This window comes from Cobetia sp. 4B (assembly GCF_018831605.1).
Classification (GTDB): Bacteria; Pseudomonadota; Gammaproteobacteria; order Pseudomonadales; family Halomonadaceae; genus Cobetia; species Cobetia amphilecti.
Genome location: NZ_CP059843.1, coordinates 3,853,486 through 4,084,171, shown reverse-complemented (window position 1 = coordinate 4,084,171; position 230,686 = coordinate 3,853,486). Strand labels below are relative to the sequence as shown.

Genomic DNA, 230,686 nt, shown 5'->3' with positions numbered 1-230,686 from the left:
CGCATAGGTATTGTGGGCTTGTGTGCTGTTGGCGCCGGGCTTTTCCCATTGGGCGCGCGGGCTGGCACAGGCGGAGAGCAGTGAGGTCAGCAGCAGGGACAGCAAGGCAAGACGCAGTGTGTGCATGGGGCATCCTGAGGGATGTAGCGCGTTGGGAAGTGCGTCGCAGATGCGAGCAAGCAGAAGGAAGCTTGTGAGGCAGGAAAAACCTTCCAGCATCAAAAAAGCCGCTGATCAGTGATCAGCGGCTTTTTCATATATCTGGTCGGAGTAGCAGGATTCGAACCTACGACCTCTGCCTCCCGAAGGCAGCGCTCTACCAAGCTGAGCTATACTCCGATGCGTCGTGAGCTTGTCTCGACGGAGGTGAATTATACGCAGGCAGCTTTGCTTTGCAAGCCCTTGAGGTCAAAAAGTTTTATCTGAGTCTCAAGGGGCAATTCCGCTGTCGAGAAGCGCGCCTCTCTTCATCTCATCCTGCTGGCGCTTCTTGCCACGTTGGCGGCGCTTTTCTGCTGTCTTGATGGACTGACGGACCAACTGACTGACGGACCAACTGACTGATGACCTGCCAGGCAGGCCATCACCATGCGGGTATCAGGCCTGGCGGCCGACGCTCAACAGCGCGATGCGCTCGAGACTGTCGCGGAATTCGCTCTCCGGCAGTGCCTTGAGCTCGCTCAGGGCGTTGTCGGCCATCTCCTGGGCGCGGCTGCGGGTATAGTCGAGGCCGCCCGTGAGGCGCACCACTTCCAGTACCTCGTCGAGCTGCTCCAGCCCACCTTTCTCGATGGCGCCGCGCACCAGACTGGCCTGCGCCGGGCTGCCGACCTGCATGGCGCGAATCAACGGCAGGGTCGGCTTGCCTTCGGCCAGGTCATCACCGACGTTCTTGCCCATGGTCTCGGCATCGCCCTGATAGTCGAGCAGATCATCGATCAGCTGGAAGGCGAGGCCCAGGTAGCGGCCATAGTTCTGCAGCGCGCTGACCTGTGCCGGGGTGACGGTGTCGTCGGTTTCCCTGGCCAGAATCGCGCCGGCATGTGCGGCCGCCTCGAACAGCATGGCGGTCTTGCCGTGGATGGTCTCGAAGTAGGCGGCTTCATCAATGTCGGCGTTGCCGATATTGGTCAGCTGCAGGACCTCGCCCTCGGCGATGGTGCAGGTGGCGGCGGAGAGAATCGCCATCACGTCCATCGAGCCGACTTCTACCATCATCTGGAAGGAGCGTGAATAGAGGAAGTCACCGACCAGCACCGAAGGCGCATTGCCCCAGGTGTCATTGGCGGTGGAGCGGCCACGCCGCAGGCTGGATTCATCCACGACATCATCGTGCAGCAGGGTCGAGGTGTGCATGAATTCGATCAGCGCGGCCAGATGAACGTGTTTCTCGCCTTGATAGCCCAGCGCGCGGGCTGCCAGCAGCACCAGCACCGGGCGCAGGCGTTTGCCACCACTCTGGATGATGTACTGACCGATGGTCTGGACCAGCGGCACGCGCGACTCGAGCTGCGCGAGGATGGTGCGGTCGACGGCGGCGAAGTCATCTGCCACTGCCGCGTGAAGGGTCGATGCGTCGGCTTGCATGAGATCGTCGTGCCCGTAGCGAGAGGTGAGGCCGCCGTGGCGTGCCGTTTGGCGGTAATGCTATGGGGCACCCCTATGGCCGTCAAGGCGTGCACCCGCGCAAGGACGCTGGCTGGCGGCCGATTGGTCGCGTAAACCTTGACATTGCTTGTCGGTCGCGGCACGTGGCGCTATAATACGCGGCCGTGACTCATCCCGCTCCCTGTCAGATGGCTCCAGAAGGGGCGCCACTCGCAGCAGGCCACCCAAGAGCACACCCTTGATGAGTCCGATGGAGAGAATCATGTACGCAGTTATCAAGAGCGGTGGCAAGCAGTACCGCGTTCAGGAAGGCCAGACCCTGAAGCTCGAGAAGCTTGAAGTCGCGACTGGCGAAGCTATCCAGTTTGACGAAGTCCTGATGGTCGCTGAAGGCGACGACATCAAGGTCGGCGCTCCGCTGGTTGAAGGTGCCAAGGTTTCTGCCGAGGTCGTGTCTCACGGCCGTGGCGACAAGGTCACCATCATCAAGTTCCGTCGCCGGAAGCACTCCATGCGTCGTGCGGGCCACCGTCAGTGGTTCACCGAAGTCAAGATCACTGGTATCTCTGCTTAATTGCAGCGCTACCCACCATAGGAGAATTATCCAATGGCACATAAGAAGGCGGCGGGCTCTACCCGCAACGGTCGCGATTCTGAATCCAAGCGCCTTGGTGTGAAGCTGTTCGGTGGCCAAGCGGCTATCGCCGGCAACATCATCGTGCGTCAGCGCGGCACCCGTTTCCACGCTGGTACTGGCGTCGGCATCGGCAAGGACCACACTCTCTTCGCTCTGGCCGACGGCCACGTGAAGTTCGAGACCAAGGGTCCGAAGAACCGCAAGTTCGTCAGCATCGTTTCTGCCTGAAACGTCTGACAGCTTACGCAGACTGCTCGATGCCCCGGTGTCGCATGGCAGTCTGCAAGGAAGCCCCGCTCAGGCGGGGCTTTTTTGTCGCATGACGGCCCGGGTCGTCGTCAGGAGAGAGCAGCATGCAGTTCCTTGATGAAGCGTCGATCATTGTAGAGGCCGGACGTGGCGGCAATGGTTGCCTGAGTTTTCGCCGTGAAAAATACGTGCCGCGCGGTGGTCCCGATGGGGGCGACGGCGGGCACGGCGGCAGTGTGTACCTGATCGGGGATGACTCCCTCAATACCCTGATCGACTTCAAGTTCCAGCGCTACTATCAGGCGGAGAGCGGCGATGCCGGTCAAGGCCGCCAGATGGCAGGCAAGGCGGGCGAGGATCTGATCGTCAAGGTGCCGGTCGGCACCACCGTGATCGACGAGGAAACCCTCGAGATCATCGGTGACGTGACGGAAATCGGTCAGCTGTTGCTGGTCGCGCAGGGCGGACGTCGTGGTCTGGGTAACATCCACTTCAAGTCCTCGACCAACCGCGCGCCGCGCCAGACCTCCAAGGGGACCTGGGGCGAGCGTCGCAACCTGCGCTTCGAGATGAAGGTGATGGCAGATGTCGGTCTGCTCGGCATGCCGAATGCCGGCAAGTCGACGCTGATCCGCGCCGTCTCCGCCGCCAAGCCCAAGGTCGCCAACTACCCGTTCACCACCCTGGTGCCGAACCTCGGTGTCGTGAAGATCGGTAGCCACCAGCACTTCGTGATGGCCGATATCCCCGGTCTGATCGAAGGCGCTGCTGACGGCGCTGGCCTGGGTCTGCGCTTCCTCAAGCACCTGACGCGTACGCGCCTGTTGCTGCACGTGGTAGATATTGCGCCCTTTGACGAGAGCGACCCGGCCTATGCGGTCGAGGCGATCCTCAAGGAGCTCAAGAACTTCTCCGCAGCACTGACGGAGCTGCCGCGCTGGCTGGTGATCAACAAGATCGACCTGCTGCCCGAGGACGATCGCGACGCGATGGTCAAGGACCTCGTCGAGCGCCTGGGCTGGGAAGGCGAGCTGTTCGTCGTCTCCGCGGCCAGCGGTATCGGCACTCAGGAGCTGGTGCAGGCCGCTCACCGCTGGTTGGGCGAGCAACGCCTGCAGCTGGCGGAAGATCCGGAAGCTGCCGAGGCGCATGCCGCCTTGCTGGCGCGCATGGAGAACGAGTCGCTGGAGCGCGCTGAAGAGCGCCTGACACGTCGCAAGCGCAAGAAGGATGACGAAGAAGAGGACGATGACGACTTCAATGACGACGATTACGACGTCGAAGTCGAATACGCGCCCTGAGGTATCAGTTCGTCCGGTGGCTGTCCTGCGCGGCAGCCACCGAGTGACGAGCGACCCGCTTCGCGATTCACGCCCCGCCCCGAACCTCATGGTTTCGCGGCGGGGCGTTTTCGTTGTCGGGGCCGGCGAGGAGTGATGACAGCGGGCGGGCGGGAGCAGACAATGGCAAGCAGGGAGGCAGAGCCTGCCGGGCGAGGGATTACATGACAGGAGAGAGCGCGGTGTCGGAGCAGAAGGTGGCGGAAGTGGCGGAACTGGGCAGTCAATCGGGGCGCGAGGCCTTGGCCAATGCACGACGCGTGGTGGTCAAGATCGGCAGTGCGCTGCTGACCGATGACGGCCGCGGGCTGGATGATGCCGGTATCGGCCGTTGGGTCGATCAGATCGCGGCGCTGCACGCGCGGGGTGTCGAGGTGATCGTGGTGTCCTCCGGGGCGATCGCGGTCGGCATGTCGCGGCTGGGCTGGTCGGCTCGCCCCAGCGGCGTGCATGAGCTGCAGGCGGCAGCGGCGGTCGGTCAGAACGGCCTGACCCAGTGCTATGAAGAGCATTTCCATCGTCATGGCCTGACCACGGCGCAGATTCTGCTGACCCACGATGACCTCTCCAACCGCAAGCGCTACCTGAATGCACGCTCGGCGCTGCGCACCCTGGTCGACCTGCGGGTGGTGCCGGTGATCAACGAGAACGACACCGTGGTCACCGACGAGATCCGCTTCGGCGACAACGACACCCTCGGTGCGCTGGTCGCCAACCTGCTCGAGGCTGATGCGTTGTTGCTGCTCACCGATCAGGAAGGCCTCTATGATGCCGACCCGCGTCATGACCCGGCGGCCAGCCTGATCGAGGAAGCCCAGGCCGATGACCCGATACTGGTCAAGGTGGCCGGCGGCGGTGGCGTGCTCGGGCGTGGCGGCATGGCGACCAAGGTGCGCGCGGCGCGTCTGGCGGCGCGCAGTGGCGCATTGACCGTGATCGCCTCTGGTCGTCAGCCCGAGGTGATCACCCGGCTGGCTTCCGGTGAGCGCTTCGGCACGCTCCTCTTGCCGGAGCATGCACCGATCGCGGCGCGCAAGCGCTGGATCGCGGGGCAGCTGCAGGTGCGCGGCACCCTGACGCTGGATGCCGGCGCCGTCAATGTGTTGACCACGCGTGGCTCCAGCCTGTTGCCGGTGGGCGTCAGGAAGATCGAGGGCGCCTTCAAGCGCGGTGATCTGGTGCAGTGCGTCGATGAATCCGGCCAGCGCATCGCCAAGGGGCTGGTGAATTACAGCGCCGAAGATGCCGGACGGATTCTCGGCCTGCCCAGTCATCAGATCGAGGCGACGCTGGGCTATATCGAGGCGCCGGAACTGATCCACCGCGACAACCTCATCGTGCTGTAGCACCCATGAGGCCTGCTTCCTGGCTCTGTGCCCGACTCCTGCGTAGGCAAGCTCAGACTGGCGATATGCGCTCGGGTCATGCTAGACTCTGCCGTCCTGTCGGGTGCTGGTCCGCCCCGATGGCGAAGGTTTGGCGGGGCTTCCACGTCAAGTCGCTGATTTCTCGAAAGTCTTCACTTCAGTGTCGAAAGGCGAGAGATGATCGGACTCGCTGTCGCGGTGCGACAACGTCTTCCAAATTCAAGTTCATGAGTACGCGCCTACGGGTGGACTCATAAGGAGCATCAAAGTGGCAAATTCCAAGCAAGCACGTAAGCGCGCTCGTCAGGCTGAAGTTCGTCGTCAGCACAACTCCGCACAGCGTTCCGCCGTGCGTACCAGCATCAAGAACGTGCTGAAGACCGTCAAGACTGGCGATCACGCTGCTTCCATGGCCGCTTTCAATGTCGCGCAGAAGGTCCTCGACCGTTACGCCGACAAGGACATTCTGTCCAAGAAGAAGGCCGCTCGTCTGAAGAGCCGTCTGAACACTCGCGTCAAGGCACTGGCTGTCTAAGACGTGTGAGTGTGAAAAAACCGGCTTCGGCCGGTTTTTTTGTGTCTGTCTGTCGAGTGGATGACATCGGTGTCAGGTCAGGGAAGCGAGAGGGGTGTCAGGGTGAGCAAGCCGCAGGATGAGTCGCCCGCAGGCGAAAAGGAAGTCAGGGGAGAAGACGGCAAGGCCGAGGCCGCCGCGCAGTCCGCTTCACAGGCGAGTGCCCAGGGCGAGACCCGCTCGGGCGATAGCCTGCCGGTGCGGGGTGGTCTGTTGCGCTCCGGGTTGATCGTCAGCGTGATGACGATGCTGTCGCGCGTGCTGGGCCTGGCGCGCGATGTGACCATCGCATCCCTGCTGGGCGCCGGCAGCGGGGCGGACGCCTTCTTCGTCGCCTTCAAGATCCCCAACTTCATGCGCCGCCTGTTTGCCGAGGGTGCCTTCAACCAGGCCTTCATTCCGGTGCTGTCGGAGTATGCGACTCGCCGGACGCGGGAAGAGGTCCGCGAGTTGCTGGACGCCGTCAGTGGCAGTCTTGGTGTCATACTCGCGTTGATCACCGCGCTTGCGATGCTGTGCGCACCCTGGCTGGTGTGGGTCTTCGCGCCCGGGTTCGGTGACGATGCCGGCAAGCTGGCGCTGACCGGCGACATGCTGCGCCTGACCTTCCCGTATCTGCTGCTGATCTCGCTGACCGCCTTCGCAGGCAGCGTGCTCAATACCTGGAATCGCTTTGCGGTGCCGGCCATCACGCCGGTGCTGCTCAACCTGAGCCTGATCGGTGCGGCACTGTTGCTGGCCCCGCGCTTCGAAACACCCGCCATGGCGCTGGCCTGGGGGGTGCTGATCGCAGGTGGCGTGCAGTTGCTGTTCCAGGTGCCGTTCCTGCTGCGGCTTGGCCTGATGCCCAAGCCATGGCCGAATTTCGCCCATGAAGGCGTGCGCCGCATCCTCAAGTTGATGACCCCGGCGCTGTTCGGTGTCTCGGTCTCGCAGATCAATCTGCTGCTGGATACCGTGCTGGCCTCGTTTCTGGTCACCGGCAGCGTGTCGTGGCTCTATTACTCCGACCGTCTGGTCGAGTTGCCGCTGGGCATCATCGGCATCGCCATCGGGACGGTGATTCTGCCGGCGCTCTCCAAGCGCCACGCCGAGCAATCACTGGAGCACTTCCAGAAGATGCTCGACTGGGCGCTGCGCTCGGTGCTGTTGATCGGTGTGCCGGCGGCGCTGGCGCTCGGCGTGCTGGCCGAACCCCTGCTGATCACGCTGTTCCACTACGGCGCGATGACCGACAACGATGTGGTGATGTCGGCCCAGAGTCTGCGTGCCTACAGCTTCGGTCTGCTGGCCTTCATGTTGATCAAGGTGCTGGCGCCGGGCTTCTATGCACGTCAGGACACGAAAACGCCGGTCAAGATCGGTATCATCGCGATGGTCGCCAACATGGCCTTCAACCTGGCGCTGATCGTGCCGCTGGCGCACGCCGGGCTCGCGCTGGCCACGGCGCTGTCGGCCTTCCTCAATGCGGGCCTGCTGGCACGCGGCCTGTATCGTGACGGCGTGCTGCGCTTCCAGCCCGGCTGGGGACGCTATTCGCTGACCCTGATCGGCGGTTGTGCCCTGATGGGTGGCGGCCTGATGTGGTTGTCACCGGACTGGACCACCTGGCTTGGTTGGGGCCTGTGGGAGCGCTGTGCGATGATGGGAGCGCTGGTCGTCGGCGGTGTACTGGCCTATGCGGTGTGGTTGGGGCTGTGTGGTGTCCGCCCGCGCCATTTCCGCATGCAGAGCTGAGTCTGCTGCCCGGGTGCCACGCAGGTTGGTGCCCCCGGTTCCAGCTGTTTTCTCCCTGGCGGGGCAACGGTGGCTGTCAGCGCCGTGCCCCTTCGCTATAATCGACCACTTTCGGCGGCTTGTGTGATGCACGCATGGACTTGATCAGAGGACTCCACAATCTCGCCCGCCTGCGCAAGCAGGATGGCAGTCGCGGCTGCGTGGCCACCATCGGCAATTTCGATGGCGTGCATCTCGGCCACCAGGCGATTCTGGAGCAACTTCGCGAGCGCGCGGCGGCCTATGGCCTGCCCGCCACGGTGGTGGTGTTCGAGCCGCAGCCGCGTGAGTTCTTCGCGGGTGACAAGGCGCCGCCGCGGCTGACGCGTCTGGCGGACAAGGTGCGTCTGCTGGGTAGCCATGGCGCCGAGCGCGTACTGTGTCTGCCCTTCAATGAGACGCTGCGCTCGCTGTCGGCACGCGAGTTCATCGAGCAGGTGCTCATCGATGGCCTCGGCGTGCGTCATCTGGTGGTCGGTGACGACTTCCGCTTCGGCTGCGATCGCGCCGGAGACTTCGCGCTGCTGGAGCGCATCGGCGCCGCCGAAGGCTTTGCGGTGGAGCATACCCGCACCTTCGAGATCGCCGGTGAGCGTGTTTCCAGCACCCGCGTGCGTGAGGTGCTGGCCGCAGGCGACATGGCGCTGGCCGCCCGGCTGCTGGGGCGTGCCCATCACTGGCAGGGACGCGTGGTCGCGGACCGCCAGCTGGGTCGCACGCTGGGCGTGCCGACCGCCAACCTGCCGCTGCCGAATGCGCCGCTGGCGGTCTCCGGCGTCTACGCGGTAATGGCGCACCTTGCCGACGGCCGCGACTGTCCGGCGGTGGCCAACATCGGCTGGCGCCCGACGGTCGGTACGCCGCGACCGGTGCTCGAGGTCCATCTGCTGGACTTCGCGGAAGACCTCTACGGCCAGCCGATGCGCGTCAGCTTCTGCGCCTTCCTGCGCGGTGAACAGCGCTTCGATGGCCTGGAAGCCCTCAAGGCCGCCATCTACGCCGACATCGCCCTGGCGAAGCGCTTCTTCGCGCTGGCCGCGGGCGAGACGCCTGCGGGTGATGAGCAGGCGTTGCTCGATTGCATGACCTCGATGGCTGACCTGCCGCTGGCCAGCCGTCCGCTGAGCGCACTGATGACGGATGCGCCGACGGCACCCTTACACGGCACTGCTGAGGTGTCTGATTCCACAGCTCGGGAAGCCCAGGCTTCCCGCCCCCACGACGGCTGACCCGAAAGGCTATGAGCGACTACAAGCACACTTTGAATCTGCCCGATACCGACTTCCCGATGCGCGGCAATCTCCCCAAGCGTGAGCCGGACCAACTGGCACGCTGGAACGAGATTGACCTCTACGCGCGTCTGCGTGAAGCAGGCAAGGGCCGTCCGAGCTTCGTGCTCCACGACGGCCCTCCCTATGCCAACGGCAATATTCACATCGGTCATGCCGTCAACAAGATTCTCAAGGACATCATCGTCAAGTCCAAGACGATGGCGGGCTTCGACGCGCCTTACGTGCCGGGTTGGGACTGTCATGGTCTGCCCATCGAGCACAAGGTCGAGACGACCCACGGCAAGCACCTCGAGTCCGAGAAGGCGCGTCATCTCTGCCGTGAATACGCCGGCGTGCAGGTGGAAGGCCAGAAGCACGAGTTCATCCGTCTCGGTATCGTCGGTGACTGGGGCAACCCGTATCGCTCCATGGACTTCGCCAATGAAGCCGGCGAGATCCGTGCGCTGGCCGAGATGGTCAAGGGCGGTTATGTCTTCAAGGGCCTGAAGCCGGTCAACTGGTGCTTCGACTGCGGCTCTGCGCTGGCGGAAGCGGAAGTCGAGTACGCCGACAAGACCTCTGATGCCATCGACGTCGCCTTCGCGGCAGACGATAGCGCGGCGCTGGCCAAGGCCTTCGGCCTCGAGTCACTGAGCAAGCCGGCGGCGATCGTGATCTGGACCACCACTCCGTGGACCATTCCGGCCAACCAGGCACTCAACGTGCACCCGGACTTCGTCTACTCGCTGGTCGACACCGGCGAGCGCCTGCTGGTGCTGGCCGAGGAACTGGTCGAGGACAGCCTGGCGCGCTTCGGACTGAGCGGCGAGACGCTGGCGACCGTCAACGGCGCGGCGCTGGAGCTGATCAACTTCCGTCACCCGATCTACGATCGTCTGTCGCCGGTCTATCTGGCCGACTACGTCGAGACCGGCGCCGGTACCGGTATCGTCCACTCCGCGCCGGCCTACGGCGAGGATGACTTCCATACCTGCCGTCGTTACGGTATGAGCTTCGACGAGATCGAAAGCCCGGTGCAGGGCAACGGCGTCTACGTGCCGGACCTGCCGGAATTCGGTGGCCAGTTCATCTGGAAGGCCAACCCGAACATCGTCGCGCGTCTGGAAGAGCTCGGTGCGCTGATGGCGCACGAGAAGATCAGCCACAGCTACATGCACTGCTGGCGCCACAAGACCCCGGTCATCTACCGCGCGACGGCCCAGTGGTTCGTCGGCATGGACATTGCCGGCACCGACGGCGTGACCCTGCGTGACAAGGCGCTGTCCGCCATCGAGGACACCGCCTTCATCCCGGCCTGGGGTCAGGCGCGTCTGAAGAGCATGATCGCCAACCGTCCGGATTGGTGCATCTCGCGTCAGCGCAACTGGGGCGTGCCGATTCCGCTGTTCCTGCATCGCGCGACGGGGGAACTGCACCCCGACAGCGTGGCGCTGATGGAAGCGGTCGCCGATCGCGTCGCCGAGCACGGTATCGATGCCTGGTGGTCACTCGACAGCCAGGAGCTGCTGGGCGATGAGGCCGAGAACTACGAGAAGGTCACCGACACGCTGGACGTGTGGTTCGACTCCGGGACGACCCACTGGCATGTGCTGCGTGGCTCGCACCCGCATGGTCACGAGCAAGGCCCGCGTGCCGACCTGTACCTGGAAGGCTCCGACCAGCACCGTGGCTGGTTCCACTCGTCACTGCTGACCGGCTGTGCCATCGACGGCCACGCGCCCTACAAGGCGCTGCTGACTCACGGTTTCACCGTGGATGCCCAGGGTCGCAAGATGTCCAAGTCCGTCGGCAACGTGGTCGCGCCGCAACAGGTGATGGACAAGCTGGGCGCCGACATCCTGCGCCTGTGGGTGTCCTCCAATGATTACTCCGGCGAGATGGCCGTCTCGGACGAGATCCTCAAGCGTACCGCCGATGCCTATCGTCGCATCCGCAACACCTCGCGCTTCCTGCTGTCCAATCTGAACGGCTTCGAGCCCGAGCGTGATGCGCTGGCCTTTGACGACATGCTGGCGCTGGACCAGTGGGTGGTCGATCGTGCCGCCCAGCTGCAGGCACGTGTCGAGCTGGCCTACGAGGAATACCGCTTCCTCGACATCTACCAGCAGGTGCTGACCTTCTGCTCGCGTGAGCTGGGCGGCTTCTATCTGGATGTCATCAAGGACCGTCAGTACACCACGCAGCCGAACTCGCGTGCGCGTCGTAGCTGTCAGACGGCGCTGTATCACGTGATCGAGGCGCTGGCACGCTGGATGGCGCCGATCCTCTCCTTCACCGGTGAAGAGATCTACGCCAACATCCCGGGCCCGCGCAAGGACACCATCTTCCTCGAGACGGCCTACACCGGCCTGACCACTCTGGCGGATGATGCGGCCATGGGACGTGAGTTCTGGGAGCAGGTTCTGCACGTCAAGCAGGCGGTCAACAAGACGCTGGAAGGCGCGCGCAACGCCGGTCTGGTCAAGAATGGCCTGGCGGCGGAAGTCACCCTCTACGTCAATGACGAGCTCAACACGCTGCTGGCAAGTCTCGGCGACGAGCTGCGCTTCGTGATGCTGACCAGCGGCGTGACCCTGGCGCCTCTCGAGGCGGCCGGTGAGGCAGAAGAGACCGAAGTGTCCGGCCTCAAGGTGGCGGTCAAGGTCAGCGAGAATGCCAAGTGCGAGCGTTGCTGGCACCACCGTCCGGAAGTCGGCACCCTGCCGGAACATCCGACGCTGTGCAGCCGCTGCGTGACCAACCTGCCGGATGGCGAAGGCGAGACGCGTCACTTCGCTTGATCGCTGATGCGACCGCGGCATCGTTCAGCCTCCGCTGAGCGCTGATATCGAACGCCGGGCTCTGGCCCGGCGTTCGTGTCTTGCCGGTCGCAGACTCATTTCACGACAGGAAGGTAACATGACGTCTTCTTCACAAGGCCCCGCGACGGATACCCCTTCAGCCGGCAGTGAGCCGATGCGCTCGCCGCTGCGCTGGCTGTGGCTGTCGCTGGTGATCGTGGTGCTGGACCTGGCCACCAAGTGGCTGGCCAGCAGTTCGCTGGTCTATGGTCAGGCCAACGAAGTGCTGCCGATCTTCAATCTGACGCTGCTCCACAACACCGGCGCGGCGTTCAGTTTTCTGGCCGGCCATGATGGCTGGCAGCGCTGGTTGTTTGCGGGCATTGCGGTGGTGGCAGCCATCGGCCTGAGCATCTGGCTTGCGCGCCTCAAGCGTCACGAGGCCTTCACCGCGCTGGGCATCGCGCTGGTGCTGGGGGGCGCGCTTGGCAATCTCTATGATCGTGTCGTGCATGGCTACGTGGTGGACTTCCTGTCCTTCCACTGGGGCAATGCCTTCTTCCCGGCTTTCAACGTGGCGGACGTCGCCATCAGCCTGGGAGCCGTGGCACTGATTCTTGAATCTTTCCGTGGCCGCTCCGAATGAGCGCCACAAGCGAGGTCAGCATGAGCGAGCATCGTATCGCCGATAACATGGAGGTCAGCCTCCATTTCCGTCTGCGTCTGGAAGACGGCACCGAGGTGGACTCCACCTTCGACAAGACACCGGCCACCTTCCAGGTGGGTGACGGCAATCTGCCGCCGGGCTTCGAGCGTTCGATCATGGGCATGGCGGCGGGCGAGACCGGCAGCTTCACGATCACGCCGGAGCATGCCTTCGGTCAGCACAATCCGCAGAACGTCCAGACCGTGGCGCGCAAGAGCTTCGATGAAGAGATCGAGGTCGGCATGGTGATGTCCTTCGCCGAGCCGTCGGGTTCGGAGCTGCCGGGCATCATCCGCGAGATCGATGAGCGTGACGTCAAGGTCGACTTCAATCACCCGCTGGCCGGGCGTACCCTGACCTTCGAGGTCGAGGTACTGTCAGTCGCCCCCGCGACCACGCACTGAGTCTTCTTTCCAGAGGTGCGCTCCCCGTGAGCGCACCTCGCCATCAAGCGGAGCCTGTCATGCAGATCAAGCTGGCCAACCCGCGCGGTTTCTGCGCCGGAGTGGATCGCGCCATCGATATCGTCAACGGGGCGCTCGACGTGTTCGGGCCGCCGATCTACGTGCGTCACGAGGTGGTGCACAACCGTTTCGTGGTCGACTCCCTCAAGGAGCGCGGCGCCATCTTCGTCGAGGAACTGCACGAAGTGCCGGATGACGTCATCGTCATCTTCTCGGCGCACGGTGTCTCGCGTGCCGTGCAGGAAGAGGCCGAGCGTCGCAACCTCAAGGTCTTCGATGCCACCTGTCCGCTGGTGACCAAGGTGCACATGGAAGTCCTGCGCTATGCGCGCAAGGGCCAGGATTGCGTGCTGATCGGTCATGAGGGCCACCCGGAGGTCGAGGGCACCATGGGCCGCTATGACACTTCCAAGGGTGGCACCATCCATCTGGTGGAAGACGAGCCCGATGTGGCGCGCCTGGAGGTCAAGGACCCGGAGCAGCTGGCCTTCGTCACCCAGACCACGCTCTCGATGGATGATACGGCGCGGGTGATCGACGCGCTGCGCGAACGCTTCCCGGCGATTCAGGGCCCGCGCAAGGATGACATCTGCTACGCGACCCAGAATCGCCAGGACGCCGTGCGCATGCTGGCGGAAGCCTGCGATGTGGTGCTGGTGGTCGGCAGCCCCAACAGCTCCAACTCCAATCGCCTGCGCGAACTGGCCGAGCGCATGCAGACCCCCGCCTGGTTGATCGACGATGCGCAGCAGATCGAGGCCAGCTGGCTCGAGGGTATCGGCAGCATCGGCATCACCGCCGGGGCCAGTGCCCCCGAAGTGCTGGTGCAGGGCGTGATCGACCGTCTGATGGCGCTGGGAGCCTCGGCGCCCGAGGAGCTCGAGGGCCAGGAGGAAAACATCGTCTTCTCCATGCCCAAGGAGCTCAAGGAGCGCTTGATCGCCTCGGATCAGATCCGCGAGCTGTAACGCCTTGTAAGTTTCTGCCAGTGAAGAAGCCGCGACCCTGTCGCGGCTTTTTTGTGTGCGCCATTCGCATTTTGCCATCCAATTCAGCAGTTTCTTGTATAAGCAACGGCATTCTTGAGCACGATCGTTGATCAATCTGGTGCGTATTGAAAAAAAATGTAATGCGCAGTTACCAAAATGATACATAATAGAGGTATGGTTCGTACTCTGGAGAATTCCCCATGCCACGACTGTTCTCGGTCACCGGTGTCAGCAGTGCAGGTGCACGCCGCAAGCCGAGACCGGGGCGCGGGGCAGCTGGCAGGCGTCGGGCCAAGGGCTTCACTCTGATCGAGATGATGATGGTGGTCGCGATCATCGGCATTCTGGCGGCGGTCGCCATTCCCTCCTATCTCGGTTATGTGGAGCGCAGCTGGCGCTCGCATGCCCAACAGGCACTGGGGCAGCAGGCCAGACAGTTGCATGGCTTCTACTACCAGAATTTCTCCGAAGCGCCCGTGGGGGATGATGACCAGCCGACGGATGGCGTCAGCCGTATAGAGGACGGCGGTGGCAATCTTCGCTACCTGATCACGTATCGCAGTCTGTCTGCCTCGGCCTTCGTCCTGCAGGCGACGCCTCAAGGGGCACAACTCAATGATGACTGCGGCGTGCTGTGGATGGACCAGGACATGAATACCGGTGCCGAAGGAGGAGGCCGGTGCTGGTGATGATGGGCCCCCAGAAGACAGACTCGAGTCCGGCACGGCCGGTCGACCCTCAGCGGCAAGGAGAAGTATCTCTCATGCGCCAATCCCGTGGTTTCACCCTGATCGAGCTGGTCGTGACAGTGGCGATCATTGCCATCATCGCGACCTGGGCGGTGCCGGCCTGGCAAGGCCTGGTGCAGCGCTCTCAGGTGGAGTCCGATGTGCGTGCCCTGACCCATGCGCTCGGCATGGCGCGCAGCACCGCCACCACGCGCGGTGTGGATGTGAGTGTCTGTCCCTATGCGCCGAGCGTTGCCACCCCCAATCCCACGACCTGCGACGATGACTGGGCGAATGGCTGGGTCGTCTATGTCGGGAATGCTTCCAACTTCACCCTCGACGACCGCCTGTGGATCCATCAGGACAGCAATGCGGTTGCCCAGTCGGGCGGCGCCTCCAGGATCACCTACAACGATCGCGGCACGCTGACTAGTGGCAACAGTACGCTGGTGTTCTGTGCGGCATCCGATGCTACCTCTGTGGTAGTGGCGCCTTCAGGCCGTGTGCGCCTTGAATCAGGAGGGGACTGCTCATGACAGCATCGTTGATGATCACATCCCTCAAGCAAGCCCTGCAGCCGAGAGCGCTGAGAAAGACATTGCTGTCTCGCCTGCAGCGGCGCTGTTCCGCTCGGCATTCACAGCGCGGCGTCGGCCTGATCGAGGCGCTGGTCGCGGTCATGCTGCTGGGGGTTTCCCTGCTGGGGCTGGGGTTGTTGCAAGTTCAGACGCTTCAACATCAGCGCGTCAGCTACAGCAATACCGTGGCACAACTGCTGTCGCTGGACATGGCTGAGCGTATCCGCGCCAACCTTGAGGCCATCGATCAATATGATGATGCCGATACCACCAATGCGCCGGCGGATGGATGCAGCTCGGACTGCGTGCCCGCAGAGCTGGCGGACCAGGACATCATTGATTGGCGTGACGCCATCATCGGCTCCACGCTGACCAGCGGCGTCGGTAGCGTGGAAGTCGACGAGCGTGTTGTTGGCGGCGCCGGTATCGGCGTTCACGATGTCAGTGTCCAGGTGCAGTGGAGTGACCCCATCAGCGGGGGAGTTGACCAGCAGACCTATCGTTTCGAGGTAGAGCCATGAATCGCTGTTCCCCTGCATCGGTCCGCCGACGCTTCGCCCCCGACACCGCCCGTCCGCATGGCTTGAAACGCCAGGCGGGCGTGGGGCTTGTCGAGCTGATGATCAGCCTGGTGCTGGGGCTGTTGATCACGGCGATGGCCGTGCAGATGTTCTCGACCTCACGCAGCACCGTGAGCACCCAGGAGGCGCTTTCCTATCTGCAGGAATCGGCCCGCTACGTGTCCTTCCGGCTCCAGCCGCTGATGCGCAATGTGGGCTACGCAGGCTGTGCCAATAGCCGCGATATCACCAATGCCAGCTCGGTGGATGCGTCCCATGACCTCACGGCGCCTTTCGGGGGGCAGCAGCGTACCCAGCGGGGCCTCAGCTATTTCAATCTGACGTTCGTCGCTGCCAGCAAGGACGGCGATGAAACCACGCTGACCAGCAGCATGACGTCGCTGGGCGGCCCACTGTCCGTGCGCAACGGTAGCGAAGATGCCTTCGTGACCAACGAGTATGCGCTGGTCAGTGATTGCAGCAGCACCGATGTCTTCAGGGTGTCGGGCACCACCCAGGGCAATGTGGAAACCAATGACACCCTGTCACGTTCCTATGGCAGCTCTCAGTCCTCGAATGCCTATCTCTACCCGGTGCAGGCCTGGGAGCTGCGGCTGGATGACCAGGCCAACGATTCTTCGGTGCGTTCACTGTATATCGACCGTATCGATGCCGCTTTCGCACGCGAAGAACTGGCCTCCGGCGTACAGGGCTTCGATGTCAGTTTCAGCCTGGATACCACCGGCAATGGCAGTGTCGATCGCGTCAAGGTGCCGGCCGCCACGGTGCGCAGCGAAGGCCGTTGGGATGAGGTGCGCCGTATCGAGATCGCACTCACGCTCGAGAGCCTGCCGGGAGTGGTGCCGGGCGGGGATAACGATGGGCGTTTGACGCGAACCTTCAATCTCACGTTCACACCGCGCAATCTGCAACTGAGGGGCAGCTGATGAATACATCGTCTTCAACGTCCAGAGTCTGCGCGGACACCCGGGGGCCAGCACGTCAGCAAGGCATCGCCTTGCTGATCGTATTGATCATGCTGGTCGTGATCGGCCTGCTGGCCGTGACCGGGGTCGAGGACAGTCAGCTGCAGACACGCATGGCCGTCAACAGCCGCAACTTCGAGCAGTCCTATTACAACGCGGAAACCAGCCTGAGCATCGGTGAGCGTGCGCTGCAGGAAAGCCTGGAGGATGGCACCTGGAGCCTGGACAGCTTCGATGACTCGGCCGGCCTGATGCTGGCACTGCCCGAGGATGCACCGCCGATCAACCCGCTCTCGGAAGCGGATTGGCAAGCCAGCGGTATCCAGACGCTGGACAGTGATACCGGTGCGGTCATCGGGGCCTATGTGATCGAGTATCTGGGCAAGGTCGGCGAGCCGCCGCTGAATGCCAGCAACGAAGTGAATGCGGTGGGCACGCGCCTGGATGCCTTCCGTATCAACGCGATGGGCACGGGGGGCGGCAATGGTGCTTCCTGGACAGTGGTGCAAAGCGAGATGGAACTGGGCCCTTACTTCTAAGAGGAGCATGAATATGCGTTATCTGCTGAGTGGTGCCCTGTGCCTTGTCGCCTTGCCCTGTCTGGCGGCCCCCGGGGAAATCGCCCGCGCTCCAGTCACGGAAGCGACCGGGGTCCAGCCCAATATCCTGTTCATTCTGGATGATTCGGGCAGCATGGCCTGGGAGGACACTCTCAACAAGGGAGTGGAACACTGGGGGTATCAGCCGGCTTCCTCGCTGATGGGTTACACCGGGGTGTATTCCAATAGCAGGACCGGGATAGAGAACAACCACGATGCCGATGATCGTATCGTTTACTCTTCGGACCTTGGCGGGGCGGTCGGGGCCTGCATGGGCTTCAATGTCATGGCCTACAACCCAGCGCTGACCTACACCCCGTGGGCGGGGGCAGACCGACTGGGAATCGCCTATCAAAACATGAGCCTGTCGAATGTCCGTGAGGATCCTTACGAGCCCACCAGCTCGGCCAGGATGAAGGATGATGTCTACTACGTTCGCTGGGACGACAATGGCGACGGGGACTATGACTATGGTGAATGCGGCGTCTATAGCAACAATTCGGGGCGCTTGTATCTAGACGAAGATCATGTCGTTGAAGTGGAAGACCTGTCCGCGGCTCAGCAAGTCAACTTCGCCAACTGGTTTACCTACTATCGCGACCGTATGCTGGTTGCCAAATCCGCCATGGCCGGTGTGATCAACGCCAACGAGTCCCGGGTGGGGCTGCGCACCATCCAGGGCCGCAACAATCGCAACGTTGCGGACATGACGGATGTCGATGAGCGTGAAGACCTGCTGGAGGAGCTGTTTACCGCCTATCCCTCCGGTGGCACCCCTCTGCGTACCGCGCTCAAGAATGCCGGTGAGTATTACTCCAGCACTGGTCGCTCGGCTCCCATCCTGAGTGCGGATGAGGGCGGCATGTGCCAGCAGAACTATTCCATCATGATGACCGATGGCTACTGGAATGGCTCCAGCCCCAGTGTCGGCAACGTCGACGGTGGCAGCGGCGACTTCATCAGTGCCAGTCACCGTGACAGCTATTCCAATACGCTTGGCGATGTCGCGATGAAATATTATCGCGAGGACCTGCGGACTGACTTGATCGACAGCGTGCCTACCATACCGGGAGTGGACGAAAACTCCGCTCAGCACATGGTGACCTACACCGTCGCTTTCGGTGTGGATGGCTCGCTGTCCGAGAACCCTGCTGATCTCGAGTCTGCCTTCACCTGGCCGCAGCCTTCCGCCAATGCCAATACCACCATCGATGATCTGCGTCATGCGGCCTGGAACGGACGTGGTGAATATCTCAGCGCCGCCAATCCGCAGGCATTGATTGATGCGCTGAACAATATCGCGCAGTCCATCGCAGGGCGCGCGGCCAGCACCGGTAGCCTGGACATCAGCAGTGGTGGGCAGACCAGCGGCGCTTATGTGATTCAGACCATCTATGACCCCGCCGATTGGTCGGGCGATGTCGTTGCACGCAAGATCGGCACCAATGGCGCCTTGAGCGCCACCTCGGACTGGTCCGTCGCGGAGTGGTTGCGTGACGATGATAGCCGTAGCTCCAGCCGCAAGGTGATCACCTACAACCCGGGGATCTCCGAAGTGGATGAGAAGGCGTTCTTCTTCAATATCGAGGAGGCCGGATCACTGGAGGCCGAACAGGTACTGGACCTCGTGGGCTTCCTCGATGAGACCCTGCTGTCAGAAACGCTGTTGGCAACGCTGCGGAGAACCGTCCGGGATGATGACGACGACGACGACGACGACGACGATGATGATGATGATGATGATGATGGCATTCTTGGCGGAGTCGGCTCAGTGGTCGGAGGCGTCACCAGTGGCGTGACTCAGCTGACGGGACGCGTCCTGGATACTACCGGTACCTTCCTGAAGCTGGATGGCGCTGATCTTGGCGTCAGAACGTCGGATCTCGAGAATCTGATCGGCTACCTCAAGGGTGACGATGCCTACGAAGGCACCTTGTTCCGCGAGCGTGACGACAACTATCTCGGGGATATCGTGCATGCCTCGCCGGCGATCGTCGGGCCGCCTTCGGCCAGCTATCGCAATGACATGGAAGTGTCTTCGTACCGCTCCTTCAAGACGCTGTATGAGGACCGCCAGAACATGATCTACATCGGTGCCAACGACGGCATGCTGCACGCCATCGACATGGAGACCGGTGAAGAGAAGTTCGCCTACATGCCGTATGCCGCCTTCAGCATCGAGAGCGGGCGCGGTATTCGCCAGCTCGCTGATCAGAACTATGTGCATCAGTACTATGTCGATGCCACTCCGGTCGCGCGTGACGTGCATGTCCAGTTGGGGGATGAGGATGCGCCCGGTTGGCACTCGGTCCTGCTGGGTGGGCTGGGCGCTGGCGGCAAGGCGGTCTACATGCTGGATATCACCGATCCGGAAGGCTTCGAGTCATTGGGTGAATCCGACGGCACCTCGCCGGCCGAGATCGTGCAGTGGGAATTCACGCACGAGGACCTCGGCTTTACCTTCAGCGATATTCAGGTAGCGCGTCTGGATGACGGCAAGTGGTATGCCATCTTCGGCAATGGCTACAACGCCGACAGCGATGGACGTGCCAAGTTGTTCATCGTGGACCTGGAAGATCCCGACAACTATGCGCTGCTGGATTCTCAACAGGGCAGCAATGCCGGTGGGTCGTGCACCTCTGGCAGCAGTGACTGCAATGGCATGTCGAGCCCTGAGCTGGCCGACGTCGATGCCGATGGCATCACCGACTGGGTCTATGCCGGCGACCTGCATGGCAATGTCTGGGTGTTCGACATGCGCGAGTTCTCGCTGAGCAACATCGGCAGCAGCGAAATGTCGCGTCTGTTCCAGTCATGTGCCGTTGCCTTGAACAGCACGTCATCGATCTGCCCAGCTGCTTCCCGTCAGCCCATCACATCGCGGGTAGCCGTGGCACGCAGCGGTGTCTTCAACAGCACCGTCGATACGCCGTACCTGAATGTGTACTGGGGCACCGGGCAATTGCTGACGCTGCAGGATGCGGTCGATACCTCGACGCAATCCTTCTACAGCGTGCTGCATACCGGGTCCTCGACTCGCCGTCATCATGGCCAGCTGGAAAAGCAGAGCTTCTCCAATATCAGTGGCGTGAGTGACGCGCGAACGGTCACGGGGGTAGGCGTCGATTATTCCAATCAGAACAACAATGGTATGCAGTACGGCTGGTACCTGGAGCTACCGGACTCCGGTGAGCGTCTGGTGACCATCCCGGCTGTCCGTGGTGATCTGATTGTCTTCAATACCACCATCCCGGGCTCCAATGGCCCCTGTACTGGCGGTGCCAGTGGTTGGCTGAATGCGCTCAGCTTGCGCAACGGCCTGCAGCCGGTACGCAGTTACAACAATGTGCAGCAGGTCTTTGATTACAACGCTGATGGCGAGGTCAACGCGAGCGACAACGTCAACAATCAGGTCGTACTCTCGATCAAGACAGAAGGCGAGCCCACCTCACCGAAATTCCTGGGTGATACCCAGTATGTCGGTCAGGGTGGCACCAATCAGGTGGTCGAAATGGCCATGGACTTCGGGATCGATGGGCTGGAAGGCCGTAGTGCCTGGTATCAGCTGCGCTAGGAGAGAGACCATGAAGACATCACGACTCAAGCTGACTGGTAGTGGACTGATGCTGGCGGCGGGCCTGCTCTTCACGAGCTGGGGCTCCCAGGCCCTGGCGGAAGATGCCCCGATTCCGCTGGTCATGGAGCAGAGCGTCACCGGCGTCATCGACGAGCGAGAGGGAGATCAGCTGCTCGTCGACGACATGGGGTTCGTGCTTCAGCCGGATAGCCGGATACTCAATCGCAATGGGCGCGAGCTGAAGGCCTTCCACCTCACGCCGGGGCAGGAGGTCGAGGTGCGCTTCGACCCACGTGGTGAGCCGAAGCAGGTCATCGACATCACGCTGCTGCGTCGGGGGCGCTGATGATCAGGCGAACAGGGGGGGCTCGGGCACAAGGCGGCTTCGGTCTGCTGGAGCTCATGATTGCCGTGGCCATCATCGGCATTCTGGCGGCGATCGCCTATCCCAGCTATCAGGATCAGGTGGAGCGTTCACGTCGCACCGACGCCACCACCGCCTTGCTGGCGCTTGCCCAGACCCAGGAGCGCATCATGGCAACCTGCGGTGAATACGCGACGGCCAGCGTGACAGCGGCGACCAGCTGTGGAGATGCGCTTGGAGGCGGTGGCGGTGGTATCGGGCTGGGACAGGCAGATGCCGTCAGCGAGGAAGGCTTCTACAACCTGGCCGTCGCAGGGGATGCAGACAGCTATACCCTGACTGCCACTGCTACCGGCAGTCAGGCCAATGATGAGGACTGCGCCACCTTTACGCTCACGGAGCTGGGAGTTAAGGGAGCGGCAGTCCTTGAGGACTCGGAAGACACCGATAGCAGTGATTGTTGGTAGTCACTGACAGCCGACATTGCATGGCAAGCGCCTGAAGCCTCGATCTACGATGATCGGGGCTTTTTTTGTCTGGTGGATGAGGTTCAGTCGAGAAATATGGAATAACGGTGATTATGGGGAGTTTTCGGAATGATGGGTAATCTTGTGTAACATAATGATTCCATCTGTGGTTCATAGACGTTAAATTGCCCAATTTCACGCCCTGCAGGGTGCTTTGGCCTGCGTGGCTTTCAGGGGTAAGACGATGCAGCTTTTTCCTGCACTTCGGCATGGATGTCAGCAGGGCCGCCAGCAAGGCTTCACGTTGATTGAGCTGATGATCACGCTGGCCATTCTCGTGATCACGATCACGATTGCCGTCCCCGCCTGGCAGGGGGTGGTCGCGCGCAACGCCGTCACCGGCACGGCCGAGACGCTCGTGTCTTCCATCAACTATGCGCGTAGCGAGGCGGTGGCCAGCGGCAACGACATCACGCTCTGCCCCCTGAATGCGCAGGGTGACGCCTGCATGAATTCCACCAGCTGGAGCAATGGCTGGGCGGTGGTGCAGGGCAGTCAGGCCGAGGCACGGGCGTCGCTGGGCGATGACCTGTTGCGCGTGTTTGATGCCGCCATCACCGTGCAGGCGGGTGTTGCCGGCGTGACTTTCGATGATCAGGGCGCGACCTCTGATTCCACCTGGTTGTTGATCTGCGATCAGTCGGGCGGGCAGGGCCATCGCCAGCTTGAATTGACTCCCATCGGACGAGTATTGACGGAGACTTATGGCAGCGATGACCAGAGTTGCTGAGCTTGGCGTGTCCCGTGCAAGCGGTAGCCAGCAAGGTACCAGCCTGCTGGAGGCGTTGATCGCTCTGCTGTTGATGGGGCTGACATTGCTGGGGTTCGGGCTCATGCAGATGGAAAGTCTGCAGGCCAACAACGAGAGTTACGCGCGTACCGAAGCCCGTATTCTCCTGGTCAGCATGGCAGAGCGCATTCAGGCCAATCCCGATGGCGTGGATGACTACGATGGGCTTTCCACTGCCGGGGCAGGGAATCCGGGCGGTTGCCCCTGCAGTGTTGCCGAGCTTGCGGCCCGTGATGTGGCGGTGTGGGCGGACAGGCTTGAGGACAGCAGTCTGAACGCGCCGGTCGGGTCCATCGCCAGCAGCGGCAGTGACCTTCTGACCCTGACTCTCGGCTGGAGCGGTGCCGCGCAGCTCGGGCAGAACGAAGACAGCATGGACGCCGATGCTCAGGCGTTGAGCGAGACCCTACAGATACGAGTGGTGCCCTGATGTCGTCGAAAGCCTCCCTCTCGCTGCGAGCCTTCGCGTCGCGCTCGCCTCGGGCGCCGCGCTCGATTCCCTCACGGCGTGCCCAGCAGGGCGTCGGCCTGGTCGAATTGATGCTGGCGCTGGTGCTGGGACTGTTCATTTCCGCCATGGCGCTGGAATACTTTCTGGCCTCGCGCTCGACCCTCAACACCACGTCTGCCGTGTCTTACCTGCAGGAGTCTGCACGCCACGTCACACGCCGCCTGCAGCCATTGGTGCGCAATGCCGGCTTTTCCGGCTGTGCGTCGGTGAGCAGTGTCAGTGATGGCACCGGGAGCCATGCGCTGTCCGATTCTCCTCTGATGGCCGAGTCCGACACGGTGGCGGGGATCACCTACGACCGTCTGGCCTTGCAGGTACCGGCGCTGGGAACGCAGCGCGGTTGGCAGCTCGGGGCGAGCGTCGCCCAGGGCGATACCTCGCTGACCCTGGAGGACTACACCTCCGGCACGTTGGAGACGGATAGCGTCGTGCTGATCAGCGACTGTGAGAGCGGCGACATCGCACGCCTCTCGGGCGATGGCAACAACTCGCTCGATCTGTCGAGCGCCGTCGAGCACGGCTATGGCGGCACCATACAGACCCAGGCATATGTCTATCCGCTGCAGCGTTGGTACTTGTTGCTGTCACAGGCCGATGACGACTCCCCCGTTCGGCTCTGCCTGAACGGCGAGGATGTCGATGGCGACCCGGCAGCAGGCTGTGGCGAAGAAGTGGCGCGATACGTCGAAGCGCTGGACCTGACCTTCGATACGGCCTCCGGCAGCGGTAGCGCGAGTCGCTTTGCCGTGGAGCGCAGCGTGGCGGAAGTGGAAGCCGCGAACGACTGGAGCAGTGTCAGACGGATCCACATCAGCCTGACCCTCAAGACGCCGCCGACGATCAACGTCGAGGGAGAGGGGGACGGTGAGTTGCAACGCACCTTCGATATCACCCTGAGCCCGAGGAATATCGGTCTATGAACCAGGCAAGTTCTTCCAGGTCGCCACGCCAGCAAGGCATGGCATTGCTGGTCGTGCTGATCATGCTGATCGTGGTGGGCGTGATGGCGGTGACAGGCAATGAAGATACCCAGTTGCAGACCCGCATGTTGATGAATACCCAGTTCTACGACAACGCCTACGCGGAGGCCGAGAGCCTTCAGCAACAGGCTGAGAGTCGTCTGCTCGAGGGGGAGCTGACCCTGGATGATTTCGGTGGGGACGGCTTCTATGACGTCACGGCGGGGGAGGACCTGGACTTCGATCCTCTGCAGGCAGACGCCTGGGAGGGGGAAGGTGTCTTGAGTGGTGATGCGGCTGACAACGGCAACTATGTCATCGAGTATCTCGGAGAGACGACGGAAGGCGTTCTGAATGACGATAACCTGAGCAGCAGTCAGTTGTTGAATGCCTTCCGCATCACGGCCGCCGGTTGGAGTCTTGAGAGCGCAGGTGACCCTGATAGCAAGAAGCGTGCACTGGCAGTGGTGCAAAGCGAAATCATGATGGCCGATTGAAGGGAATCTATCGATGAAATCGAAGCATTCACCCCGCCGCAGCGGCTTGCGTCGTATTCACCTGCCGGTCTTGCTGTCAGGTGGACTGCTGGTCTCCTTGCCCGTGCTGGCAGACAGCGACACGCTACTTCAGTTGCCCACCACCCAGAGTGTCGGCGTTACGCCCAATGTTCTGCTGGTGCTGGATGACTCGGGCTCGATGACCTGGGAAGACACCTTTGATGGTGGTAGCTCCTATCAGGGCTACAACATGCTTTATAAGAAGCGACAGGTATGTGAGAAGGTCGAGAAAAAATATAGTAATGGATGGAAGTGGTCCTGTGAATATGTCTTCAAGCCGCAAGATCTTTCCAACAAATACTTCTGTGCTGACTCCAATAGCCAAGCCTATGACCCGGATCAGATCTATCAGCCCTGGAAGTCTGGAAATGGGGATGAACGTTATGATGACATGGACCCGGCAGCGGCGTGGATTGATTTCAATGAAGGCGATGATGAAGACAATCTGGTTGACCTGACGGACCCGGATCTCGAGTTTCGTTATTACACTGGCAGCAATTGCAGTGACAGCAGCGAAGTGCAGGTTTCGGATCTCAGTCCGGATGAGCAGGTCAACTATGCCAACTGGTTCACTTATTATCGCAGTCGCTTGAATGTCGGCAAGGCTGCCGGTCTCGAGCTGCTTTCCGATATTGAGTACCGCACTGGGTTCATCACCATCAACCCCGGCTCAGAGACGGCAACCAAGGTAAAGGTCGATGATATTCTGGATTCGATCATAGAATATGTCACCAATGTACTGGGCAATCTGGTATCAGTCGTCACAACAAGTGACAGTGGCAACGATCATCTTGATGAGATCAAGGATGCCATCGTCAAAACGGAAATCAGCTCAAGCAACACCTATGTGTCGACGCCCTTGCGTGAGGCACTCTATCGCGCTGGTGAATATTACAGTGACAATTACTCCAGCCTGGGTTCCACGCCGATTCTTTCCGAAGATGAAGGCGGTATGTGTCAGCAGAACTTCACTGTTTTGATCACCGATGGTTTCTGGAACTCCGAAAACTCTTCCGCCTCCAATAATATTGAAAGCAAGATCGGCGATGCCAATGGTGACGGACGAACCTGGCGGGAAAGTTATAACTACAGTTATGGCGGTGATGCCACGCTGGCGGATGTCGCTTATTATTATGCTCATAATGATCTCTTGCCGAAGCTTGGAAGCGGGACCTACGAAAAGCAGGTGATGACGACCTATACGGTGGCGTTCGGGGTCGAGTCGACCAGTAACGACTGGGATGACAAGGATCGCGTCATCGAGAGCAGCTCCAGCACTATCGATGACCTGGAGCAGGCGGCCATCGATGGCGGTGGCTCCTACTTCAATGCCTCCAGCCCGACGGACCTCGTCTCGGCCCTGGCGGCGATCGCCTCCGAGATCGTCGCGGTCGGCAACAGTGTCAGCGGCCTCTCCACCAACCTGACCACGGCCAGTGTCGAGACGGATAGCCGACTGATCGAGAGCCGCTATTCCGCCTCGACCTGGACGGGGGATGTGGTGGCCTCGTCGGTACAGGAGGGCAAGGACGTCGAGGATGACGACCAGGTCTGGAGTGCTGCCACCCAGTTGAGTGAGGCATTGGAAGAGAAGGATGGTGTTGAGTCGCGTACGGTCTTCACCATGTCCGGCGGCAACGGAGTCGAGTTCACGACCGACAACGCGGGCCGTCTGAGCTCCAGCCAGCGCAATGATCTCGCGCGCATGGAGGTCGGTGGCAACTCCACCGATGACCATGTGGAGGCGGCGATCGAATGGTTGCGAGGCAGCGATGAGTACGAAGGCGATGGTCTGCGCAATCGCACTGGCGTCCAGCTGGGCGACATCATCGGCTCGTCGCCTGTCGTCGTGACACGTGACGACTCGACGACAGAGGGCAGTGTCTTCGTCGGGGCCAACGACGGCATGCTGCATGCCTTCGACCTCAAGACCGGTAACGAACAGTTCGCCTATATTCCGGAACTGCTCTACAGCGAAGAGGACGATGCAGGGCTGGGGTATCTGACGGACCCGGGCTATCAGCATCGCTACTACGTCGACGGTGAACTGCGTCTGGCCAGCCTGAATGGTGAGGAGTGGCTGGTATCCGGTCTCGCCGGCGGTGGGCGCGGCCTGTTCGCGCTCAATGTCACCAAGGCCGTGGCAGGCGAAGACTTCGATGAAGATGATGTGGTGCGCTGGGAATTCGGTGCCAGCGACGATGATGACATGGGGCATGTCTACGGCAGCGCGCATATCGTCACCCTCAACAACGGCGACAGCGCGGTGCTGGTCGGCAACGGGCTGGAAACGGCCGATGAGAACGCCGCGCCGACGTTGTTCGCGCTGGAGCTTGATGGAGTCAATGCCGGCGGCGTGATCGCCAAGCTGTCCCCCAGCGGAGTGACCGGCGGATTGGCAAACCTGCAGGTCGCGGACCTCGACAGCAATGGCACCGTCGATTTCGCCTATGGCGGAGACCTGCAGGGGCGACTGTGGAAGTTTGACCTCAGTGACGACGACAGCAGCAAGTGGAATGTCACGCGCCTGTTCACGGCCTGTGCTACCAGCCTGACCGGCGGGGAGTGCCAGACGGACGCTCTGCAGCCGATCACCGTCAAGCCGACACTCAGTCGCTACTCCGGCGAGACGCACACCATGACCTCGCCCAATCTGCTGGTGTCCTTCGGGACCGGCCAGGACATGTACGCCGACGCTGAAGATGAAGCCTGGGTCACGCAGAGCCTCTACACCGTGCTGGATACCGGCGGCAGTCATACCAGTCTGACACGCAATGACCTTGAGGCACGCAGCTTCGTCAGCGGCAGCTACACCAACGGCGAGCTGACAGGCCGGACCCTTGGCGGCGACAGTTTTGCCTACTATCCCAGCCAGCTCGAGGATCAAGACACGGATCGCTTCGGCTGGTATCTGGATCTGGACGCCTCCGAGCAGGAAGAGCTGGTCGAGCCGGCCAATCTGCTCTCCAATCTGGTGGTCTTCTCCACCAGCACGTCCAGTACCGGAACCAACTTCTGTGAAAGTACCGGCGGTGGCTGGCTGGTCGCGCTGGACACCGAGACAGGTCTGCCGACCTATGACGATAGCGAAGGCAGCTACGTGACCATCTTCGATTTCAATCAGGATGAGGCCTTCAGCGCTGATGACCTGGTCGGTACCCTCGTTGATGACACCGTCGCCGTCGGCAATGTCATCGTCAGCGTCAAGTTGAGCGGTACACCGACGTCCAGTGTCAGTGTCGGTGATACGGTCTACGTGGGCACCAGTTCGCTGGGCAGCGAGGAGGGCGGTGTCTCGTCCTATGATCTCAACGTGTCCAGCTCGACGGACACCGGCCGTGTCTCCTGGTATCAGCTGCGCTGAGCCCGCCTCGGACATGAGGCAAGGATGACACGCTGCGCCGCCACGCCTTCCCCGGGGTGGCGGCGCCTTGCCTTTCATCAGGGTTTACTTCCTTCAGGCAGGCTTGCTCGGTGCCTTTTGGCTGAGTCTTTCACTGAAGTCTTTCGGCCAAGTCTTTCACTCAAGCCCCTCATTCACGTTCTTCAAGGAAGCACTTCATGGCCAGTCTTCTCTCTTCCCGTTCGCGCCTCTCTCGGCGCCGGTACGCCTCAGGCTTCACGCTGACGGAGATCATGATCGTGATCGTCATCGTCGGTATTCTCGCGGCGATCGCCTACCCGAGCTATCAGGACCAGGTGATCCGCTCGCGTCGTGCCGATGGGCAGGCGGCACTGATGTCATTGGCCCAGGCCCAGGAGCGCTACATGGCGCGTTGCGGCGGCTACGCGACCAGCATCGCCGGCGACAGTGATTGTGATGAGGAAGGACTGGGGCGTGCCACCGAGTCGCCGGAAGGCTATTACGCCCTGAGCCTGGAGGATGGTGCCACGACCACCCGCTTCACTCTCATCGCGACCGCGGTGGCGCCTCAGAGCGCCGATGCCGACTGCCCCGCGCTGACCCTCACCAATACCGGTGTCCGCGATACGACCGGCGATGGCGATTGCTGGTAGCCGTGAAGCGCTCGGCTCTGCACGATGCTGGGGACTCTGTTCAATGCTGGAGGCTCTGCTCAATGCTGGAGGCTCTGCGCAATGCTGGATTGCACGCGGCTCGCTTGCACCGCCTTGCGGGCGGCGTATTCTTGATCCCTTTCCCGGGCTGATGGCAGGAGCGAACAGGCGTGAATGACTTTGTGGTGGTAGGCGGTGGCGTGATCGGCATGCTGACCGCGCTGGAGCTGGCGGATGGCGGTGCCGAGGTCACGCTGGTCGAGCGAGGCCAGTGTGGGCGTGAGGCGTCATGGGCGGGCGGCGGTATCGTCTCGCCGTTGTATCCGTGGCGTTATAGCGCGCCGATCTCGCGCCTGTCTGCCTGGTCGGAAGGCTTCTACCCCACGCTGGCCGAGCGCCTGATCGAGACCACCGGCATCGACCCCGAATATCGCCAGCAGGGCCTGCTGTACCTGAATGTCGAGGATGCCGAGCAGGCACTGGCCTGGTCTCGGGAATATGCCAAGCCGCTGACGCGCGTGGACGCCGACTTCGTCTATGACAAGGCTCCGGCGGTCGCGCCCGGTTGCGAGTCGGCATTGTGGATGCCGACGCTGGGCAGCATCCGCAATCCGCGTCTGGGCAAGTCACTGCGCGCCGCGCTCGACGCTCACCCGCGCGTGCGCCTGCTGGAGAATGTCGCGGTGCAGGGCATTCTGCTGCAGGACGACACCGCCATTGGCGTGCAGACCGCCAATTCAGTGCTGTCTGCCGGGCAGGTCGTGGTCTGCGGTGGTGCCTGGAGTCGAGAGATTCTGAGTGAGGCGGGGCTTGCGCTGCCGGTACGGCCGGTACGCGGCCAGATGGTGTTGTTCAAGGCCCCCAAGGGGCTGGTGGAGCGCGTGGTGCTCAAGAATGGACGCTACGTGATACCGCGGGGCGATGGCCGCATCGTGGCCGGCTCGACGCTGGAGGAGGTCGGCTTCGACAAGGCGACCACCGCCGAGGCGCGCGAGTCACTGATCAAGAGCGCCTGCGAGATCATTCCCGCGCTGGCGGAGTGTGAGGTCGAGCACCACTGGGCGGGACTGCGCCCCGGTTCGCCGACCGGTACGCCCTTCATCGGTGCCGTGCCTGAACGCCGCCACCTGCACGTCAATGCCGGCCATTACCGCAATGGGCTGGTACTGGCGCCGGCCTCGACCCGCCTGCTGGCGGATCAACTGCTCGGGCGCACGCCGATCATCGACCCCGCGCCTTACCAGCCCGAGACCCTGCTGGCCGAGATCGCTACGCTGGATGCGTCGTCAGATGCCGGTGAGACCCGCTGGGCCTGAGTATTTTCGTGTTGTCTTTCGCCATCGAGCGCTTCGCCTCGGTGGCGAATCATTTGCGCGGTCCTTCGTCGAGGAAGTGCTGCTGGTGTTTTTGGCAGCAGAAGTGCAGCGCCTCATGGCGGATGGCGTCATTTTCCGGCAGATGCAGGTCGCAGTAGGCGCAGCGCACCATGTTCTGCGCCTCGCGTTCGGCGGGGCTGTCGTTGCCGTAGTCGTCCTGGCTCAGCTTCCATTGGCGATACATGCGGTAAAGGCGCAGGCCGGCCCAGAACAGGGCGACGAAAACCAGCAGACGGATGATCAACAGGCTCATTCCTATATGACTCCCAGATGAGGCGGCGCGCGTGGCTTTTGCCAGCGGCGCGACCTTGCGGGACAATGGCGGCCAACATGATGACAGGTGGGCCGGTGCACGGCTCAGTGATCTGAGCCAGATGTCTGGCCACAGTGTACTGGCCCCTTATCGAACCGCCAATCGAGAGATCCTTACCGCATGCAAGATCTGACTCTGGTGATGGCCCAGCTCGACCCGCTGGTCGGTGATATTCCCGGCAACACTGCGCGTGCCATCGAATCGGTGCGTGAAGCGAGTCTTGAGCACAAGGCCGATGTCGTAGTGCTGCCCGAGTTGTGTCTGACCGGCTACCCGCCGGAAGACCTGCTGCTGCGCGAGTCCATGGAATCCCGCCTCGAGGAGGCGCGCGCCCAGATGGCGAAGAAGGTCGCGCCCGGCGTGATGGTCATCGTCGGCTACCCCGGCATGCGTGACGGCAAGCGTTACAACCTGGCCGGCGTGCTCAAGGATGGTGAGTGGATCGCCGAGTATGCCAAGCAGGCCTTGCCCAACTATCAGGTCTTCGATGAGCAGCGCTATTTCACGCCGGGCAGCGAGCCGTGTGTGGTCGAGTGCCGTGGTGCTCGCCTGGGCATCGTCATCTGCGAAGACCTGTGGGACGGCGCGCCGATCCGTCAGGCGCGCGATGCCGGTGCCGAGATTCTCGTCAGCCTCAACGCCTCGCCCTATCACCTGGAGAAGCCGGCCGAGCGCAATCAGCTGTTCGCCGAGCGGGCAGCCGAGGTCAATTGCCCGCTGGTCTACGTCAATCAGATCGGCGGTCAGGATGAGCTGGTCTTCGACGGGGGCTCTGCCGCCATCGATGCCGACGGCAAGACCTGCGTGCAGGCGCCGTGGTGGGATGTCGGCCTGATGCCGGTGCAGTTCCTCAAGGCAGAGGGTGGCAACTGGGTGCCGCAGAGTGGCGAGATCGCCGAGCTGCTGTCGCCGGAGGAGTCACTCTACTGTGCGCTGGTCACCGGGCTGCGTGACTACGTCAACAAGAGCGGCTTCAAGGGGGTGGTGCTGGGGCTTTCCGGGGGCATCGATTCCGGCCTGTCGCTGGCCATCGCCGTCGATGCGCTGGGCGCGGAGCGAGTACACGCCGTGATGATGCCGTATCACTACACCGCGGACATCTCCAAGGAAGACGCCGCCGAGCAAGCCAGGCTGCTGGGCGTGAATTACGAGGTGATGCCCATCGCGCCGATGGTCGAGGCCTTCACCGAGACCCTGGCGGAGAGCTTCGCCGGCAGCGAGCGCGATACCACCGAGGAGAACCTGCAGTCGCGGTGCCGTGGCGTGCTGCTGATGGCCATCTCCAACAAGAAGGGCCTGATGGTGCTGACCACCGGCAACAAGAGCGAGATGGCGGTGGGTTACGCCACGCTCTACGGCGACATGGTCGGCGGCTACAACGCGCTCAAGGATGTCTACAAGAGCTGGGTGTTCCGTCTCGCCAACTGGCGCAACACCATGGGCCCGGCGATTCCGGAGCGCGTCATCACGCGCCCGCCGTCCGCCGAGCTCGCCGAAGACCAGCTCGACAGCGATTCGCTGCCGGACTACGACACCCTGGATGCGATTCTCACCCACTACATCGAGGGTGACATGAGCGCCGAGGCGATCATCCGCTCAGGCTTCGAGGAAGAGGATGTCTATCGCGTGGTGCGTCTGGTCGACCGTACCGAGTACAAGCGTCGTCAGGCACCGGTAGGCGTGCGCGTCACGCCGCGCGGCTTCGGGCGGGATCGTCGCTACCCGATCGTCAATGGCTGGGTGGCCGGCGAATGACGGATTGCGGATTCTTTGCGCAAGACGCTGAAAACGCCTGAATCCGACGATTCTGGCCATGCTGGCAGCACGAAAAAGCCCGTGATCGATGATCACGGGCTTTTCGATGGTGACGCCTGCCGGTCGTCAGACCGTCAGGTCGTCAGCCTTCACGTAACGCGGCTCGAAGGTACGGCCATCCAGACGTTCGTTGTCCGGATCATTCTGGATCAGCACCTTGAGCGTCTCGCTGGCACGGTCACGCAGACCGAGGCCCAGATAGCCCTCGACCATCACGGCCAGCGCATCGCGGGTGGCAGGAGTGTTAGGGTAGTGCTCAATGACCCACTCACCCCGCTTCACGGCAGCCAGATAGGCCTGCTTGCGCAGGTAGAAATCGGCTGTCTGCAGCTCGCCGCGCGCCAGTACGTTGCGCAGATAGATGATGCGCTGACGGGAATCTGCCGCGTAGGTGCTGTTGGGGAAGCGACGTACCAGCTCACCGAAGTCGACGTAGGCATCGCGTGTCGCGCCCAGGTCACGCTTGGAAATATCGATCAGATCGAGGGATTCCAGGCTGAAACGACCCGCGCTGTACGCTGCCAGTCCACGCATGTAGTAGGCATAATCGACCTGCGGGTGATCGGGGTGCAGGCGAATGAAACGGCTGGCCGCGGCGCGTGCCGCCTCCCAGTTGTCGACCTGGTAATAGGCGTAGATCAGCTCCAGCTGCGACTGTTCGGCGTAGCTGCCGAACGGGAAGCGAGTATCCAGGGCTTCAAGTTGTTGCACAGCGGAGTTGAAGCGGCTGGTATCCAGGGAAACCTGGGCCTGACGATACAGGTCCTGCTCCTGAAGATCCGGTGCCGGCTCGTTGGACGCACAGCCAGCCAGCAAGGTGCTGGCCAGGGCGAGGGCAGTCAAGGGAAGGGCGCGCATCGGTTTCCTCATCTCGGGCAATCCATGGCGGGCATGCTAGAATCCGCCGATCCGCACTCACTATAAAGCAAAGGCCCTTTCGTGCGAAACGGCCTCAGAGAGCAATATGGCAGACACCATCAACCGCGAAGAGCGGATCCCGGAGGCGATGATTGGCATGCGCCTTGATCAGGCCTGCGCCGAGATCTTCTCCGACTATTCCCGCGAGCGTCTCAAGCACTGGATCAAGACCGGTGCGCTGACCCTCGACGGTGCCGCCGTCAAACCCCGCGAGAAGGTCTATGGCGGTGAACGTCTGGCCCTGACCGCCGAGCTTGAAGAAGAAGTCAGCCACGAGCCGGAAGATATCGAGCTCGAGATCGTCTATGAAGACGACGACGTGCTGGTCATCAACAAGGAGCACGGCATGGTCGTGCACCCGGGCGCGGGTAACCACGATGGCACGCTGCTCAACGCCATCCTGCATCATTGTCCGGGCAATTCCATGATGCCGCGTGCCGGCATCGTGCACCGTCTCGACAAGGACACCAGCGGACTGATGGTGGTGGCCAAGTCATTGACCGCCCAGGCGGACCTGGTCGAGCAGCTGCAGGCCCGTACCGTGTCGCGCGAGTACGATGCCGTCGTCACGGGCGTGCTGACCTCCGGTGCCACCGTGGATGCGCCCATCGGGCGTCACCCCAAGGACCGCAAGCGTCAGGCCGTCACTCACAGTGGCAAGCCGGCGATCACCCACTTCCGCGTGGTGGAGCGCTTCCGGGGGCACACCCATATCCGCTGCAAGCTGGAAACCGGGCGTACCCACCAGATTCGCGTGCACATGGCGCACCAGCGCTATCCGCTGGTCGGAGACCCGGTCTACGGCGGGCGTCTGAAGCTGCCGCCGGGGGCCAGTGACCCGCTCAAGGAGCTGCTGCGTCAGTTCCCGCGTCAGGCACTGCATGCCCGTCGTCTCGCCTTCATCCACCCGATCACGGGCAAGGAAGTCGAATTCCGCGCCGAGATGCCGGGCGACATGCTGGTGTTGATCGACTATCTCAAGGAAGACATCGCTCGCTGAGGCGGCAGGCTCGCGCGACACGCCGCACAAGGAGAGGTTATGCACGACGAGAGTCTACGCCCGACCCTGATACTGCCGGACTGGCCCGCGCCGAGTCCGGTGCAGGCCTTCGTGACCACGCGTGAGAGCGGCCCCAGCCAGGGGCCGTATGCCGGCTTCAATCCGGCGCTGCATGTCGGCGATGACCCGGCGATGGTGGCGCAGGTGCGCGAGCTGCTCGCGGCGGAGGTCGATGATGGGCGTCCGCTGGCGTGGCTGGATCAGGTGCACGGCACTCAGGTGGTGGATGCCTTCGATGTCTGCCATGGCGAGGACCGGCCGGATGCCCCGCCACGGGCGGATGCCTGTATCAGTACAGGGACCGGGCAGGCCTGTGTGGTGATGACGGCGGACTGCCTGCCGGTGCTGTTCTGTGATCGGCAGGGCACGCGCGTCGGCGTGGCGCATGCGGGTTGGCGCGGGCTGGTCGAAGGCGTGCTGGAAGCCACCATCGAGCGTCTCGGTGATGACCCCGGCGAGCTGATGGCCTGGCTGGGCCCGGCGATCTCCAATGCGCAGTTCGAGGTCGGCCCCGAGGTGCGTGACGCCTTCATCGCGGACTTGCCTGAGGCCGATGACGCCTTCGAGGCCAGCCCCTACCGGCTCGGTCACTACATGGGTGATCTCTACAAGCTGGCACGCCTGCGTCTCGAGCGTGCCGGGGTCGGTCATGTCAGTGGCGGCCACTTCTGTACTGCTTCTGAATCCCGCTTCTATTCCCACCGGCGTGATGATGGCGTGACCGGACGCCTCGCCACGGTGATCTGGCTGCGCTGAGGCGCTGATCAGGGATCTCTGATCGGGACTTGGATCAGCGCATTCCGCCAGCTCGACATGCAGTACCCACAAACGCCCCGCCAACCTGATGTCTCAGGTTGGCGGGGCGCTTCTGTGTCTGGCAATGATGATGGCCGGCGGGGGTAGCCGGAATCTGACCTGGATCAGGCAAATGCCACAACATGCTGCAGCGCGGCGAATCCTGCCTTGAAAGCCGTGCACCAGCCCCCATCTTGAGAGTCAGATACGAAATGTTACAGGCGAAGCTCCTGAGAAAAGGAGTACCGCCATGACTCTCAGGAGAAGGCACCATGCGCATCGACAAACTCACCAGCAAGCTGCAGAACGCTCTGGCGGATGCCCAGTCGCTCGCCGTCGGGCGAGGTCACAATGAAATTCACCCGCAGCATCTGCTGCTGGCACTGCTGGAAGACCGCGATGGCGGTCTCAAGGCACTGGTCAACAAGGCGGGCGGCGATGCCACCAGTCTGATGAGCGGCCTCAAGCGCCAGCTGGATGACCTGCCGACCGTGTCCCAGTTCGACGGCAATGTCGCGCCCTCGCAGGCCCTCGGCAAGCTTCTGAATCTGGCCGATCGTGAAGCGCAGAAGCGCGGCGATCAATACATCGCCTCCGAGCTCGCGCTGCTGGCCGCGCTGGAGCTGGGTGGTGATCTCGGCAAGCTGTTCACCTCCTCGGGCATCAAGAAGCCCGCCCTGACGTCCGCCATCGATGCGCTGCGCGGTGGCGAAGCCGTGGGCGATGCCGATGCCGAGAACAATCGTGAGGCGCTCAACAAGTACACCCTGGATCTGACCGAGCGTGCGCGTGATGGCAAGCTCGACCCGGTGATCGGGCGTGACGAGGAAATTCGCCGCACGATCCAGGTGCTGCAGCGTCGCACCAAGAACAACCCGGTGCTGATCGGTGAGCCCGGCGTCGGCAAGACCGCCATCGTCGAGGGGTTGGCCAGCCGTATCGTCAATGGCGAGGTGCCGGAAGGCCTCAAGAACAAGCGCGTGCTGTCTCTCGACATGGGCTCGCTGCTGGCGGGGGCCAAGTTCCGTGGCGAATTCGAGGAGCGCCTCAAGTCGGTGCTGAAGGAGCTGGCGCAGGAAGAAGGCCAGGTCATCCTGTTCATCGACGAGCTGCACACCATGGTCGGCGCGGGCAAGGCCGAAGGCGCGATGGATGCCGGCAACATGCTCAAGCCGGCGCTGGCGCGTGGCGAGCTGCACTGTGTCGGTGCCACCACGCTTGACGAGTATCGCCAGTACATCGAGAAGGACGCCGCGCTGGAGCGCCGCTTCCAGAAGGTGCAGGTCGACCAGCCCAGCGAGGAAGACACCATCGCCATCCTGCGTGGCCTGAAGGAGCGCTACGAGGTGCACCACGGGGTCGACATCACCGACAGCGCCATCATTGCCGCCGCGCGGCTGTCCTCGCGCTACATCACGGACCGCCAGCTGCCGGACAAGGCGATCGACCTGATCGATGAGGCCGCGTCACGCATCCGCATGGAACTGGATTCCAAGCCGGAGGAGATGGACCGTCTCGACCGCCGACTGATCCAGCTCAAGATGGAGCGTGAAGCGCTCAAGAAGGAAACCGACGAGGCGGCGCTCAAGCGTCTCGGGGCGCTTGAGGACCAGATCTCGGAGCTGGAGCGGGAATACGCCGACCTCGATGAGGTCTGGAAGGCCGAGAAGTCCAGCATTCAGGGCGCGGCCCAGTTCAAGGCCGAGCTGGAGCAGGCGCGTATCGATCTGGAGCAGGCACGCCGCGCCGGCGACCTCAGCCGCATGTCGGAACTGCAATACGGCGTGATTCCGGGGCTCGAGAAGCAGATCAGCGAAGCCGGCGAAGGCGAGGCGGATACCTCCGCCCACGTGCTGCTGCGCTCCAATGTCACCGAGGAGGAGATTGCCGAGGTCGTCTCGCGCTGGACCGGCATTCCGGTCGCCAAGATGCTCGAAGGCGAGCGTGACAAGTTGCTGCGCATGGAAGAGGCGCTGCACGAGAAGGTGATCGGCCAGGACGAGGCGGTGATCGCGGTGTCCAATGCGGTGCGTCGCTCACGCGCTGGGCTGTCCGATCCGAATCGTCCCAACGGCTCCTTCCTGTTCCTCGGTCCGACCGGTGTCGGCAAGACGGAGCTCTGCAAGTCACTGGCCAACTTCCTGTTCGACACCGAAGAGGCGATGGTGCGCATCGACATGTCCGAGTTCATGGAGAAGCACTCCGTGGCTCGCTTGATCGGCGCGCCTCCCGGTTATGTCGGCTATGAAGAGGGCGGCTATCTGACCGAGGCCGTGCGCCGCAAGCCGTACTCCGTGCTGCTGCTCGACGAGGTCGAGAAGGCGCATCCGGATGTCTTCAACATCCTGCTGCAGGTGCTGGAAGATGGCCGCCTGACCGACGGTCAGGGACGTACCGTCGACTTCCGCAACACCGTGATCGTGATGACCTCCAATCTGGGCTCGGAAATGATCCAGCGCATGAGCGGCCTCAATGGCGAGCTGGCGGAAGACGAGGGCAGCACGGAAAGTGTCGACGAGCGTGCCGAGCGCAAGGCGGCCTTCCAGTACGACGACATGAAGACGGCGGTGATGGAAGTCGTCGGCAATCACTTCCGCCCGGAGCTGATCAACCGCATCGATGAAGTGGTCGTGTTCCACGCGCTGGGACAGGCGCAGATCGCCTCCATCGCGGGCATCCAGCTTGAGCGTCTCAAGGCGCGTCTGGCCGAGCGTGATCTCGGCTTCGAGATCACCGACCCGGCGATGGCGTTGCTGGCCAAGGCCGGCTTCGATCCGGTCTATGGCGCTCGCCCGCTCAAGCGCGCCATCCAGAGCCGCATCGAGAACCCGCTGGCCCAGGCCCTGCTGGGCGGTGACTTCGTGCCCGGTGACGTCATCCATGTCGGCGAAGAGGGCGGGGAGTTGACCTTCACGCGCTGATTCGCACGCCCGTGAGTGACGCCCCACCGTGACGGAAGCACGCCCTTCCGCTTGCGGTGGGGCGTTTTCGTGTCTGCCGCCTGGGCGCAAAAAGACAACCCGGCGTGAGGCAGGCTGAAATTCACGAAGCAGAAAATTGCGAATTTATCGCTATTGGTGAGGTTTTACGCACGCTTATGGCCGGATTCGTTGTTATAGGTGTGGCATTTGGCGCAGGCGGCGCACACTGGCGTAAGGTTGAGTTGACAGCCCCTTGCGGCTGTTGGACTCTTGACCATTCCTGATTGCGGGCGCGGCCATTCGGGCGACCCTCGAAGCGCCGCGTGAAGGACAGACGCTGAGTCGCTGTCCGCCTGTCAAAGGATACGCCGGTCCGGGTACGCCAACCGTACCGACCGGCCATCAGCCCCGACCGCATCCAACCGATGCGACAAGAGTGCAGGCCCTAACCGGGCCGCAGACGCCAGGGTTTGGCATCAGGTGCCGCAATTTCTGCGGTAGCGACATTCAGGTCGCACTCGATCCGGCTTGCGCATTGCCGCCGGACGCACTCGAGACCTCCAGGGGAGAATAACCAAGTGGAATTGCTTTCCGGCGCTGACATGATCGCCCGCGCCCTGCATGACGAGGGCGTGGATTATATTTACGGCTATCCCGGTGGAGCGGCGCTGCATATCTATGACGCCCTGTTCCGCCAGGACAAGGTCCAGCACATTCTGGTCCGTCACGAGCAGGCCGCGACCCACGCCGCCGATGGTTACGCGCGCGCCTCCGGCAAGCCGGGTGTGGTGCTGGTCACCTCAGGCCCGGGCGCGACCAACGCTGTCACCGGCATCGCCACGGCCTACATGGACTCGATCCCCATGGTCGTGCTGTGTGGTCAGGTCGCCAGCCACCTGATCGGTGAAGACGCCTTCCAGGAAACCGACATCGTCGGTGTGACTCGCCCGATCGTGAAGCACAGCTTCTCGATCAAGCACCCGAGCGAGATTCCCGAGGTGATCAAGAAGGCCTTCTATCTGGCCTCCAGTGGTCGCCCGGGGCCGGTCGTCATCGATATCCCGAAGGACATGACCGCCCCGACCGAACGCTATGAGTACAGCTACCCCAAGAAGGTACGCATGCGCTCCTATAGCCCGGTCACCCGTGGCCACAGTGGCCAGATCAAGAAAGCCGTCGAGCTGATGCTCAAGGCACGTCGCCCGCTGTTCTTCACCGGCGGTGGTGTGGTGTCCGGGCGTGCCAGCGAAGCGCTGACTGACCTGGTGCGCCGCCTCAACTTCCCGATCACCACCTCGCTGATGGGCATCGGTGCCTACCCGCAGGGCGATCGGCAGTGTCTGGGCTGGCCCGGCATGCACGGCTCCTACGAGTCGAACAATGCCATGCACCACACCGATCTGATCATCTGCATCGGTGCGCGCTTCGATGACCGCGTGACCAACAACACCTCGAAGTTCTGCCCGACGGCCAAGATCATCCACGTCGACATCGATCCGAGCTCGGTCTCCAAGACCGTGCGCGCCGATGTGCCTATCGTCGGTCCGGCCGATGCCGTGATCAACGAGATGATCAGTCTCGTGCAGGGTCGCGAGCTGGCCAATCCTGATGCACTGGAGGCCTGGTGGTCCCAGATCGATGGCTGGCGTGCCGAGCGTGAAGGCAAGCTGTATGAGCCGTCCGCCCCGGGTGAGCCGCTCAAGCCGCAGCAGGTGGTGGAAGCCGTGCACCGCGCGACGCGTGGTGAAGCTTTCGTCGCCACCGATGTCGGTCAGCACCAGATGTTCGCCGCCCAGTACTACAAGTTCCAGCGCCCCAACCGCTGGATCACCTCCGGTGGTCTGGGCACCATGGGCTTCGGCTTCCCGGCGGCCATGGGCATCAAGATGTCCTACCCGGAAGACGATGTGGTGCTGTTCACCGGTGAGGGCAGCTTCCAGATGATGATGCAGGAGTTCTCGACCTGTAAGCAGTACGGGATCGGGGTCAAGATCATCAACCTCAACAACCAGTCGCTGGGCATGGTGCGTCAGTGGCAGGACCTGAACTACAAGTCCCGTCACTCGCATTCCTATATGGAGTCGCTGCCTGACTTCGTGCAGCTGGCGGGTGCCTATGGCTTCCGTGCCATCAAGGTGCACACGGTGGAGGAGCTCGAGCCTGCGCTGGAAGAAGCCTTCCGCAACAAGGACGAGCTGGTGTTCCTCGACATCTATGTCGACCCGCGTGAACACGTCTACCCGATGCAGGTGCCTCTCGGCTCCATGCGTGACATGCTGCTTACGAAGACGGAGCGGACCTGATGCGCCATATCATCTCCATTCTGATGGAAAACGAACCGGGCGCGCTGTCACGGGTCGTCGGCCTGTTTTCACAGCGCAACTTCAACATCGAGACCCTCAACGTGGCCCCGACCGAAGACGCGACCCTTTCTCGTCTGACCGTCACCACGGTCGGTGAAGATCGCGTCATCGAGCAGATCACCAAACACCTCAACAAGCTGGTGGATGTGGTCAAGCTGGTGGATCTCACCGAGGGCAGCCACATCGAGCGCGAGCTGATGCTGGTCAAGGTCAAGGCGTTGGGCGCCCAGCGTGACGAGATCAAGCGCACGGCGGACATCTTCCGTGCCCAGATCGTCGACATCACGCCGAGCCTCTACACCATCCAGATCACCGGCGACGGTGGCAAGCTGGATGCCTTCCTGGCGGCGATGCAGCCGGTAGGCGTGCTGGAAGTGGCACGTACCGGTGTCTCCGGCATTGCCCGCGGTGAGAAGGTATTGAGCCTGTAAGACGGTGGTGGTGGAATCGCAAGACAAGAACGGCGCCCCTCGGGGCGCCGTTTTCGTTGGCTCGCTATCAGGTATCAGTCAGCGGGGCGCTGCGGCGAGCCGGGCAGTTGCTCCCACAACGCGCGCACCAGCGGATGTCGCAGGCGTTTTTCCTGTACGCACAGGCCGACCTTGTAGGGGGTCAGCGGCGGATCGACATCAAGGATGCGCACCTGGTCGGCCAGCGGCGAATTGTCGAGCACGATCTGCGGCACCACGCCGATCCCGAAGCCCAGTCCGACCATGCTGACGATGGCCTCGTTGCCGGCGACCTGGGCATACAGGCGCGGCTTGATGCCGCGTGTGTGGCACCAGGCATCGAAGCGCTCGCGCGCCAGGCCGGTCTCCGACAGGATCATCGGCACGCGCGTCCAGTCGATGTGGTCGTCGCCCGCCGCCGAATCGTCCGCCTCGCCGATGCCTTCCAGTTGCTGGCCGGGGCCATCACGACGCGGGGCAATGAAGCGCAGTGGCGACTCGGCGAAGTCGGTGAAGGCGAGACGGGAAGGCAGCACGTCGGGGCGCGCGGCGATCGCCAGGTCCTCGTGCCCCATCAGGACACGCTCCAATGCCACGGCGGGGTCGCCGGTATGCAGCTTGAGCTCCACATGCGGATGGCGGGCACGGAAGGTGGCCAGAATCTCGTAGAGAAAGCTGTAGCTGGCGGTCACCGAGCAATACAGGGAGAGCTCGCCGCGCAGCTCATCGCTGTCTTCCAGCAGTGACTGGCGAATGTCATCCCATTGACTCAGGAGTTCGCGAGCATGACGACGGAAGCGTTCACCCGCCGGTGTCAGCGCGACGCTGCGGTTGTCGCGTTCGAACAGGCTGACGCCCAGCTCTTCCTCCATGGCCCGGATGGCGCGTGACAGGGCAGAGGCGCTCAGGTGGCAGGCTGTGCTGGCGCGCCCGAAATGCAGCGTTTCGGCGAGGGTCAGGAATTGCTTGAGTTGACGATTGTCCATGCCGGAGTCCGCTGTCGGTGAGTGCTGAAGGCGGAAATGCCTTGTGTTGCGCAATATGGCATATGATGGTGCAAATATAGCATTTTACGCAATGTCGAGGTGCAGGTAAGGTGGACTCATCGCCGCGCAGGAGGAGGACGGCAGACCTTGATCCAAGGCGCACGACCTCCCCAGGACGCAGAGCGGCCGAGACAGATGGCCGTCGGCGCTGGACACTGTCATACGCCTTTCCCTCGCGGGAAGGGTCGCAAGAACAACAGACACTCTTTCAAGATCTCACGCCATCCCGCTGACGGGGTGAGCCGCCAGGAGCAATGACGATGAAACTCTATTACGACAAGGATTGTGACCTCTCCCTCATCCAGGGCAAGAAAGTGGTCATCCTCGGTTACGGTTCCCAGGGCCACGCCCACGCGAACAACCTGAAGGAATCCGGCGTCGACGTCACCGTAGCCCTGCGTCGCTCTTCCTCCAGCTGGGCCAAGGCCGAAGCGGCTGGCCTGAAGGTTGCCGAAGTCGAGGAAGCGGTCAAGGCTGCCGACCTGGTCATGATCCTGGCGCCGGACGAGAACCAGAAGGCCATCTACGAGAACCAGGTGGAACCGAACCTGAAGCAGGGCGCGACCCTGGCCTTCGCTCACGGCTTCAACGTCCACTACAACCAGGTCGTGCCGCGTGCTGACCTCGACGTCATCATGATCGCGCCGAAGGCACCGGGTCACACCGTGCGTTCCGAGTTCGTGAAGGGCGGCGGTATCCCGGACCTGATCGCCATCCACCAGGATGCGACTGGCCAGGCCAAGGACATCGCACTGTCCTACGCGGCAGGCGTCGGCGGCGGTCGTACCGGCATCATCGAGACCACCTTCAAGGACGAGACCGAAACCGATCTGTTCGGTGAGCAGGCTGTCCTGTGTGGTGGCGCGGTCGAGCTGGTCAAGATGGGCTTCGAGACCCTGACCGAAGCGGGCTACGCACCGGAGATGGCCTACTTCGAGTGTCTGCACGAGCTCAAGCTGATCGTCGACCTGATGTACGAAGGCGGCATCGCCAACATGAACTACTCCATCTCCAACAATGCGGAGTATGGCGAGTACGTGACCGGCACCGAAGTCATCAACGAGCAGTCCCGTGTCGCCATGCGCAATGCACTCAAGCGCATCCAGAGCGGTGAATATGCCAAGATGTTCATCCAGGAAGGCAACACCAACTACCCGTCCATGACGGCCCGTCGTCGCCAGAACGCCGAGCATCCGATCGAGCAGACTGGTGAGAAGCTGCGCGGCATGATGCCGTGGATCACTGCCAACCAGCTGGTCGACAAGTCACGCAACTGATCCTGGCTATTGGGTCCGGCGTGAAATGAGCGGGGCGCTCTCCATCAGGAGGGCGCCCCGCTTGCGTTGTTGCTCTATAAGCGCTATCGAATGGGAGAGGGAAGTGACAGTCGACGGTGAGGCCGCTAGGGTGTCACCACTATTCGCGCTCACTGGCAGGTGTAGAATGTGGTTACCCTGCCACGACGAGGCATGATGCAAGGAATCCCATGACTGACGAAAATCGACATCCCGGCGCAGAAGAAGCCCCCGAAGCACAGACACGCCGCAGCAGTTCAGTGCTGGACAAGGTAGTGGAGGAGTTCACCGACGACAGCGAAGTCGTGGAAGAAGCCATCGAGGACGGCAAGCCCGTTCGTCGGCGTGGCATCTATCTGCTGCCCAACCTGTTCACCACCTCCGCGCTGTTCTCCGGCTTCTTCGCTGTGGTGTGTGCGCTGAACGGGGAGTTTGCCAACGCCTCCATCGCCATCTTCGTCTCGATGGTGCTCGACGGCCTGGACGGTCGTGTGGCGCGCCTGACCAACACCCAGAGCGCCTTCGGCGCCGAGTACGACAGCCTCGCGGACATGCTGTCCTTCGGCGTGGCGCCGGCGCTGGTCACCTTCAGCTGGATTCTGCAGGATGTCGGCAAGATCGGCTGGATCGCCGCCTTCGTCTACGTGGCAGGCGCTGCGCTGCGTCTGGCGCGCTTCAACGTCCAGATCGGCTCCACCGACAAGAAGTGGTTCATCGGTCTGCCGAGTCCGGCAGCGGCGGCACTCGTGGCCGGCTGCGTATGGACCATGCACAACTTCGACGCCGAGACCTTCGCCTTCAAGTCGCTGATGGTCTTCGTGGTCGCGGCTGCCGGTATCCTGATGGTGTCGAACATTCGCTACTACAGCTTCAAGGAAATCGACCTCAAGGGGCCGGTACCCTTCGTGGCGCTGCTCGCTATCGTGCTGGCCTTCGTGGTCATCTCGCTGGAGCCGTCCGTGATGCTGCTGGGCCTGTTCGGTTGCTATGTCGCCAGTGGCCCGATCATGGCGCTGGGGCGCAAGCTGCGCGGTAACAAGTAAGCGTCAGCTGTCAGCAATGTGATGATCGATATTCGGCCCCGCCATTCCTGGCGGGGCCGAATGCGTTTCTGGCCGGGAGAAGATGTCAGCAAGCAACGGCGCGACGAGGACAAGAAGAAAAGAGAAGCAGTATGAGGAGGGGAGAGAAAGGCAGAGCAGAGATGTCACCCGTATGTCCCGAGAATGACAATCTCTTGAAAAAGCCCTTGCCCTCACGGCGGTTCGTGCGTAAAGTACGCATCCGCTGCCGGGGACGCATGGCGTTACCAGCGGTGAAAGAAGTTTGCAGGTGATTGTTTTGCTTGATGTTTTTGAAGCCCGCTTCGAATTCATCGATTGACAATCCCGGGCGATTCGCTAGAATACGTCGCACTCCTTACGGAACAGGTGATCGAGCAACGCTCCTCACCGCTTGATGATGCTTAGAGGCAGTCGACTGACTCATCATCAAGTGCTTGACTTCTCAAGCGTTCCAAGTAGAATATGCCTCCTCGCTTAACAGCGACGCTCTTTAAAAATTTGATCAGGTAATTCGTGTGAGCGCTTGCCGATGAGTGGTGACAAGGTCACCAAATATCGGAGCAAGCCTCTCACGAGAAGTTTGACTCTGAACCAAGTTTGGTCTGCTTAACAGACTATCAAGCTTTCAACTGAAGAGTTTGATCATGGCTCAGATTGAACGCTGGCGGCAGGCTTAACACATGCAAGTCGAGCGGAAACGATCCTAGCTTGCTAGGAGGCGTCGAGCGGCGGACGGGTGAGTAATGCATGGGAATCTGCCCGATAGTGGGGGACAACCTGGGGAAACTCAGGCTAATACCGCATACGTCCTACGGGAGAAAGCAGGGGATCTTCGGACCTTGCGCTATCGGATGAGCCCATGTCGGATTAGCTTGTTGGTGAGGTAATGGCTCACCAAGGCGACGATCCGTAGCTGGTCTGAGAGGATGATCAGCCACACTGGGACTGAGACACGGCCCAGACTCCTACGGGAGGCAGCAGTGGGGAATATTGGACAATGGGCGAAAGCCTGATCCAGCCATGCCGCGTGTGTGAAGAAGGCCTTCGGGTTGTAAAGCACTTTCAGCGAGGAAGAACGCCTTGGGACTAATACTCCCGAGGAAAGACATCACTCGCAGAAGAAGCACCGGCTAACTCCGTGCCAGCAGCCGCGGTAATACGGAGGGTGCAAGCGTTAATCGGAATTACTGGGCGTAAAGCGCGCGTAGGTGGCTAAGTCAGCCAGGTGTGAAAGCCCCGGGCTCAACCTGGGAACGGCATCTGGAACTGCTTGGCTAGAGTGCAGGAGAGGAAGGTAGAATTCCCGGTGTAGCGGTGAAATGCGTAGAGATCGGGAGGAATACCAGTGGCGAAGGCGGCCTTCTGGACTGACACTGACACTGAGGTGCGAAAGCGTGGGTAGCAAACAGGATTAGATACCCTGGTAGTCCACGCCGTAAACGATGTCAACTAGCCGTTGGGTCCCTTGAGGACTTAGTGGCGCAGCTAACGCAATAAGTTGACCGCCTGGGGAGTACGGCCGCAAGGTTAAAACTCAAATGAATTGACGGGGGCCCGCACAAGCGGTGGAGCATGTGGTTTAATTCGATGCAACGCGAAGAACCTTACCTACCCTTGACATCCAGAGGACTTTCCAGAGATGGATTGGTGCCTTCGGGAACTCTGAGACAGGTGCTGCATGGCTGTCGTCAGCTCGTGTTGTGAAATGTTGGGTTAAGTCCCGTAACGAGCGCAACCCCTATCCTTATTTGCCAGCGAGTAATGTCGGGAACTCTAAGGAGACTGCCGGTGACAAACCGGAGGAAGGTGGGGACGACGTCAAGTCATCATGGCCCTTACGGGTAGGGCTACACACGTGCTACAATGGCAAGTACAAAGGGTTGCAATACTGCGAAGTGGAGCCAATCCCATAAAGCTTGCCTCAGTCCGGATTGGAGTCTGCAACTCGACTCCATGAAGTCGGAATCGCTAGTAATCGTGGATCAGAATGCCACGGTGAATACGTTCCCGGGCCTTGTACACACCGCCCGTCACACCATGGGAGTGGACTGCACCAGAAGTGGTTAGCCTAACCTTCGGGAGGGCGATCACCACGGTGTGGTTCATGACTGGGGTGAAGTCGTAACAAGGTAGCCCTAGGGGAACCTGGGGCTGGATCACCTCCTTATCGACACTGTCTACTGCTCGCGGCAAGTGCTCACAACGAATTACCTGATCTTATTGCTGGCTTAGCCGGCAGTGGCAAGCGTGCTCAACAAAGCGCGCTTCTCACTGTTCTCTGAACAGCCGCTCTTTAACAATGTGAATCATGCTGACGATAGATATGTGCGCCAAGCGCATGTCTATCAAAACGATATGTCGGAGAGGTCCGACAGATTCGTAATCCTTGACAGACCCCTTGGGGTTATATGGTCAAGCGATTAAGCGCATACGGTGGATGCCTTGGCAGCCAGAGGCGATGAAGGACGTGATAGCCTGCGATAAGCGTTGGCGAGGTGGCAAATACCCTGCGACCCAACGATTTCCGAATGGGGAAACCCACTCACCATCAGGTGAGTATCTATAGGCCAATACATAACCTATAGAGGCAAACCCGGGGAACTGAAACATCTAAGTACCCGGAGGAAAAGAAATCAACCGAGATTCCCCAAGTAGCGGCGAGCGAACGGGGACCAGCCCTTAAGCGTGACAACTGACAGACGAACAAGCTGGGAAGCTTGACGATACAGGGTGATAGTCCCGTAGTCGAAGTCTGAGTCACGTGAAATCGAGTAGGTCGGGGCACGAGAAACCTTGACTGAACATGGGGGGACCATCCTCCAAGGCTAAATACTCCTGGCTGACCGATAGTGAACCAGTACCGTGAGGGAAAGGCGAAAAGAACCCCGGCGAGGGGAGTGAAATAGATCCTGAAACCGTATGCGTACAAGCAGTGGGAGCACCTTCGTGGTGTGACCGCGTACCTTTTGTATAATGGGTCAGCGACTTATATTCTGTGGCGAGCTTAACCGTATAGGGGAGGCGTAGGGAAACCGAGTCTTAACTGGGCGACCAGTCGCAGGGTATAGACCCGAAACCGGGCGATCTATCCATGGCCAGGGTGAAGATTGAGTAACATCAATTGGAGGCCCGAACCCAAGTATGTTGAAAAATGCTGGGATGAGCTGTGGATCGGAGTGAAAGGCTAATCAAGCCCGGAGATAGCTGGTTCTCCTCGAAAGCTATTTAGGTAGCGCCTCACGTATCACCGCTGGGGGTAGAGCACTGTTTCGGCTAGGGGGTCATCCCGACTTACCAACCCGAGGCAAACTCCGAATACCAGTGAGTGCAGCGTGGGAGACACACAGCGGGTGCTAACGTCCGTTGTGAAAAGGGAAACAACCCAGACCGTCAGCTAAGGTCCCAAAATCCTGATTAAGTGGGAAACGATGTGGGAAGGCTCAGACAGCTAGGAGGTTGGCTTAGAAGCAGCCATCCTTTAAAGAAAGCGTAATAGCTCACTAGTCGAGTCGGCCTGCGCGGAAGATATAACGGGGCTAAATCAGGTACCGAAGCTACGGGTTCATCCTTATGGATGAGCGGTAGAGGAGCGTCGTGTAAGCCAATGAAGGTGGATTGAGAAGTCTGCTGGAGGTATCACGAGTGCGAATGCTGACATGAGTAACGATAAGGGGAGTGAAAAACTCCCCCGCCGGAAGACCAAGGTTTTCTGTTCTACGTTAATCGGAGCAGAGTGAGTCGGCCCCTAAGGCGAGGCGGAAACGCGTAGTCGATGGGAAACGGGTTAATATTCCCGTACCGGATGTGGTTGCGATGGGGGGACGAAGAAGGCTAGGTGAGCCAGGCGTTGGTTGTCCTGGTGAAAGCATGTAGGCCGAGGAATCAGGCAAATCCGGTTCCTCTGAGGTCGAGATGCGAGACGAACTGACCACGGTCAGGAAGTCATCGATGCCACGCTTCCAGGAAAAGCCTCTAAGCTTCAGATCACATGCGACCGTACCCCAAACCGACACAGGTGGTCAGGTAGAGAATACCAAGGCGCTTGAGAGAACTCGGGTGAAGGAACTAGGCAAAATGGCACCGTAACTTCGGGAGAAGGTGCACCGGTTCGAGTGAAGGACTTGCTCCGTAAGCTCTTACCGGTCGAAGATACCAGGTGGCTGCAACTGTTTATTAAAAACACAGCACTCTGCAAACGCGCAAGCGGACGTATAGGGTGTGACGCCTGCCCGGTGCCGGAAGGTTAATTGATGGGGTTAGCTCACGCGAAGCTCTTGATCGAAGCCCCGGTAAACGGCGGCCGTAACTATAACGGTCCTAAGGTAGCGAAATTCCTTGTCGGGTAAGTTCCGACCTGCACGAATGGCGTAATGATGGCCACGCTGTCTCCACCCGAGACTCAGTGAAATTGAAATCGCAGTGAAGATGCTGTGTACCCGCGGCTAGACGGAAAGACCCCGTGAACCTTTACTATAGCTTTACACTGGATGCTGATGTTGTCTGTGTAGGATAGCTGGGAGGCTTTGAAACCACGTCGCCAGATGCGGTGGAGCCAACCTTGAAATACCAGCCTGACATCATTGGCGTTCTAACTCAGGTCCGTTATCCGGATCGAGGACAGTGTATGGTGGGTAGTTTGACTGGGGCGGTCTCCTCCTAAAGAGTAACGGAGGAGCACGAAGGTACCCTCAGCACGGTTGGAAATCGTGCATTGAGTGCAAGAGCATAAGGGTGCTTGACTGCGAGACAGACACGTCGAGCAGGTACGAAAGTAGGTTCTAGTGATCCGGTGGTTCTGTATGGAAGGGCCATCGCTCAACGGATAAAAGGTACTCCGGGGATAACAGGCTGATACCGCCCAAGAGTTCACATCGACGGCGGTGTTTGGCACCTCGATGTCGGCTCATCACATCCTGGGGCTGAAGTCGGTCCCAAGGGTATGGCTGTTCGCCATTTAAAGTGGTACGCGAGCTGGGTTTAGAACGTCGTGAGACAGTTCGGTCCCTATCTGCCGTGGGCGTCGGAAGTTTGAGAAGAGCTGCTCCTAGTACGAGAGGACCGGAGTGGACGAACCTCTGGTGTTCGGGTTGTCATGCCAATGGCATTGCCCGGTAGCTACGTTCGGACGGGATAACCGCTGAAAGCATCTAAGCGGGAAGCCCCCTTCAAGATGAGACTTCCCTGAGGCCTTGCGCCTCCTGAAGGGCCCTTGAAGACTACAAGGTTGATAGGCTGGGTGTGGAAGCACAGCAATGTGTTGAGCTAACCAGTACTAATTGCCCGTGAGGCTTGACCATATAACACCCAAGGGGTTTGCTTCGGCAAACGCCGGGATTGCGACAGGATCGAGACATATCGGTCAGCATGATTCATATTGCGAGTCGCGAGGCCAAAAGCCTCGAGACTCAGGCATCGCAAGATGCCACCGTTTCGCCTGACGACCATAGCGAGCGTGAACCACCCGATCCCATGCCGAACTCGGAAGTGAAACCGCTTAGCGCCGATGGTAGTGTGGAGTTTCTCCATGTGAGAGTAGGTCATCGTCAGGCACTTATACCGAACCGCCCCTGTAGCCTTGCTGCAGGGGCGGTTCTCTTTGTGCGCAGGAAAAGTGGTGCTCAGGAAAGAATGCGGCTAGAACAGTTTCTCCCTGCAAGAGTCGCGGAGGGCCGCCCCACGACAGTCATGAAAAGCTCGTCAGGCACTTGTCCCGCACCGCCCCTGTCGCTTTGCTGCAGGGGCGGTGCTGTCTGTGGCAGTGCATAGGGGGTGCAAGGCGCCCTGCTGAGGAAGGGAGGTACGCAGAGATCCGCCTGTGGACAAGCGGAATCTGGGAGCGGCACCTGAATTATCCACAAGAGCTTGGCGAGCATGAGGTGTTTCCTGGGGTAGGCAAGCCTTGCTGAAACCTTGGGTACAGCCGGCTGATGGTGGGGGCTGATCAGGCGTCGCGGGTTCTGCACCTCAGGGTTGCTCATGTTTTTTACGGTCAGGCTGAACTAAAGCTCAATCGGCGACTCTGAGTATGTGAGTTTCGACGTTCCCTTGCTTAGAAACTTGTCTGTGCTATCCCATCAGCAGACTTTTTGCGATCTGGCGCTCCTGCCTTGCAGTCGAGCAGCCTATCCGCCGGTCACTTCCCCAGTGGCCGGTTTTTTTATGCCTGTCATTCTGACGGTGCCTTTGTGGCCTTCGGCGAACTGTTTCGAAGCCTCTGGTGACCCTCTGCAGCGAGACACAAAAAAGCGGCCGGATGAGTGATCATCCGGCCGCTTTGGCGTCTGATGTGGCCCTCACGGAGTGAAGGTCACGTCAGTGAGCAAGGAACGGTTTAGCTGTTCTGCTCGATGCCCTGGATGTGCCAGTCGGCGCCATCACGCAGCTCACGGACCAGGTGCCAGGTCTCGTTGAACTCGTTCTGCTCGCCATTTTCATCCAGCACGCCGTGGAACAGGACCGTCGCTTCCGCCTGCTTGCCAATCTCCTGCACGCTGCCCAGTTCAGCAAACAGACGCACGATCTCGGTACGGTTGTTGGCCGGTTGCTGAGCGCGCTCTTCACGCAACAGATTGTAGAGCTCTGGCGTGACGTACTCCTGAATGCGCGGCAGGTCGTTGTTGTCCCAGGCGCGCTGCAGCGTCATGAAGTGTTCCTTGGCGCCGCCGAGGAACTGCTCCTTGTCGAACCAGGCCGGTTCGCTGGTCGGGGCACCGCCTGTCAGGCCTGCCCCGATACCACCGGCCGGCGCAAGCGACTCGCCTTGCGGCTGATGCGCTTCACGCGCCTGCACATTGCGCGGCTGGTCATCGTGGCGTGTAGAGGAACCACCACCACTACCTGCTGGCCCGCCGCTCGCCATGGCGGCCTTCTTGCGCGCGCTGAGGAACTTGAAGGCGATGAAGGCGATCACCGCGATGATCAGGAAGTCTGTCATGCGCAGACCATCGAAGGCGCCGCCGAAGAACAGCGATGCCAGCAGGCCGCCTGCCAACAGGCCTGCCAGAGGTCCGGCAAACTTGGACAGGCCGCTGGAGGGTTTGGACTTCGCTGCGTTGCTGCTGTTGGTGGCCTTGTTGCTGCCAAACAGTGAGCTGGAGGATTTTCCGCTGTCAGCGGATCGTGAGTAGCTACCGAAACTCTTGCCGCCGCCGAGGCGCTTGGCCTCTGCGTGTTCGACGCTCAGACCGAAGCCGAGCAAGCCGACCATCAGCATGATGAACAGATGGCGCATGTGGGATCTCCTTGGATGCGCTAGCGTGTAAGTGGAAGCTCCATTCTAGCCTTAGAATCGTCGTGGGAGGACCAATGGACGACGAAAAGTCTCAACACCTGATGGCGAGGCGATCCTTGTTGTTGCTGATCGATTTCCAGGCTCGCCTCATGCCGGTTCTGAGTGGCGGAACCGAGGCCATCAACAGTGCCATCTGGCTGGGCGGAATTGCCCAGGCGCTGGAAATTCCCGTCTGGCTGACCGAGCACTGTCCCGACAAGTTGGGCGCAAGTGCTCCGATGACGCATCTACTGAGCGAGCGCACCCGCTGCTTCACCAAGCGCAGTTTCAGTGCGCTGGATGCGCAGGACTTTCGCAAGGCATTGGAGCAGAGTGGCTGTGACCAGTTGGTGATATGTGGTGCCGAGGCGCACGTCTGTGTGATGCAGACCGTGCTGTCCCTGTGTGGCGCAGGCTATCGAGTGGCGCTGGTCGCCGATGGGGTCGCCAGCCGCCGCCCGCGGGAGGCGGCACTGGGAGTGGCCCGCTGCGAGGCCGCGGGCGCCAGTATCGTCAGTGCCGAGATGGTGGCGTATGAATGGCTTGGGTGTGCAGATCACGTCCTGTTCGGCGATATTCATCGCCGTTACCTCAAACCGCGCGCCGCAGAACACCTGACTTTCCCGGGGCTGGGCGAATGAGGTGTGAAGTGACCCGTCGGTCACGTATCAGGCGCGTGCCGCGTCGGCCTCACTGCGCGTGAAGACCAGCGTATCGCCCTCAGAGGCGGCATTGGAGAAGCGATAACCGGCCACGTCGAAGTCCTTGAGGTCTTCGGCTGTCTCGATGTCGTGCTTGAGCATCCAGGCGCTCATCAGGCCGCGTGCACGCTTGGCGTAGAAGCTGATGATCTTGGACTGGCCATTCTTCTCGTCCTTGAACACCGGCGTCACGATGCGGTGGCGGAACCCCTTGGCATCAATGGCCTTGAAGTATTCATTGGAGGCCAGGTTGACCAGTATCGGCGTGCCGCTGTCTTCCACCGCCTGCTCCAGTGCCGGAGTCAGCGTCTTGCGCCAGTAGGCGTAGAGGTCCTTGCCGGCCGGGTTGCTCAGACGCGTGCCCATCTCGAGACGGTACGGCTGGATAAGATCCAGCGGGCGCAGCAGCCCATAGAGGCCGGAGAGAATGCGCAGCTTGTGTTGTGCGCGTTCAAAATCTTCCTCGCTGAACGAATCCGCCGCCATGCCCTGATAGACATCCCCCTGGAAAGCCAGCACCGCCTGTTTGGCGTTATCCGGCGTGAAGGGCGGCTGCCATTCCTGGAAGCGAGCGGCATTGAGGCCGGCCAGCTTGTCGGAGAGCTTCATCAGGCTTGCGATGTCCTGCGGCGACTGCTCGCGCAGGATGTCGATCAGCGGTTGAGCCTGCTCGAGAAAATCGGGTTGGCTATGACGGGAGGTCACGGGGGCGCTGTCGAAATCCAGCGATTTGGCGGGCGAAATCACACTCAGCATGTAGACCTCCTGGCAGGGAAAGGTCTCAGTATATCAGGCAGACAAGATGGCCCCGAGTCCGCCAGGACTATCGGGGCCATAGATTGCACTGCGTGACGCCAGAGGCATCAATAGCGGCGGATCAGGAAGACCCCCGCGAACAGCAGCAACACGCCTGCCACGCGCCCCAGCGAAAGATCATGCTGCGGGAAGGTCGCCCAGCCGAAGTGATCCAGCACTACCGAGGCCGTCAGCTGCCCCGCCAGAAAGGTCGCCATCATGGTGGCAGCGCCCAGCTTGGGCACCAGTATCACGCTGGCCGCGACGAAGAAGGCGCCCAGCAGACCGCCGGTCCAGCTCCACCAGGGGGCCGCTTTCAGGGCGCCGACGCCCGGCATGGGCAGGCGCATGGCCAGCACGATGACGACCAGCGCGATCGAGCCGACCACGAAGCTGACCATGGCAGCCATGAGCGAACTGTGGGTCTGCAGGGCCAGCGTGGAATTGACGCCAGCTTGAATCGGCATCATGGCACCGGCGGCGACAGCCATGAGGATCATGCTCAATTCAGCGGGATTCATGAGGGGTCCTTGGTCACGAGCAGGCCGGTCATGATGACCGGCCTGTCGGGGTTGTGTATCCGTTACGGGTCAGAGGCGATTCAGGGGCACGGGTTGGGCGCGGTGTTGTGGATCATCTCGATCTCGGCCAGCACTTCCTCGCTCAGCTCCACCTCGAGGCTTTTGATGTTGCTTTCCAGCTGGGTCATCGTCGTGGCACCGATGATGTTGCTGGTCAGGAACGGGCGAGTGTTGACGAAGGCGAGGGCCATCTGGGCCGGATTCAGGCCGTGACGGCGGGCGATGTCCACGTAGCAGGCGATGACGTGCTGAGCCGGCTCGGCGTTGTAGCGCTGGAAGCGCTCGAACAGCGTCAGGCGAGCGCCTTCCGGACGGGCGCCGTCCAGATACTTGCCGGACAGGGTGCCGAAGGCCAGCGGCGAGTAGGCCAGCAGGCCGACATCTTCGCGGTGCGCGAACTCGGCCAGGCCCACTTCGAAGCTGCGGTTGACCAGGTTGTACGGGTTCTGGACGCTGGCCACGCGCGGCAGGTTCAGGCGCTCGGCCAGGTTCAGGCACTGCATCACGCCCCACGGCGTCTCATTGGACAGACCCACGGCGCGAATCTTGCCGGCGGTGATCAGCTCGCCGAGTGCCGACAGGCTTTCTTCCAGCGGCGTCATGTCTTCCTCTTCGGTCGGCTGGTAGCCCAGCTTGCCGAAGAAGTTGGTCTTGCGGTCCGGCCAATGCAGCTGATAGAGGTCGATGTAATCGGTGCCCAGGCGACGCAGGTTGTCGTCACAGGCGGCGATGATCTGCTCACGCGTCAGGCGTGAACCACCGCGCAGGTAATCCATGCCCGGGCCGGTGACCTTGGTGGCGATCTTGACCTGATCACGATTGCCGCGTGTCGCCAGCCAGCTGCCGATGTATTCCTCGGTGCGGCCCTGGGTCTCGCCATTCGGGGGCACCGGGTACATCTCGGCGGTATCGATGAAGTCGATGCCAGCGTCTAGCGCACGGTCCAGCTGTTGGTGGGCATCGGCTTCGCTGTTCTGCTCGCCGAAGGTCATGGTGCCAAGGCATAGCAGACTGACGTCGATGCCAGTACGGCCAAGAGCTCTACGTTGCATGCAGGATTCCCCTATCGGGTAGGTGTCAATGTAGCGGGCAGGACGAGTGCTTCCAGCACGCGCGTGGCGCGCGGTTCGCGCGCGTACTTTACCCCAAGGATGGCGCACATATTAGCAGCGTAACAAAAACCCACAAGGCGGGCTTGAGTCCCCCCGATTGCGCGAGTATGCTTGGCGCCCCGCTGTCAGGGGAGCAGTCTTTCTAGGCCGCCCGCAAGGGCAAACTGACAGTGTTGGCAAGGAGAATAGCGTCGCGGGCTCAGGATCGGGCCAGGACACGGCGTCACCCCTCTTATTCTGTATCAAGGTTACTCGTCATGCCGCAGGCCCCAACCCTGATGACTGGACTGAAATACCGCCTGGCGGAGCGTCTGTTCCACGCCTCCTGGCTGTCCGGCTCTCAGCAGAAGCATCGTCTGACCATGCGTCTGTTCAATCACTGCGCCAATGCCGGTCACACCGGTGCGTTGTCATTGTACGGGCACATGCTGTTCCAGCGCGGCAACTCCGCTCAGGAAAAGGCCAAGGGCGCGCGTTTCGTCATCAAGGCCGCGCAGGCCGGCGACGTGCATGCCCAGTATCAGGCGGCGCGTATCTATGAGTATGGCTGTGCCCAGTATCAGAGCGATCCGGCCAAGGCCGTGACCTGGTACGCACGTGCCGCCGAGTGCCGCCATGCTCTCGCGGCCCAGCGCCTGGCGCGTGCCTATCGTGAAGGCTCCCTCGGTCTGGCGGTCTGTCCGCACAAGGCCGAGCAGTGGGAAGCCCACGCCCGCACGGGTGGTGACGCAGACCTGCACTGACCTGATGTACCAGCTGCTGTACTGCCCTCGCTGCCACTGACAACGCCCTCTTCGTGAGGGCGTTGTCGTCTCTGGCCCTACCGCGCGCGTCTCTTGAACGTGATGCCAGCGTGATGGAGCAGATCGACCTGATGCCTGCGTTGACAGCGTCGCGCTCAGGACTCGCCAAGCAGGGGGCAATTCCCGTAACCTGAGGACATTCAACCTCTTCTCGCCCGGGCCCTGTCTGCCTGAGATACCTTGGGAGATTCGTGTGACGCTGCCTATTCTGCTCGATATTGAAGCCTCCGGCTTTGGCCGTGGTAGCTATCCGATCGAGATCGGGCTGGCGCGTGCCGACGGCAGCAGTTGCGCCTTCCTGATACAGCCTCTTGATGAGTGGGTGCATTGGGACCCCAAGGCCGAGCTGTTGCACGGCATCTCACGGGCGCGGCTGGCACGCGAAGGGCGGCCAGTGCGTGAGGTGGCGCAGTGGGTCAATGATGAGCTGGGTGAGGCGGGAATCGCCTATAGCGACAGCTGGGGCTACGACAATACCTGGCTCTCGCTGCTGTTCTATCATGCCGGCATGCTGCCGCGCTTTCGTCTCGAGGCGCTCAGACGGCTGCTCGATGAGGAGCAGCTGAATTGCTGGGCGGAGCTCAAGGAAGCGGTGATCGCCGAGGGTGGCATCCAGCGCCATCGCGCCGGAGACGACGCCCGTCTGCTGCAACTCACCTGGCAGAAAGCCCAGTCGATCGGGCGAAGCGAATAAGCCTCCGCCGGATGCCTCGGGGTCTACGCCTGGCGGCATGAGCGACACTGCTGTCAGGCCGGGTGTTGTCAGGCGGAGCAGTGAGCACGAGATAGCGCCAATAAAGCCAAAAAAGCGGCAGCCCACTGGGCTGCCGCTTTTTCATGCTGTCGCTTTTTTCATGCTGTTGATGTCTTCAGCGTCATGATGAGGCTCAGGCGCCCGTCACCGCCAGCAACACCTTGCCGGTGCTGGCGTTGTCCTGCACATAGGCATGCGCGGCATCGGCTTCCTGGATCGGCCAGCTCTTGTCGATATGCGGGCGCAGCTCACCCCGCGCCAGGCGTGGCCACACATGCACGTAGAGCGCATCCAGCACCATGCCCTTGCCATCGGGGGAGCGCGAACGCAGGGTCGAGCCGATCAGGCGCTGGCGCTTCATCAGCATGCGACCCAGATCCAGCTCATCCATGCGCCCGCCCATCAGGCCGATCAATACCATGCGACCATCCTGCTTCAGCACCTGCTGATTGTCGGCCAGATAGCCGCCGCCCACCGGGTCGAGAATCATGTCGGCGCCGCCCCAGTCGTTCACGGCCTCCACGAAGCTGCCATCGTGGCGATTCCAGCCGGCATCCGCGCCGAGGCGCAGGCAGGTCTCCAGCTTCTCCTGGCTACCGACGGTCACGAAGCACGGATGCCCGAACAGCCCGCACAGCTGGATGGCGGTGGTACCGATGCCGCTGGCACCGGCGTGCAGCAGCACGCGCTCCTTGTGCTTGAGATTGCCCTCGATGAACAGGTTCAGCCAGGCGGTGGCGAACATCTCCGGCAGGGCGGCGGCGTCTCGCAGGCTATAGCCCTCCGGCACCGGCAGCACCTGCAGGGCGTTGACGACCACCTCCTCGGCATAGCCGCCACCGGACAGCAGCGCACAGACCGGATCACCGACCTTGAAGCGCTCGACGTGGCGGCCAACTTCACGAATGGTGCCACTGACCTCCAGTCCCAGGATCTGACTGGCACCTTCGGGTGGCGGATATTGGCCGGCACGCTGCATCAGGTCGGCGCGGTTGACGCCGGCCCAGGCCACCTCGATACGCACCTCGTCCGAGGCGATCCCGTGCGGGGCCTCGGTTTCCTGCCAGACCAGTGATTCATTCTCGACGGCTATCGCAAACATTCGCTCTCTCCTTGGCGTGGCAGTCGCGCTGCCTGTTCGTACGCGGATGATCTCCGTGCCGGGGCGCATCGGCCGCGGATCACGTGGGCGACTGTCATCTCACTGTACGGGGACTGTGACGCATCTGTCATGAAGTGGCGCGAACCTGACGTGATATCAAGCCCCATGATCCAGACATCGCGTTCCGCACTCCGTGCGGCCAAGGAGAGAGCATGATCGATACTGCCCGCGTCATCGCTGCCAAGTATCCTGCCTTTGCCAAACGTCACCCGCTGATCCGGCGGCCAGCTCTGGCCATGCTGCGGCGCCTGGTGCATGAGGGCGAGATCAATGCCTTCCTCGGCGAGAACTCGGACCAGCGCGGTTTCGACTTCATTGACCGCGTGCTCGATCACTTCTCCTTCGGCTACTCGGTGTCCTCGCGGGAGCGCGAGAACATTCCGGCCTACGGGCGTGTCGTCATCGTCGCCAACCATCCGCTGGGGTCACTGGATGGCCTCGCGCTGCTCAAGCTGGTCGGCGAAGTGCGCCGCGACGTCAAGATCGTCGCCAACGACATCCTGATGAAGGTCGAGCCGCTGGCACCCTTGCTGCTGCCGCTGGACAACCTCAGTCGCCGTGGCTATCGCAAGAGCAGTGGTCAGATCTGCGATGCGCTGATGAATGAAGAGGCCGTGATCATCTTCCCGGCCGGCGAGGTCTCGCGTGCAGGCCCGACCGGGCCACGCGATGGCAAGTGGCTGTCGGGTTTCCTGCATTTCGCGCGCAAGACCAATGCGCCGGTGCTGCCTATCCACGTCAGCGGGCGCAACTCGACGCTCTTCTATGCGCTGTCGTCGATCAACCGCAGCTTCGGCACGCCCCTGCTGGCCCATGAGATGTTTCGCCAGCGCGAGCGTCAGCTCAAGCTGCGCATCGGCGAGCTGATTCCGCTGGAGCGCCTCGACAGTGATGCCCTCAATACCAACGCCAAGACGCGCCTGCTGCGCAAGCACCTGTATCGCATCGGGCGCGGCAAGCGTGGCCTGTTCGTGACCGAGAAGGCCATCGGCCATCCCGAGGAGCGCCAGGCGCTGCGTGAGGAACTGACGCCCTGTGAACTGCTGGGCGAGACCCGCGACGGCAAGAAGATCTATCTGTTCGATGCCTTCCCCGGCTCCAGCGTGATGCGCGAGATCGGTCGTCTGCGCGAGATCAGTTTCCGGCGGGTCGGCGAGGGCACCGGTGAGCGGCGCGATATCGATCGCTATGACGCCCACTACCGGCATCTGGTGTTGTGGGATGACGCCGATCTCGAGATCGCCGGTGCCTATCGCATCGGTGAGGTACGCAAGATCATGGCGGCACATGGCGAGAAGGGGCTCTACAGCCCGACCCTGTTCCGCTTCACGCCCGAGATGTTCGAGCGCATGCAGGGCGGCCTGGAGCTGGGGCGCAGCTTCGTGCAGCCGCGTTACTGGGGGCGGCGCAGCCTCGATTACCTGTGGCAGGGGCTGGGCGCCTATCTGCGCTGTCATCCCGAGATTCGCTGGCTGTTCGGCCCGGTCACGCTCTCCAACAGCTATCCGGAGGCCGCCAGGGCACTGATCGTCAGCTACTACCGTCACTATTACGGGGATGATGAGGGGCTGGCGCGCGCGCGGGCACCGGTCGCCCAGAGCGTGCCGGGCAGCGCCGCCCATGAAGCGGAGCGCCTGTTTGATGGTCAGGACGCCGATGGCGATTTCCGCCGCCTGCGTGCCCAGCTGGATGCGATGGGCGTGACGGTGCCGACGCTCTACAAGCAGTACGCCGAGGTCACCGAGCCCGGTGGCACCCGCTTCCTCGATTTCAGTGTCGACGCCGATTTCGGTTACTGCATCGACGGCCTGGTGATGGTCGATGTCGAGCAGGTCACCGCCAGCAAGCGGGCGCGCTATATCGGAAAACCCGTTCAGCAGCAGGCCGCCTCGGACGACGCCGTTGAGGTTGTTAGCGAGACGGTGCTGAGCTGAGGCGCACTGCTGAAAGAGCACGCTGAGCTGAGACGGCCGCTCGCAGAGCCACTCCCCATGGCGCCGGCATCATGCGCTTGATGGGGAGTGACGCGCCAGCCTGTCAGGTCTCAGGTCTCAGGTCTCGGGCGCCAGACGCTTCAGCAGGGGCGCGATCTCGCGCTCGCTGATCAGACGCGCGCGAGTGTCCGCATCGAGGAAGCCCGCCTCGACGGTGCGGTCCAGGAACTCGAGCAGGGGCGCGAAGAAGCCGTCACTGTCGAGGACGGCGATCGGCTTGGCGTGAAAGCGCAGATACTGCCAGGTCCAGGTCTCGAACAATTCCTCCAGGGTGCCAATCCCGCCGGGCAGGGTCACGAAGGCATCCGCCAGCGCGGCCATCTGCGCCTTGCGCTCGTGCATGTCCGCCACCTCGATCAAGCGCGTCAGACCGGTATGCGCCTTCTCGTTGCGTACCAGTGCCTGGGGGATCACGCCGATCACCTCACCGCCCGCTGCCAGCGCGGCATCTGCCAACGCCCCCATCAGCCCGGCGCGCGCGCCTCCGTAGACCAGTCCCCAGCCGCGCTCGGCGATGGCCGTGCCCAGGGCTTCGGCCAGTTGGCGGTGCTGTGGGGAGACGCCCTCGCGGGAGCCCAGATAGACACAGATGCGATGCATGTTGCTCTCCTGAATGTTTCTCGGCGGCGCTCACTGCTGGCTGCCGTGCCTTGATGTCATGTCCTGCCTATCCTACGCGAGTTGTGCGGCGACGCTATGACGCCGGTGAGGAACTCGGCATTGCCCCGTGGCCAACGCGGGCGCGTGCTGACTTTCGGCGTTGTCGCCTGCATTCGCGGGCCTGCTCTGCTACCCTTGCCGCCCCCGCAGGCGACGGCTGGCGGGCGCTGGCGCCCCGTGAGCTTGCATCGGGATGCGCCCCAACTCATCGCGACGTCGTCTTCGACGGACGCGGAACAACAAGGCAGGAGAGGCAGATGGCGCAGGTGCGCGGACGCTTTGCCAGTCGGCTGGGCTTCTTGATGGCCGCCGCTGGTTCGGCAGTAGGACTTGGCAACGTCTGGGGCTTTCCGTCCCAGACGGCCAACAACGGAGGCGGGGCCTTCGTGGTGATGTATCTGGTGCTGGCCTTCCTGCTGGCATGGCCGGCCTTGATGGCCGAGCTGGTCATCGGCCGCCATGGTCAGGCCAACATCGTCACCAGCATGAGTCTCGGTCGAGGCATCACCAAGCGTTTCGGCGCGTTGGCGGGCTGGGCGGGCATGCTGACCGCCAGTCTGATTCTGGCCTTCTATGCCATCGTCGCGGGCTGGCTGCTGGGCTATACCGCCGCGCCGGTCAGCGAGGCGCTGGGCATGAGCTCCGCCGCCAGCTGGCTGACCACCTTCGACTTCACGCGCAATGTCTCGCTGACGGCGGTCTTCCTCGCGTTGACGATGGCGATCGTGGTCGGTGGTGTGCGCGGCGGGATCGAGAAGTGGTCCACGCGTCTGATGCCGCTGTTGCTGATGCTGCTGGTCGGGCTGATCGGCTACGTGCTGACCCTGCCGGGCGCCGATGAAGGCCTGAGTGTCTATCTGACGCCGCAGTGGGGCCGCATCTTCGATGCCGACCTGATGCTGAGCGCGATGGGCCAGGCGTTCTTCTCGCTGTCTCTCGGCGTGGGCGCGATGCTGATCTACGGCTCCTATCTGGGGCCGGAGCAGAATCTGCCGCGTCTGGGCGTGCTGGTGACGCTGATCGATGTCGGCATCGCCTTCCTCGCCGGCCTGCTGGTGATTCCGGCCATGTATGCCGCGCGTCATCTGGGCGTCGAGATCTTCGATGCCGATGGCCTGCTCAAGAGCTCGGACACCCTGCTGTTCGACACGCTGCCGGCGCTGTTCGGCCAGATGGGCGGCGCAGGTGACGTCTTGATGGTGGCGTTCTTCGCGCTGATGAGCGTGGCGGGCATCACCTCTTCCATCTCGATGCTGGAAGTGCCGGTATCCTTCGTGGTCGAGCGTGGCTGGCTGGGTCGGCGTGCCGCCACCCTGGCCGTCGGCGCCGCCATCATGGCCATCAGCCTGACCATCGCCGCCAACTTCGGGGCACTGTTCGGCCTGGTGATCATGTTGACCACCCAGTACAGCCAGCCGCTGGTCGCGCTGGTGATGTGCCTGCTGGTCGGCTGGGCGATGTCGCGCCATGCGCTGCTCAAGGAGATCCAGAGCGGGGCGCCGGACATCGAGTCCAGCCTGTTCTGGAAGATCTGGCCGTGGTACGTGCGCCTGATCTGCCCGCTGTGCATCGCGCTGGTCTTCGCGCACTCGCTGTAGGCCTGACGCTCGTCCCGACGCAAGAAGCCCGCCAATTGGCGGGCTTCTTCGTCTTCTGCCTTCAAGCAGAAGGCGTCGGGTCGATCGTCGCCAGAGCTCAGGGCAGCTCGGACAGCACGTCGTAATGGGCATCGACCCAGTGACCGATGGCGTTGCCCTCAGCGTAGGCGAGATGCTGGGCGTACTGGGTGTGCAGGCAGCGCACCTGATTCCAGTCACGGATGCCGCCGACGCCACGTTCACGCATCAGGTCGGCGAAGCCCTGGGACTCGATGGCGTTGCGCTCGGCCTCGCTCATGAAGCTCCAGCGTTCGGCGACATAGGCCTCATGGCTGGCACGGTAGCGCGCCAGCAGTTCCTCGTCGGTCTTGAGGCGTTCTTCCAGCCCCTTGATGACGCCTTCGGCCTCGATGCGTGACAGCGAGATCTTGAGGCGTTCATCGCACAGCCAGTAGAGGGTCGGGAAGGGCTTGCCGTCCACCAGCGAATGCATGCGCAGCACCAGCGGAGTGCCCTCGCCATCGGTGGCGGCCACGGCCTGGATGCCGCGCGGCTTGCGCCCGAGCTGGCGCTCGATGATCTCGAGCTCCCGCGCGTCGGGACTATGATTGGTCAGGATCACCATGCTTGCGGTCAGGCTCCAGCACACACTTGTTGGACCGGGATACGGCCCGGAAGAAAGCCTGGTTGAGCTGCTGGGGGCTCGGCACATAGCCATGCCACTCACGCTCGCAGTAGTCACTGCCGCGCGCCATCAGCTCCGGGGCCAGACGATTGAACCAGCCATCATAATCGTAGGGGTCAAGGCCCGGCAAGCTGATGTGCGGGTAGTCGGCGAAGCGCTCACTGAACCAGTGCTCCAGCGCCGCCTCGACCTGCGCATGCAGCTCGGTCATGTCCGGGTAGATCCACTTGCTGTAGCGAATGCCCATCGGGCCTCCTCGCTGACGCGGTGCTATGGCGGGTGCTCGTCATGGAGAGCCGTCATGGAGAGTCCATCATGCAGGGGCTGCCATGAAGTGCCTGTGCTGGAATGCCTGGCCCGTGGTCATCAGTCGTCACGGGCCAGCGGGGCGAACTGGCCATTGCCCAGCTCACACAGTAACGCGGGGGCGAGCGCTATCTCCAGTCCACGGCGGCCGCCGCTGATGAAGATTTCCGCCTGTGTCGCGGCGCTGTCATCGACCCACAGTGGCAGGCGCTTCTTCTGACCCAGCGGACTGATGCCGCCGACCACATAGCCGGTGGCACGTTCGGCGGCCTCATGCGCGGCCAGCGCCGCCTTGCGTGCCCCGCAGGCGCGTGCCAGTGCTTTGAGGTCGAGCGTACCGCTGACCGGCACCACGGCGACCACCAGCGGCTGACGTGCATTGCCGCCTTCCAGCTGGCAGACGAGGGTCTTGAAGACCTGGGCGGGATCAAGCCCCAGCGTGCGGGCGGCCTCTTCCCCGTAGGCGGGAGCCCGCGGGTCGTGGGCATATTCGAGTGTGCGGTGCGGCTTGCCCTTGAGCAGCTTGAGCGCGGGTGTCATGCCGGCACGCTCCCCTCGGAGGTGGCGCTGTGCGTCCCGAGTGCCCGGGCGGCCTCGCGCAGGGCCGGGACATCCAGTTCGGCGCTGTCGGTGTGCTCGTGCACATGGCTGACCAGGGTCGCGCGCAGCTCGCCCTCGATGGGCAGCGACTGCTTGGCATGATGATCGAACTGCACCAGCACGCAGTGGCCACGCGCGCCGCAGACGCCGCTTTGCCACGCTTCCTGGGTCACGGTGAAGGAGCTGCCGCCGAGACGCGACAGCCAGGTGCGAATCTCCACCGGCTGGCCATATTGCAGCTCGGCGAGGAAGTCGACCTCGATGCGCGCCATGATCAGCGGCCACTTGCGCGGGTCGAGGTCCGGCACGAAGACGCGGAACAGGTCATTGCGCGCCCACTCGAACCAGGCCGGCAGGCGCGTGTTGTTGACGTGCCCGAGGGCATCGGTGTCGTAGAAGGCCGGTTCCAGCGTCTTGAAGTACATGTCATCGCTCCTGGGCATCCATGCGGCATTTCAGCCTATCAGGAAGCTCAGGCGCTGGCTGTACGTCGTGAGGCTAGTCGACGTTGCAACGGCGTGAACACGCCCAGCCACGCCGTCGCCACGATGAAACCGAGCAGGGTGCCCAGGCCGACCCCCATGCCGGGGTAGCTGAGCGAGACCACCAGCGCATAGCACAATAGCGAGCCAAGGCCGGCCGGGTAGTGCTTGATGACGGTCGCGACGGCCACTGGCCCCTGGGTGAGATGCAGAATCACCAGCAGCGGGTACATGGTGACCGGGAAGGCCGCCACCAGGCCTGCCCACGAGGGCGGCAGCAGATGGGCCAGCGCGGTGATGCCGAACACGATGCCGGCGGCCAGTCCGGCGCGCGCCAGCAGCGAGACCCAGGAGAAGGGCGACTTGCGCGCCGTGCTCTCCGGTACGCCGCGATAGAGGCGCATGCACAGCACGATGGCGATCAGCGTCACGATCACGCCGCTGACGCGCGTGAACTCGAACTGCGCCAGCACCAGACTGGCGAGCAGCCAACCCAGCAGGCCGCCCAGGGTGCCGTTGATGACGCCGCGCAGCCCTTGTGCGCGCCCGCATAGCCAGTAGCCGACCCCCAGCGCCAGCGTCGAGGAGAAGCCGGCCAGAGTGTAGACGGCGCTCTGGCCGGCGAACTCGGGGGAGATCTCCACGCCGATGAAGCCCAGCGTGATGGCCGTGCCGAGCGGGTAGCCGGACAGCAGCCCGGCCATGCGCGTCGAGAGGCGCTCCGCGATCAATGACAGCCCGATCACCACCGCCACCGAGATCAGCAGCTTGAGCAGTTGCAGGCCCAGCTCACCCTGAAGCGCTGCGCTCATTGGGCGGCGTCCCAGAACTGACGACGCACCAGCGAGATCTTGCCCACTGCCTTGCCGGAGGCCTGATGACGATGGGCCTCGGCGACCTCGCTGAAGTCGAACTGGCGCTCATCGAGGCGCACCTTGAACTCGCCTTCCTCGACCAGTTCCACCAGCTTGCCCAGCGCCTGGCGCTGCTGCTCATGCCCGATGCCCGCGGTCAGCGGCAGCAGGATCGACAGCACTTCCAGACTGCGGCTGCCGGCGTGCAGCGGTGAGAGATCCACCGTGGTGCGCGCATTGATGGTCACGATGCGTCCGCCCAGCTTGCTGGCGGCGAAGCTGGCGGCCAGGTTGTCGCCGCCGACGCAATCGAAGACCAGATCGAAGCCCTCGCCACCCGTCAGCCGGGCCACGTAATCGGCCACGGCTTCCTCGCGGTAGCGAATGACGTGGTCCGCGCCGCAGTCACGTGCCGCCCGGGCCTTGTCATCGCTGGACACCGTGGTGGCGACTTCCGCGCCGATGCAACGGGCGATCTGCAATGCCACATGGCCGACGCCACCGGCGCCGCCGTGGATCAGCACGCGTTGTCCCGCTTCCAGCCGGCCACGCTCCACCAGTGCCTGCCAGGCGGTGATGAACACTGCCGGCAACGCGGCGGCTTCCATGAAGCTCAGGCGGCGCGGCTTGCGGGTGATCAGGCGCTCATCGGCGAGCATGTAATCCGCCAGCGCGCCCGGATGAGCGGCGACACCGCCGGCAAAGCCGAGCACCTCGTCGCCGGGCGAGAAGGCCAGCACGTCATCGCCGACGGCATCGATCACACCGGCCACGTCGCCGTGCAGCACGCAGGGTGCTGGCGGCAGGAGAGGCACCTGGCCGCTGGCCAGCTTGAGATCCAGTGGATTGACGCTGGAGGCAGCGACGCGAATGCGCACCTGGCCGGGGCCGGGAGTGGGCAGCGGGCATTCGGTCGCCACGAAGTCGGCATCCGGGCCGGGGTTGCGCAGCACCATGGCATGCATGGAAGCGAGCATGAGACGTCCTCGTTGATACGGGTTCCGGCCAGTGTGGCCAGTGAGCGCCACACCCTACCCATTGCGCTGCGTTGCGGCAATCCGACTTGGGTGGTTTCAGCCGTCCAATGCACGGAATTGCATGATCGACAACGAAAAAGCCCCTGCCGATGGGCAGGGGCCTTGGGTCATGCGGCGGCTGACAGCTGTGTCAGGCCCGCCTGGGCGTGATGGAGATCACGCGTTCTGGCGCTTGGCCTCCTTGTCGACCGGTGCGATCTCGCCGGACTTCAGCTTGGCCATGTACTGGGCCAGCTCACGCTTCACGACCGGCATCAGGTAGTAGAGGCCGATGATGTTGGCGATGGACATGGCGAAGATCATGGCGTCGGAGAAGTCGATGACCGGACCGAGGCTCATGGAGGAACCGATGACCACGAAGGCGAGGAAGATCAACTTGTAGACGATCTCGGAGCCCTTGCTCTCACCGAACAGGTAGGTCCAGGCCTTCAAGCCGTAGTAGGACCAGGACAGCATGGTGGAGAAGGCGAACATCAGCACCGCCAGGGCCAGCACATACGGGAACCACGGGAAGGCGGTCTCGAAGGCGTAGGAGGTCAGCTGGACGCCGCCGAGGCCTTCAACCTGATAGGCACCGGTGATGACGATGACCAGCGCTGTCATGGTGCAGATGACGACGGTATCGATGAACGGTTCGAGCAGGGCGACGATCCCTTCGGTCGCCGGCTGGGAAGTCTTGACGGCAGAGTGGGCGATGGCCGCGGAGCCGATACCGGCTTCATTGGAGAAGGCAGCACGCTTGAAGCCCTGGATCAGCACGCCGACGATACCGCCGCCGACCGCGACCGGTGCGAAGGCACCTTCGATGATGGCGCCGAAGGCGGCCGGAATCGCACTGAAGTTGAAGCCGAGGATGATGAGTGCCGCGATCACGTAGATGACAGCCATCATCGGCACCAGCTTCTCGGTGACACGTGCGATGGACTTGATGCCGCCGATGATGACCATGCCGACGATGGCGGCCATCACGAGACCGAACAGCCAGCCGTAGCCGACCAGGAAGCTGGCATCACCGCCGGTGACGTTGACGGCCTGCTGATAGGACTGGTTGGCCTGGAACATGTTGCCGCCGCCGATGGAGCCGCCGATGGCACAGATGGCAAAGAAGATCGCCAGAATCTTGCCCAGACCCGCCTTGCCGTTTTCCGCGAAGCCCTTGGACAGGTAGTACATCGGGCCGCCGGAGATGGAGCCATCCGCATTGACGTTGCGGTACTTAACGCCAAGCGTACATTCACAGAACTTGGAGGCCATGCCGAGCAGACCGGCCAGAATCATCCAGAAGGTCGCGCCCGGGCCGCCCAGCGATACGGCGACCGCGACGCCGGCGATGTTGCCAAGGCCAACCGTGCCGGACAGCGCCGTGGCCAGTGCCTGGAAGTGGGATACCTCGCCTTCATCCTTCGGGTCGGTGTAGTCGCCCTTGACCAGACGGATGGCATGGCCGAACAGGCGGAACTGCACGAAGCCGAAATAGAGCGTGAAGATGACGGCCGCGATGATCAGCCAGCCGACGATCAGCGGGAACTGGGTGCCGGCCACCGGCACGGAATAGAAGATGGTCGAGACGATCGGGTTGACGATCGGTCCGACGATGTCACTGATGGCCTGGTCCATGCCTTCGGCACGGGCAGAGCTTGCGGCCATGAGGGCTGCCATCGCGGCAGCCCAGGGGGCCAGGGAGCGGAATCGACTCATGAGAGGTAACCTCGAAAAGCGAATTGTCGTTATTGTCTGGTGCGAATCTCTGCAGGCGGCGGGTGTGGGAGGCGCCTGTCTCAGGGAACGATGGTGACGGGCACCGAGGCCTCTTGAATCAGGTGGGCGGTCACGCTGCCGAAGATGCGTGAGCGCACGCTTTCCCCCTTGCGGCCGACGATGATCTGCTCGGCATTCACTTCACGCGCCAGCAGGCTGAGGATCTCGGCGGCATCGCCGTGGCGGACACGCCCCTCGACCTGATAGCCCTCCTTTTCCAGCTCGCTGATGGCAGGTGCCAGCACACGCTCGCGGGCCAGCTTGATCTCGTTCTCACGGCGGCTGGCACGCTGGGCGTTCTCCTCCGGCGTGTTGAAGCTGTAGGGCGACCATTCGACCACGTAGCAGAGAATGATCCTGGTTTCCGCGCCCACCAGAGAGGCGACGCGCTTGGCATAGGCAATGGCACTGTCGCCGCCCGGGGTTCCATCCAGTCCGACAATCAGGGAGGTGGTCATGGAGCTTCTCCTGAAGCTTGCTGGTCGTCGTGTCGCGCCAGCGGATTCTTGTTGAATTACCGTTTCGTTGCGGTTGAAAGAACTTTACTCCTCGCTCACACAAGAAATCCCTTCGGGTGTAACGCTTCACAAAACGATGATTAAACGAAATGGCGTCAGTTACGCGTTGACGAGGCTCAGGTTTCCGCTACGCCATTAGCCGGTGGTGACGATATTCGCTGAGAAAACTGCTACCCATGGCTGTCAACAATGCCGAGAGCGGGGCGAGCTGTCCTTTAGGGCGTCAGCAGGGTCACCATCAGAATCGCCATCAGTGGCAGGGGGGAGCGGGAGTGAAGAGGATGTGACCAGGGAGTTTCGCAGGGGCAAGGAGTAAGAGCCGCAAGGAGAGGGAGCCGCAAGGAAAAGGAGCCGCAAGGAGAGTGCGGGCAGAGATAGAGCGCAGCGGACAGGGACGGGCGGGAGCGGACAAGGAAATAGAGCAGGCAAGAGAGGGTAAGCAGGGGAGGGAAAGCAGGGGAGGGCGGTGAGGAAGGAGAGCAGAGCAGAGAAACGCAGCGCTGCTCACCAACAGCGCTGCGAGTGTTCAAAATCGACGCGGCTAGATCAGCCGCTGGTGCGTCAGGTCTTGCCAGGCGGCTTCGATGGGCCAGGCCAGCGGCTGACGCAGGTGTTCCGGCAGCGCCATCAGGGCGGCCGTGGGACTGTCGTGTTCGCGCATGCGTAACCAGCAATAGGCCCAGGCGCAGGCATCATCCGGGCTCTGCGGCACCGGGCGTGCCGGCATCTGCATCAACAGGAACAGCGCTGCCTTGGGTGCCCACAGCGGCGCACCGCCCTCGGCGGCCCACTGCTCCAGCGTCTCGCCATCGGGATTGCTGGCGGGCTGGCCAAGACTTGCGACGCGCGCGGTATCGGCCAGCAGCACGGCGAGGCGCTCACTGTCGCCGCGGCCATGGGTCAGCCAGGCACGCAACAGACCAGGCAGCCCGCGCTGGGCCTGTGGGTAAAAGGTGTCTTCAGACATGCACAAAGCCTTATGCTGTAGTTGGTCCACAGGTATTCTTCTCGCCGCCCGAGGGCGGCGTGAGTCGAGAGCACTGCTCGCGTTGCCTGCCAAATTTGCCCGCCACAGGGAGACTCCATCTTGCCATTCGATTTCATCACCCCGCTCGATCGACGCCAGTATCCTTCCCAGAAGTGGGATCGCTACGCCTCGGACGTCATGCCCCTCTGGATCGCCGACATGGACTTCAGCGCCCCGCCCGCCGTGACGCGAGCGCTGGCCGAGCGAGTGGCGCACCCGGTCTACGGCTATGCCAAGCCGTCGGAGGGCCTCGATGATAGCCTGTGTGACTGGAGTCGCGAGCATTATGGCTGGGAGGTGCCGCGTGACGCCATCGTCTGGCTGCCGGGCGTGGTGCCGGCCTTGCACCTGGCCAGTCTGGCATTGACCTCTCCCGGCGCGGGTGTGGTCACGACGACCCCGATCTACCCGCCCTTCCTCAAGGTGGCCCAGAAGACCGGGCGACTGGCGCAGATGGCGCCGCTGGCAGAGCCCGAGACGCAAGGCGGCCCCTGGCGTCTGGACCTGGAGGCGCTGGAAGCGGCCATCACGCCCGAGACCGAGCTGCTGCTATGGTGCCACCCGCACAATCCTACCGGCCGCGTCTGGCGCGAGGAAGAGCTCGAGGCGCTGGCGGAGCTGGTCGAGCGTCACGATCTGCTGGTGGTCTCCGATGAGCTGCATGCTGATCTGGTGGTGGACCCGACGGCCCGCCATATTCCGCTGGCCAGCCTGAGCGAGCGACTGGCGGCGCGCTGCGTGACCCTGTGGGCGCCCTCCAAGACCTTCAACACCGCCGGGCTGACATTCGCCTGCGCGGTGATCACCGATCCCAAGCTGCGTGCACGCTTCACCGGCGCCGCCAATGGCTTGATGCCCGATACCAATGTGCTGGGCATGGCCGCGACCGAAGCGGCGTGGCGCGAGGGTGAGCCGTGGCGTCAGGAGTTGCTGAGCGTGCTGCGTGACAACCTCGATCTGCTGGAAAGCCATGTGGCACGCTGGGACGGCGTCAGCATGTCGCGCCCGCAGGCCACCTATCTGGCCTGGCTGGATATGCGCAAGGCAGGGCTCGGGGAGTCTCCGCAGCAGACCCTGCTCGAGGAATGCGATGTCGCGCTGTCGGATGGCGCAGACTTCGGCTGGCCGGGCTTCGTGCGCTTGAACTACGGCACCACGCGCGTGCAGCTGGAGAAGGCGCTGCAGCAGATGGATGAGCGCCTGCAGAAAGGCTGAGGTTGGCGAAGGGGTCGCGGGGGCGAGCGAAGCGGCCGAGAAGGGGAGTCGACAGCACCGGAGTTGATCTGGGTCAGCCTGCGGCGTTTCGTTGGCAGCTATCGCTCATCGCAAACTTGAATTGAGAATCATTATCGTCAACTCTGAAGCCAGGCCGCTCATCGGGAGGGGCTTGTCATCAGGAGATGCGACGATGAGACATGAGGTGGCAGAGACGCCGCGACAGGGGCGGCCAGCAAGCAGGGATGCAGGCGTGACGGCCTGTCGTGAATGGTGTTGTCAGGGCGGGAGCCTGCGGCTGGCGCGTTCATCGCCGCCATCTTCCCGCTGCCGTGCTCCCGCGGCGTCATCTGCCACCCCGTCTGCGCCAGACGCCGTGAAGTCTGCGGGCCAGGAACTAGAGGTGGACTTTCCGCCCAGCGTGCGCGAATCGCGTGCCCGCCCCTCGCTTCTCAAGGGCTGGAGCCGTCGTTAGCCCTTGAGTCGGCGCGACGGCAGGCCCTCAATGACAAGGCCCCGCTTCCTTTACCGGAGGCGGGGCCTTGTCGTCTGCGTGGCGTGATCAGCTCATCAGTACGGTCAGCTCATCAGTACGGTCAGCACACCAGTACGATCAGCACACTAGTACGATCAGCACGCCAGTACGATCAGTACATCAGCACGATCAGTACATCAGCACGCCAGTACGATCAGTACATCAGCACGATCAGTACATCAGCACGATCAGTACATCAGCACGATCAGTACATCAGAGCGAACAGTTGGCGACGGAAGCGCACGGTCAGCTCATGGGTCGCGCCGAGGGCGTCGAAGACACGCAGCAGCGTCTTGCGTGCCAGATCATCGCCGTACTGGCGATCGGTCTTCACCAGGCTGATCAGGGCATCCAGCGCCAGCTCGTAGTGGCCATCCGCCAGATCACGCATGGCGCGCTGGTAGCGGGCTTCGCTGTCGTCCCGCTCGATCATCGCCTGCACCTCTTCGGGAGACGGTGCCTCGGCGATGAAGTCGATGCGCGCACGTACGCCACGCGCCTGGGCGCCGTCACGGTCTTCCGGCTTGAGGGAGTCCAGCAGCTGGCGGGCCTCTTCACCATTGCCCTCGGCGACCAGCACCGAGGCGAGGTGGATGCGATATTCCGGCGTCTCGGGGGATTCCTGCGCCAGCTGTTGATACAGCGCCTTGGCGGTGACGAGGTCGCCGCTTTCCAGTGCAGTGGCCGCCTGCTCCGCGAGGCTGGGACCTGCTCCTGCCGCCGGCTGGACCTTGTGCTGCTCGAGGAACTGGCGAATCTCGGCCTCCGGACGTGCGCCGGTGAAGTTGCCTGCCAGACCGCCCTGGATGACCAGCTTGACGTCCGGCACCGAGCGCACGCCCAGCTGAGCGGCGATGTCCTGCTGTTCCTCGGCGTTCAGCTTGGCCAGGATGAAGCCGCCCGCATATTCACGTGCCAGCTTCTCGAGGATCGGCGTCAGGACGAGGCAGTGCTCGCTCTGCGGCGACCAGCAATCCAGCAGTACCGGCACTTGCTGTGAGGCTTCCAGCACCTGCTGAAGATTGCTCATGTCCACATCGATGATGTAGGTGTTGGCGTCTTCTGCCTGGCGCGGTGCACTGGCGGCACCGCCGCCGACCACCCCTTGTGGCTGGGCGGCGGTGGTGTCATTGCCGGTCAGTGGCTGGCCGGTATTGGGATCGATGATCATGGTGCATGCCCCGAAATTCTGTCTGCGATTCAAGGCTCGCGGGCGAGCCGGTTGGCCTGATGATGCGGCCCGTCGCAGTGGAGTTCAAGGCGCTGCCGGACACTTCCTCGCGCGATCGCCTCGGGCACGTCGGTTCACGGCAGCAGGGTGTCGCCGGCCAGGCTGGCGATGCAGGCGGCTTCGCTCTCGCTGAGCGGCATCACGGACAGGCGTGCGCGGCGCACCAGGTGGCTGTCCGCCAGCTCGGGCCGGGTCTTCAGGCGCGCGATGGGCAGGGTGGTGCGCAGCGAGCGAAGGTAGCTCAGACGCGGGGCGACCCAGCGCGGAGGCTTGTCGGCATCGATGTCCGCCACCTGACGTGGGTCGAAGCCCTTGTGCTCAGGATCACTGGCCGTCGGGTCGGGCAGGGCGAGTTCGCTGACGACGGCCAGTCCGACCACCGCAGGCACCTTGCAGCTGGAGTGCTGGATGAGCACGACATCACCGAGCTGCATCTCGCGCAGGAAGTTGCGCGCCTGATAATTGCGCACGCCATCCCAGAGCGCCGGTGATTCGCGGCGCAGGTCATCCAGCGAGAAGGCATCGGGTTCGGTCTTGACCAGCCAGTGGCGCATGCAGGCACTCCCTTGGGACTGACGTGATGAGTGTGAAGGGCCAAGTGTGAAGAGGCCCAGTGTGGATAGGGGTAGCCAGGCTCGTGAACCGGCTTCCTCGCCATCATCGCACAGCAATTTCACGCATACGAAAAAGGCCTGATGCATGGCATCAGGCCTTTCGAATTCTTGGTAGCGGGGACCGGATTTGAACCGATGACCTTCGGGTTATGAGCCCGACGAGCTACCAGACTGCTCCACCCCGCAACACTGGGTACTGCCTTTGCTCCAACTCTGACGCATCAGAGGTTGGTAGCGGGAACCGGATTTGAACCGATGACCTTCGGGTTATGAGCCCGACGAGCTACCAGACTGCTCCATCCCGCAACATCACGTTGGTGTCTGACCGGCAATTACCTTGATAGGCAACGACTTGTCAGTGGTAGCGGGGACCGGATTTGAACCGATGACCTTCGGGTTATGAGCCCGACGAGCTACCAGACTGCTCCACCCCGCATCAACGTGGGGCGTAGTATAAGGATATACAGTGCTGCGTCAACCGTTATCCCGTAATTGACGCAAACTTCTCGTGTCCGGTGAGTCGTCACCAACCCGTCTGCGCCTCTTGAGCGATTATCGGCATCTTGTGTGAGAGATCTGCTACATACATTCCCGCTGCATCCTGTCCATACTGAGGGTGACGCGCCTCGCGCAGGCGGATGGCAGGCGTCACAGAGTGCACGATTGTCATCAGGCTGTTAGAGACGCGGGTCATTGTTGTCGTTGCAGGCATTCTCGTTTTCTCAGGGCGGGGGTGTCCGCAGATTCGCCAAGCTGTGCCCAAGCCAAGGACACAGGACGTTCCAGGATTAGGGAGACACAATAAGATGACACAAACAGCACCCGTCGCATGGGTTACCGGTGGTACCGGTGGCATTGGTTCCGCTATCTGCCGCGAGCTGGCGAACCAGGGGTATCAGGTAATTGCGGGTTACAGGAACAAGGAAAAGGCAGAGGGGTGGCTGTCGGAACAGCGCGCTGCCGGGTTCGAGAACATCGCACTGTCCGGCATCGAGCTGGACAACTTCGAAGCCTGTCAGGCAGGCGTCAACGAAATCCGCGATCGCTTCGGTCCGATCGCGGTTCTGGTCAACTGCGCCGGCATCACGCGTGATACCTCCATGCGCAAGATGAGCTATGAGCAGTGGCGCGAAGTCATCAACTGCAACCTCGACAGCGTCTTCAACACCTGCCGTGCCGTCATCAATGACATGCTGGAGCACAAGTACGGCCGCATCGTGAACATCTCCTCCATCAATGGCCGCAAGGGCCAGTTCGGGCAGGTCAACTACTCGGCCGCCAAGGCGGGCATGCATGGTCTGACCATGGCGCTGGCGCAGGAAACCGCGACCAAGGGCATTACCGTCAACACCCTGTCGCCGGGCTACATCGCCACCGACATGATCATGAAGATCCCCGAAGAGATCCGTGAATCGATCCGCGAGACCATCCCGGTCAAGCGTTATGGTCAGCCGGACGAGATCGCACGTGCGGTCGCCTTCCTGGCCGACGAGAAATCCGGCTTCATCACCGGTGCCAACCTGGATATCAATGGCGGCCAGTTCATGGGCTGATGCTCTGCGCTAGCGCTAGCCAGAGCAGGGTTGGCACCCGGCCCCGCCTGGCAAGAGAATGAAAAAGCCCCCGTCTCTCTCGAGACGGGGGCTTTTCGTTGCCATGATTTCAATCTTGCGAGCGCGTCGTCACCAGCTCAAGAGCACAGGCTCAGTGATTGAACAGCGCATCGAAGCGCGGCAGTTCGGTCTGCCAGGCGTCCCAATCCAGCGGACCGTTGGCGAGCAGCGCATCCAGCACCTCATCCAGCTCTTCTTCACGCTCCATGCGCTCGCCCAGCTGCTGGTTGATGCGCGCGACCTGCACGGTCAGGCGGCGTGATTCATCTTCGCTGCCCAGCGGGGCCTCGAACAGAATGGCAAGGTGAACACGCAGCTCGGCCAGGCGCTCGTTGGCGGCGCTGCAGTTGCTCGGCAGGGCCTGACGCATCTGGTTGCGCGCCGCATTGGCCTGACGGCTGTTGTCGTCGAAGGCCGAGGTGTTCGGCAGCTCGACATCCTGCACGTCGCCGTTGCGCGCGCTGGCATCCGCCACGGCGTGCTGTTCGAGCAGGTCACGCCATTGCTGCCATTCCTCACGCAGTTGCAGGGCGTGCAGTTCATCCAGACGCTGCTCGCGACGCTTGAGAATGCCGGTCCAGCGACGACGCATGCCGTCGCCCCGCTTGCCGCGCGGCAGCGGGCCGAGGGTGTCGGCTTCCTTCAGGGCATCATCGAGCAGAGCGGCGTCTTCCAGTGTCTCCGGCTCCCAGCTGTCGAGACGTTCGATCAGCGCCTGCCACTGATCCAGGCGTGCCTGCTCGCGGCTGTCGCGGTCTTCGCGGTCCTGATCGCGCGCGGCGAAGATGCGGTCGCACGCCGCGCGGAAGGCGGCCCACAGGCGTTGCTCTTCGCCCTTGGGCGCGCGGCCCATCTCGCGCCAGCGACTCTGCAGGGCCTTGGCCTGTTCGGCGCGGGCACGTGCCGGCGAGTCCTCATTGGCCAGCGCCTCGACGGCATCGACCAGTGCCTGCTTGGCGGCGGCGATCTGGCCCGCGCGGCTGTCGATCAGCCCCTGCAGTGCCGTCAGTGCCTCACCGAAGCGATGCGACAGCTGGCGACCGGGGCCCGCGGGCACCGGCGTGTGGCGACGCCATTCCTCACGGGCGCGATCACGGATCTGGCGCAGGGAGTCGGGGTCGGCATCGTCCATGGCGTGGCCGTTGAGCGATTCGAGCTGCTCGCAGAGCGCTTCGCGCATGGCCAGATTGTGTTCACGCAGCTGCTTGCGCGATTCGCGGTAATCCCGCAGGCGCAGCTTGATGGCGTCAGAGGCGGTGCGGAACGCCTGGCTGGCATCGCGGCTGGCGGCCGCATCCCCCAGCTCGCGCCATTGCTGAATCAGCTGCTGGTGCTGGCGGTCGCGCTGCTCATCGCTGATGTCATCGCGCTCGCTCAGGGTGGTGATGGCCTCGAGCAGCTGCTCGCGCTTGGGCGCCGCGACGAAGTTCTGCCAGTCACGGAGTTCCGCGACCCGCGCGCCCAGCTGGCGCAGGCGGGTCTGGCGGGCATTGTCGAGCTGGCCTTCGGTACGATCGCGCAGTGAGCGATGCAGGCGGCTGGCCGGCTTGAGCTTGCCGGCATCGAGATCCGCTTCCAGGCGTGCCAGTTCGGCATCCAGTGCGTCCAGATCCAGGCTCGCCTTGCCGTCGGCCGCGCGGGGGGCGTCAGCTGACTCGGCGTCTTGTGCAGGACTGCCATCGAGCGCGTCCTGCTCTTGCGTTGCCTCTGTCGGCTCTTCCGGCTGCGCCGCGCTGATCGCCTGACGCACCGCACTCAGGCTGGCGGTCTGCGGCAGACCCGCAGGCCAGGCCACTTCGCTTTCCAGACGACGCAGCTGGTCGATGTCATTGTCGACCAGCGCGGCATCCAGCTCGCCCTGGCACAGCTGATGGCGATGCCAGGCATCGAGGGCGTCCTGCAGCTGCTGTTGCAGGCGCTGCTGACGTTCGAGCAGTTCGGCCGGGGCCGAGAACTGGTCGGTCAACTCGCTCCAGCGCTCTCCCTGCAGACGGCGCTGGGCCTGCAGGCTGGCGAAGTCGTGGTCATTGACGCAGTCGCGGCTGTAGAGGTCTTCCCGCGCCTGATCCACGGCGCTGAGAATCTCTTCCAGGTGCGTGTTGAGGTTGGCGCTCAGGCGCTCATGGGCGCGAATGGCTTCCTCGCGGGCCTCATGATCGCTGATGACCTTGTGCGCCTGCTGGCGGGCCTCTTCGAAGCGCTGTTGAATCTCGTAGTCCGCGGCCGGCAGACGCTCCCACTCGCGCAGCAGCGAGCGGTAACGCGAGGGCACGCTGTCTTCCCACGCCTGACGCGGCAGCTTCTCCATCTGGCGCAGCAGGTTATCGCGGCTGGCGGCCAGCGCATCGGCCTGCTGAGCATCGGCGCGGCGCTGGGCGAGGGTGTCGCGTGCCTGACGCTGCACGTGACGGTCCCGCTTGGCATCGCGCACCAGACGCTCGAGGCCGGCCTGGCTGGTGATGCGGGCGGCAGCGGCATGGCGCACGGCAGCGATGGTGTTGTGGCAGGCCTGATGGATCAGCGCCTCTTCATCTTCCAGACGGCTCAGTGCGGTCAGACGCAGTTGCTGGTTGTCGCCGCGGGACGCCACGGCGGACAGCAGTTCGCTATCGTCCAGGCGCTCGACCAGCTGTTCACGGCTCAACAGTGAGGGCGCATCCTGGCCGCCGCTCAACAGTTCGATCAGGCGCTCGCGTACCAGGCCATCGGCGCGGTCGAGCAGCGGCAGCAGACGCTCGGGAGATTGCATGCGCGTCAGGGCGGCATGGCGCACTTCCAGGGCGTCATCTTCGAGAATCAGGGTCTCCAGGATCTTGCGCTGGTCTGGAATCTCCGGATCAAGCTGGTCAGTGGCAGCGGAGCGAATGGCAGGGTTGGCGTGTTGCCAGCGAGGAGTGAACAGGCGGCCAGTGAGGCGGGAGAGCAGTCCGGTCATGAGAGAGCGGTTATCCAGGCAAAAAATAGAGGGGCGCAACAATTGGCCGCACACTCGGCGGGTGCAATCGGGTGGGCACGACGGAGTGGACGGAGTGACGGCGCATGAATTTCGTCACCCCGCTATCTTACCAGTCACAGCCCCCCGTTGTGTGGTATCGCATGTCGATCGATGTGCCTTATTGCACGCGCGCGGCGGCGTGCAGGGCGACCGGCGGCGGGTGACAGGTCGGCAAGGGAGCCACGTCGTAGGCTCGCGACACCTGACAGTGCCTGCTGCTGGCCGTATCATCAGTTGCAGCACTGTGTTCGCTCACATAGTTTTGTACGTTACCGCTATGCCATTCAGTGTCTGTCATTCATGCTCGGCGCCTATCAAGCAGTCGCTGTGCCGTGTGCGACGGCGAGCTATGTTATTCAGGTGGCCTTTCCAATCGAGGGTCGCCTTGAGGATGCCGTGAACAGCACGTGCATCATCAAGAGTGTCGGAGGGCTTCGACACTCCTTACGCAACCGGAGTCAGGTCATGAGTCTCAGTACGGACAGGGCCCCTCAGGCCTTCACCTTCAAGGGCGGCATGCTGCCGATGACGGTCATGGAGCTGGTCAGCGGTGATCCGGAGCAGATCCGTGCTCAGCTGGCCAGCAAGCTCAGCCAGTCGCCGGCCTTCTTTCAACATACGCCGGTGGTGCTGAGCGTCGAGAAGCTCGACGAGCCGCATCTGGCGCTGGAGCGCATCTGTGCCGTCTGCCGAGGGCACAAGCTGCTGCCGGTCGCGGTGCGTGGCGGTGGAGACCCGGTGCGTCAGTCCGCCTGGGCGTTGGGGCTGGGGTGGTTCCCGCCGCAGGAGAATCGCGGGCGTTCCCTCGAGTCCGTGCCGCCGGTGGCCGCTGAATCGGTCGCCGAGCCTGCCGGGACGGTCGCGGACAGCGCGGCCGAGAAAGCGGAGCCAGCCCACGCCAGCAAGGTGTATCGCGGCACCGTGCGCTCGGGCCAGCAGGTCAGCGCACCGGAGGGCGATCTGGTCATCATCGGCGCGGTGAATGCCGGTGCCGAGATCCTGGCCGCCGGCAGTGTGCACATCTATGGCGCTCTGCGTGGCCGCGCGCTGGCGGGTATCCATGGCGATCGCAACGCCAGCATCTACTGCAAGGAACTGCACGCCGAGCTGCTCTCGGTGGCCGGAACCTACAAGCGGCTCGATGACATCGACAATCGCCTGCTGGGTGCCAATGTCGAAGTCGTGCTTGAACACGACCAACTCTGTATCGCACGACTCGGCTGACCCCAGCACTGTGTTCTGAACGATATCCAATATTTACAGGTGATCCTCGCTCGGCGAGGGACTCTCAGCAAGGAAGATACCTTTGGCCAAGATTATCGTAGTGACGTCAGGCAAGGGCGGAGTCGGCAAGACGACCAGCGCCGCCGCCATTGCCACCGGACTGGCTTTGCGCGGCAACAAGACCGTAGTGATCGATTTCGATGTGGGCCTGCGTAACCTGGACCTGATCATGGGCTGCGAACGCCGTGTGGTCTATGACCTGGTCAACGTCATCCAGGGCGAAGCCAATCTCAAGCAGGCCCTGATCCGCGACAAGCGCATCGACAACCTGCACATCCTTCCGGCCTCCCAGACCCGTGACAAGGACGCGCTGACGCTGGAAGGCGTCGAGAAGGTGCTTGACGCGCTGCGCGAGGAGTTCGACTACGTCATCTGTGACTCGCCGGCCGGTATCGAGCGCGGTGCCCAGCTGGCGATGTACTTCGCTGACGAGGCCGTGGTGGTGACCAACCCGGAAGTCAGCTCGGTACGTGACTCCGACCGCATCATCGGCCTGCTGTCTTCCAAGACGCGTCGCGCCGAGAATGGCGACACCCCGGTGCGTGAACACCTGCTGATCACCCGTTACCATCCGGCGCGCGTCACCGGCGGTGACATGCTCAACCTGACCGATATCCAGGAAATCCTGTCGATCCCGCTGATCGGCCTGATTCCGGAATCCGACGCCGTGCTGCGCGCGTCCAACCAGGGTGTGCCGGTCACGCATGACCAGAAGAGCGATGCCGGCCAGGCGTACGTGGATTGCGTGTCCCGCCTGTTGGGCGAGGAAGTGCAGCTGCGTTTCCATGAAGTCGAGAAGCGCGGTCTGCTGGCCAGAATGTTTGGAGGGGGGCGCAAGTGAAATTACTGGATTTTCTGAAGCGAGAGCGCAAGAAGACCGCCAATGTCGCCAAGGAGCGGCTGCAGATCATCGTCGCGCACCAGCGCAGCCAGCGTGACCAGCCGGATTACATGCCGATGCTGGAGCGTGAGCTGCTCGAGGTGATTCGCAAGTATGTGCAGGTCGACCAGGATGCCATCAACATCTCGCTGGACCGCGAAGACGACTGCTCGGTGCTGGAGCTCAACGTCACTCTGCCGCGCCCCGGCGAGGCCTGAGTTCGCGGGGCGTCGGGTGCTTGCTACCTGAGGCGTTGCCGAGCGGGCACCGCCTGCGACGTCCCGACCCAGCCCATGCCCATTGCCTGCCAGAGCACCGTGCCAGCCTTGCTGGAGACGGTGCTCTGGCACGTTCATTTTTCGACCGCCCGCGTGGAGACATCCTGTGGCAGAGCCCACCTTCCTGTGGCACGACTACGAGACCTTCGGCGCCGACCCGCGCCGTGATCGTCCTTCGCAGTTCGCGGCCATCCGTACCGATGCTGACTTCAATGAGATCGGCGAGCCGCTGACCCTCTATTGCAAGCCGGCCGATGACTTCCTGCCCCAGCCGATGGCGTGTCTGATCACCGGCATCACCCCGCAGCAGGCCGAACGTCGCGGCATCCCCGAGGCCGAGTTCGCCGGGCGCATCAATGACGAGATGAGCGTGCCGGGGACCTGCACGCTGGGCTACAACAGCCTGCGCTTCGATGATGAAGTCAGCCGTCATCTGTTCTACCGCAACTTCCTCGATCCCTACGGACGTGAGTGGCAGAACGGCAATTCACGCTGGGACCTGATCGATGTCGTGCGCGCCTTCCATGCCCTGCGCCCGGAAGGCATCGAATGGCCCAAGCGTGAAGATGGTGCGCCCAGCTTCCGTCTGGAGCATCTGACGGCGGCCAATGGCATCGAGCACGCCGGCGCGCACGATGCGCTGGTGGATGTGCGCGCCACCATCGCGCTGGCACGCCTGCTCAAGTCGCGCAATGCGCGCCTGTTCGATTACCTGCTCAAGCTGCGCAACAAGCGCCATGTCGCCAGCCTGCTGGATATCGGCGCACGCAAGCCGATGCTGCACATCTCGCGTCGCTATCCGGCCTCGCGGGCCTGTGGCGCGCTGGTGGTGCCGCTGGCGGAGCATCCTTCGAATGCCAATGGCGTGATCGTCTATGACCTCTCGGTAGACCCGGCACCGTTGATGGAGCTGTCACCGGAAGAGATTCGTGCCCGTGTCTTCGCCAGTGCCGATGACCTCGCGGAAGGTGAGGAGCGGATTCCGCTCAAGGTCATCCACCTCAACAAGAGCCCGGTGCTGCTGCCGGCCAATGCGCTCAAGGATGTGTCAGGGCCGCATGAGGGCGAGTACGGCGAGATTGCCGCGCGCTTCAAGATCGACCCCGCCCAGTGTCGCGTGCACTGGAAGTGGCTGAAGGACAACGCCGGTGTCGGCGTGAAGGTGGCGCAGGTGTTCGCCGAGGCGCCGCCGGCCGGCCCGGCTGATCCGGACTTGATGCTCTATTCCGGTGGCTTCTTCTCGCCCGCGGACCGCAAGGAGATGGAGCGGGTACGCGCCACCCATCCCGAGGCGCTCGACGATACGCCGTTCGCCTTCCAGGATGGACGGCTCGAGGAGATGCTGTTCCGCTATCGTGCGCGCAGCTACGGCTACACGCTCAATTCCGCCGAGCGCGAACGCTGGGAGCAGTGGCGCTGGGAGCGCATGAACGATGAGCAGGTCGCGAGCCTGACCGTGAAGGGCTTCGTCAGCGAGATCCAGCGTCTGGCCCAGAGCGAACAGGACCCGGACCGCGTGCAGATTCTCGAAGAACTGGCGATGTACGTGGAAGGCATCATGCCGCCGCAGGCCTTCGGCTGATGACGGGCTAGCCGGCCTGCAGTACTTGCCGGCAAGGCATGAATGAACAAGACCCCGACGCGGTTATTGAACTGCACCTCGTCGGGGTCTTGTCGTTTCAGGCGCCCGTCCGGTGAGGGCCGGCGCCTTGTTTGCCCGCCAAGCCGCTGGCGGGCCGGCGAGGCTCAATGCTGAGCATTGCCGCTGGCCTCGGCTGAGGGTGCCGCCAGGGTCGCGCCTGTCTCGGCGCGCGGCGCCTCGGGCAGCGGCGGCAGGTCCAGTTCGGTAAGGCGCTGGTCGAAGTCGCTGGGCGTGCCGGGGTCGAAGGCCAGTTCCAGCGCGCTGGAGTCATTCAGCTGCTGCCAGATGGCGCGGATATCCTGCGCGCTGACCTGTTCGACGGCCGCGACCAGTTGCTGGCGGCGGTCAAAGCCTGTCCAGCCGAAGCTCAGCTCGCTCCAGTTGCGCGCTGCCAGCTCGGACAGCTTGCGGGGCTTCTGGGTCAGGCTGTCGACGACGGCGTCACGGTAGCTGGCAAGCGCGGCCTCATCCAGTGACTGCACGCGGCTGTCGAAGCGGGTGAGGAAGGCATCCATGCGCGAAAACAGCGTCTTGCTGTCCTTGGACGGCGACTGCACCAGCAGGCTCAGCCCCGGCGCATCGAGCATGGGCGAATAGCGTGCGGAGACGATATAGCCGAGTTGCTCCTCGGTGCGCAGCTGGCTGTAGAAGGGCGCTTCGAGCAGCTGACCCAGCACCGCGATGCGTGCCTGGGACTGCAGCGTGCGGTCCTTGCCCTGCAGGTAGCGCAGGGCGCCGGCATCGCCGCGTGTGCTGTCCGGGCGCAGTAACGTGTGCTGGGTGACCTGACGCACTTCCAGGTCTGGTACCGCCTCGCGCGTGATGCGCGGCGCAAGCCCGTTGATCACCAGCTGGCCGGTCTCGCGGGCCTGGTCGGCGGTCAGGTTGCCGGTCACCATCGCCTGCACGTGCAGCTTGGCAAGGAAGCGTTTGCGGAAGCTGTCCAGTGACTGGGCGTCGATCTTGTCCAGGGCCGCCAGTTGTTGCGCGGCGGTGCTCGGCAGGCCGACCAGCGTTTCGCTGAGGCTGCGACCCAGGCGCGTGTAGAGCGGTGCCTGAACGCGATTCTGCAGGCTGCGACGCAGGCGTTGAGTGATGCGCTCCAGGGTGGCGGGGGCCATCTCGCCATTCACCAGTTGGTCGAGCACTTCGCGCATTTCCGGCTGCTGACCATCGCGCCAGCCACTGAACTGCAGGGTGATGCCACGCCCATGGGCATAGACCAGCGCATCCTGACCCGCCAGACGTGCCGGATACAGACGCGCGTTGAGGCTGTCATTCAGCCACGCCGCCAGCACCTGACTCATGGCCTGATCATCCACCGAGCGACTGACGTCGGGATTGAGCAGACCGAAGCGCCATTCGGCCTTCGGCACGCCGAAGCTTGCATCGCCCTGATACCAGAGCTCGGCACCGGGCTCATCGATCAACTGGCTCGGCTTGGCGTCGGCCAGGTCGAGTACGCGGAAGTCCTTGGCCAGATAGGGGTTGGGCCTGGGCAGCGCCAGCTGGCTGGCCAGGGTGTCGTCGCCGGCGGTCTGAGCAGCGGCATCCGCCGTCAGGCGCGTCAGGGTGTAGGGCGCCTTGAACCACTCGCCCTGCTGATCCCCCTCCACCTGCGGGCCGGAGTAGACCTCCAGCAGGTTGTCGGGTGTAAGCCGAGCGAGGGTGTCCTTGATCAGGTCCGGATCGAAGTCCTGCATCAGGTAGGGCGCCGCCAGCACGTCCTCGATCGGATAGCGCGTCATCATCATCGCCAGATTGCTGGCCAGATTGACCGGCGAACTGCGCTGCTGGAAGCGGAAGCTCTGCTCGCCCAGCTGTGCCTGTTCGGTATAGCGCCAGTCGTTGATGCCCTCAGCGCGGATCAGCGCCAGATAGTCGAACAGCGCGGCACGGATCTCCGCCTGATGCTGCGCGCCTTCCGGGGTCAGGCTGATGTCGACGCTGAGCAGGGCATGCTCGCCATCACTGAGGCCACCGCCGGCCGAGAGGCCATCTGCCCAGCCCTTGTCCTTTAGCACCGCCAGCAGACTGCCTTCGCCCTCATGACCGATCAGGTTGGCCAGGTAGCTGACCGGCTGTGAGCGGTAGTGGGCAATCGGGTCGTCGATGGGGAACATGAACGACAGCTTGCGCTCCTGCTTGAGCGCCTTGACCTCAAGGCGTGCCGGCAGCTCGTCACCGCTGGCCAGGGGCGTGGTGATCTCGGGGCGCGACAGCCCGCGGTCGGGCACATCACTGAAGTTGTCACGGGCCAGCTGTTCGAGCGTTTCCAGCGACTGCGGCCCGACCAGAGACAGGCGCATCACGTTGGCGCCGTAGTGGGCCTGATAGAAGTCGACCAGTCGCTGGCGTAGGCTGCCGGCCGCGGTGTCCTTGAGGGTCTCGAGGCTGCCGACACTGAAGCGGTTGAAGGGGTGTTGCGGGTTGAGGGCCGCCTCGACAGCCTCGTAGATGCGCCGGCCATCGTCCTGCAGGCGTGCCTGATACTCGGAATTGACCGCATGGCGCTCGCGATCCACGTAGTCGGCATTGAACTGCGGGGCGACGAAGAAGCGTGCAAAGCGCGGCAGTGCCTCATCGAAGGCATCCGGGTCGATGTCGAAGAAGTAGTTGGTGTCCTGGCTGGCGGTGAAGGCGTTGTGCTGGCCGCCATGCTTGGTGATGAAGTCCTGGTAGGCATCCGGCTTCGGATAACGATCGGTGCCGAGGAACAGCATGTGCTCCAGGAAGTGTGCCAGCCCCGGGACATCGTCGGGGTCCTGGGCGCTGCCGACTTCGACATCGACGGCGGCGGCGGCCTTGTCGGCCTTGGCATCACTGACCAGCAGGACCCTGAGGCCGTTGTCGAGGGTCAGGCTGCGATAGAGTCGCTGGTCGTTCTCGCTCTTGATAACGGGACTGGCCTGCTCGGCTCTGGCGGGCGCCGTGCTTGAGGCGGAGTTGGCGGCCGGCGCGAGGGACGACGCGGGCGCGGAAGCCGGGCGGGTATCGGCATGGCTGATGGCCGGCGCCAGGCCACTCATGACGATGGCGGCAATGGCCGTGCTCAGTGCAAGAGGGCGAAATCCTGAAGGCAGTGACATCTTCTCTCCTGATTCATGCCACCGCTGCTCGGGCAGGTGGCGCTGACTCGGTGATGGTTCTCATTGGGCGAACATGCGCGCGAGGCGGTAGAGCGATGCAGTGCCGCCATCCTCGATACGTGCCGTCGGCGCAGGCGGATTCAGGTCAGCATCGGGCCGGTGGGGTGCGCGACGCTCCACTCCTGATGCTCGGGGTCGTTGACGAGGCGTGCGACCGGGAAGGCGGCCAGGTTGGCGTTCGGCGTCAGCATGCTGCGTACCGTCTCCAGCGGCGTCTCGGCATTCAGCCAGTCGCGTACCTGATGCGGCGCTATCACGGCGGGCATGCGATCGGTCAGGCGTGACGTGACCCCGGCACACTCGACACTGATCAACGCGAAGCTGTCGCGACCCTCGGGGGGCAGCCCCTCCATCAGGGGGGCGCTGAAGTGGCGCGTCCACAGGGCGGCCAGCAACAGCGGGGCACGGGTCGGGTGCGTGACCAGAAACGGCTGCTTCATGCGCGGTTGTTCCTTCCACACATAGACACCGCCGACGGGGATCAGTGCCCGCTGGCTGATGAACGACTCGCGGAACATGCGTCGCGTTTCCAGCGACTCTGCCCGCGCCACGTGCGGGGCGTGGTCCATGATCTCCAGCCAGCTGGGAGTCAGGCCCCAGAGTGCCGGCACCAGGCGCAGGCGGGGGCCTTCCAGACGCAGCATCGAGGCGGGCATGCGCGGGGCGCGATTGGCGCTGACCAGCAGTTCGCTGCGCAACTGGCGTTCGAGCGCGGGAGTCGCCAGCGACCCGAACAGTTCGTCGGGGGGCAGGTCAGCGGGGTAGGGGGGGATATACAGACGACCAGCCACGAGAATCCTTTGAGGCGATGAGGCGAAGGGAACATGCAGCGGCAGCTGCTGCCTGAGATGGGGTGTGGATCGCGCTGCACGCCACGGATGCCAGCATGCCACACCTTGGTGGTGCTTGCGTTTGTGCTCAGTCTCGATATGCTGGACGGAAACACTGTTCGATTCAATGACCGATACGGGGTGCTCCAAGAGATGCCCGCTAGGCGTCGCAACCCTTTGCCCACCCGTGCTGTCCGAACACACACCGCGTCAGATTCGCTACGCGGTAACGCATCTCAAGCATCAGAGGAATTCGATGGCCCGTCCACGTCAGCATGCACCGGAAGCGCTGCATGCGCGGGTAATGGAGACCTGCGATGAATGGCTCAAAGAGCAGCCCGTTCACGCCCTGTCTCTGCGCAACCTGGCTCGCGAAGTCGGTTGTGCGCCCAGCACCCTGCTCAAGCTCTATGGCAGCTTCGGCAACCTGCTCCAGCACGTCAATCTGGCGACGCTGGACAGGCTGCGCGATGCGATAGCCGGACAGGAGACGCCGAGTCCTTCGGAGCGCCTCAAGGCCTTGGCGCGCGCCTACTGGGGCTTCGCCCAGCGCGATCCTTACCGCTGGCAGCTGCTGTTCGACTTCCCGCTCGCCCAGGAAGGTGAGCTGGACCAGCGACAGAACGCGATGATCGAAGGGCTGTTCGAGCGTGTGGAGGGGGCCTTGGTCGAGTACGCCCCACGCGTCGAGTCCGTCGAGGCCAAGCGCATGGCGCGCACGCTGTGGGGTAGCGTGCACGGTCTGGTGCAGCTGGGCATGAACGAGCGTCTGGGACTGTGGCAGGGGCAGCCACTGGAAGTGACGGAGCTGCTCGATCAGTTGCTGGACACCATGTTGGCGGGGCTCAAGGTACGCAGCGAGGCTGCGTGTGCGGGGGATGCCACGGAAGCTGGCAAATGAGTCGAGAACTGCTCCGGCGACCCCGTTTTGCGCCCTTCTTCTGGACCCAGGCCCTCGGGGCCTTCAATGACAATCTGTTCAAGAACGCCTTGCTGCTGCTGATGACCTTCGTGGTCATCGAGCAGCGGGGCTGGGACACCGGCATCGTCAACAACCTGGCGGCCGGTCTGTTCATCCTGCCTTTTCTGCTGTTCTCCGCCTGGGGCGGCCTGTTGGCTGATCGCCTCGACAAGCAGCGCCTGATCGTGCGGCTCAAGTGGCTGGAGCTGGCCACCATGAGCGTGGCGGCCGGCGCCTTGATCTTCGAGGCCTGGGAGTTGCTGCTGGCGCTGCTGTTCATGATGGGCACCCAGTCGGCGCTCTTCGGGCCGGTCAAGTACGCCATCCTGCCCCAGCACCTCAAGCCGGATGAGCTGGTCAGCGGCAATGCCTGGGTCGAGCTGGGCACCTTCCTCGCCATCCTGATCGGTACCCTTGCCGCCGCGGCCTTGATGGCACTGGGCGGCGAGCTGGCACGCTGGGCGCTGTCCGCATCGCTGGTCTCGCTGTCTCTTCTAGGCGTGATGGCGGCCGGCAAGATTCCGCCGGCACCCTCCGCTTCGCCCGGCCCCGTGCCGTGGCGTCCGCTCTCCGGCAGCATCGCGGTGATGCGTGAAGGGCTGAGCAATCGCCGGCTTCGCTGGGCGCTGCTGGGCATCAGTGCCTTCTGGTTCCTCGGCGCCAGCTATCTGACGCAGTTGCCGGCCTATGCGCGCGATATCGTGCATGGGGCTGAAGGGGCGACCTCTGCCTTGCTGGCGGCCTTTGCCATCGGTATCGGGCTGGGGTCGCTGGCCTGTGAGCGTGTCTCGCGCGGGCGTCTCGAGACGGGACTGGTGCCCTTCGGCGCGTTGATCATCTTCGCTGGCGGGCTGGATCTTGCCCTGCGCCCGGCACTGGCCGAGGCACAGATGGCCACGCCCTTGATCGAGCTGCTGGGCATCGCCGGTTTCTGGCGCATGTGGCTGGATCTCGGTGTCATCGGCTTCGGCGGCGGCCTCTATATCGTGCCGCTTTACACCCTGCTGCAGATCCGCAGTCCTGAAGATCACCGCGCGCGCATGATCGCGGCCAACAACGTGCTCAATGCCCTGCTGATGGTGCTGTCGGCCGGTGCCGGCATTCTGGTGCTGGGCGTGATGGGGCGCGATATCCCGGACTTCCTGCTGCTGCTGTCCCTGATCAGCGGGCTGATCGCGGTGGTCTGCATGCTGCGTGACCCGCGACCCTTCCTGCGCCTCAATATCTTCATCCTCATCCATCTGATGTATCGCCTGCACCTCAAGGGGCGCTGGCGGATACCGGCGGAAGGGGCGGCGCTGGTGGTGTGCAATCACGTCAGCTTCATGGATGCGCTGATTCTGGGCGGGGCCAGTCCACGCCCGCTGCGTTTCCTGATGGATGCCGAGATCTACCACTCGCCGTGGCTGAAGTGGTTCTTCCGCATCGCCGGGGCGATTCCGGTGGACTCCTCGCGCAAGGACCCGGCTGGGGTGCGCCGCTCGCTGGAGGAAGTCGGCAAGGCGCTGCGCGAGGGAGAGGTGGTGATGATCTTCCCCGAGGGCAAGCTGACGCGTGACGGTGAGGTCGGTCGCTTCCGGCGCGGGCTGGAGTTGATTCTGGCGCGTGACCCGGTGCCGGTGATTCCGATGGCGCTGGGTGGCCTGTGGGGCTCCTGGTTCTCCCACGGCGGCGGGCCTGCCTTCGCCAAGTTTCCGCGGCGGCTGCGCGGGCGGGTAGAGCTGTGCGTCGGGCGTACCTTCGACCCTGTCGGCACCAAGGCGGTGGAGCTCGAAGAGGCGGTGCGTGATCTGCATCGCAAGGCGACACGGCTGGCGCGCTCCCGCTAGCCGCTATTTTTTTTCAGCGCTGCATGAAAATGCCGCCCATGCCGACACGATCGTCAGGCAGGGGCGGCATTTCACGTTCTGGCGACCAGCAAATGGCCACTGGCGTCGAGCGCGGCGTCGCGTCAGTCGCTGGACTGCTCGGAGGGAGCAGTGTGGCGCGTGACCCAGAAGCCGAAGCCGCCGATGGCCCAGGCGCCTAGCATGACCAGTGGCACCGCCAGCATGTCATCGCCGCTCAGCCACAGGCTGGCCAGGGCGCCATAGAGGCCACCGCCGAGATACAGCACCGTGCCGGAGATGGCATTGGCGGCACCATGGCCACGTGTGAACAGCGACTGGTAGTCAGCCATCACGTTGGGCGTGATCATGCCGCCGGCGCCCAGCACGAACAGGATGCCCGGAATCAGGGTGGCGACCTGGACGTTGTCGGTGATGACCAGCGAGATCAGCCAGGTGATGCCGATCCCCTGCATGCACAGTGCCACCTGAACCAGCTTGCGCGTGCGCAGATGCTTGAGGCCGAAGTGGTTGAGACGGTTGCCGATCAGCATCGCGCCGACATTGGCGCCGAAGGCCAGCGCGAACTCACCGGAGTTCAGCCCCAGCACGCCCTGATAGAGATAGCTCGCGTTGGTCAGGAAGGTGAACATGATGCCGGGGCCGCACAGCAGCAGCATCAGGTGCCCGGGGACGCCGCGCGTGGTCAGTACCGTGCGATAGCTGGCCAATGCGCCGCGCAGGCTGAGCGGTGAACGCTCGCTGGCAGGCAGGGTCTCCGGCAGCCACTGGCGAATGGCGACTCCGGCGATCACGCCATAGACGGCCAGGCCGATGAAGACCATCTGCCAGGTGCTCAGTGCCAGGATGAGAGCGCCGAGGCTGGGGGCGACCAGCGGTGCTGCCATCAGCACCATCATGACGTTGGTCATCAGGCGCGCGGCGTCCTTGCCGGTCGCGACATCGCGCACCACGGTGCGAGAGACGCCGCCGGTCATGCCGGTCGCGATTCCCTGCAGGACACGGAAGACCATCAGCCATTCCAGACTATGCGTCATGGCGCAGCCGAGACTCGCGATCAAGAACAGCACGATGCCGCCCAGCGCGATCGGGCGACGGCCCAGGCTGTCCGACAGCGGGCCACCACTCAGCTGACCGAAGGCGTAGCCGGCCAGGAAGAAGGTGATGGTCAGGCCGAGGCGGGAGTGATCGACACCGAATTCCGCGGCCATGGCGGGGATGGCGGGCAGAAAGGCATCCATCGATAGCGGGGCGAGCGCCACCATCAGGGCCAGCAGCACGGTGAAGTGAGGTTGTCGATGCAGGGCGGGGGTCGCCGTTGGGGCGGAAGCTGAAGTCATGAGGGCCATTCGAAGGTTGTGGGGCATTGCAGGGGGAGCGGTGAGTCAGCCTGCTCTGGCGCAGGTCCGTGACGTCTGGCGCTGGCGGGCAGCGCGAACGCGCACAGCATAGCGTGGGTTCGGGCCGCTTGCGTGTCGTGGTCTGCAACACCGTATTGCAGCTGGTTCTTGCACCTGAGCCGCTGTGTCTGAGCACCTGCAAATGAGCACCTGCAAATGAGCACCTGGGTGAGTTGGCGTGCCCCAGACGCGACAGGCCCGCCAATTGGCGGGCCTGTCGTCGAGAGTGCCGTGCTGCGTGGCAATGCGGGTGGCGCGTCAGCTGCGCGTGGTGCGAGCCGCCTGCCAGCAGCGTGCCGAGGTGATCTGGTTGTCCTTCACCTGCTGGATCTCGATGCGCGTGGTGCCGATGGCGAGACTGGCCGGGGCATCCGGGAAGGATTCCAGATGTTCCAGAATCAGGCCGTTGAGCGTCTTGGGACCGTCAGTCGGCAGCTGCCAGCCGATGGCCTTGTTGATCTCGCGGATGTTGGCGGTGCCTTCGATCACGTAGCTGCCGTTGTCCTGCGGGTGGATCTCCTGATGCGTACCGGCGACATCGGTGGTGAACTCGCCGACGATCTCCTCGAGGATGTCCTCCAGCGTCGCCAGCCCCTGCACATCGCCATACTCGTCGACCACGATGCCGATGCGGCGCTTCTGCTTCTGGAAGTTGAGCAGCTGGGTATGCAGCGGCGTGGATTCCGGGATGAAGTAGGGCTCGCGGGCTTCCTGGATGATGGAGGCCTTGGTGACCTCGTCCAGTGACAGGAAGCGCGCCGCGTTGCGCAGGTGCAGGATGCCGATGATGTTGTTGATGTCGCCCTTGTAGACCGGCACCCGCGTGTGCTGACTGGCGCGGATATGGCTGAGGATGATGTCGAGGTCATCGTCCAGGTCGATGCCGAAGATCTCCTGACGCGGCACCATGATGTCATCGACGGTGACGTTCTCGAGATCGAGAATCGACAGCAGCATGCCCTGGTGGCGACGCGGGATCATGCTGCCGGCTTCGTGGACCACGGTGCGCAGCTCGTCACGGGTCAGGCTGTCGGCGCCGCCGCTGACATCGCGCACGCCGAACAGGCGCAGCAGGCCATTGGAGATGCCGTTGACCAGCCAGACCAGCGGGTAGAGCAGCTTGAGCAGGGGTTCCAGCACCAGCGAGGCCGGATAGGCGATGCGCTCCGGGTTCACGGCGGCCATGGTCTTGGGCGTCACTTCGGCAAAGATCAGCACCACGATGGTCAGCACGGCGGTCGAGACGGCCGGGCCCGAGACATCACCGAAGTAATGGATCGCGATGATGGTCGCCAGCGAGGCGGCCAGGTTGTTGACGAAGTTGTTGCCGATCAGGATGACGCCGATCAGGCGGTCCGGACGGGAAAGCAGGCGGGTAACACGCTTGGCGCCGCGCTCACCGCCCTTGGCACGGTGACTGAGACGGTAGCGGTTGATCGACATCATGCCGGTCTCGGAGCTCGAGAAGAAGGCAGACAGGATGATCAGGATGACCAGTAGGCCGAACAGCAGCCCCAACGGGGTGTCGTCGCTCAAGAGTGAAGGGTCCTCGGTGGCGGATTTAGGCGCATGATACTGACACGCTCGCTGCAATGCATCAGGCGCAGCGAGCGATCTCTGTCGGGGTGGCAGGGCTTAGTGGGAAAATATCACTTGCAGCACGAACTTGGTGCCGAAGAAGGCCAGCGCCAGTACCAGGCAGCCGCCCAGTGTCCAGCGGGCGGCACGCTGGCCGCGCCAGCCCAGCACGTGATGCCCGAACAGCAGCACGGCGAAGATGATCCAGGCGCCGAGGCTGAGCACCGTCTTGTGAGCCAGATGCTGGGCGAACATGTTGTCCAGATAGATGGTGCCGCTGATGATCGACACGCTGAGCAGGATCATGCCGGCCCAGATCAGCTCGAACAGCGCACGCTCCATGCTGGTCAGTGCCGGCAGCACCTGGACGATGCCGCGGGTATGGCGCTTCTTGAGCGCGTGCTGTTGCAGCGACAGCAGTCCGGCCTGCATGGCGGCGATGCTGAAGAAGGCCAGCGCCGCCACCGAGGTGAAGATGTGGGCGACCAGACCGGGGGAGAGCGGGTTCTCGGTGGTGGCGCTCGGCAGGTTCATCACGCCGAGCACGCAGGCGGCGGCGACCGGGAACAGCGCCGCGCCCCCGGCGATCACCGGCTTGAACAGGCTGGCGGTCACCAGCAGCAGGCAGATGGCCCAGCTGACCAGCGAAGCGCTCTCGAACAGTCCGAGGTGCAGTGCGCCACCGTGGTTGAGCGTGACCCAGACGATGACGGCATGGCAGGCGACGGCGATCAGCGCCAGACTGCGCACCAGACGCGTGCGTGCCGGGACGCGGCGTGTCAGGGTAAGGCCCTGCCAGAGGCCGGCGCCGAGATAGAAGATGATGGCCAGAAAGGCAAAAGGCAGAGCCTGCATGTGCTGTTGTCCAGGTGCCGGAGGGTAGCGGGAGATCAGGCCTCGCATGAGGCACTGTCTATCTGCAGAGACTATACCGAATGCGCCGCCGGGATTGCATCCACTCGCGGTGTCCTGTCGCGTGCTCTCGCGGGCGATGAGGCCTGCGCGGCGACAGACTCCGCATTGCATGACGATTGTCGGCGCTGCTTCCTTCATGCATGTCATCGCCAGGATGGCGACTTGCAAGTCTTGCATGCATGGAGACACGGCCGCCCTGTGCGTATAATGCGCGACAGGATAACCATTCACGCGCTGGGGCGTCATGCCGTGCGCCGGTCACGAGGTGGCTTACGCCCTCGTCCCCGCAGCGCGGACCCCAGACGTCCCTAGCCGGAGAGGCCCATGTTTCAAAGTTTGAGTGATCGCCTGTCGCATACGCTGAAGTCGATTACCGGCCAGGCCAAGCTGACGGAAGACAACATCAAGGACACCCTGCGCGAAGTGCGCAAGGCGTTGCTTGAAGCCGATGTCGCGCTGCCGGTGGTCAAGGCCTTCATCGAGCGAGTGCGCGAACGTGCCGTCGGTCAGGAAGTGTCCAAGAGCCTGTCGCCGGGCCAGCAGTTCGTCAAGATCGTCCAGCAGGAGCTGGAAGCGATCATGGGCGAAGCCAATGAAGGTCTGACGCTCAAGGGCAGTCCGGCCGTCATCCTGATGGCAGGCCTGCAGGGTGCGGGCAAGACGACCACCGTCGCCAAGCTGGCACGCTACCTGCGCGAGCGCGAGAAGAAGAAGGTGCTGGTGGTCTCGGCCGACGTCTATCGTCCGGCCGCCATCGACCAGCTGGAAACGCTGGCCAAGGAAGTCGGGGTCGATTTCTTCCCCTCCGACTCCTCCCAGCAGCCGGTGGCCATCGCCGAAGCGGCGATGAAGCACGCGCGTATCCAGTTCCACGACGTGGTGCTGGTCGATACCGCCGGTCGCCTGCATGTCGATGCCGACATGATGGACGAGATCGCCGCCCTGCACCGCAGCGTCAATCCTGACGAGACGCTGTTCGTCGTCGATGCGATGACCGGTCAGGATGCCGCCAACACCGCCAAGGCCTTCCATGAAGCCTTGCCGCTGACCGGTGTCGTGCTGACCAAGGCCGACGGTGATGCGCGTGGCGGTGCGGCCCTGTCCGTGCGTCACATCACCGGCAAGCCGATCAAGTTCATGGGCATGGGGGAGAAGGTCGACGCCCTCGAACCCTTCCACCCGGACCGGATCGCCTCGCGCATCCTCGGCATGGGCGACATGCTGTCGCTGATCGAGGAAGCCGAGCGCACCGTCGACAAGAGCAAGGCCGAGCAGCTGGCCAGCAAGGTCAAGAAAGGCGAAGGCTTCGATCTCGAGGACTTCCGTGACCAGCTCCAGCAGCTCAAGAACATGGGTGGCATGGGCAGCCTGATGTCCAAGCTGCCGGGCATGGGTCAGCTGGCGGAAGTCGCCCAGAGCCAGGCCAGCGAGAAGGAGCTGGGCAAGCTGGAGGCGATGATCAACTCCATGACGCCCAAGGAACGCCGCAACCCCGACCTCATCAATGGGTCGCGCAAGCGCCGCATCTGCATGGGCTCCGGTACCCAGGTGCCGGACCTCAATCGTCTGCTCAAGCAGCACAAGCAGATGGCAAAGATGATGAAGAAGGCCGGCAAGAAAGGTGGCATGCAGAAGATGATGCGTGGCATGTCCGGCATGATGGGCGGTGGCGGTGGTCCTGGCGGCCCCGGCGGTATGGGTGGCATGGGTGGTATGGGTGGCCCCGGCGGCATGGGCGGCGGACGCTTCCCGCGTCGCTGATTGTTGACCCGATGCCCGATGCAGCGCTGATGAGACATGGGCGCTGACACCAGGAATTGCGCTCCGTGGCACGTCCCGTGCCACGGAGCGTGTGTATGGCCTTGGAAAAAGGTTTCCAAGGCTTGCCAATTTCCGTAGAATGTCGCCTCTTCGTGTGGACCCTCCATGCGAAGACGAGTTCTGTGGCACGATTTTCACTTCAACACGAAGGACAGATTACGCAATGGTTACCATTCGTCTGGCACGTGGTGGCGCCAAGAAGCGTCCCTTCTACCACCTCGCTGTGGCTGATTCCCGCACAGCCCGTGATGGCCGCTTCATCGAGCGCGTCGGCTTCTTCAACCCGGTCGCTCGCGGCCAGGAAGAGCGTCTGCGCGTCGATCTCGAGCGCGTCGCTCACTGGCAGCAGCAGGGCGCACAGGTCTCTGACCGTGTCGCTCAGCTGATCAAGGAAGCTGGCAAGCAGCAGGCTTGATTCCAGGATGCCTACTCAACCGAACAACCCGCAGCCGACCGCAGCGTCATCGCATGACGATGATGTCGTGGTGATGGGGAAGCTTACCAGCCCCTATGGCGTCAAAGGCTGGCTCAAGGTGTATTCCTACACCAGCCCGATTGACGGCATCTTCGATTACGCTGGCTGGATGCTGAAGCTGGACGGGAAGCAGATTCCCGCCCGCCTCGCTCAGGCACGTCGCCATGGCAAGGGCCTGGTGGCACAGCTCGAAGGTATCGACAGTCGCGAAGCAGCACAGGAGCTGGCCGGGGCGGAGATTCTCCTGCCCAAGCAGCACCTGCCGCAGCTGGAAGTCGGTGAGTACTACTGGCATCAACTGGAAGGTCTCGAGGTGGTAACGCTGGATGGCCAGCGCCTCGGGAAAGTGAGCACCCTGATGGAAACCGGTGCCAACGACGTTCTGGTGATAAAGCCGAACGACGACAGCATCGATGAGAAGGAACGGCTCGTGCCGTACCTTCCCGATCAGGTGGTTCGCGATGTGGATCTCACCACTGGGCGCATGAGCGTCGACTGGGATCCCGAATTCTGATGTTAAGCACAGAGAGCTGACGCCTGTGTGGATTGGTGTAGTGAGCCTGTTTCCGGAAATGTTCACGGCGATTACCGCCAGTGGCGTGACCGGCCGAGCGGTCGACAAGGGCCTGCTCGAGGTCGATTTCTGGAATCCTCGCGACTACGCCACCGACAGGCACCGTACGGTCGATGATCGTCCCTACGGCGGTGGTCCCGGCATGTTGATGAAGGTCGAGACCCTGCGTGGCGCCATTCGTGACGCCCGCGCCGCTGGCGGTGACAACGCTCGTGTGATCTATCTCTCCCCGCAAGGCCGCAAGCTGGATCAGGCCGGTGCCCGCGAACTGGCGACGCAAGAGCGTCTGATCGTGGTGGCTGGACGCTATGAAGGCATTGATGAGCGCGTGGTGGAAGAGGAGATCGACGAGGAGTGGTCGATCGGCGATTACGTCCTGTCTGGCGGGGAACTGCCGGCCATGGTCCTGATCGATACGGTGGCACGCCTGGTGCCGGGCGTACTCGGGCATGAAGCCAGCGCGGAGGAGGATTCCTTCACCGATGGCCTGCTCGATTGTCCGCACTATACCCGCCCTGAAGTCATCGACGGCAAGCGGGTGCCGGATGTTCTGCTCAGTGGCAATCATGCCCTGATCAAGCGCTGGCGGTTGCAGCAGTCTCTGGGACGTACCTGGCTCAGGCGTCCGGATTTGCTGGAGAGTCGCACGTTGACTCGTGAGGAGCGCAAGCTGCTCGACGAGTTCATCGCGCAGCACGCCCGGAAAGGCAAGGCCTGACCGCTGCGAACCGAAGGTTCGCTGTCAGGAGAAGGCCGCCACCGTGGCGGAGGTGCGGCACGGCCCGGAGTCATCTTGCGGGAGTTCCGTGGCGCGTCACACACAAGGTCGATCCCCGTGTTCAAGGCCGTTTGCGGTGCCGGGGTCATGACGAACATCAATCCCAGGATTGATGCTAACGAATTTGGAGCTAGCGATGAGCAGCAAGAATAAACTGATCCAGGCGATCGAAAACGAGCAGATGGCCAAGGAAATCCCGGCCTTTGCACCGGGCGACACCATCGTCGTCCAGGTCAAGGTTGTCGAAGGTACTCGCGAGCGTCTGCAGGCCTTCGAAGGCGTGGTGATCGGCAAGCGTAACCGCGGTCTGAACTCCGCCTTCACCGTCCGCAAGATCTCCCACGGTGTGGGCGTCGAGCGTACCTTCCAGACTTACAGCCCGCAGGTTGCCGCTATCGACGTCAAGCGTCGTGGTGACGTCCGTCAGGCCAAGCTGTACTACCTCCGTGAGCGTAGCGGCAAGTCTGCACGCATCAAGGAAAAGCTGGGCTAAGCGCTCCGCATTCCCTGACTGCAGAACTCGGCAGTACTGCGGGGGAGCGAATTGCCACTTGCTCCTCCGCCATATGAAGACCCCGCCATGCATCGCATGGCGGGGTCTTCGTGTTTGTGCACCAGGGAAATCCGGTGTGACTTGCAGCGGGTTCATTTCATCGTCAGGGCATCACGGTAGAATCGAGGCTCACGCAGGCCCGGTGCCGCGGTACATGACGGCCACGGCGAGCGCGGATGGCACGTCATTGAGGACGGGGAAGCGGGAATGATGGACGACGATGCGTTGGTCGAGGCCTTTCTCGATACGTTGTGGCTAGAGCGGGGTGCCAGTGACAATACGCTCGGCGCCTATCGCAGTGATCTCACGGCCTGGCGGCGCTGGTTGGCCGATCAGGCGGAGACGGGTGCTGACGCGGTGCCGTTGCTGAGCGTGGCACCGCAGCAGGTGCAGGACTTCTGTGACTCGCGGCGTGAGTCGCATGCGCTGCGCTCCACGGCACGTCTGCTGTCGGCGCTGCGGCGCTTCTATCGCTGGGCGCTGGCCGAAGGCATGATCGAGGCGGACCCGCTGCATGAGGTGCGCCTGCCGCGCGTGATTCCCAGCCTGCCGGGCACGCTGGATGAGGAGGAGGTCGAGCGCCTGCTGGAGGCGCCGGATCTCGACACGCCCATCGGGCTGCGCGACCGCACCATGCTCGAAGTGCTCTATGGCGCGGGGTTGCGTATCAGCGAGCTGGTCAACCTGAGTGTCGATGCGCTCAATCTGCGCCAGGGCGTCGTGCGTGTCACCGGCAAGGGCGATCGTGAGCGGCTGGTGCCGCTGGGCGAGGAGGCCTGTGACTGGTTGTCACGCTGGCTGTCCGTTGGCCGACCTGCGATGATGGCCGACCAGACGCGTCCGGCACTGTTTCCCGGCCGACACGACAAGGCCATGACGCGACAGACCTTCTGGCATCGCATCCGGCGTCACGCCGTGACTGCGGCCATCAGCAAGCCTCTGTCACCGCATACGCTGCGCCATGCCTTCGCCACGCACCTGCTCAATCACGGTGCCAACCTGCGTGTCGTGCAGTTGTTGCTGGGGCATCGTGATCTTTCCACGACCCAGATCTATACCCATGTGGCCCAGGCGCGTCTGGAGCGTCTGCATGCCGAACATCATCCGCGTGGCTGAGTGTCCTTCCCTCTGCGCGCGGACGCCAAGGAGTGTTTGATGAGCAAGTCTTTCCGTCGTCCGCAGGCCCTGTCCCGTGCGATCCGCCTCCTGAGCGCCGGCGCCATGCTGACGCTTGTGGCGCCATTGGCCCAGGCTGATGCGCTGGATGATCTGCGCGACAAGCTCGTCGTCAATGGCCAGCCGCTGCCGGTCGAATCACTGGCCTCAAGCCCCATCGACGGCCTCTATGAGGTGCGCCTGACCAGTGGCGAGAGCTTCTTTACCGATATCGACGGCAAGCATCTGATCGTGGGTGAGATGTACCGCAACGATGGCGACAAGGGGCTGGTCAATCTCAGCGAGCAGAAGGCCAATGGCGAGCGCCTCGAGCTGCTGGCCGAGGTCAGTGAAGATGATATGGTCATCTTCCGCCCGACGGGTGAGGTCAAGGCGGTGATCAGTGTCTTCACCGATACCACCTGCCCGTATTGCCGCAAGCTGCACCAGGAAGTGCCGGAACTCAATGCACGTGGCATCGAAGTGCGCTATCTGGCCTTCCCGCGCGGTGGCATGCGCTCGCAGGGGGCGCGTGAGCTGGCGCAGGTGTGGTGTGCGGACAATCCCACCGAGGCGATGAACCAGATCAAGAATGAAGGCGAAGTGCCCAAGCAGGCGGCCAGCTGCGATGCACCGGTGCAAAGCCAGTATCAGCTGGGCACGCGCATGGGAGTGCAGGGCACCCCGGCCATCGTGATGCCGGATGGCCAGATGGTGCCTGGCTACCTGCCGGTGGAGCGTCTTGCCAGCATGCTGGGCATCGATGACTGAATCACAGGCGACAAGACTGCGCGTTGACAGGGCGTCCTGCCTTGCTACCGTGGTCACGACAGACGTACGTGCAGGATGTCTGGATAATAGACCGACGTGAGATCGGCAAGGCCGTCGCTGACAGTGGCGCGGCCCTCAAGGCTGGATACCGTAACAAGAGAGGAAAGCGACGTTGAAACCGGTGAAAGTAGGAATCTGTGGTCTAGGGACCGTAGGCGGCGGCACTTATAACGTGCTGATTCGCAATGCCGATGAGATTGCGCGTCGTGCTGGACGCCCGATCATCGTCGAACAGGTCGGCGCACGACGCGACAATCCTGACTGCGATATCACCGGCGTCAGCCGCACGCATGACATCTTCGAGGTCGCGCGCAATCCCGAGATCGACGTGCTGGTCGAGCTGATCGGTGGCTACGATGTCGCCTATCAGCTGGTGATGGAAGCCATCGCCAACGGCAAGCATGTCGTGACCGCCAACAAGGCGCTGATCGCCGTCCACGGCAACGAGATCTTCCGTGCCGCCGCCGAGAAGGGCGTGATGGTGGCCTTCGAAGCCGCAGTGGCCGGTGGCATTCCCGTCATCAAGTCGCTGCGTGAAGGCCTGGGTGCCAACCGCATCCAGTGGCTGGCCGGCATCATCAACGGCACCGGCAACTTCATCCTCAGCGCGATGCGTGATGAAGGTCGCAGCTTCGAGGACGTGCTGGCCGAGGCGCAGGCGCTGGGCTATGCCGAAGCCGATCCGACCTTTGATGTCGAAGGCATCGATGCCGCGCACAAGCTGACCATCCTGGCCTCGATCGCCTTCGGCGTGCCGCTGCAGTTCGACAAGGCCTACACCGAAGGCATCTCGCGCATCACGGCCGAGGACATCGAGCAGGCCGATAACCTGGGCTACATCATCAAGCATCTGGGCATCACCCGCGCCACGGCCAAGGGCCTCGAGCTGCGCGTGCATCCGACGCTGATTCCCAAGGGGCGTCTGCTGGCCAATGTGCATGGCGTCAAGAATGCCATCGAGGTGATGGGCGACGCTGTCGGCCCGACCCTTTACTACGGTGCCGGCGCCGGTGCCGAGCCGACGGCCTCTGCCGTGGTCGCGGACCTGCTCGACGTGGCGCGCGATATCGCCACCGACCACCGCTACCGCGTGCCGTATCTGGCCTTCGCCGAGATCAATCAGCACGGCGACACCCTGCCGATCCTGCCGATGGAAGAGATCGAGACGGCCTGCTATCTGCGTCTGCACGCAGTGGACCGCCCGGGCGTGTTGGCGCGTGTCGCGTCGATTCTCTCCGAGCAGGGCATCTCCATCGAGGCGATCATCCAGAAGGAAGCCACCGAAGGGGAGCTGGTGCCGATCATTCTGCTCACGCACCGTGCGCGCGAACTGCACATGAACGAAGCGATTCGCCAGCTGGAAGCGCTGGTGGATGTCGCCGGTTCCGTGGTGCGCATTCGTGTCGAGGATCTCGACGACAACGCCTGATCGCGGGCAAACGGGGCGGGGCTATCGACGGTGATGGCACCGCCCCGCTGGGCAGCCGGCGCAGGCCGGAAGAGCAAGAATCATAACGGTGGCAAGAGCCACGGGAAGACACGACATGCGTTATATCTCCACGCGCGGCCAGGCGCCGGCGCTCGGTTTTGAAGATGTGGTTCTCACGGGGCTTGCCAGCGATGGCGGCCTGTACGTGCCGGAAACCCTGCCGCAGTTCAGCGCCGAAGAGCTGACGGCGATGGCCGGTGAGTCCTACGCGGAAATCGCCTTCCGTGTCATGAAGCCCTTCGTCGATGGCGCCATCGATGACGCGACCTTCCGTGACATCGTGCGCGAGACCTACGCGACCTTCAGTCACGATGCCGTCGTGCCGCTCAATCAGCTCGACAGCAACCATTACCTGCTGGAGCTGTTCCACGGCCCGACGCTGGCCTTCAAGGATGTCGCGCTGCAGCTGCTGGGTCGCCTGCTGGATCACTTCCTTGCCAAGCGCGGCGAGCGTGCGGTGATCATGGGCGCGACCTCCGGTGATACCGGTTCTGCCGCCATCGAGGGCTGCCGTGCCTGCGATCATGTGGATATCTTCATTCTGCATCCGCACAACCGTGTCTCCGAAGTGCAGCGTCGCCAGATGACCTCCGTGCTGGCGCCCAACGTCTTCAACATCGCCATCGAAGGCAACTTCGACGATGCCCAGGCGATGGTGAAGGCCAGCTTCGCCGATCAGGACTTCCTGAACGGCACGCGTCTGGTCGCGGTCAACTCGATCAACTGGGCGCGCATCATGGCCCAGACCGTCTACTACGTGGCCGCCGGTGTGGCGCTGGGCGCTCCGGCGCGTCAGGTCAGCTTCACGGTGCCGTCGGCCAACTTCGGCAACATCTTTGCCGGCTATCTGGCCTCGCGTATGGGGCTGCCGGTGCGCCAGCTGGTGATCGCCACCAACGCCAACGACATCCTGCATCGCACCATCTCCTCCAATGACTTCTCACGTCAGGAGCTGAAGGCGACGCTGGCACCGTCGATGGATATCGTGGTGTCCTCCAACTTCGAACGTCTGCTGTTCGAAGCCTATGGCCGCGATGGTCAGGCGATCCGTGAGCTGCTCGAGCACTTCTCGCGGGAACCGGCAGCACTGGCGGATGCCCCGCTGGCGAAGCTGCGTGAGCTGTTCTCCAGCCACAGTGTCGATGACGAGACGATCCTCGAGGTCATCCGTGAGGCGCACCATCGCACCGGTGAGATTCTCGATCCGCATACGGCAACCGGCTATCGTGCGGCTGAGGTCTGCCGCACCGATAGCGCGACGCCGATGATCACGCTGGCGACGGCGCATCCGGCCAAGTTTGCCGAAGCCGTGGCGCGTGCCGGCTTTGCTGGCGTCGATCTGCCGCCGCATCTGCATGACCTGCTGGAGCGCGAGGAGCGTTACAGCGTACTGCCGGCGGAGTTGGCGGCAGTGCAGGACTTCGTGCGCGAGAATCGCCGCGGGTGATTGCAACAACTGCCGGTTGGCCCGTTCGGGGTAATCGGCAGTCATCTTTTCATGGCCGTCATGTCTGCAGCCCGCTGCCGAGATGACGGCCATGTCGTTTGTCAGGAGCTCTTCATGTCTGTCACTTCCCCCGTGTCGCCCCCATTCTCGCAAGATTCCATGAGTCGTCCGGACGAGCGCACGCTTGCGGCCAGCATTGCGCGGGTCATTCAGCCGCGCGCGCGTGACGAGCGTCTCTATCAGCAGGGCATCGCGACCGGGCTCAGCGAATTGCAGGCGCGTGTGCTGGCAGGGCGTCTGACGCTGGAGAGCTGCAAGGCGCCCCTGGAGGCGCTGGTCACGCCGGCGCTCCGGCATATCGAGCATCCCGAACGGCTGGCCGATGGCCGGCGCGCGGCAGAGCGCATCGCGCGCGCCGTCGCCGAGGGGGAGCATATCGGCATCCTCACCGACTATGACGTGGATGGCATCACCTCGCATGTGGTGATGCTGCGCACGCTGACCGAGCTGTTCGATGTGCCCTACGACCGCGTGCACAGTCTGATCGGCCATCGCATCCATGATGGTTATGGCATCAGTCTGCCGCTGGTCGAGCGCATCATGACGCTGTCGCCGCGCCCGTCTCTGATCGTGACCGCGGACTGCGGCTCCAGTGATGAGGCGCGTCTGGCGTTGCTCAAGGAGGCGGGGATAGAGGTCGTGGTGACGGATCACCATGCGTTGTCTCAGGAAGGGCCGCCGGCTTCCGCCTACGCGACGGTCAATCCGACACGAGATGACTGCGCCTATCCTGATGCGACCATTGCCGGCTGCATGGTCGCCTGGCTGACCATGTCATTGACCCGTAACGTCCTGATCGAACAGGGCAGGTTGCCGAGCGATGCCCCCAAGCTGTCGCCGTGGTTGTCGTATGTGGCGCTGGGGACGGTGGCGGACTGTGTGTCACTGGGGGGGAGTGCGATCAATCGCGCGGTGGTCAATCTGGGCCTCACGCTGATCAACCGCATGCAGGAACCCTGCTGGCGCGCGATGGCAGAGCGGCTCGGGGCGGATAGCGTGCCCTTCAATGCCGAGACGCTGGCCTTCCAGATGGGGCCGCGTATCAATGCCCGCTCGCGTCTGGATGACCCGTACGCCGCGCTGCATTTCATGTTGGCGCGGGAAGATGACGCAGCGCAGCGTGCACTGGAAGTGCTCGATCAGGACAACCAGTCCCGCAAGGCGATCGAAGCCGAGATGGTCGAGTCGGCGCGTGCCCTGGCGCTCACCTCCTTGCGGCAAGGGCATCAGGTGATCGTGGTCCACCTGGAGGATGGTCATCCCGGGGTGCAGGGCATTGTCGCTTCGCGTCTCGTGCAGCAGTTCGGGCGACCGACCGTCGTGCTGACACCAGCCGCGGTGCCCGGCATGTTGACAGGCTCCGGGCGCTCCATCGAAGGATTGCACCTGCGGGATGCGCTGCAGCGTGCTCATGATCTCGCGCCGCAGTGCCTGCCGCGCTTCGGTGGGCATCGCGGCGCCGCCGGGGTGGGCTTGCCGCTGACGGAAAAGGACACCTTCACTCGTGCCCTGCAACAGGCAGCCGCGGAGCAGTTGGGGGAGAGGGCGCTCAATCCCTTGATTCTCAGTGATGGTGAGCTGGTGGAAGGGCAGTTGAGTCTGGAGACGCTGGATGAGCTCGAGCGTCTGGCGCCCTTCGGACGTGAGTTCGAGGCGCCTCTCTTCGAGGGCAGCTTCCTGGTCGAGAGCCTCAGGCCGGTAGGCGCCGATGGCACGCACCTGTCATTGGAACTCTCGCTCGGGCGTACGCGCCTCAAGGCGATCTGGTTCCGTGCGCTGTCACCGGGGGAATCGCCGGCATTCGGCGTGGGGACCTCTCTGAAGTGTGCTTACAAGTTGTCGCGCAATCGCTGGCGGGGGAGGGAGTCACTGCAGTTGATGTTGGAGCACGCAGTGCCTGCATGAGCTTGTTTGAATTGACAGCGATATCTGGCCAAAAAGCTCTTGCCATCAAACCGATTCCTGCGTAAAGTACGCATCCGCTGCCGGGGACGCATGGCGTTGCCAGCGGTGAAAGAGGTTTGCAGGTGATTGTTTTGCTTGACGTTTTTGAAGTTCGCTTCGAATTCATCGGTTGACAATCCCGGGCGATTCGCTAGAATACGCCGCACTCCTTACGGAACAGGTGATCGAGCAACGCTCCTCACCGCTTGATGATGCTTAGAGGCAGTCGACTGACTCATCATCAAGTGCTTGACTTCTCAAGCGTTCCAAGTAGAATATGCCTCCTCGCTTAACAGCGACGCTCTTTAAAAATTTGATCAGGTAATTCGTGTGAGCGCTTGCCGATGAGTGGTGACAAGGTCACCAAATATCGGAGCAAGCCTCTCACGAGAAGTTTGACTCTGAACCAAGTTTGGTCTGCTTAACAGACTATCAAGCTTTCAACTGAAGAGTTTGATCATGGCTCAGATTGAACGCTGGCGGCAGGCTTAACACATGCAAGTCGAGCGGAAACGATCCTAGCTTGCTAGGAGGCGTCGAGCGGCGGACGGGTGAGTAATGCATGGGAATCTGCCCGATAGTGGGGGACAACCTGGGGAAACTCAGGCTAATACCGCATACGTCCTACGGGAGAAAGCAGGGGATCTTCGGACCTTGCGCTATCGGATGAGCCCATGTCGGATTAGCTTGTTGGTGAGGTAATGGCTCACCAAGGCGACGATCCGTAGCTGGTCTGAGAGGATGATCAGCCACACTGGGACTGAGACACGGCCCAGACTCCTACGGGAGGCAGCAGTGGGGAATATTGGACAATGGGCGAAAGCCTGATCCAGCCATGCCGCGTGTGTGAAGAAGGCCTTCGGGTTGTAAAGCACTTTCAGCGAGGAAGAACGCCTTGGGACTAATACTCCCGAGGAAAGACATCACTCGCAGAAGAAGCACCGGCTAACTCCGTGCCAGCAGCCGCGGTAATACGGAGGGTGCAAGCGTTAATCGGAATTACTGGGCGTAAAGCGCGCGTAGGTGGCTAAGTCAGCCAGGTGTGAAAGCCCCGGGCTCAACCTGGGAACGGCATCTGGAACTGCTTGGCTAGAGTGCAGGAGAGGAAGGTAGAATTCCCGGTGTAGCGGTGAAATGCGTAGAGATCGGGAGGAATACCAGTGGCGAAGGCGGCCTTCTGGACTGACACTGACACTGAGGTGCGAAAGCGTGGGTAGCAAACAGGATTAGATACCCTGGTAGTCCACGCCGTAAACGATGTCAACTAGCCGTTGGGTCCCTTGAGGACTTAGTGGCGCAGCTAACGCAATAAGTTGACCGCCTGGGGAGTACGGCCGCAAGGTTAAAACTCAAATGAATTGACGGGGGCCCGCACAAGCGGTGGAGCATGTGGTTTAATTCGATGCAACGCGAAGAACCTTACCTACCCTTGACATCCAGAGGACTTTCCAGAGATGGATTGGTGCCTTCGGGAACTCTGAGACAGGTGCTGCATGGCTGTCGTCAGCTCGTGTTGTGAAATGTTGGGTTAAGTCCCGTAACGAGCGCAACCCCTATCCTTATTTGCCAGCGAGTAATGTCGGGAACTCTAAGGAGACTGCCGGTGACAAACCGGAGGAAGGTGGGGACGACGTCAAGTCATCATGGCCCTTACGGGTAGGGCTACACACGTGCTACAATGGCAAGTACAAAGGGTTGCAATACTGCGAAGTGGAGCCAATCCCATAAAGCTTGCCTCAGTCCGGATTGGAGTCTGCAACTCGACTCCATGAAGTCGGAATCGCTAGTAATCGTGGATCAGAATGCCACGGTGAATACGTTCCCGGGCCTTGTACACACCGCCCGTCACACCATGGGAGTGGACTGCACCAGAAGTGGTTAGCCTAACCTTCGGGAGGGCGATCACCACGGTGTGGTTCATGACTGGGGTGAAGTCGTAACAAGGTAGCCCTAGGGGAACCTGGGGCTGGATCACCTCCTTATCGACACTGTCTATCGCTCGCGGCAAGTGCTCACAACGAATTACCTGATCAAGTTAGTTTATCGAGTAGTAGTGTCGGGTCTGTAGCTCAGTTGGTTAGAGCGCACCCCTGATAAGGGTGAGGTCGGCAGTTCAAATCTGCCCAGACCCACCAAAAGCTTCATGCTTTTGTCGACACGGTTTTGCCGACTTTGGGGCCATAGCTCAGCTGGGAGAGCGCCTGCCTTGCACGCAGGAGGTCAGCGGTTCGATCCCGCTTGGCTCCACCATGAAAGTCCGGTTCAGCTTCTACTGCCTGATAACGCTGCACAGTCCACAGTGACAAGCATATCGCCTTCCTCGTGAAGGTTGTGTGACTTCTCACTGTTCTCTGAACAGCCGCTCTTTAACAATGTGAATCATGCTGACGATAGATGTGTGCGCCAAGCGCATGTCTATCAAAACGATATGTCGGAGAGGTCCGACAGATTCGTAATCCTTGACAGACCCCTTGGGGTTATATGGTCAAGCGATTAAGCGCATACGGTGGATGCCTTGGCAGCCAGAGGCGATGAAGGACGTGATAGCCTGCGATAAGCGTTGGCGAGGTGGCAAATACCCTGCGACCCAACGATTTCCGAATGGGGAAACCCACTCACCATCAGGTGAGTATCTATAGGCCAATACATAACCTATAGAGGCAAACCCGGGGAACTGAAACATCTAAGTACCCGGAGGAAAAGAAATCAACCGAGATTCCCCAAGTAGCGGCGAGCGAACGGGGACCAGCCCTTAAGCGTGACAACTGACAGACGAACAAGCTGGGAAGCTTGACGATACAGGGTGATAGTCCCGTAGTCGAAGTCTGAGTCACGTGAAATCGAGTAGGTCGGGGCACGAGAAACCTTGACTGAACATGGGGGGACCATCCTCCAAGGCTAAATACTCCTGGCTGACCGATAGTGAACCAGTACCGTGAGGGAAAGGCGAAAAGAACCCCGGCGAGGGGAGTGAAATAGATCCTGAAACCGTATGCGTACAAGCAGTGGGAGCACCTTCGTGGTGTGACCGCGTACCTTTTGTATAATGGGTCAGCGACTTATATTCTGTGGCGAGCTTAACCGTATAGGGGAGGCGTAGGGAAACCGAGTCTTAACTGGGCGACCAGTCGCAGGGTATAGACCCGAAACCGGGCGATCTATCCATGGCCAGGGTGAAGATTGAGTAACATCAATTGGAGGCCCGAACCCAAGTATGTTGAAAAATGCTGGGATGAGCTGTGGATCGGAGTGAAAGGCTAATCAAGCCCGGAGATAGCTGGTTCTCCTCGAAAGCTATTTAGGTAGCGCCTCACGTATCACCGCTGGGGGTAGAGCACTGTTTCGGCTAGGGGGTCATCCCGACTTACCAACCCGAGGCAAACTCCGAATACCAGTGAGTGCAGCGTGGGAGACACACAGCGGGTGCTAACGTCCGTTGTGAAAAGGGAAACAACCCAGACCGTCAGCTAAGGTCCCAAAATCCTGATTAAGTGGGAAACGATGTGGGAAGGCTCAGACAGCTAGGAGGTTGGCTTAGAAGCAGCCATCCTTTAAAGAAAGCGTAATAGCTCACTAGTCGAGTCGGCCTGCGCGGAAGATATAACGGGGCTAAATCAGGTACCGAAGCTACGGGTTCATCCTTATGGATGAGCGGTAGAGGAGCGTCGTGTAAGCCAATGAAGGTGGATTGAGAAGTCTGCTGGAGGTATCACGAGTGCGAATGCTGACATGAGTAACGATAAGGGGAGTGAAAAACTCCCCCGCCGGAAGACCAAGGTTTTCTGTTCTACGTTAATCGGAGCAGAGTGAGTCGGCCCCTAAGGCGAGGCGGAAACGCGTAGTCGATGGGAAACGGGTTAATATTCCCGTACCGGATGTGGTTGCGATGGGGGGACGAAGAAGGCTAGGTGAGCCAGGCGTTGGTTGTCCTGGTGAAAGCATGTAGGCCGAGGAATCAGGCAAATCCGGTTCCTCTGAGGTCGAGATGCGAGACGAACTGACCACGGTCAGGAAGTCATCGATGCCACGCTTCCAGGAAAAGCCTCTAAGCTTCAGATCACATGCGACCGTACCCCAAACCGACACAGGTGGTCAGGTAGAGAATACCAAGGCGCTTGAGAGAACTCGGGTGAAGGAACTAGGCAAAATGGCACCGTAACTTCGGGAGAAGGTGCACCGGTTCGAGTGAAGGACTTGCTCCGTAAGCTCTTACCGGTCGAAGATACCAGGTGGCTGCAACTGTTTATTAAAAACACAGCACTCTGCAAACGCGCAAGCGGACGTATAGGGTGTGACGCCTGCCCGGTGCCGGAAGGTTAATTGATGGGGTTAGCTCACGCGAAGCTCTTGATCGAAGCCCCGGTAAACGGCGGCCGTAACTATAACGGTCCTAAGGTAGCGAAATTCCTTGTCGGGTAAGTTCCGACCTGCACGAATGGCGTAATGATGGCCACGCTGTCTCCACCCGAGACTCAGTGAAATTGAAATCGCAGTGAAGATGCTGTGTACCCGCGGCTAGACGGAAAGACCCCGTGAACCTTTACTATAGCTTTACACTGGATGCTGATGTTGTCTGTGTAGGATAGCTGGGAGGCTTTGAAACCACGTCGCCAGATGCGGTGGAGCCAACCTTGAAATACCAGCCTGACATCATTGGCGTTCTAACTCAGGTCCGTTATCCGGATCGAGGACAGTGTATGGTGGGTAGTTTGACTGGGGCGGTCTCCTCCTAAAGAGTAACGGAGGAGCACGAAGGTACCCTCAGCACGGTTGGAAATCGTGCATTGAGTGCAAGAGCATAAGGGTGCTTGACTGCGAGACAGACACGTCGAGCAGGTACGAAAGTAGGTTCTAGTGATCCGGTGGTTCTGTATGGAAGGGCCATCGCTCAACGGATAAAAGGTACTCCGGGGATAACAGGCTGATACCGCCCAAGAGTTCACATCGACGGCGGTGTTTGGCACCTCGATGTCGGCTCATCACATCCTGGGGCTGAAGTCGGTCCCAAGGGTATGGCTGTTCGCCATTTAAAGTGGTACGCGAGCTGGGTTTAGAACGTCGTGAGACAGTTCGGTCCCTATCTGCCGTGGGCGTCGGAAGTTTGAGAAGAGCTGCTCCTAGTACGAGAGGACCGGAGTGGACGAACCTCTGGTGTTCGGGTTGTCATGCCAATGGCATTGCCCGGTAGCTACGTTCGGACGGGATAACCGCTGAAAGCATCTAAGCGGGAAGCCCCCTTCAAGATGAGACTTCCCTGAGGCCTTGCGCCTCCTGAAGGGCCCTTGAAGACTACAAGGTTGATAGGCTGGGTGTGGAAGCACAGCAATGTGTTGAGCTAACCAGTACTAATTGCCCGTGAGGCTTGACCATATAACACCCAAGGGGTTTGCTTCGGCAAACGCCGGGATTGCGACAGGATCGAGACATATCGGTCAGCATGATTCATATTGCGAGTCGCGAGGCCAAAAGCCTCGAGACTCAGGCATCGCAAGATGCCACCGTTTCGCCTGACGACCATAGCGAGCGTGAACCACCCGATCCCATGCCGAACTCGGAAGTGAAACCGCTTAGCGCCGATGGTAGTGTGGAGTTTCTCCATGTGAGAGTAGGTCATCGTCAGGCACTTATACTGAACCGCCCCTGCAGCTTTGCTGCAGGGGCGGTTCTCTTTGTGCGCAGGAAAATTGGCGCAATAGAAAAGTTGTGTGCAAGCAAAGTGTGCCGAGAATTGCCGATGAAAGCTGCTAGATCATTGGTGTGATAGACCCGCCAGGTAGGGTTTCTCCCTGCAAGAGTCGCGGATGGCCGCCCCACGACAGTCATGAAAAGCTCGTCAGGCACTTATACTGAACCGCCCCTGTAGCCTTGCTACAGGAGCGGTTCTCTTTGTGGCCAGGAAAAGTTATGTGCGCACGTCATGCGTGGGAGAAGCCATGTGTGACATGTGTGGCAAGGCACGCATAGAGACGTCAGCAGAGACGCTGTGCAGAAAGAAGACCAAAGGAAACGCCCCTGTCACTGATGTGGCAGGGGCGTTTTTGCATTCTCGGCACCTTGATCAAGCGGGATAAAGAAGGGGCACGCGGGGTAAAGAAGAGCAAAGCAGCTGTGGAAAACTCAAGATTCGGCAGTGCAGGAGCTATCCACACGAACTCGCGACAGCTGCTTTCCCTCCAGTGGGCTTGCCGGGTGGCCCAGGTCTCGGAGCCGCAGGACGGCATGTCATGAGCGCTCTCTGTACGAGTCTTGCGAGAGCCGTCTGGTGCGCTTTTGATCAGGAAACAGTCACGAAAAAGCCCTGCCACACAGCGTGTGACAGGGCTTGGAGGTGATCATCTTGTGCGATTGTCTTGTGCGATTATCTTGCTCTATTTCAGCGCCTATAGAGCAAGCCCTGGAGTGTGTTTCATGACTTGGCGAGCCAGAACCACCAGACAATGGCGGCGATCAGGCCGAACCCTAGCAGATTGATGGCCATGCAGATCATGCTGACGCTCCTTGTGAGGTGGTGGCGGTATTCTCGGGGTTACTCGTTGCGGATCCAGCTGCGCTCGGGGGCGTATAGCGGCGCAGACGATTGGCATTGGTCACGACGGTGACCGAGGACAAGGACATGGCCAGCCCCGCGATGACCGGTGACAGCAACATGCCCGTGAAGGGGTAGAGGATGCCTGCGGCAATCGGGATGCCGATCAGGTTGTAGCCGAAGGCTCCCACCAGGTTCTGCTTGATGTTGCGCAGGGTGGCCTGGCTGATAGCGATCGCATCCGCGACCCCGCCCAGCGACGGCTGCATCAACGTGATACCGGCGGTCTCGATGGCGACGTCGGTACCTTCGCCCATCGCGAAGCCGACATCGGCCAGCGCCAGAGCCGGCGCATCATTGATGCCATCGCCGACCATTCCCACCACATGACCTTCCTGCTGCAGCCGCGCGATCTCGTCGTGCTTGTCATCCGGTGAGACGCCGGCACGGTAATCATCGATACCGGTCTCGCGCGCCACGGCCGCTGCCGTGTGAGGGTTGTCACCGGTCAGCATGATCACCTTGAGGCCGATGGCATGCAGGCGAGCGATGGCATCGCGGCTATCGTCACGCAGCGGGTCGGCCAGGCCGAAGACGGCGAGCAATTCATCGTCGCGAGCCATCAGGATCAAGGTGCGCGCATTGTCTTCCAGAGACGTGATCTGCTCGCTGAGAGGAGCCAGGCTGATGCCGGCCTCTTCCTGCATGGCAGCGTTGCCCATGCGCCAGGTGCGCCCTGTATCATCCTGAGCCTGAATGCCGCGTCCGCTGATGGTCTGGTAGTCATGGAAGGCCTTGCTGCGTGAGGCATCGGGGCGTCTGGCTTCGATATGTGCCAGCAGTGCCGCGGCCAGCGGGTGCTCTGAGCCCCGCTCCAGTGCATATGCTGCATCCAGCACGGCGCCTTCCTGTTCACCTTCCACCAGAGAGACCTCGGTGACTTCCGGCTTGCCGCGCGTCAGGGTGCCGGTCTTGTCGACCACCAGCGCGGTCAAGCGACTGGCGGTCTGCAGTGCCTCACCGCTGCGTACCAGCACGCCATGTTCCGCCGCCTTGCCGACCCCGATCATGGTCGAGATCGGCGTCGCCAGGCCCAGCGCACACGGGCAGGCGATGACGAGTACCGCCGTCGCGACCACCAGCATATGCACGCCGGTCGGCGCAGGCCCGAAGTTGAACCACGCCAGCGCCGCGATGATGGCAATGATCATCACGCTGGGCACGAACACGCCGGAGATGGTGTCAGCCAGCCGGCCGATCGGCGGGCGCGAATTCTGCGCCTGACGCACCTGGCTGATGATGCGTCCCAGGCGCGTCTCGCTACCGACGCGCTCGACCTCGAAGACCAGGCTGCCACGCGTATTGAGCGTACCGGCGGCTACCTCGTCGCCGATACCGCGTGACACGGGCAGTGGCTCACCGCTGAGCATCGATTCATCGATATGGCTCTGGCCCTCGATGACCCGGCCATCCACCGGGATGCGCTCACCGGGGCGAATGCGCACCTGGTCCCCGCTGCGGACCTCGTTGATATCGATCTCGCGCTCTTCCCCGTCGCGGATCACGCGGGCCGTGCGAGTCTGCAGATCCAGCAGCGCGCGCAGCGCCTGCTGAGTGCGGCCCCGGGCGCGGACTTCCAGCGCCTGCCCGAGGCTGATCAAGCCGATGATCATGGTCGAGGCTTCAAAGTAGAGCCCGCGTGCCGCTGGGGGCACGCTGTCGGGGAACAGCAGCACGCCAATGGAGTAAAGCCATGCCGCCCCGGTACCGAGCGCCACCAGCGTATCCATGTTGGCCTGATGGTGCGTGAAGGCCTTCCAGGCGCTGGTGAAGAAGCTGCGTCCTGCCGTGGCGAGCACGCCCAGCACGGCGACACCGATCACCAGCCACACCCCGCGCTCGAGCCCCTCGAAGCCGGGATGATGGAAGAACATGCTGATCATCAGGGGGATACCGATGCCCAGTGACAGCACGCTGTCGCGGACACGAGAGCGATATTCCTGATCGGCGTCTTCTTGCTGTTGCTGCTCACCGGCCTGCGCGTCTTCCACCAGGCTCGCCCCGTAGCCGACACCTTCGATGGCCGAGACGATCTCGTCGGGAGTGAGGCGGCTCGTGACCTGGGCGGTGCGCGAGGCGAAGTTGACCTGCGCCTGCTCCACTCCATCCAGGCCATCCAGTGCCTTCTGGATCGTCGCCACGCAGCTGGCGCAGGTGACGCCGGACAGTGAGAACTCGGCGCTTGCGCTATCGGCTGGCTGGCTCGCAGTCGCTGCCTTGTTTGCAGTACCTGACGCGTTCGCAGCGCCTGACTTGCTCGCAACGACCGGCGTATCAGCAGCCGGCGCGACTTGAGCTTCAGCCTCCTCGGCGGGGGCCTCAAGCGAATAGTCCGTCTCGAGGATGATTCTCTCGAGCAGCCCGCGTGGCAGACAGGTGTCCACGTCGAGAGTGTCTTCTTTCGGCGTGCCACTGACTTGCGCGGTGTCATCCCAGTGCTGGATGGCCTCGCGCAATCTGGCGACGCACTTCTGGCAGTGCATGCCGTACACCGACAGATCGTGATGGGCGCGTTCCGGCAGGGCTTCCTCCTTGAGGGGGTAGCCGCAGTCGTCCGCGACTTCCTGCAGTGCCGTGGATGACAGCTGGCTGTGCATCAGCAACAGCTCTGGGTCAGGCGCGCCGAGCAACTCGGCCTGCGGGTCCTGCGCCTGCAGGGCACGACGAATCCTGCTGACACAGCCCTGACAATGGATGCCTGGCGCCTGCAGAAGGCGTGTCTCGGGAAGTGATGTGGTCATCATGATTGCCCCCCGTCGCGGCGTTTGGAAGTGGAAGCGGTGTCGGGCACGTCCTGCGGAAAGCCTTCGATCAGGCAGCACACGCTGTTGCCGTCCGGCACGCCATCCGGCAGGTCCTGCCAGCAATCCAGCGCATGCTCCATGCGCTCTGCGAGGGCTTCCAGCTCACGAATGCGCTCGCGCACTCTCGGCAGGTGCTGTCGCAGCAGGTCACGCACCAGCGGGCACGGCGAGTCGTGCTGGTCCGCCTGCTCGAGAATCTGTTTGATGTCGGCAAGGCTGAAGCCCAGCTGGCGTGCCTGACTGATGAATTTGAGGCGTACCAGCGCCTGCTCATCGAAGCGCTGGTAGTTGTTGGCAGGATCACGTCGGGCCGTGATCAGCCCCTGGCGCGTGTAATGGCGAACGGTTTCGGCGGTGACGCCCCCCGCGCGGGCCAGTTCAGCGACTTTCATTGCATCATCTCCTGGTGATCAAGAGTGGCGGAGAGAGCATTCGGCTGCCCTGAAGGTCTGTCGGCAGCCAATGTTCCGTGACTGATCATCAGTGTAAGACTTATGTGTTGCACATAGGTCAAGCGAGCCGATACATACGAAAAAGCTGATGTTCGACCAATAGGCTAGAGGGGGGAGCAGAGGGGGCTGTCGTGTTTTAAACGCTGGCGACAAGGCACTAAATCGTCGTCAGGTCATGGGCTTAGCAGCACGTGACAGTGCAGACATGAATGAAAGTTCCCTGAATACTAGAAATCTCCCTATTCAAACAAACGTTCGCCCTTGACTTGAACGCACGACTCGCCCAAAACGTAGGTGACAGAGCTATGCATCAACGAATGATAACAACAACATGCGGCTCTCCAGCCACCTGCAATGGGACGCCATCCATAATGAAAAACAAGATGAACAAACTCACCCTCGGGGTCGCTCTGGCAACGGTAGCCACGGCTTATGCCGGTGGCGTTCACGCGGGGGCCTTCCAGCTGAACGAGCAGAGTGTCAGTACTCAGGGCACCTCCTTCGCCGGGCGTGCCTCGAATGCCAATGATGCCTCCACCGTGTTCGGCAACCCGGCCGGCATGTCCTTCCTGGATCGTGCCCAGATCACCGGTGGTGTGACCTATCTGGACGTCAATACCGATATTGATGTCGCCAGCGCGAATGATGCACTCGGCCGCCCGGTATCAGGGAGTGATGACGGCGACATGGTGCCGGGGGCGGCAGTGCCTTCCTTCTATTACGTGCAGCCGATGAACGACCGGGTAGCACTGGGCTTCGGGGTCTACGCGCCCTTTGGCGTGATCACCGATTATGGTTCTGATTTCCGCGGCCGCTATTTCGCCAATTACAGTGAAGTCGAGGTGGTCACCGCCCAGCCGACCATCTCCTATCGCATCAATGACAAGTGGGCCATCGGCGCCGGTGTGACCTACAACAGCGTCAAGGGTGAGCTGACGTCGAATACTCTCGATGCTGGCACAGGCGATGGCAAGGTCAAGATCAAGGGCGACGATGCCGCCTGGGGCTACAACGTCGGGGTCATCTTCCAGCCGGTGGAAAGTACCCGACTCGGTCTGTCCTATCGCTCCAAGGTGGATTACAGCCTGGAAGGCGAGGCCAAGTACAACAATGTCTTCACTGGCACGGGCTTCGCGAATACCGAGCAGGATGCGTCGCTGGACGTGACCCTGCCGGAAAGCATCGACTTCTCCGTGACGCACAAGCTGGATGATCGCTGGACGCTGATGGCGGGCGTGACCTGGGTGCACTGGAGCCGCTTCGACGAGATCGCGGTGGAAGTCGACAACATGAGCGACATCGTCGAGGAGCAGGGCTACGAGGACAGCTGGCAGTACGCGGTGGGTCTGAGCTATCAGCTCAATCCGCAGTGGGTGCTGCGCACCGGCATGGCCTTCGATGACAGCCCGACAGTGGATGAGCATCGCAGCGCGCGTATCCCGTCCGGGGATCGCACCATCTTCTCGCTGGGGGCCGGCTGGACGCCGATGCCGGAGCTGACCATCGACATGGCCTACACCTACCTGTGGGAAGAGACGGCTACCGTCAGCCTGAGCGAGCCCAACCGTGGCACCTATGAAGCCGATTACGAGAATGAAGCGCATGGCTTCGGTCTCGGCGCGACCTATCGCTTCTGAGTACCTAAGCGGCTGAAACGCTGAGCTGGTCTCGGGACAACCGATACAGCCGATACAGAAACGCCCGGTCATATGACCGGGCGTTTTTTGTCGTCCCTGCCGGGGTCATCAGGCAAGGGCGGAACTATCGCCTCAGCGCGAACATTGGCGAACCGTCACCAGCGTATGACATGACGATCAGAAGTCATAACGCGCCAGGAACATCAGCTGGTCGCGGTCGGCCCTGTACTCGCTGCCGTCTGACTGGCGGCTGTTGTCGAAGCGATATTCGGTGGCCAGCGTCAGGTCCTTGACCCGCCAGGCCGCGCCCAGAATCTGATAGGCGTAGCGTGCTTCGCTGTCGGCGTCCTCCAGGTGATTCAAGCCACCGTAGAGCTCGACACTGTCATCGCCCCAGATGACCTCCTTGAACTTGTAGTTGACCACGAATTCCGCGCCGCGCGCCTTGTCGACGAAATCTTCCGAGGAGTCCAGGGTGCTGCCGGCGATGTGGTTGCGATATTCCCCGCCGACGAGGGCGATGTACCAGTTGCCCGGTGACCAGTGACCGCCGAGCAGCCAGGCATCGATGTCGCCGTTCTCGCTGTTGCCGCTCTCGTAGTCGCTCAGCTCCGTATGGTGGAAGACGCCGCCCACCGTGAAGTCCTCGTTCGGGTGCCAGTTGAGCGCGGCTTCATAGCTGTAGTCACGCTCATACCCCGAATACTCGGTCTCGGTGGTGAAGACGCCATCCTCGAAGAGTGAGGTCTCGTTGCTGTGCTGGCCATCATGGCCGAGCTGGTAGAGCAGGCCGACAGTGACGTCGTCGAAGCTCTTCTTCCAGTAGAGCGAGTTGTCCGGCCGCCCCGTGCCATGCAGGCCGCCGTCACCGCTGCGGCCTTCGAAGGTGCCGGACGCCTCGCCACCATTGATCCAGAACCAGTCGGTGTTGACGGCCACCATGTCGTACCAGGGGCCATACTGCTTGCCGACCGTGAAGCTGCCCCATTTCTCGTGGGCCGCTCCGGCATAGAGCATGCGCTTGTAGTGAGCATCGGTGCCGTCCTTGAACCAGGGATCGAAGCCCCATTCGGCGCGGATGATGGAGCTCCAGCCCTGCTCGAACTGATGCTCGTGGATCAGGCGCACCCGCGAGCCGCCGTTGTAGATCTCGTCGTGTGCGCCATCCTGGATCACGGCAAACGCCGCCAGGCGGCCACTGAACTCGACGCGGTCGGTATCCGTCTTGTAGACCTCGATGGCCTGGGCCATGGGGCTCATGCTCAGCAGTCCCGTACCGAGCAGGGCTGCGCCAATCGCGTGACGCAGTCGTGAGTGAGTGTGAAGGGGGATGCTGGCTGTTGTTGTAGGTTGCATCGTCATCCTGTGCATGTCTTTCCATCGGTGTGGGTAATGCCGGAGCATCCTGCTCCGGCCTCGGTCGGGTGCAAGCACCCGGTTGGCAGCCAATGTCGATTCGTGTGAGCGACTCGGCTGCCCTTGCCCGGGGCGAGGCCGGGCGCTCCTCGCCACCCTTCAGGCAGGCAGTGATGAGGCCCTGCGCCTTTTCTCAGGCAAAGCGGGGTCTTGATGGGCGCCGCAGCGCCCATCAGGCATGTCGTCTTTTCAGGGGGTCAGTGGTGCGTCTGGCCCAGGTCCGGGGCGAACGCGGCCTGCATCAATTCACGCGTATAACGCTCACGGGGTGCCTCGAAGATGGCATGGGTACTGCCGCTTTCCACCACCTCGCCTTCCTTCATCACGATGAGGTGGTCTGACAGCGCACGTACGACCGCCAGGTCATGGCTGATGAACAGATAGGTCAGGCCATGGCGCGCCTGCAGGTCGCGCAGCAGGTCGATCACCGTGACCTGTACCGAGCGGTCCAGCGCCGAGGTCGGCTCGTCCAGCAGCAGGAATTCCGGCTTGAGCACCAGGGCGCGCGCGATGGCGATGCGCTGGCGCTGACCGCCGGAGAACTCATGCGGATAGCGATTGCGCATGCCGGGGTCGAGGCTGACCTCGCTCAGGGCGTCGCAGACCCGCGCATCGCGCTGGGCGCGATTGAGCTCGGGGTGATGCACGCGCAGGCCTTCGCTGATGATCTCGCCCACAGTCAGACGCGGCGACAGGGAGCCGAAGGGGTCCTGGAAGACGACCTGCATGCGCGAGCGCAAGGGGCGCATGCCTGACTTGTCCAGCGGCATGATATCGACGCCATCGAAGCTGATCTGGCCCTGGCTCTTGAGCAGGCGCAGCAGGGCGCGCCCCAGCGTCGACTTGCCGGAGCCGGACTCGCCGACGATGCCGATGGTCTGGCCGCGTCGCACCTCGAGATCGATGCCGCGCACTGCTTCGAAGGCGACCTTGGGCCCGAACAGTGGACGCTTGATGGTGAAGCTGACACGCACATCGCGCGCCGACAGCAGCACCGGCGCATCCGCGGCCACCGGTGCCTTCTCGCCGGCCGGTTCGGCATCGATCAGCATGCGGGTGTAGGCGTGCTGCGGGCTCTCGAAGACGTCGTGGGTGGCGCCGGTTTCCAGCAGCTCGCCGTGACGCATCACGCAGACGCGGTCCGCGAAGTGGCGCACGATGCTCAGGTCGTGGGTGATGAACAGGATCGCCATGCCGTAGCGCTGTTGCAGCGACTTGAGCAGCCGCAGGATCTGCGCCTGCACCGTGACATCCAGCGCGGTGGTCGGCTCATCGGCGATCAGCAGGTCCGGCTCGCAGGCCAGCGCGATGGCGATCATCACGCGCTGGCGCTGGCCACCGGACAGCTCATGGGGATAGCTGTCGATACGTCGCGCCGGCTCCGGAATGCCGACCTGCTCGAGCAGTTCCAGCGCCTTGTGGCGAGCCGCGCGGCCCTTGAGGTCACGATGCAGTGCCAGTACCTCGATGATCTGGCGCCCGATGCGGTGCAGCGGATTGAGCGAGGTCATCGGCTCCTGGAAGACGGTGGCGATGCGATTGCCGCGCAGCTCGCGCATGCGCCGCGTCGAGGAACTCAGCAGGTCTTCGCCGCGCAGGCGGATGGCGCCCTTGATCTCGGCGAGTTCCGGCAGCAGGCGCAGGATGGCGGTGGACGTGACCGACTTGCCGGAGCCGGACTCGCCGACCAGCGCCAGCGTCTCGCCCTTGTTGAGGGTGAAGCTGACGCCCTTGACGGCGGGTACCGCGCCGTCCGGCAGCTGGAAGTCGACCTTGAGGTCATCGATCTCCATCAGCGGCGGCGTGCCAGGCGCCTCGGCCGCCAGTCCCAGGCGAGTCAGGGTGTCGGCGCGGGCCTGGTCGGCGGCGTTGCGTGCTGGCGGCAGGCTGGAGGAGGTGCCGGAGGTAGAGGGTGAAGAAGTCATGATCAGCGCTCCGGTTCAGCGAGTCTTGGGGTCGAGGGCATCACGCAGCCCATCGCCGAGGAAGTTGAGGCAGAACAGGGTCGCGGCGAGGAAGGCCGAGGGCACCAGCAGCATCCAGGGGGCGGTCTCCATCATGTCCTTGCCTTCGGAGATCAACACGCCCCACGAGGTCAGCGGTTCCTGCACGCCGAGGCCGAGGAACGACAGGAAGCTTTCCAGCAGGATGACCTTGGGCACCGTCAGCGTGACGTAGACGATCACCGGGCCCAGCGCATTGGGGATCAGGTGGCGGGTGACCACCTGCAGGTCGCGCACCCCCAGCGCATGCGCCGCCTCCACGAATTCACGCTTCTTGAGTGCCAGCACCTGGCCGCGCACGATGCGCGACATGTCCAGCCACTCCACCGCACCGATGGCAGCGTAGATCAGGAAGATGTTGCGACCGAACACCACCATCAGCAGGATCACCAGGAACATGAACGGTAGCGAATACATGATGTCGACGAAGCGCATCATCAGGTTGTCGGTGCGTCCGCCGAAGTAGCCGGAGACGGCGCCGTAGAGCACGCCGATCACCAGGCTGACGAAGGTGGCGACCAGCGCCACCGACAGCGAGATCTGGCCGCCATGCAGGGTGCGGGTCAGCAGGTCGCGGCCGTTGACGTCGGTGCCGAAGACGTGGCCGGTGGCCAGGTCCGGGCCGGTGCCGATGGCGTTCCAGTCGACCTCGTCGAGTTCGAAGGGCGTCAGCCATGGGCCGATCAGGCAGGCCAGCACGATGATGGCCATCACCACCAGGCTGCACATGGCGGCGCGGTTCTGCTTGAGACGACGCCAGGCGTCGCGGGTCAGGCTGTCGCCTGCCGGCGCGGCAGGGGGCTGGCCGTCGAAGGCACTGGCACCGCCGGTGCCGTGGGGAGCGGGAGTTGTCTGTGACATGTCAGGGCCTCGGGTCAGTCGTCGTAGCGGATCTGCGGGTCGAGCATGCTGTAGAGCAGATCGACGATCAGGTTGAGCAGCAGGATCAAGGCGCCATAGAAGACCACCGTGCCCATCACCAGGGTGTAGTCACGGTTGAGCGCACCCTGCACGAAGTAACGGCCGATGCCGGGAATGCCGAAGATCTGCTCGATCACCACCGAGCCGGTGATGATGCCGGCGATGGCCGGGCCGAGGTACGAGACCACCGGCAGCATCGCCGGTCGCAATGCATGGCGCAGAATCACCTTCCATTCGCTCAGCCCCTTGGCGCGGGCGGTGCGGATGTAGTGACTGCCGAGCACCTCGATCATGCTGGCGCGCATCATGCGGGCGATGTAGGCGATCTGCTGGATGGAGAGCGCCACCACCGGCAGCAGCAGGTTCTGCCAGGCGCCACCGTTCCAGCCGCCGGCCGGCAACCAGCCGAGCAGCACGCCGAACACCAGCGCCAGCAGCGGGGCGATCACGAAATTGGGCACCGCGATCCCCGCCAGCGCAGTACTCATCACCACGTAATCCGCCGTCGAGTTGCGCCGGATGGCCGCGATCACCCCCAGCGGCACCCCGATCAGCAGCGCGGCCAGAATCGCCCACATGCCCAGCTCCAGACTGGCCGGAAAGCCCTGGCTGATCAGCTCGCTGACATCGAAGTCCTTGTACTTGAAGGACGGGCCGAGATCGCCCTGCACCAGATCGCCCAGATAGCGCAGATACTGCATCGGCAATGGCTCATCCAGGTGATAGGCCGCGCGCAGGTTCTGCTCGATTTCCGGGGGCAGACGGCGCTCGCCATCGAAGGGGCCGCCCGGGGCGACCCGCATCAGGAAGAACGACAGGGTGATCACGATCAGCAGGGTGGGAATCGCCTGCAGTAACCGTTTGAGGGTGTAGCTCAGCATCCAGTGCTCCGTCCGGGCCGCTGCCCGGGTGTGTCGTTGTTATTGGTGACTGTCGTCTGTCAGTGCGAGGTATCGAGCTGCAGATAGCGACTCGGGTGCACGTCCAGCGCATTGGGCGCCCAGCCGCTGATGGCGGGGTCGACCAGGCTGGAGGTGACATAGTCGTAGAGCGGCAGCACCACATCGTTGTCGAGCAGATACTGCTCGGCATCGTGGAGCTGGCGCTGGCGGGTGCCGACGTCTCCTTCACGCGCCGCCGCCTCGATCAGCGCATCGTAGGTCGGCGAGCTGAGCCCGGGCGCGTTGGAGGTGTTGTCGCTGCTGAAGGCGTTCAGGAAGTCGTAGGCATCGGCGATGGTCGCGATCATGCCGTAACGGCCGACCTCGAAATCGCCCAGCGCCAGATCGCGGTAATGCACCGCGGCCTCGGTGTTGGTCAGCGTCACCTTCACGCCCAGCGGTTTCCACATCGCGCCCAGGGCCACGGCGATCTTCTTGTGGTCTTCCAGGGTGTTGTAGCGCAGGGTCAGCTCAAGCGGGGTATCCGGGCCGTAGCCCGCGTCGGCCATCAGCTCACGCGCCTTCGCCATGCGCCTGTCCATCGACCAGTCAGCGAAGTCGAAGCGCGCGCCCTGATGCTCACCCAATGCCTTCGGCACGAAGTGCCAGGAGGGAATCTGGCCCATGCCGAGAATGCGCTCGGTGATCACCTCGCGGCGCGTGGCCAGATTCAGCGCGCGACGAATGCGCTGGTCGGCCACCGGCGAGCCCTCGCGCAGATTGAAGACATAGAAGTACTCGCCGAGGATCGGGTAGGTCTGCAGGGCAGCGGCCAGATTGTCCTGGATCCAGGTGTAATGGCTGGCGGGCACACCGTAGGCGATCTCGACTTCGCCGGCGCGGAAGCGATTGAGCGCGGCATGACTCTCCTCGATGGGCAGGTAGACCACCTCATCGAGCGCGACCGTGTCCGCCGCGTGATAGCGCGGATTGGGCGTCAGGCGAATCTCGGCCTGGGGCGACCACGTCTTGAGCACGAAGGCGCCTGAGGTGGCCATGTTGGCCGGCCGCGTCCAGTCAGCGCCCTTGGCCGCGATCACATGGCGTGGCAGCGGGGCGGCTTCGCTCATCGCCAGTGTCTGCTCCAGCGTCGCCGAAGGGTGGCTGAGAGTGATGGTGAGCGTCTGCGCATCCGGTGCGGCAACGCCAAGCTTCTCCGCGGGCAGCTCACCGGTATTCACCGCGCGGGCATTGACGATCGGGTAGTAGAGCGTGGCGTTGTGGGCCGCGGTGGCGGGTGTCAGCAGGCGGCGCAGCGCGAAGACCGCATCCTGGGCGGTCAGCGGCGTGCCGTCTGACCATTCGAGCCCCTCGCGCAGATGAAAGGTCCAGCTCAGCCCATCGGCGGACGACTCCCAGCGCTCTGCCAGCCCGGGAATCAGCTTGCCGTCGGCGGAGTAGGCGATCAGCGGCTCGAACAGATCACGCGTGATGCGTGTCTCCCAGGTGCCGTTGGTCTGTTGCGGGTCCAGCGAGCCGGGCTCGGCGCCATTGGCGATACGCAGGATCTGCTCGCCGCGGCTTGTAGATTCTGCGGCCATGGCGCTGCCGGAAGCGCCAAGGGAGAGGGAAAGAACGGACAGCAGCAGGCCTGCGCTGAGGCTTGCCGCGCATTGCATCGGTGAGGTGGGGGACATGCATGAACTCCTTGTCACGCCCGTGGGGCGCGACGTCATCTTCTGGTGCCATCCTTGGCAGATGCCACGCTCCTGCCCTGCCGGACACGAGCGTGGACCCATGACGATCTAGAGAGCGGCGAGCCAGCTCAGAGGCTCACAGGGCGCGCCTCACTCGGAGAACGAGACCCAGCGCGAGCGGTGGGTATCCTCGATGTTGTTCTTCCAGCCGCTTAGCTTGGGGTTCACCAGATTGCGCGACACGTAGTAGTAGATCGGCAGCACGGCGTAGTCATCCAGCGCCTTGCGCTCGGCGTCCTGCATCAGCGCCTCGCGATCCTCCATGTCGAGCGTATTGGCAGCCTTGTGCATGTCGTCATCCAGCGCACTGTTGGAATAGGCGCCGTAGTTGTTGGGCACGCCGCTTTCCAGCAGGTTGAGGAAGTTCTGGGCGTCGTTGTAGTCGCCGATCCAGCCGGCGCGGCCGACATCGAACTTGCCCTGGCGCATGTCCTCGTAGTGCACCGCGACTTCGGCATTCAACAGATTGACCTTCACGCCCAGCGGCTTCCACATCGCGGCGGCGGCGATGGCCACCTTCTTGTGGTCTTCGCTGGTGTTGTAGCGCAGGGTCAGCTCCAGCGGATTGTCCGGGCCATAGCCGGCGTCTTCCATCAGGGACCTGGCCTTCTGCATGCGCTCATCCATCGACATGTCCTTGAAGGCCATCTCCTGGATGTCGTAATGGTTCACGCCGGTAGGCACGAAGCTGTAGGCCGGCACTTCGCCGGTGCCGAGAATCTTGTCGGTGATGATGTTGCGGCGGATGGAGAGGTTGAGCGCCTCACGCACGCGCGGGTCTGCCGTGGCATGGCCATCGCGCGAGTTGAGCACGTAGTAGTAGATGCCCAGGTAGGGCGCGACGTGGGTGGCGTCCGGCAGGTTTTCCTTCAGCCAGCCGTATTGCTGGGTCGGGAATTCGCGCGCGATGTCGATCTCGCCGGCGCGGAAGCGCTTCAGGGCGCTGTTGCGCTCCTCGATGGGGTAGTAGATCACCTCATCCAGCGCGACCTCCCTGGCATCGTGGAACTCAGGATTCTTGAGCGCGACGATGCGGGTCTGCGGCTGCCACTCGCTCAGCTCGAAGGCACCGTTGGAGACCATCTTGCCGGGGTCGGTCCAGTCCTTGCCGTACTTCTCCACCACATGTTTCGGCAGCGGGTAGGCGGTGTAGTGCGACAGCTGATCCAGGAAGTAGGGCGTCGGGCGCTCGAGGGTGATCTCGAGGGTGTGATCATCCACGGCACGCACGCCGAGGGTGTCCGGCTCGGCCTCGCCGCTGTTGATGGCCTTGGCATTCTTGATCGGATACAGGATGTAGGCGTAATCCGAGGCATTTTCCGGCGTCATGATGCGCTTGAGCGCGTACACGAAGTCCTCGGCAGTCACCGGCTCACCGTCTGACCACTTGCCGTTCTCGCGCAGCGTGAAGGTGTAGGTCTTGCCATCGTCGGAAATCTGCCACGACTCGGCCGCGCCGGGGATGCGCTCGCCATCGGCGGCTTCGGTGACCAGCCCCTCGAAGAGGTCGCCCACCACGTCATTTTCCCAGGTGCCGGAGATCTGCTGCGGGTCCAGCGAGGCCGGTTCGCCCATGATCGCCAGCTTGAGCGTGTCGGCCATGATGCCCTGGGAGGCAATGATGCCCCCGGCCAGCAGCAGAGAACCTGCCAGGCGTTTGAGCGCGAAGCGTCCGAGGAGCACCGGGGTGTGAGAGGGGGAGTGCAGTCGTGCCATGATAGGGAGGCTCGCTATTGTTGTTAGGGGTAATACGAGTGTCGCCTTCTACCATCGAATCTTTTCCTGCCCGCTGTCCATGTTAAAAAATGGATGGCTTATGCATGCATTCGATAAATGTCATGCAAGGCGTGGAAAATCGGGCCATTCGGGGCTGACGGACCTTTGAATCACTTTGGTCGTATTCGCCGCCTGCCCGCTGATGGGCGGCATGCCTGGCAGCCGAGAGCCGTCGCTTGCCAGCTGGCCACGGATGATGGGCCGGGCATGGTCGCCACGCCGGGAAATGGCTACAATATCGGGCTTTGCGCGCTGTCGATCTGCACATGCACCCTCGGGTGGCATGTGGCGGAGCCCGTCGCTTGCGACAGGATCGCCGCGCACCCATTCACGCATCATCGCCTCAAGACAGGACGACCATGCAAGAGATCAATCCGATCACCAACCTCATCAAGGACCTGTCCGAAAGGGCAGAAGTCCTGAGGGGGTACCTTTGACTATGCCGAAAAGCAGGATCGGCTAGAGGAAGTCACTCGCGAGCTCGAGAATCCGGATGTCTGGAATGACCCGGACTACGCGCAGAAGCTCGGCAAGGAACGTGCGTCGCTGGAGCTGGTCGTCAAGACCCTCGACGACATGAGCAACGGTCTGTCCGACTGCTCCGACCTGCTGGAAATGGCGGTCGAGGAAGAGGATGAAGGCACCGTGGACGAAGTCGTCCGCGAGCTGGACCAGCTCAAGGCCAGTCTCGAGAAGCTCGAGTTCCGCCGCATGTTCTCGGGTGAGATGGACGCCAACAACGCCTACCTCGACATCCAGGCAGGCTCCGGCGGTACCGAAGCGCAGGATTGGGGCAACATGTTGCTGCGCATGTACCTGCGCTGGGCCGAGCATCACGGTTTCAAGACCGAGATCGTCGAGGCGAGCGCCGGTGAAGTCGCCGGCATCAAGTCCGCGACCATCCACGTCGAGGGTGATTACGCCTTCGGTTGGCTGCGCACCGAGCTTGGCGTGCACCGTCTGGTCCGCAAGAGTCCCTTCGACTCCGGCGGCCGTCGTCACACCTCGTTCGCATCCGTGTTCGTGTCGCCGGAAATCGATGACAACATCGAGATCGACATCAATCCGGCCGACCTGCGCACCGATACCTATCGCTCCTCCGGTGCCGGTGGTCAGCACGTCAACACCACCGACTCCGCGGTACGTATCACCCACGTGCCGACAGGCATCGTGGCGGCCTGCCAGACCGAGCGTAGCCAGCACTCCAACCGTGACCGCGCCATGAAGATGCTGAAGGCGCGTATCTACGAAGCCGAGATGCAGAAGCGCAACGCCGCCAAGCAGGAACTCGAGGACTCCAAGTCCGATATCGGCTGGGGCAGCCAGATCCGCTCCTATGTCCTCGATGACCAGCGCATCAAGGACCTGCGGACCAGCGTCCAGTCGAGCAATTGTGACAAGGTGCTCGACGGCGACCTCGATGACTTCATCGTCGCCAGCCTCAAGATGGGGCTCTGAGCGCGAGTACCCTCGCGGCCCAGCGCCTATTCGCCTCCGCCGGTCTCGCCGGCGGAGGCCACGAATCCCCGTATCGCGGTCAGCCCTGATGGTCACAATCGTCAGGCTGATCATGATCTGTCGTGGCCCAGGCCATGACCCTTTGACACGAGACAGGCCCCTCCATGTCGACAGAGCAGACCCCCGCCATTGATGAGCAGCAGGCCGCCGAACAGGCTCAGGAAGAGAACCGCCTGATCGCCGAACGTCGCGCCAAGCTGAACGCCCGCCGCGAGCAGGCCGCCGCCGAAGGCAAGAGTGCCTTTCCGAATGATTTCCGTCGCGACAGCCTCGCCGCTGACCTGATGGAAGAGCTGGGCGAGAAGGACAAGGCCGAGCTGGAGACGCTGGACCGCAAGGCCGCCGTCGCCGGGCGTATCATGCGCAAACGTGGCCCCTTCATCGTGCTGCAGGAAGTCTCCGGCCAGATTCAGCTCTACGTCGACAAGAAGGGTCTGCCGGAAGCGCTGCTCGAGGACATCAAGAGCTGGGATATCGGTGACATCGTCGGTGCCAGTGGTCCGGTGCACAAATCCGGCAAGGGTGATCTGTACGTCATGATCGAAAGCGCCCAGCTGATGACCAAGAACCTGCGTCCGCTGCCGGACAAGTTCCACGGTCTGTCCGATCAGGAAATGCGCTATCGCCAGCGTTATGTCGACCTGATCATGAACGAGCAGTCACGCCGCACCTTCGCGCTGCGTGCCGGCATCGTCGCCTCCATCCGTCGCTTCCTCAGCGAGCGCGGCTTCATGGAAGTCGAGACGCCGATGCTGCAGCAGATTCCGGGTGGCGCGACCGCACGTCCGTTCATCACGCACCACAATGCGCTGGACATGGAAATGTACCTGCGCATCGCGCCGGAGCTGTACCTCAAGCGTCTGGTGGTGGGTGGCTTCGAGCGCGTGTTCGAGATCAACCGCAACTTCCGCAACGAAGGGCTGTCGACGCGTCACAACCCCGAGTTCACCATGCTCGAGTTCTACTGGGCCTACGCGGACTACCGTGACCTGATCGCGCTCACCGAAGACATGATCCGCACCGCGGCTCAGGAAGTGCTCGGCACCACGCAGATCACCTGTCAGGGCAGCGAGTACGACCTGAGCCAGCCGTTCATCCAGATGACCATGCGTGAGTCGATCATCAAGTACGGCGATGGCATCACCGAAGCCGACCTGGCCGATTACGACGCCGCGCGCGCCACGGCCGAGCGTCTCGGTATCCAGGTCAAGCCGATCTGGGGTCTGGGCAAGCTCGAGACCGAGATCTTCGAGGAAGTCGCCGAGCACCGTCTCGACCAGCCGACCTTCATCACCGAATATCCGGCCGAAGTCAGCCCGCTGGCGCGTCGCAACGATGCCAACCCGCACGTGACCGATCGCTTCGAGTTCTTCGTCGGTGGCCGCGAGATCGCCAATGGCTTCTCGGAGCTCAACGACGCCGAAGACCAGGCCGAACGCTTCCAGGCCCAGGTGGCCGAGAAGGACGCCGGTGATGACGAAGCCATGTTCTACGACGCCGACTACGTGCGCGCGCTGGAATACGGCATGCCGCCGACCGCCGGTGAAGGCATCGGCATCGATCGTCTGGTGATGCTGCTGACCGACAGCGCCTCCATCCGCGACGTGCTGCTGTTCCCGGCCATGCGTCCGCAGCAGGGCTGAGCCGCCAGCCGCCAGCCCCTCATGATGCGCCATCGTGACGGGCCACGCTGAGGGCACCCACAACGCCTCCGATCCCTGATCGGGGGCGTTGTGGTCTCTGCCTCACACGAATGACTGACGACGAGTGCCTCGCGGGGCATGATCGGTGCCGATGAGGCAAGGTGGCGCTTGGCTTTGTTGCCCGCGAGCGGCCATAATGGTCGGCGTCCAGTCTGCTGGCGCCCTGGCACTGCCAGGGTGACGCGCTGGACGCCTCGAGGCTCACCCGCATCGCGTGCCTGCTTTATGAGCGGCGCTGCCATCCACGGTGTGTCCTGTCTCGGAATTGTCCCTGAATGTCCTGGAGAGTGCAGAATGAAGCTGCTTAACCGTTCCGCCCTGAGCGTCAAGCCGACCCAGGCGTTTGTCGACTGGATCAACTCGCTGGAATCCGAAGGCGAGGGAGGCGAGGATCTGGCGCTGGAGGATGTCAATCAGGAGAGCACCGTCTACCTGATTCCCGAGATGGACACGCGTGAGGCGCTGGACGGCTTCGTCTCCGAGCGCTGGCTGGACGTGCTGGAAAGCGAGCTGCGCGCCTGGGAAGAAGACACCCGCCATTGGCCGGAGCCGATGGACAAGGCACTCTTCGAGCGCTTCCTGACCGTCGAGCACAGCTATCTGGCGGTCGACCTGGACGACGAGGCACCGCTGGAAGTCAGCGAAGTCGATGACGAGCTGCTGGCCGATCTGGACTGAATCTCCGGTGTGATCGCGCCGATTGGCCGATTGTCAGACGCGTGATGACCGCCGTCGCCGTACTTTCCGCAAGAGCCGCCAGCAAGCGCCGTCCGCAATGACTGTCAGTGATGGCGACAGACGCTACAATGGCCTCGGGCAAAATGCCCGAGGCCATTTGCGTTGTGGCGATCGCATCGTCACCCTCAATTTTCCGCATGTCCGTCGTGCGGCTTCCCCCTTCAAGGAGATTGCGCATGAGCATCCAGACCCAGATAGACACCAAGCTCGCGACGCTTGACCCGTTGATGGTCGAAGTCGTCAACGAGAGCCATATGCATAGCGTGCCGGCCAACTCCGAGACCCACTTCAAGGTCACGCTGGTCAGCGATCGCTTCAGCGGCCTGTCGCGGGTCAAGCGTCACCAGCAGCTGTATGCCTTGCTCAGCGAAGAGCTGGATGGCCCGGTGCATGCACTGGCACTGCACCTGTACACCGCGCAGGAGTGGGCTGCACGCGGCGGCGAGATTCCGGATTCCCCCAACTGTCTGGGCGGCGGCAAGCACTGACCATGACCCCTGAACCGCAACGCCTGCAATATCTGGACGCGATGGGACTGACCGCCTGGGTCGGTCGCTATCAGCTGCCCAATGCCTTGCCCACCCAGGCGTGTGACTGGCCCGAGCCGCAAGCGGCGGAGGCGGTCGCGCCCCAGGCGCGCCTGCACGCGCTGATCGATGAGGCGCCGCGTCCGTCTGCTGCCCACCAGACGGCGGATGCCAGCCATGGCTCCTCCGCTCAGGCTGGTGGCATGGCCGGCAGCCCGACGCCACGTCCGGCAGGACCTTCTCCGGCCTCGAGTGCGCGCGCCTTGCTGGGCATGGCGCCGGCGGCGGTCGAAGCCCCCTTTGCGGCTGCCTCGCCGGTGCCCGGCGCTGCCGAGACCAGCAGCACCGCCTCGTGGGGGACGCCGCCGACGCAGGTCTCGGCCGAGGCGCCGGCAGCAGATGAGGCAGTGACGCCGCCAGCGGCAGACAAGCCGCCACTGCGCTTCAGCGTTCAGCTGGCGGCGCTGGAAGGGCGCTGGTTGATCATGCTGCCCGGTGACGAGGCACCGCATCTGGAAGGGGAAGCCTTGCTCAAGGCGTTGTGGCGCGCCGCCGGCATCGAGGCGGCATCAGGGCTCACCTTCAGCCACTTCCGCTGGCCGCTGTTGCCCAACCTCAAGGCCAGTGCGCCACTCGAGGAAGCTCGCGAAGGGTTGCATGCCTTCCTGAGTGGCCCGGCGCGTCGTGGTTGGCAGCCGGAGCGGCTGTTGATCTTCGGCAGCGATGAGGCCAGCGAGACGCTGCGCGAGGTGCTTGGCATCTCCACCTCCGGGCGCGGCGAGGCGACCTCCAGCCTGCTGAACCTGCCGGTCTGGCAGGGGCCGGCGCTGTCGGCGCTGGCGCGCTCCAGTGAGGCCAAGCGCAAACTGTGGCCGCTGTTGATCCGCTGGGGACGCGAGTGGCAGTCGGCATCGCCGCAGACGGACGCCTCATGAGCGAGTCAGCTGCCCGGCGCCTCGAGCTGCGTGAGCTGGGCGACGATCAAGCGACCCTGACGACGCTTGAGGCCATCGAGGCCAGCCAGGCGCACGGCCTGAGCCAGTCACAGCTGATTGATGTGCTCAACGATGACGCGCGCTGCGTGCTGGGCGCCTGGTGGCAGGCCTGTGAGTCGTCGGATTGTGAATCGTTGGACGGTGAGACGTCGACTGCAGAGCTGATCGGCTTCGTGGTGTTGGCGCGCGGGCCCTTCGAGGCCGAGATCGAGGCGATCACCGTACACGCCGCGCAGCGCGGGCAGGGTGTAGGAGCACGCCTTTTGGCCGCCGCCATCGCGCAGGCGCGTGACTGGCAACGTGACTCGGGGCTTGAGCGCCTGCTGCTGGAGGTGCGCGCCAGCAATGCCGCCGCCGCAGCCCTCTATGCGAAGGCCGGCTTCACCCGGGATGGAGTGCGCAAGGGCTACTATCCGCTGGCGGACGGCGGGCGTGAAGATGCCTGGCTCATGTCGCTGCCGCTGGTGTGATCCTGGCCCTTCTGTCTTGGGCTCCGGCTATCTCCCTTGCGCTGGTGCCGATACGAAAACGCCGCCGACAGTCTCCTGTCGGCGGCGTTTTCATGAGGCCCTGTTCATGAACTCTTGTTCAAGCGCTCCTGTTCAAGAGCCATTGTTCAAGAGTGCATGTTCACGCGGCCCAGCGCGCAGGGCGCGCGGGAGCATCAGGCGCTCTGGGTTTCGCTCTCGGTCTCGCTGAAGCGTGCGACCAGTGCTTCCAGACGCTGTGCCCACTGGTCACGCTCTTCCTGCAGTTGAGCGTTGGTCTGGCGCAGCTGCTCCAGCTCTTCGCCCTGACCTGTCTTGGCTTCGGTCAGGCGCTGGTTCTCTTCCTTCAGCTCTTCGACTTCCATCTTCAGCATCTCGATGCTGTCGATGGCCTGGCCGACTTTCTGCTCAAGTTGGGTAAAGAGTTCGGTGCTCATGCTATCTCCTTGTCGAGTCACGGTCGTGGCCCGAGGGGGTTCGTTGAGGGCGGTAAAGGTATGCGGTAAATGCTGGTGCGATGAATATCGGCCATGTCGGGAATCCTTGCCGGATGGCGCAGCGATACCCGCCTGCAGGCAGACTACGACGCCGCCTGAGTCGACACAAGTGGGAAGGTAGCTCAGGCGGGCGGATGGCGCCGATACAGGCGGCCATGACTGTCGCCGGCACGGCTTTCCCGGTGCAGCTGCCAGTTGGCGGGCACCACGGGGTCGAGGCCGGATTCCACTTCCAGATAGATCATGGCGTCATCGCTCAGCCAGCCATGCGCTTCGAGCAGCGCGCAGCTCGCGGCGGCCAGCTCGAGCCGGAAGGGCGGATCGAGCAGCACCAGATCCATGCCGCCTGCAGCGGGAGTGGCCGTCTCGAGCCAGTGCAGGACATCGCCGGTCACCACCTGCGTTGGCAGGCTGTCGCCGTTGGAGAGGGTCGCGAGATTGGCCTCGAGCGCACGCGCGACGCGGCTGTCGCGCTCCACGAAGGTGACATGCGCCGCCTCACGCGACAGCGCCTCGAGGCCCAGCGCGCCGCTGCCGGCATAGAGGTCAAGCACGCGGGCGCCGCCGACATGAAAGCCCAGCCAGTTGTAGAGCGTCTCACGCACGCGGTCGGGCGTCGGGCGCAGACCCGGTGCGTCGATCACGTTGAGCAGGCGGCGCTTGAAGCGCCCGCCGATGATGCGCAGGCGGCCTGGCCCACCGGCGGCCTGGCCACGCTTGCCGCTCTGCTTGCCGTGCTGTTTGTCAGCGCGCGAGGGCGCGTTGGATTTGCCCCGTGCGGGGCCTTGGGAGGATGCGCGTTTTTTCATGCCGCGAGTCTAGCATGTGCGACGCCGGATGCCGCGCGGTGCGTACCTTCAGCCCCGAAGGGATGGTAGGATGACGCCACTTTCACGAGTTCAGGACTGTCTCGCCATGTTCGGTTTTTTCAAGCGCAAGAAACACAAGGCTCAGGAGCAGAAAGCCTCCGAGCAGCAGGCCCTCGAGCAACAGGCTCTTGAACAGACACAAGACGCCACGCCCCACGAGCAAGCCGATGCCGAGCAGGCAGCGCGGCTCGAGGCGAAGCGTCTCGAGGCCGAGAAGGTAGAGGCAGAGCGCCTTGCCGGTGAAGAGGCGGCTCTGGTCGAGGCTCAGAAGGCCGAAGAGCAGCAGGCCGAGGCTCAGAAGCTCGAAGAGCAGAAGGCCGAAGCTGAAGCCGAGCGCCGCGCCTCTGAGCAGGCGGCTGCCGATCAGGCCGCCAAGGCCGAAGCCGAGCGCATCGCGCAGGAACGCGCAGCGCAGGAGCAGGCCGCTCAGGAGCAGGCCGCCCGAGACGAAGCCGAGCGCATCGCCCAGGAGCAGGCCGCTGCAGAACGCGTCGCCGCCGAAAAGGCCGCCCGTGAAGAGGCGGAACGTCTGGCTGCCGAGCAGGCCGCCCAGGCAGAGGCCGAGCGCATCGCTGCCGAACAGGCCGCTCAGGCCCGTGCGGAAGAAGCCGCCAGTGAAGCGCGTGCCGAAGAGGCGCGTATCGCGGCTCGCGAGGAAGAAGAGCGTCAGGCCGCCGCGCAACTGGCCGCCATCGAGGCCGAAGAGCAGGCCGCGCTGGAACAGGCTCGCCAGGAAGAAGAAGCACGTGCCGCCGAGGCTGCCGCCGCTGGCGCAGACGCCGTGGTCGAGGATGACGCTGCGCGTGACACGGCCCGCGACGGACGCGAAAAGCCGCGTCGTGGCTTCTTCGCGCGCATCAAGGCCGGTCTTGGCAAGACACGCGCCAATCTTACCGAGGGCGTCGCCAGCCTGTTCCTCGGCAAGAAGCAGATCGATGATGAGCTGATGGAAGACCTCGAGACCCAGCTGCTGATGGCAGACGTGGGCATCGAGGCGACCACCGAGATCATCGACAACCTGACCGCGCGCATCTCGCGCAAGGAATTGAAGGAGCCGCAGGCGCTCTACGAAGCGCTGCAGGAAGAGCTGCGCGTGATGCTGGCACCGGTCGCCAAGGACCTGGAGCTGCCGGCCAAGGGCAGCGGTCCCTTCGTGATCCTGATGATCGGCGTCAACGGCGTCGGCAAGACCACCACCATCGGCAAGCTGGCCAAGCGCTATCAGAGCCAGGGCCGCAGCGTGATGCTGGCGGCGGGCGATACCTTCCGCGCCGCGGCGGTGGAGCAGCTCAAGGTGTGGGGCGAGCGCAACAAGGTGCCGGTCATCGCTCAGCATACCGGCGCCGACAGTGCCTCGGTCATCTATGACGCCCTGGAAGCTGCCAAGGCGCGTAACGTCGATATCCTGATCGCCGATACCGCGGGCCGCCTGCACAACAAGAGCCACCTGATGGAAGAGCTCAAGAAGGTGCAGCGCGTGATGGCCAAGCTGGATGTGTCCGCGCCCCACGAGGTGATGCTGGTGCTGGATGCCGGTACCGGCCAGAACGCGCTGTCACAGGCCTCCACCTTCCATGAAGCGGTCAACATCACGGGCCTGACGCTGACCAAGCTGGATGGGACCGCCAAGGGCGGCATCATCTTCGCGCTGGCCAAGCAGCTCAATCTGCCGATCCGCTATATCGGTGTCGGGGAAAGTGTCGATGACCTGCGTCCCTTCGCGGCTGATGACTTCGTCAGTGCCCTGTTTGCACGTGCTGGCGATGAGGCAAGCGAAGAGGCCAACGCCGAGTCACGCGAGGCATGATTGCCTTCGAGCATGTCGGCAAGCGCTATGGAGGGCGCTTCGATGCACTGGCCGGGCTCGACTTCAGGGTCGAGCGTGGCGAGATGGTCTTTCTGACAGGCCATTCCGGTGCCGGCAAGAGCTCGTTGCTCAAGCTGATCATGCTCCTCGAGCGCCCCTCGCGTGGGCGCATTCTGGTGGCGGGGCACGATATCGGGCGGCTGCATACCTCCCAGGTGCCGTATTACCGCCGCCAGATCGGCGTGGTCTTCCAGGACCACCAGCTGCTGACCGACCGCAACATCTTCCACAACGTGGCCCTGCCGCTGATGATCCAGGGGGTTCCGCCGCGTGAACAGGCACGGCGGGTGCGGGCGGCGCTCGACAAGGTCGGCCTTTTGCATCGTGAGAAGGCGCTGCCGATCGAGCTGTCCGGTGGTGAGCAGCAGCGGGTCGGCATCGCGCGCGCCGTGGTCAACAAGCCCGCGCTGCTGCTGGCCGATGAGCCGACCGGCAATCTGGACCCGGCACTGTCCGCCGATATCATGCGCCTGTTCGAGGACTTCAATCGCATCGGTACCACGGTGATGATTGCCAGTCACGACCTGGCGCTGATCGCCCGCCTGCACCATCGCACGCTGGAGCTGTCCGATGGTCGTCTGATCGCCGACAAGGATGCCCGATGAGTCCCCCGCGTTCCCGCAACGAGTCTCCCTCTACTTCACGCGAGCGTGGCCAGCCCCGCGCCGAGACGCGTACCCGCAAGGCTGCCGTGCAGGCACCTGAATCACCGGAGGCCGCCGAGCGTGCGGCGCGCAAGGGCGCGCGCTCCAGTCGTGTCTCGGTCGAGAGCCGCTATCGCAGCTGGCTGCGTCATCACGCTGCCATGGCGCGCGACAGCGCACGCCGCCTGCTGGTCGCGCCCATCGCCAGCCTGCTGACCATGCTGGCCATCGCCATCGCACTGACGTTGCCGGCGGCGCTGTGGCTGGCACTGGACAGCGCACGCCTGCTCGACAATGAACTCAATGACAGCGCTCAGCTCACCCTCTATCTCGAGACCTCGGTCGACGAGAGCCAGGCGCTGACGCTGTCGGACTCGCTGCGCGATGCCGCCGGTGTCGGGGGAGTGCGCCTGATCACCGCCGCCGAGGGCATGCAGGAATTCGCCCAGGCGCTGGACCTCAAGCGCTCGCTGAGTCTGCTGGATGACAACCCCCTGCCGGCCAGCATCGTCATCACGCCGCTGGACACCACGCCGGAGTCCGTCCGCGCCCTGGCCACGCGCCTCGAGGGCGAGCCGGGTGTCGCCAGCGCACGTCTGGATCTGGCCTGGCTCGAGCGTCTGCGCCAATTGGGTGAGCTGGGTCAGAAAGTGACACTGGGACTCGCGTTACTCTTCGGGCTGGGCGTGTTGCTGGTGGTGGGCAATACCATCCGCCTGTCCGTGGAGAGTCGCCGCCAAGAGATCGAGGTCGTGACGCTGATCGGGGCGACCCACGCCTTCGTACGGCGTCCCTTCCTCTACAGCGGCGCCTGGTACGGTCTGGGAGGAGGGCTGCTGGCCTGCGGAATCCTGGCGCTTGGCGGCAACTGGCTAGCGGCACCCGTGACGGCCCTTGTACAAAGCTATGGCGGCAACTATGTGTTGCCCGCGCTGGGCGTTGCAGGGGGTGCCACGCTGCTGTTTTCGAGTACAATATTGGGCTGGATAGGGGCCTGGATCGCGGTCGGACGTCATCTGGCGAGTATTTCTCCGCGCTGATTCCGATTATTTTTCGCGGTTTTCAGCCAGTGTTTCTGCCCAGGAAGGTCAAAAGTTACGTTCCGACAACATTCCTGTCGGGCGTCAGTGAAGGGGGCTGGTGGGTGGTTAAACGCACCACACACCCGACAGCGTTACGAAGTGCTACTCGTCATGACAATTGTACACGCCATGTACAGCTATTGACGGGAACCTGTCCCACCCTTCACAGTCTCACTACTTGCATGCGTGTTAGGCAACCATGGAGACATCTGCACTATGAGCACCAGTCTTCAGCCACTTGGCCACCTGTCACCGGGTCAAGATCTAAACGGCTATATTCAGTCGGTGAACCGTATCGCTGTGCTTACTGCCGAAGAAGAGCATGAGCTGGCCCTGCGGTTGCATGAAGAGAATCATCTGGAGTCGGCCCGTCGACTCGTCATGTCACACCTGCGCTTCGTCGTGCATATCGCGCGCAGCTACAGCGGCTATGGCTTGCAGCAGGCGGACCTGATCCAGGAAGGTAATGTCGGCCTGATGAAGGCGGTCAAGCGTTTCGACCCGCATCAGGGCGTACGCCTCGTCTCCTTTGCCGTGCATTGGATCAAGGCCGAGATTCACGAGTTCGTGCTGCGTAACTGGCGCATCGTGAAGGTCGCGACCACCAAGGCTCAGCGCAAGCTGTTCTTCAACCTGCGTGGCGCCAAGAAGCGTCTTGCCTGGTTGAACAACGATGAAGTGGATGCCATCGCGGGCGATCTGGACGTCAAACCTGCCGTGGTGCGTGAGATGGAAAGCCGTCTCTCCGCCCACGATGCAGGCTTCGACGCCGGCCCCAGCGATGACGAGAGCTCTGCCTATCAGGCGCCGGCCAACTATCTGGAAGATCACAGCCTCGATCCGGCTGCCCAGGTGGAACAGCAGGACTTGGAAGACGACTCCCACGGTCGTCTGCTCAAGGCGCTGGCGGCACTGGATGAGCGCTCACGCGACATCCTCCAGCAGCGCTGGCTGAGTGACAACAAGTCGACTCTGCACGAGCTTGCCGACATCTATGGCGTCTCTGCCGAGCGTATCCGTCAGCTCGAGAAGAACGCGATGAAGAAGCTGCGTGAATCGATGGGTGACATGAGCGAAGGCTTCGCTGCCTGAGCATGATGACCCCATGACATGAGCCCGCGATTTTCAGGCTCGCTGTCACGTGAAAATGCCCCGCCGGGAAACCCGGCGGGGCATTTTCGTTGAGGGAGAGTGGATCCCGAGGAATCCGTCGTTATTGGTTGAACACTGCAACACAATGTTTCATTCTGTCACACTAAGACATGAAACATTTCTACTGGTGACCCCGTGGACCCGACCTCCTCGCACGTCAATGGCACACATTCGCTGTGGCGAATCTTTGGGCTCAATGCAGCCTTGATGGTGGTATTGGGTGGCCTGTTTCTGGCCAGCCAATGGTTTGATGTGCGTGAACAGGAAATGCGTCGCCTGGAGCTGCTGGATACCCAGCTGCATATCTCCACCGAGCAGCTGATCGCCAATGTCTCGCGCGAGATGATGGTGCTGGAGCGCGTGTTGAGCAGCGAAGGCAAGGAGCTGTGGCGTGGCTCGCTGGATAGCGCGCTGGGCCGTCATCCCTCTCTGGTCTCGCTGATGGTGGTGCCGTTTGCCGATTACCGCGGCAGCAGCCTGCGTCAGATCGGCGTGGGGCGCAGTTGCAGCTGGCAGCTGACCCAGCCGGAAGCCCAGGCGCTGCCCGGGCGCAGCAGCCTGCTGTTCGGCTCCGCACTGCCGCTGGCATCCGGTCAGCCGGGCTTGCCGTTCTACCGTCACATGGATATCGAAGGCATGTCCTGGCTGCTGATCGGCTGCCTGGACTTCTCCGAGGCACGCAGCCTGCTGGCCAACCCGAATTCCGATGATGGGCAGCGCCTGCGCCTGTTCTCCACCAACGGTCTGCTGCTGTTCTCGAGCCCTCAGGAGCATGCGCTGGGCGTGACCGGCAAGCTGCCGCTGTCCTCGATGGCCAACATGGGCAAGTACATCTCCGAGCGTGGTGTGCGTCGCTATCATGTGCCGGGCTTCGACGGCCGGCCGCGCATGGCGGCGGGCAGCTATATCGCACCGCTCAAGCTGTTCAGCGTCGTGAGTCAGCCACTCTCCAGCCTGTGGTGGCTGTGGTGGAATCGTATCTGGTTCGGCATGCTGCTCGGCGGCATCTTTCTGGTCGTGCTGGTGGTCGTGGTGGCGCGTGCCGAGCGCAAGCGCGCTGAGCGCCACGATGAGCTGGAGGGCGCACTCGAGTCGATGACGGCGCGCTCTCGCACCCTGGTGACGCTGATGGATAACCTGCCGGGCGTGGTGTATCGCATCGAGGTCAACACTGGAGTGCTGACCTTCATCAGCAACGGCTCGGCCGAGCTGTTCGGCCGCTCGGCCGAATCACTGGTCGGCGCCGGCATCACCCTGACCGAGCTGATCCATCAGGAAGACCGCCAGTCCGTCAGCGCCGCCCGCCACTGGGCGATGTGCGCGCAGATGCGCCATGAGCAGGTCTTCCGCATCATCGCCGACCATGAGCGCTGGGTGTTGGACCGCAGCGTGATGATCGAGGGCGAAGATGGCGTGCGCTACTGGGAAGGCCTGCTGCTCGACATCAGTGCGCACAAGGAATCCGAGCGTCAGCTCGATTTCCTGGCGCGTCATGACGCCCTGACGGGGCTCTATAACCGCAAGGCCTTCATGGCGGCGGCCGACGAGCGCGTCGCGGCGGGTGGCTTGATGATCTACGCCGATATCGACCGTTTCTCGACCGTCAACGATGGCCTGGGCCATGAAGCCGGTGACCAGCTGCTGGTCGCGGTCGGCGAGCGTCTGCGTCGTCTGCTGCCGCCGGGCGGTCTGGTAGCGCGTCTGGGGGCCGATGAGTTCGGCCTCTATCTGCCGCATGGCAACGATGATCCGGCGCAGGTAGTGGAGGAGATCCAGCAGAAGGTCGAGCGTCCCTTCACGATTCTGGGTCGCCCGCTGATCATCAGTCTGACGGCAGGCTATGTGCTGTCCGAGACCAATGGCGATGCCCAGGCGCTGATGCTGAATGCCGATGTGGCGCTCTATCACGCCAAGTCGCGCGGCGATCATGCGCTGCGCTGGGAGTCGTCGCTGGACAAGCATGTCGCGTCGCGCATGACGCTGGAGCAGGACCTGCGTCAGGCCATCGGCAGCGAGCAGCTCTATCTGCATTACCAGCCGCAGCTGGATAGTCATGGTGAGCTGCAGGGTGTCGAGGCATTGCTGCGCTGGCAGCATCCGGAGCTGGGCATGATCTCGCCGGCCCAGTTCATTCCGCTGGCCGAAGAGACCGGCTTGATCTTCCGCCTCGGACGGTTCGTGCTCGAGGAAGCCTGTGCCCAGATGGTGCGCTGGCAGGACGTCGGCCTTCACATGCCGCGCATGGCGGTCAATCTGTCGGCGCGCCAGCTGACCTCGGGCTACGAGAACGAAGTCTTCGGCGTGCTGGAAAGCCAGAAGCTGTCGCCGACGCGGCTGGAAGTCGAGGTGACCGAGACGCTGCTGATCCAGGACATGGAAGGGGGGCTTGCCGTGCTCGGCGCGCTGCGCGAGCTGGGCGTGCGTGTGGCGCTGGATGACTTCGGGCAGGGCTATTCGTCGCTGTCCTATCTGTCATCCCTGCCGCTGGATGTGCTCAAGGTCGACCGCAGCTTCGTGATGAAGATGGATGCGGTCGCCGGCTCTGACGGCGGTATCCGCTGTCCCAATCAGCAGGCCATCCAGCTGGTCGGTGCCGTGATCAGCCTGGGGCACTCGCTGGGCCATGAGATCGTCGCCGAGGGAGTCGAGACGGACGTGCAGTTCGAGGAGCTCAAGCGACTGGGCTGCGACACCTATCAGGGCTACCTGCTGGCGCGGCCTATGTCTGCCGAGGCCATACTGGAGCGCTTCAGCGTCAACGCCTGAGGCGCCGTCCGTGCAGTCCGACTCCACCCCACCCCACCCCACCCCACCCGGTGGTGACATGAGAAGGCCTGACCCACAAAAAACGCCCCGCCTGCAATGACTGCAGGCGGGGCGTTCTTTTTGGTGCGGCTCACGCGCGCGAGGCAAGACCCTCAGACGGCAATGCGCTCCTGACTGCTCAGCAGCAGGTCGCGGCTCAGCAGCTGCCACTGGTCTTCCCAGTGCTCGGTCGGGCGCTTGCGATAGTCGCTGCGCACGTACTGGCCGATACGACCTTCCGCGCACGCCAGCAGCAGGTTGGCCGCTGCCGTGACGGTGATGGCCGGTCGCAGTCCTTCGCGAGGCTCGGCTTCGCGCAGCACCTGCTTGATCTGCGTCTCGAGACGCTCGAACAGCTGCGCCATGCGCGTGCGCAGGCGTGCCGTCTCGCCGGTGAGAGCATCACCATTGAGGAGGCGACATAGCCCCGGGTTCTTCTCGGCAAAGCCCAGCAGCAGGCTCAGGATGTGATGCACCCTGGCATGCGCAGTGTCGTTGTCCTGAATGATCAGCGCGATACGCTCGAACAGCGTGCTCTCGATGAATTCGATCAGTCCTTCGAACATGCGTGCCTTGCTGGGGAAGTGACGATAGAGCGCCGCCTCCGAGACACCGACCTGTCGTGCCAGTGCTGCAGTCGTGATGCGTTTGCCGCTGTCCTCTTCCAGCATCAGAGCGAGTGCCTGGAGGATCTGTTCGCGACGTGATTGTTTTGGATTCGCCTGCGTCATGGAATCTTGTCGTTTATCGCGGCCTGCAGCAGTGTGCTACGGGCGGGTCCGTGTCCTGAGGCATGTCGCTTGCCTCGCGCGAAACACCGGGGCCGAGCCCCGGCTTGTCACCTTACGCCTTGTCAGTGTCCGCTTCCGCGTTGCTGATCAACGTGCCGACCCCGGCATTGGTGAAGATTTCCAGCAGGGTCGCATGTGGCACGCGGCCATCGATGATGTGAGCACTGCGCACGCCTTGCTTCACGGCGTCCAGTGCACAGCTGATCTTGGGCAGCATGCCACCGTAGATGGTGCCATCCTCGATCAGGCTATCCACCGCCTCGGTGGTCAGGCCGGTCATGACTTCGCCTTGTGCGTTCATCAGGCCAGCCACGTTGGTCAGCAGCATCAATTTCTCCGCGCCCAGTGCCTCGGCGACCTTGCCGGCGACCAGGTCAGCATTGATATTGTAGCTGCGACCCTCGGCATCGACCCCGATGGGGGCGATGACGGGAATGAAATCGTTGCGTGTCAGCAGTTCGATCAGGTCCGTGGAGACATGCTCGACTTCACCGACATGACCAATGTCGATGATTTCAGAGGCATTCATGCCCGGCGTCTGGCCGCTGACCTTGAGCTGGCGGGCGCGAATCTGGCCGCTGTCCTTGCCGGTCAGGCCGATGGCCTTGCCGCCACTCTGGTTGATCAGGTTGACGATGCCCTTGTTGACCAGGCCGCCCAGCACCATCTCGACCACGTCCATGGTCTCGGAATCCGTGACGCGCATGCCATCGACGAAGCGCGATTCGATGTTCAGCTTCTCGAGCAGCGCGCCGATCTGCGGGCCGCCGCCATGCACGACCACCGGATTGATGCCGACTTCCTTCATCAACACCATGTCGCGAGCGAAGGAGTCGATCAAGGCTTCTTCGGTCATGGCGTTGCCGCCGTACTTGACCACCACGGTCTTGCCCGAGAACTGCTGGATATAGGGCAGGGCTTCGGACAGGACCTCGACCACCTGATGCGGGTCGCGGTTGGCGTGGCTCATCAGCGTATCACTCCACAGAAAATGGTCCGGAAAAGGAGTCCGGACACTGTCACTCGAAACGGTCTTTCAGCGCGCGCGGTGCGCGCTGTCATGCAAATCGGTTGCTTCAGGCACCTGATGCGCCCGGATGAGCAGCTGCAGTGCCTGGCAAGGCGAGGGCGGCGATCAAGCGGCAGACCGCCGCCCCCGTTGCGGCTCATGCCATCCTGTCGATGGCGAGCGAGTGCGGGATCAGAACGGTGCCTGGATGCTCGGCTCGGCCTGCTTCAGCGCGGCGCGGAAGCTGTCCTTGATACGCTCCAGTGCGGCTTCCGACTTGCCTTCGAAGCGCAGCACCAGCATCGGCGTGGTGTTGGAGGCACGGCACAGGCCCCAGCCATCGGCGTAGTCGACACGAATGCCGTCCAGCGTGGTCTTGACGCCGTCGCTGCCGAAGTCGCCTTCACTGGCCAGTCGCTCGACGATAGCGAACTTGTTCTCGTCGGTCACTTCCACATTGATCTCGGGGGTGCCGAGGTCCTGCGGGAAGCGGGCGAAGAAGGTGTCGGCATCGACATCCTGCTTGGCGAGGATTTCCAGCAGGCGCGCAGCGCCGTAGATGCCGTCATCGAAGCCGAACCAGCGCTCCTTGAAGAAGATGTGGCCGCTCATCTCGCCGGCCAGTGCCGCGCCGGTTTCCTTCATGCGTGCCTTGATCAGCGAGTGGCCGGTGCGCCACATTTCCGGCGTGCCGCCGGCTTTCTCGATCACGGTCGCCAGATTGCCGGTGCACTTGACGTCGAAGATGATGCGCGCGCCCGGCACGCGTTCGATCAGGTCTTCCGACAGCGCCATCATCAGGCGGTCCGGGTAGAGGATCTCGCCCTTGGGCGTCACGACGCCGAGGCGGTCGCCGTCACCATCGAAGGCCAGACCGATGTCCGCGCCGGTTTCCTGCATGGTCTTGATCAGGTCCTGCAGGTTTTCCGGCTTGCCTGGATCCGGGTGGTGGTTCGGGAAGTTGCCGTCGATCTCGTCGAACAGCGGCACGGTGTCGACGCCCAGGCGACGGATCAGCTCCGGGCCCAGCTCGCCGGCCACGCCGTTGCCGCAATCGACCACGGCCTTGAGCGGACGCTTGACGACCACATCACCGGTGATCTGCTCCAGATAGCGCTCACGCACGTCCTCTTCACGCAGGCTGCCTTCGCCTTGCGCCAGATCGCCTTCCTGCAGGCGACGATAGAGGTCGGTGATGGTGTCACCGGACAGGGTCTCGCCGGCCAGCACGATCTTCAGACCGTTGTAGTTGGCCGGGTTGTGGCTGCCGGTCAGCATCACGCCGGAGCGGGTGCCTTCCAGGATATTGGTGGCGTAGTAGAGCACCGGTGTCGGCACCATGCCGATGTCGACGACATCACGGCCGGCATCGCGCAGGCCCGCGATCAGCGCCTTGGACAGGCGCGGGCCGGAGAGACGGCCGTCACGCGCGACCACGACGGTGGATTCACCGCGTGCCGCGGCTTCGCTGCCGATGGATTGGCCGATGGCGCGCACGCCGTCTTCGGTGAGGGTCTCATCCACGATGCCACGGATATCGTAGGCGCGGAAAATTGAAGCGGGTACCTGACTCATGGTGCATCCCTGTCGGTTGAATCAATCGTGAAGTCGCTTGAGGCGTCATGCGTCTCGAACGCTATCGCTGCATGACGATCAGTGTGGAAATCTGCATGGCTTCCTTGTGACCGGAAGCCCGGCAGCCGGCGCGAGCCTGCCGCTCGGCTGCCCTCTGGCATGACGGGTCAATCAGTGGCGACCGGAGTGGCCGAAGCCGCCTTCACCGCGCTGGCTGGCCTCGAATTCAGAGACTTCCACCAGCTCCGCCTGTACCACTGGCACTAGCACGTACTGTGCCAGACGCTCGCCGGGTTCCAGCACGAACTCGCTGTTGCCGCGGTTCCAGACCGAGATCATCAGTTCGCCCTGGTAGTCGGAGTCGATCAGGCCGACCAGATTGCCCAGCACGATGCCGTGTTTGTGCCCCAGACCGGAGCGCGGCAGGATCATGCCGGCCAGTGCGGGGTCGGCGATATGGATCGCCAACCCGGTGCGCACCAGCTCACAGGCGCCCGGCGCCAGGGTCAGCGGCGCGTCGAGCAGTGCGCGCAGGTCCATGCCGGCGCTGCCGGGAGTGGCGTGATGCGGCAGCGGGTAATCGCGAACGCGCTCGTCGAGAATCTTGAGTTCGAGCCGGGGGCGGGTCATCTAAGGTGCTTCCTGATCGTCGGTGACAGTCGGTGTAACGGTCTGGATGGCAGGGTCGAGGCTGACCCTGTGCTGATGGAGTGCCAGGGCGCGCTTCAGAATCGCGCGCGCCAGTTCCGTCTTGGGACAGGCCGCGATGGCCTGTTCGTGTTGCGTGTTCGTGTTCTGATCGAGCGGCTGCCACAGCAGGGTGGCGGCATTGCTGTCGCTGCCGAAGCCAAGGCCCGGCGTGCTCACATCATTGGCGACGATCATGTCGAGCTGTTTACGCGCAAGCTTGTCACGCGCATAGCGGAGCACATCGCGGGTCTCGGCGGCGAAGCCGATCACCAGTGGTGCCCGCTGACCGGCGGCGCGGCGTGCCTGCGTCTGGGCGGCGATGCCGGCGATGATATCCGGATTGCGGATCAGCGTGACCTGCATCTGCTCCTCGCCCGACTGCTTCTTGAGCTTGTGGTCGGCGACCGTGGCCGGGCGGAAGTCGGCGACTGCCGCGCAGCCGATGAAGAGGTCGCTCTCGCTGGCGGCTGCCTCGGCGGCGGCCTGCATATCCAGCGCGGATTCAACATCGATACGCTCGACGCCAGTCGGCGTCGCCAGCGCCACCGGGCCACTGATCAGGCGTACGCTGGCACCCAGCGCCGCGGCCTCGGCGGCCAGCGCATAGCCCATCTTGCCGGAGCTGTGATTGCTCAGATAGCGCACCGGGTCCAGTGGCTCGCGGGTCGGGCCGGCGGTGATGGTCACCGTCAGGCCTGTGGCCGGCAATGACATCTCATTGCTCTGGAGGCTGGGGTCACTCTGGCTCATGAGGTCGCTCTGGCTCATGAGGTCGCTCAGTGCCGCGACGATCTCCTCCGGCTCCAGCATGCGGCCCGCGCCCACGTCGCCACAGGCCTGTTCGCCGCTGGCCGGGCCGAGCAGCGTCCAGCCATCAGTAGTGAGCTGGCGGGCATTGCGCTGGGTGGCGGGGTGCGCCCACATGGCCTGATTCATCGCCGGGGCCATCACCCAGCGCGCGCTGTTGGCCAGGCACAGGGTAGTGAGCAGATCATCGGCATGCCCATGCACCAGGCGGGCCATCAGATCGGCAGTGGCAGGCGCGATCAGGATGACCTCCGCCCAGCGTGCCAGCTCGATATGCCCCATGCCGGCCTCGGCCTCGGGGTCCAGCAGGGAGGTGTGCACCGGATTGCCCGACAACGCCTGCAAGGTCAGCGGTGTAATGAAGGCTTGAGCCCCTTCGGTCATGGCGATGCGCACTTCACAGCCCGCCTTTTTCAACAGGCGAGTGATCAGAGCGGCCTTGTAGGCCGCGATGCCGCCACTGATGCCCAGCAGAATGCGCCGTCCGGCGAGTGAATGCATGGTGTGTCCTGCGTCCCTGATGCGTCGATTGCTACGCTCGCGCGTTTGCCCTCTACCATATCACCGTGATGCAACCTTGCGTAGCGCCGCTGGCCCGCGACGCCGAGTGTCGCCATGGTCCCTGCGAGCGCTCGCTTCATGGGGCGGGAGCTGTCATCAGGTGGCATGCAGGGGCCAGACGCAGGCCCTCGGGGCGACAAGCGTTGATGCTCACAATGGCGAAAGAGGCGGCATCTGACCACGCTTCTCATGCTTTGGACTGTCAGCCATTCGGGGCGACAGGCGATGGGAGAAGAGTGCATGGGGATTCGAGAGTGGCCGGTCGGGGAGCGTCCGCGCGAGAAGCTGTTGTCGTCAGGGGCAGGGGCCTTGTCAGATGCCGAGCTGCTGGCCATCTTTCTGCGCGTAGGCATAAAAGGACGCTCGGCGGTGGATCTGGCGCGCGACCTGCTGAACACCTTCGGCGGTCTCAGGCCATTGCTGGAGGCGACCCAGCAGGACTTCTGCGCCGCGCGCGGACTGGGTGACGCCAAGTATGTGCAGCTGCAGGCCTCGCTTGAGCTGTCGCGTCGCCATCTGGAGAGCCTGCTGATGCGCGGGGCCGCCCTGACGTCGCCCCTGCTGGTGCGGCGCTATCTGTCCTCGCATCTGCGCGACCTGCCGCATGAGGTGTTCGCCGCGCTGTTTCTCGACAGCCAGCATCGCGTCATCCGCTTCGAGACACTCTTCACCGGCACGCTGGATGCCGCCGCCGTCTACCCGCGCGAGGTGGTCAAGCGGGCGCTGGCGCTCAATGCCGGCGCCCTGATTCTGGCCCACAACCATCCCTCCGGCGTCGCGGAGCCCAGCGAGGCCGACCGACGCATCACGCAGCGCCTGGAAGAGGCGCTGGGGCTTTTCGATATTCGCGTGCTGGATCACTTCGTGGTCGGAGACGGCGAGGTGGTCTCGTTTGCCGAGCGTGGCTGGCTCTAGTTGGGGCGTCGAGGAGGCTGAGCCGCTGAGTGCTCGATGACGGTACAGCCCCCGCCAGATGCGGTCGCCGCTGGCGTGAGAAATGCGCAGGGATTGCAAACCAGGGCACTGGTTGTGGTAATGTTGCGCCTCCCGTATCACCCACCACAGAATTCGCGACCACTCTGGCCGACATTGGCTGAGTGAAGCGTTTGGCTGAGAAGCGTCTGTACCGATGTGACACGTCGGGCATGGGCGTGCTGGCGAAAAAAATCCGTATAGGACGTGCTTTCACGTTCCTCTTCGGGTAAAATGCTGCGCCTGCACGTTCCAGCACCCGAAAGCTTGTCTTCCGGAACGGACGTAAACACTTTGAAATCAGGGCATGAGGCGGCGCCTGCCACTTCCGGTTTGCCCGACAGGTTTTGAACAACTTAGCCAACGCAGCGGTTGGAGGCTCCAATGTCCAAAGTATGTCAGGTTACCGGCAAGCGCCCGGTGACTGGTAACAATGTTTCTCACTCCCAGCGCAAGACTCGTCGCCGGTTCCTGCCGAACCTGCACACCCACCGTTTCTGGGTTGAATCCCAGCAGCGCTTCGTCAAGCTGCGCGTCTCTACCAAGGGCATGCGCATCATCGACAAGAAGGGTATCGACGAAGTCCTCAAGGACCTCACTGCACGTGGCGAGCGCTTCTAAACACTAGAAGACAGCCCCTGTAGCAATGGCAACCGAGCCGAGGGCAGTGCTCTCAATCGTTCGGTGAATGCGACTGTGGAAGGAAACTGAAAATGCGTGACAAGATCAAGTTGGTGTCAAGTGCCGGTACTGGCCACTTCTACACCACCGACAAGAACAAGCGTAACACTCCGGACAAGCTTGAATTCAAGAAGTACGATCCGGTCGTTCGCAAGCACGTGATGTACAAGGAAGCCAAGATCAAGTGATCTTGTCTCCCGCCAGCGTGCTGTCGGAACCCTCGAAAACCCGGTCCTGACCGGGTTTTCGAGTATCTGGATGTCGCTGTTCTGGGCATCCTGCAACAGGGTGGCGGCTTCTGTCGTCACCCTGTTGTGCGTCTGGCGGTCAGTCGAGGAGAGAACATGCCCGAATTACCGGAAGTCGAGACGACCCGTCGCGGTATCGCGCCGCTGGTCGAGGGCCAGGAGGTCACCGAGGTGATCGTGCGTCAGCCGCGTCTGCGGACCCCTGTGCCCGGCGAACTCGCCGAATGGCTGGTGGGTCAGCGTTTCGGCACGCTTGCGCGTCGCGCCAAGTACCTGCTGTTGCCGATTGCCGATGGCCATCTGCTCTGGCACCTGGGCATGTCCGGTAGCCTCAGACTGGTGCCCATCGGCACGCCGCCACGCACGCATGATCATGTCGATGTCGTGCTCGGCAACGGCCATATACTGCGCTATCACGATCCACGTCGCTTCGGCTTCGTCGACTTCGTGCGCGGTGACCCGCATGCCGATACGCGCCTGGCGCGACTCGGGCCGGAGCCGTTGTCCGATGCCTTCAATGGCGAGCACCTCTTTGCGCGCTCCCGCAAGCGCCGCGTGGCGATCAAGCCGTTTCTGATGGACAACGCCAATGTGGTGGGCGTGGGCAATATCTACGCCAGCGAGGCGCTGTTCATGGCGGGTGTCGACCCGCGCCGTCCTGCCGGTGAAGTGACGCGCGAGGAGTGCGAGCGCCTCGCCAACGCCGCCAGCAGCGTGCTGGCCGCGGCGATCGCCCAGGGGGGCACCACGCTGCGTGACTTCGTCGGCGGAGATGGCAAGCCGGGCTACTTCGCGCAAAGCCTCAACGTCTACGGGCGGGGTGGCGAGCCATGCCGCGAATGCGGCCACGAGATCATGAGTCTGGTGCTGGGCCAGCGCGCCAGCTGCTTCTGCCCTTATTGTCAGCGCTAGCGGCGAGCCGCATCAGACCACTGCTTGACCGGGGGCTCCGTGACCGGGGCCGCCATGACGACTAGAATAGGCCCGTTCGGGCGCGTCCTGTCGTCGTCCTGTCCCTTCCTCTGCTTTCTGGATATTTCCCGTGACTGAACGTCTGCGCCTGAAGAAGAATGCTGATCGCCGCCTCAAGGCCGGCCATCTGTGGCTGTACTCCAATGAAGTCGATACCGTCGCGACGCCGCTCAAGAACTTCGAGCCGGGCGCCCAGGCCATCATCGAGGCCAGCAATGGTCGTGCGATGGGTGTTGCCTACGTCAACCCGAACTCGCTGATCTGCGCGCGCATCGTGTCGCGCAACCCGGAACAGCGTCTGGATCGCTCGCTGCTGGTGCACCGCTTCAACCAGGCGCTGTCGCTGCGCGAGAGCCTCTATGACAAGCCGTTCTATCGTCTGGTCCACGGCGAAGGCGACCTGCTGCCGGGCCTGATCGTCGATCGCTTCGGCGACGTGCTGGTCTGTCAGCTCAACACCTTCGGCATGGAGCGTCTGGCGGAAGTGATCGTCGATGCGCTGCTCAAGGTCGTCAAGCCGACAGCCATCGTGTTCAAGAACGATTCCAGCGGTCGCCGCCAGGAACAGCTCGAGCGCAACGTCGAAGTCGTCTACGGCGAGTTGCCGGAAAGCGTGCTGCTGGAAGAGAACGGGGTCCAGTTCACGGCGCCGGTACTCGACGGCCAGAAGACCGGCTGGTTCTACGATCACCGCGCCAACCGTGCCTGGTTGAACCGTCAGGTCGAAGGCAAGCGCGTGCTGGATCTGTTCAGCTACGTCGGTGGCTGGGGCGTGCAGGCGGCGGCGCATGGCGCCAGCGAAGTGCTGTGTGTCGATGCTTCCGGCGCGGCACTCGAGCGTGTCTCGGGCAATGCCGTGCTCAATGGTGTCGAGGATCGCGTCTCCATCGCGGAATCGGATGTCTTCGAGGCCCTCTCGGCCCTGCGTGCGGAAGGCGAGCAGTTCGACGTCATCATCGCGGATCCGCCCGCCTTCATCCGCAAGCGCAAGGACATCACCAACGGCGAGCGCGCCTATGCACGCCTCAACCGTGAAGCCATGCGTCTGCTGGGTCGTGACGGTCTGCTGATGTCCGGCTCCTGCTCCATGCATCTGGCGCCGGAGCGCCTGATGGATGTGGTGCGTGGCGCCGTGCGTCACCAGGACCGCCATGGTCAGGTCATCTTCCAGGGTCATCAGGCCAGTGACCACCCGGTGCACCCGTCCATCCCCGAGACGTCCTACCTCAAGGCCCTCGGTGTGCGCGTCTATCGCGACTGATGACGCCTGACGGCTATCAGGACTGATGGCTGTGCCATTCGGCATCGACGACAACGCCGCCCTTCGGGGCGGCGTTGTCGTCTGTGGCTTGTGAGTCGTCTGTGGCTTGTGAGTCGTCTGTGGCTTGCCTATCGACTTCAGCTCGCTTTTGGCTAATCGTCCATGGCTCATGGACTCTGATAGTCTGACGGCATGTATAGACGACTGACATCTCATCACAATCTCGTGCTGCTCGATCACTGGCGCAACCTGCTGGAAAGCGAGGGCATCCCCTGTGAGCTGCGCAATCGCCTGCTCGGCTCGGCCGCGGGCGAGTTGCCCGTGCTCGACTGCGAGCCCCAGCTGTGGGTGGCAGAGCATGACCTTGCACATGCCCGCCGCCTGCTGGCGAGCATCGAGGCCGCGCCGCCCTTGCCGGACTGGCAGTGTGCCTGTGGCGAACGTCTCGAGGGCAGCTTCAGCGAGTGCTGGGCGTGTGGGGCAAGCGCGCCGCAGCAGCCCGCACCACAGGCGCGTCCGCGTGATGAGGACCCGGAGTTCGTGGCATGAGCAAAGGCACCCCGAAGGCGAGCGCCGCGCCGCCGTTGACGCAAGACTCCCCCGGTTGGGCGTTGCCACGGCCGTTCCTGTTGCCGATCAGCGTGAAGAAGAAGGCGCTGGATGGTTATGGTCACGTCAACAATGCCGAGTATGTGCGCTGGCTGGAGGACATCAGCTGGGCACACTCCGAAGCGTTGGGGCTTGGCCTGGCGCACTACCGTGAGCAGGACCGCGGCATGGCGGTGCACCGTCACGAGATCGACTATCTGGCCAGTGCGCGACTTGGCGATTCACTGATGCTGGCGACCTGGCTGGTGGATTGCGATGGTCGCCTGAGTCTGACGCGTCGCTTCCAGCTGCGCCGGTGCTCGGATGGCCAGACGCTGCTGGAGGCGCGCACGCGCTTTGTCTGCATCGAGCTCTCGAGTGGACGGGCCCGGCGCATGCCCGGCGCCTATCGTGAATGCTATTCGGCGGCGCTGGTGAGTGAGGAAACTGCCAGTCAGCGATGATTCCTCGCATTCCACTGCATCATTGGCGTGTTTTGGTGAATCTTGCTGGTATCTGATTGGCGAGACGCTGACGAGTCTGCTGTGCTTGTAGCAGGCGTCGTGATGACGTCAGTGCATTCCGCCAGCAGTGCAAGGAGTTCACCATGCAGATTGCCGTGCCGAAGGAAATCAAGAACCACGAGTATCGCGTCGCCCTCACGCCTGCCGGTGTGCGCGAGCTGATCGCCCAGGGCCATGAGGTGATCGTCGAGTCTGGCGCCGGGGAGGGCAGTGGCTACCCCGATGCCGAATATCAGGGCGTGGGCGCGCGTCTCGAGTCGGACGTCGAGCGGGTCTTTCGCGACGCCGAGCTGATTCTCAAGGTCAAGGAGCCGCAGCCGGCCGAGGTCGCGCGGCTCACCCACGGCCAGACCCTGTTCACCTATCTGCATCTGGCGGCCGCTCGTGAGCTGACCGAGAGCCTGCTGGAGAGCGGCGTGACGGCCATCGCCTACGAGACCATCACGGATGCCGACGGGGGGTTGCCGCTGCTGGCGCCCATGAGTCGCGTCGCCGGGCGCATGGCGATCCAGGCCGGCGCGCACGCGCTGGAGAAGGCGCAGGGCGGCATGGGCGTGCTGTTGCCCGGCGTGCCCGGCGTGCCGCCGGCGCGGGTCACGGTGATCGGTGGTGGCGTGGTGGGGGAGAACGCGGCACGCATGGCGCTGGGGCTCGGCGCCGAGGTGGTGATTCTCGATACTTCACTGGCGCGCCTCGAGACGCTGGATCATCGCTATCAGGGCCAGATTCGTACCGTCTATTCGACCTCCGAGGCGCTGGAGGAAGCGGTGCGGCAATCGGCATTGATCATCGGTGCCGTGCTGGTGCCCGGCGCGGCGGCTCCCAAGCTGATTCGCCGCGAGCATCTGCGCAAGATGACGCCGGGCGCCGTGCTGGTGGATGTCGCCATCGATCAGGGCGGTTGCTTCGAGACCAGTCAGGCGACGACTCACGCCGAGCCGACCTACGTGGTGGATGGCATCGTGCATTACTGCGTGGCCAACATGCCCGGCGCGGTGGCACGCACCTCGACCCAGGCGCTGACCAGCGCGACGCTGCCGTATATCGTGCGCCTCGCCAATGGCGGCTATCGCGAGGTGCTGAGCCGAGACAGCCACTTTGCCGCGGGCCTCAATGTGCACGCGGGGCAATTGATCCTGCCGGAAGTCGGCGAGGCCTTCGACATGCCGGTCACCGCGCTCGCCGAGGCACTGGCGAAGGAGTGAGCCGGGCGCGCCGGCCCTTACGAAGGCTGCACGCCTCAGGGTAAGATGTGGGGCATATAGCGACAGGTCATGGTGGCTGCGTTCGAGGACTTCGAGCGGCGCTGCCGCGACCTGTCGTGATCCATTGTGAGCGAGTGCAGCCCCGCGGCACGACCTCCCGACCCAGACGCCCAAGAAGTGCATCCATGACCAAGACCCGCGTTCTTACCGGCATCACGACCACCGGCACCCCTCATCTCGGCAACTATGTCGGCGCCATCAAGCCTGCCATCGAAGCCAGTCAGGACCCGACGGTCCAGTCCTTCTACTTCCTCGCCGACTTCCACGCCCTGATCAAGTGTCAGGACCCGAAGCGCGTGCAGGAGTCGCGTCGTGAGATCGCCGCCACCTGGCTGGCTCTGGGTCTGGACACCGACAACGCCATCTACTATCGCCAGTCGGACGTGCCGGAAATCCCGGAGCTGATGTGGCTGCTCAACTGCGTGTGCGCCAAGGGCTTGATGAACCGTGCGCATGCCTACAAGGGCGCCGTGGCCGAGAACGAAGAGAGCGGTATCGAGGATCTCGATCGCGGCATCAGCATGGGCCTGTTCAGCTATCCGGTGCTGATGGCGGCGGACATCCTGATGTTCAATGCGCACAAGGTGCCGGTGGGGCGTGACCAGATTCAGCATATCGAGATGGCGCGCGACATGGCCGGGCGCTTCAACCACCTCTTCAAGGGCAACTACTTCACCATGCCCGAAGCGGTGACCGACGAGAAATCCCAGCTGCTGCTGGGTCTCGACGGGCGCAAGATGTCCAAGAGCTACAACAACACCATCCCGCTGTTCGGCACCGAGAAGCAGCTGCTCAAGAGCGTGCGCAAGATCAAGACCAACTCGCTGGAGCCGGGCGAGCCGAAGGACCCGGATACCTGTTCGCTGTTCCAGATCTATTCGGCCTTCGCCACCGAGGCGGAAGTCGCCGCCATGCGTGAGCAGTACGCGGCCGGTATCGGCTGGGGCGACGCCAAGAACCAGCTGTTCGAATACCTGAATGACCACCTCAAGGCGCCGCGCGAGCGTTACGTCGAGCTGATGGAAGACCCGGCGCATGTCGAGGCGATCCTCAAGCGTGGCGCCGAGCGGGCCCGCGAAGAGGCCGCACCGATGATGGAGCGCCTGCGTCGCGCCGTCGGCCTGGGCAACTTCCTCTAGGTCGCCCGTCCACGCTGCTCGATCGGCCCCCGTCATCTTCCCGGATGGCGGGGGTTTCTGTTGTTGGCGCCATCGTTTCAGAGGGTGGCGTCTTCGGGGCTGTCATGCTGATGGTGCCCGGGGCGTGATGTCAGGCATATACCCGCGGGGAATGAAAAGCGTGCTGGAAATTCATTCACAGCTATAAAGCGACGCGTTAGGCTTGCCGCATCAATGCTTCAAGCATGCTGAATACACAAGGGGGTACGACATGAGTCAACACGCGATGCCGGGCAAGGCCAGTGAGCCTGCCCAGCCATCTAGCACCATCAACCCTCGCGCCGTCTGGGCGGGTGGTCTGCTGGTCATTGCCTCGGTGCTGCTAAGCCTGGTCGCCGGCTGGCGTCAGGGCCTGCTGTTGCTGATCGGCGGCGCGCTGGGCGTGGTGCTCTATCACGCGGCCTTCGGCTTCACCTCCGCCTGGCGAGTGTTCATCACCGAGCGTCGTGGCCGTGGCCTGCGTGCCCAGATGCTGATGCTGGCGATTGCCGTGGTGCTGTTCTTCCCGGTATTGGCAGCGGGCAGCCTGTGGGGGCAGGACGTCTCCGGCTTCGTCTCGCCGCTGGGCACCTCCGTCGTGGTCGGCGCCTTCCTGTTCGGCCTCGGCATGCAGCTGGGCGGCGGTTGCGCCTCGGGCACGCTGTTCACCGTCGGCGGCGGCAATGCGCGCATGGTGATCACCCTGATCTTCTTCTGCGTCGGCTCGGTGATCGGCACCGCGCACTTCAGCTGGTGGCAGAGCCTGCCGTCGCTGCCTGCCGTCTCGCTGGTGGACAGCTTCGGCGCGCTGGGCGGCATCATCGTCAGCCTAGTGCTGTTCGCCATCATCGTGCTGGTGACGCGCAAGCTGGAGAAGCGTCGTCACGGTGAGCTCGAGAAGGCCGCCGTGACCGACAGCCAGCCGCGCGGCCTGTCACGTTTCCTGCGCGGCCCCTGGCCGCTGCTGGCGGGCGCGGTGGCGCTGGCGCTGCTCAACTTCGCCACCCTGGCGCTGGCCGGGCGTCCGTGGGGCATCACCTCGGCCTTCGCGCTGTGGGGCACCAAGGTCTACACCACGCTGGGCTTCGATGTCAGTGACTGGGGTTACTGGCAGGCGGCGGGCAATGCCAAGGCACTGGCGGCACCGCTCTACACGGACATCACCACGGTGATGAACATCGGCATCGTGGTCGGGGCGCTGGCGGCAGCGCTGCTGGCCGGCAAGTTCGCGCCGAAGTGGAACATTCCGCTGCGCTCGCTGGTGGCTGCCGTGCTGGGTGGCCTGCTGCTGGGCTACGGCGCGCGGCTGGCCTTCGGCTGCAACATCGGCGCCTACTTCGGCGGCATCTCCTCCGGCAGCCTGCATGGCTGGCTGTGGCTGGTGATGGCCTTCGCCGGCAACATGCTGGGCGTGAAGCTGCGTCCCTTCTTCGCCCTTGCGCCGCGCAAGCCGGCATCGCGTGCCGATCTGGCCTGAGCCGTTCCCCGCACGTGACCGCGAACGCCTCGCTCCTTCCCCGTCAGGGGGATGAGCGGGGCGTTTCTCGTCATGCAGTACCCTTGTCTGCGCAACGCACGCCGACCTTGCACAGGCTGCCGGAGATAGCACTGCGCGTGCTATCATCATGCCTTGTTCGCACGTGGAAACTGCACGTCGAAAGGTCCCTCGGACGCCCGGTTGCCAGCAGGTCTTCTGCGGTACTTCAGCGGGCATGCTGCGCTTGTCTGCCGGCATGCCGAGAAGCTTGCCGAGCGTGAGGTCGTCCCCACTGATTCAAGAGTCTCGCCATGACGGATACTTCCAAGCGCGCCCTGTACGTTCCTTACGCCGGCCCGAGCCTGCTCGAGATGCCGCTACTCAACAAGGGCAGCGCCTTCAGCCTCGAGGAGCGTGTCAGCTTCAATCTGATGGGCTTGCTGCCGCAGAATGTCGAGAGCATCGAAGAGCAGGTCGCGCGCGTCTACAGCCAGTATCAGCAGTGCGCCACCGACCTCGACAAGCACATCCTGTTGCGCTCGGTGCAGGACGACAACGAGACCCTGTTCTTCCGCGTGATCGAGGAACACCTCGAGGAGATGATGCCGATCATCTACACCCCGACCGTCGGTCAGGCGTGCGAGGAGTTCTCCAACATCTACCGCAACCACCGCGGGCTGTTCATCTCCTACCCGGACCGCGAGCACATGGATGACATCCTGCGCTCCGCGACCAAGGACAACGTCAAGGTCATCGTCGTCACCGATGGCGAGCGTATCCTCGGGCTGGGCGATCAGGGCATCGGCGGCATGGGCATCCCCATCGGCAAGCTGTCGCTGTACACCGCCTGTGGCGGCATCAGCCCGGCCTACACCCTGCCGATCTCGCTGGACCTGGGCACCAACAACCAGAAGCTGCTCGACGACCCGCGCTACATGGGCTGGCGTCACGAGCGCGTCACCGGTGATGACTACAACGCCTTCGTGGCCGAGTTCATCACTGCCGTGAAGCGTCGCTGGCCGAAGGCCATGATCCAGTTCGAGGACTTCGCGCAGGCCAACGCCATGCCGCTGCTCGAGCGTTACCGCGATGAAGTCTGCTGCTTCAATGACGACATCCAGGGCACCGCCTCCGTGGTGGTCGCGACCCTGATGGCGGCCTGCAAGGCCAAGGGCGAGAAGCTCTCCGACCAGCGCGTCACCTTCCTGGGTGCCGGTAGCGCCGGCTGCGGTATCGCCGAGATGATCGTGGTGGCGATGGTCAAGGAAGGCATGGAAGAGGCCGAGGCCCGCAAGCGCGTCTTCATGGTCGATCGCTTCGGTCTGCTGACCAGCGACATGGAAGGCCTCTACGACTTCCAGAGCCGTCTGGCCCACGATATCGACAGCGTGGCCGACTTCGGTGACCGCGGCCTGCTGGATGTGGTCAAGGCTGCCAAGCCGAGCGTGCTGATCGGTGTGTCCGGCCAACGTGGCCTGTTCAGCGAAGACGTGATCCGTGCCGTGCAGGCCGGCTGCGAGAGCCCGCTGGTGATGCCGCTGTCCAACCCGACCTCACGCGTCGAGGCGACACCGGCGGAAGTCATCGAGTGGACCGACGGCAAGGCGCTGGTCGCCACCGGCAGCCCGTTCGCGCCGGTCGAGCACAACGGCCATACCCACGCGATCGCCCAGTGCAACAACGCCTACATCTTCCCGGGCATCGGTCTGGGCGTGCTGGCGTCCAACGCCTCACGCATCACCGACAACATGCTGATGGCCGCCGCCAACGCGCTGGCCAACAACGCCCCCATCGTCCTGAAGGGCGAGGGCGCGCTGCTGCCGTCACTGGGCGATATCCAGGACATCAGCCGTCAGATCGCCTTCGACGTGGCGCGTCAGGCCCAGACCGATGGTGTGGCACTGACCTCCAGCGACGAGATCATCCAGGCCAATATCGAGAAGAACTTCTGGCAGCCGCGTTACCGCGCCTACCGTCGCAAGGCGTTCTGATCGCGCCTGCGTCTGACCCGTCAGTGAGCGCATGAAGCAGAGTGCGTAAATGAAGAAGCCCCCGCAGGCCATGCCTGCGGGGGCTTTTGTGTTGCAGTCAGCGCTGCGGTGAGCGGCTGGCGGGTTACAGCATGCCGCGCAGCACGTAGTGGAGGATGCCGCCGTGACGGTAGTACTCCAGCTCGTTGTCGGTATCGATGCGGCACAGCGCCTCGATCTTCTGCTCACCCTTGTCGCTCTTGAAGGTGACCTGGACCTTGCCGCCGGCCGTCAGGTCATTCAGGCCGCTGATGCTGATTTCCTCATCACCGGTCAGCCCCAGCGACTGGCGGCTCTCGCCTTGTGGGAACTGCAGCGGCACCACGCCCATGCCGATCAGATTGGAGCGGTGGATACGCTCGTAGGACTCGGCGATCACCGCGCGTACGCCCAGCAGCAGGGTGCCCTTGGCGGCCCAGTCACGCGAGGAGCCAGTGCCGTACTCCTTGCCGGCGACCACCACCAGCGGCGTGCCTTCCTCGGCATACTTCATGGCGGCATCGTAGATGGCCATCTGCTCGCCGGACGGCACGTGGCGGGTCTCGCCGCCCTCGACGCCATCGAGCATCTCGTTGCGGATACGCACGTTGGCGAAGGTGCCGCGCATCATCACTTCGTGGTTGCCGCGACGCGAGCCGTAGGAGTTGAAGTCCTTGACCTCGACCCCGTTCTTCTTGAGGTAGCGACCCGCCGGGCTGTCCGGCTTGATGGCACCGGCCGGAGAGATGTGGTCGGTGGTCACCGAGTCGCCGAGCATCGCCAGCACGCGGGCATTCTCGACATCCTGAACGGCTTCCGGCTCACGCTGCATGCCTTCGAAGAACGGCGGATGCTGGATGTAGGTGGAGTCCTTCCACTCATACACTTCGGCTTGCGGCACGTCGATGGCCTGCCAGGTCTCGTCACCGTCGAAGACCTCGGCGTACTCCTTGCGATACATCTCGGTACGCACCTGCTCGACGGCCTCGGCGATCTCGGCCTGACTCGGCCAGATGTCCTTGAGGAAGACGTCATTGCCGTCGGTGTCCTTGCCCAGCGGCTCCTTGGAAAGATCGACCCGCACGGTGCCGGCGAGGGCATAGGCGACCACCAGGGGCGGCGACGCCAGCCAGTTGGTACGCACGTTGGGATGCACGCGACCCTCGAAGTTGCGGTTGCCCGACAGCACCGAGGCGACCGTCAGGTCACGCGTGTTGATGGCGTCCTCGACCGGTTCCGGCAGCGGGCCGGAGTTGCCGATACAGGTGGTGCAGCCATAGCCGACCAGGTTGAAGCCCAGCTCGTTGAGGTCATCCTGCACGCCGGCAGTTGCCAGGTAGTCGGTGACGACCTTGGAGCCCGGCGCCAGTGAGGTCTTGACCCACGGCTTGCTGCTCAGGCCTTTCTCGCGTGCCTTGCGCGCCACCAGGCCAGCCGCCAGCATCACGCTGGGGTTGGAGGTGTTGGTGCAGGAGGTGATGGCGGCGATGACGACATCACCGTGATCGAGGCGGAAGGTCTCGCCATTCAGCTCGCTGTAATCGCCGTTCTTCACCTCGCTCTGCTTGTCGTAGCTCTGCTCGACATCGACGGCGGTCTGGCCACCCTCGGACAGCCACTTGCCGTCCTCGATGTCCGGCACTTCGCCCAGCTGATCGCCGAGTATCTTCTCGAAGGTCTGCTTGATGTCGGTGAGGGCGACGCGGTCCTGCGGGCGCTTGGGGCCGGCGAGGGAGGCGACGACCTCGGTCATGTCCAGCTCGAGCGTATCGGAGAAGACCGGCTCGTGGCCCGGCTCGCGCCACAGACCCTGCTCCTTGGCGTAGGCCTCGACCAGCGCGACCTGCTCATCGGAGCGACCGGACAGACGCATGTAGTTGAGCGTCTCGTCATCCAGCGGGAAGAAGCCGCAGGTAGCGCCATACTCCGGCGCCATGTTGGCGATGGTCGCGCGGTCGGCCAGCGGCAGGTCATCCAAGCCATCACCGTAGAACTCGACGAACTTGCCGACCACGCCACGGCTTCTCAGCATCTGGGTGACGGTCAGCACCAGGTCAGTCGCGGTGATGCCTTCGTTGAGCTTGCCGGTCAGCTTGAAGCCGACCACTTCCGGAATCAGCATCGAGACCGGCTGGCCGAGCATCGCAGCTTCCGCCTCGATGCCGCCGACACCCCAGCCCAGCACGCCGAGGCCGTTGATCATGGTGGTGTGGGAGTCGGTGCCGACCAGGGTGTCGGGGTAGGCGAAGGTCTTGCCATCTTCCTCGCGGGTGAAGACGGCGCGGCCGAGATATTCCAGGTTCACCTGGTGGCAGATGCCGGTGCCCGGCGGGACGACGGAGAAGTTGTCGAAGGCCTGCTGGCCCCAGCGCAGGAATTCGTAACGTTCGCGGTTACGCTCCATCTCGATGCGCACGTTGTCCTTGAAGGCGCTCGGATCGCCGTAGTGGTCCACCATCACCGAGTGGTCGATGACCAGGTCCACCGGAGTCAGCGGGTTGACCTTCTCGGGGTCGGCGCCGAGCTTCTTGACGGCGTCACGCATGGAGGCCAGATCGACCACACCGGGCACGCCGGTGAAATCCTGCATCAGCACGCGCGCCGGACGATAGCCGATCTCGTGGGTGCTGGAGGCGGTCTTCTGCCAGTCGGCCAGCGCCTTGATGTCTTCCTTGGTCGCGGTTTCACCGTCCTCGAAGCGCAGCTGATTCTCCAGCAGCACCTTGAGCGTGAAGGGCAGTCGCGTCAGGTCGCCAAGCGTGTCGGCCGCCTTCTTGAGCGAGTAGTAGTGATAGCGCTTGTCTCCGACTTCCAGCTCGGAGAGGGTGTCAAGCGAATCCAGTGACTGAGAGCGCTGGGAACCCATGATTCTCCTCCTTGTCGTTGTCTTCACCGGCCAGACTGCTGAAGTGTCGTTCAACAGGCGCGTCAGGTGCCTCGGCCGGATGCGACGCGTCGCGAGAGCGACTGCCGGGTCGCGGATGGTTACCTACATAAGGCTATGGTCATCATGTGACAGGAATTCAAGCGCACACCATCATCGAGGATAGTGTGAAGCAAGGAACCCTGCGTCGCGTTCGCTGCCATAGAGATTGCCGCCACGACTCTCGCGCGGCGTGAATGCGGCCCCTAAAGTATCCGGGACAGGGGTATCCGAAACGGTGACATCCAAGACGGTGGCCCCCCTGGCGGTGCCACCCGCAACGTCCGTCGCGTTCACCATCAGGCACAACGGAGGCTGTCATGAACGAACAAGGGCGCAGGCCGAGCGAGTCCGGCGAGCTGCCGGAAGATGATGAGGTTCTGGATGCGGCGGTCGAGCAGTGGCTGGCGGAGCATTCCTCGGGGCAGTCCGATGTATGGCCGGGCCATGAGTTGCTGGAAGACAAGCAGGCGGGAGCGGTCAATGAGGCGCTGCATGAGGCGGAAATCAACTGCCCCTACTGCGACACGCCCTTCACGGTGTTCCTGGATCTGGACGAGGGCAGCCTGACCAACATCATCGACTGCGAGCGTTGCTGTCAGCCGATCCAGGTGCGCCAGCAGGTCGACCTGGTCAGCGGTGAGCTCGAAGGGCTGGATATCGGCCAGGATGACGACGTGCTGTGACGGCATCTCACCTGCACGGCACGCTGGCACCGGCGCCGGCAGGCATCAGTGACGCAAAGTGACAGGCTTGCAGGGGCAGGGCGCGGCAGATGCTGTATTCTGCAGTCAAGGTCACTTATGATCCCGACACCCGCTGTTGGCGTCATCGCGCTGCCATAGGCAATCTCTATGGTGGTGATTGCAGCAAACATTTGGCATCTGCCACACGTGGCGATTAGTCTGTGTGGCGATTCATCACAAAGGCGGTCCGCTGCCTTTATCATCATTATTCCTCAGGAGATCACCATGAGCGTATTGGTCGGACGTCAGGCCCCGGATTTCGAAGCCGCAGCAGTGCTGGGCGACGGTACCATCGTCGACAACTACAAGCTGTCTGATTCCAACGGCAAGCTGCGCGTGCTGTTCTTCTGGCCGCTGGACTTCACCTTCGTTTGCCCGTCTGAAATCATCGCCCACGACAACCGTCTGGCGAAGTTCAAGGAACTCGGCGTCGAAGTCATCGGTGTGTCCATCGATTCCCAGTTCACTCACCACGCATGGCGCAAGACCTCTCCGGACGCTGGCGGCATCGGTGAAGTCGGCTTCCCGATCGTGGCTGACGTCAAGCACGAAGTCACCCAGGCATACGGCATCGAGCATCCGGAAGCTGGCGTCGCTCTGCGCGCTTCCTTCCTGATCGACGAAGACGGTGTCGTTCAGCACCAGGTCGTCAACAACCTGCCGCTGGGCCGTAACGTCGACGAGATGGTCCGCATGGTCAAGGCCCTGCAGTTCCACCAGACCAACGGCGAAGTCTGCCCGGCAGGCTGGGAAGAAGGTCAGGAAGGTATGAAGGACACCGCTGAAGGTGTTGCCAAGTACCTGGCAGGCCACTCCAGCAGCCTGTAAGTCGCTGCCTGGACGAGATCAGCTCACGCGTCCGCGCTGACTGATCCCGCGACTGCCTTTCGAACCTTCGGTAATGAGTGTCTCGAGAGGTAGGCGAACCGGAAGCCGTCGCCCTTGGCGGCGGCTTCCGCGCATCTGGGCAATGCCATCCTGCGGGGGCGTGCTTGAGCATAAGCTTCTGCGATGCCGGTCTGAGTCCGGTGCTGAAAGCTGGCGGCGTCTGCGCTACTCTGCGCAGTCCTTGTTCGCCTCACCAGCCCGGCGAGCCAGCGAGTACAAGTGCTTCCAGCGGGAAGCCTGCACGGGCGCCAGCGGGCCCGGATCATCACGCCGTGTCCTGAACCATGTCGATCGCATGCGCCGTCTGCAGCGTTGTCGGTATCGTTCAGTACATTGATCGCCAGCAGCCGCCATTGCTGCTGGTGAAATCCTCCGCCTTCATCTGTCACTGAGGTCATCCATGAGCAATGTCCGTCACGAACGTCTGATCATTCTCGGTTCCGGCCCGGCGGGTTACACCGCTGCCGTCTACGCTGCACGTGCCAATCTCAAGCCGCTCCTGATCACCGGCATGCAGATGGGTGGTCAGCTGACCACTACCACCGACGTCGACAACTGGCCCGGCGACGATGCTGGCGTGCAGGGACCGGAGCTGATGGAGCGCATGCGTCGTCACGCCGAGCGCTTCGAGACCGAAGTCCTGTTCGATCACATCAACGAAGTGACCCTCGGCGAGCGTCCGTTCCTGCTCAAGGGTGACAACGGCAGCTACAGCTGTGATGCCCTGATCATCGCCACCGGCGCCAGCGCGCAGTATCTGGGCCTGCCGAGTGAGCAGCAGTTCATGGGCCAGGGCGTCTCGGCCTGTGCGACCTGCGACGGCTTCTTCTATCGCAATCAGGAAGTCGTGGTGGTCGGTGGCGGCAACACCGCTGTCGAGGAAGCGCTGTACCTGTCTAACATCGCCTCCAAGGTCACGCTGGTGCATCGCCGTGACAGCCTGCGTGCCGAGAAGATCCTGCAGGACAAGCTGTTCGACAAGGTCGAGAACGGCAACATGGCGGTCGAATGGCACCACACCCTCGACGAAGTGCTGGGCGACAACTCCGGTGTCACCGGCGTGCGTCTGCGTCATGTCGAGAGCGGTGCCACCAAGGAATTGAGCTCGATGGGCGTGTTCATCGCCATCGGCCACCGTCCGAATACCAGCCTGTTCGAAGGCCAGCTCGACATGCAGGGCGGCTATCTCAAGGTCCAGTCCGGTCTGGAAGGCAATGCCACCCAGACCAGCATCCCCGGCGTCTATGCCTGTGGCGATGTGATGGACCACGTCTACCGTCAGGCGATCACCTCTGCCGGTACCGGCTGCATGGCGGCGCTGGATGCCGAGCGTTATCTGGACGGCCTCATCGCCTGAGATCGCCCTGTCTGTTGCAACAGTGTCTGATTCGAGAAAGTCTGATTCAGCACTGCCCGACCGGCCCCGCAGCCTCGCTGCGGGGCCGGTTTGCGTTCAAGTCCCTGCCAGGTCTGCGCCGGGAGAGCTGAGTGCTGCTGACAGCTCAGTAATGGGGCGGCAGCTCGTCGTGTGGCTGCGCACCGAAAGGTGCTGCCGAGTCTGCGTCGCCTTGCTGCTCGCGCAGGGTGCGTAGCTGGTTGGCCATCAGCGCGGTGAGGCGCTCGAGTGTCTCTATCTGACGCTGTTGGGCGATGACGGTGCGATCGAGGGTCTCGAGCCAGTCATCCTGATGCGCGAGTCGCGATTCCAGTGCTTCCAGTCGGGCTTCCAGTCGGGCTTCCAGGCTGGGATCAGTCGAGGTTGTCATGCATCTGGGCTCCAGAGGGTGAGGGAATGGTCCGCGTGGGCAGTGGGGGAGGAGGGTGAGGCGGCCGCCGATGGGTGACGAGACTCATGCCATGTCTCATGCCAGGATTTATGAGCGATGGCACGCCGAATCATCGCTGCGGCCGTTGCCTGGATCGTTGTCGAATTACCGCAAAGTGTTGAAGGATTGTCACTGAGTTGCCTCAGACGCATCAGGAAGAGGCGTGATAGACTGTTGACAGTGCGATTGACTTATTTTTCGTATATCGCACCCATTGACGGCCTTCGATTGCCTGCGCTTCGCGCGTCATTGACAGGGCCGGTTCCATCGACTGATGTGGAGTTACCTGCATCACGAGCCACGACGTCGCCAGAGCGATGCGCAGGCATCTTCGCGTGTATCAGTGACGGTGACGGGCACCGCCGTGAGGCGCTGCATTCAGGCAGTTTCCCGACTGACGATAGCTGCTGTAACCCTGTCGTGCGGTCAGGCGCTGTCCATTGCGATCAAGGGCAGAACATTCTGATAGGGATCATCCGAAGCACTCATTTCTGCCCTCGCGTTACACCTCCACCCATTACCTAGAGAGTTTATCTTGATGAGTTCCAAGACGTTCTTCCGTTGTTTCATCATCAGCCTGCTGCTGGCACTGCCGGCACCGTTGCTGATTGCTGTCTTCATCACCCTGACCGGCGGCCAGCTGGCCGACACCCTGAGCCAGGCGCTTAGCGTCGAGGGCTTCGAGCTGGCGTACGCGGCTGCCGTCGCGGCCGTGTTCATCCTGCTGTTGATCGCGACGCTTGCCATTCCGGTGCTGTCTCCGCGCTCTGCAGTACTGGCTGAAGTCGAGGACGACGATCGTGAGATCGGCGAGGTCAAGTGGTTCAACGTCAACAAGGGCTACGGTTTCGTGACCCGTGAAAGTGGTGAAGATGTCTTCGTTCACTTCCGTGCCATTCGTGGCAAGGGCCACCGTACCCTGGCCGAAGGTCAGAAAGTGCGTTACCACGTCATCAGCAATGAGCGTGGCCTGCAGGCGGATGACGTGACAGTCATCACCTGATCGCTGACTCGCTCAGTGAAAGACGACAACGCCCCGCAGGCTAGCCTGCGGGGCGTTGTCGTTTCATGGACTGTCACCAGAAGAGACGGGTCACTCAGCCCTTGTCCGGCCAGGTGAAGGCCTCTTCGCTGCCATCGGCCATGACACGGAAGAAGCGGTCCGGCTCATCACCGGGCTGCCAGCTGCCCAGCGAGCAGCGCGTCTCGACCTGCAGGGCCCTGGCGGCGGCGCGTGCGCAGTCGACATCGCGCGCCCAGGGGGTGCTGGCGCTGTCGAACCACAGGCTGGCGAAGCCATCGGCGACCTTCTCGACCACCAGCACCGCGATCTCGGCACCATCGCGCGTGAGGCGCGTACGGTGCTGCAGCTTGCCGGCCGGCTGGAAGACGACGACCTGACCGAACTGCTCGCCCAGCCAGGCGCCCAGCGCCTCCAGGCTCAAGGGCTTGAGATAGATCTCGATGTCCGGGTACTGCTCATCGGCGTCATTGTGCGGGGTGTCGCTCATGCCGTGGTCTCTTGGGTCGCGGGGACAAACAGGTATTCCAGGATGTGCTCGTAGGCGCTGGAGAGTCGGTCCAGATCGCTGGCCATGACGCGTTCATCGATCTTGTGGATGGTCGCGTTGACCGGCCCCAGCTCGACGACCTGAGTGCCGAGCTTGGCGATGAAGCGACCATCGGAGGTGCCGCCGGAGGTGGACAGCACCGGCTTGCGCCCCAGCGCGCGTTCCACGCCGTGTACGGCGGCATCGACCAGTGCGCCTTCCGGCGTCAGGAAGGGCTCGCCACTCAGGTTCCACTCGATCTCGACGTCCAGACCGTGCTTCTCGAGGATCTCATAGGTGCGACGCTTGAGGTCATCGGCGGTCAGCTCGGTGGAGTAACGGAAGTTGAAGACCACTTCCAGCTCGCCGGGGATGACGTTGGTCGCGCCGGTACCGCCACGGATATTGGAGATCTGGAAGCTGGTCGCCGGGAAGAAGTCGTTGCCGTTGTCCCAATGCTCGGCGGCCAGGGCGGCCAGCGCCGGGGCGGCTTCGTGGATCGGGTTGCGCGCCAGGTGCGGATAGGCCACATGGCCTTGAACACCCTTGACGTGCATGACCGCACCCAGCGAGCCGCGACGGCCATTCTTGATCACGTCACCGGCGTAGTCGGTGGAGGACGGCTCGCCGACGATGCAGTAATCGAGGCGCTCGTGATGCTCGCGCAGATATTCGACCACCGCACGGGTGCCGTGAACCGCCGGGCCTTCCTCGTCGGAGGTGATCAGGAAGGCGATGCGGCCTTCGTGGTCCGGGTTGGCGGTCACGAAGCGCTCGGTGGCGGTCAGCATCGCGGCCAGCGAACCCTTCATGTCGGCGGCGCCGCGGCCACACAGGAAGCCGGCATCATCGATGCACGGCGAGAACGGCGGATACTGCCAGTTGGCTTCCGGGCCCGTCGGCACGACATCGGTGTGACCGGCGAAGGCCAGCACCGGACCATGATGGCCGCGCACCGCCCAGAAGTTGTCGACATCGCCGAAGGGTAGCCGCGTGATGGTGAAGCCCAGCGCCTCGAGGCGTTCGATCATCAGGGTCTGGCAGTCCAGGTCGTCCGGCGTGACCGAGGGGCGTGAGATGAGATCGAAGGCCAGCTCCAGCGTCGGAGACAGATCGGCGGGGCGTGGCGGAAGCGGTGCGTTTGAATCAGTCATCATGGGCCATCGCTGCAGGCGTCATCGCGAGGAGCGACAGCGCGAAATTCGGGGGGAGAGACGAAGTGTCTTCACGCCGGCCCGGACACTGCTGCCCGAGCCGGGAAATGCCACGATGGCCTGCCAGAGGTGCAGCCCCTGACAGGCCATCGTCACGCGCCTCAGTTGTGGGCGTGCAGGGCATCGTTGAGCGCGATGGCGCTCTTGTTGGTGCGGCACTCGACACGGCCGGTGACGGAGTTGCGACGCAGCAGCAGGTCGTCCTGGCTCGCCAGCTCACGGGCCGCGACCGTCTCGACTTCCTGGCCTTCGTTGTCGAAGACCATGACCTTGGTGCCGGCGGTGATGTAGAGGCCAGCTTCCACGGTGCAGCGATCGCCCAGCGGGATGCCGATACCGGCATTGGCGCCGATCAGGCAGCCTTCGCCGACCTTGATGACGATGTTGCCGCCACCGGACAGGGTGCCCATGGTGGAGCAACCGCCGCCCAGATCAGAGCCCTTGCCGACGAAGACGCCCGCGGAGATGCGGCCTTCGATCATGCCCGGGCCTTCGGTACCGGCATTGAAGTTGCAGAAGCCTTCGTGCATCACGGTGGTGCCTTCGCCCAGATAGGCACCCAGACGCACGCGTGCGGTATCGGCGATACGAATGCCGGTCGGCACCACGTAGTCGGTCATCTTCGGGAACTTGTCGACGCAGTCCACGGACAGGGTGCGACCTTCCAGACGGGCCTTGAGGCGACGCGCCGGCAGCTCTTCGATGTCGATGGCGCCTTCGCTGGTCCAGGCGACATTCTTGAGCAGACCGAACATGCCGGTCAGGTCGATGCCGTGCGGACGCACCATGCGGTGAGACAGCAGGTGCAGCTTGAGGTAGACCTCCGGCACGCTCTGCGGGGCGGCGTCTTCCTCGATGAACATCGCGACCAGCGGGCGCTGGCTGGCGGCCAGGCTCTCGGCCAGTTCGGCCTGGGCGCTGTCACCGGCATCGCGCAGGGCGCTGGCCAAGGCGGCGCAGTGTTCCGGCAGGAAGCTGGTGGCGGTGGTGCCAGCCGGTGCGTCCAGTGCCTTGCGAGCGGCGTCAGCAACGGCAGCGGTCGGCTTGAACAGCGGGGCAGGATAGTAGACTTCCAGCCAGTCGCCGGTGGTGTTCTGGGTGCCGATTCCGAGGGCAAGGCTCAACATCGTGTCAATCTCCGGGGTGTCCAGTGGTGTAAGGGGTAACTCAGTCCTGCGGTTCGTAGACCGCCTTGTCATAGCCGATCACCAGATCCATCTCATTGTCGGCGGGATGACGCTCGAGAATGGGACGCTTGATCAGGGTCGGGTGCTCCAGCATCAATGCGCGTGCCGAATTGGCATCGAGGCTGTCACGTTGTTCATCGCTCAGGTTGCGCCAGCTGGTGCTGCGCTTGTTGAGCAGGCTGCTCCAGGCGGTCTGCTCCAGCCAGGATTCCAGCAAGCTGGCGGAGAGGCCATCCTCGCGCAGGTCATGCCAGCGATAGGGCACGCCCCGGTCGTCGAGGGCGCGGCGTGCCTTGCGGCAGGTATCACAGGTCTTGATGCCGTAGAGCACGTGCATGGCGGTCTCCTTGAGCCAATCCACCCCGCCGGGCGGGGCTGTCATCCAGTGTTGGGCTGCTGTCAGCCCGTGTGAGCCTGGCGCTCAGCGCAGGCGTTCGACGAAGCGACGCAGGCGCTGGGCGGCTTCGACGGTCTGTTCCAGTTCGGCGACCAGCGCCAGACGAATGCGTCCGGCGCCCGGGTTCACGCCGTCCACCTCGCGCGCCATGTAGCTTGCCGGCAGCACGCCGACCGCCTCTTCACGCAGCAGCTCGCGGGTGAAGGCGGCGTCGTCACCGCCCGGCACGGCGGGATACAGGTAGAAGCTGGCTTCCGGAGTCGGGAAGTCCATCACCGGCGCAAGGATTTCGGTCACGGCGGCAAACTTCTCGCGGTAGGCATCGCGATTGGCCAGCACGTGGGCTTCATCATTCCAGGCAGCGATGGAGGCGTGCTGGTGATGCAGCGGCATCGCGCAGCCGTGATAGGTGCGGTAGTGACGGAAGCGACGGATCACCTCGCCATCGCCGGCCACGAAGCCGGAGCGCAGGCCCGGCAGGTTGGAGCGCTTGGACAGCGAGTGGAAGACCACGCAGCGCGCGTAGTCATCGCGGCCCATGGCGGCACAGGCCTGCAGCAGACCCGGCGGCGGCATGGACTCATCGAGATAGAGCTCCGAGTAGCACTCATCGGAGGCGATCAGGAAATCGTACTCGTCGGCGAGGCGAATCAGCTGCTGGAAGTCCTCCAGCGGTGTCACGGCGCCGGTGGGATTGCCCGGCGAGCAGACGAAGACGATCTGGGTGTCACGCCACACCTCGGCCGGCACCGCTGCGTAGTCGGGGCGGAAGCCATTCTCGGCGGGGCAGGCCAGGTAGGTGACCTCACCGCCCGCCAGCAGCGTCGCGCCTTCGTAGATCTGATAGAAGGGGTTCGGCACCAGTACGCGCGCCGGGCGCGTGCTGTCCAGCGAGGCCTGGATGAAGGCGAACAGTGCCTCGCGGGTGCCGGTGACCGGCAGGACCTGCTGGTCGATATCCGGCGTGGCGTTGAGCGAGAAGCGCTTCGCGAGCCAGTCGGCGATTGCCTGGCGCAATTCTCCCAGACCGCCGGTGGCGGGGTACTTGGCCACGCCCATGATGTGCTCGCGCAGGGTGTCGAGCACGAACTCGGGTGGCGCATGACGCGGCTCGCCGATGGTCAGTGCAATCGGGTCCAGGGCGGGATTGGGCACGACGCCCTCGCGCAGCTTGGCCAGGGTTTCAAACGGGTAGGGCTTGAGCTGGTCGAGATCCGGGTTCATGCACGTTCCATGGGTGATGGCCGTGGCAGCCAGGCTGCCGGCCGAGCAGGGAGGAAGGCGTCCGCGAGTCACCGGACTGCCATGCAGGTCGACTCGCGATTATAGGGAAGCCGGCCGGTCCCCTCAATCGCGGGGTGCCGGCCGGCGCTTTCCCTCTGTACTCTCGTCACGTGCCGTCACGTGCCGTCACGTGCCGTCACGCGTCTCAGCCGCGCTCGCCGACCTCGAGGACTTCGGTGAGGGCGTCACGCAGGCGTGTCTGGCGCTCGGGGTCGGTGATGGGTTCGCCGGCGCGGTCGGTGATGAAGAAGATATCCTCGACGCGCTCGCCGAGGGTGGCGATCTTGGCGGCATCGATGGCGATCTCGTGCTCCATGAACACGCGGCCGATGCGTGCCAGCAGGCCCGGGCGGTCCGAGGCGATCACTTCCAGTACGCTGCGCCCATTGGTGTAGTCCTGACTCAGCGTGATGCGTGGCGCGATGCGGAAGTGCTTGAGCTGGCGCGGCGTATGACGATTGACGATCACCGAGTAGTCATCCGGGTCATCCAGCTCTTCGACCAGATGGGTGCGGATATCGGCCAGGCGTGCGGCGTCGCGGATCGGCTCGCCGTCATCGTCGAGCAGGATGAAGGTGTTGAGCGTCCAGTTGTGGCTCGAGGTGGCGATGCGCGCATCGTGGATCGAGAGCCCCAGCTGCTCCAGTGCCGCGGCGGTGGCTGCGAACAGGTTGTCCACCGAGCGAGTATGGATGAAGACCTTGGTGCCGCCTTCGGTCATCTCCTCGGTGGGCGCGCTGGTCAGTACCAGCGGTAGCGGCTCGCCATGCTCGTCGAGCTGCGGGGCTGCCTGGCGCGCGAGGATGCCCTGGGTGTGCCAGGCCACCTCGCTGGGCGCGTAGCGCACGAAGTAGTCGTCGCCGAGGCTGGCCCACAGCGCCTCGGCGTCAGTGCGGGTGGTGCCCATGCCGGCCAGCAGGGACAGCGCTTCCTCACGGGTCTCGGTGATCCACTCGTGGCGCTCCGGCGGATGTTCGAGGCCACGGCGCAGCGCCCGGCGCGTCTCCATGTGCAGCTGGCGCAGCAATGCCGCACGCCAGCCGTTCCACAGCGACGGGTTGGTGGCGTTGATGTCGGCCACCGTCAGCACGTAGAGATAATCGAGGTGCGTCTCGTCGCCGACGATCTCGGCGAAACGCGTGATGATCTCGGGGTCGGCGATGTCCTGCTTCTGGGCGGTCATCGACATCAGCAGATGGTGGCGCACCAGCCAGCTCAGGGTGCGGGTGTCACGCGGGCTGAGGTCATGACGGCGCGCGAAGTCCTCGACTTCCTCGGCACCGATCTCGGAGTGGTCGCCGCCACGGCCCTTGCCGATGTCGTGATAGAGCCCGGCGATCCACAGCAGCTCCAGCTTGGGCAGCTCGCGGATCAGGGTCGCGGCGACCGGGAATTCCTCCTCGGCATCGGGGGCGCGGAATTCCTGGGCGACCTTGAGCAGGCGCAGGGTGTGCGCATCGACGGTGTAGACGTGGAAGAGGTCGTGCTGCATCAGCCCCACGGCGCGCCCGAAGGCCGGCAGGTACTTGCCGAGGATGCCGTAGCGCGCCATGCGCTTGAGCACGCGGGGCACGTTGCCGCCACAGCGCATCAGCTCCATGAACAGGCTCTGGTGGCGCACGTCGTCGCGGAAGGCGTCGTCGATCTGGTGGCGATGATCACGCAACGCGCGGATGGTGTCGGCGCGCACGCCCTCGATCTCCGGGTGCTGCGCCATCAGCAGGAACAGCTCCAGTAGCGCGGCGGGGCGGCGGCGGAACACGCCTTCCTCGCGCAGGCTGATGTAGCCGCTGCGGATCTCGAAGCGCGGATTGAGCGGCACGATGTTGACCGGCTCGTCATGGCGCAGGATGGCCTCGTCGAAGTGCTGCAGCAGCATGTCGTTTAGGCCCGCCAGGGCGGTGACGTGGCGGTAGTAGCGCTTCATGAACTGCTCGACCGCCAGATGCTCGGGCGTGTCGCGGAAGCCGAACAGCTCGGCGATGGTGCGCTGGTGGTCGAACAGCAGCCGGTCCTCGGCGCGCCCGGCCAGCATGTGCAGCGCGAAGCGCACCTGCCACAGGAAGGCCTGGCCCTGGCTGAGAATGCGCAGCTCGGCATCATTCATGAAGCCCAGCGCGACCAGGTTGTCGTAGCGCTCGACTCCGAAGTGGCGCTTGGCGACCCAGCCGATCATCTGGATGTCGCGCAGGCCGCCGGGCGACGACTTGATGTTGGGTTCGAGGTGATATTCGGTGTTGGCGAACTTGTGGTGGCGAGCGATCTGCTCCTGCCACTTGGCCTCGAAGAAGGCTTCGGCCGGCCACAGACGGTCGGTGGCCAGACGTTCGCGCATGGCCTCGCGCAGCCGCTGAGGGCCGGCGATGACACGGGATTCCAGCAGGTTGGTGATCACGGTGACATCGGCGCGTGCCTCACGCTCGCAGTCACTCAGCGAGCGCACGGACTGGCCGATCTCGAGACCGATGTCCCACAGGAAGGTGATGAAGTCGGACAGTGCCTCACGATAGGGCGTGTCGTCGTCCTGCTCCAGCAACAGCAGCAGGTCGATGTCGGAATGCGGGTGCAGCTCGCCGCGGCCGTAGCCGCCCACGGCGAGCAGGGCGATACCGTCATCCGGCCAGGTCTGGCGCTGCCAGGCGATGGCCAGCAGGCGGTCGATGGCGCGGGCACGACCATGGATGAGGTCGCGGATGTCGGCGCCCGCCTTGAAGCGAGCCTCGAGACGCTCCTGTACCTGTGCCAGAGCCCGCTTGAACAGTGGGATGGGTGTCTTCGTCGTGGCCAGCTCGCCGTCGAAGGTGACGGCATCGTAGAGCGCTTCACGCTCGACGAAGTGATAGTGGTGCAGGAGCATCTTGATCAACCCTCGAGGAAGGAGAGGTCCTCTTCCGTGCGACGTGTCAGTACCTCGACGCCGGTGGCGGTGACCAGCAGGGTGTGCTCCCACTGGGCCGAGAGGCTCTTGTCCTTGGTGACGGCTGTCCAGTCGTCCTTGAGGACCTTCACCTTGTAGCCACCGACATTGACCATCGGTTCGATGGTCAGGCACATGCCTTCCAGAAGCTCGGCGTCGGCACGGGCTTCGTAGCCGTCATAGTGCAGCACCTGCGGGTCTTCATGGAAGCCGGCGCCGATGCCGTGGCCGCAGAAGTCACGCACGACACTGTAGCCTGCCGCTTCGGCATGCTTCTGGATCGCGCGACCGATTTCTGACAGGCGTACGCCCGGACGTACCAGCTCGATGCCTTTATAGAGGCATTCCTGGGTGACGCGGCACAGACGCTCGGCCTGGATGCTCGGCTCGCCGACGATGTACATCTTCGAGGTGTCGCCGTGATAGCCGTCCTTGATCACGGTGATGTCGATGTTGAGGATGTCGCCTTTCTTGAGCTTCTTGTTGTCATCGGGGATGCCGTGACAGACCACGTGATTGATCGAGGTGCAGATCGATTTCGGGAAGCCGTGGTAGTTGAGCGGCGCCGGAATGCAGCCCTGAACTTCGGTGATGTGGTGGTGCGCGATGCGGTTGAGCTCGCCCGTGGTGACGCCGGGACGGACATGCTCGTCGAGCAGCTCCAGCACTTCAGCCGCCAGACGGCCGGCGACGCGCATCTTGTCGATTTCTTCAGCTGTCTTGATGGGAATGTTCATGAGGACTCGAGGCAGGAGATAAGAGGGATGAAACGCCGCCAGGCCGCGCGTGACGGGGGAATGGCGCGACGCATCGCATGCCGCGTCGGGCAGTGGCGACTTCATATCGTGGTCGAGCTATGGTATAAAGCCGCGCGCTTTCCTGCAAATTCTCCTCGATCGGCCACCTCCGGGCGCCTGGCCGAGGCGAGATTGAAGGACTGACGTACATAACCCCAATCCACACACGTTCCGTCACATGGTCCCGGGTGCCGCGCAAGCGGTCGGATCCATGGGGGACGTGGAGGCCCAACCCGATATCCAGGAGATATTCACATGGCGCAAGTCAACATGCGCGATCTGCTCAAGGCAGGCGCACACTTCGGTCACCAGACCAAGTACTGGAACCCGAAGATGTCCAAGTTCATCTTCGGCGCTCGCAACAAGATCCACATCATCAACCTCGAGCACACCCTGCCGGCGCTGAACGAAGCCGTGTCAGTGGTCGAGAAGATGGCTGCCAATGGCAACAAGATCATGTTCGTGGGCACCAAGCGCGCTGCCGGCAAGATCATCAAGGAAGAAGCTCGCAAGGCTGGCCAGCCGTACGTCAACCATCGCTGGTTGGGCGGCATGCTGACCAACTTCAAGACCATCCGTCAGTCCATCAAGCGCCTGCGTGAAATCGAGCAGATGCATGAAGACGGTACCTTCGCGAAGCTGACCAAGAAAGAAGTCCTGATGGCCACTCGTGAGCAGGACAAGCTCGAGCGCTCCATCGGCGGTATCAAGGACATGGGCGGCCTGCCGGACGCAATGTTCGTGATCGACGTTGACCACGAGCGCATCGCGATCAACGAAGCCAACAAGCTGGGCATCCCGGTCATCGGCGTCGTCGATACCAACTCCAACCCGGACGGCGTGGACTACGTCATCCCGGGTAACGATGACTCCATCCGCGCCATCCAGATCTATGTCCAGGCAATTGCAGGCGCCTGTGGCAAGAACAAGGAAGAAGAGCTGGCCGGTGAGTTCGTCGAAACTGCTTCTGAAGAAGACGCAGCAGAGTGATCCTGGCGGCTTGATCTGACTGTCACAAACGCTGCGCTACACTAAGTGCGGCATGGCCTAGCCAGGTGGCAGTCAGGTCAGGCAATGAGGGGGCCACGGCCCCCTTATTTGCGACCGTTCAGCGGTCGTGACCGAATTCCCGTATTCAAAGACGTCGACACGACAGAGGTTTCATCCCATGGCAGCTATCAGCGCATCTATGGTCAAGGAACTGCGTGAGCGTACTGCGCTCGGCATGATGGAATGCAAGAAGGCTCTTACCGAAGCCGGTGGCGACATCGAGCTGGCGATCGAGAACCTGCGCAAGAACTCCGGCCTGAAGGCCGCCAAGAAAGCTGGCCGCGTGGCCGCTGAAGGCGCCATCGTCATCAAGGTCGCCGACGACGCCAGCTACGGCGTGATGGTCGAAATCAACTCCGAGACCGACTTCGTCGCTCGTGATGACAATTTCAAGGCCTTCACCCAGCTGATCGCCGATCGTGTGTTCGCTACCAAGATCACCGACATCGCTTCCCTGATGGAAGGCGAGCTGGAAGACACCCGTGGTCAGCTGGTTCAGAAGATCGGTGAGAACATCTCCGTTCGTCGTGCCGAGCTGGTCGAAGCGCCGGCTGGCGGCGTCGTCGGTGGCTACGTCCACGGCGGCCGCATCGCTGCGCTGACCCTGCTGAACGGCGGTACTGGTGAAGCAGCCAAGGACGTCTCCATGCACGTCGCAGCCGTCAACCCGGTCTGTGCACGTCCGTCCGACATGCCGCAGGAACAGATGGACGCTGAAAAGGCCATCATCCTTGCTCAGCCGGACATGGCTGGCAAGCCGGCGGAAATCGCCGAGAAGATGTCCCAGGGTCGTCTGAAGAAGTACCTGGCTGAGAACAGCCTGACCGAACAGCCGTTCGTCAAGGATCCGAACCAGACCGTCGCCGAGTTCGTCAAGGCAGCCGGTGGTGAAGTGGTATCCTTCGTACGCATGGAAGTCGGTGAAGGTATCGAGAAGGAAGAAGTCGACTTCGCAGCTGAAGTCCGTGAGCAGGCCAGCCGCGCGTAAGGGCTGACTGTTTTCGCTTCTCATGATGGCGTGCGCATAGTCGCACGCCATCGTGTATCTGGCCCCCGCCTTCGGGCCGCCCCGTTCCCCGTATGTCAGTATCAGGAGAGATTCGCATGGCCACCATTTCCGCTGAACGCAATGCCAAGTACAAGCGCATACTGCTCAAGCTTTCCGGTGAGGCCCTGATGGGCGATGGCGATTTCGGCATCGACCCCAAGGTGCTGGATCGCATGGCGCTGGAAATCGGTCAGCTGGTGGGCATCGGCGTCCAGGTCGGCATCGTCATCGGTGGCGGCAACCTGTTCCGTGGCGCAGCCCTGCAGGAAGTCGGCATGGAGCGTGTGACTGGTGACCATATGGGCATGCTGGCGACCGTGATGAATGGTCTGGCGCTGCGTGATGCGCTGGAACGCTCCAACATCCGTTCACGCGTGATGTCTGCCATCCCGATGAGTGGCGTGGTAGAACATTATGATCGCCGTACCGCCATCCGTTATCTGACGTCTGGCGATGTGGTCATCTTCTCCGCCGGTACCGGCAACCCGTTCTTCACTACCGATTCCGCTGCCTGTCTGCGCGGTATCGAGATCGACGCGGATGCCGTCATCAAGGCAACCAAGGTGGATGGTGTCTACGACAAGGACCCGGTCAAGTTCCCGGATGCCGTGAAGTACGACAGCCTCAGCTACGATGATGCGCTGGACCAGAAGCTTGGCGTGATGGATTTGACCGCCATCTGCCTGGTACGTGACCATGACATGCCGGTGCGGGTGTTCAACATGAACAAGGCAGGCGCGCTGCTCAACCTGGTGGTGGGTGGCAAGGAAGGCACGCTGATTGATAGAGGGTAAGACTGTGATCAACGACATCAAGAAAGACGCCGAATCACGCATGAAGAAGACCATCGAGTCCCTCGGTGCCGCCTTCGGCAAGATCCGTACGGGTCGTGCGCATCCCAGCATCCTGGATGCCGTGACGGTCGATTACTATGGTAGCCAGGTACCGCTGAATCAGGTGGCCAACATCACCACCGAAGATGCGCGCACCCTGACTGTCGTGCCGTGGGAAAAGCCCATGGTGCCGAAGGTCGAGAAGGCCATCATGACTTCTGACCTGGGTCTCAACCCGTCCACCGCCGGTGACGTGATTCGCGTCCCGATGCCGATGCTGACGGAAGAGACGCGTCGCGGTTACACCAAGCAGGCGCGTGCAGAAGCGGAAAACGCCCGCGTGGCGCTCCGCAATGTGCGTCGTGACGCCAATGGCGACATCAAGAGCCTGCTCAAGGACAAGGACATCTCCGAAGACGATGCACGTCGCGGAGAAGACGAGATCCAGAAGCTGACCGACAAGTATGTGTCGGAAGTCGACAGTGCTCTGGAGCACAAGGAAACCGACCTGATGCAGGTCTGATCGGGTCTGCCGCCGGCGTTTGCCGGCGGCATCCGGTGCTCGTAGCGAGACCCCATGACGTCACCGAATTCCCCCTCCACGCCACGCCATGTGGCGATCATCATGGACGGCAACAACCGCTGGGCGAAGTCCCGCGGCTGGGCTGGCATACGCGGCCATCGCGCCGGTGCCGAAACCGTCCGCAGTACCATCCGTCGCGCTGCCGAGCAGGGCGTGGAAGTGCTGACCCTGTTCGCCTTCTCCAGTGAGAACTGGAAGCGCCCGGCCAATGAAGTCAGTGCGCTGATGGAGCTGTTTCTGCTGGCGCTCAAGCGCGAGGTCAAGAAGCTTCATCGCCACGATATCCGACTCTCGGTCATCGGCGAGCGCAGTCGTTTTTCCAATTCGATTCAAAAGCATATCCAGAGCGCCGAAGACATGACGCGCGGCAATCGCGGCATGCACGTGGTGATCTGCGCCAACTATGGCGGCCGTTGGGATATCGCCGAGGCCGCCCGACGTCTGGCGGAGCAGGTCGAGCGCGGCGAACTCAAGGCTGCGGATATCGACGAGTCACGTCTCGGGGCGGAAGTGTGCCTGAGTGAACTGCCGGAGGTGGATCTGTGTATCCGCACCAGCGGTGAGCAGCGCATCTCCAATTTCCTGATCTGGCAGCTGGCCTATGCCGAGTTCTATTTCTCGCCCGTACTGTGGCCTGATTTCGATGCGGCGGCCTTCGATGAAGCGCTCAGCGCCTACGCCCTGCGTCAGCGTCGTTATGGCATGACCAGCGAACAACTCGACGCCGAGGGGCTCTAGTGCTCAGACAACGAATCATCACCGCACTCATTCTCGCGCCGCTGGCGCTGTGGGGGCTGTTCGGCCTCGACGGTGCTGCCTTTGCCACCTTCACAGGGGCTGTCGTCGCGCTGGCCGCCTGGGAGTGGTCCAACCTGTCTGGCGTGCGTGCCGGTATGGCGCGTCTGCTGTTCCCGCTGGTGCTCAGCGTGCTGATGCTGCTGGTCTGGCAGTTCGATGGCGCTCTTGCGCGTTGGCCGCTGTATCTGGCGGCACTGGCATGGCTGGTCAATCTGCGCTGGGTAATGCGCTATCCGGCCGCCAGTCAGGAATGGCAGGCGACGGGCGTGCGGCTGGGCGTCGGCGTGCTGGCACTGCTGCCGACCTGGTTCGGCTTCGTGCAGCTCAAGGCCAGTGGCGGCGAGTGGCTGCTGTATGTGCTGCTGATGGTGTGGGCGGCGGATATCGGTGCCTACTTCTCCGGCAAGCGCTTCGGCAAGCGCAAGCTGGCGCCGCGCGTCAGCCCGGGCAAGTCCTGGGAGGGCGTCTACGGTGGTCTGGTGGCCACCGGCCTGCTGGCGACCGGCTATGCGCTGGCGGGGCTGGCCGACTGGCTGCCGCTGCTGCTGGTCACGCTGGGCGTGACCGCCGTCTCGGTGCTGGGTGACCTGCTCGAGAGCATGTTCAAGCGTCAGCGTCAGATGAAGGACTCAAGCCATCTGCTGCCCGGTCATGGTGGCGTGATGGATCGCATCGACAGCCTGACCGCAGCGGTGCCGCTGTTTGCCCTGCTGTTGCCGTGGGTGCTGGGAGGTGGTGCGTGAGCACGAATGTGAACGTGAACGTGAGCCACGAGACTCCTCATGAGGCGCCTGCGTTGCAGCGCATCACCATCCTTGGTGCGACCGGCTCCATCGGGTCCAGCACCCTGGATGTGATCGCGCGCCATCCCGAGCGCTATCGGGCGCATGCGCTCAGCGCTGCCACGCGTCACGAGGCGCTGCTGGAGCTGTGCCTGACGCATCGCCCGCAGGTGGTGGTGATCGCCTCGCGCGAGGCGGCTGCGTGGCTCAGTGAGGCGCTCAAGGGCGTCGAGAGCTATCAGGGCACGCCCATCGAGGTGCGCCATGGCGAGCAGGCGCTGGTCGACATCAGCGAGGCGCCTGAAGTCGATAGCGTGATGGCCGCCATCGTCGGTGCGGCTGGCCTGTTGCCGACACTGGCGGCTGTGCGGGCCGGCAAGCGCGTGCTGCTGGCCAACAAGGAAGCGCTGGTGTGTGCCGGGCAGCTGTTCATGGATGCGGTGAAGCAGCACGGGGCGACCCTGCTGCCGATCGATTCCGAGCACAACGCCATCTTCCAGTGCCTGCCGGCCCAGCATCGTGATGGCCTGGCGCCGATCGGTGTCGAGAAGCTGTTGCTGACCGCCTCCGGCGGCCCGTTCCGCGATGATGCCGAATGGCCTGCCGAGCGGCTGGCCACGGTGACGCCGGACGAAGCCTGCGCGCATCCCAACTGGTCGATGGGACGCAAGATTTCCGTCGATAGCGCCACCCTGATGAACAAGGGGCTGGAGCTGATCGAAGCCTGCTGGCTGTTCGCCTGCGGGCCGGACGACATTCAGGTGGTCGTGCATCCCCAGAGCGTGATTCACTCGATGGCGGCCTACAGCGATGGCTCGGTGCTTGCCCAGATGGGCAATCCGGACATGCGTACGCCGATCGCCTATGCGCTGGCATGGCCGGAGCGTATCGATGCCGGCGTCGAGCCGCTGGACCTGTTTCAGGTCGCGCGTCTCGATTTCCGTGCCGCCGACGAGACGCGCTTCCCGTGTCTGCGGCTGGCGCGCGAGGCCATCGCGGCAGGCGGCACCTGGCCTGCGGTGATGAATGCCGCCAATGAGGTGGCAGTGGCCGCCTTCCTCGAGGGTCGCCTGGCCTTCGATCGAATCCCGGCAGTGGTGCAGGCCGTCATGCAGGCGCGTCCGCCACTGGCGGTGGATGGCCTCGGGGTGATTCTCGCCGAAGACGCGGCGGCGCGTGAGCTGGCTGCCGCCGAGTTGGCCCTCGCCGGGCCCTGAAATCCTATCTTGCACTGTCTTGTCACTTTCTTCGTGAGCGTGGCAAGGCAGGCTGCCCATCTCGGGCACCAATCTCCAGGAGCGCGTGATGGGTGTGATCCAGAATATTCTTGCCGTGATCGTCGTGTTGGGGGTGTTGATCACCATCCATGAGTACGGTCATTTCTGGGTCGCGCGTCGTTGCGGCATCAAGGTGCTGCGCTTCTCCATCGGCTTCGGCAAACCCTTCTGGTCGTGGACCGATCGCCACGGCACCGAGTATGGGATCGCCGCCATCCCGCTGGGTGGCTACGTCAAGATGCTGGATGAGCGCGAGGGGCCGGTCGATCCGGCCGAGCGTCATCTGGCCTTCAATACCAAGTCGGTGTGGAAGCGTATCGCCGTCGTCTCGGCGGGCCCGCTGGCCAACTTCCTGCTGGCCATCGTCGCCTACTGGGCGCTGTTCGTCGCTGGTACCACCACGGTGGTGCCGATGGTCGGTGCCGTGGCACCGGACTCGCCGGCTGGCCGCGCCGGCCTTGCGCCGAAGACCGAGATCGTCGCCATCAATGGTCAGGCCACTCCCTCGTGGGATGAGGTCAACCTGCGCTTGATCAGTGCAATCGGCGATGACAGCCTGACGCTCACCACACGTGCCGAAGTTGCCAGCGCCACGCGCGAGCAGTCCCTCGACGTGACACGCTTCCTGGTCGATCAGGATCCGCCGCGTCCGCTGGTGACGCTGGGCATCACGGCCTGGCGTCCTCAGTTGCCGGCGGTGCTGGGACGTGTGCTGGACGGCGGCGCCGCTCAGGCGGCAGGCCTGCAGGCCGGTGACCGCATCGTCAGCATCGATGGCTCCCTGGTGGTCGACTGGATCGATTTCGTCGAGCACGTGCGCGGTGCGCCGGGTGAGACGCTGTCGGTACTGGTGGCACGTGATGGCAAGGAAGAGACACTGTCACTGACACCTGCCAGCAATTCGCTCGATGACGGGCGTGTGGTGGGGCAGGTCGGTGCCGGCGTCGAGAACGTCAGCTGGCCCGAGCAGTATCAGCGCGAGCTCAGCTTCGGGCCGCTGGCGGCAGTCGGCCAGGCCGTCGGCAAGACCGGCGAGATGACGGTGCTGACGCTGGATTCGATCCGCAAGATGCTGGTCGGTCTGATCGCACCGTCCAATCTGTCTGGCCCGATCACCATCGCGCGTATCGCCGGTGACACGGCGCGCTCCGGCCTCGAGGCCTTCCTCGGCTTCATGGCCTACCTCTCCATCAGCCTGGGTGTCCTCAACCTGCTGCCGATTCCGGTGCTGGATGGCGGTCACCTGCTGTTCTATCTGGTGGAAGCCGTGCGCGGCAAACCACTTTCGCAAGAGGTCCAGAATGCGGGGCTGAAGATCGGCATGGCGCTGGTCGGTTCCCTCATGCTGATGGCCATCTACTTCGATCTCATGCGTCTTTGGTGACGGATTCGGGGAGCCATCAGCACGTGATGGCTCCCGCAGGATGAACCGAATCTGAACTGTCGATGCCCATGGGGGTCAATTCATTGCACGGGCTGGTCAATGCGATCAACTCCCGTCATCATGCCCACACGACTTCGGCCCCGATTGCCGATCCTCACTCGTAGCTGTCTTGTCAGTTGCAGGGGGTTGTGTATAAGGTGCCTGTTCACCCAAGCGGGCGGAATCCAGAGAAGCGAAGCGACTGCATGAAACTCAAGACCATTGGATTGGCAGCTGCGCTGCTCGGGGCCAGTCAGGGCGCCTTGGCCGCATCTTTTAAAATTTCGGACATCCGGGTAGAGGGCCTCCAGCGCGTGTCTGCGGGCACCGTCTTCAACGCCTTCCCCGTCTCCGCGGATCAGAATGTGGAAGAAGAGGACCTGTCCTCGGCTGCGCGTCAGCTGTTCGACACGGGCCTGTTCGACGACATCCGCCTCAAGCGTGATGGCGATGTCCTGATCATCGATGTGGTCGAGCGTCCGACGATCTCCAAGATCGAGATTGACGGCAACTCGCAGATTCCCGACGAAGACCTGCGCAAGGGCCTCAAGGAAGCAGGGCTGGCCGAGGGTCAGGTTCTGCAGCGCTCCACGCTGGAAGAGATGCAGCGTGAGCTCGAGCGTGTCTACCAGGCTCAGGGCCGCTACAGCGCGCGTATCGAGACCTCCGTCGAGGAACTCGAGCGCAACCGCGTACAGGTCAACATCGACGTCAAGGAAGGCGCGATCGCCAAGATTCATCAGATCAACATCGTCGGCAACGATGCCTTCGATGACGAGACCCTGCGCGAACAGCTGGAGCTGGAAGACAAGCCGAGCTGGTTCTTCGGCTGGTTCTCCGATGATGAATACTCGCGTGAGAAGCTGACCGGCGATATCGAGACCCTCAAGTCCTGGTATCTCGATCGCGGTTACGTCAACTTCCAGGTGCGCTCGACCCAGGTGTCCATCTCGCCGGACAAGTCCGAGATCTTCGTCACCATCAACGTCGATGAAGGCAAGCCGTACAAGATTGGCAATATCGGCTTTGCCGGTGACCTGAAGATGAAGGAAGAGCGTGCCCGCGATCTGGTCAAGCTCGCCCCGGATGCCCTCTATTCCCAGCGAGATGTGACCGCTTCCAGCGAGGCGCTGCGCCAGGCACTGGGTGCCGACGGCTTCGCCTTCGCCAAGGTCAACGCGGTGCCGGAGGTCAACGAAGAGAGCGATACCGTCGATCTGACCTTCGCGGTCGACCCTGGCAAGCGTGCCTACGTGCGTCGCATCAACTTCAAGGGCAACACCACCACCGCAGACGAAGTGCTGCGTCGTGAGATGACCCAGCTGGAAGGTGCACCGGCCTCCACCGACAAGATCAAGCAGTCCAAGCAGAAGCTTGAGCGCCTCGGCTTCTTCAAGCAGGTCGATGTCGACACGCGTCCTGTCGCCGGCGAGCCGGACCAGCTGGACGTCAACTACAACGTCGAGGAGCAGCCGTCAGGCTCGATCTCGGCGTCGGTCGGTTTCTCCCAGGGTGACGGTGTCATCTACGGGGTGGGCCTGTCGCAGAAGAACTTCCTGGGCACCGGTAACGAAGTCAACATCAACGCCCAGAAGTCGGATGACTACACCAACGTCAGCTTCGGCTATACCGACCCGTACTGGACGCTGGATGGCATCTCGCGCGGCTACAACATGTTCTACCGCAAGGTGGACTACGACGATGATGACGACGTCGCCAGCTACGCGACCGACAGCTTCGGTGGCGGGATCAACTTCGGTTACCCGATCAATGAGCTGTCACGTCTGAACTTCGGCGGCGGTTACGAGTTCGTGCGCGTCAAGGACTTCGACGACAGTCCGGCGGAGGTCACCCAGTTCATCGAGGATGAAGGCGAAGACTTCAACCTCTACAAGCTGACGGCCAGCTGGTCTCGCAACAACCTCAACCGTGGCATTCTGCCCACGGCGGGCAGCTCTCAGCTGCTGTCGCTGGAAGTGGCGGTGCCGGGCTCCGATGCGGATTACTACAAGCTCCGCTACAAGGGATCCAAGTACTTCGAGCTGAGTCAGGACTGGTCACTCAAGTTCCGTACCGAGCTGGGCTATGCCAACTCGTTCTCCGGCGATACCTATCCGTTCTTCAAGAACTTCTATGCCGGCGGTCTGGGCAGCGTGCGTGGCTACAGCTCCAATACCCTGGGGCAGTCCACCACCGAACAGAACGATGGTGACGACGATACCATCGGCGGCAACATCCTGATCGAAGGTGGGGTGGACCTGATCTTCCCGATGCCCTTCATCAAGGACAAGCGCTCGGTGCAGCCGTCGTTCTTCGTCGATGCCGGTAACACCTATCTGACGTCGTGCTACGACGTGAGCTCCAGTGACACCAGCAGCTGTGAGAGCGGTGTCGACCTGGGTGAGCTGAATTACAGTGCCGGTATCGGCCTGTCGTGGATCACGCCGGTAGGCCCGCTGACCTTCAGTGTCGCCCAGCCGATCGGTGACGATGACGACGATGACACCGAGATCTTCCAGTTCTCGCTGGGCCAGACCTTCTAAGGCCGTACGAGGCCGCACCCGCTTGAGCCGGTGCGGCCTTCGTCACGACCACCGGCGACGCTGTCCCTGTTCCGTCGCCGGTCCTCGCACCGTCGGTCGCTGAGTCATCAGTGACTGAACAACAGGCCTACAAGGAGTTTGTGTGATGCGTAAATTGACCCGCGCCCTGTGTCTGGCTGGTGGCCTTGCCGCCATGGCGACTCCGATGCTGGCACAGGCCACCGAAGTCGCGGTCCTCGACTGGCGCCAGGCGCTGTTGAGTTCCGACTCGGCCAAGATTTCCATGAACCAGCTCAAGAATCAGCTGGCCGGCAAGCAGGACCAGGCCAAGGCACTCGCCAAGGAACTGGAATCCCTGCAGGCCAAGCTGCAGAAGGACGGCGCCGTGATGTCCGACTCCGAGCGTCAGTCCGTGCAGCAGCAGCTGCGCCAGAAGGGCGGCCAGTTCCAGCAGCTGCGTGGCCAGGTCCAGCAGCAGCAGCAACAGGCGGAGCAGACCTTCCTCAAGCAGTCCAAGCCGAAGCTCGACAAGGCCATCCAGCAGGTCGTCGACAAGCATGGCATCGAGCTGCTGGTCGACCGCAATGCGACGGTCTACAGCAAGGACGGTATGGACCTGACCAATGAAGTGACTCAGGTGTTCAACTCGCTCAACTGAGTGCATCCCGCGCGCGCAAGCGTGCGGGATGTGTTGCATCCGAGCATGCCAACGCGAATGCGAGCCAGAGGCGCTCAGCGCCCAGAGACAGAATGAAAAAGCGACAATTCTCTTACACTCTCGAGGATCTGGCTCAGCGGCTGGGCGCTCGTCTCGTCGGTGACCCGGCTGTCCGGGTCACCGGCCTGTCGACGCTGGTCGATGCTGAGCCCGGCGATATCGCCTTCCTCGCCAATCGCGCCTACCTCAAGTATCTCGGGGAAACCGCCGCGACTGCCGTGCTGCTGCATGAAAGCCATCTTGAAGAGTGCAAGGGCAATGCCCTCGTGCTGGACAATCCGTATCTGGCCTACGCTGAGCTGTCGCGTCTGTTCGATCCGCTGGCGGTCGAGCCTCAGGCGAGCGTGCATGCCAGTGCCGTCATCGACGAGACCGCAACCCTGGGGGCCAGTGTCGAGGTCGGCCCGCAGGTCGTGATCGGTCCGGGTGTCAGCATCGGCGACAACACGCGCATTCACGCCGGTTGCGTGATCGGGGCTGACAGCGTGCTGGGCGAGGGCTGTCTGCTGCACCCCAATGTCACGCTCTATCATGGCGTGGTGATCGGGGCGCGTGCGGTACTCCACAGCAGCTGCGTGATCGGCGCCGATGGCTTCGGCTTTGCCCACGATGGCAAGGGCTGGCACAAGATCGCCCAGCTCGGCGGCGTGCTGATCGGCGATGATGTCGAAGTCGGCAGCTGCACCAGCATCGATCGTGGCGCGCTCGGCGACACCATCATCGGCAATGACGTCAAGATCGACTCCCAGGTCCAGATCGCGCACAACGTGCAGATCGGTGACCACTCGGCGCTGGCGGGCTGTGTCGGCATCGCCGGCTCCACCAAGGTCGGTCGCTACTGTCTGATGGGCGGCGGTGTGGGTCTGGCGGGCCACCTGGAGATCGCCGATGGCGTGCAGGTGACCGGCATGAGTCTGGTGACCAACTCCATCACCAAGCCGGGCGTCTATTCCTCCGGTACTGGCGCGATGGACAACGGCCTGTGGCGCAGAAATGCTGTACGTTTCAAGCAGTTGGATCAGTTGGCGCGACGCTTGAATCAGGTCGAGAAGAGTTTGAAGGACAAGTAGTACTGCAAGCCCGGGTAGTACCTGTCCAGAGCAGAGTCTCGCACCTGCTTGGCGCACTGTCGGGCAATGAGCGGCTGCCAGCCACGCGCAAGGACGCTATAATGCGCGCCATTGCCCGAACGGCGGTCCGGACCGTCATTACATGCCTGCCCGCGAGCGGCAGGCATTTCGTTATTTCAGAGGTTGCAAGCCAATGGTTATGGACGTCAACGAGATCCGTGAGTATCTCCCGCACCGCTATCCTTTCCTGCTGATCGATCGTGTCATGGACCTGACCCTTGGCGAGTTCATCGTCGCGCGCAAGAACGTCAGCATCAATGAGCCGTTCTTCAATGGTCACTTCCCGGAGCACCCGATCATGCCGGGCGTTCTGATCGTGGAAGCCATGGCTCAGGCGGCGGGTATTCTCGGCTTCAAGACCGTCGACAAACGTCCCGCCGATGGCTACATCTATTATCTCGTCGGAAGCGACAATGTGCGCTTCAAGCGCCCGGTGATGCCGGGTGACCAGCTCGAGATCAGCGCCCGCGTGCTGCGCGAGAAGCGTGGCATCTGGAAATTCGCCTGTCAGGCCAAGGTCGACGGCGATCTGGTCTGCGAGGCCGAAATCATCTGTGCCGAGAGGAAGGTCGCTTGATACATCCTACTGCCATTGTCGATCCCGGCGCCCGCCTGGCCGATGATGTCGAGGTCGGCCCGTTCTGCGTGATCGGGGCTGATGTCGAGATCGGCGCTGGCACGGTGGTGGGGCCGCATGTCGTCATCAAGGGCACCACCGTCATCGGTGAGCGCAACCGTATCTTCCAGTTCGCGTCAGTGGGCGAGGACTGTCAGGACAAGAAGTACGCCGGTGAGCCGACGCGCCTGGAAATCGGGGATGACAACGTCATCCGCGAGGGCGTGACCCTGCATCGCGGCACCGTCCAGGATGCCAGCCTCACGCGTATCGGCAGTCGCAACCTGTTCATGGCCTACTCGCATGTCGGCCATGACTGCATCATCGGTGACGACTGCATCATGGCCAATCAGGCGACGCTGGGTGGTCATGTCCATCTCGGCAACCACGTCATCCTGGGTGGCCTGTCGGCGGTGCATCAGTTCTGCCATATCGGCGAACATGCCATGGCGGGTGGTGGCTCCATCATCACCAAGGACATCGCGGCCTTCGTGATGGTCAATGGCCATCCGGCGGAAGCGCATGGTCTCAACAGCGTCGGCCTCAAGCGTCGTGGCTTCAGTCGCGAGACCATCTCCGCGCTGAACACGGCCTACAAGACGGTCTTCCGTCAGGGTCTGACGCTGGCCCAGGCCCTCGAGCAGCTGGAAGCCGAGCCGCCGCTGGCCGAGCGCGATGTCTTCATCGCCTCGCTCAAGGCGTCCACTCGCGGCCTGACTCGCTGAGCATGCGCATCTACCTGGTAGCCGGGGAGCTCTCCGGTGACATCCTCGGTGCCAGCCTGATGCGCGCGCTCAAGGCGCGCTATCCCGATGTCGAGTTCCGTGGCATCGGCGGCCCGCGCATGCAGGCCGAGGGCTTCGACAGCCTCTATCCGCTGGAAACCCTGTCGGTGATGGGGCTGGTCGAGGTGCTCAAGCATCTGCCGGCGCTGATCAAGGTGCGTCGCCATCTGTTGCGCGATGCCCTTGAGTGGCAGCCCGACGTGATGATCGGTATCGATGCCCCGGACTTCAATCTGGGGCTCGAGCTGCGCCTGCGCAAACGCGGCATCACCACCGCGCACTACGTCAGTCCCTCCGTGTGGGCCTGGCGTCAGGGGCGCGTGAAGACCATTCGCCGTGCCGTCGATCGCATGCTGACCTTCCTGCCCTTCGAGGCCGCCTTCTATCGTGAGCATCAGGTGCCGGTGACCTTCGTCGGCCATCCGCTGGCCGATGAGTTGCCGCTCGAGGATGATCGCGCTGCTGCCCGTGGGCAGTTGGGGATCGACCCGGAAGTGCAGCTGCTGGCGGTATTGCCGGGCTCCCGCGCCAACGAGATCCGCTTTCTCGGCGAGACCTTCCTGGCCGCCATCGAGCGTCTCTGTCAGCGTTATCCCGGCCTTGAGGTGGTGATCCCGGCGGCCACGCCGCTGCGGCGCACCGAGCTCGAGTCCCTGATGGCGGAGCGTGAAGGCCTGGATCGCAGCCGCATCCATCTGGTGGATGGCCAATCGCGTGAAGCGATGACCGCTGCCGATGCCGTACTGCTGGCTTCCGGCACGGCGGCGCTCGAATGTCTGCTCTGTCATCGCCCGATGGTGGTGGCCTATCGCATGGCGCCGATGACACATCGCATCGCGCGGCATATGGTCAAGACCGAGTGGATTTCCCTGCCCAATCTGATCGCCCGCGAGACGCTGGTGCCGGAGCTGATCCAGGACGCCGCCACGCCGGAGTCCATCGAGGAAAGCCTTGCGCCATTGCTGTCGCGTGCCGCCGGTGACGTCGCCCGCCAACGAGAACTGCGTGAGCGCTTCACCGCCATGCATCGTGAACTGACCTGTGATGCCAGCGCCGCGGCCGCCATCGCCATCGGTGAACTGGCCGGACGCTGATCCCGCGTGTCGCCGCCAGACATTGCGCTACCCTTGATTGAATCACCTCGACAGGCAGATCGCATTGGCGCTCTGCCTGTTGTCTTACGCCTCGAGATATCATGACCGACTCTGCCGACAGCCACGCCACTACGCCTTCTGCGCGCAAGCGTAAACCCGCCGATGATTTTCCGCCGCTGGTGATTCCCTATCAGGGGCAGTTGCTGGCCGGTATCGACGAGGTCGGGCGTGGGCCGCTGGTCGGCCCGGTGGTGGCGGCAGCGGTGATTCTGGACCCGAATGACCCCATCGAGGGCATCACGGACTCCAAGAAGCTCAGCGAGAAGAAGCGTCTGGCCCTCTACGAGCAGATTCGGGCCCGTGCCTGGGCGTGGGCGATCGCCGAGGCCACCAGCGACGAGATCGATGAGCTGAACATCTATCAGGCCACGCACCTGGCCATGCGTCGCGCCATCGATGCACTGGGCGTGCGCCCGGAATACCTGCTGGTGGATGGCAACCGCCTGCCGGGACACGAGATTCCCGGCATGGCGGTGGTGAAGGGCGACCTGCGCCACGCTGCCATCGGCGCGGCCTCGATTCTGGCCAAGGTGCATCGCGACGCCCAGATGGCGGCGCTGGATTCACACTTCCCCGCCTATGGCTTCGCGCGCCACAAGGGCTACCCGACCCGCGAGCATCAGGCCGCCATCGAGGAACATGGCATCCTCACCCTTCATCGCAAGAGCTTCGGACCGGTCAAGCGGCTGTTCATGTCGGGGCACGTGCCACAGGCCGTGCCGCCAGACGCGCTGATCGCGCTTCCGGCCCCGCAGGCAGCGACGCCAGAGCCGAGCGAGGCGAGCCAGCAGCCCACGGCAAAAAAGCCGCCAGCCGTGGTCTGACTGATGCCAGTGAGACCACGGCATCCCCGTCAGTCGAGCCTGCCCGGGCGGATGCTGCGCCTTCAGATGCCATGCCTTCAGACGATGGCGCTGACAGGCTATCCTTGAAGCCCGAGCCCGAGCCTTCAGCCTCGCAGCCGCCGCCGGCACCCGCAGCGACGACAGCACCCGCCGCAACCGAATCCTTCACCGTCACGCCGACTTCACGAGCCGATTCCATGACCACGCCCTTTGTTCACCTGCGCGTTCACACCGAGTTCTCCCTCGTCGATGGTCTGCCCGGCGTCAAGCCGCTGATCAAGGCGACCGCCGCGGCGGGCCAGCCGGCTGTCGCGGTGACTGACGAGGCCAACCTGTTCGGGCTGGTCAAGTTCTATTCCAATGCGCGCGCTGCCGGCATCAAGCCGATCATCGGTGCCGACATGTGGCTGATCAATCCCCAGGATGCCACGCGCCCGTATCGCCTCACGCTGCTGGCGATGAACGACACCGGCTATCGCAACCTCACCGAGCTGATCTCGCGCGGCTGGACCGATGGCCAGAAGCAGGACCGCGCCTACCTCGAGAAACAGTGGATCTTCGAGCAGGCCGAGGGCCTGATCGTGCTGTCCGGTGGTCGTGAAGGCGAGATCGGCCGTCATCTGCTGTCGGACCACGAAGACAGCGCCCGGGCACTGCTCGGTGAGTGGAAGGCGGTGTTCGGGGATCGCTTCTATCTGGAGCTGACCCGCACTCAGCGTCAGTACGAGGAAGAGTGCCTGCACCTGTCGGTGGCGCTGGCCGAGGCCACCGATACGCCGGTGGTCGCCACCAATGATGTGCGCTTCCTCAAGCGCGAGGACTACTGGGCCCACGAGACGCGCGTCTCCATCGGCGAAGGCAAGGCGCTGGATGACCCGCGGCGCGAGACCCGCTACAGCGATGAGCAGTACCTGAAGAGCGCCGAGGAGATGAGCGAGCTGTTCTCCGACATTCCCGAAGCGCTCGAGAACAGCGTGCTGATCGCGGCGCGCTGCTCGGTGACCGTGCAGCTGGGCACCTACTTCCTGCCCGAGTTCCCGGTGCCGGAAGGCATGACGATGGACCAGTTCTTCCGCAAGGTCTCGCATGATGGCCTGACGGAGCGCCTCGACAAGCTGTATCCGCACGCCAGGCATCCGCGCGACAGCGAGGCCTGGGCCGAGATCGAGCAGCGCTACCGCACGCGGCTGGACTTCGAGCTCGACATCATCCTGCAGATGGGCTTCCCCGGTTACTTCCTGATCGTCATGGACTTCATCCAGTGGGGCAAGGACAACGGCGTGCCGGTCGGCCCGGGGCGTGGTTCCGGTGCCGGCTCGCTGGTGGCCTACGCCCAGAAGATCACCGATCTGGACCCGCTGGAATATGACCTGCTGTTCGAGCGCTTCCTGAACCCGGAACGTGTCTCCATGCCCGACTTTGACGTCGATTTCTGCATGGAGAAGCGTGACCGCGTGATCGATTACGTGGCCGAGCGCTATGGGCGCAACGCGGTCTCGCAGATCGTCACCTTCGGCACCATGGCCGCCAAGGCCGTGGTGCGTGACGTGGCGCGTGCCCAGGGCAAGCCTTACTCGCTGGGTGACAAGCTCTCCAAGCTGATTCCCTTCGAGGTCGGCATCACGCTCGAGAAGGCCATCGAGCAGGAGCCGCAGCTCAAGGATTTCATCGACAACGACGAGGAAGCCCAGGAAATCTGGGAGATGGCGCTCAAGCTCGAGGGCACCACGCGCGGCACCGGCAAGCACGCCGGCGGCGTGGTGATCGCGCCGACCAAGCTGACCGACTTCGCGCCGCTGCTGTGTGATGAAGACGGCAGCGGTCTGGTGGTCCAGTTCGACAAGAACGACGTCGAGGAGGCCGGGCTGGTCAAGTTCGACTTCCTGGGTCTGCGCACCCTGACCATCATCGACTGGGCGACCGAGATGGTCGACAAGATCCGTGAGCGGGAAGGGCTGGCGCCGCTAGATATCGATGACATCCCGCTGGATGACGCCAAGACCTTCGACATGCTGCAGAAGGCGGAGACGACGGCCGTCTTCCAGCTGGAATCCCGCGGCATGAAGGAGCTGATCAAGAAGCTCAAGCCCGACTGCCTGGAAGACATGATCGCCCTGGTGGCCCTGTTCCGTCCCGGTCCGCTGCAGTCCGGCATGGTGGATGACTTCATCAACCGCAAGCACGGCCGTTCCGAAGTGTCTTATCCACACCCGGATTACCAGCATGAGCTGCTCAAGCCGGTACTGGAGCCGACCTACGGCATCATCCTGTACCAGGAGCAGGTCATGCAGATCGCGCAGGTGCTGGCCGGCTATACGCTGGGTCAGGCCGACATGCTGCGCCGCGCGATGGGCAAGAAGAAGCCGGAAGAGATGGCCAAGCAGCGCGCCGGCTTCATGGAAGGGTGTGCGGGCAAGGGCATCGACAAGGACCTCGCCGGCAACATCTTCGACCTGGTGGAGAAATTCGCCGGTTACGGCTTCAACAAGTCGCACTCGGCGGCCTATGGCCTCGTCTCCTACCAGACCGGCTGGCTGAAGGCGCACTATCCGGGGCCGTTCATGGCCGCGGTGATCTCGACCGAGATGCAGACCATCGAGAAGGTGGTGCCGCTGATCGAGGAGTGCCGCCATATCGGCCTCACGGTCACGCCGCCAGATGTGAACATCGGCGGCTACAAGTTCACCGTCGACCTGGAAGGGCGCGTCGTCTACGGCCTGGGCGCCATCCGTGGCGTCGGCGAGGGCCCGATCGATGCCATCGTCAGCGCGCGCGCCGAGGGTGGCCCGTTCAGCGACATCTTCGATTTCTGCAAGCGCATCGACGCCAAGAAGATCAACAAGCGCACCCTGGAAGCGCTGATCCGCTCCGGCGCGCTGGACAACATCGGCCCGTCGCGTGCGGTGCTGATGCTGGCGGTGGAGGATGCGCTCAAGGCCGCCTCCCAGAATCACGCCAACAACGATGTCGGCATTACCGACATGTTCGGCGATGCCTTCAGCGAGCCGGAAACCGATGTCTACGCCGGCTATCGCAAGGCGCGCGAGTGGACCGACAAGGAGCGCCTCACCGGCGAGAAGGACACGCTGGGGCTCTATCTGACCGGCCACCCCATCGATGAATACGAGGGTGAGCTCAAGCGCTTCATCAATGCACGCATCAGTGACCTCAAGCCGTCGCGTGAGCCGCAGCGCATCGCCGGGCTGGTGATCGCCATGCGCACCATGAAGTCCAAGCGGGGCGACACCATGGCCTTCGTGACCCTGGATGACCGCACCGGGCGCATCGAGGCCTCGATGTTCGGTGAGCTCTACGATCAGGTGCGCAACAAGCTGGTGCCTGACAGCGTGGTGATCGTCGAGGGCGAGGTCAGCCAGGATGACTACTCCGGTGGCCTGCGTCTGCGCGGCAAGGACGTCACGCCGATCATCGATGCGCGGGCGCGCTTCGGTGAGGCGGTCGAGATGAGTATCGCCGCCGAGGATATCGGCGGTCGCTTCACCCAGCAGCTGACCACCTTGCTGACGCCGCATCTGGCCAGCGAAGGCCTGCCGATGCGCCTGCGTTATCGCAACGCCGCGGCGGAGGCCTGGCTGGAGCTGGGCGAGCAATGGCGCGTTGCGCCCAGTGATGAGTTGTTGATCCAGCTGGGTGAGGTGGAAGGCCAGCGCGGTGTGCGCCTCAAGTACCGTGACTGAGGTGCTGGCCCGCAGGATGGTGCCTGTCTCGCCAAGCGGTGGGGCAGGCGCAGCACCGAGATGAGCGGCGTGGGCGCAGAGTTAATCCACGCCTAACAGGCGGGCAAGGTTTGCACCTGTCGAACAGGGTGCGATAATGCCTGTCCATCTTTTCCGTACCCAATTCCATGCCGACTGTGACCGCCGCGAGCCACAGATCGCCTGAGCGTGTGCTCAGGGGGAGTGACCCGGCCGACTCGCTTTCCTGGCTGCCCGAGACGACGAACGAAACGCCTTATGAATCCCAATTATCTGGACTTTGAACAGCCGATCGCCGAGCTGCAGGCCAAGATCGAGGAACTCCGTCTGGTCGGTAACGACTCCCAGGTCAACCTGTCTGACGAGATCGCTCGCCTGCAGGAAAAGAGCACCAAGCTCACCGAGTCCATCTTCAAGGACCTCGGCGCCTGGCAGGTATCTCAGCTGGCACGTCACCCGCAGCGCCCGTATACCCTCGATTACCTCGAGAATCTGTTCACGGACTTCGATGAGCTGCACGGCGACCGTCACTACGCGGACGACGAGGCGCTGGTCGGCGGTATCGCGCGTCTCGACGACAAGCCGGTGATGGTGATCGGTCACCAGAAAGGCCGCGACGTGAAGGAAAAGGTGCGTCGCAACTTCGGCATGCCGCGTCCGGAAGGCTACCGCAAGGCCTGCCGTCTGATGGAAATGGCCGAGCGTTTCAAGATGCCGATCCTGACCTTCATCGACACTCCGGGAGCCTATCCGGGCATCGGTGCCGAGGAGCGCGGTCAGTCCGAGGCCATCGCCTACAACCTGGCGGTGATGTCTCGCCTCAAGACGCCGATCATCTCCACCGTCATCGGTGAGGGTGGTTCCGGCGGCGCACTGGCCATCGGCGTGTGTGACGAGCTGAACATGCTGCAGTACTCCACCTACTCGGTGATCTCGCCGGAAGGTTGCGCCTCCATCCTGTGGAAGAGCGCCGAGCGTGCCGCCGATGCCGCTGATGCGATGGGCATCACTGCCTCGCGCCTCAAGGAGCTGGGCTTCGTCGACAACCTGATCAAGGAGCCGCTGGGTGGCGCGCACCGCAACCCGCAGTCCGCTGCCGACAGCATCAAGGCCGCGCTGGGCGAAGGTCTGGAGCGTCTTGGCGCCCTGGATACCGATGCCCTGCTGAAGCGTCGTTACCAGCGCCTGATGAGCTACGGCGCCCCGGCATGATCCCGGTGCCTCTCGCGTGATGCGCGATCGGCTCATGCCCGCGTGACCAGGACGCCTCCGGATTCTTCCGGGGGCGTTCTTGCGTTCAGGGCCGGCGTTTTCTCCTCCACTTCCTTTTCTCCTCCACTTCCTTCATCCGCTTCGCGACAGGAGCCCGACATGTCTCTGTCCCCCTCACTGGATTCGCTGTGCCTGCGTGCTCAACCGCTGAGCGAGATGGCGGAGTCGCGCGCACTCGTTGCCGTGCGCGAGGCGCTCGAGGCAAGCGATGCCAGGCGCACGGTGTGGATCGCGCTCTCGGGCGGGCTGGATTCGGTGATGCTGGCGCGGCTGGCGGCACGCGCGGTCAAGGACTGCCCACGTCGACTGCGGCTGGTGCATGTGCATCACGGCCTGCAGGCGGCCAACGATGATTTCGAGCAGCTGGCGCGCAGGCTGGCCTCGCGCCTCGGTCTACCGCTTAGCGTGCGTCATCTGGCGCTGGCGGAGACAGCACTCAAGTCGCGAGGACTGGAGGCGGCAGCGCGCGAAGGGCGGCTGGCGGCACTGAGCGCCTGTCTGGCGGCGGGGGATAGCCTGTGGCTGGCGCAGCATCAGGATGATCAGGCCGAGACGCTGTTGCTCAACGCGCTGCGTGGCAGTGGCGGGCGCGGGCTGGCGGCCATGCCGCCTGAGCGGGCGCTGGCCGTGGGCGAGGCGTTCCCCGGGCGAGGCCAGCCCGCCCATGGGCGGGCACGACTACTCCGGCCGCTGTTGGGCATCCCGCGCCATGAAATCCAGACATTGGCGAGCCAGCAGGGCTTGCTGGCCGGGCGCGACTGGTGCGAAGACCCCAGCAATGTCGATCAGCAGTTTGATCGCAACTACCTGCGCCACAGTGTCGTGCCGCTGCTGCAGGCGCGCTGGCCGCAGGCCGTGGCCAGCCTGGCGCGTTCGGCGCAGCAGTTGCAGGAAGAGCAGTCCTTGCTTGATGAGCTGGCGGCCGAGCTGTTGGCGAAGGTTCAGGTGTCAGGCGCGGAGCGCCTGGCTCAGAGACAAGGACAGGAGCAGGGGCAGGGTCTGAATCAGAGACTTATTCAGGGCCTGGATCAGGGGCGGGCGCAAGAGACGCAGCTGTCACTGGCGGAGCTGGCAGGCTTGAGTGAGTCACGTCAGCGGTTGGTCCTGCGCCATCTATGCCAGTCGCGTGGCTGGCCGGTGCCGCCGCGGGGGCGCTTGATGAGCCTGCAGCAGTTGATCGCCACGCCGCCCGACTCGGTGGCCAAGGTGTGCTGGGCCAACGCCGAATACACCGTCAGCGTGCGCGCGTGGCGCGGCCAGCTGTGGTGGCAGGTGTCAGATACCGTTATTGAGCAGGGTGTGTGTCATCGACAAGGCGATACCGGCTACGCGAGAAGTGGTCGCCAACCCGGAGAGACGCCACCCTCTGAGTGGGATGCTGAGGCGCGCAAGGCATGGCGGGCGCTGGGAAGGGATGAGCAGCATGTTGCCTTCACATCGCGTCAGCCGGGAGATGTACTGCGAGTGGCAGGGCGGGGGCGGCGCGATATCAAGCGTTTGCTGCAGGAGGCCGACATCCCGCCGTGGCAGCGTGACCAGTTGCGTGTGGCACGCATGCACGACGGGACTGTCGCGGGGCTGTGGCATCCCTCGCGGGGCTGGTGGCTACTGGCCGCACTCACATAGCAGTGAGGCCAGCGGGCGGTCTCGCCGATGTCTTGCGCAGTGCTCGCTCAGGCATCGGCCAGTGTCAGCGTCATGCCGGCGGCTTTCTGCAGCTCGCTTTCCTGGCTGAGGTCATCGTTGATCAGGCTGTGATCGCGATATTCCTCGGTCAGATTGAGCGTCAGGTCGTCGCCTTCGGCGCTGAGGTGCATGCCGAGCACCGGTGCTTCCGAGCGTGAATGGTTAAGCATCACCGCCATGCGCAGCAAGCGTGCCAGACGCGCCAGACGCGGTTGCTGCGGCTCCGGCAGCGCCGCCAGTTCGTTCTTGGGAAACTTGCGACGGTGGGCGCGGACCAGGAAGGCCAGCGCGCGCTGTTCCGGACGCGAGAAGCCGAGCAGGTCGGAATGCTCGAGCAGGTAGGCGCCATGGCGATGGAACTGGCTGTGGGAAATCGCCTGGCCGACTTCGTGGAGGTCAGCGGCCCAACTCAGCAGCTGACGTGACGTCGCCCCCAACGCCCAGTCGCCGGCGACCTGATCGAACAGCTGCAGGGCGGTGTCGCGCACATTGCTGGCGTGGCGGGTATCGATGCCGTAACGACGCTGCAGCGACTCGATGGCCGACAGACGTGAATCCTCCGGCGTGTTGCGCCCGATCAGATCGAACAGCACGCCTTCACGCAGCGCGCCGTCGGAGTAGCGCATCTGCTCCAGTCCCAGTGCCTCGAAGACGCCGCACAGGATGGCGATGCCCGCCGGGAAGACGGTGGCGCGATCGCTCTTCAGGCCCGGCAGGCTGACCTTGTCGAGACGCTTGAACTCCAATAGCGCCGCGCGCAGCTTGTGAAGCCCTTCACGTGTGACCACGCCATGCGGGGCCCAGCCGTGCGCTTCCAGCACGTTGGCGGCGGCCTTGATGGTGCCCGAGGAGCCGACCGGGTCATCCCAGCCCATCTCGCGATAGGTGCGCTGGATGCTGGCCAGTTCCGAGCGTGCGGCCAGCTCGGCGCGGCGCATGCGCTTCTCGCTGATCTCGCCGTCCTGGAAGAAGGCCTTGGTATAGGCGACGCAGCCCATGTGCAGGCTTTCCAGCAGCTGGGGCTCGAATTGCTCACCGATGATGAACTCGGTGGAACCGCCGCCGATATCGACGATCAGGCGCTTGCCGTGCACATCGGCCAGTGCATGCGCCGCGCCCAGATAGATCAGGCGGGCTTCTTCGCGCCCGGCGATGATCTCGATGGGATGCCCCAGCAGAGCCTCGGCACGCTCGATCAGTTCTTCACTGTTATGCGCGGCGCGCAGGGCGTTGGTGCCCACGACCCGCAGATGGTCGGCCTCGATGCCATCGATGAAGGGCGCGAACTGGGCGAGGCAGTTGAGGGCGCGCTCCATGGCTTCTTCGCTGAGCATGCCGTCTTCGTCCAGCCCTGCCGCCAGCTGGACCTTCTCACCCTGCTTGGCCACGACCTGCAATTGCCCCGCCTGGTGGTTGGCCAACAACAGGTGGAAGCTGTTGGAACCCAGATCGATGGCGGCCAGCTTCAGCAGCGGGGCCTCATTGCCGGCGCTGCCTTCATCAGAGGCGGCGGGTTGCGGGTGCTGGGAGGGTGCTGATTCACTCAAGGGCGGAGTCCTTTACGGCGGGTCATTCATGGCAGGCATCATGCACTGCCTCCTTCACGCCAACTCCTGCGACGGCTTCCTTGCGTAGCGACCATGGCGCAATGAAGTTGTCGTGAGCGTGGGCGGTCACCGGGCGCGAGCCTGCTGCGGGAAGATGACGCTGGCAGCAGGTCGCGGCGGCGACTCTCGCAAGATTGCGGCGACTGGCCAGAGGTGTCAAACCGGTGGCACACACGGCGCCATCACCACGAGGGGCTGGCGGCACATTCAGCGCATGGGGCATGCTATTCTAGCGGCGTGATATGACAGAACGACGAAGTCGCGGGTCATCATCACGCTCAATGAGTCGCAAGCCATCACGCAGCACAATCAGCAAGACCAACCGGGTCTGGGAGATAACGTCGCGATGAGCGAACGTGTGGTACCGATTGCAGAAAGGGACTTCGAATCCGTGGTGCTGGAGAGCGAGCATCCGGTGCTGGTGGATTTCTGGGCTTCCTGGTGCGGGCCGTGCAAGAGCGTGGCACCGACGCTGGAATCCCTGGCCGAGGAATACGAAGGGCAGCTCAAGATCGTCAAGGTCGATGTCGATGAAGCTCCCGAGCTTGCCGCCCGCTTCGGCGTGCGCGGTGTGCCGACATTGATGCTGTTTGTGGGCGGCAATGTCGAAGCCAGCAAGGTGGGCGCCATGCCGCGCGCGCAGCTGGCAGCCTTTCTGGATGCCAATCTGTGAATCGGGCCTTGCCGCCGTCGGGTGCCTTGAGACGCCAGTGAAAGCGTCATGTCAGCGGCGGCTATCGCAGCACTGGCTGGCCGGTGGTGAGCGCTTCAGGCAGCGCCGGGTGCGCCACTAGGCCGCCGGGGCTTGCGTTCAGGGGCCGGCTTGACTACCATCGAGGCGTTCGCCTGATTACACGCTCTCTGATTGCGTCATGTCGACCGTCCCACGGTCCCCCAGTTGTCAGCCAGCCCTCTGGTAATGCTGCCCGCGACACGCCGGCCAGCCACCAGGCGATTCATACCGCTAGATTCCATATCGAGAAGACTTTTCTGTCAGGAAGCATGACGCTCCGTGTCCCTTCGACCGGTCCGTCGTCGCTGGACATCCGTAGCTCGACACTCCGTTGCTGAATTCGTTGTTCGGCCGTGGTGAGTGATCTTTCCTGAACTTTTGGCACCTGTCTTCATCCAGCTCAGGCGCTTGCCTCCGGGAATGCTGTCGAGTTCTGTCTGCACCTTTGCAGTGCCGGTCCTTGCCTTCTGCCCGTCTTCTCGATTCCCTTCTTATCTATCAGCCCTGCTGACCTGAGCCACGTTCAAACAAAGCCGATGAATCTTACCCAACTCAAGCAAAATACTGTCCCCGAACTGCTGGAACTTGCCCAGACGATGGGCATCGATAATCTGGCACGTTCGCGCAAGCAGGACATCATCTTCGCCATCCTCAAGAAGCACGCGAAAAGCGGTGAGGACATCTACGGCGACGGCGTTCTGGAAATCCTGCAGGACGGCTTCGGCTTCCTTCGCAGTGCAGACTCTTCCTACCTCGCGGGCCCTGATGACATCTACGTTTCACCGTCCCAGATCCGTCGCTTCAATCTGCGCAAGGGCGACACCATCTCCGGCAAGATTCGTCCGCCGAAGGAAGGGGAGCGTTACTTCGCGCTGCTCAAGGTCAATCAGATCAACTTTGACCGCCCCGAGAATGCCAAGCACAAGATCCTGTTCGAGAACCTGACGCCGCTGTTCCCGCAGTCGCGCCTGCTGATGGAAATCGGCAACGGTTCCACCGAAGACATCACCTCGCGCATCCTTGATCTGACCGCACCGATCGGCAAGGGCCAGCGTGGCCTGATCGTCTCGCCGCCCAAGGCGGGCAAGACGATGATGCTGCAGAACATCGCCGCCTCCATCACGCGCAACAACCCCGAATGTCACCTCATCGTGCTGCTGATCGATGAGCGTCCCGAGGAAGTTACCGAGATGTCGCGCACCGTGCGTGGCGAAGTCGTGGCCTCCACCTTCGATGAGCCGCCGGCCCGGCACGTCCAGGTCGCCGAGATGGTGATCGAGAAGGCCAAGCGTCTGGTCGAGCACAAGAAGGATGTCGTCATCCTGCTCGATTCCGTGACCCGTCTGGCGCGTGCCTACAACACCGTGGTGCCGTCTTCCGGCAAGGTGCTGACCGGTGGTGTCGACGCTCACGCGCTCGAGAAGCCGAAGCGCTTCTTCGGTGCCGCGCGTAACATCGAAGAAGGCGGCAGCCTGACCATCCTCGCCACGGCGCTGGTCGATACCGGTTCCAAGATGGACGAAGTCATCTTCGAGGAATTCAAGGGCACCGGTAACATGGAAGCTCACCTCGACCGCAAGCTGGCCGAGCGTCGCGTCTTCCCGGCCCTCAACATCCGTCGCTCCGGCACGCGTCGTGAAGACCTGATCGCGTCCGAGGATGAAATGCAGCGCATGTGGATCCTGCGCAAGCTGCTCAACCCGATGGAAGATGTGGCAGCCACCGAGTTCCTGATCGATCGCCTGAAAGATACCAAGACCAATCTCGAGTTCTTCGAGGCCATGAAGCGCCGCTGATCGACACTTGGCCCAGCCGGTTGGCTGGCCATGCTCTCGACAGGTGCTTGCCAGGACGCCCACTTCCCGCCCGGGAAGTGGGCGTCTTGCGTTGCTGACCTGCCGAGTGCCGGCTGGCAATGGTATGCTCGGGACTTGATCAAGCCGAGCGGAAACTCCCATGCAGTATCGAGACTTACGCGATTTCATCGCGGCGCTGGAAGAGAAGGGCGAACTCAAGCGCATTCGTGCCGAGGTGGACCCCTATCTGGAGATGACCGAGATCTGCGATCGCACCCTGAAGGCGGGTGGTCCGGCGTTGCTGTTCGAGAACGTCAAGGGCCACAGCATGCCGGTGCTGGGCAATCTGTTCGGTACGCCGCGGCGCGTGGCGCTGGGCATGGGCCAGGAGTCCGTTGAGGCCTTGCGCGAAGTCGGCGAGCTGCTGGCCTTCCTCAAGGAGCCGGAGCCGCCCAAGGGCTTCCGGGATGCCTGGGACAAGCTGCCGATCTTCAAGCAGGTGATGAGCATGGGGCCGAAGAAGGTCAAGCGTGCGCCCTGTCAGGAGATCGTGCTGGAAGGGGAGGATGTCGATCTCGACATGATTCCGATCCAGCACTGCTGGCCCGGGGATGCCGCGCCGCTGGTGACCTGGCCGCTGGTGATCACCCGTGGTCCGCACAAGGAGCGCCAGAACCTCGGCATCTATCGTCAGCAGAAGCTCGGCAAGAATCGCCTGATCATGCGCTGGCTGGCACACCGTGGCGGCGCACTGGACTTCCGCGAGTGGCAGAAAGCCCACCCGGGCGAGCCCTTCCCGGTCGCGGTGGCCCTGGGTGCTGATCCGGCCACCATCCTCGGCGCTGTCACGCCGGTACCGGATTCACTCTCCGAGTATGCCTTTGCCGGTCTGCTGCGCGGCTCGCGCACCGAGCTGGTCAAATGCGGCCTGTCGGATCTCGAAGTCCCGGCCAGCGCCGAGATCATCCTGGAAGGCTATCTGTATCCGGATGATGTGGCGCCGGAAGGCCCCTACGGCGATCACACCGGCTATTACAACGAGGTGGAGACTTTCCCCGTCTTCACCATCGAGCGCATCACCCATCGGCGCGACCCGATCTATCACTCCACCTATACCGGGCGTCCGCCGGATGAGCCGGCGATTCTCGGCCTGGCGCTCAATGAAGTCTTCGTGCCGATTCTGCGCAAGCAGTTCCCGGAGATCGTCGACTTCTATCTGCCGCCGGAAGGCTGCTCCTACCGCATGGCGGTGGTGACGATGAAGAAGCAGTACCCCGGCCACGCCAAGCGCGTGATGATGGGGGTCTGGAGCTTCCTGCGTCAGTTCATGTACACCAAGTTCGTGATCGTGCTGGATGATGATGTCGATGCCCGCAAGTGGGAAGATGTCATCTGGGCCATCACCACGCGCATGGACCCGAGCCGTGATACCGTTCTGGTCGACAATACGCCGATCGATTATCTGGACTTCGCCTCGCCAACGGCGGGTCTTGGCTCCAAGATGGGCATGGACGCGACCAACAAGTGGCCCGGCGAGACGGACCGCGAGTGGGGCGAGCCCATCGTGATGAGCGAAGAGATCACATCCCGTGTCGATGAACGCTGGGACAGTCTGGGCATTCTGGACTGATTCCGCGACTGATCATCAACACCCATGCATTTACCCTGTCGTTGCGCGGCGCGCTGACGGCAGGCATCAGATAACAAGAGGATACGATGACGGCGCGGACCCTGACCTGTCATGTCGAGAGTGTGGAAGATCTGACCCCGGACGTGTTTCGTGTGCGCTTCGCCGCACGTCCCGAGGCCCTGGCGCACGCGCCGGGCCAGTATCTCGAGATGAAGCTCGATGACACCACCTGGGTACCGTTCTCCATCGCCAATGCCGCCAGTGATGATGGCGTGCTCGAGCTGCATATCCAGCATTGGCCGGAACGCAGCAATTCCGCGCGTCTGCGCAGCCTGCTGGTCGCGGCCAATCAACTTGAGCTGCGTCTGCCCAGTGGCGAGTGCGTGCTGGACCTCGACGACCCCAGCCCCATCGTGCTGATCTGTGCCGGCACCGGCTTCTCGCAGATGCACGCCATGCTGCAGGCGGCGTTTGCACGTGGCCTGACCCAGCCCATCGAGCTGTGGTGGGCGGCGCGTGAGCGGCGTGATCTGTATCTGGAGAGCGCGGCGCTCAACTGGGCCGCCAGTCAGCCCAATTTCCGTTATTTCCCGGTGCTGGAAGAAGCGCCGGAAGTCGGTGATGCCCACCATCGCGCGCTGGAAGCGGCCGGTGTCGAGGCCGCTTTCAATGGCCATCTGGGGCGTATCGATGAGGCGCTGCGCAAGCACGCGGGCAGCATGGCGGGCAAGCGCGTCTATCTGTCCGGCTCGCCGGGCATGGTCTATGCCTGTGTCGATGCGCTGACGCCATTGGGTGTCGAGGCCAGCGCGCTGAGCTCCGATGTGTTCAGCTATGCGCCACGCGAGCCGCTGCTGGACCCGGCGCTGGTCTCCGCCTGAAGCAGCCTGACATTGCCTGAAGCTGCCTGACATTGTCTGAAGGAGTCGAGTGAATGAGCCAGTCCCCGATACTGATCACCGGTGGCGCCCAGCGTCTGGGGCGCTATTGTGCCGAGCGACTGATCGATGATGGTCATCCGGTCATCATCAGTTATCGACGCGAGCGGGAAGAGCTCGATGCCCTGCGCGCGCTGGGCATTCGCACCGTGCAGGCGGATTTCTCCAGCGAGGCAGGCATCCAGGCCTTCATCGCGGCGATTCGTGAGCTGACTCCGACATTGCGGGCCATCGTGCACAATGCCGGCGACTGGGCGCCGGATGGCGACGGCGAGGGGCAGGGCGAGCTGTTCGAGCACCTGTTCCGTGTCCACATGCAGGCGCCGTACCTGATCAATCTGGCGCTGCGCGATCTGCTGGAAGCCGGAGTCGAGACGCAGGCGGACATCGTCCACATGAGTGACTTCGTGGTCCAGAAGGGTTCGCGCAAGCATGCGGCCTACGCGGCCAGCAAGGCGGGACTCGAGAACCTGACCTTGTCGTTCGCGTCGATGTTCGCGCCACGCATACAGGTCAACACCATCGCGCCGGCGCTGATCATGCTGCGCCCGGGCGATGATGATGACTATGCCGAGCGTGCGTGCGCCAAGTCGTTGATGCAGCAGGTGCCCGGGCCAGGCGTCATCTGGCAGGCGCTGCGCTACCTGCTGGATAGTCCCTATGTCACGGGCACGACCCTGCCGGTGGATGGTGGCCGCCACCTGCGCTGATAGCTTCTGTCAGTGGTCTTTCGGCCATCGCTTTCGACTTCCGAGGCGTGACATTCGAGACCTGAGCACCGCACGAAAAAAAGCCCCCGCTGAAAAGCGGGGGCTTTTTTTCGTTGCTGCGACCGTTGCTGCGACCGTTGTTGCGACCATTGCTGCGACATTCTGCACCAGCGAAGCGCTTACAGGATGTGGCGGCCTTCGACCGGCGTCAGCTGACCCTTCTTGAGGGTCGGGCCCATCTGGTTACCGGAGGGGGCGCCCTGCGGGCTTTCCAGCGTGATCACCAGATCGCTGTCGGGGAAGGCGGCCAAATACTCCTTGGGCACCTCGACCTTCATGGTGCCGGAGTGCGGCAGGATGCCCAGTGACATCGGCTCCTTGCCATCCTTGGCCATCAGCCACAGCTCGCAGACCTTGCCGGGGGCCGGTGCTTCGGGCCTGACGGCCTGCACCATCATCTCGCCCGAATGGGAGGCGTTGACGATCCAGCCGGGGCTGCTGTCAGAGTTGTTGACCACGAACACGTAGTCGCTCTCCATGCCCGCGTTGTGCCCCAGGCTGAAGGTCAGGGTGACTGCCAGCGCCAGACTGAACGCCGTGGCGGTCATGCCCTGCCACAGGCCCAGGCGACGCCACCAGGGCTGACGGGCGGTGCCCGTCGCCTCGGCGATGCCTTGCCAGACATGGGCCGGTGGCGTGACGGGGGGAAGCTGTTCATTGAACACGTTGAGATGCTCGCGCCAGCGCTCCACATCACGTTGCAGGTCGTGGCTGACGGCCAGCAGTGACTCGAATGCCGCGCGCTCGTCGCGTGTCAATGTGCCGAGCGCATATTCGCCCGCTGCGGCTTCGCGCAGTTCCGGGTCGCTCAGATCAAATGACTCATGCATGTCTTCAACCTCTCGAGTCCACGACGGACCCAGCTCTTGACGGTGCCCAAGGGCTGGTCCAGTTGATTGGCCAGATCCTGGTGGGTGAGGCCTTCGAAGTAGGCCAGTTCCAGGGCGCGGCGTTGATCGTCATTCAGCTCGGCCAGGCACTGGTGGAGTTCACCACTGTGCTGGGCCAGGTCGACATCTGCCTCGATATCACTCCGCCCCGGCATGGCGGCGATCAATTCATCGCTGTCATGCTCGCTGGGTCGCTGTCGACGTATCCAGTCGATGGCGATGTTGCGGGTCATGGTGCCGAGCCAGGTCATCGGGCGGGCGCGGCCGGCGTCATACTGGGCGGCGGCGGCCCATACCCGGATGTAGACCTGCTGAAGACAATCCTGCGCGGATGCCTCATGTCTCAAGATACGCAGCAACTGAGCGTATAGATGCGCACTGGTCGCTCGATAGAGCTGATCCAGTGCCTTGGCATCCTGCCGGGCGCATCCCGACAGATACTCAATCAGTGCATCATTTCGGGAATCCTGCATGCATGCATTCCAAGCTGTGGGCGCGGTGTCAGGCACCGCTGGACGAATGCGTGTTGCCGATCATGTTGCTCGACAACCAAAGATTATACTGATGCCACTTCAGGCTGATAGCCCTTCTTTATGCGTGCGGGCAACGGTTTGTTGCCGGTTCACGCTTGCGCAGGACGATCTGGAGTGCAAGGATAGGCCTATCACCATTTTCATCGTCACTACTGGATACCGGCCCGACCCATGAATCAGACCACCAGCCACCGCCCGTTCACTGTCGCTGCCTGCCCTTCGGGCCAGGTCGTGACGGCGGCGTGTGCGGCCGGCTATTGGTATTGGTTTACACAGGGGCGCGCCTGAGGTTACGGCGCGCCTGTCTCGTACGGGCTGCCACCACCTTGAAGAACCCCCGGTCGCAGCCACGGCCGGGGGTTCTTGCGTTTCGGGCCTTGCGAAATCCATGACGAGAGGCATGTCACCCTAACGTGCCGACAATGATTGCAGCATGAATGACGAGAGGAATGACCATGCGCACCACTATCCTGACTACCCGCTTTTCTCTTGCCTCCGCTCGGGTCGTGCATGGTTATTGGCGCTGGCGATTTAGCGGCGTCCTGCCTCTTTCCGCTGTCACCGCGGGGCAGGGCGAGCAACACCGGGGTGACGATTCGCGAAGTCCCTGTCTGTCAGAATGAATATTGCGTGATGGAGCCAAGGCTTCATCACAGGAGAGAAGACCATGAACGCCAGCCTTGAACGCGTGTTGACCGCCAACCCGCACACTGCCGACGCCACTGTTGACCCCTTGACTGCCGAGAACGCCACCGTGACCCGCTCTGATGCCGCCCAGACACCGACCACACCCGGACGCATCAGTCGTGAAGCCCTGCCCAGCGCCAGCGAATTGCGCGAGCAGCTGCCGGTGGACGCCGCCCTGGCCGGCCAGATTCGCCAGCATCGCGATGAGATCAATGCCATTCTCGCCGGCGACGATGATCGTCTGCTGGTGGTGGTGGGGCCGTGCTCCATCCATGACCTCAAGGCCGCGCGTGAGTACGCCCAGCGCCTGGCGGTGATCGAGCCGCAGGTGCGTGATCGCCTCAAGCTGGTGATGCGTGTCTATGTCGAGAAGCCGCGCACCACGGTGGGTTGGAAGGGGCTGGCCTATGATCCGCATCTGGATGGCAGCGATGACATGGCTACCGGCCTGCGTCAGGCACGCGAGCTGATGCGCGAGATCAACCAGCTGGGCCTGCCGGTGGCGACGGAGCTGCTGCAGCCGCTGACCGCCGCCTACCTGGAAGACCTGCTCGGCTGGGCCGCCATCGGCGCCCGCACCACCGAGTCGCAGATCCATCGCGAGATGGCCTCCGGCCTCGGCTGTGCGGTGGGCTTCAAGAACGGCACTGACGGAGGCGTCGAGGTCGCCGTGCAGGCCATCGGGGCGGCGGCGCATGGGCATCGCCACTTCGGCATGGATGACAGCGGGCGTCCGGCGCTGATCGAGACCGCGGGCAACCCGCATACCCATGTGGTGCTGCGCGGCGGCCATGGCCAGCCCAACTATGACGCCGCCTCGGTGGCCGCCTGCCGACGTGAGCTGGAAGGCGCTGGCCTGACGCCGCGCCTGATGGTCGATTGCAGCCACGCCAATTCCCGCAAGGACCACCGCCGCCAGAGCGAAGTGATGCTGGATGTGCTCTCTCAGCGCCTGGCGGGGGATGATGCCTTGATCGGCGTGATGCTCGAGAGCCACCTCAATGAAGGCAAGCAGACCTTGCCGGCAGCGGAGAAGCTCTCCCAGCTGCGTCATGGCGTGTCAGTCACCGATGCATGCCTTGGCTGGGAAACCACCGAGCACCTGCTGAGCCTGGCCGCCGAGCGCTTGCGCGAGGCCTGAGATCAAACGCCAGACTCGCGCCTCGATGGGAGGATGACGTCGCGCTTGCCTGATGTTTGCTGAATTTGTCGGCTTGTCCTGAAGTCCCCAGCGCCCAACGGTCGAAAGGCCGTTGGGCGCTGTCGTCTCTTGCCTTTGTTGCCCGTTCGTCACGGAATTGTCATCGGGCTCGCGTATCACTCTTGTTGCCTTCGGCATGCCCTCAAGGGGCATGCCTGAACAGAACAACCCGAAACCTGACTACGGGGAAGCGACATGAGCAAGGAAATCGAAGACCATCGCCTGCTTAATCCCAGCAGCAACGAGACGTTCTCATCCGTCATCGAACGACACATCTCGCGTCGTCGTGTCCTGCAGGGTGGCCTGGGCATGGCGGCTGCCAGCATGCTGGGTGGTTTCGGTCTTGCGGGGCTGAGCACCACGGCCAACGCCGCCAGCAATGCTGCGGGCGAGAAGACGGCTCTGGCACTGGCCTTCGAATCGATCAAGGGTTCACGCACGGATGCAGTCGTGGTTCCCAAGGGGTATACCGCACAGGTGCTGGCGCCGTGGGGCACGCCGCTCAATGCCAAGGCACCCAAGTGGAGCAAGGATTTGGCGATGACGCCGGAGATCCAGCTCAACACAGTCGGCATGCATCACGATGGCATGCACAACTTCGCCTTGAGTGACGACACGGCCTCCAGCAACTTCCTGCTGGTCATGAACAACGAATACATCGATCAGGATGCTCTGTGGGCACCCAAGGGTGGCGCGACCAATGCGGATTCCGGCAAGCGTCCGGCCGATGAAGTGCGCACCGAGATCAATGCCCACGGCGTGACCATCGTCGAGGTCAAGAAGGCCAGCAACGGCAAGTGGGAAGTGGTAGGCGATTCGCGCTACAACCGCCGCTACACCAGCGCCAGCGAAATGAAGCTGAGCGGCCCGGTAGCGGGCAGCGATTACGTCAAGACGGCCTTCTCGCCGGATGGCATGCGCACCCGTGGTACCAACAACAACTGCGCCAACGGCTACACCCCGTGGGGCACCTACCTGACCTGCGAAGAGAACTGGCCGGGTTACTTCGTCAAGCGCAGCGATCGTCAGCTCGATGACAACCGCATCGGCATCGAGACCGAGCGTGGCCGCTATGGCTGGGAAACCGCCGCCGGGGATGCCAGTGAAGTCGATGGCGAGTTCGCGCGTTTCGACAACACGCCGACGGCAGACAGCGCCGACAAGGATTACCGCAACGAACCGCGGACCTTCGGCTATATCGTCGAGATCGACCCCTACACCGGCGAGCAGGCCATCAAGCGCACCGCGCTTGGCCGCTTCCGTCACGAAGGTTGCTGGCCGGGCAAGCTGGTCGAGGGTGAGCCGGTGGTCTTCTACTCCGGTCACGATTCGCGCAACGAGTACATCTACAAGTTCGTGTCGGACGCCAAGTGGGACGCCGCTGATGCCCGTGGCGCCGGTGACTTCAAGGACCGCCTGGCGATCGGCGACAAGTACCTGGACAAGGGCACGCTGTATGTCGCCCAGTTCTCCGCCGATGGCACCGGCATGTGGCTCAAGCTGACCCCGGACGCCGTGACCAAGGATGGCCGCACCCTGGCCGAGGCACTGGGGCTGGCGGCCGATGATCTGGCTGGCATCATCATCCACACCACCGATGCGGCTGACCTGATGGGCGCGACCCCGATGGACCGCCCGGAGTGGGGTGCGGTGGACCCGGTGTCCGGTGAGGTCTACATGACGCTGACCAACAACTCCAAGCGCACCGAGGAAGGCACTGACGCCGCCTTCACCAACGATGGCACCGCCATCGAGGAGCCGGGTGTCGGTTACAAGACGGCGCCGACCAACGCGGCCAATCCGCGTGGCAACAACGAGGCGGGTCAGATCATCCGCTGGCGTGAAGCGGGCGATCACAAGGCCTTCGATTGGGAGATCTTCGTGTTCGGCGCAGCGGCCAGCGATGCCGACAACCTGTCCGGCCTGACCGAGATGAACGAGTTCGCCAGTCCCGATGGCCTCTACTTCGACGGCCGCGAAGGTCAGGACAGCATCCTGTGGATCCAGACCGACAACGGCTACGAAGGTATCACCGAGGTCACCAATGACCAGCTGCTGGCGGTCGTGCCGGCAGGTCTCGAGCAGGCCGAGGGAGATGCGGCCGTGATCGGTGCCGACAACCAGGCGCAGCTCAAGCGCTTCGCGGTGGGCCCGAACGGTTGTGAAGTCACCGGGATCTTCACCGCCCCGGACAAGACCGCGATGTTCATCAACATCCAGCACCCGGCCAACTGGCCGCAGAGCGATGATGCCACCGCCGAGACCGACGGCAGTGTGCGTGCCCGCGCCGCGACCGTGGTCATCCAGCGCGAAGATGGCGGCCAGATCGGCGTCTGATGAAAGCCGCGCGTCAGGTGTGAACGCGAAGCCCCCGTATCGAGGATACGGGGGCTTTTTCATGCGCCTGAACCTGGCCCCGCTTCGCTTGAGGGCGCTTGGTCGATCAAGCGGGTGGGGAGGGCCAACGACAACGGCCCCCACGCAAGCGTGAGGGCCGAGAGTTCATGAGCTTTGTTCTGTCCTGACCTCGTCGAGCGCGATCAGGCCTTGGCGGCGTAGGCGAACAGCAGGGTTTCCTGCACGCTGATCGGTTCCGCGTCGCCGGCATCCAGCTGGGTGTAGTGGCCATCGCTTTCCAGACGCCAGCTCTGGCAGTTGTCGACCAGATAGGTGTCCAGGTCCTTGCGGATACGCTGGGCCAGCTTCTTGTCGAGCAGCGGGAAGCAGGTCTCGACGCGGTGGAACATGTTGCGCTCCATGTAATCCGCGCTGGAGCACCAGGTTTCCGGCTGACCGGCATTGTGGAAGTGGAAGGTGCGCGTGTGTTCGAGGAAGCGACCGATCACCGAGCGTACGCGGATGTTGTCGGAAATCCCCGGCACGCCCGGGCGCAGACAGCAGACGCCGCGGATGATCAGGTCACACTGCACGCCAGCACGCGAGGCGCGGTAGAGGGCGCGAATCAGCTTGGGCTCGGTCAGTGAATTGCATTTGATGATGATGTGGGCGCGCTTGCCTTTCTCGGCGTTGCGCGCTTCACGGTCGATCATCTCCACCATGCGCTCATGCAGCGTGAAGGGCGCGTGCAGCAGCTTCTCGATATTGCGCTGCTTGCCCATGCCGGTCAGCTGCTGGAAGACCTTGTGGACGTCCTCGCATAGCGTCTCGTTGGCGGTCAGCAGGCTGTAATCGGTATACAGGCGTGCCGTCTTGGCATGGTAGTTACCGGTGCCCAGGTGCGCGTAGTGACGCAGCTCGCCGTGTTCACGTCGCACGATATGCAACATCTTGGCGTGGGTCTTGTAGGCCATCACGCCGTAGATGACGATGGCGCCGGCTTCCTGCAGGCGTGAGGCCAGCTGCAGGTTGTCGGCCTCGTCGAAGCGCGCCCGCAGCTCGATCACCACGGTGATCTCCTTGCCCTGACGTGCGGCTTCCACCAGCGAGGAGACGATGTTGGAGTCGGCGCCGGTGCGATAGAGGGTCTGCTTGATGGCCAGCACGTTCGGGTCACGCGCCGCCTCGGCGAGCAGGTTCTCGACCGGGGAGAAGGACTGGAAGGGGTGATGCAGCAGGATGTCCTCGCGACGGATCGCATCGAACAGGCTGTTGTCGCCCTTGAGCGCCTTGGGAATGCCCGGGGTGAACGGGGCGTAGAGCAGGTCCTCGCGGCCGACGTCGCCGATGACTTCCATCAGGCGGTTGAGGTTGACCGGGCCCTTGACCTGATAGAGGTCACGCGTTTCCAGATCGAACTGCTTGAGCAGGAAGGTGTAGAGCGCTTCCGGGCAGTTGTCGGCCACCTCGAGACGCACCCCGTCGCCGTAGCGGCGTGCCAGCAGCTCGCCGCGCAGCGCGGAGGCCAGGTCGGAGACATCCTCGGCATCTACCGAGAGGTCGGCGTTGCGGGTCAGGCGGAACTGATAGCAGCCCTTGATCTTCATGCCCGGGAACAGCTCCTGGGCGTGAGCGTGGATCATCGAGGACAGGAAGACGTATTCGGTATACCCCGGCTCGACGAGGCCATCCGGGATGCGGATCAGACGCGGCAGCGAGCGCGGGGCCGGCAGGATGGCCAGGCCACCTTCACGACCGAAGGCATCCTTGCCTTCCAGCTCGACGATGAAGTTGAGGCTCTTGTTGACCAGGCGCGGGAATGGGTGCGACGGGTCGAGACCGATCGGGCTGATGACCGGCTGGATCTCTTCCTCGAAGTAATCGCGCACCCAGGCCTTCTGGGCATCGTTCCACTGATTGCGGCGACGGAAGCGGATGTGCTGCTCTTCCAGCGCGGGGATCAGGTCCTCGTTGAGCATGCGGTACTGGCGTTCGACCTGCTCATGCGTGATGCGGGACACCTCATCGAGCACCTTGCTCGGCAGCATGCCGTCACAGCCGGGGTCGGTGCGATCGAAGGCGATCTGATGCTTGAGACCCGCCACGCGAATCTCGAAGAACTCGTCCATGTTGGACGTGAAGATCAGCAGGAACATCAAGCGGTTGAGCAGCGGATGCGAGGTATCCTTGGCCTGCTCGAGTACGCGGATGTTGAACTGCAGGTTGGACAGCTCGCGATTGAAGTACAGCGCCGGATCAGCGAGATCAGCCTCGGGGGAGGGGGTGGCCTTGGCATGGATACCGGTACGCGTCCGGTTGACGCGCAGGGGCAGCGGTTCCTGAGCCGGCGGCTCATCCGCCGCCAGCTCGATCTCGCCTTCCCGTGGGGTGGATGCTGCCTTGGGGGCAGCATCCTTGTCGCGACTGTCAGCGACTTCCGGCAGGGTCGCCGTGTTGTTGTCGGTGTCTTGCTTGGGCGTCTGTTCCATCATCAACTCCATGATCCCGGTCAGCCGCATCCGCAATGGCCGGGGTTGTCAAAGGCGGTTTTTCTGCGCCAGCAATTCGGCCGCCTGGCGAGCAAAATAGGTGAGGATGCCGTCGGCACCCGCACGCTTGAAGCACATCAGCGACTCGAGAATGACCTTGTCGGCATCCAGCCAACCGTTTTGGAAAGCCGCCATGTGCATGGCGTACTCACCGCTGACCTGATAGGCGAAGGTCGGCACTTCCAGCTCGCGCTTCACACGCGTTACCACATCAAGATAGGGCATGCCCGGCTTGACCATCACCATGTCCGCACCTTCGGTGATATCCATGGCCACTTCGTGCAGCGCTTCATCGCTGTTGGCGGGGTCCATCTGGTAGGTCTGCTTGTCGGCCTTGCCCAGATTGCCGCTCGAACCGACCGCGTCACGGAACGGGCCGTAGTAGTTGGAGGCGTACTTGGCCGAGTAGGCCATGATGCGCGTGTTGATCAGGCCTTCCTGTTCCAGCATGGCGCGGATGGAGCCGATGCGGCCGTCCATCATGTCGGAGGGCGCGATGACATCGGCACCGGCTTCCGCGTGTGACAGCGCCTGCTTGATCAAGGTCTCGACGGTGCGGTCGTTGAGCACGTAGCCGTCTTCGTCGAGGATGCCGTCCTGACCGTGAACGGTGTAGGGGTCGAGCGCGACATCCGTGATGACGCCCAGCTCCGGCAGCGCTTCCTTCAAGGCGCGCACGCAACGCTGCACCAGGCCGTTGGCATTGTAGGATTCTTCGGCATACAGCGTCTTGGCCTCGGCATCGACTACCGGGAAGAGCGCGATGGCCGGCACGCCCAGAGCGTGGACGGCGCGGCATTCTTCGACCATGAGGTCGATGGAGAGGCGCTCGACGCCCGGCATGCTGGGCACGGCTTCACGACGCTGGGAGCCTTCGAGAACGAAGACCGGCAGGATCAGATCATCGGCCGTCAGCTGATTTTCACGCATCAGGCGGCGAGAGAAGTCGTCCTTGCGCATACGGCGCATACGAGTCGCAGGAAACTGGCGCGGGGTACGTTGGCTCAAGAAATGCTCTCCGGGTCGGGTGGTCCGCTCCCGTGATGGTCGCAGGCAGTCTAGGTCTATAATATTTCATTAATATTACAGTGATGCCAGCGGTCATGGGGCAAGGCCGGTCACGTGAGGTGCCAGCAGGGGCTGAACATGACGACAAGGCGTCTGTCGGGCGACGAGAGGGCTGGCTTGCAGCCTGCAAGTGGGTGGCCCGTGACGGGAGCCGTCGTCCCTGTGGCAGGGTCAATCCAGTATATCAGCGTTGACTTGTGGCCACAGGTGCAGGAGATGTGTCGCGGTGTCGCGCCTCATGCACGCCCCGTATGGGGCGGGTGTGTGGGGCTGCAAGACGAGTCCGGACACCGCGGCAAGCCTCCGGCACCAGAGCCTTGATGGCATACGAGTGGACGAGGAGCAGCACTTGAGTTGTGCCAGGGCCGCCCATAGTCTTGAGAGGATGCGCAGTGACATGCCTCGCCTGCACGCCTGTCACTGTCTGCCGCGTGGCGGTCGCGCAGCTTCGGTGCCGCTGAAGCGTCTCGCGCCTGGCATGACGCCGGGCATGAAATGAGGCTCGGCATTCGAATCAGTCACGCGCTTGTATTAGTCTTTTCTGACCTGTCCGGCAATCGCCGCGCACAGCTCATCGTCAATGGAGTAACCCATGACCAAGCAGGTAGCCCTGATCCTTTCCGGTTGCGGTGTCTTTGATGGCTCCGAGATCTATGAAACTACCCTGACGCTGCTGCGTCTCGATCAGCTGGGCATTGCCTATGAGTGCTTTGCACCGGATGTCGCGCAGCACCACGTGATCAATCACGGCACTGGCGACGAGATGGAGGAGACCCGCAACGTGCTGGTCGAGTCCGCGCGTCTGGCACGTGGCAAGGTGCGCCCGCTGGAAGAGTTGTCAGCGGACGACTTCGATGCGCTGATCCTGCCCGGCGGCTTCGGCGCCGCCAAGAATCTGTGTGACTTTGCCGTCAAGGGTGAGGACCTCGAGCTCGTCGCGGGCCTGCAGGACGCGGTGCAGCCTTTCCACGCGGCCGGCAAGCCGATCGGCGTGATGTGCATCGCGCCGGTGATGGTGCCCAAGCTGCTGGGGGAGGGCATCTCGGTCACCATCGGCAACGACGCCAGCGTCTCCGGGGCGATCAGTGCCCAGGGCGGCCTGCACAAGAGCTGTGAGGTGACGGACATCGTCGTCGACGCCGCCAACCGTGTCGTCACCACTCCGGCCTACCTGCTGGCGGAGCGCATCAGCGAAGCGGCCCAGGGCATCTTCAAGCTGGTCGAGCGCATCGATAGCTGGATCGAGGACGACAAGGCGCGTGCCGCCGAGCAGGACTGATCTCGACACGCCGGTGCGTTTGTCGTGAAAGAGCGCGCTTGGTCTGAGCAAGTTCATTGGCAACACAAAGCCCCCAGTAACAGAAAGCCCCGCCGGTGACCCGGCGGGGCTTTCTGTTTTGATGCTCTGATTCTGATGCCCGACTGCTGGCAGCCACGTTCAGGGCGCTTCCTGCGATGCCTCATCGTCTGAGGCCGCACGCCGGCGCTTGAAGAGGCGCGAGGCCAGAATGCCGACCTCGAACAGCAGCCACATCGGAATCGCCAGCAGTGACTGCGAGATCACGTCCGGCGGTGTCAGCAGCATGCCGACCACGAAGCAGGCGATCACGATATAGGGGCGTTTCTTGCTCAGTGCCTCCACCGTGGTCGCGCCGGTCCAGATCAGCAGGAAGGTGGCGATGGGAATCTCGAAGGCCACCCCGAAGGCGAAGAACAGCTTGAGGACAAAATTCAGGTACTGATTGATGTCCGTCATGATCGCCACGTTCTCGGGGCCCGTGGTGGTGAAGAACTGGAACAACAGCGGGAACACCACGTAGTAGGCGAAGGCCGCCCCGGCATAGAACAGCAGGATGCTGGAGGCCAGCAGCGGCAGGGCCAACGCCTTCTCGTTCTCATAGAGGCCCGGCGCGATGAACGCCCAGGCCTGATAGAGCACGGCGGGAATCGCCAGGAACAGCGCCACCACCAATGTCAGCTTGAAGGGCGCCAGGAAGGGCGAGGCCACTTCGGTGGCGATCATCTGCGAACCCGGTGGCAGCAATGCCATCAGCGGTTCGGCGACATACAGGTAGATCTGGTTGGAGAAGCCGTACAGCGCGGCGAATACCACCAGCACCACCAGGGTGGCGCGCAGCAAGCGCGAGCGTAGCTCGATCAGGTGCTCGATGAGCGGCGCATGTGCGGCGTCGCCCTGACCACCTGACGGTGAGGCATGTGGATCACTCATCAGGAACGTGGCTCTCGTGATTCACGGGTGTCGGAAGCAGTGCTCGGCTCGCTGGCCGGCGCACCATTCTCGGCAGGGCGGGGGCTGGTCTCAGCGCCGGAGGCGCCTGCATCGCGGGGCGTGCTGGACTCGGTGATGCCGCGCTCGACATCGCGTGCCTCGTTGCGCGCATGAGCGAGCGTCTCATCGAGCTGCTTCTTCTGCTCGTTGAGCGTCTGACGCAGTTCCTCGGCTTCCAGCTGGGCACTGATTTCCTGCTGAATGCCCGAGACACTGCGCTTGATGCGTCCCAGCCACAGACCCGCAGTGCGGGCGGCCCGGGGCAGACGCTCCGGGCCGAGCACGATCAGCGCCAGCAGCGCGATCAATGCCAGTTCAAAAAAGCCGATATCGAACATGCGGGTTACGAGCGCTTGTCAGCGGTATCGCGGCTCTCGGCCTCGACATCGATGGTGTCGCCACGCTTTTCCTCATGCGCGACCTTCTGCTGGGCAGTCGGCTCGTCGCTCTTCTTCTCTTCTTCCTTCATCGCGCCCTTGAAGCCCTTCACGGCACCGCCGAGATCAGAGCCGACGTTGCGCAGCTTCTTGGTCCCGAAGATCAGGATGATGATGCCGAGCACGATGAGAAGCTGCCAGATACTGATGCCACCTAACATGGGAAATTCTCCATTTGGGCCGCTGACACCGGGTCATTGGGCCTTGAGACTTGCAGGGTGCTGGCACCGCTGCCGGAAAGCCGACTTGCGCCGGAAGAATACGGGTCCTTCACTGGCCGCGAGCGGCCTTTTCATCATGGCCGGAAACACCGAAGCGGCGTGCCAGCTCATCCAGCACTTCCTGATGATCCAGCCCCAGGTGCGACAGCATGACCAGTGAATGGAACCACAGGTCAGCGGTCTCACCGATCACGGCACGCTGCGAGTCCACGTCGTCGTGAGCGAAATCCTTGGCGGCCAGTACGGTTTCGGTCGCCTCTTCGCCAATCTTCTCCAGTACCTTGTTGAGGCCCTTGTGATGCAGGCTCGCGACATAGGAGGAGGTCGGGTCAGCGTCGCGCCGTTCTGCCAGTACCACTGACAGACGGTTGAGAATATCACTCATGAATCATCATTCCTGAAAGCTTGGGTCTTGCGTTAAGTCATCGAGTTCTGCGCTGACGGCACACCTTGCACGGCAAACGGCACGGCGTGGGCAGGCGACTCAGGATGCAAGTGTTATATGTCATTCATATTGCACTGCGTCCCATGGGGCGGCAAGTGTCGTTGCGCGCCGGGCCAGTCAGGCCATCATGTCTGCCTGCGGCTAGCGCCACAGCAATAACACGATTCCCAGTCCTGCGCCCACCAGTACCGCCACGGGCTGGGTCTCCGCCCAGGCCATCAGGGGCTGCCAACCGAACGCGCCGGCCACCAGCAGCAGGCCCGCGCGCAGCCGCCAGCTGGTGCTGGAGGCGTGATTGACCCGGTCGCGCAGCGTGGTGATGGCTTCTGTCTGGCGTTGACGGGCGCGATGCTCGTCCTCGATGCGCTCCATGGCCTGGAAGGCCATCGCCGGCAGCTGTGGCAGCTGATGCGACAGCTCCGGTGCCTGCTTGACCATCTCGGCCCAGAACGCCTTGGGACCGGCGCGCTCCTTCATCCAGCGCTCCAGATAGGGGCGAGCGGTGGCCCACAGGTCGAGGTCCGGATACAGCTGGCGGCCGAGGCCCTCGATGTTGAGCAGGGTCTTCTGCAGCAACACCAGCTGCGGCTGGACTTCCATGTTGAAGCGGCGCGCGGTCTGGAACAGCCCCAGCAGGACCTGACCGAAACTGATGTCCTTGAGCGGCTTCTCGAGAATCGGCTCGCAGACGGCGCGGATGGCGGCGGCGAATTCGTTGGCGCGCGTGCCTTCGCCGACCCAGCCGGACTCGATGTGCAGCGCCGCGACCTCGTAGTAATCCTGGCGGAAGAAGGCCAGCAGGTTGCGGGCCAGATAGTCCTGGTCTTCGCGGGTCAGGCTGCCGACGATGCCGCAGTCGATGGCGATGAACTGCGGGTCGTGCGGGTTCTCGCGCGAGACGAAGATGTTGCCGGGGTGCATGTCGGCGTGGAAGAAGTTGTCGCGGAATACCTGGGTGAAGAAGATCTCCACGCCGCGTTCGGCCAGCTTCCTGAGGTCGGTGCCCTGCGCGGTCAGCTCCTCGATATCGGCGACCGGGATGCCGCGGATGCGCTCCTGCACCATTACGCGGCGGCGCGTCAGTGGCCAGTGGATGGCCGGGACGTAGAGCAGCGGCGAGTCGAGGAAGTTGCGCTTGAGCTGGGAGGTGTTGGCAGCCTCCTTGTGCATGTCGAGCTCGTCGAACAGCGTCGCCTCGTAGTCGGCGACGACCTCGACCGGGCGCAGGCGTCGGGCTTCCGGCGAGACCTTCATCAACAGCCGCGCGAACATGTAGAGCAGACCGATGTCCTTGCGCATCACTTCCTCGATGCGTGGTCGGATGACCTTGACCACCACGTCCGAGCCATCGTGCAGGCGTGCGGCATGTACCTGGGCGATGGAGGCGGAGGCCAGAGGCTGGGCCTCGAATTCGGCGAAGGCTTCCTCGACCGACATCTCGAGTTCCTGCTCGACCAGCTCCCGCGCGACCTGGTTCTCGAACGGCGGCACCTGATCCTGCAGGCGCTTGAGTTCGTCGGCGATGTCCGGCGGCAGCAGGTCGCGGCGCGTCGAGAGCATCTGGCCGAACTTGATGAAGATCGGGCCGAGGGCCTCGAGCGCCAGACGCAGACGCTCGCCGCGCGTGCGTCTGCCGATGGGGAACAGACGCAGCGGCGACAGCTTGAGCAGCGGGCGCAGCAGGGCCGGCACGCGCCCCGGCGGCACCAGGTCGTCGAGGCGGTAGCGGGCGATGACCCACAGGATGCTCAGCAGGCGATAGAGTCTCACGACGGCTGGCACTCCCGCTCGGCAGGTTGATGAGAGGTGGCGGCCTCGAGATGACGACGCAGCCGCGCCAGCCGTGCTTCGGTGCGATCCAGGCACTGGGTCAGCTCGGTCAGCTCGTCGCGGGCGACGCGCATCTGTGCCTGACCGGGCAGCCAGCGCGCCTCCTCGGTGAGGTACTCGCGCAGGTCCAGCTCCAGCTCGCGGCGACTGATCAGACCGAAACGCCCGAGGCTGCGCAGGCCGCTGGCCAGGCTATGGCCGGGGGCTTCGCCGAACCACTCACTGAGTGCACCTTCCCAGTCCAGGTCGAGGTCCATCACCAGGTCTCGGGCGCTCTCCAGCAGATGGATACGGCCACGCACGGCGAGGCGGCCCTCGAACATCAGGCGCTCGATGGATTCACCGGACAGCAGGGCGGCGGCGGTCTCCATGTCGAGCTCCACCACCACATCGCCATCGCTCTCGTTGGCCTGGGGCAGGCGCAACAGGTGCAGGCCCTGCAGGTCGAAGTGCACCAGCAGGTCGAAGGCGGGGCGTTCGACACGCACCAGCAGGCGTCGGCCTGCCAGCGCATTCAGGCGCGACGTCGAGGCCGGGTCGCGAGCAAGCAGCTGATTCAGCGTCCGCTCAGCGGTCGCCAACAGCAGGGGGGTCAGCAATGCCATGACAGCCTCAGAGCTTGATACCGCGGTGCAACGCGACGATGCCGCCCGTCAGGTTGGTGTACTCGACGCGCTCGAGACCGGCCTCTTCCATCATGCCGGCCAACGTCTTCTGGTCGGGGTGCATGCGGATGGACTCGGCCAGGTAGCGGTAGGAGTCGGCGTCGCCGGCGACCATCTCGCCCATCTTGGGCAGCAGCCGGAAGCTGTACTGGTCATAGGCGGTGGAGAGCAGCGGATTGACCGGCTTGGAGAATTCCAGCACCAGCAGACGGCCACCCGGCTTGAGGATGCGCTGCATGGAGCGCAGGGCCTTGGCCTGGTCGGTGACGTTGCGCAGCCCGAAGGCGATGGTGATGATGTCGAAGGTGTTGTCCGGGAAGGGCAGGGCCTCGGCATTGGCCTGCACGTATTCGACGTTGCCGCCGACGCCACGGTCGAGCAGCTTGTCGCGGCCGACGTTGAGCATCGAGGCATTGATGTCGGCGAGCACCACGCGGCCTTTCGGGCCGACCAGACGCGAGAACTTCAGCGTCAGGTCACCGGTGCCGCCGGCGATGTCCAGCACCGACTGGCCGGGACGGGCGCCGGCACGCTCCAGGGTGATGCGCTTCCACAGACGGTGGATGCCGAACGACATCAGGTCATTCATCACGTCGTACTTGGCGGCGACACTGTGGAAGACATCCGCGACGCGGCCTGCCTTCTCGTCCACGGCAACTTCCTGATAACCGAAGTGAGTCGTACGCTTGTCCATGACTTCCCCTGTTGTGACGCCGCCGTGGCGACGTCAGCACAATATGGTGAGCTTTCGCAGTGGCTCGATTGTAACCGCTGGCCAGCGGGCTGTCTTTTGGCAAGACGTCGACTCGGACATCTTGCCGCGCCCAGTGGCATCAGTGGCTTACAGCTGGTTGAGCGGAATGCCCAGTGGTTCGCGCGAGGCGCCGGCCTCTTCCAGCTGACGCAGGTAGTAGGCCCACATGGCGTCGCGGCGATTGGCCAGTTCCCACAGGTATTCCCAGGTATACAGGCCGCTGTCATGGCCATCATCGAAGTGCAGCTTCAGCGCGTAGCGGCCGCTCTGGGTGATGTTGGTCAGCCCGACGTAGCGCATGCCGACCTGCAGGGTTTCCTGGCCGACACCGTGGCCACGCACTTCCGCCGACGGCGACATCACGCGCAGGAATTCGGTGCTCAGGCGGAAGCTCTGGCCATCGGCGTAGCCCAGTTCCAGTTCACGCTCTGACTTGTGGTAGTGCACGCGCGTCGGTACCGGGGCCTCTTCACCATCGCGGGCATGGCGCTCGTTGAGGCGGTAGTCGCGCTGCTGGCCGCTGGTGTCAGCGTCGTGGGACGCGGCGGCGTCCTTGGGAGTGTCGTGGCTCATCGGGGCATCCTCGGGCTTGCATGCCGCGCGGCGGCGTGGGGCGCAGGGCGGCATGGCGAAGGCAGATAGGCGTCGAGCGCGGCGCTTGGCCGGTCGATGTGTCTTGTGCGCATGATGCACTGACGCCCGATCCGGGCCAAGCCGGATCGGGCGTCAGAAGTCCCCTCAGGAACGGGACTGGCTTCCATGAGGGGCTGTCAGGCGCGTGAGCGTGTCGTCAGAGGATGTAGCGCGACAGGTCTTCATCACGCGCCAGATCACCCAGACGGGCATCGACGTAGGCGGCATCGACCTTGAGTTCGCCGGGCTGATCGCCACCCTCGTAGGAGATCTCCTCCAGCAGACGCTCCATCACGGTGTGCAGACGACGGGCGCCGATGTTCTCGGTGCCTTCGTTGACCTGATAGGCAATCTGCGCGATGCGCTCGATGGCGTCATCCGCGAAGCTCAGCTCGACACCTTCGGTCGCCAGCAATGCCTTGTACTGACGGATCAGGGCGGCGGACGGCTCGGTCAGGATGCGCTTGAAGTCTTCCGGCGTCAGGGCGTTGAGCTCGACACGGATCGGTAGACGGCCCTGCAGCTCCGGAATCATGTCCGACGGCTTGGAGAGGTGGAAGGCACCGGAGGCGATGAACAGGATGTGGTCGGTCTTGACCATGCCGTGCTTGGTGGACACGGTGGAGCCTTCGATCAGCGGCAGCAGATCGCGCTGCACGCCTTCACGGGACACATCGCCGCCACTGCCGGATTCGCCACGCTTGGCGACTTTGTCGATCTCGTCGAGGAAGACGATGCCGTTCTGTTCGACGGCCTCGATGGCACGGCTCTTGAGGTCTTCATCGCTGACCATTCTGGCCGCTTCTTCCTCGTGAACCAGCTTGAGCGCTTCCTTGACGGTGATGCGACGGCTCTCTTTCTGCTGCTTGCCCATGTTGGAGAACATGGACTGCAGCTGACTGGTCATCTCTTCCATCCCCGGCGGGGTGGCGAAATCGAGACTTTGGCTGGCCGGGCTCAGTTCGATGTCGATTTCCTTGTCATCCAGCTGGCCTTCGCGCAGCTTCTTGCGGAACATCTGGCGCGTGCTGCTGTTGTTGGCGGCAGCGTCGTATTCTTCGCCACGCACACGCGGCAGCAGGGCGTCGAGGATGCGTTCTTCGGCGGCATCTTCGGCCTTGTCGCGCACTTCCTTCATGGCGTCTTCGCGCACCAGCTTCATCGCGACCTCGACCAGGTCGCGGATGATGGATTCCACGTCACGGCCGACATAGCCGACCTCGGTGAACTTGGTCGCCTCGATCTTGAGGAAGGGCGCGCCGGCCAGCTTGGCCAGACGACGGGCGATCTCGGTCTTGCCGACACCGGTCGGGCCGATCATCAGGATGTTCTTCGGCGTGACTTCCGGGCGCAGATCGTCATCGAGCTGCATGCGGCGCCAGCGGTTGCGCATGGCAACCGCCACGGCGCGCTTGGCTTCAGGCTGGCCGACGATGTGCTGATCGAGGGCGTTGACGATTTCCTTCGGGGTCATCTGGGACATCTCAGGATAGCTCCTCGATGATGGCATTGTGGTTGGTGAAGACGCAGATATCGGCCGCGATGGAGATGGACTTCTCGGTGATCTCGCGGGCGGAAAGCTCGGTATTCTCGATCAGGGCGCGGGCAGCGGCCTCGGCGTAGTTGCCGCCGGAGCCGATGGCCAGCACGCCGTGCTCGGGCTCGACCACGTCACCGTTGCCGGTGATGATCAAGGAGGCGTGCTTGTCGGCGACCACCAGCATGGCCTCAAGCTTGCGCAGGGCGCGGTCTGAGCGCCACTCCTTGGCAAGCTCCACGGCGGACTTCACCAACTGGCCCTGATACTTCTCGAGCTGCGCTTCGAAGCGTTCGAACAGCGTGAAGGCATCGGCGGTACCACCGGCGAAACCGGCCAGTACCTGATTGCGATACAGACGACGCACCTTGGCGGCGTTGCCTTTCATGACAGTGTTGCCAAGGGATACCTGGCCGTCACCAGCCAGGGCGACCTGGCCGTTGCGACGCACGGAGACGATCGTGGTCATGGATAACTCCTGAGAGAGCATGCCGGCGATTGGAATAAGGTGAACGGGGCCGGGCATGGCATTTCTGGGCAGACGAGGCCGTGGCCTCGTCGCGTAAAACGGGTGGTGATCGTCAGCCTGGCGCTTGCCACTGCTTGCCGCGATCCTGCACCGCCTGGCGGGCGGCGCGCGGGCCTGATATCTCACCGGAATGCTGTAGATGGGGGCGCCGATACGGGTTTCAAGTCATCGGCGACTCAGCGTTGACTGCGATCGGCCCTGGTCTGCGCCCTCATGCAACGGGCCCGCTCAATAAATGAGCGGGCCCGTCTGTCGCAAGGCTCACGCCTGGCTTACTGCAGCTTGATCAACAGGGGCTCGATGCCCTGGGTGTTCATCAGGTCCTGGGCGCGATTGAGCTCGCGGGTGTCCTTGTAGGGACCGACCTGCACCCGGTGCCAGACGGTACCGCCAGAGGCATTGACGTCACTGACCTTGGCCAGCAGGCCAAGGTCCTTGAGCTTGCCGGCCAGCTTCTTGGCATCGCTCATCTCGCGGAAGGACGCGGCCTGCAACATGTAGTTGGTCAGCGAGGCCTCGGACTTCTTGGTGCTCTCGGCGCTGCCCGGGCGCGGCGTGGACTTGTACTCATCCACCTTGGGTGCGATCACCTCGGTTTCCGGCAGCAGGGTGTAGAACTCGAAGGTCGGCATGTTGCCGGCGGACTCTTCGGGGGCTTCCTTCTGCTGCTGGTTGCCCTGCTTGGCGGCCTGCTGCCCGTTCTGCTGTCCGTTCTGCTGCGTGTTGGCCTTGGGCACGATGGCCGCGACCGGCAGACGCGGGGCCTGTTTCTCGAAGTACTGCGCGAGAGCGAAGCCGGCGATCAGACCGATGATGCCCCACAGCCAGCCGGGCAGACCACGACTCTGGCTGGCAGCGGGTTGCCGACGGGGGCTCGCCCCCTGGCGGGAGGCGGGCTTCTTGTTGGCGGGGCGGCGAGCAGCCATGGCTTACATCTCCTCGGGAGCGCTGACACCCAGCAGGGCCAGGCCGTTGCGGATGACCTGAGCGGTCGCCAGACCCAGCGCCATGCGCGCATTGCGGGTCGCGTCGTCCTCGACCATCACCTTCACCGCGTTGTAGCAGGTATGGAAGTCGGAGGAGAGGTCCTGCAGGTACTGGGCGACCTGCTGCGGCTCGCGCACCTTGGCGGCGTGGGCGACGACGTCCGGGAACTGCGCCATGCGATTCATCACGGCCTTTTCCTGGTCGCTGGTCAGCAGGGTGAGCTGCGCCATGGCCAGGGCTTCGTCGAAGGGCTTCTCTTCGCGGCTGGCCTTGCGCAGCACGCTGTGCACGCGGGCGTGAGCGTACTGGATGTAGTAGACCGGGTTGTCATTGGACTGGGAGCGCGCCAGGTCGATGTCGAAGGTCAGCTGGGAGTCGGCGCGACGTGCGGCCAGGAAGTAGCGGGTCGCGTCGCGGCCGACTTCCTCGATCAGGTCGCGCAGGGTCACGTAGCTGCCAGCACGCTTGGAGAGCTTCACTTCCTCGCCGGAGCGCATCACGGTGACCATCTGGTGCAGCACGTAGTCCGGCCAGCCCTTGGGAATGTCCGCCTGCAGAGCCTGCAGACCGGCACGCACGCGGGTCACGGTGGAGTGGTGATCGGCACCCTGCTCGTTGATGACCTGGGTGAAGCCACGCTGCCACTTGTCGAGGTGGTAGGCGACGTCGGGCAGGAAGTAGGTGTAACCGCCGTCACGCTTGCGCATCACGCGGTCCTTGTCATCACCGAAGTCGGTGGTGCGCAGCCACAGGGCGCCATCGTCTTCATAGGTGTAGCCGTTGTCGACCAGGCGCTTGACGGTCTCCTCGACCTTGCCGTCGCTGTAGAGCGAGGACTCGAGGAAGTAGACATCGAATTCGACGCCGAAGGCCTTGAGATCGAGATCCTGCTCATTGCGCAGGTAGGCGACGGCGAATACGCGGATGGCCTCCAGGTCATCGGGGTCCGCGGCGCCGGTCACCTGCTTGCCATCGGCTTCGACGGTGTCGCCGGCCATGTAGGAGGCGGCCAGTTCGCTGATGTAGTCACCGCGATAGCCATCGGCCGGCCAGCTGGCATCGTCCGGGCCCAGGCCCTTGGCGCGCGCCTGGGCGGAGAGCGCCAGATTGTTGATCTGGGCGCCGGCGTCGTTGTAGTAGAACTCGCGGGTGACGTCGTGGCCGGTGGCGGCCAGCAGGCGGCACAGCACGTCGCCGACCGCGGCACCGCGGCCGTGACCGACATGCAGCGGGCCGGTCGGGTTGGCGGAGACGAACTCGACCTGCACCTTCTCACCAGCACCCACGTCGCTGTGACCGAAGCTGTCGCTTTCGCTGAAGACGCGACGCACGATATCGGCTACCGCACCGGTATCAGCGAAGAAGTTCAGGAAGCCGGGGCCGGCGATCTCGACCTTGGAGACGGCATCGGAGGCCGGCAGCGCCGCGATCAGCTTCTCGGCCAGATCGCGCGGCTTCATGCCGGCGGCCTTGGACGTCATCATCGCCAGATTGCTGGCGTAGTCGCCGTGGCTCTTGTCCTTGGTCGGGTCGACCTTGATCTGCGGGCTGGCGTCGGCGGGCAGGGTGCCGTCGGCCTTGAGGGTTTCCAGGGCCTGGCCCAGCAGTTCGATGATCGTCTCTTTCATGGAATATCGGTCTCTTCACGGCTCGGGTCGCACCGCGTGCCATACAGCAGGCGGTTGCAGGCATCAGGCCTGCGGGCAATGGGGGAGTGCGGATGTCGCTGCACGATGGCGGGCATTATCACCGATCCTGCGGCTTGCATAAACCGTCGTGATCAATCGCGCCGCATTCCGCGCCCTGCAGGGATAGTGGTCAGTTCATCGCAAGTGGCGTGAAGGGCTGTCACACCGCTTGCGTATCACTCAGGCCATGCCGATGGGATCGACATCCAGCGACCAGCGCAGGCGGCGCGCGTCGCGGTCCTGCTCGCAGAGCGTCACCAGCCAGGCCGCCGCTTCATGCAATGGGCCGCGTTTCGCACAGCGCAACAGCAATTGGGCGTGATAGCGATTCTGGCGACGCTCCATCGGTGCGGGCACCGGGCCGAGGCAATCCACCTTGAGATTGGCAGCCTCGAGGTGCTGGCGCAGGGCGCCACCGACCTTCAACAGCCACTGCTCGACCTGCTGCTGGTCAGTGGCCTCGGCGCGCAGCAGCGCCAGATGGCTGAACGGCGGCAGCTGGGCGATGCGGCGCTCCTCGAGCAATTCCCCCGCCAGCTGCGGGTAGCCAGCCTGAATCAGCGTCAGCAGGTTGGGGTCTTCCGGGTGGCGGGTCTGGATCAATACTTCACCGGGGCGCTCGGCGCGTCCGGCACGCCCCGCGACCTGCACCAGCAGCTGCGCGGACTGCTCAAGCGCCCGGAAGTCGGCGGCATAGAGGCCGCTGTCGGCGTTGACCACCACCACCAGGGTGACGTGGGGAAAGTGGTGGCCCTTGGCCAGCATCTGGGTGCCGACCAGCAGGCAGGGCTCGCCGCGCCGGATCACCGCCAGCGCCTCGCTCATGGCGTCCTTGCGCTGGGTGCTGTCGCGGTCGATGCGCAGCACCGGCACGTCGGGGAATTTCTCGCCGAGCAGCTCTTCGGTGCGCTCGGTGCCCGCGCCCTGCGGGCGAACATCCCCGCTGCCACAGGCCGGACAGGCATCCGGCAGGGGGCGGGTGCGCTCGCAGTGGTGGCAGGTCAGCTGGGGCGGATGGCGATGCAGGGTCATGCGCGCATCGCAGTTGTCGCATTCGGCGATCCAGCCGCAGGCATGGCAGGTCAGGGTCGGCGCGAAGCCGCGTCGATTGATGAATACCAGCACCTGATCGCCCTGGGCGAGGCGCTTCTCGATCGCCTCCAGACTCTGGGTCGAGAGACCGCCCAGCGTCATGCGGCCTCGCAGGTCGACGGGGTGCAGTCGGGCCGGCTGGCTGCGTCCGGCGCGCTGATGCAGGTGCAGATGCGTGAAGCGCCCCTCGCGAGCATGGCGCAGGCTTTCCAGAGACGGCGTGGCGCTGCCGAGCACCACGGGTATGCCTTCCTGCTTGCCGCGCACCAGCGCCAGATCGCGGGCGTGATAGCGCAGGCCGTCCTGTTGCTTGAAGGAGCCGTCGTGCTCCTCGTCGACGATGATCACGCCGAGTCTGGCCATCGGCGTGAAGATGGCGGAGCGGGTGCCGATCACGATGCGCGCACGGCCGCTGCGGGCGGCTTCGAAGCCATCGAGGCGTTCACCATCGCTGACGCCGGAGTGCAGCATCACCTGCGGCACGCGGAAGCGTCTGCGGAAGCGCTCCAGCGTCTGGGGGGTCAGGCCGATCTCGGGCACCAGCACCAGTGCCTGGCCGCCGCGGTCCAGTACCGCCTCGATCAATTGCAGGTAGACCTCGGTCTTGCCGGAACCGGTCACGCCCTCCAGCAGCGTGGGCGAGAAGCGGCTCAGGCCTTCATGCAGACGCGAGAGGGCGCGACCCTGCTCATCATTGAGGGCCAGGCCGGGTTCGGCGAGCACGCCCTTGTTGGCCTGCTCCGGCGTGGCGCCGGTCACCGGCTCCTCACGTGACTCGATATAGCCGCGGCCGCGCAGGGTCTCTAGCTGCTGGCGGGTGAAGCCCTGGGCAGTGATGGCGCTGTGCACCAGGCCATGACGATGCTGAGCGAGCAGCTCCAGCAACGCGATCTGGCGGGTGGCTCGCCCCAGGCTTGCCGGCTCGGTGGCGCGGCCCTTGTCGGTCAGCGTCCAGCGCTCACGGGTACGCGCCTCCAGGGCGCGCCCCTGACGCAGCAGCGAGGGCATCGCCTGGGCGAAGGTGTCGCCGAGTGAGTGCTGGTAATAGCGCGCGGTAAACTGACATATCCACAACCAGTCGGCCGGCAGCGGTTCGTCATCGATGACTTCGCTGACAGGCTTTAGCTTGTCGATGGGGAAACTTGAGTCGCTGCGCAGCTCGGCGATCACCCCGACCAGCTGGCGACGCCCGAATTCGACGCGCACGCGCAGGCCCACCTGCCAGCCGTGGCGGGGCGGTTGGCGGGATGGCAGGTAGTCGAACAGATCGCGCAGCGGGCCGGGAATCGCGATGCCCAGCACACGTCCCGGCAGGTGAGTCGCAGTCTTGTCGGTAGTGTCAGGCACGCAAGGTATCCGGATATGAGGTGATATGAGGCGTTCAGGAAAATGGGGATATGCCGTGGCACGCAGTCTACAGAGTGTTGCCCGCAATAAACGGCACAAAGTTTGGTCTTGCGGCAGATGACTGGTAAAATGCGCGGCCTTCCGTCGGAAACGGCGGAATGACCGGTTCAATCCAAAACCCGTGTACGGTGCCTGGCAAGTGATCAGGTGGCGGTGCACAGCGACCTGAGGTTACACATCATGAAACAGGGTATCCATCCGGACTACCAGCGCCAGACCGCAACTTGCTCCTGCGGCGCGCAGCACGAAATCGGTACCACTTCCAAGCAGACTTTCGCGCTTGACGTGTGCTCCGAGTGCCACCCGTTCTACACCGGCAAGCAGAAGCAGGCTACCACCGGTGGTCGCGTCGAGCGCTTCAACAAGCGTTTCGGTGCTGCCATCAAGCGCTGATACCTTCAGCTGCTTGTCGCTTTCATGGCGCTGCGCATCTTGCAGCGTCATGGACGAAAAACCCGCTCACGAGCGGGTTTTTTTGTGCCTGTCATTCAGGCCACTCTGAAAAGAGCCGCGACCACGCCAGCCGGTCCGGGATGTCCTTGCCGTAATGCCCTTGCGAAGATCTCACCCCTGCGCTGCGCTTGCTGAAAGGAAAGATTGTTTCCGATTTGGCACTTTTTCTGCTCTGCCTCTGCATCAAGTGCGCCGGAATGGCGGGTTGCGTCAGCGAACGGCCGAAAATCGAGGATCTTGCGCGAATCGTGGCGTCATCTCGGGCCGAAATCGGCGTGAAAGCCGGTCAGCGATAAGGAAAGGTTTATGGCTGGGCAGGGCATCCATAACGTTAGACGAATGGCTAAAATATTATTTAAACGAACGTTTTAAAGTCATGCATAACAGCAAGTTGCGTCGGTTGTTCAGAGGTGTCTTTTTCTATATTCTGGAGCAGCCAACCCCCCGCCAAAATACCGGATGACACGCATGTCTGATGCCATGAAGAAAGCAGCACTGCAATATCACGCCGAACCGATTCCCGGGAAGCTCTCCATCGAGCTGACCAAGCCGACCGAGACCGCCAAGCACCTGGCGCTGGCCTACAGCCCGGGCGTTGCCGAACCGTGCCGCGAAATCGCCGCCGACCCGGAAAATGCCTACCTGTACACCGGCAAGGGCAATCTGGTCGCGGTCATCTCTGACGGGACTGCCATCCTTGGCCTGGGCAACCTGGGGCCGCTGGCTTCCAAGCCGGTCATGGAAGGCAAGGGCGTGCTGTTCAAGCGCTTCGCTGGCATCAACTCCGTCGATGTCGAAGTGGATGCGGAAAGCCCGCAGGCCTTCATCGATACCGTGCGTCGCATCCACACCACCTACGGTGGCATCAACCTGGAAGACATCAAGGCACCGGAGTGCTTCGAAGTCGAACAGGCACTGATCGAACAGTGCAACATCCCGGTCTTCCATGACGACCAGCACGGTACCGCCATCGTCACCGCGGCCGGCATGCTCAACGCCCTGGATATCGCCGGCAAGAAGCTGGAAGACGCGCGTATCGTCTGCCTGGGCGCCGGCGCTGCCGCCATCGCCTGCATGAAGCTGCTGGTGGCCAGTGGTGCCAAGGTCGAGAACATCTTCATGCTCGACCGCAAGGGCGTGATCCACAGTGGCCGTGACGACCTGAACCAGTACAAGGCGATGTTCGCCACCGAGACCGAGCTGCGCACGCTGGACGACGCCATCGATGGCGCCGACGTCTTCGTCGGTCTGTCCGGCCCGAATCTGCTCAAGGCCGAGCAGCTCAAGAAGATGTCCGCCAATCCGATCGTCTTCGCCTGCTCCAACCCGGATCCGGAGATTCATCCGGATACCGCTCGCGAAGCACGCCCGGACGTCATCATGGCGACAGGTCGCTCCGACTACCCGAACCAGGTCAACAACGTGCTGGGCTTCCCGTTCATCTTCCGTGGCGCGCTGGATGTGCGTGCGACGCGCATCAATGAAGAGATGAAGCTGGCCGCCGTTCACGCCCTGAAAGACCTGGCGCGTGAGCCGGTCAGCCAAGATGTGCTGGATGCCTACGAGATCGACAGCCTCGAATTCGGTCCGGGTTACATCATCCCGACGCCGATGGACTCGCGTCTGCTCGAGCGTCTGCCGGCAGCCGTGGCTCAGGCGGCCATCGATTCCGGTGTCGCACGCAAGCCGTACCCGGCGCACTACCCGCTGACCAGCACGGATCAGGTCTACGGTTAAGCGTCAGCGGTCGAATGGCCGGTTGGCGGCGTCGCTGAAGCGACGCAAGACATGAAAAAGCCCTCGTCGGAGATTCCGGCGAGGGCTTTTTGTTGGTGGCTGCTTTCAGCCTTGAGCCTTGAGCCATGAACCGCGAGCCATGAGCCACCAGCGACTGGCACCTGGGCAGGCAGGCGTCAGGCCTGTGCTCAGAAGCTGTAGAGGATGGAGGCCGCCGTGGTGGTGTCGGTCTTGGCATCCGACTCGTCGGGCGGGTTGGTGTTGTTCTCGATCTCATGCGAGAGCTTGAGAGCGAGGCTTGCATTGATGGCGACCGTCAGCGCGGTATAGCTGCGACTGATCACGTTCTCGCGCGTGGCCTCCGCCGAGAACTGCTGCTCGAACTTGGAGGTGTCGGACAGCTGCCAGCGGTAATCCATCGCGCCATAGCCCAGCAGGTAGTTCTCGTGATCCCCCGCCGTGATGTCATCGAAGCGATAGCCCGGCCCGGCCTCGAGGGAGAGGTTGTGCTCGGGGCCATCCAGTATCGTGATGCCCTCGCCGACGATGGAGGTGACCTGGTGGTTGTAGCCGGAGAAGCGCTCCTTCTCCCAGCGCAGCAGCCCGAAGGCGTAGTGGTCATCGCTGAGGTCATAGCGCTCGCGCTGGCCGACCAAATACTTGTCGGTCGTGGTCTCGCCACTGCTGGAGACATGCTTGGCCTCTACACGGAAGGTGTGGGTCCAGGGCTTCAGGTGCCAGGACAGGCTGGTCTTGCCCAGCAGGGTCTCGCTGTTCGAGTTGCCCGACAGCTTGGTGAAGCCCAGCTCGGCCTGGCCGCTGAAGGGCTCAGAGTCCTCGCTGGCGGGTGGCGGTGCATAGAAGAGGTCGTCTGCGACAGCCGTGTCGAGGGGAAGCAGGGCCAGGCACAGAAACGCGGTCCTGCGCAGTGTGGGCAATGGGTGAAGCATGCGAACTCCGGCATGTTTGAGGCATGACATCATCATCGGGAATATGGCTTGCGAGATGACGCTTGCTGAGCGAGGCGGCCTGGTGCGTCATCCGGACGCTACCAGTGGATCGCGATACGGGGGAGCCTTGCGAATGCTCAGATGGCAGAAGAGCGACCAGCGGCCGCTCTTCCTTGGGCTCTCCCCCTGCCGATGAAGCTGGCAGGCGAGGTCTGGAGATCAGATCAGAAGATGGCCTCGAAAGTTCCGGTACCTTCCGAACCGCTTTCCTGCTCCAGCTCCTTGCGGATGGTGCGTTCCTGGTAGGGCGGCAGATTATCCTTGCGGAACAGCTCACTGATGCCGCCGGACTGACCGCTGCGCAGGCGTTTGCCAGAGTCCGGGTCGATAGTCGCCGTCACGATGTTGTCCGGACGCTCCATGGTGGAGGACGGCATGCCCTTGAGGGCGCCGCGCATGTAGTCGACCCAGATGGGCAGAGCGGCCTGGGCGCCATACTCGGCCAGGGTGTCGTTGGAGTCCTTGCCGACCCAGACCGTGGCCACCAGCTTGCTGTTGAAGCCGGAGAACCAGGCATCACGCTGGTCGTTGGTGGTGCCGGTCTTGCCGGCCAGGTCATCACGACCCAGCGCCAGGGCGCCACGGCCAGTACCGCGCTTGATGACATCCTGCATCATGTCACGGATCAGATACATGGCTTCGGGGGAGGCGACACGCTCGGCCAGCGGGTACTGGCGACCGTCACGATTGACGGTGACCATGCCCGGCGCACAGTTGGCGCAGGCAACCGGCGGATGCGCTTCATAGTCGGTCTCGTCATCGCCACGCGTGATGGTATCGATGTACCAGGGCTCGACACGGAAGCCGCCATTGGAGAGCACGGCATAGCCGCGTGCCATCTCCAGCGGGGTCAGCGAGGCGCTGCCCAGGGCCAGTGACAGGCCATTGGGCAGCTCGTCACGCTGGAAGCCCAGCTTGACCAGGAAGTCGAGAGTCTTGTCGAGGCCGACCGTCTGCAGCAGGCGCACGGAGACCAGGTTCAGCGAGCGATACAGGCCAACGCGGATGCGGGTCGGGCCGGTGAACTTGCCGCCGGCATTCTCCGGACGCCACACCTTGCCGCCGTCCTGAAGCACGACAGGGGCGTTGTTGATGATGGTCGCCGGTGACATGCCGGCCTGTTCGAGCCCGGACAGATAGACGAACGGCTTGAAGATCGAGCCTGCCTGACGGCGTGCCTGGATGGCGCGGTTGAACTTGCTGGCGGAATAGCTGAAGCCACCTTGCAGGGCGAGGATGGCGCCACTTTCCGGGTCCAGCGAGACGATGGCGGATTGCGCGTCCGGCAGCTGGCCCAGACGGTAGCCGTCGTCCTGCTTGATCACGCGTACCAGATCACCGGCCTTGGCGATCTCGGCGGCCGAACCCGGCACGCCACCACGCCATTTGGCGCTCTTGTACTCGCGTGCCCACTTCAGGCCGTCCCAGTCGAGGGTCACGACCGTGGCGTCGGCCAGCAGTGCCTTCATCTGCTTGCCGGTGCTTTCCACCACGATGGCGGCCTTCAGCGGGCCGTAATCCGGGGTGCGATCGAGCACTTTCAGCCAGTTCGAGACATCACGGTCGATGCCGGCGATGCGCTTCTCGCTCTTCTGGGCCGCCTGCTTGGCGGTTTCCAGCACTTCCGGTGACTTGGAGAGTTCTTCCTCGAGGCCGGCCTGATCGGTCTGGTCCTGAGCTTCCGCCAGGGAGGCGGCGATGTCGGATTCCTCGACCCCGCGCCAACCGTGGCGGGTGTCGTAGGCAATCAGTCCCTTGATCAGCGCATCACGTGCCATTGGCTGCAGCGAGCTGTCCAGCGTCGTGGTGATGCGGACGTTGTCGGTGTAGGCCTTGTCGCCGAAACGGTCGACGGCGAAGCTGCGCGCCATTTCCGCGACGTAGGGTGCCTGCACTTCCGGTCTGGAATAGTGGCGTGCCGCGGTGATCGGTGCCTTGACGGCTTCGTCATAGGCCTGCGGCTCGATGTAACCCAGCTCCTTCATGCGCAGCAGGATCCAGTTGCGACGGATCAGTGCGCGCTGCGGGTTGGTCAGCGGGTTGAAGCTCGACGGCGCCTTGGGTAGGCCGGCCAGCATGGCCTGCTCGGCCAGGGTCAGTTCATCCAGGGACTTGTCGTAGTAGGTGCGCGCAGCGGCGGCGATCCCGTAGGCGCGATGGCCCAGGAAGATCTTGTTGACGTAGAGCTCCATGATCTCCTGCTTGGAGAGGATCTCTTCCATCTGCAGCGACAGCAGAATCTCGCGAATCTTGCGCGTGAAGGTCTGGTCCAGCGTCAGCAGATAGTTGCGCGCCACCTGCATGGTGATGGTGCTGCCACCGGACTGGATGCTGCCGCTGGAGGCCAGCTGCAAGGCCGCGCGCGCCAGCCCCTTGGGGTCGATACCCGGGTGGGAGAAGAAGTTGCTGTCCTCGGCGGCGAGGAGAGCGTCGACGAAGGTCTCGGGGATCTCGTCGTAGGTGACCGGGATGCGGCGCTGGTCACCGTATTCGCCGATCAGCTTGCCATCGCGGGTATAGATGCGCAGCGGCGTCTGCAGCTTGGTATCCTGAAGCTGATGGACGTCGGGTAGGCCCGGCGAGAAGTACAGCGAAGCGCCAACGATGGCCAGAAGTCCCGCGGCACATAGTGATAGCAGCAGCCAGAACACTGGCGAAAATAGTCGTCTCAATAGCTTCATGGGCAAGACAGGGTCCGTGGGTAAGAAAAGCGAGTGGCTGCGCGGGGATTGGCAATTCCATTGCTGGGGCATTATAAGTAGCGGGTTCAGATGCGGCCAGCGTTGAACCCTGACTTGCGCGTCTGTTGTGTTATTCTGGGAAACATAATGTAACATCCTGGAATGATAGAGGGTGTCGCGGCAACGTCGTCAGGGAACCGGCGGCCAGCCAGTCTGGCAAGATCGTCATCAGAGCAGGGGAACGCCAATTGCTGGGACTCAAATCCGCCGGCAAGGGACTCATCGGGGTCGATATCACGTCGGCCACGGTGAAGCTCCTGGAGCTGTCCAGGCAAGGAAATCGATACCAGATCGATAGCTATGCGGTGCGTCCACTCAAGGAAGGCGCAGTCGTCGAGCGACGTATACGGGACATGGACGAAGTCGTGCTGGCCATCAAGCGCGCGGTCGAGCAGGCACAGCCGCGCTCGAAACGTGCCGTGGTCGCGGTTCCCGCGAGCGCTGCCATCACCAAGACACTGAGCTTCCCGGCCAATCTCGCCGATGACGAGATCGAGCAGCGCATCGCGCTCGAGTCCGAGAAGCACTTCCCCTTTCCGCTGAACGATGTCGCGTTCGACTTCCAGCATCTGGGCGTCAATCCGCGCAATCCCGATCAGCAGGACCTGCTGCTGGTGGCGTGTCGCAGCCTGGACGTCGATCAGCTGACCTCGGCACTGTCCCAGGCCGGCCTCGAGCCGGCTGCCGTCGATGTCGAGACCTTCTCCCTCGAGCGCGCCTTCGGCGAGCTGCGTCATCAGTTGCCGCCGACCTACGACAACGAAGAGTGCGTTGCCGTCGTCGATATCGGCGCGACGATGACCGCCTTCCACGTCATCCAGAATGGCCGCATCGTCTACAGTCGCGACGCCGTCTTCGGGGGGCGTCAGCTGACGGACGAGATCATGAATCGCTTCGATCTCTCCAATGATGAGGCGGGCCTGGCCAAGAAGCGTGGCGGTCTGCCGGATACCTATGACAGCGAAGTGCTGGGTCCGTTCCGCGAGACGCTCATCCAGCAGATCGCACGCTCACTGCAGCTCTATTACACCGCCGGCAAGCGCCGCGAGGTGCAGCG

183 protein-coding genes, 6 tRNA genes, 6 rRNA genes and 2 pseudogenes (2 of these 197 running past the window's edge) are annotated in these 230,686 nt (G+C 63.2%); 121 read left to right on the top strand and 76 right to left on the bottom strand.

The genetic code is table 11. The annotated features are described in order from the left end of the window. The 3 genes from H2O77_RS16740 to ispB form a co-directional block, all read right to left on the bottom strand. Nucleotides 1-126, bottom strand: the 5' portion of a protein-coding gene (locus tag H2O77_RS16740; protein WP_215823583.1) for a hypothetical protein. Its footprint begins 105 nt before the window's first position; only the first 126 of its 231 coding nucleotides appear in the window; the start codon lies at nt 124-126; its stop codon lies off the left edge, out of view. Between the two features lie 136 nt (nt 127-262). After that, nucleotides 263-339: transfer RNA gene (locus tag H2O77_RS16735), tRNA-Pro, on the bottom strand. Nucleotides 340-597: 258 nt separating this feature from the next. After that, nucleotides 598-1,587 carry an octaprenyl diphosphate synthase gene (gene ispB / locus H2O77_RS16730; protein WP_131432825.1) on the bottom strand — a complete coding sequence of 330 codons (990 nt, stop codon included), beginning with the start codon at nt 1,585-1,587 and terminating at the stop codon, nt 598-600. 283 nt (nt 1,588-1,870) lie between these two features. On the opposite strand from ispB, the gene rplU reads away from it, so the two are divergent. The 26 genes from rplU (at nt 1,871) to thiO (ending at nt 29,851) form a co-directional block, all read left to right on the top strand. Further along, on the top strand, nt 1,871-2,182 hold the full coding sequence (gene rplU / locus H2O77_RS16725) for a 50S ribosomal protein L21 (RefSeq protein ID WP_043335971.1): 312 nt from the start codon (nt 1,871-1,873) through the stop codon (nt 2,180-2,182). Between the two features lie 33 nt (nt 2,183-2,215). After that, nucleotides 2,216-2,473, top strand: a complete 258-nt coding sequence (rpmA, locus tag H2O77_RS16720) for a 50S ribosomal protein L27 (RefSeq protein WP_043335969.1) — start codon at nt 2,216-2,218, stop codon at nt 2,471-2,473. A 125-nt stretch (nt 2,474-2,598) separates the two neighbouring features. Continuing rightward, nucleotides 2,599-3,795 carry an Obg family GTPase CgtA gene (cgtA, locus tag H2O77_RS16715; RefSeq protein WP_043335967.1) on the top strand — a complete coding sequence of 399 codons (1,197 nt, stop codon included), beginning with the start codon at nt 2,599-2,601 and terminating at the stop codon, nt 3,793-3,795. 203 nt (nt 3,796-3,998) lie between these two features. Next, on the top strand, nt 3,999-5,180 hold the full coding sequence (gene proB, locus H2O77_RS16710) for a glutamate 5-kinase (RefSeq protein WP_107335842.1): 1,182 nt from the start codon (nt 3,999-4,001) through the stop codon (nt 5,178-5,180). A 289-nt stretch (nt 5,181-5,469) separates the two neighbouring features. Beyond that, complete coding sequence (gene rpsT / locus H2O77_RS16705; RefSeq protein WP_043335965.1) at nt 5,470-5,736, top strand: 30S ribosomal protein S20; 267 nt, start codon at nt 5,470-5,472, stop codon at nt 5,734-5,736. Nucleotides 5,737-5,973: 237 nt separating this feature from the next. After that, nucleotides 5,974-7,512: a murein biosynthesis integral membrane protein MurJ gene (murJ, locus tag H2O77_RS16700; RefSeq protein WP_267895344.1), complete on the top strand. Its 1,539-nt coding sequence runs from the start codon at nt 5,974-5,976 to the stop codon at nt 7,510-7,512. A 134-nt stretch (nt 7,513-7,646) separates the two neighbouring features. Beyond that, nucleotides 7,647-8,780, top strand: coding sequence for a bifunctional riboflavin kinase/FAD synthetase (gene ribF, locus H2O77_RS16695; protein ID WP_153636667.1), 1,134 nt, complete (start codon nt 7,647-7,649; stop codon nt 8,778-8,780). An 11-nt stretch (nt 8,781-8,791) separates the two neighbouring features. Continuing rightward, nucleotides 8,792-11,623 carry an isoleucine--tRNA ligase gene (gene ileS, locus H2O77_RS16690; RefSeq protein WP_131432822.1) on the top strand — a complete coding sequence of 944 codons (2,832 nt, stop codon included), beginning with the start codon at nt 8,792-8,794 and terminating at the stop codon, nt 11,621-11,623. A 118-nt stretch (nt 11,624-11,741) separates the two neighbouring features. Continuing rightward, the gene (gene lspA / locus H2O77_RS16685) at nt 11,742-12,269 is read left to right on the top strand and encodes a signal peptidase II (protein WP_240548647.1); all 528 of its coding nucleotides are present in this window, start codon (nt 11,742-11,744) and stop codon (nt 12,267-12,269) included. 20 nt (nt 12,270-12,289) lie between these two features. Further along, a complete protein-coding gene (gene fkpB / locus H2O77_RS16680; RefSeq protein WP_043335961.1) occupies nt 12,290-12,733 on the top strand; it encodes an FKBP-type peptidyl-prolyl cis-trans isomerase in 444 nt (147 codons plus the stop codon). 59 nt (nt 12,734-12,792) lie between these two features. Beyond that, entirely contained in the window at nt 12,793-13,761 is a 969-nt protein-coding gene (gene ispH, locus H2O77_RS16675; RefSeq protein ID WP_215823582.1) for a 4-hydroxy-3-methylbut-2-enyl diphosphate reductase, read from the top strand. A 221-nt stretch (nt 13,762-13,982) separates the two neighbouring features. Then, on the top strand, nt 13,983-14,471 hold the full coding sequence (locus H2O77_RS18100; protein ID WP_107335846.1) for a type IV pilin protein: 489 nt from the start codon (nt 13,983-13,985) through the stop codon (nt 14,469-14,471). Nucleotides 14,472-14,545: 74 nt separating this feature from the next. Next, nucleotides 14,546-15,046: a GspH/FimT family protein gene (locus tag H2O77_RS16665; protein WP_052384821.1), complete on the top strand. Its 501-nt coding sequence runs from the start codon at nt 14,546-14,548 to the stop codon at nt 15,044-15,046. After that, the gene (gene pilV / locus H2O77_RS16660) at nt 15,043-15,609 is read left to right on the top strand and encodes a type IV pilus modification protein PilV (RefSeq protein ID WP_215823581.1); all 567 of its coding nucleotides are present in this window, start codon (nt 15,043-15,045) and stop codon (nt 15,607-15,609) included. Before H2O77_RS16665 ends, pilV begins: the two co-directional genes overlap by 4 nt. After that, on the top strand, nt 15,606-16,595 hold the full coding sequence (locus tag H2O77_RS16655; RefSeq protein WP_215823580.1) for a PilW family protein: 990 nt from the start codon (nt 15,606-15,608) through the stop codon (nt 16,593-16,595). Before pilV ends, H2O77_RS16655 begins: the two co-directional genes overlap by 4 nt. After that, nucleotides 16,595-17,173 carry a hypothetical protein gene (locus tag H2O77_RS16650; protein ID WP_215823579.1) on the top strand — a complete coding sequence of 193 codons (579 nt, stop codon included), beginning with the start codon at nt 16,595-16,597 and terminating at the stop codon, nt 17,171-17,173. Before H2O77_RS16655 ends, H2O77_RS16650 begins: the two co-directional genes overlap by 1 nt. A 13-nt stretch (nt 17,174-17,186) precedes the next feature. Further along, nucleotides 17,187-20,807 carry a PilC/PilY family type IV pilus protein gene (locus tag H2O77_RS16645; RefSeq protein ID WP_215823578.1) on the top strand — a complete coding sequence of 1,207 codons (3,621 nt, stop codon included), beginning with the start codon at nt 17,187-17,189 and terminating at the stop codon, nt 20,805-20,807. Nucleotides 20,808-20,817: 10 nt separating this feature from the next. Further along, the gene (locus tag H2O77_RS16640; RefSeq protein WP_043335952.1) at nt 20,818-21,156 is read left to right on the top strand and encodes a hypothetical protein; all 339 of its coding nucleotides are present in this window, start codon (nt 20,818-20,820) and stop codon (nt 21,154-21,156) included. Continuing rightward, entirely contained in the window at nt 21,156-21,641 is a 486-nt protein-coding gene (locus H2O77_RS16635; protein ID WP_082388835.1) for a type IV pilin protein, read from the top strand. The genes H2O77_RS16640 and H2O77_RS16635 overlap by 1 nt, the downstream gene beginning before the upstream one ends. A 244-nt stretch (nt 21,642-21,885) precedes the next feature. Beyond that, entirely contained in the window at nt 21,886-22,431 is a 546-nt protein-coding gene (locus tag H2O77_RS16630; RefSeq protein WP_215824657.1) for a GspH/FimT family pseudopilin, read from the top strand. Then, nucleotides 22,415-22,921 (top strand): hypothetical protein, encoded by a 507-nt coding sequence (locus tag H2O77_RS16625; protein ID WP_131432817.1) that lies wholly within the window; start codon nt 22,415-22,417, stop codon nt 22,919-22,921. The genes H2O77_RS16630 and H2O77_RS16625 overlap by 17 nt, the downstream gene beginning before the upstream one ends. Further along, the gene (locus H2O77_RS16620) at nt 22,921-23,922 is read left to right on the top strand and encodes a hypothetical protein (protein ID WP_215823577.1); all 1,002 of its coding nucleotides are present in this window, start codon (nt 22,921-22,923) and stop codon (nt 23,920-23,922) included. The genes H2O77_RS16625 and H2O77_RS16620 overlap by 1 nt, the downstream gene beginning before the upstream one ends. Beyond that, the gene (locus H2O77_RS16615) at nt 23,919-24,458 is read left to right on the top strand and encodes a hypothetical protein (RefSeq protein WP_215823576.1); all 540 of its coding nucleotides are present in this window, start codon (nt 23,919-23,921) and stop codon (nt 24,456-24,458) included. The genes H2O77_RS16620 and H2O77_RS16615 overlap by 4 nt, the downstream gene beginning before the upstream one ends. A 13-nt stretch (nt 24,459-24,471) precedes the next feature. After that, nucleotides 24,472-27,882 carry a PilC/PilY family type IV pilus protein gene (locus tag H2O77_RS16610; RefSeq protein WP_215823575.1) on the top strand — a complete coding sequence of 1,137 codons (3,411 nt, stop codon included), beginning with the start codon at nt 24,472-24,474 and terminating at the stop codon, nt 27,880-27,882. A gap of 197 nt (nt 27,883-28,079) precedes the next feature. Continuing rightward, entirely contained in the window at nt 28,080-28,535 is a 456-nt protein-coding gene (locus H2O77_RS18095; RefSeq protein ID WP_215823574.1) for a type IV pilin protein, read from the top strand. Between the two features lie 170 nt (nt 28,536-28,705). Continuing rightward, nucleotides 28,706-29,851, top strand: coding sequence for a glycine oxidase ThiO (thiO, locus tag H2O77_RS16600; protein ID WP_215823573.1), 1,146 nt, complete (start codon nt 28,706-28,708; stop codon nt 29,849-29,851). Nucleotides 29,852-29,900: 49 nt separating this feature from the next. Here thiO and H2O77_RS16595 read toward each other — a convergent pair whose 3' ends face one another. After that, on the bottom strand, nt 29,901-30,164 hold the full coding sequence (locus tag H2O77_RS16595) for a PP0621 family protein (protein WP_215823572.1): 264 nt from the start codon (nt 30,162-30,164) through the stop codon (nt 29,901-29,903). 180 nt (nt 30,165-30,344) lie between these two features. Between H2O77_RS16595 and H2O77_RS16590 the strand changes: the two genes are divergently transcribed. Beyond that, complete coding sequence (locus tag H2O77_RS16590; RefSeq protein ID WP_215823571.1) at nt 30,345-31,979, top strand: NAD+ synthase; 1,635 nt, start codon at nt 30,345-30,347, stop codon at nt 31,977-31,979. Between the two features lie 126 nt (nt 31,980-32,105). Here the strand turns inward: H2O77_RS16590 and H2O77_RS16585 are convergent, their stop codons facing one another. Next, on the bottom strand, nt 32,106-32,897 hold the full coding sequence (locus tag H2O77_RS16585; protein ID WP_107335861.1) for an outer membrane protein assembly factor BamD: 792 nt from the start codon (nt 32,895-32,897) through the stop codon (nt 32,106-32,108). A gap of 106 nt (nt 32,898-33,003) precedes the next feature. Here H2O77_RS16585 and rluD point away from each other — a divergent pair, with 106 nt between their 5' ends. The 5 genes from rluD to ilvN all read left to right on the top strand — a co-directional run bounded on the left by rluD (nt 33,004) and on the right by ilvN (nt 40,527). After that, nucleotides 33,004-33,957 carry a 23S rRNA pseudouridine(1911/1915/1917) synthase RluD gene (gene rluD, locus H2O77_RS16580; RefSeq protein ID WP_043337181.1) on the top strand — a complete coding sequence of 318 codons (954 nt, stop codon included), beginning with the start codon at nt 33,004-33,006 and terminating at the stop codon, nt 33,955-33,957. 39 nt (nt 33,958-33,996) lie between these two features. Beyond that, nucleotides 33,997-34,773 carry a peptidoglycan editing factor PgeF gene (gene pgeF, locus H2O77_RS16575; RefSeq protein ID WP_153636652.1) on the top strand — a complete coding sequence of 259 codons (777 nt, stop codon included), beginning with the start codon at nt 33,997-33,999 and terminating at the stop codon, nt 34,771-34,773. A gap of 311 nt (nt 34,774-35,084) precedes the next feature. Continuing rightward, a complete protein-coding gene (gene clpB / locus H2O77_RS16570) occupies nt 35,085-37,733 on the top strand; it encodes an ATP-dependent chaperone ClpB (protein ID WP_215823570.1) in 2,649 nt (882 codons plus the stop codon). Between the two features lie 578 nt (nt 37,734-38,311). Continuing rightward, nucleotides 38,312-40,036, top strand: coding sequence for an acetolactate synthase 3 large subunit (locus H2O77_RS16565; RefSeq protein ID WP_215823569.1), 1,725 nt, complete (start codon nt 38,312-38,314; stop codon nt 40,034-40,036). Further along, entirely contained in the window at nt 40,036-40,527 is a 492-nt protein-coding gene (gene ilvN, locus H2O77_RS16560; RefSeq protein ID WP_043337227.1) for an acetolactate synthase small subunit, read from the top strand. Before H2O77_RS16565 ends, ilvN begins: the two co-directional genes overlap by 1 nt. Nucleotides 40,528-40,601: 74 nt before the next feature. On the opposite strand, the gene ilvY is transcribed toward ilvN, so the two are convergent. Continuing rightward, the gene (gene ilvY, locus H2O77_RS16555; protein ID WP_043337230.1) at nt 40,602-41,531 is read right to left on the bottom strand and encodes an HTH-type transcriptional activator IlvY; all 930 of its coding nucleotides are present in this window, start codon (nt 41,529-41,531) and stop codon (nt 40,602-40,604) included. 320 nt (nt 41,532-41,851) lie between these two features. Between ilvY and ilvC the strand changes: the two genes are divergently transcribed. From ilvC to rrf (H2O77_RS16530), 5 genes are all read left to right on the top strand, one after another. Further along, complete coding sequence (gene ilvC / locus H2O77_RS16550) at nt 41,852-42,868, top strand: ketol-acid reductoisomerase (protein WP_043337232.1); 1,017 nt, start codon at nt 41,852-41,854, stop codon at nt 42,866-42,868. A gap of 209 nt (nt 42,869-43,077) precedes the next feature. Continuing rightward, the gene (gene pssA, locus H2O77_RS16545) at nt 43,078-43,929 is read left to right on the top strand and encodes a CDP-diacylglycerol--serine O-phosphatidyltransferase (RefSeq protein WP_043337235.1); all 852 of its coding nucleotides are present in this window, start codon (nt 43,078-43,080) and stop codon (nt 43,927-43,929) included. Between the two features lie 647 nt (nt 43,930-44,576). Then, a 16S ribosomal RNA gene (locus H2O77_RS16540) occupies nt 44,577-46,117 on the top strand. A 243-nt stretch (nt 46,118-46,360) separates the two neighbouring features. Further along, nucleotides 46,361-49,247 (top strand): 23S ribosomal RNA (locus H2O77_RS16535). Between the two features lie 136 nt (nt 49,248-49,383). Then, nucleotides 49,384-49,499: ribosomal RNA gene (rrf, locus tag H2O77_RS16530) — 5S ribosomal RNA — on the top strand. Together the 16S, 23S and 5S rRNA genes form the textbook arrangement of a ribosomal RNA operon. A 782-nt stretch (nt 49,500-50,281) precedes the next feature. On the opposite strand, the gene H2O77_RS16525 is transcribed toward rrf (H2O77_RS16530), so the two are convergent. Continuing rightward, a complete protein-coding gene (locus H2O77_RS16525; protein WP_215823568.1) occupies nt 50,282-51,181 on the bottom strand; it encodes a Tim44-like domain-containing protein in 900 nt (299 codons plus the stop codon). A 74-nt stretch (nt 51,182-51,255) separates the two neighbouring features. Here H2O77_RS16525 and H2O77_RS16520 point away from each other — a divergent pair, with 74 nt between their 5' ends. After that, nucleotides 51,256-51,861 carry an isochorismatase family protein gene (locus H2O77_RS16520; protein WP_240548646.1) on the top strand — a complete coding sequence of 202 codons (606 nt, stop codon included), beginning with the start codon at nt 51,256-51,258 and terminating at the stop codon, nt 51,859-51,861. Nucleotides 51,862-51,888: 27 nt separating this feature from the next. Here the strand turns inward: H2O77_RS16520 and yaaA are convergent, their stop codons facing one another. From yaaA to H2O77_RS16505, 3 genes are all read right to left on the bottom strand, one after another. Continuing rightward, complete coding sequence (yaaA, locus tag H2O77_RS16515; RefSeq protein WP_215823567.1) at nt 51,889-52,677, bottom strand: peroxide stress protein YaaA; 789 nt, start codon at nt 52,675-52,677, stop codon at nt 51,889-51,891. 107 nt (nt 52,678-52,784) lie between these two features. Next, nucleotides 52,785-53,237, bottom strand: a complete 453-nt coding sequence (locus H2O77_RS16510) for a DMT family transporter (protein WP_043336565.1) — start codon at nt 53,235-53,237, stop codon at nt 52,785-52,787. An 80-nt stretch (nt 53,238-53,317) separates the two neighbouring features. Then, complete coding sequence (locus H2O77_RS16505) at nt 53,318-54,349, bottom strand: NADP(H)-dependent aldo-keto reductase (protein ID WP_215823566.1); 1,032 nt, start codon at nt 54,347-54,349, stop codon at nt 53,318-53,320. Between the two features lie 317 nt (nt 54,350-54,666). On the opposite strand from H2O77_RS16505, the gene H2O77_RS16500 reads away from it, so the two are divergent. Beyond that, nucleotides 54,667-55,152 carry a sel1 repeat family protein gene (locus H2O77_RS16500; RefSeq protein WP_215823565.1) on the top strand — a complete coding sequence of 162 codons (486 nt, stop codon included), beginning with the start codon at nt 54,667-54,669 and terminating at the stop codon, nt 55,150-55,152. Nucleotides 55,153-55,399: 247 nt separating this feature from the next. After that, on the top strand, nt 55,400-55,906 hold the full coding sequence (locus tag H2O77_RS16495; protein ID WP_107335865.1) for a hypothetical protein: 507 nt from the start codon (nt 55,400-55,402) through the stop codon (nt 55,904-55,906). Nucleotides 55,907-56,099: 193 nt separating this feature from the next. Here the strand turns inward: H2O77_RS16495 and H2O77_RS16490 are convergent, their stop codons facing one another. Beyond that, nucleotides 56,100-57,068, bottom strand: a complete 969-nt coding sequence (locus H2O77_RS16490) for an NAD(P)H-quinone oxidoreductase (RefSeq protein WP_043336555.1) — start codon at nt 57,066-57,068, stop codon at nt 56,100-56,102. A gap of 212 nt (nt 57,069-57,280) precedes the next feature. Between H2O77_RS16490 and H2O77_RS16485 the strand changes: the two genes are divergently transcribed. Next, the gene (locus H2O77_RS16485) at nt 57,281-59,062 is read left to right on the top strand and encodes a lysophospholipid acyltransferase family protein (protein ID WP_215823564.1); all 1,782 of its coding nucleotides are present in this window, start codon (nt 57,281-57,283) and stop codon (nt 59,060-59,062) included. Between the two features lie 117 nt (nt 59,063-59,179). Here the strand turns inward: H2O77_RS16485 and H2O77_RS16480 are convergent, their stop codons facing one another. Further along, on the bottom strand, nt 59,180-59,722 hold the full coding sequence (locus H2O77_RS16480; RefSeq protein ID WP_043336551.1) for a TIGR00730 family Rossman fold protein: 543 nt from the start codon (nt 59,720-59,722) through the stop codon (nt 59,180-59,182). A 317-nt stretch (nt 59,723-60,039) separates the two neighbouring features. Here H2O77_RS16480 and H2O77_RS16475 point away from each other — a divergent pair, with 317 nt between their 5' ends. Further along, entirely contained in the window at nt 60,040-61,380 is a 1,341-nt protein-coding gene (locus tag H2O77_RS16475) for a sodium-dependent transporter (protein ID WP_215823563.1), read from the top strand. Between the two features lie 97 nt (nt 61,381-61,477). Here H2O77_RS16475 and H2O77_RS16470 read toward each other — a convergent pair whose 3' ends face one another. The 9 genes and pseudogenes from H2O77_RS16470 to H2O77_RS16430 form a co-directional block, all read right to left on the bottom strand. Further along, nucleotides 61,478-62,005, bottom strand: coding sequence for a DUF501 domain-containing protein (locus tag H2O77_RS16470; RefSeq protein ID WP_215823562.1), 528 nt, complete (start codon nt 62,003-62,005; stop codon nt 61,478-61,480). After that, nucleotides 61,983-62,312: a hypothetical protein gene (locus H2O77_RS16465; RefSeq protein ID WP_043336543.1), complete on the bottom strand. Its 330-nt coding sequence runs from the start codon at nt 62,310-62,312 to the stop codon at nt 61,983-61,985. Before H2O77_RS16465 ends, H2O77_RS16470 begins: the two co-directional genes overlap by 23 nt. Nucleotides 62,313-62,431: 119 nt before the next feature. Next, entirely contained in the window at nt 62,432-62,911 is a 480-nt protein-coding gene (locus tag H2O77_RS16460) for an aminoacyl-tRNA deacylase (protein WP_054557284.1), read from the bottom strand. An 86-nt stretch (nt 62,912-62,997) separates the two neighbouring features. Further along, a pseudogene (locus tag H2O77_RS16455) lies at nt 62,998-63,396 on the bottom strand (thioesterase family protein); the annotation flags it as partial. Nucleotides 63,397-63,443: 47 nt separating this feature from the next. Then, a complete protein-coding gene (locus H2O77_RS16450) occupies nt 63,444-64,265 on the bottom strand; it encodes a hypothetical protein (protein ID WP_043336537.1) in 822 nt (273 codons plus the stop codon). Continuing rightward, the gene (locus H2O77_RS16445; protein WP_215823561.1) at nt 64,262-65,284 is read right to left on the bottom strand and encodes a zinc-binding dehydrogenase; all 1,023 of its coding nucleotides are present in this window, start codon (nt 65,282-65,284) and stop codon (nt 64,262-64,264) included. Before H2O77_RS16445 ends, H2O77_RS16450 begins: the two co-directional genes overlap by 4 nt. Before the next feature lie 216 nt (nt 65,285-65,500). Further along, nucleotides 65,501-67,042: an alanine/glycine:cation symporter family protein gene (locus tag H2O77_RS16440; RefSeq protein WP_054557282.1), complete on the bottom strand. Its 1,542-nt coding sequence runs from the start codon at nt 67,040-67,042 to the stop codon at nt 65,501-65,503. An 80-nt stretch (nt 67,043-67,122) separates the two neighbouring features. Continuing rightward, on the bottom strand, nt 67,123-67,560 hold the full coding sequence (locus H2O77_RS16435) for a universal stress protein (protein ID WP_043336528.1): 438 nt from the start codon (nt 67,558-67,560) through the stop codon (nt 67,123-67,125). 601 nt (nt 67,561-68,161) lie between these two features. Continuing rightward, the gene (locus tag H2O77_RS16430; protein WP_213114765.1) at nt 68,162-68,587 is read right to left on the bottom strand and encodes a hypothetical protein; all 426 of its coding nucleotides are present in this window, start codon (nt 68,585-68,587) and stop codon (nt 68,162-68,164) included. Nucleotides 68,588-68,707: 120 nt separating this feature from the next. Here H2O77_RS16430 and H2O77_RS16425 point away from each other — a divergent pair, with 120 nt between their 5' ends. Next, nucleotides 68,708-69,862 (top strand): PatB family C-S lyase, encoded by a 1,155-nt coding sequence (locus H2O77_RS16425; protein WP_043336521.1) that lies wholly within the window; start codon nt 68,708-68,710, stop codon nt 69,860-69,862. A 740-nt stretch (nt 69,863-70,602) separates the two neighbouring features. On the opposite strand, the gene H2O77_RS16420 is transcribed toward H2O77_RS16425, so the two are convergent. From H2O77_RS16420 to H2O77_RS16400, 5 genes are all read right to left on the bottom strand, one after another. Continuing rightward, complete coding sequence (locus H2O77_RS16420) at nt 70,603-71,568, bottom strand: tetratricopeptide repeat protein (RefSeq protein WP_043336518.1); 966 nt, start codon at nt 71,566-71,568, stop codon at nt 70,603-70,605. 134 nt (nt 71,569-71,702) lie between these two features. Then, the gene (locus tag H2O77_RS16415; protein WP_215823560.1) at nt 71,703-72,182 is read right to left on the bottom strand and encodes an EVE domain-containing protein; all 480 of its coding nucleotides are present in this window, start codon (nt 72,180-72,182) and stop codon (nt 71,703-71,705) included. 169 nt (nt 72,183-72,351) lie between these two features. Then, nucleotides 72,352-72,428 (bottom strand) — tRNA-Met (locus H2O77_RS16410). Between the two features lie 43 nt (nt 72,429-72,471). Continuing rightward, nucleotides 72,472-72,548 (bottom strand) — tRNA-Met (locus H2O77_RS16405). A 53-nt stretch (nt 72,549-72,601) separates the two neighbouring features. Continuing rightward, nucleotides 72,602-72,678 (bottom strand) — tRNA-Met (locus tag H2O77_RS16400). Between the two features lie 370 nt (nt 72,679-73,048). On the opposite strand from H2O77_RS16400, the gene phbB reads away from it, so the two are divergent. Beyond that, nucleotides 73,049-73,795: an acetoacetyl-CoA reductase gene (gene phbB, locus H2O77_RS16395; protein WP_215823559.1), complete on the top strand. Its 747-nt coding sequence runs from the start codon at nt 73,049-73,051 to the stop codon at nt 73,793-73,795. 151 nt (nt 73,796-73,946) lie between these two features. Here the strand turns inward: phbB and H2O77_RS16390 are convergent, their stop codons facing one another. Further along, nucleotides 73,947-76,790 (bottom strand): DUF349 domain-containing protein, encoded by a 2,844-nt coding sequence (locus tag H2O77_RS16390; protein ID WP_215823558.1) that lies wholly within the window; start codon nt 76,788-76,790, stop codon nt 73,947-73,949. A gap of 525 nt (nt 76,791-77,315) precedes the next feature. Between H2O77_RS16390 and minC the strand changes: the two genes are divergently transcribed. From minC to sbcB, 4 genes are all read left to right on the top strand, one after another. After that, nucleotides 77,316-78,074: a septum site-determining protein MinC gene (gene minC, locus H2O77_RS16385; RefSeq protein WP_215823557.1), complete on the top strand. Its 759-nt coding sequence runs from the start codon at nt 77,316-77,318 to the stop codon at nt 78,072-78,074. Between the two features lie 82 nt (nt 78,075-78,156). After that, nucleotides 78,157-78,975 (top strand): septum site-determining protein MinD, encoded by an 819-nt coding sequence (gene minD / locus H2O77_RS16380; protein ID WP_054557277.1) that lies wholly within the window; start codon nt 78,157-78,159, stop codon nt 78,973-78,975. After that, nucleotides 78,972-79,232 (top strand): cell division topological specificity factor MinE, encoded by a 261-nt coding sequence (gene minE / locus H2O77_RS16375; RefSeq protein WP_043336475.1) that lies wholly within the window; start codon nt 78,972-78,974, stop codon nt 79,230-79,232. The genes minD and minE overlap by 4 nt, the downstream gene beginning before the upstream one ends. A gap of 166 nt (nt 79,233-79,398) precedes the next feature. Continuing rightward, nucleotides 79,399-80,874, top strand: a complete 1,476-nt coding sequence (gene sbcB / locus H2O77_RS16370; RefSeq protein WP_043336470.1) for an exodeoxyribonuclease I — start codon at nt 79,399-79,401, stop codon at nt 80,872-80,874. Between the two features lie 164 nt (nt 80,875-81,038). On the opposite strand, the gene H2O77_RS16365 is transcribed toward sbcB, so the two are convergent. Both H2O77_RS16365 and H2O77_RS16360 read right to left on the bottom strand, forming a co-directional pair. Next, nucleotides 81,039-84,023 (bottom strand): insulinase family protein, encoded by a 2,985-nt coding sequence (locus tag H2O77_RS16365; protein WP_215823556.1) that lies wholly within the window; start codon nt 84,021-84,023, stop codon nt 81,039-81,041. A gap of 140 nt (nt 84,024-84,163) precedes the next feature. Beyond that, nucleotides 84,164-84,874, bottom strand: coding sequence for an SOS response-associated peptidase family protein (locus tag H2O77_RS16360; protein WP_240548645.1), 711 nt, complete (start codon nt 84,872-84,874; stop codon nt 84,164-84,166). 295 nt (nt 84,875-85,169) lie between these two features. On the opposite strand from H2O77_RS16360, the gene H2O77_RS16355 reads away from it, so the two are divergent. Next, nucleotides 85,170-85,814, top strand: coding sequence for a TetR-like C-terminal domain-containing protein (locus H2O77_RS16355; RefSeq protein WP_043336466.1), 645 nt, complete (start codon nt 85,170-85,172; stop codon nt 85,812-85,814). Continuing rightward, a complete protein-coding gene (locus H2O77_RS16350; protein ID WP_192839485.1) occupies nt 85,811-87,703 on the top strand; it encodes an MFS transporter in 1,893 nt (630 codons plus the stop codon). Before H2O77_RS16355 ends, H2O77_RS16350 begins: the two co-directional genes overlap by 4 nt. Before the next feature lie 122 nt (nt 87,704-87,825). On the opposite strand, the gene H2O77_RS16345 is transcribed toward H2O77_RS16350, so the two are convergent. From H2O77_RS16345 to ccsA, 3 genes are all read right to left on the bottom strand, one after another. Continuing rightward, the gene (locus H2O77_RS16345) at nt 87,826-89,061 is read right to left on the bottom strand and encodes a multidrug effflux MFS transporter (RefSeq protein ID WP_215823555.1); all 1,236 of its coding nucleotides are present in this window, start codon (nt 89,059-89,061) and stop codon (nt 87,826-87,828) included. 318 nt (nt 89,062-89,379) lie between these two features. Then, the gene (locus H2O77_RS16340) at nt 89,380-90,657 is read right to left on the bottom strand and encodes an HlyC/CorC family transporter (protein ID WP_043336457.1); all 1,278 of its coding nucleotides are present in this window, start codon (nt 90,655-90,657) and stop codon (nt 89,380-89,382) included. A gap of 99 nt (nt 90,658-90,756) precedes the next feature. After that, nucleotides 90,757-91,554, bottom strand: coding sequence for a cytochrome c biogenesis protein CcsA (gene ccsA / locus H2O77_RS16335; protein ID WP_215823554.1), 798 nt, complete (start codon nt 91,552-91,554; stop codon nt 90,757-90,759). Between the two features lie 384 nt (nt 91,555-91,938). Between ccsA and ffh the strand changes: the two genes are divergently transcribed. From ffh to rrf (H2O77_RS16260), 15 genes are all read left to right on the top strand, one after another. Continuing rightward, nucleotides 91,939-93,375 (top strand): signal recognition particle protein, encoded by a 1,437-nt coding sequence (gene ffh, locus H2O77_RS16330; protein WP_054557273.1) that lies wholly within the window; start codon nt 91,939-91,941, stop codon nt 93,373-93,375. A gap of 223 nt (nt 93,376-93,598) precedes the next feature. Beyond that, a complete protein-coding gene (gene rpsP / locus H2O77_RS16325) occupies nt 93,599-93,850 on the top strand; it encodes a 30S ribosomal protein S16 (RefSeq protein WP_043336448.1) in 252 nt (83 codons plus the stop codon). A gap of 7 nt (nt 93,851-93,857) precedes the next feature. Continuing rightward, nucleotides 93,858-94,424, top strand: a complete 567-nt coding sequence (rimM, locus tag H2O77_RS16320; protein WP_082388946.1) for a ribosome maturation factor RimM — start codon at nt 93,858-93,860, stop codon at nt 94,422-94,424. Between the two features lie 25 nt (nt 94,425-94,449). After that, the gene (gene trmD, locus H2O77_RS16315) at nt 94,450-95,202 is read left to right on the top strand and encodes a tRNA (guanosine(37)-N1)-methyltransferase TrmD (protein ID WP_043336440.1); all 753 of its coding nucleotides are present in this window, start codon (nt 94,450-94,452) and stop codon (nt 95,200-95,202) included. Nucleotides 95,203-95,398: 196 nt separating this feature from the next. Next, nucleotides 95,399-95,755 (top strand): 50S ribosomal protein L19, encoded by a 357-nt coding sequence (gene rplS, locus H2O77_RS16310; protein ID WP_043336437.1) that lies wholly within the window; start codon nt 95,399-95,401, stop codon nt 95,753-95,755. 270 nt (nt 95,756-96,025) lie between these two features. Continuing rightward, nucleotides 96,026-96,931, top strand: coding sequence for a site-specific tyrosine recombinase XerD (xerD, locus tag H2O77_RS16305; RefSeq protein ID WP_215824654.1), 906 nt, complete (start codon nt 96,026-96,028; stop codon nt 96,929-96,931). 39 nt (nt 96,932-96,970) lie between these two features. Next, nucleotides 96,971-97,741, top strand: coding sequence for a DsbC family protein (locus H2O77_RS16300; RefSeq protein ID WP_215823553.1), 771 nt, complete (start codon nt 96,971-96,973; stop codon nt 97,739-97,741). 172 nt (nt 97,742-97,913) lie between these two features. Then, entirely contained in the window at nt 97,914-99,230 is a 1,317-nt protein-coding gene (locus H2O77_RS16295) for a homoserine dehydrogenase (RefSeq protein ID WP_215823552.1), read from the top strand. Nucleotides 99,231-99,345: 115 nt separating this feature from the next. After that, a complete protein-coding gene (gene thrC, locus H2O77_RS16290; protein ID WP_215823551.1) occupies nt 99,346-100,737 on the top strand; it encodes a threonine synthase in 1,392 nt (463 codons plus the stop codon). 159 nt (nt 100,738-100,896) lie between these two features. After that, the gene (locus tag H2O77_RS16285; RefSeq protein WP_215824653.1) at nt 100,897-102,702 is read left to right on the top strand and encodes a DHHA1 domain-containing protein; all 1,806 of its coding nucleotides are present in this window, start codon (nt 100,897-100,899) and stop codon (nt 102,700-102,702) included. 480 nt (nt 102,703-103,182) lie between these two features. Next, nucleotides 103,183-104,723: ribosomal RNA gene (locus tag H2O77_RS16280) — 16S ribosomal RNA — on the top strand. 76 nt (nt 104,724-104,799) lie between these two features. Next, nucleotides 104,800-104,876, top strand: a tRNA-Ile gene (locus tag H2O77_RS16275). Between the two features lie 39 nt (nt 104,877-104,915). Further along, nucleotides 104,916-104,991, top strand: a tRNA-Ala gene (locus H2O77_RS16270). Nucleotides 104,992-105,224: 233 nt separating this feature from the next. Further along, nucleotides 105,225-108,111, top strand: a 23S ribosomal RNA gene (locus H2O77_RS16265). A 136-nt stretch (nt 108,112-108,247) separates the two neighbouring features. After that, nucleotides 108,248-108,363: ribosomal RNA gene (gene rrf, locus H2O77_RS16260) — 5S ribosomal RNA — on the top strand. Nucleotides 108,364-109,224: 861 nt separating this feature from the next. Here rrf (H2O77_RS16260) and H2O77_RS16255 read toward each other — a convergent pair. Next, a complete protein-coding gene (locus H2O77_RS16255; protein WP_346428189.1) occupies nt 109,225-112,071 on the bottom strand; it encodes a heavy metal translocating P-type ATPase in 2,847 nt (948 codons plus the stop codon). Then, entirely contained in the window at nt 112,068-112,523 is a 456-nt protein-coding gene (locus tag H2O77_RS16250; protein ID WP_215823550.1) for a MerR family DNA-binding protein, read from the bottom strand. Before H2O77_RS16250 ends, H2O77_RS16255 begins: the two co-directional genes overlap by 4 nt. Nucleotides 112,524-112,966: 443 nt before the next feature. Here H2O77_RS16250 and H2O77_RS16245 point away from each other — a divergent pair, with 443 nt between their 5' ends. Continuing rightward, entirely contained in the window at nt 112,967-114,220 is a 1,254-nt protein-coding gene (locus tag H2O77_RS16245; protein ID WP_240548644.1) for an outer membrane protein transport protein, read from the top strand. 177 nt (nt 114,221-114,397) lie between these two features. Here H2O77_RS16245 and H2O77_RS16240 read toward each other — a convergent pair whose 3' ends face one another. The 6 genes from H2O77_RS16240 to H2O77_RS16215 all read right to left on the bottom strand — a co-directional run bounded on the left by H2O77_RS16240 (nt 114,398) and on the right by H2O77_RS16215 (nt 122,914). After that, nucleotides 114,398-115,480, bottom strand: coding sequence for a porin (locus H2O77_RS16240; protein ID WP_215823548.1), 1,083 nt, complete (start codon nt 115,478-115,480; stop codon nt 114,398-114,400). A gap of 353 nt (nt 115,481-115,833) precedes the next feature. Continuing rightward, nucleotides 115,834-117,429 (bottom strand): ABC transporter ATP-binding protein, encoded by a 1,596-nt coding sequence (locus H2O77_RS16235; protein WP_215824651.1) that lies wholly within the window; start codon nt 117,427-117,429, stop codon nt 115,834-115,836. Nucleotides 117,430-117,576: 147 nt separating this feature from the next. Continuing rightward, nucleotides 117,577-118,500 carry an ABC transporter permease subunit gene (locus tag H2O77_RS16230; RefSeq protein WP_215823547.1) on the bottom strand — a complete coding sequence of 308 codons (924 nt, stop codon included), beginning with the start codon at nt 118,498-118,500 and terminating at the stop codon, nt 117,577-117,579. Between the two features lie 14 nt (nt 118,501-118,514). Then, nucleotides 118,515-119,441, bottom strand: coding sequence for an oligopeptide ABC transporter permease OppB (gene oppB, locus H2O77_RS16225; protein ID WP_043337152.1), 927 nt, complete (start codon nt 119,439-119,441; stop codon nt 118,515-118,517). Nucleotides 119,442-119,500: 59 nt separating this feature from the next. After that, nucleotides 119,501-121,138, bottom strand: a complete 1,638-nt coding sequence (locus H2O77_RS16220; protein WP_240548643.1) for a peptide ABC transporter substrate-binding protein — start codon at nt 121,136-121,138, stop codon at nt 119,501-119,503. Between the two features lie 150 nt (nt 121,139-121,288). Further along, a complete protein-coding gene (locus tag H2O77_RS16215) occupies nt 121,289-122,914 on the bottom strand; it encodes a peptide ABC transporter substrate-binding protein (protein WP_215823546.1) in 1,626 nt (541 codons plus the stop codon). Nucleotides 122,915-123,333: 419 nt separating this feature from the next. Here H2O77_RS16215 and prfB point away from each other — a divergent pair. From prfB to H2O77_RS16185, 6 genes are all read left to right on the top strand, one after another. Continuing rightward, nucleotides 123,334-124,432, top strand: a protein-coding gene (prfB, locus tag H2O77_RS16210; protein WP_107335890.1) for a peptide chain release factor 2 whose coding sequence is annotated in 2 segments (ribosomal slippage) — nt 123,334-123,408 and nt 123,410-124,432 — 1,098 coding nt in all. Because the reading frame shifts where the segments join, the coding sequence is not laid out codon by codon here. A gap of 164 nt (nt 124,433-124,596) precedes the next feature. Then, entirely contained in the window at nt 124,597-126,135 is a 1,539-nt protein-coding gene (lysS, locus tag H2O77_RS16205; protein ID WP_043336301.1) for a lysine--tRNA ligase, read from the top strand. Between the two features lie 354 nt (nt 126,136-126,489). Then, complete coding sequence (locus H2O77_RS16200) at nt 126,490-126,873, top strand: hypothetical protein (protein ID WP_043336300.1); 384 nt, start codon at nt 126,490-126,492, stop codon at nt 126,871-126,873. A gap of 236 nt (nt 126,874-127,109) precedes the next feature. After that, nucleotides 127,110-127,421, top strand: coding sequence for a BolA/IbaG family iron-sulfur metabolism protein (locus H2O77_RS16195; RefSeq protein WP_043336297.1), 312 nt, complete (start codon nt 127,110-127,112; stop codon nt 127,419-127,421). A 2-nt stretch (nt 127,422-127,423) separates the two neighbouring features. Continuing rightward, nucleotides 127,424-128,395 carry a hypothetical protein gene (locus tag H2O77_RS16190; protein ID WP_215823545.1) on the top strand — a complete coding sequence of 324 codons (972 nt, stop codon included), beginning with the start codon at nt 127,424-127,426 and terminating at the stop codon, nt 128,393-128,395. After that, complete coding sequence (locus H2O77_RS16185; RefSeq protein WP_215823544.1) at nt 128,392-128,925, top strand: GNAT family N-acetyltransferase; 534 nt, start codon at nt 128,392-128,394, stop codon at nt 128,923-128,925. The genes H2O77_RS16190 and H2O77_RS16185 overlap by 4 nt, the downstream gene beginning before the upstream one ends. Nucleotides 128,926-129,119: 194 nt before the next feature. Here H2O77_RS16185 and H2O77_RS16180 read toward each other — a convergent pair whose 3' ends face one another. Next, nucleotides 129,120-129,380, bottom strand: coding sequence for a cell division protein ZapB (locus H2O77_RS16180; protein WP_054556544.1), 261 nt, complete (start codon nt 129,378-129,380; stop codon nt 129,120-129,122). A 182-nt stretch (nt 129,381-129,562) separates the two neighbouring features. Continuing rightward, nucleotides 129,563-130,249: a 16S rRNA (guanine(966)-N(2))-methyltransferase RsmD gene (rsmD, locus tag H2O77_RS16175; RefSeq protein ID WP_215823543.1), complete on the bottom strand. Its 687-nt coding sequence runs from the start codon at nt 130,247-130,249 to the stop codon at nt 129,563-129,565. A gap of 106 nt (nt 130,250-130,355) precedes the next feature. Here rsmD and ftsY point away from each other — a divergent pair, with 106 nt between their 5' ends. From ftsY to H2O77_RS16150, 5 genes are all read left to right on the top strand, one after another. After that, nucleotides 130,356-132,116 (top strand): signal recognition particle-docking protein FtsY, encoded by a 1,761-nt coding sequence (ftsY, locus tag H2O77_RS16170; RefSeq protein WP_240548642.1) that lies wholly within the window; start codon nt 130,356-130,358, stop codon nt 132,114-132,116. After that, nucleotides 132,113-132,781 carry a cell division ATP-binding protein FtsE gene (ftsE, locus tag H2O77_RS16165; protein WP_043336289.1) on the top strand — a complete coding sequence of 223 codons (669 nt, stop codon included), beginning with the start codon at nt 132,113-132,115 and terminating at the stop codon, nt 132,779-132,781. The genes ftsY and ftsE overlap by 4 nt, the downstream gene beginning before the upstream one ends. Continuing rightward, nucleotides 132,778-133,860: a permease-like cell division protein FtsX gene (gene ftsX / locus H2O77_RS16160; protein ID WP_215823542.1), complete on the top strand. Its 1,083-nt coding sequence runs from the start codon at nt 132,778-132,780 to the stop codon at nt 133,858-133,860. The genes ftsE and ftsX overlap by 4 nt, the downstream gene beginning before the upstream one ends. A gap of 258 nt (nt 133,861-134,118) precedes the next feature. Next, complete coding sequence (gene rpoH, locus H2O77_RS16155) at nt 134,119-134,994, top strand: RNA polymerase sigma factor RpoH (RefSeq protein WP_043336284.1); 876 nt, start codon at nt 134,119-134,121, stop codon at nt 134,992-134,994. A 195-nt stretch (nt 134,995-135,189) separates the two neighbouring features. After that, on the top strand, nt 135,190-137,820 hold the full coding sequence (locus H2O77_RS16150; RefSeq protein WP_215823541.1) for a GGDEF domain-containing phosphodiesterase: 2,631 nt from the start codon (nt 135,190-135,192) through the stop codon (nt 137,818-137,820). A 152-nt stretch (nt 137,821-137,972) separates the two neighbouring features. On the opposite strand, the gene slmA is transcribed toward H2O77_RS16150, so the two are convergent. From slmA to coaBC, 5 genes are all read right to left on the bottom strand, one after another. After that, the gene (gene slmA, locus H2O77_RS16145; protein WP_043336281.1) at nt 137,973-138,590 is read right to left on the bottom strand and encodes a nucleoid occlusion factor SlmA; all 618 of its coding nucleotides are present in this window, start codon (nt 138,588-138,590) and stop codon (nt 137,973-137,975) included. A 112-nt stretch (nt 138,591-138,702) separates the two neighbouring features. Further along, nucleotides 138,703-139,620, bottom strand: a complete 918-nt coding sequence (argB, locus tag H2O77_RS16140; protein WP_215823540.1) for an acetylglutamate kinase — start codon at nt 139,618-139,620, stop codon at nt 138,703-138,705. Between the two features lie 231 nt (nt 139,621-139,851). Beyond that, nucleotides 139,852-141,234: a phosphomannomutase/phosphoglucomutase gene (locus tag H2O77_RS16135; protein WP_054556539.1), complete on the bottom strand. Its 1,383-nt coding sequence runs from the start codon at nt 141,232-141,234 to the stop codon at nt 139,852-139,854. A 171-nt stretch (nt 141,235-141,405) separates the two neighbouring features. Then, nucleotides 141,406-141,864 carry a dUTP diphosphatase gene (gene dut / locus H2O77_RS16130; protein ID WP_107335897.1) on the bottom strand — a complete coding sequence of 153 codons (459 nt, stop codon included), beginning with the start codon at nt 141,862-141,864 and terminating at the stop codon, nt 141,406-141,408. Further along, nucleotides 141,865-143,232 carry a bifunctional phosphopantothenoylcysteine decarboxylase/phosphopantothenate--cysteine ligase CoaBC gene (gene coaBC / locus H2O77_RS16125; protein WP_215823539.1) on the bottom strand — a complete coding sequence of 456 codons (1,368 nt, stop codon included), beginning with the start codon at nt 143,230-143,232 and terminating at the stop codon, nt 141,865-141,867. 300 nt (nt 143,233-143,532) lie between these two features. Here coaBC and radC point away from each other — a divergent pair, with 300 nt between their 5' ends. The 11 genes from radC (at nt 143,533) to H2O77_RS16070 (ending at nt 154,428) form a co-directional block, all read left to right on the top strand. Further along, nucleotides 143,533-144,207, top strand: a complete 675-nt coding sequence (gene radC, locus H2O77_RS16120; RefSeq protein WP_043336272.1) for a DNA repair protein RadC — start codon at nt 143,533-143,535, stop codon at nt 144,205-144,207. Between the two features lie 441 nt (nt 144,208-144,648). Beyond that, the gene (gene rpmB, locus H2O77_RS16115; RefSeq protein ID WP_043336270.1) at nt 144,649-144,885 is read left to right on the top strand and encodes a 50S ribosomal protein L28; all 237 of its coding nucleotides are present in this window, start codon (nt 144,649-144,651) and stop codon (nt 144,883-144,885) included. A 92-nt stretch (nt 144,886-144,977) separates the two neighbouring features. Continuing rightward, on the top strand, nt 144,978-145,133 hold the full coding sequence (gene rpmG / locus H2O77_RS16110) for a 50S ribosomal protein L33 (RefSeq protein ID WP_016417370.1): 156 nt from the start codon (nt 144,978-144,980) through the stop codon (nt 145,131-145,133). 156 nt (nt 145,134-145,289) lie between these two features. Continuing rightward, a complete protein-coding gene (gene mutM, locus H2O77_RS16105; RefSeq protein ID WP_215823538.1) occupies nt 145,290-146,105 on the top strand; it encodes a bifunctional DNA-formamidopyrimidine glycosylase/DNA-(apurinic or apyrimidinic site) lyase in 816 nt (271 codons plus the stop codon). 130 nt (nt 146,106-146,235) lie between these two features. Further along, nucleotides 146,236-147,426, top strand: coding sequence for a class I SAM-dependent rRNA methyltransferase (locus H2O77_RS16100; protein WP_043336266.1), 1,191 nt, complete (start codon nt 146,236-146,238; stop codon nt 147,424-147,426). A 192-nt stretch (nt 147,427-147,618) separates the two neighbouring features. Beyond that, nucleotides 147,619-147,975 carry a DUF2007 domain-containing protein gene (locus tag H2O77_RS16095; RefSeq protein WP_215823537.1) on the top strand — a complete coding sequence of 119 codons (357 nt, stop codon included), beginning with the start codon at nt 147,619-147,621 and terminating at the stop codon, nt 147,973-147,975. Next, on the top strand, nt 147,972-148,478 hold the full coding sequence (locus H2O77_RS16090; RefSeq protein ID WP_215823536.1) for a thioesterase family protein: 507 nt from the start codon (nt 147,972-147,974) through the stop codon (nt 148,476-148,478). Before H2O77_RS16095 ends, H2O77_RS16090 begins: the two co-directional genes overlap by 4 nt. 143 nt (nt 148,479-148,621) lie before the next feature. Further along, complete coding sequence (gene ald, locus H2O77_RS16085; RefSeq protein ID WP_215823535.1) at nt 148,622-149,743, top strand: alanine dehydrogenase; 1,122 nt, start codon at nt 148,622-148,624, stop codon at nt 149,741-149,743. A gap of 185 nt (nt 149,744-149,928) precedes the next feature. After that, on the top strand, nt 149,929-150,942 hold the full coding sequence (locus tag H2O77_RS16080) for a tryptophan--tRNA ligase (RefSeq protein ID WP_215823534.1): 1,014 nt from the start codon (nt 149,929-149,931) through the stop codon (nt 150,940-150,942). A gap of 265 nt (nt 150,943-151,207) precedes the next feature. Beyond that, complete coding sequence (locus H2O77_RS16075) at nt 151,208-152,437, top strand: YeeE/YedE family protein (protein WP_215824648.1); 1,230 nt, start codon at nt 151,208-151,210, stop codon at nt 152,435-152,437. A gap of 311 nt (nt 152,438-152,748) precedes the next feature. Next, nucleotides 152,749-154,428, top strand: coding sequence for an NAD-dependent malic enzyme (locus tag H2O77_RS16070; protein WP_043333048.1), 1,680 nt, complete (start codon nt 152,749-152,751; stop codon nt 154,426-154,428). A 124-nt stretch (nt 154,429-154,552) separates the two neighbouring features. Here H2O77_RS16070 and acnA read toward each other — a convergent pair whose 3' ends face one another. Then, complete coding sequence (gene acnA / locus H2O77_RS16065; protein ID WP_215823533.1) at nt 154,553-157,312, bottom strand: aconitate hydratase AcnA; 2,760 nt, start codon at nt 157,310-157,312, stop codon at nt 154,553-154,555. 377 nt (nt 157,313-157,689) lie between these two features. Here acnA and H2O77_RS16060 point away from each other — a divergent pair, with 377 nt between their 5' ends. The 3 genes from H2O77_RS16060 (at nt 157,690) to trxB (ending at nt 160,360) form a co-directional block, all read left to right on the top strand. After that, the gene (locus tag H2O77_RS16060) at nt 157,690-158,055 is read left to right on the top strand and encodes a CPXCG motif-containing cysteine-rich protein (RefSeq protein WP_215823532.1); all 366 of its coding nucleotides are present in this window, start codon (nt 157,690-157,692) and stop codon (nt 158,053-158,055) included. Nucleotides 158,056-158,340: 285 nt separating this feature from the next. Beyond that, nucleotides 158,341-158,943 carry a peroxiredoxin gene (locus H2O77_RS16055; RefSeq protein WP_043333044.1) on the top strand — a complete coding sequence of 201 codons (603 nt, stop codon included), beginning with the start codon at nt 158,341-158,343 and terminating at the stop codon, nt 158,941-158,943. Nucleotides 158,944-159,403: 460 nt separating this feature from the next. Beyond that, a complete protein-coding gene (trxB, locus tag H2O77_RS16050) occupies nt 159,404-160,360 on the top strand; it encodes a thioredoxin-disulfide reductase (protein ID WP_043333042.1) in 957 nt (318 codons plus the stop codon). Between the two features lie 145 nt (nt 160,361-160,505). Here the strand turns inward: trxB and H2O77_RS16045 are convergent, their stop codons facing one another. Then, nucleotides 160,506-160,769 (bottom strand): SlyX family protein, encoded by a 264-nt coding sequence (locus tag H2O77_RS16045; protein WP_215823531.1) that lies wholly within the window; start codon nt 160,767-160,769, stop codon nt 160,506-160,508. 598 nt (nt 160,770-161,367) lie between these two features. On the opposite strand from H2O77_RS16045, the gene H2O77_RS18090 reads away from it, so the two are divergent. Next, complete coding sequence (locus tag H2O77_RS18090) at nt 161,368-161,832, top strand: cold-shock protein (protein ID WP_043333039.1); 465 nt, start codon at nt 161,368-161,370, stop codon at nt 161,830-161,832. Nucleotides 161,833-161,926: 94 nt separating this feature from the next. Here H2O77_RS18090 and H2O77_RS16035 read toward each other — a convergent pair whose 3' ends face one another. The 7 genes from H2O77_RS16035 to map form a co-directional block, all read right to left on the bottom strand. Beyond that, a complete protein-coding gene (locus H2O77_RS16035) occupies nt 161,927-162,340 on the bottom strand; it encodes a hypothetical protein (RefSeq protein WP_043333036.1) in 414 nt (137 codons plus the stop codon). Then, nucleotides 162,337-163,536 (bottom strand): succinyl-diaminopimelate desuccinylase, encoded by a 1,200-nt coding sequence (gene dapE, locus H2O77_RS16030; RefSeq protein ID WP_240548640.1) that lies wholly within the window; start codon nt 163,534-163,536, stop codon nt 162,337-162,339. Before dapE ends, H2O77_RS16035 begins: the two co-directional genes overlap by 4 nt. A gap of 158 nt (nt 163,537-163,694) precedes the next feature. Beyond that, on the bottom strand, nt 163,695-164,720 hold the full coding sequence (gene dapD, locus H2O77_RS16025; protein WP_077377814.1) for a 2,3,4,5-tetrahydropyridine-2,6-dicarboxylate N-succinyltransferase: 1,026 nt from the start codon (nt 164,718-164,720) through the stop codon (nt 163,695-163,697). Between the two features lie 40 nt (nt 164,721-164,760). Then, a complete protein-coding gene (locus tag H2O77_RS16020) occupies nt 164,761-165,162 on the bottom strand; it encodes an ArsC family reductase (protein WP_318833295.1) in 402 nt (133 codons plus the stop codon). Between the two features lie 39 nt (nt 165,163-165,201). Next, nucleotides 165,202-166,401, bottom strand: a complete 1,200-nt coding sequence (gene dapC / locus H2O77_RS16015; protein ID WP_215823530.1) for a succinyldiaminopimelate transaminase — start codon at nt 166,399-166,401, stop codon at nt 165,202-165,204. A 205-nt stretch (nt 166,402-166,606) separates the two neighbouring features. Next, on the bottom strand, nt 166,607-169,318 hold the full coding sequence (locus H2O77_RS16010; protein ID WP_043333097.1) for a [protein-PII] uridylyltransferase: 2,712 nt from the start codon (nt 169,316-169,318) through the stop codon (nt 166,607-166,609). A 5-nt stretch (nt 169,319-169,323) separates the two neighbouring features. Further along, a complete protein-coding gene (map, locus tag H2O77_RS16005; protein WP_043333030.1) occupies nt 169,324-170,115 on the bottom strand; it encodes a type I methionyl aminopeptidase in 792 nt (263 codons plus the stop codon). A 315-nt stretch (nt 170,116-170,430) separates the two neighbouring features. On the opposite strand from map, the gene rpsB reads away from it, so the two are divergent. From rpsB to tilS, 18 genes and pseudogenes are all read left to right on the top strand, one after another. Next, nucleotides 170,431-171,165, top strand: coding sequence for a 30S ribosomal protein S2 (gene rpsB / locus H2O77_RS16000; protein ID WP_043333027.1), 735 nt, complete (start codon nt 170,431-170,433; stop codon nt 171,163-171,165). A 178-nt stretch (nt 171,166-171,343) separates the two neighbouring features. Further along, complete coding sequence (gene tsf, locus H2O77_RS15995) at nt 171,344-172,213, top strand: translation elongation factor Ts (protein ID WP_215823529.1); 870 nt, start codon at nt 171,344-171,346, stop codon at nt 172,211-172,213. Between the two features lie 116 nt (nt 172,214-172,329). Then, nucleotides 172,330-173,067 (top strand): UMP kinase, encoded by a 738-nt coding sequence (gene pyrH / locus H2O77_RS15990; protein WP_225347344.1) that lies wholly within the window; start codon nt 172,330-172,332, stop codon nt 173,065-173,067. Between the two features lie 4 nt (nt 173,068-173,071). Next, entirely contained in the window at nt 173,072-173,629 is a 558-nt protein-coding gene (gene frr, locus H2O77_RS15985) for a ribosome recycling factor (RefSeq protein WP_215823528.1), read from the top strand. 54 nt (nt 173,630-173,683) lie between these two features. Further along, nucleotides 173,684-174,427 (top strand): polyprenyl diphosphate synthase, encoded by a 744-nt coding sequence (gene uppS, locus H2O77_RS15980; RefSeq protein ID WP_043333020.1) that lies wholly within the window; start codon nt 173,684-173,686, stop codon nt 174,425-174,427. Then, the gene (locus H2O77_RS15975) at nt 174,427-175,230 is read left to right on the top strand and encodes a phosphatidate cytidylyltransferase (protein ID WP_054556524.1); all 804 of its coding nucleotides are present in this window, start codon (nt 174,427-174,429) and stop codon (nt 175,228-175,230) included. Before uppS ends, H2O77_RS15975 begins: the two co-directional genes overlap by 1 nt. Nucleotides 175,231-175,283: 53 nt before the next feature. Next, complete coding sequence (ispC, locus tag H2O77_RS15970; RefSeq protein WP_215824646.1) at nt 175,284-176,486, top strand: 1-deoxy-D-xylulose-5-phosphate reductoisomerase; 1,203 nt, start codon at nt 175,284-175,286, stop codon at nt 176,484-176,486. 88 nt (nt 176,487-176,574) lie between these two features. Continuing rightward, nucleotides 176,575-177,930 carry a sigma E protease regulator RseP gene (gene rseP, locus H2O77_RS15965; protein ID WP_215823527.1) on the top strand — a complete coding sequence of 452 codons (1,356 nt, stop codon included), beginning with the start codon at nt 176,575-176,577 and terminating at the stop codon, nt 177,928-177,930. A gap of 245 nt (nt 177,931-178,175) precedes the next feature. Further along, entirely contained in the window at nt 178,176-180,512 is a 2,337-nt protein-coding gene (gene bamA, locus H2O77_RS15960; RefSeq protein WP_192839168.1) for an outer membrane protein assembly factor BamA, read from the top strand. A gap of 145 nt (nt 180,513-180,657) precedes the next feature. Further along, nucleotides 180,658-181,170 carry an OmpH family outer membrane protein gene (locus tag H2O77_RS15955; protein WP_043333014.1) on the top strand — a complete coding sequence of 171 codons (513 nt, stop codon included), beginning with the start codon at nt 180,658-180,660 and terminating at the stop codon, nt 181,168-181,170. A gap of 92 nt (nt 181,171-181,262) precedes the next feature. Then, on the top strand, nt 181,263-182,300 hold the full coding sequence (lpxD, locus tag H2O77_RS15950) for a UDP-3-O-(3-hydroxymyristoyl)glucosamine N-acyltransferase (RefSeq protein WP_215823526.1): 1,038 nt from the start codon (nt 181,263-181,265) through the stop codon (nt 182,298-182,300). 193 nt (nt 182,301-182,493) lie between these two features. Further along, nucleotides 182,494-182,937 (top strand): 3-hydroxyacyl-ACP dehydratase FabZ, encoded by a 444-nt coding sequence (fabZ, locus tag H2O77_RS15945; RefSeq protein ID WP_043333010.1) that lies wholly within the window; start codon nt 182,494-182,496, stop codon nt 182,935-182,937. After that, nucleotides 182,934-183,701 carry an acyl-ACP--UDP-N-acetylglucosamine O-acyltransferase gene (lpxA, locus tag H2O77_RS15940; protein ID WP_043333008.1) on the top strand — a complete coding sequence of 256 codons (768 nt, stop codon included), beginning with the start codon at nt 182,934-182,936 and terminating at the stop codon, nt 183,699-183,701. The genes fabZ and lpxA overlap by 4 nt, the downstream gene beginning before the upstream one ends. A gap of 2 nt (nt 183,702-183,703) precedes the next feature. After that, nucleotides 183,704-184,855: a lipid-A-disaccharide synthase gene (gene lpxB / locus H2O77_RS15935; RefSeq protein WP_054556523.1), complete on the top strand. Its 1,152-nt coding sequence runs from the start codon at nt 183,704-183,706 to the stop codon at nt 184,853-184,855. Nucleotides 184,856-184,956: 101 nt separating this feature from the next. After that, a pseudogene (gene rnhB / locus H2O77_RS15930) lies at nt 184,957-185,601 on the top strand (ribonuclease HII); the annotation flags it as partial. 356 nt (nt 185,602-185,957) lie between these two features. Beyond that, nucleotides 185,958-189,458 (top strand): DNA polymerase III subunit alpha, encoded by a 3,501-nt coding sequence (gene dnaE / locus H2O77_RS15925; protein ID WP_215823524.1) that lies wholly within the window; start codon nt 185,958-185,960, stop codon nt 189,456-189,458. Between the two features lie 276 nt (nt 189,459-189,734). Continuing rightward, nucleotides 189,735-190,688: an acetyl-CoA carboxylase carboxyl transferase subunit alpha gene (accA, locus tag H2O77_RS15920; RefSeq protein ID WP_215823523.1), complete on the top strand. Its 954-nt coding sequence runs from the start codon at nt 189,735-189,737 to the stop codon at nt 190,686-190,688. Nucleotides 190,689-190,847: 159 nt separating this feature from the next. Next, nucleotides 190,848-192,374: a tRNA lysidine(34) synthetase TilS gene (gene tilS, locus H2O77_RS15915; RefSeq protein WP_215823522.1), complete on the top strand. Its 1,527-nt coding sequence runs from the start codon at nt 190,848-190,850 to the stop codon at nt 192,372-192,374. 47 nt (nt 192,375-192,421) lie between these two features. Here tilS and ppx read toward each other — a convergent pair whose 3' ends face one another. Next, nucleotides 192,422-193,906 (bottom strand): exopolyphosphatase, encoded by a 1,485-nt coding sequence (ppx, locus tag H2O77_RS15910; RefSeq protein WP_215824645.1) that lies wholly within the window; start codon nt 193,904-193,906, stop codon nt 192,422-192,424. A 481-nt stretch (nt 193,907-194,387) separates the two neighbouring features. Here ppx and trxA point away from each other — a divergent pair, with 481 nt between their 5' ends. The 5 genes from trxA to folM all read left to right on the top strand — a co-directional run bounded on the left by trxA (nt 194,388) and on the right by folM (nt 199,848). Further along, entirely contained in the window at nt 194,388-194,714 is a 327-nt protein-coding gene (gene trxA / locus H2O77_RS15905) for a thioredoxin (RefSeq protein ID WP_043332999.1), read from the top strand. A gap of 596 nt (nt 194,715-195,310) precedes the next feature. Then, nucleotides 195,311-196,570, top strand: a complete 1,260-nt coding sequence (rho, locus tag H2O77_RS15900) for a transcription termination factor Rho (RefSeq protein ID WP_043332997.1) — start codon at nt 195,311-195,313, stop codon at nt 196,568-196,570. A gap of 160 nt (nt 196,571-196,730) precedes the next feature. Continuing rightward, nucleotides 196,731-198,200: a 4-hydroxy-3-polyprenylbenzoate decarboxylase gene (ubiD, locus tag H2O77_RS15895; protein ID WP_175089660.1), complete on the top strand. Its 1,470-nt coding sequence runs from the start codon at nt 196,731-196,733 to the stop codon at nt 198,198-198,200. Between the two features lie 86 nt (nt 198,201-198,286). Continuing rightward, on the top strand, nt 198,287-199,081 hold the full coding sequence (locus H2O77_RS15890; RefSeq protein WP_043332993.1) for an FAD-binding oxidoreductase: 795 nt from the start codon (nt 198,287-198,289) through the stop codon (nt 199,079-199,081). A gap of 53 nt (nt 199,082-199,134) precedes the next feature. Beyond that, a complete protein-coding gene (folM, locus tag H2O77_RS15885) occupies nt 199,135-199,848 on the top strand; it encodes a dihydromonapterin reductase (RefSeq protein ID WP_215823521.1) in 714 nt (237 codons plus the stop codon). A 179-nt stretch (nt 199,849-200,027) separates the two neighbouring features. Here the strand turns inward: folM and H2O77_RS15880 are convergent, their stop codons facing one another. Together H2O77_RS15880 and H2O77_RS15875 are read right to left on the bottom strand one after the other, a co-directional pair. Then, nucleotides 200,028-200,738: an anti-sigma factor gene (locus H2O77_RS15880; protein ID WP_107335921.1), complete on the bottom strand. Its 711-nt coding sequence runs from the start codon at nt 200,736-200,738 to the stop codon at nt 200,028-200,030. After that, complete coding sequence (locus tag H2O77_RS15875; protein ID WP_043332989.1) at nt 200,717-201,271, bottom strand: sigma-70 family RNA polymerase sigma factor; 555 nt, start codon at nt 201,269-201,271, stop codon at nt 200,717-200,719. The genes H2O77_RS15880 and H2O77_RS15875 overlap by 22 nt, the downstream gene beginning before the upstream one ends. A 727-nt stretch (nt 201,272-201,998) precedes the next feature. Between H2O77_RS15875 and H2O77_RS15870 the strand changes: the two genes are divergently transcribed. After that, nucleotides 201,999-203,159, top strand: a complete 1,161-nt coding sequence (locus H2O77_RS15870; protein ID WP_215823520.1) for a 3-deoxy-7-phosphoheptulonate synthase — start codon at nt 201,999-202,001, stop codon at nt 203,157-203,159. A 255-nt stretch (nt 203,160-203,414) separates the two neighbouring features. Beyond that, a complete protein-coding gene (locus H2O77_RS15865) occupies nt 203,415-205,556 on the top strand; it encodes a PhoX family phosphatase (RefSeq protein WP_215823519.1) in 2,142 nt (713 codons plus the stop codon). 203 nt (nt 205,557-205,759) lie between these two features. Here H2O77_RS15865 and ppk1 read toward each other — a convergent pair whose 3' ends face one another. Next, on the bottom strand, nt 205,760-208,045 hold the full coding sequence (ppk1, locus tag H2O77_RS15860; protein WP_131432772.1) for a polyphosphate kinase 1: 2,286 nt from the start codon (nt 208,043-208,045) through the stop codon (nt 205,760-205,762). A gap of 48 nt (nt 208,046-208,093) precedes the next feature. Next, nucleotides 208,094-209,113 (bottom strand): porphobilinogen synthase, encoded by a 1,020-nt coding sequence (hemB, locus tag H2O77_RS15855; RefSeq protein ID WP_215823518.1) that lies wholly within the window; start codon nt 209,111-209,113, stop codon nt 208,094-208,096. Nucleotides 209,114-209,765: 652 nt separating this feature from the next. Between hemB and elbB the strand changes: the two genes are divergently transcribed. Beyond that, nucleotides 209,766-210,452, top strand: coding sequence for an isoprenoid biosynthesis glyoxalase ElbB (gene elbB, locus H2O77_RS15850; protein WP_054556514.1), 687 nt, complete (start codon nt 209,766-209,768; stop codon nt 210,450-210,452). Nucleotides 210,453-210,611: 159 nt separating this feature from the next. Here elbB and tatC read toward each other — a convergent pair whose 3' ends face one another. From tatC to H2O77_RS15785, 13 genes are all read right to left on the bottom strand, one after another. After that, nucleotides 210,612-211,403 (bottom strand): twin-arginine translocase subunit TatC, encoded by a 792-nt coding sequence (gene tatC, locus H2O77_RS15845; protein WP_043332983.1) that lies wholly within the window; start codon nt 211,401-211,403, stop codon nt 210,612-210,614. Continuing rightward, a complete protein-coding gene (tatB, locus tag H2O77_RS15840) occupies nt 211,403-211,801 on the bottom strand; it encodes a Sec-independent protein translocase protein TatB (protein ID WP_215823517.1) in 399 nt (132 codons plus the stop codon). The genes tatC and tatB overlap by 1 nt, the downstream gene beginning before the upstream one ends. 5 nt (nt 211,802-211,806) lie before the next feature. After that, on the bottom strand, nt 211,807-212,061 hold the full coding sequence (gene tatA, locus H2O77_RS15835; protein WP_043332981.1) for a Sec-independent protein translocase subunit TatA: 255 nt from the start codon (nt 212,059-212,061) through the stop codon (nt 211,807-211,809). Between the two features lie 109 nt (nt 212,062-212,170). Continuing rightward, on the bottom strand, nt 212,171-212,506 hold the full coding sequence (locus tag H2O77_RS15830; RefSeq protein WP_043332980.1) for a phosphoribosyl-ATP diphosphatase: 336 nt from the start codon (nt 212,504-212,506) through the stop codon (nt 212,171-212,173). Nucleotides 212,507-212,707: 201 nt separating this feature from the next. Then, the gene (gene ubiB, locus H2O77_RS15825) at nt 212,708-214,336 is read right to left on the bottom strand and encodes a ubiquinone biosynthesis regulatory protein kinase UbiB (protein ID WP_043332979.1); all 1,629 of its coding nucleotides are present in this window, start codon (nt 214,334-214,336) and stop codon (nt 212,708-212,710) included. After that, nucleotides 214,333-215,001, bottom strand: a complete 669-nt coding sequence (locus tag H2O77_RS15820) for an SCP2 sterol-binding domain-containing protein (protein WP_131432768.1) — start codon at nt 214,999-215,001, stop codon at nt 214,333-214,335. The genes ubiB and H2O77_RS15820 overlap by 4 nt, the downstream gene beginning before the upstream one ends. Nucleotides 215,002-215,008: 7 nt before the next feature. Then, nucleotides 215,009-215,755, bottom strand: a complete 747-nt coding sequence (gene ubiE, locus H2O77_RS15815; RefSeq protein ID WP_043332974.1) for a bifunctional demethylmenaquinone methyltransferase/2-methoxy-6-polyprenyl-1,4-benzoquinol methylase UbiE — start codon at nt 215,753-215,755, stop codon at nt 215,009-215,011. Between the two features lie 147 nt (nt 215,756-215,902). Then, complete coding sequence (locus H2O77_RS15810) at nt 215,903-216,262, bottom strand: DUF971 domain-containing protein (RefSeq protein ID WP_043333080.1); 360 nt, start codon at nt 216,260-216,262, stop codon at nt 215,903-215,905. A gap of 343 nt (nt 216,263-216,605) precedes the next feature. Then, on the bottom strand, nt 216,606-217,931 hold the full coding sequence (gene hslU / locus H2O77_RS15805) for an ATP-dependent protease ATPase subunit HslU (RefSeq protein ID WP_043332972.1): 1,326 nt from the start codon (nt 217,929-217,931) through the stop codon (nt 216,606-216,608). Between the two features lies 1 nt (nt 217,932). Further along, the gene (gene hslV / locus H2O77_RS15800) at nt 217,933-218,454 is read right to left on the bottom strand and encodes an ATP-dependent protease subunit HslV (RefSeq protein ID WP_043332970.1); all 522 of its coding nucleotides are present in this window, start codon (nt 218,452-218,454) and stop codon (nt 217,933-217,935) included. A gap of 332 nt (nt 218,455-218,786) precedes the next feature. Next, the gene (locus H2O77_RS15795) at nt 218,787-219,440 is read right to left on the bottom strand and encodes an SPOR domain-containing protein (protein WP_043332968.1); all 654 of its coding nucleotides are present in this window, start codon (nt 219,438-219,440) and stop codon (nt 218,787-218,789) included. Between the two features lie 3 nt (nt 219,441-219,443). Further along, nucleotides 219,444-221,129 (bottom strand): arginine--tRNA ligase, encoded by a 1,686-nt coding sequence (gene argS, locus H2O77_RS15790; protein ID WP_215823516.1) that lies wholly within the window; start codon nt 221,127-221,129, stop codon nt 219,444-219,446. Nucleotides 221,130-221,369: 240 nt separating this feature from the next. Next, the gene (locus tag H2O77_RS15785; RefSeq protein ID WP_240548639.1) at nt 221,370-223,628 is read right to left on the bottom strand and encodes a primosomal protein N'; all 2,259 of its coding nucleotides are present in this window, start codon (nt 223,626-223,628) and stop codon (nt 221,370-221,372) included. A 240-nt stretch (nt 223,629-223,868) separates the two neighbouring features. On the opposite strand from H2O77_RS15785, the gene rpmE reads away from it, so the two are divergent. Then, entirely contained in the window at nt 223,869-224,081 is a 213-nt protein-coding gene (gene rpmE / locus H2O77_RS15780) for a 50S ribosomal protein L31 (protein ID WP_054556509.1), read from the top strand. Between the two features lie 528 nt (nt 224,082-224,609). Next, complete coding sequence (locus tag H2O77_RS15775; RefSeq protein WP_043333076.1) at nt 224,610-225,878, top strand: malic enzyme-like NAD(P)-binding protein; 1,269 nt, start codon at nt 224,610-224,612, stop codon at nt 225,876-225,878. Between the two features lie 188 nt (nt 225,879-226,066). On the opposite strand, the gene H2O77_RS15770 is transcribed toward H2O77_RS15775, so the two are convergent. Continuing rightward, on the bottom strand, nt 226,067-226,828 hold the full coding sequence (locus H2O77_RS15770) for a DUF481 domain-containing protein (RefSeq protein WP_043332961.1): 762 nt from the start codon (nt 226,826-226,828) through the stop codon (nt 226,067-226,069). Nucleotides 226,829-227,052: 224 nt separating this feature from the next. Continuing rightward, the gene (locus H2O77_RS15765; RefSeq protein WP_215823515.1) at nt 227,053-229,569 is read right to left on the bottom strand and encodes a penicillin-binding protein 1A; all 2,517 of its coding nucleotides are present in this window, start codon (nt 229,567-229,569) and stop codon (nt 227,053-227,055) included. Between the two features lie 248 nt (nt 229,570-229,817). Between H2O77_RS15765 and pilM the strand changes: the two genes are divergently transcribed. Then, nucleotides 229,818-230,686 carry the 5' portion of a type IV pilus assembly protein PilM gene (pilM, locus tag H2O77_RS15760; RefSeq protein ID WP_107335932.1) on the top strand. The gene runs 196 nt beyond the window's last position, so 869 of the gene's 1,065 nt are visible here — the first part of the coding sequence; the start codon lies at nt 229,818-229,820; its stop codon lies off the right edge, out of view.

Excerpts from the sequence above, each read along its gene's own strand:
- ispB (WP_131432825.1), bottom strand. The coding sequence starts at position 1,587 with ATGCAAGCCGACGCATCGACCCTTCACGCGGCAGTGGCAGATGACTTC.
- rplU (WP_043335971.1), top strand. The coding sequence starts at position 1,871 with ATGTACGCAGTTATCAAGAGCGGTGGCAAGCAGTACCGCGTTCAGGAA.
- rpmA (WP_043335969.1), top strand. The coding sequence starts at position 2,216 with ATGGCACATAAGAAGGCGGCGGGCTCTACCCGCAACGGTCGCGATTCT.
- cgtA (WP_043335967.1), top strand. The coding sequence starts at position 2,599 with ATGCAGTTCCTTGATGAAGCGTCGATCATTGTAGAGGCCGGACGTGGC.
- proB (WP_107335842.1), top strand. The coding sequence starts at position 3,999 with ATGACAGGAGAGAGCGCGGTGTCGGAGCAGAAGGTGGCGGAAGTGGCG.
- ribF (WP_153636667.1), top strand. The coding sequence starts at position 7,647 with ATGGACTTGATCAGAGGACTCCACAATCTCGCCCGCCTGCGCAAGCAG.
- ileS (WP_131432822.1), top strand. The coding sequence starts at position 8,792 with ATGAGCGACTACAAGCACACTTTGAATCTGCCCGATACCGACTTCCCG.
- lspA (WP_240548647.1), top strand. The coding sequence starts at position 11,742 with ATGACGTCTTCTTCACAAGGCCCCGCGACGGATACCCCTTCAGCCGGC.
- fkpB (WP_043335961.1), top strand. The coding sequence starts at position 12,290 with ATGAGCGAGCATCGTATCGCCGATAACATGGAGGTCAGCCTCCATTTC.
- ispH (WP_215823582.1), top strand. The coding sequence starts at position 12,793 with ATGCAGATCAAGCTGGCCAACCCGCGCGGTTTCTGCGCCGGAGTGGAT.
- H2O77_RS18100 (WP_107335846.1), top strand. The coding sequence starts at position 13,983 with ATGCCACGACTGTTCTCGGTCACCGGTGTCAGCAGTGCAGGTGCACGC.
- H2O77_RS16665 (WP_052384821.1), top strand. The coding sequence starts at position 14,546 with ATGCGCCAATCCCGTGGTTTCACCCTGATCGAGCTGGTCGTGACAGTG.
- pilV (WP_215823581.1), top strand. The coding sequence starts at position 15,043 with ATGACAGCATCGTTGATGATCACATCCCTCAAGCAAGCCCTGCAGCCG.
- H2O77_RS16655 (WP_215823580.1), top strand. The coding sequence starts at position 15,606 with ATGAATCGCTGTTCCCCTGCATCGGTCCGCCGACGCTTCGCCCCCGAC.
- H2O77_RS16650 (WP_215823579.1), top strand. The coding sequence starts at position 16,595 with ATGAATACATCGTCTTCAACGTCCAGAGTCTGCGCGGACACCCGGGGG.
- H2O77_RS16645 (WP_215823578.1), top strand. The coding sequence starts at position 17,187 with ATGCGTTATCTGCTGAGTGGTGCCCTGTGCCTTGTCGCCTTGCCCTGT.
- H2O77_RS16640 (WP_043335952.1), top strand. The coding sequence starts at position 20,818 with ATGAAGACATCACGACTCAAGCTGACTGGTAGTGGACTGATGCTGGCG.
- H2O77_RS16635 (WP_082388835.1), top strand. The coding sequence starts at position 21,156 with ATGATCAGGCGAACAGGGGGGGCTCGGGCACAAGGCGGCTTCGGTCTG.
- H2O77_RS16630 (WP_215824657.1), top strand. The coding sequence starts at position 21,886 with ATGCAGCTTTTTCCTGCACTTCGGCATGGATGTCAGCAGGGCCGCCAG.
- H2O77_RS16625 (WP_131432817.1), top strand. The coding sequence starts at position 22,415 with ATGACCAGAGTTGCTGAGCTTGGCGTGTCCCGTGCAAGCGGTAGCCAG.
- H2O77_RS16620 (WP_215823577.1), top strand. The coding sequence starts at position 22,921 with ATGTCGTCGAAAGCCTCCCTCTCGCTGCGAGCCTTCGCGTCGCGCTCG.
- H2O77_RS16615 (WP_215823576.1), top strand. The coding sequence starts at position 23,919 with ATGAACCAGGCAAGTTCTTCCAGGTCGCCACGCCAGCAAGGCATGGCA.
- H2O77_RS16610 (WP_215823575.1), top strand. The coding sequence starts at position 24,472 with ATGAAATCGAAGCATTCACCCCGCCGCAGCGGCTTGCGTCGTATTCAC.
- H2O77_RS18095 (WP_215823574.1), top strand. The coding sequence starts at position 28,080 with ATGGCCAGTCTTCTCTCTTCCCGTTCGCGCCTCTCTCGGCGCCGGTAC.
- H2O77_RS16595 (WP_215823572.1), bottom strand. The coding sequence starts at position 30,164 with ATGAGCCTGTTGATCATCCGTCTGCTGGTTTTCGTCGCCCTGTTCTGG.
- H2O77_RS16590 (WP_215823571.1), top strand. The coding sequence starts at position 30,345 with ATGCAAGATCTGACTCTGGTGATGGCCCAGCTCGACCCGCTGGTCGGT.
- H2O77_RS16585 (WP_107335861.1), bottom strand. The coding sequence starts at position 32,897 with ATGCGCGCCCTTCCCTTGACTGCCCTCGCCCTGGCCAGCACCTTGCTG.
- rluD (WP_043337181.1), top strand. The coding sequence starts at position 33,004 with ATGGCAGACACCATCAACCGCGAAGAGCGGATCCCGGAGGCGATGATT.
- pgeF (WP_153636652.1), top strand. The coding sequence starts at position 33,997 with ATGCACGACGAGAGTCTACGCCCGACCCTGATACTGCCGGACTGGCCC.
- clpB (WP_215823570.1), top strand. The coding sequence starts at position 35,085 with ATGCGCATCGACAAACTCACCAGCAAGCTGCAGAACGCTCTGGCGGAT.
- ilvN (WP_043337227.1), top strand. The coding sequence starts at position 40,036 with ATGCGCCATATCATCTCCATTCTGATGGAAAACGAACCGGGCGCGCTG.
- ilvY (WP_043337230.1), bottom strand. The coding sequence starts at position 41,531 with ATGGACAATCGTCAACTCAAGCAATTCCTGACCCTCGCCGAAACGCTG.
- ilvC (WP_043337232.1), top strand. The coding sequence starts at position 41,852 with ATGAAACTCTATTACGACAAGGATTGTGACCTCTCCCTCATCCAGGGC.
- pssA (WP_043337235.1), top strand. The coding sequence starts at position 43,078 with ATGACTGACGAAAATCGACATCCCGGCGCAGAAGAAGCCCCCGAAGCA.
- H2O77_RS16525 (WP_215823568.1), bottom strand. The coding sequence starts at position 51,181 with ATGCGCCATCTGTTCATCATGCTGATGGTCGGCTTGCTCGGCTTCGGT.
- H2O77_RS16520 (WP_240548646.1), top strand. The coding sequence starts at position 51,256 with ATGGACGACGAAAAGTCTCAACACCTGATGGCGAGGCGATCCTTGTTG.
- yaaA (WP_215823567.1), bottom strand. The coding sequence starts at position 52,677 with ATGCTGAGTGTGATTTCGCCCGCCAAATCGCTGGATTTCGACAGCGCC.
- H2O77_RS16510 (WP_043336565.1), bottom strand. The coding sequence starts at position 53,237 with ATGAATCCCGCTGAATTGAGCATGATCCTCATGGCTGTCGCCGCCGGT.
- H2O77_RS16505 (WP_215823566.1), bottom strand. The coding sequence starts at position 54,349 with ATGCAACGTAGAGCTCTTGGCCGTACTGGCATCGACGTCAGTCTGCTA.
- H2O77_RS16500 (WP_215823565.1), top strand. The coding sequence starts at position 54,667 with ATGCCGCAGGCCCCAACCCTGATGACTGGACTGAAATACCGCCTGGCG.
- H2O77_RS16490 (WP_043336555.1), bottom strand. The coding sequence starts at position 57,068 with ATGTTTGCGATAGCCGTCGAGAATGAATCACTGGTCTGGCAGGAAACC.
- H2O77_RS16485 (WP_215823564.1), top strand. The coding sequence starts at position 57,281 with ATGATCGATACTGCCCGCGTCATCGCTGCCAAGTATCCTGCCTTTGCC.
- H2O77_RS16480 (WP_043336551.1), bottom strand. The coding sequence starts at position 59,722 with ATGCATCGCATCTGTGTCTATCTGGGCTCCCGCGAGGGCGTCTCCCCA.
- H2O77_RS16475 (WP_215823563.1), top strand. The coding sequence starts at position 60,040 with ATGGCGCAGGTGCGCGGACGCTTTGCCAGTCGGCTGGGCTTCTTGATG.
- H2O77_RS16470 (WP_215823562.1), bottom strand. The coding sequence starts at position 62,005 with ATGGTGATCCTGACCAATCATAGTCCCGACGCGCGGGAGCTCGAGATC.
- H2O77_RS16465 (WP_043336543.1), bottom strand. The coding sequence starts at position 62,312 with ATGGGCATTCGCTACAGCAAGTGGATCTACCCGGACATGACCGAGCTG.
- H2O77_RS16460 (WP_054557284.1), bottom strand. The coding sequence starts at position 62,911 with ATGACACCCGCGCTCAAGCTGCTCAAGGGCAAGCCGCACCGCACACTC.
- H2O77_RS16450 (WP_043336537.1), bottom strand. The coding sequence starts at position 64,265 with ATGAGCGCAGCGCTTCAGGGTGAGCTGGGCCTGCAACTGCTCAAGCTG.
- H2O77_RS16445 (WP_215823561.1), bottom strand. The coding sequence starts at position 65,284 with ATGCTCGCTTCCATGCATGCCATGGTGCTGCGCAACCCCGGCCCGGAT.
- H2O77_RS16440 (WP_054557282.1), bottom strand. The coding sequence starts at position 67,042 with ATGAGTCGATTCCGCTCCCTGGCCCCCTGGGCTGCCGCGATGGCAGCC.
- H2O77_RS16435 (WP_043336528.1), bottom strand. The coding sequence starts at position 67,560 with ATGACCACCTCCCTGATTGTCGGACTGGATGGAACCCCGGGCGGCGAC.
- H2O77_RS16430 (WP_213114765.1), bottom strand. The coding sequence starts at position 68,587 with ATGTCTGAAGACACCTTTTACCCACAGGCCCAGCGCGGGCTGCCTGGT.
- H2O77_RS16420 (WP_043336518.1), bottom strand. The coding sequence starts at position 71,568 with ATGATCATCGATCCCAATACCGGCCAGCCACTGACCGGCAATGACACC.
- H2O77_RS16415 (WP_215823560.1), bottom strand. The coding sequence starts at position 72,182 with ATGCGCCACTGGCTGGTCAAGACCGAACCCGATGCCTTCTCGCTGGAT.
- phbB (WP_215823559.1), top strand. The coding sequence starts at position 73,049 with ATGACACAAACAGCACCCGTCGCATGGGTTACCGGTGGTACCGGTGGC.
- H2O77_RS16390 (WP_215823558.1), bottom strand. The coding sequence starts at position 76,790 with ATGACCGGACTGCTCTCCCGCCTCACTGGCCGCCTGTTCACTCCTCGC.
- minC (WP_215823557.1), top strand. The coding sequence starts at position 77,316 with ATGAGTCTCAGTACGGACAGGGCCCCTCAGGCCTTCACCTTCAAGGGC.
- H2O77_RS16365 (WP_215823556.1), bottom strand. The coding sequence starts at position 84,023 with ATGTCACTGCCTTCAGGATTTCGCCCTCTTGCACTGAGCACGGCCATT.
- H2O77_RS16355 (WP_043336466.1), top strand. The coding sequence starts at position 85,170 with ATGGCCCGTCCACGTCAGCATGCACCGGAAGCGCTGCATGCGCGGGTA.
- H2O77_RS16350 (WP_192839485.1), top strand. The coding sequence starts at position 85,811 with ATGAGTCGAGAACTGCTCCGGCGACCCCGTTTTGCGCCCTTCTTCTGG.
- H2O77_RS16345 (WP_215823555.1), bottom strand. The coding sequence starts at position 89,061 with ATGACTTCAGCTTCCGCCCCAACGGCGACCCCCGCCCTGCATCGACAA.
- ccsA (WP_215823554.1), bottom strand. The coding sequence starts at position 91,554 with ATGCAGGCTCTGCCTTTTGCCTTTCTGGCCATCATCTTCTATCTCGGC.
- ffh (WP_054557273.1), top strand. The coding sequence starts at position 91,939 with ATGTTTCAAAGTTTGAGTGATCGCCTGTCGCATACGCTGAAGTCGATT.
- rpsP (WP_043336448.1), top strand. The coding sequence starts at position 93,599 with ATGGTTACCATTCGTCTGGCACGTGGTGGCGCCAAGAAGCGTCCCTTC.
- rimM (WP_082388946.1), top strand. The coding sequence starts at position 93,858 with ATGCCTACTCAACCGAACAACCCGCAGCCGACCGCAGCGTCATCGCAT.
- rplS (WP_043336437.1), top strand. The coding sequence starts at position 95,399 with ATGAGCAGCAAGAATAAACTGATCCAGGCGATCGAAAACGAGCAGATG.
- xerD (WP_215824654.1), top strand. The coding sequence starts at position 96,026 with ATGGACGACGATGCGTTGGTCGAGGCCTTTCTCGATACGTTGTGGCTA.
- H2O77_RS16300 (WP_215823553.1), top strand. The coding sequence starts at position 96,971 with ATGAGCAAGTCTTTCCGTCGTCCGCAGGCCCTGTCCCGTGCGATCCGC.
- thrC (WP_215823551.1), top strand. The coding sequence starts at position 99,346 with ATGCGTTATATCTCCACGCGCGGCCAGGCGCCGGCGCTCGGTTTTGAA.
- H2O77_RS16285 (WP_215824653.1), top strand. The coding sequence starts at position 100,897 with ATGAGTCGTCCGGACGAGCGCACGCTTGCGGCCAGCATTGCGCGGGTC.
- H2O77_RS16255 (WP_346428189.1), bottom strand. The coding sequence starts at position 112,071 with ATGATGACCACATCACTTCCCGAGACACGCCTTCTGCAGGCGCCAGGC.
- H2O77_RS16250 (WP_215823550.1), bottom strand. The coding sequence starts at position 112,523 with ATGAAAGTCGCTGAACTGGCCCGCGCGGGGGGCGTCACCGCCGAAACC.
- H2O77_RS16245 (WP_240548644.1), top strand. The coding sequence starts at position 112,967 with ATGAACAAACTCACCCTCGGGGTCGCTCTGGCAACGGTAGCCACGGCT.
- H2O77_RS16240 (WP_215823548.1), bottom strand. The coding sequence starts at position 115,480 with ATGAGCCCCATGGCCCAGGCCATCGAGGTCTACAAGACGGATACCGAC.
- H2O77_RS16235 (WP_215824651.1), bottom strand. The coding sequence starts at position 117,429 with ATGGAGATCGATGACCTCAAGGTCGACTTCCAGCTGCCGGACGGCGCG.
- H2O77_RS16230 (WP_215823547.1), bottom strand. The coding sequence starts at position 118,500 with ATGTCACAGACAACTCCCGCTCCCCACGGCACCGGCGGTGCCAGTGCC.
- oppB (WP_043337152.1), bottom strand. The coding sequence starts at position 119,441 with ATGCTGAGCTACACCCTCAAACGGTTACTGCAGGCGATTCCCACCCTG.
- H2O77_RS16220 (WP_240548643.1), bottom strand. The coding sequence starts at position 121,138 with ATGTCCCCCACCTCACCGATGCAATGCGCGGCAAGCCTCAGCGCAGGC.
- H2O77_RS16215 (WP_215823546.1), bottom strand. The coding sequence starts at position 122,914 with ATGGCACGACTGCACTCCCCCTCTCACACCCCGGTGCTCCTCGGACGC.
- lysS (WP_043336301.1), top strand. The coding sequence starts at position 124,597 with ATGTCGACAGAGCAGACCCCCGCCATTGATGAGCAGCAGGCCGCCGAA.
- H2O77_RS16200 (WP_043336300.1), top strand. The coding sequence starts at position 126,490 with ATGAAGCTGCTTAACCGTTCCGCCCTGAGCGTCAAGCCGACCCAGGCG.
- H2O77_RS16195 (WP_043336297.1), top strand. The coding sequence starts at position 127,110 with ATGAGCATCCAGACCCAGATAGACACCAAGCTCGCGACGCTTGACCCG.
- H2O77_RS16190 (WP_215823545.1), top strand. The coding sequence starts at position 127,424 with ATGACCCCTGAACCGCAACGCCTGCAATATCTGGACGCGATGGGACTG.
- H2O77_RS16185 (WP_215823544.1), top strand. The coding sequence starts at position 128,392 with ATGAGCGAGTCAGCTGCCCGGCGCCTCGAGCTGCGTGAGCTGGGCGAC.
- H2O77_RS16180 (WP_054556544.1), bottom strand. The coding sequence starts at position 129,380 with ATGAGCACCGAACTCTTTACCCAACTTGAGCAGAAAGTCGGCCAGGCC.
- rsmD (WP_215823543.1), bottom strand. The coding sequence starts at position 130,249 with ATGAAAAAACGCGCATCCTCCCAAGGCCCCGCACGGGGCAAATCCAAC.
- ftsY (WP_240548642.1), top strand. The coding sequence starts at position 130,356 with ATGTTCGGTTTTTTCAAGCGCAAGAAACACAAGGCTCAGGAGCAGAAA.
- ftsE (WP_043336289.1), top strand. The coding sequence starts at position 132,113 with ATGATTGCCTTCGAGCATGTCGGCAAGCGCTATGGAGGGCGCTTCGAT.
- ftsX (WP_215823542.1), top strand. The coding sequence starts at position 132,778 with ATGAGTCCCCCGCGTTCCCGCAACGAGTCTCCCTCTACTTCACGCGAG.
- rpoH (WP_043336284.1), top strand. The coding sequence starts at position 134,119 with ATGAGCACCAGTCTTCAGCCACTTGGCCACCTGTCACCGGGTCAAGAT.
- slmA (WP_043336281.1), bottom strand. The coding sequence starts at position 138,590 with ATGACGCAGGCGAATCCAAAACAATCACGTCGCGAACAGATCCTCCAG.
- argB (WP_215823540.1), bottom strand. The coding sequence starts at position 139,620 with ATGAGCCACGCCAACCGCGACCCGCATCAGGTGGTCGAGGTCCTGTCC.
- H2O77_RS16135 (WP_054556539.1), bottom strand. The coding sequence starts at position 141,234 with ATGAGTCAGGTACCCGCTTCAATTTTCCGCGCCTACGATATCCGTGGC.
- dut (WP_107335897.1), bottom strand. The coding sequence starts at position 141,864 with ATGACCCGCCCCCGGCTCGAACTCAAGATTCTCGACGAGCGCGTTCGC.
- coaBC (WP_215823539.1), bottom strand. The coding sequence starts at position 143,232 with ATGCATTCACTCGCCGGACGGCGCATTCTGCTGGGCATCAGTGGCGGC.
- radC (WP_043336272.1), top strand. The coding sequence starts at position 143,533 with ATGGGGATTCGAGAGTGGCCGGTCGGGGAGCGTCCGCGCGAGAAGCTG.
- rpmB (WP_043336270.1), top strand. The coding sequence starts at position 144,649 with ATGTCCAAAGTATGTCAGGTTACCGGCAAGCGCCCGGTGACTGGTAAC.
- rpmG (WP_016417370.1), top strand. The coding sequence starts at position 144,978 with ATGCGTGACAAGATCAAGTTGGTGTCAAGTGCCGGTACTGGCCACTTC.
- mutM (WP_215823538.1), top strand. The coding sequence starts at position 145,290 with ATGCCCGAATTACCGGAAGTCGAGACGACCCGTCGCGGTATCGCGCCG.
- H2O77_RS16095 (WP_215823537.1), top strand. The coding sequence starts at position 147,619 with ATGTATAGACGACTGACATCTCATCACAATCTCGTGCTGCTCGATCAC.
- H2O77_RS16090 (WP_215823536.1), top strand. The coding sequence starts at position 147,972 with ATGAGCAAAGGCACCCCGAAGGCGAGCGCCGCGCCGCCGTTGACGCAA.
- ald (WP_215823535.1), top strand. The coding sequence starts at position 148,622 with ATGCAGATTGCCGTGCCGAAGGAAATCAAGAACCACGAGTATCGCGTC.
- H2O77_RS16080 (WP_215823534.1), top strand. The coding sequence starts at position 149,929 with ATGACCAAGACCCGCGTTCTTACCGGCATCACGACCACCGGCACCCCT.
- H2O77_RS16075 (WP_215824648.1), top strand. The coding sequence starts at position 151,208 with ATGCCGGGCAAGGCCAGTGAGCCTGCCCAGCCATCTAGCACCATCAAC.
- H2O77_RS16070 (WP_043333048.1), top strand. The coding sequence starts at position 152,749 with ATGACGGATACTTCCAAGCGCGCCCTGTACGTTCCTTACGCCGGCCCG.
- acnA (WP_215823533.1), bottom strand. The coding sequence starts at position 157,312 with ATGGGTTCCCAGCGCTCTCAGTCACTGGATTCGCTTGACACCCTCTCC.
- H2O77_RS16060 (WP_215823532.1), top strand. The coding sequence starts at position 157,690 with ATGAACGAACAAGGGCGCAGGCCGAGCGAGTCCGGCGAGCTGCCGGAA.
- H2O77_RS16055 (WP_043333044.1), top strand. The coding sequence starts at position 158,341 with ATGAGCGTATTGGTCGGACGTCAGGCCCCGGATTTCGAAGCCGCAGCA.
- trxB (WP_043333042.1), top strand. The coding sequence starts at position 159,404 with ATGAGCAATGTCCGTCACGAACGTCTGATCATTCTCGGTTCCGGCCCG.
- H2O77_RS16045 (WP_215823531.1), bottom strand. The coding sequence starts at position 160,769 with ATGACAACCTCGACTGATCCCAGCCTGGAAGCCCGACTGGAAGCCCGA.
- H2O77_RS18090 (WP_043333039.1), top strand. The coding sequence starts at position 161,368 with ATGAGTTCCAAGACGTTCTTCCGTTGTTTCATCATCAGCCTGCTGCTG.
- H2O77_RS16035 (WP_043333036.1), bottom strand. The coding sequence starts at position 162,340 with ATGAGCGACACCCCGCACAATGACGCCGATGAGCAGTACCCGGACATC.
- dapE (WP_240548640.1), bottom strand. The coding sequence starts at position 163,536 with ATGATGACTGATTCAAACGCACCGCTTCCGCCACGCCCCGCCGATCTG.
- dapD (WP_077377814.1), bottom strand. The coding sequence starts at position 164,720 with ATGTTGAGCCTTGCCCTCGGAATCGGCACCCAGAACACCACCGGCGAC.
- H2O77_RS16020 (WP_318833295.1), bottom strand. The coding sequence starts at position 165,162 with ATGACAGCCCCGCCCGGCGGGGTGGATTGGCTCAAGGAGACCGCCATG.
- dapC (WP_215823530.1), bottom strand. The coding sequence starts at position 166,401 with ATGAACCCGGATCTCGACCAGCTCAAGCCCTACCCGTTTGAAACCCTG.
- H2O77_RS16010 (WP_043333097.1), bottom strand. The coding sequence starts at position 169,318 with ATGCTCCTGCACCACTATCACTTCGTCGAGCGTGAAGCGCTCTACGAT.
- map (WP_043333030.1), bottom strand. The coding sequence starts at position 170,115 with ATGAACATTCCCATCAAGACAGCTGAAGAAATCGACAAGATGCGCGTC.
- rpsB (WP_043333027.1), top strand. The coding sequence starts at position 170,431 with ATGGCGCAAGTCAACATGCGCGATCTGCTCAAGGCAGGCGCACACTTC.
- tsf (WP_215823529.1), top strand. The coding sequence starts at position 171,344 with ATGGCAGCTATCAGCGCATCTATGGTCAAGGAACTGCGTGAGCGTACT.
- pyrH (WP_225347344.1), top strand. The coding sequence starts at position 172,330 with ATGGCCACCATTTCCGCTGAACGCAATGCCAAGTACAAGCGCATACTG.
- uppS (WP_043333020.1), top strand. The coding sequence starts at position 173,684 with ATGACGTCACCGAATTCCCCCTCCACGCCACGCCATGTGGCGATCATC.
- rseP (WP_215823527.1), top strand. The coding sequence starts at position 176,575 with ATGGGTGTGATCCAGAATATTCTTGCCGTGATCGTCGTGTTGGGGGTG.
- bamA (WP_192839168.1), top strand. The coding sequence starts at position 178,176 with ATGAAACTCAAGACCATTGGATTGGCAGCTGCGCTGCTCGGGGCCAGT.
- H2O77_RS15955 (WP_043333014.1), top strand. The coding sequence starts at position 180,658 with ATGCGTAAATTGACCCGCGCCCTGTGTCTGGCTGGTGGCCTTGCCGCC.
- lpxD (WP_215823526.1), top strand. The coding sequence starts at position 181,263 with ATGAAAAAGCGACAATTCTCTTACACTCTCGAGGATCTGGCTCAGCGG.
- fabZ (WP_043333010.1), top strand. The coding sequence starts at position 182,494 with ATGGTTATGGACGTCAACGAGATCCGTGAGTATCTCCCGCACCGCTAT.
- lpxB (WP_054556523.1), top strand. The coding sequence starts at position 183,704 with ATGCGCATCTACCTGGTAGCCGGGGAGCTCTCCGGTGACATCCTCGGT.
- dnaE (WP_215823524.1), top strand. The coding sequence starts at position 185,958 with ATGACCACGCCCTTTGTTCACCTGCGCGTTCACACCGAGTTCTCCCTC.
- accA (WP_215823523.1), top strand. The coding sequence starts at position 189,735 with ATGAATCCCAATTATCTGGACTTTGAACAGCCGATCGCCGAGCTGCAG.
- tilS (WP_215823522.1), top strand. The coding sequence starts at position 190,848 with ATGTCTCTGTCCCCCTCACTGGATTCGCTGTGCCTGCGTGCTCAACCG.
- trxA (WP_043332999.1), top strand. The coding sequence starts at position 194,388 with ATGAGCGAACGTGTGGTACCGATTGCAGAAAGGGACTTCGAATCCGTG.
- rho (WP_043332997.1), top strand. The coding sequence starts at position 195,311 with ATGAATCTTACCCAACTCAAGCAAAATACTGTCCCCGAACTGCTGGAA.
- ubiD (WP_175089660.1), top strand. The coding sequence starts at position 196,731 with ATGCAGTATCGAGACTTACGCGATTTCATCGCGGCGCTGGAAGAGAAG.
- H2O77_RS15890 (WP_043332993.1), top strand. The coding sequence starts at position 198,287 with ATGACGGCGCGGACCCTGACCTGTCATGTCGAGAGTGTGGAAGATCTG.
- folM (WP_215823521.1), top strand. The coding sequence starts at position 199,135 with ATGAGCCAGTCCCCGATACTGATCACCGGTGGCGCCCAGCGTCTGGGG.
- H2O77_RS15880 (WP_107335921.1), bottom strand. The coding sequence starts at position 200,738 with ATGCATGAGTCATTTGATCTGAGCGACCCGGAACTGCGCGAAGCCGCA.
- H2O77_RS15875 (WP_043332989.1), bottom strand. The coding sequence starts at position 201,271 with ATGCAGGATTCCCGAAATGATGCACTGATTGAGTATCTGTCGGGATGC.
- H2O77_RS15870 (WP_215823520.1), top strand. The coding sequence starts at position 201,999 with ATGAACGCCAGCCTTGAACGCGTGTTGACCGCCAACCCGCACACTGCC.
- H2O77_RS15865 (WP_215823519.1), top strand. The coding sequence starts at position 203,415 with ATGAGCAAGGAAATCGAAGACCATCGCCTGCTTAATCCCAGCAGCAAC.
- ppk1 (WP_131432772.1), bottom strand. The coding sequence starts at position 208,045 with ATGGAACAGACGCCCAAGCAAGACACCGACAACAACACGGCGACCCTG.
- elbB (WP_054556514.1), top strand. The coding sequence starts at position 209,766 with ATGACCAAGCAGGTAGCCCTGATCCTTTCCGGTTGCGGTGTCTTTGAT.
- tatC (WP_043332983.1), bottom strand. The coding sequence starts at position 211,403 with ATGAGTGATCCACATGCCTCACCGTCAGGTGGTCAGGGCGACGCCGCA.
- tatB (WP_215823517.1), bottom strand. The coding sequence starts at position 211,801 with ATGTTCGATATCGGCTTTTTTGAACTGGCATTGATCGCGCTGCTGGCG.
- tatA (WP_043332981.1), bottom strand. The coding sequence starts at position 212,061 with ATGTTAGGTGGCATCAGTATCTGGCAGCTTCTCATCGTGCTCGGCATC.
- H2O77_RS15830 (WP_043332980.1), bottom strand. The coding sequence starts at position 212,506 with ATGAGTGATATTCTCAACCGTCTGTCAGTGGTACTGGCAGAACGGCGC.
- H2O77_RS15820 (WP_131432768.1), bottom strand. The coding sequence starts at position 215,001 with ATGGCATTGCTGACCCCCCTGCTGTTGGCGACCGCTGAGCGGACGCTG.
- ubiE (WP_043332974.1), bottom strand. The coding sequence starts at position 215,755 with ATGGACAAGCGTACGACTCACTTCGGTTATCAGGAAGTTGCCGTGGAC.
- hslU (WP_043332972.1), bottom strand. The coding sequence starts at position 217,931 with ATGTCCCAGATGACCCCGAAGGAAATCGTCAACGCCCTCGATCAGCAC.
- hslV (WP_043332970.1), bottom strand. The coding sequence starts at position 218,454 with ATGACCACGATCGTCTCCGTGCGTCGCAACGGCCAGGTCGCCCTGGCT.
- H2O77_RS15795 (WP_043332968.1), bottom strand. The coding sequence starts at position 219,440 with ATGGCTGCTCGCCGCCCCGCCAACAAGAAGCCCGCCTCCCGCCAGGGG.
- argS (WP_215823516.1), bottom strand. The coding sequence starts at position 221,129 with ATGAAAGAGACGATCATCGAACTGCTGGGCCAGGCCCTGGAAACCCTC.
- rpmE (WP_054556509.1), top strand. The coding sequence starts at position 223,869 with ATGAAACAGGGTATCCATCCGGACTACCAGCGCCAGACCGCAACTTGC.
- H2O77_RS15775 (WP_043333076.1), top strand. The coding sequence starts at position 224,610 with ATGTCTGATGCCATGAAGAAAGCAGCACTGCAATATCACGCCGAACCG.
- H2O77_RS15770 (WP_043332961.1), bottom strand. The coding sequence starts at position 226,828 with ATGCTTCACCCATTGCCCACACTGCGCAGGACCGCGTTTCTGTGCCTG.
- H2O77_RS15765 (WP_215823515.1), bottom strand. The coding sequence starts at position 229,569 with ATGAAGCTATTGAGACGACTATTTTCGCCAGTGTTCTGGCTGCTGCTA.